Consider the following 230,686-nt stretch of genomic DNA (forward strand, 5'->3'; position numbering starts at 1 on the left):
GTGGCCACCTATACGACCATATGCAAAAAAGAACCAGCTGATTTTTCAGCTGGTTCCATTTGTTAGTCGAAGCTCAAGAGGATGGTCTTTCTTGCGGTGCCGATTGTACAGCCAGTAATCCATGACGGCAGCGATACAGATGCAGACCGGTGCATCCCGATCATCAACGACATCCAGTACATAATAATCCCCCGTCAATAAGGTCGCCTTATCCATTTCCATGATCTTTTTATTGAAATGATGGATCCCATAGCGATGATTGTAGATATCGCCGTGGACCGCCCAGTGAAGCTGCTGGATATAGTAGAAATCACCCGGCCAGTTAAAGATTTTCTGCAGTGTACCGACTTTCTCAAAGTCTTTGTAGATCTCAAAGCGCGTACCAAAAGTAAAACTGATTTGTTTGATACTAGCAACCATTTGCCCATTCAAGCGGTAAAGGGAAAGAGCATCGCCCTTAGTTCCCCAACGGCCCACCATTAAAAACAGTGATTTGCCTGTTTTATCTTTGACAATGGTGCGTGTGACTCTGCTAAGTTGTCTGTCTTGGATGAAAAATTCTGACATACTTACGCCTCCTCATGTATCCCCAAAAAGCTGCGTGATTTAAAGATTTTCATCAATTGCCCGAACGATCGCTTTGCCGACACCAGACTCAATATTGGTGTCCGTCAAATACTTCGCGGCTTCTTTTACCTCTAACTCGCCATTTCCCATTGCAAAACTAACGCCTGCCAGTTGCAGCATACTTACGTCATTTAAGTTGTCACCGATCGTCATCACTTCCTCCAGTGAGATCATCCGATCCTTAGCGACATGCGCCACTGCGATTCCTTTTTGCGCGTTTCGGTGGTTGATCTCAATATTGTTTTGTCCAGAAGAAGTCACCACTAGATCGCCGTACCCATCGATGATTTTCGTGATAGGACCCAATACCCGCGCACCATCTTGATGGAAGCAGATCACTTTCAAAAATTCTAATTCTTCGATCGAAAACAACTCACTGAAATCATCGACATAATTGATCGGTAAAAATTCCAAACGGGCTGCTGTCATAGCAATCGCCATCTTATGGGTTAAATGGGGCATTGCTTCTGCCGTGTGGATCGCAAAATTTTCGATCCGACGTGTTTGGCTTTCCGAATAGATCCCGTTGCTCGTGGAGATCTCAAAATAGATGTCGTTTTCTTTTAGTAGGTCGATCAACGAACGAGTTTGTTCATGGCTGATCGGCACAGTGAATAATGAATTGCCCGCTTCGTCGTAGACTTGGGCACCATTCAAGGTGATCATTGCACAGTCGATCCCGGCTTCTTGCAGCGGCGGCAAAGCCTCTTTGCGGTTACGGCCAGTTGCGACCATAAATTCGATTCCTTTGGATTGGGCATATTTGATTGCTTGGATATTTTCTTCTGAAATCTGCATACTAGCATTTAAAAGCGTACCATCCATATCAGAAGCAATTAATTTGATCATTGTCAGCGTCCTTTCTTAATCGTTTCTACAAATAGTGTACCATAAATCGCGCATTTTTTTTCTTTCGAAGAGTAATTCTTGTTTCTAAGGGGAGGGATTTGTTATCCTAGAAGAAAACAAAGGAGATTCGCCATGAAACGAATATTGGACAATGATTGGCAAGAACAATTGCAGGAATCATTTGAGCAGCCGTACTACCAACAACTGCGGACTTTCTTGAAACAAGAATATGCCCAGCAAACGATCCATCCAGCAATGGATCATATTTATGAAGCCTTAAAACTGACACCATACCATGACGTAAAAGTTGTCATCTTAGGTCAAGATCCTTATCATGGCCCTCACCAAGCCCACGGACTGTCGTTTTCCGTACAGCCGGGGGTCAAAATACCGCCTTCGTTGCGGAATATTTACAAAGAATTAGCTGATGACTTAGGGATTCCACCTGTGTCCCACGGTTATCTCGTACCTTGGGCGCAACAAGGGGTCTTATTGTTGAATACCGTGTTGACAGTACGCGAAGGGCAAGCCTATTCACATCACGGGCATGGCTGGGAGCAGCTGACTGATACGATCATCGAAAAATTGAATCAACGAGAAGAACCGGTCATTTTTGTGCTTTGGGGCAAACCCGCCCAAAAGAAAGCCGCTTTGCTAGATACTAGCAAACATATTATTATAACAGCGCCTCATCCAAGTCCGTTATCAGCGCATCGAGGATTCTTTGGTTCGAAGCCTTTTTCTAAGATCAATCAAGCATTGCTGGCGTTAGGGGAAGAACCGATTTCCTGGGCGTTGCCAGAAAAAATAACACAGTTGTAAAACTGTGTTATTTAGAATGAGCGGATGTGTGAAAAAGGTAACGATATTTAAAATAATCGACTAATACAGGATTTTTATCTGTTCTTTTTTTCGCAATTATTGTACAATGGAAGGGTATAAAAAAACTGGAGGTCTTTACCCGTGGAATTATTCGAAAGTTTAAAATTTAAAATCGTGCGTCGTCATATCAAAATCGTTTTTCCTGAAGCAACAGATCCTCGTATCCTAGGTGCTGCTAGCCGTTTACGTTCAGAAGAATTAATTGAACCTGTTTTGATCGGTAACCCGGTTGAAATCGAAAAAGCAGCGGAAGCTCGCGGAATCAACGTATCAAACTTTGAAATTTTAGATCCTGAAAATTATGATCGTTGGGATGAAATGGTTGAAGCTTTTGTGGAACGCCGCAACGGCAAAGCAACGAAAGAACAAGCAGAAGAAATCTTAAAAGATGTCAACTATTTCGGAACAATGTTGACTTACATGGGCATTACTGAAGGAATGGTTTCAGGAGCGATCCATTCTACGGGTGATACAGTAAGACCCGCTTTACAAATCATCAAAACAAAACCAGGTGTGAGCCGTACAAGTGGTGCTTTCTTAATGGTTCGTGGTCGTGACCAAGAAAAATACTTGTTCTCAGACTGTGCCATCAATGTAAACCCAACTGCACAAGAATTGGCAGAAATCGCTGTTGACTCAGCGAAAACCGCTGAATTATTTGAAATCGATCCAAAAGTTGCTATGTTAAGCTTCTCAACGAAAGGGTCTGCGAAAGCACCAGAAGTAGATAAAGTCGTTGAAGCAACAAAAATCGCCAAAGAATTGGCACCAGAATACCAAATCGATGGAGAATTGCAATTCGATGCTGCGTATATCTCAGCAGTTGCGCAATTGAAAGCTCCTGAATCTGAAGTAGCAGGTAAAGCAACCGTCTTTGTTTTCCCAGATTTACAATCAGGAAACATTGGTTACAAGATCGCCCAACGTTTCGGTAACTTTGAAGCGATTGGACCAATCTTACAAGGATTGAACAAACCAATCTCTGATTTGTCTCGTGGTTCAAATGAAGAAGATGTCTACAAATTATCAATCATTACTGCGGCACAAACACTAATGGAAAAATAAGCAGCCAATCGCTGCACTTATGAAAAACTGATCCCTTGAGGGTCAGTTTTTTGTTTTGCTCTTGGAAAGTTGAGGGCAGCAAAGGAGGAAGTGTGCGCAATAGCAACGATCCAGTGATCGTCGGGAAATTTTCCCTAAGCTCCTTCTTTACAATTCCTTGAAAAACAAGCTATACTAGCAACTAGTAAATTAGATTGATCAAAGGATGGGGACTATGTTTACCATTAACGACTTAGAAGCAACCGCAGCATTTGCAAAAATCATTGGAGAGGCAGCCGAGCCAGGGGATAATCTGGTATTGACGGGCGATTTAGGTGCTGGCAAAACAACCTTGACGAAAGGCATCGCCTTGGGGCTAGGGATCGAGCAACTGATCAAAAGTCCGACCTATACGATCATTCGTGAATATACCAATGGACGGCTACCGCTGTACCATATGGATGTCTATCGGGTGGAATACGGTGCAGATGATTTAGGACTGGATGATTATTTCGAAGGGGATGGCTTGTGTGTGATCGAGTGGGGCAATCTCTTAGAAGCCTCCCTGCCAGAGGATTATTTAGAACTGATTTTGGAAAAAGATGATACAGATGAACAAAAACGTCTTGTGAAATGTCATGCATATGGCACCAAAGCAACCGCCTTTTTGCAACGGATCACAACAAAATGGCAGGCAGCCCATGAGTGAGATCCAATTACAGATCAAAGAAGCCACGGGTGCTGATGCCAAAGCTGTGTTAGCAGTCAGTCAACAGCTAGGAGAAGAAACGGATTTTCTCTTGATGGACGAAAGCGGCTTGGCGTTGCCAGAAGCCCTATTGGCAGAACAACTGGACGCTATCTATGAACGGGACGACTATTTGCTGTTGTTGGCATTTGATCAAGAACAATTGATCGCCATGGCATCAGTCAAAGGCCATGAAGAGTGGCAATTAGCCCATGTCGGGGAGATCGGTATCTCGATTTTAAAAGACTATTGGGGCTTAGGCTTAGGTTCGCTCCTGATTGAAGAATTACTGGACTGGGTAGTAGAAGTTGGCGAATTGACCCGCATCGAGTTGACCGTCCAAGCGAGAAATCTACGGGCGATCCATCTGTATCAAAAATTTGGTTTTTTAACAGAAGGCTGTATGAAAGAAGCGGTGCAAACCCGCGAGGGGCAAAAAGTTGACGTCTTGATGATGGCACGTCTTTTTGAATCATAAAAAGGAGTGAAGGAAATGGAGTTTCGGGAACCGACGATCGCAGACTGCGATCAAATCGAAGCGTATCGGCAAGCCTTCGAGAAGAATCAAGAAGTCATCCATGGTGGGGCAGGACTTGTAGAAAGTCCGACAGCCAAAGACTGGCTAGAGGGATTGGTGGATTTTAAAACAGCAGAAACGGTACCAGAAGGATTCGTTCCCGCCCGTACCTATCTGGCTATCCAAGATCAAAAAGTGGTCGGTCTCTTGAATCTGCGTCTGACACTTAATGCGTATTTGCGCCAAATTGGCGGACACATCGGGTATTCAGTGCACCCAGACCATCGAAAGCAAGGCATCGGCTCGGCAATGTTGGCACAGTCATTGGTAAAGGCCAAACAATTTGGCTTGAACAACGTGTTAGTAACCTGTGAAGAAGCCAATCGCGCCTCCGCCAAAGTCATTGAAAACAACGGTGGTAAATTGACAGAAAAAGTCATTGATCCTGAAGATGGCGCTATAATCTGTCATTATTGGATCGATCTGACTTAAAATGAATCCTTCCTTAAATGAAAACGTGCGTCCTAAAGGCTAGCGCAATGCTGACTTTAGGACGCACGTTCTTATTTATTTGACTAAAACCAATTTTTTTAATGGATCGATACCAAATTCTTCTTCTTGACGCAATAAGATTTGGGCACATGCCCGACTATCTTCTAGTGCATCATGGTGGTTTAGTAAAGGAATCTGTAATTGCTCACAAACCGTGTTTAATTTGTGGTTCGTAAATTCTGGATACAGCTTGCGGCTCGTTCGCACCGTGCATAAGGAAAGATAATTTGGTTGTGACAACCCATAATAATCAAGACATCCCGCCAAAACTCCAGTATCAAAACCAGCGTTATGCGCAACGATCAAACTGTTCAGTTGATAATATTGTTGGATTTGTTTCCATACGTCAGGAAACTTAGGCGCTTCTTTTACATCTTCTGGCCGGATGCCATGAATTTGAATGTTTTTCCAAAAAAATTCCGTTTCCGGTTGGATCAATGTGTAATATTCGCCCACGATTTTGCTATCTTGTACCATGACTAGTGCAAGGGAACAGGCACTATGCTTTTGATAATTTGCTGTTTCAAAGTCCATTGCGATAAAATTCATCAGACTCACCTCATTGCCATTCTAGCACAAAATCAAAGAATGAAAAGCGAACAAACGTTAAGAAAAACTGAAGTTTTCTTACGGTTAGTTGAGATCCAGTTCCACCGGACAATGGTCACTGCCAATGATATCTGTATGGATCTTGGCGTCTAGCAAGCGCTCATTTAAGTCATCCGAAACGACAAAGTAATCGATGCGCCAGCCAGCATTGTTTTTGCGAGCGTTGAAACGGTAGCTCCACCAAGAATAAATACCTTCTGCATCTGGATAGAAATAGCGGAACGTATCGGTAAAGCCAGCAGCCAAAAGAGTCGAAAACTTTTCCCGTTCTTCAGGTGTAAACCCAGCACTTTTTTGATTGGTTTTCCAATTTTTGATGTCGATATTTTTATGGGCAACATTCAAATCACCGCAGAGAATCACTGGCTTTTGTTGTTTCAATTCAGTCAAGTAAGCCAAAAAGGCATCTTCCCAAGTCATGCGATAATCCAAGCGGCGCAATTCATTTTGGGAATTCGGTGTGTAGCAAGTAATCAAGAAAAATTCAGGATACTCCAGCGTGATGACGCGACCTTCCGTATCATGTTCTTCGATTCCTAATCCATAACAGACCGATAGTGCAGGTTCTTTTGCGAAAATTGCTGTGCCAGAATAGCCTTTCTTCTCCGCATAATTCCAGTATTGATGATAGCCTGGTAAATCCAATTCGATCTGACCTTCTTGCAGCTTTGTTTCTTGTAAACAAAAGAAATCAGCATCGAGGGCTTCAAACACTTCAGAAAAATTTTTTTTAACGATGGCCCGTAAACCATTCACATTCCAAGAAATAAATTTCATTGAGACTCCTCCTTGTTTTCCACTACGCCTCCCATTTTACCTAAAAAAGCCAGAAGCGCAAAGCAAGTGAGCGGAATGAGGAAAACAAGGAGGAAGAATGAGGATTAAATTTGGATGCTAGAGAAAATTCGTTTGTAGTACGGAAAAGGAACGATGGCTCCTTACGTTTACTTCCATTTTATGATACAGTCATTTTGAAAAGGGGGCAGTTTCATGACGATCAAAGCGCAAGTTTCAGCGAAAATGACTTCGAAAAATCAAATAACTATTCCAAAAAGTGTGCGGCAAATACTAGGCTTAAAAGAGAATCACTGGGTAATTTTTGAATTTACCCCAGAAGGTGAGATCAAGGTAAGAGGCGAAAAAGCAGCACCTTCTTTTGAAGATTTTTGGAAACAAGAATTAGCGATCATAGAAGAAATGGGAAAATTTGACACAGGTGAGATGTTTTTTGAAAAAGATTTAGGTGAGGAGAACATTGAATGGTAAGGCAAGGAGATATTCTTTTATTGACTTAAATCCCACCAAAGGAAATGAAATGGCAAAAAAAGACCGTGTGTAGTGGTTAGTAATGATTATTATAACAAGAGTTTCAATACCATCTTAGTGATGCCACTCAGTAGCTCAAATAAATATGTAGAAGAAAAATTTGCTCGATCGAATGCGTTTCAAACAGTTACCGAAACACAATAAAGTAAAGTTCAAGGGACGATTCTTTGTCAGCATATTTGCAGTGTGGACTTCTTGCATCGCAGCAACTTAGAAGTAGTCGATAAAGTCACTACCGTGATGAAAGAACGATTATCTGAAATAACAAAACACTTTTTTTGAAGCTTACTCTTTATTAATCAGGTCATTCGACCATTAAGCTTTTCTTTGATTCACCAGAGGTAGCAACTTTTCCTTGAACATGCTAAAATAAGTGAGATGTTTATTGTGAAAGGAAACCTTCTCGTGAATAAAGACTTGATGATTGCGCAATTCCCTGAAATTGCCTTATTAAAAGATGAACCCTTATTGAACTATACGTATACAAAAACTGGTGGACCGGCAGACATTTTGGCTTTTCCCAAAACAGCAGATGAAGCCAAACAGCTGCTTGATTATTGCCGAGAACAAGCGATTCCTTGGATCGTCTTAGGAAATGCCAGCAACTTGATCGTCCGTGATGGTGGTATTCGCGGCGTGGTGATCATGCTATCAGAAATGAACCAAATCGTGGTGGACGGCACTTCTTTGATCGTCGATGCTGGAGCAAAGTTGATCGATACCACCTATGTCGCTTTGCATGAATCGTTGACTGGTTTTGAATTTGCCTGCGGGATTCCTGGCAGTGTCGGCGGTGCCGTCTTTATGAATGCTGGCGCCTATGATGGCGAAATCCAAGATGTCTTTGCGTCCTGCGACGTTTTGCTGGCTAATGGTCAAATCGTGACTTATACCAAGGAAGAAATGGAATTTGCTTATCGTCATAGCAAATTACAAGAGCAAAAGATGATCATTTTAAGCAGTCGCTTTGATTTAGCAAAAGGCGATCAAGAGCAAATTAAAAAGCGGATGGATGAACTGACAGAATTGCGGCAATTGAAGCAACCGCTAGAATACCCCTCTTGTGGGAGTGTCTTTAAACGTCCAGTCGGTCATTTTACCGGCAAGCTGATCCAAGATGCAGGCTTACAAGGATTGAAATGGGGCGGAGCCCAAATTTCGGAAAAACATGCGGGCTTTATCGTGAATGTCGATCAAGCCACTGCAACGGATTACGTTGAACTGATCGCTCATATCCAACAAGTCATCAAAGAAACCTTTGATGTCACCTTAGAAACAGAAGTCCGAATCATCGGCGAAGAATAGAATAGCAAAAAGATTGTCCTGAGGGGCAGTCTTTTTTTTATGAGAGCTGATAAAAAAGAGCTTAGGTTTGTAAGCTTTCTCAGTCTTCGGTACAATAAACGAAAAGGAGTGAGCAGGATGAAAAAGTGGGGACGCGTCATTTTGTTTGTTGGGTTCGCCTTTCTTTTCGGCGGTTGTACGAAATTACCGCAAGAACAGTTTGCCGAACAGTTGACGAATCAGCAAGCAGCGAATGCTGGTGAATTCCAAGCGACGATCGATACCTTTGAGATGGGCAGCAGCAGCGAATACGGTCGAGAAGCCGATAGGTATGCCTCCATGTTGATGTCACAGTTAGTCGGTTCGTCATTTAAAGGGGACTTCGTCCAGGACAAAGAAACCAAAGCGATTTTACTCAATCTGGCAGTCGCTTTTGGGGGGCAGGAGCTGCCGATCAAGCTGATCGTCGATCCAGAAAAACAAGAAGCGTATGTGTCAGCTGAAATCTATGAAACACTGCAAGGGTATATCAGCGCATTTGGTAGTGACAGTTATGGGACAAAACCAGACGCTGCGGAATATGAAGGCAAATACCTGCGCATCGATCAAGAAACCTTAGATTCTTACTTTGGCGAAGGAACTTTTGCAGAGGACGGCGAGGGGACAACCGAAGCAGAAAAAGAACCTGAAAACCTCTTTACCATGAACAGTCTTTTTCATAATGAGACATTTGCAGACTATCTGAAAACCTTTGAACCGGATGCTTTCAAAAGAGATGGAGATACGATCAGCCACACGTTTACCAAAGAAGAATTGGCAGATTATGCAGATTATTCCCAAGAACACGGCGCCGATCAAAAGCAAGTCGCCGAATTAGAAACGATGTTGGAAGAAGTCGAGCAGTTTGACTTAACCATGACCGTCAATACGAAAACAAATCAGCAGAAAATGGCTTTTCACTTCGTGCAAGCGGATGAGCTGCAAACCACTATCGGAGCCACGGTGACTTTTACAGGGAAGAAAAGTGATACTGCTGTTGCAATCCCTACAGCGGAAGAATTGATTGACCCAGAAGAATTGTTTTCTCCCTATGATTATGGTTGGGATGACAGCTATGACGATGGGTATGAAAATGATTATGATGATGAGTACTGGGATAGCTATGATGAAACCGATGATTGGTCTTCTTATATGCTGACGGATGAGGAGTTTGAAGAACTGCTGCTGCAAATCAAGCAAGAGCTGCCTTATTTGACCCAAGCAGATATCGATGATTATCTGACATTTTATGAAGAGTATTTGACCCAAGAGCAGTATCAAGAGCTTGTCGAAGCACTCCAAGTGACACAAAGTTTATAAGACACTCAAAAGGGAAGCGACCGCCTAAGTTAGCCAAAAAGCTAACTTTGGGCGGTCGCTATTTTTTTAGATACGATTTTTTTTGCGGTTCATGACTAAGCGCAAAAGGACGGTTCCAACTGCCATCGTGGCGATTCCCGCTACAATGGCTTCAGGTACACCTTGGGCGAAGATTACACCCAAAATCGCTGCATAGACAGCATTGCCAGCTTTCCCCACAACCTCCGCATATTCTTGCTGGAACAAGAAGTAGATCAAGTTCATTACCAGGATCGTATTCGTCAAGCCTCCAGCAACACCAGCAATCAGTAGCGAAAGACTTTGCTGTTTGTTTTTCCAGATTTTTTGACAGCCTTTGTACACAAAGTAAGGAACGACACCAATCAAAATACGAGGAATCAACGCTACGAGGATCGCTTTCCAGCTTCCTTGATCACTCCCATAAATCGGTACGAAAGGGGAGAAGACAAAAGAAAGCGGGGTGATGATCCAGGTCGAACGCACCATACTGATGATCCCAAAGGCGCCGCCTAAAAAGCCGCCGATCCGAGGGCCCAATACAATAGAAGCGATGATCACAGGAATATGCATCGTTGTCGCATTGATTGGTCCTAAGGGAATAAACCCAAGAAAGGGAACCGATGCTAAAAGAATCAAGATTCCCAAAAAGAAAGCTGTTAAGACAAGTTCAAAAGTTGATATTTTTTTCATTGTTAGACACTCCGTACTTCCAAAGCAGTCAATGCTTTTTCGAGAATCGTTTCTGTTGCTGCTAATGCGCCTCTGCCGAAATCACCGCAAGCCAGTAACGCTTCACGGGGTTCAATCTCTTGGAAGCCGACTTCTTTCAAAATCCCCAAATTTCTTTGAACAATCGGGTTTTCGTACATGACGGTATTCATGGCTGGCGCAATCAAGCGGGGAACGGATAACGGCAACGCTAAGGCAACTGTTGAGATCAAATCATCGGCTATCCCATGCGCCAGCTTGCCAATACTGTTGGCACTGGCTGGGGCGAGCAAGAAAAGATCGGCTTGTTTGGCTAGTTCAATATGATTGATCCGATCTGGTTGACGTTCTTGCATAACATCGACATGGATCGGGCGTTTGGATAATGACTGTAACGTCAAAGGCGTAATAAATTGTGTGCTGTTTTGAGTCATTAAGACATCCACTGCATAGCCCTTTTTGGTTAATTCATTGGTTAGGTCGGCTGCTTTGTATGCAGAGATACTGCCGCTGACGCCAAGCAGAACGTGTTTTTGTTTCATGTTTTTTTCTCCTTTTCTAAAAAACATCTAGCTAAGCACGCAGGTCATTGCGTAATGTGTCAACGATCAAGGTTGCGATCTCAGCTTTTGTGCGGCCAGTCCCGATTTGTCCTTCTTGTGTCAAAAGGTGTCCGACATGCTGGTTTCCAGAAATTTGCGTCAAGTCGTTGGCCAACACATAATCCGCTTGGCTAGCTAGCAGACTTTTTCGTGCGACCGCAAACAACTCGACTTCCGCTACGTCTACTAATAATTTGAATCCGACTAATAAGGTTGTCGGCTGTAATGCTTTGATGGTTTGGATCACTTTTGGGGTTTTCTTCAACACTAAAAACAAATGATCAGTATTGGAAGAAACTTTGCCTGCCGTTGATTCAGATTGTGAGAGCACGTGTGCCATCAATGCCGGAGTGACCTGGTTGTCATAAGCTGGTAGGGCATCGTTGATTGCTTCATAAAACGCTGCTTCTGAAAAATGAGCAGCAGGGGTGAAATCACTGACTGCCATACTGTGGATCACAGCAGCATACGAATGGGTCGTCAATAAATCGGTCAACTGCGTCAACAAGTCCGTGGTCCCTTCAATGAAATGACAGGTAACGCGTGGATCGGTCGGCGGTTGTTTGGCAGTTTTCGTCGTAACGTAATCGATGGCCACCTCAGGGTATTGCAGCCATTCCTTGGCAATGGCTTGACCAAGTGAGCCCGTGGAATGATTCGTGATTGCACGGACATCATCGATTTTTTCAGAAGTACCGCCAGCCGTAATCAAAATTCTCATTGCGCTTGTGACACCTCAACGATCGTCCGTCCTTGGTGCGTACCAGCTAATAAAGCTGCCAATGTTTCTGGCAAGTCTTCCAAAGTGATGGCTTTCGTGTAAAGCTGATCGATCACATTCCACTCACCCGCTAATTTCTCCCATAATGCCGAGCGGATCTCATGGGAAACATTGACCGAATCGATCCCAATTACGCGAATCCCACGCAAAATAAATGGTAAGACAGTCGTTTCGATTTTGATTCCACCAGCATTGCCGCATAAGAAGGCACCGCCCCCATACGCGATTTGCGGAAGCACTGCCGCAAGCAATGGACCGCCAACTGTATCGATGACCGCTGCAAACGTTTGTTTTGCTAATGGTTTGACCTTTTCTGGTACCACGTCATCAGGACTGACGATTTTCGCTGCGCCTAGGTCCAACAACCATTGCGCATCGTTTTTCCGAGATAGCGCCACTATATTTGTATAGCCCAGTTTTTTCAATAAAGCAATGCTGACACTGCCGACGCCACCGCTAGCGCCTGTCACCAAAATAGCAGCGTCTTTTGCTAAGTGCAGCTGTTCTAATTCTTGCACCGCTAAAGCTGCTGTGAACCCAGCAGTGCCATAGGTCATACTGTCTTTTGCTGAAAAACCAGCAGAACGTTTCACGAGCCACTCGGCTGGGACCCGTTGAAATTGACTGTAACCGCCTGGGTGAGAAACCCCTAAGCCATAACCTGTCACTAAGACTTGGTCGCCTGGGGCAAAATCAGCAGACTGACTGTCCACGACTTCCCCTGCTAAATCGATTCCCGGGGTCATCGGATACGTGCGGATCACGCCGCCATTTTCTTTTGCTGCCAAGGCATCTTTGTAATTGACATCTGAGTAATCAACACGGACAAGCACATCGCCTGCTGGCAGCTCGTCAAGGGTTGCAGTTGTGAGTGAAGCAGTAAAATTTGGTTCATTCATGACACGAAAGGTAGAGAAATTCGTCATTTCAGACACTCCTTTGATGGTTTGTACTCATAATACCATAAGTTTTATTTTTTTAACCAGTGAAGCAAGAAAAGGCAGGTCTTCTTATCAAAAAATCAGCAAAAACAGATCATTATTAAATCTACCTTTTCTTCGTTAAAATAGAAGTTGTTCTTTTAAACCTTTAAAAAGCGAAAATGCCGGGACCACCAATCGTTTCCTTTATAACACAAGCGTTTAGCGTCACTCCTTTTTTTGATCAGGGAGAAAAGAATTCAAAAAAATGAAGAAAAAAGGCTTGTGTTTTTTGCAATTATTTGTATACTAGAAAAAGTGAAATTAAACATGAAGTTTACTTATAGCAAACTTTTTTATTTGAAGTTGTGTCAATCAAAGGGGGAATGAACATGGAGATTGGCGAGAAGCTGCGCAATTTGCGCGTTCAAAAGAATTTGACCCAAGAAGAATTAGGCGAGCGGACCGATTTGACGAAAGGCTATATCTCACAGTTGGAACGTGATTTGAGTTCGCCTTCTATGGAAACTTTTTTTACGATCTTAGAAGTTTTAGGCGTGACACCAGAGGAATTTTTCCGAGAAGAAAATGCGCAGCATCAAGTGGTTTATCGCGAAGAAGACAGCACGCTTTATTATGATGAAGAAAATGGCTATGAATTGAAGTGGCTGATTCCCGATTCCAATGAAAAAGAAATGGAGCCAGTCTTGCTGACCTTTGATAAAGCGGGCGAATACAAGACCTTTGAACCATCGTTAGCAGAAACATTTATCTATGTCTTAGAGGGCAGTGTGGCCTTGACACTAGGAGAAACGCAGTACAAGGCTCGTAAAGGCCAATCGATTTATTATCAGGCGACTGAGCCGCATCAATTAAAAAATATTGCGGGCAAAAAAAGCCGTGTGCTTGTAGTCGTGACAGATTCTTATTTATAGTACAGGAGGAAAGAGTGTGGGAAAAACAATAATTTCATTCAACAATGTGGTGAAGCGATTTGATGATGATGAAACAGTTTTGAAAAAAGTGAGTTTTGATATTGAAGAAGGTCGCTTTTATACATTGTTAGGTCCTTCAGGTTGTGGAAAAACAACCATCTTACGCATCATTGCGGGTTTTTCGGACGCAACAGAAGGCGACGTTTATTTTGATGGACAAAGAATCAATGACGTTCCTGCCAATCAACGGCAAGTGAATACTGTCTTTCAAGATTACGCCTTATTCCCACATATGAACGTTTTTGAAAATGTGGCATTTGGTCTGCGAATCAAAAAATTACCAAAAGATGAAGTGAATAAAAAAGTCTTAGAAGCGTTGCGGCTAGTACAACTTCCTGGTTATGAGAATCGTGAAATCAGCGAAATGTCTGGAGGTCAACGCCAACGGGTCGCAATCGCACGAGCGATCGTCAATGAACCCAAAGTATTGCTCCTGGATGAACCATTGTCCGCATTGGATTTGAAATTGCGAACCGACATGCAATACGAGCTGCGGGAATTGCAGCAGCGACTAGGCATCACCTTTATTTTTGTCACCCATGACCAAGAAGAAGCGTTGGCGATGAGTGATGAGATTTTCGTTATGAATAAAGGGAAGATCGTCCAAAGCGGCACACCGGTGGATATTTACGATGAACCAATCAACCATTTTGTGGCGGATTTTGTCGGTGAAAGCAACATCGTCACAGGTACGATGATCGAAGACAACTTAGTGGAATTTGTCGGCAAGCAATTTGAATGTGTCGATGGCGGGATGCGGCCGAATGAAGCCGTTGAGATCGTGATCCGTCCAGAAGATTTGAATTTGACGACGGCGGAAAAAGGCAAGCTGGTCGTTGAAGTAGACACGCAATTGTTCCGAGGCGTGCATTACGAAATCATTTGTTACGATGAACAAGGCAACGAATGGATGGTTCACTCTACAAGAAAAGCCACTGAAGGAAGCAAGATCGGTCTTTCCTTTGAACCAGAAGATATCCACGTCATGCGTTTCAATGAGTCCGAAGAAGATTTTGATGCTCGTTTAGAGAGCTACGAAGATTAGGAGGGAAAGCTAATGACGAAAATGCGTCGTTTTTATGCGATACCTTATGTCTTTTGGTTATTGCTATTTGTTATTGCACCAGTCTTATTGATCATCTACCAATCCTTTTTTGATATGAACGGCAACTTTTCGCTGGTCAATTATCAAAGCTACTTAGGTTCTGGCAAATATTTGATCATGACTTTAAACTCGGTTTGGTATGCCTTTTTGATCACCGTGATTACCTTAGTGATCAGCTACCCGACAGCGTATTTCTTAACTAAGCTGCGTCACAAAGATTTGTGGCTGCTGTTGATCATCTTACCAACGTGGGTCAACTTATTGTTAAAAGCCTATGCGTTTATTGGGATTTTCGGCATTCATGGCAGTGTCAACAACTTCCTAGAAATCATGGGTGTTGGACCAAAGCAGATTTTGTTTACCGACTTTAGCTTTTTGACGGTTGCCGTCTATATCGAACTGCCCTTTATGATTATGCCGATTTTTAATGCCTTAGAAGAAATGAATCCCTCTTTGATCAGTGCCAGTCGCGATTTAGGGGCAAACAGCTATGATACGTTTCGACGAGTGATTTTCCCTCTGTCGTTAAACGGTGTGAAAAGCGGCGTCCAAGCCGTCTTCATTCCGTCGCTCTCCCTCTTCATGTTGACCCGTTTGATTGGGGGCAATCGCGTAATCACGCTTGGTACGGCGATCGAGCAGCACTTTCTCGTTACCCAAAACTGGGGCATGGGTTCGACCATCGGCGTCATTTTGATCATCGCTATGTTCCTCGTGATGCTGTTTACGGGAGAAAAGAAAAAAGGAGGGCAACGTAAATGAAAAAATTTCGCTGGTCGAATCTTTATCTGATCGTCGTCTTTATTCTTTTGTACGTGCCGATCTTTTATTTGATTTTCTATTCCTTCAATGAAGGAGGCACCATGAATGCTTTTACGGGTTTCACTTTTGAACATTACCAATCCGTCTTTCAAGATACCCGCTTGATGATCATCGTGTTGAACACCTTTATGCTGGCATTTTTATCAGCATTACTGGCAACGATCATCGGCACATTTGGTGCGATGGGCATCTACTATACCCGTAAACGCCGAACGAGAACGGCATTGTTGAGTTTGAATAATATTTTGTTGGTTTCACCAGATGTCATCATTGGTGCCAGCTTCTTGATTTTCTTTACGATGATCGGCAACTTGTTCCGTGGGTTTAGCTTAGGCTTTTTCAGCGTATTGCTTTCGCATATCGCCTTTAGTATCCCGATCGTGGTGTTGATGGTCTTGCCGAAACTGCAAGAGATGAACGATTCAATGATCGATGCTGCCCGTGATTTAGGCGCGAATAATTTTCAAGTCATTAAAAATATCATTTTGCCTTTCTTGACACCGGGCATCATCGCCGGCTATTTCATGGCCTTTACTTATTCACTCGATGATTTTGCCGTGACATTCTTTGTGACAGGCAATGGCTTTAGTACCTTATCGGTAGAGATCTATTCTAGAGCACGTCAAGGAATCAGTTTAGAAATCAATGCATTAAGTACACTTGTCTTCTTATTCTCCATGATCCTGGTGGTAGGCTATTACTTTATCAGTAAAGAAAACGGCGCGAAGAAATTGCGTAAAAACCGCCGTGTGGAGGTGGCAAATCTGCGATGAAACGACTACAATCTCTGATTATCGGTATTGTTGCGATCGTCCTGATCTTGCTCTTTGGTGTCCGTGAATTGGAACGCTCCTCTGGTATGGCAGGCGCTGAGGTCGTCAACATCTACAACTGGGGCGACTACATCGACCCTGATTTGATCAGTAAGTTTGAAGAAGAGACAGGCTACAAAGTCAATTATGAAACCTTTGACTCAAATGAAGCGATGTTCACGAAGATCCAACAAGGCGGTACGTCCTATGACATCGCCATACCGAGTGAATACATGATTGAGAAAATGATGGAACAAAATCTTTTAAAACCATTGGATCACAGTAAAATCAAAGGGTTAGACAATATCGACCCTCGCTTTTTGGACCTGAGTTTTGATCCTGGCAATCAATATTCCATCCCTTATTTCTGGGGAACACTGGGGATCGTCTATAACGATAAATTCTTTGATGAAGGTGAGATCACCCAATGGGACGATCTTTGGAAACCCGAATTAGCAAATAGCATCATGCTGATCGATGGCGCGCGTGAAGTGATGGGATTAGGTTTGGACAGCTTAGGCTATTCTCTTAACAGCAAAGACGATGATCAGCTGCAAGAGGCATTCAATAAGCTACGGATCATGACCCCAAACATCAAAGCCATCGTCGCAGATGAAATCAAGATGTACATGGCAAATGAAGAAGCATCGGTTGCGGTCACATTTTCTGGGGAAGCAGCCGACATGATGTACGAAAACGAGCACATTCATTACGTGATCCCTTCGGAAGGCTCCAACCTGTGGTTCGATAATATGGTCATTCCTAAGACCTCACAAAACGAAGCCGGTGCTTACGCCTTCTTGAACTTTATGCTAGAACCCGAGAACGCTGCACAAAACGCAGAATACATCGGCTATTCCACACCTAACCAAGAAGCCATGGCATTACTGCCTGACGAGATCACCGAAGACGAACAATTCTATCCATCCGATGAATTAATGGAACACCTCGAAGTCTATGAAAACTTAGGTGCTGAGTATCTGGGCATCTATAATGATTTGTTCTTGGAATTGAAGATGTATAGGAGATAATGGCAAAACTCAGTAAGAATGGGGACTTATCAACGTTCTAAAGAGCTAAAAATCGTCCTTTTTCTATCTGAGTTTTCCAATCTTCTACCAAAAGCGGATGAAACGCCGCTTTTTTTGTGTTATTTTATTTTTTCTACCACGTTTTTCTACCAGAGAAAAGTGGACAAAACCATTGTAAAATAGGGCCCGAGACGGGCTAGTAAATCTAAGATTGAAAAAGTTACAGAAGGATAAAGTAATTGGAAACTATGCAAATATACTTAACCCTTCTGTAATCTATTAATAAAACTAATATATGAATCCAGTTCAATATTTGTAGCTATGAAAAAACATAAAAATCATATTAGATAAAAACTAAATTGGTAGATAAATTATTTTGTCAGATATCTGAGGCAAATATTCGACTATTTGTGTTTCAAAGTAAAAATTGGAATACAAATATAGAATAGACATATTGCAGCCGATAGTTTATTATGCTTTTAGACACATTAAACTGGAGGAAAAAATGAAAAAGAGCGCTAAAGATCGAGTTTTTGATGAGCTGATACGACTAACAGGGAATATGTCTTCTGTCACTGCCGAGAAAATTTCGAAGAATCTAGGTATCTCTCGTCAGAATGCCAGCCATTATTTGACGAGATTAGTGGAAGATAAAAAGGTCGAGAAATTACCGGGAAAGCCTGTTTTGTGGAAGCCTTTAGATGAATATGCGGTTGTAGATAATACGGAGCAAATAAACGAAGCCTTTCATTCTGTAGTTGGTCATGACGGAAGTCTGAGAGAGGTCATTCAAAAATGTATAGCCGCTGTCAAATATCCGCCTAACGGACTCAGTGTATTAATAAATGGAGCCACGGGTGTTGGAAAAAGTTTTTTAGCCACAAAAATTTTTGAATACGCTATCCATGAGCAAATTATTGAAAAAGATGCACCATTTGCTATCTTAAACTGTGCCGATTATGCGGACAATCCCGAACTGCTTTCGGCAACACTGTTTGGATACAAGAAGGGGGCCTTTACGGGGGCTGAAAAGGATACCGATGGTTTATTGGCAACGGCCAACAACGGCTATCTTTTTCTCGATGAGGTCCATCGCCTATCGAAAGAAAATCAAGAAAAGCTCTTTCTATTTATTGATACTGGAAACTATCGTCCAGTCGGTGAAAATGTAAATTGGCATTCTGCTAAGGTTCGTTTTATTTTCGCCACGACGGAAAAAGGTGAAAATTATTTATTAGACACCTTTGATCGGCGTATTCAAATTAGTGTTATGTTGCCAACTTTTGAAGATCGCCCCATTCGAGAACGATTAGAGCTGATTCAATTATTTTTTCAAAATGAAGCGGATGTTTTACAAAAAGATATTATTGTTTCAAGAGAAGCCTTGTCTTTAATGTTATCTCATCCCTTTAGTGGGAATATTGGTAAGCTGAAGAATATCATTAAAATCAGTTGTGCGGATGTGTATAGTCGAACACAAGAAGAACCATTAACGATTGGGAAAAATGAGATCTTGATTCAGTTAAATATGCTGGAATCCGAAGTAGAAAGCTTGCCGATTGCTAGTTTATTGATAAAGAAAAATCAAAAGATAAAAACGGATCGAATCAAACCGTTTGATTATGATTCGATTTTGGAAAAAATTACTCAGCTGATAAATGAAGGTAATTTCAATGAAAATTTTTCTTCGATAAAGAATGAAGTACAGCATTTGGTGCATCACATTGATAAGGATTCTTTTTTATCAATGAGTAGAAAATTGATGATTCAGATGTTTAGAAAGGTCTGGGTATCCGTTTTAGGAAAAACGTACGGATTGACGACGAGTGGACCTGTTGCAGAAATTATTAGCAGATCCTATGTCATTTCCCCAAGCTATAAGACAGACTTAACCGGGATAAATCGTACATTAGCTGCAAATCTACCTCGGACGACTTACTTATGTAATCAGTTCTTGGAGCATTTACCACCGCTCTCAGAAAAGGACGAGAACTTTCTAAGACTGCTTATTGTCGTGACTTTATCTGATTATGTAGATGAATCCATCGAGCTGAAGGGCCTGTTGCTTGCTCACGGAGATAGTACGGCTAGCAGCATTCAAGCAGTAGTGAATCAATTATGCGGCAATTATGTTTTTGAAGCGTTGGATATGCCAGTAGAGAGTAATGTGTCAGAGATTGTCGAATCGACAAGGAATTTCGTGAAACGGCAAGTGAATACAGATAGTCTAGTGCTGATCGTAGATATGGGCTCTTTAAATCAAATTTACACACAGATCAAGAACGATTTAAAAGGGGAGTTACTTCTTCTGAATAATTTGACGACTTCCATTGCACTTGATATTGGCTTGAAGATGACGATGAATGCGCCATTTAAACAGATTGCGGAGGATGCAGCAGACAAGTATTCAATCAATGTTCAATACTTTGAAGGCTTTTCTCAAAGTAGCAACATTATCATTTCCTGTATGTCGGGTTTGGGGATTTCGGACAAATTGAAAGATGTTTTTCGTCATCATTTATCGGATGAATCCATCGAAGTTTTCACGAAGGACTACAGAGAACTACGTGAATTAATCGACCAAAATGATGAAACTTATTTTGACAAGACAAAATTGGTCATCACGACTTCGGATCTTCCACGTTCCTTTTCAATTCCTAATATTAATGTTTATGACATCTTAGACGGTGATGGAGCAGCCAATTTGGAGCATATTTTGAGTCCTGAAATGAAGCCGGCAGAATTTAACCGCTTGATTCAGGAGCTAGTAAAATTCTTTTCGTTGGAAGGAATTGCGGACCGTTTGAACTTTCTGAACCCAACGATCGTGATGAGTGAAGTGGAAACAGTCATTTCTAAATATGAAAATTACTATCATTTCACTTTAAATGGCCGTGTAAAACTAAATCTCTATATGCATACGGCATTGATGATGGAACGTTTATTCTTGGCTCGGACAGAAAAATCTGAAGAACCGAATTATGATTTGAAACCAGATGAAGATGAATTTTATTATGTTTCTAGAAGTATTTTTCAATCAATGGAGATGAAATATAATTTTAAAGTCAATGCTTATGAGCTTTCGCTGCTCTATGAATTATTAGGACCGTATATTCAAAAATAAAGTGTCTAAAAAAGTGTCTAATCTGTTTTTTTTAGGTTAGACACTTTTTTTAATGTGAATTAACGTGATTAAACCAATGTTTTTAAAAGTTGGCACAGGAATTGCTTATATAAAAGTGAACAGAAAGAAAGGAATTAACCATATGAAGAAAATTCTAATAGCGACTCACGGTCACTTAGCTTCAGGCTTTCTTAGCAGTATTCAATTACTGACGGGGAAGGTTCAAGAGATTACGGTGATTAATGCTTATGTGGATGAGTGTGATTTTGAACAGGAGTTGAATGTATTTGTAAACCAGGTGAACGAGCAGGATCAGATTTTTGTTTTTACCGATTTATTTGGCGGAAGTGTCAATCAGAAGATTACCAAAACATTTTTGGAGAAAGAGATTGCTGTAACTATTTTGTCTGGCTTTAATCTGCCAATTCTGCTCGAAATAGTATTGGCAACCAAGGAATTAACAAAGGAGGATATTCAGGAACTGGTAAATAAATGCCAACAGGAATTAAAGATGACCATTCTTGATGAGGTACATGTAGTAAATGAAGAGGAAGATTTTTTTTAGGAGGAAGAAAAATGATTAAAGCAGTGCGAATTGATGAACGATTAATTCATGGACAAGTAGCGATGACTTGGACAAAGAGTCTAAATTTAACCGGGTTAGTAGTAGCAAGCGATGAGGCGGCTACCAACGATATTCAAAAGATGACATTGAAGATGGCTGCACCATCGAATGTCAAAGTCATTATTAAAACAGTTGATGACGCGATTCATTTGTTAAAAGATCCGCGGGCGAAGGACATGCGCTTGATGGTTTTAGTCCCTAATGTCAAAGATGCGGTAAAAGTTGCGAAAGCTTTCCCAACGGAAATCGAATTAATGAACGTGGGGAATGCTGGGAAAATGACACCGCCATCGGAAGATAAGAAAACCTTATCAAAGGAAGTGATGTTAACGACGTCAGAAATTCAAGACTTAAAAGAATTAGTTGAACTTTATCCAGATACCGTTTTTCAGCCTACACCGGCGATGGAAAAACGTTCAGCTATCTCTATTTTGAGTGATTTTTAGAAAAAGGAAGGAGAAAAATTATGTATGATGCATTTGTAGTCGCTTTGGCCGTTTTTATTGGAGTTGCTGGACATGAAATGTTCGGGATGTCCATGCTGAGTCGTCCGATTGTTGTTGCTCCGTTAGCAGGAGCGTTGATGGGGGATTTGCAGACGGGGTTGATTGTCGGGGCGTCACTAGAAGCCATCTTTATGGGTGTCGTCAATATCGGAATCTCTAGTACGGCGGAGCCTTCTTTGGCTGCTGGGCTGGCTACAGCGTTCGCAATCAAAATGGGAGGAAACGTGGATGCGATTATTCCCATTGTCTTTCCACTAGCAGTATTAGGATTACAGTTGATGAATATGATTTTTTCTTTTGTATGTGGACCGATGGCTGCTAAATTTTTCAAATTTGCAAAATCTGGTGATCAAAAAGGAATCATCAATCTGCACTTCTTTATGTGGTTTGTCCACTATGCGCTTTATGCTCTTATTCCATTCTTTGCCGTTTTATTTGGAGCAGATGTTGTCAAAAGCGTCTTGGATAATATTCCAGAGGTCATCATGAACGGATTAACAGTCGCTGGAAATCTGCTGCCGGCAGTTGGGATGGCGATGCTGTTACGGATGCTTTGGAGTAAAAATATTGCTGTGTGGTTTTTCTTTGGGGCCGTTGTTATGGCGTATCTCGAGTTACCATTGATTGCAATTGCCGCAGTTGGAACGATTATTGCAATTGTTATAGCCCAAAGAGATCTACAACTAAAAAATATATCTGTTCATGCAGTTCAAAGCGATGCTGCTGTAAATGCAACGCTTGACCAAGAAGAGGAGGATTTCTTTCAATGAAATTTGCTGATGGAATTTCTAAAGATGAGAAAAAATTGGTTCGGAAGATGTTTTGGCGCTCGATGACCATGTATGCTTCGGTGAATCCGGTGACGATGGGCGGCGGTGGTTTCGCCTATTCTATGATGCCCTTCATTAATCATTTCTACAAAAGTGAAGAAGAGCGAGCTGCGGCGCTGGAACGTCATACACAGTATTTTTCGACGACCATTCCTTGCGCGTCCTTTGTCATGGGGATTGCGGCATCGATGGAGAAGGAAAATTCTGAAAAAGCTGGTTTTGACGTGGAAAGTATCAACGCGATCAAAACGAGTTTGATGGGACCATTGGCTGGAATTGGCGATTCATTGTTCTGGGGAGTTTGGCGTGTCGTTACCGCGGGACTAGCGATCAACTTAGCCAATGCCGGAAATATTTTGGCACCAATTATCTTTTTAGTTATGTTCAATATACCTAATTACTTGATGCGATACTATGGCGGCGTTTTAGGCTATTCATTAGGCTCTAAATATATTGAAAAGCTGTATGCGAACGGGTTAATTGAAATTCTGACAAAAGCTGCTAGTATCTTGGGTCTGATCATGGTAGGTGCAATGACGATCAGTGTGGTCAAATTCAATACCGTTTTGAGCTTTTCAATGAAGGGCGAAGAACTAATGAATGTCCAAGAAATCCTCGATAGTATTTTTAAAGGAATTGTACCGTTATTGGTAACATTGGGCTGTTTCAAATTACTAGATAAAAAAGTCGGCGTCATCAAAATTATTTTTGGAATGGTCGTCTTGGGAATTTTATTGTCATTACTTGGAATCGCATAGTAGGAAGCTGCAGCTACTAGGCTGCAGTTTTTTTAGCAAGGAGGGAAAAGATGACTATTAATGAAGTAATTTATTCACCCAAACATCTATTTTTTAATGCTGAGTTAAACGACGGAAATGTGACTACTTCAAACGAATACAGCTACTATCGGAATATTCCTGATGTAAAGGGATTGACCTTCGATGTAAGTAATCAAAAGACATTAGCAAACCTTGATGTTTGCGGGACGATTCAAACGTTGACCTTTTATCGAGAAAATTTACTAACTGAGGAAAAACCAGGTGTTTGGGTCAATAAACAGCTCTCTCAAACCAATTCGTTATCCTTAAAGGTTGAAGTAAACGGGATTGTCTACCATTTGTCAGAATCGGATCATCGTATTGAAGTCGATGTGATTCAAGACTGTTTGCCTAGATATATTCATCATTATTCGACGTTTAAGGTCATTGTAGTATCCTTTGCTCCCATACTGGCTAATAAGCGTTTAAGTATGCTTGTTCAACAGGTTTACATTGTGAATGAAACACACGAAAGCCTTCAAGTTTCAGTGAAAGATGTGCCTTCGTATCAAGAGAAGTATTCGGATCAGCAAAATGTGTTGATTTCTCAAAAAGGAAATAAGGACACGATCGCACAACAGGAAGTGGCAAGCTTCGCCATTGCTTTTGTGGACCCAAATGCTTTTGAAGAAGTAATGACTTTTCAGGAATCTGATATCGAAAAATGGCTGAAGGAAACATTGAACTATTTTGCTCAGCTATTTGGGCAGCTGTCAATGCCAAACGATAGAGTTGTCCATCTCTATCGTCGTGCACTTTATCAAAGCTTTTCTAGTTTCGGTATGAATCGACAGGGACAGGTCGTCGGCAGCAATTGGGGCAGCTATCCTGCTACTAATCGAATTTGGAATAAGGATATGTATTACGCATCATTGCCATTCACCATGTTTGAACCGGAGTTATGTCAAAAAACGGTTCTGTGGTTTGATCAATATGGCGTTAAGTTTCCTGGTTCAAAATTTACAGGAGGTATCAATCATTCTCTGAGTAATTCGTTATCCAGTGCGTTACTGGCTAGTCTTTATTTTGAACATACTGGGGATACAAAATTCTTTGAGCGGTGTCCGCAGGTTCTACTGAATGCTTCAAGAATTATTGAGGACATATTAGCTCAACGTCGGTCAGGGGAACCAATGCTTTTTCCATCTGTTTGGTTATCAGACGCCTTTGCACTTGGAAAGTATCATACCGGCAGCAATCTTTGTCTTTGGAAGGCCTGTATTGGACTTGCAGAAATTTTTGAAGCCCTAGAACAACTGAGTCTTAGCAAGCGATACAAAAACATTGCCTGTAAACTAAAGGAATCAATTTGTAAACAAATGACTATCGATGGTCCTTTTGGTGAGCAATTTTTGGAGGGAATCGGTGATGAGGAGAAAACAACCTATTCAGTGAAGCACTATCAAAAACCGATTCTTGAGCAAGGGTTAATCTTTTTAAGTGATGTGATTGTGGATGGAAAAATTAATTTATTGATGCATGATGGAGAAGAATCAGACACTACGTTGATGCCTTTTTATCAATTTTTAGATAATAAAGATCATTTATATCAGAACACCATGGCCTTTTCTGCTAGTTCTTTCAATCCAACCTATAGCGAGGAAATCAAAGGCATCACTTGGGGATTAGAATCCGGCGCCACTTTTCCTGGCTTTATCACTGTTTTAATGAGCGAGCTGCACAACCCTCAAGCTTTCGTAACCCGATTAGAAGAACTAATTTGTTTGGCAGATTTAGACGGTTCGTGGTGGTGGTGGCCGTATCGCTTAGAGGCTCAACAAGGAGAAGTCGTGCGAGACTTTGGCTGCGGCAAATGCGGCTGGGCATCGGGTCTTTTTGTCAGCCTAATGATCAGTCAATATTTCGGATTGAAATTCAAAAAAGGAGTATTGCAAATTGATCCTGTTGATAATTTAACGTTTTCTTGGAAGAATTTGAAGTTCGGTCAAGCCTTCATTTCGATTGAATGTATGCAATCCGAGTTGAGTATTTCAAATTTGTCAGAAAAGCCATTGAAAATAAGTGATACGAAAAAAATTCTTCACGTAGAAAAGGGAAAAACGATTCACATTCAAAGGAGAAAAAGATGAGTATACTAAAAAATATTACCCAATTTAAAAAAATCCAGAGTCGAGCAATCACTCCCGAAAATCCAACAGGCGAGAAAGGTAAAGCTGCGATGTTGCCAAGCGAGCTAGGACCAAGCCGCAAAGGTCGTGGCGCAATTCCGCTGACTTCTGGTGAAGAAACTGTGATTGCGGATATTACTGGAACGGGAATAATTCGTCATATGTGGATGACGATTCGTGATCGAACAGAATTTGGCAGTTTTGTTTTACGTGATTTAATCTTAAGAATTTATTGGGATGGGTCGGATAGCCCTGCTGTTGAAAGTCCTTTAGGGGATTTCTTTTGTAATGGGTTTGGAGAGCGTTGCGAGGTGAACTCGTTGCCGATAGTGGTTAATCCTACAGGGGGCTTTAATTCCTATTTCGAAATGCCTTTCCAAACATCCGCTAAAATTACGATCGAGAATTTACATCCGAAGGATATGTCCTCATTTTTTTATACGATAAATTACGCTTTGGTGGACGAATTGGAAGAAAATAGCCTATATTTTCACGCAAATTGGCATCGGGAACGCATTACCAAATTACAGGAGGATTATAAGTTAATTGATCGATTAAAGGGTCAAGGCTATTACGTGGGTACTTACCTTGCGCTTACCTGCCTAGAACGTTATTGGTGGGGCGAAGGCGAGTTTAAATTCTACATTGATGGGGATAGTGAGTATCCGACCGTAACCTCAACAGGTTCAGAAGATTATTTTGGCGGGGCGTGGGCCTTTCATGAGTACGATGAGTTCGGACGTCCACATGCGAAAAACTATTCAACAGCCTTTTTAGGGTATCCTTACCAATCAAATAGAGATGCCACAAGAGATCGTTTTGAAACGGGAAAATTGAATGCCGTTCATGCCTTTGGTGACGACGCAATGCCACGACATGGTCTTTATCGTTGGCATCTTCAAGACCCCATCTGTTTTACCGAAGATTTATCGGTCACTTTACAACAAATCGGCAACGATGATGTTCGCTTATTTGAGCGGCAAGACGATGTTGCTAGTGTCGCTTACTGGTATTCAACAGAAGCTTCAGGAAATACTAAACGTCATTTCACTGATCGAGAACGCTTGCCGCGTTAATGAAGTGTTTTTCACATATTCGAAGGGAGGAACCTATGATGATATATGGGGCAATTGAAGCTGGAGGGACTAAATTTGTCTGTGCAGTCGGTACTGAGGAATTAACGATTTTGGAAAGAGTCAGTTTTCCCACAACAACTCCAGTTGAAACAATGAAGCAGGTCATTGATTTTTTTAAACCTTTTAAGGAACAATTGGCAGGCATCGGGGTCGGCTGCTTTGGTCCAATTGATATTCAATGCAAATCAACGAGTTTCGGTCATATCACATCAACACCAAAACTTGCTTGGCAAAATTTCAATTTTGTAGGAACGCTAAAGCAATATTTCAATATTCCGATTGAATGGACAACAGATGTCAATGCGGCTTGCTATGGTGAATATGTTGCTGGTTCTGGCAAAGGGTTAGCAGGTGTTGCATACTTCACTGTGGGAACAGGTATCGGAGGTGGTGCCTTGTTCAATGGGACTTTCGTGGAAGGGTTCAGTCATCCGGAAATGGGGCATATGTTGATCAAGCGACATCCAAAGGACAATTTTTCAGGAAACTGTCCCTTCCACCAAGATTGTTTAGAGGGGATGGCAGCAGGACCAGCGATTGAAAAACGGTTGGGTGTAAAAGGCCAGAATTTATTGGCTGACGATTCGTTTTGGCAGATTGAAGCCTTTTACCTTGCCCAATGTGCATACAATACAACACTGATGTTTTCGCCAGATAGAATTATTTTTGGCGGTGGTGTAATGAAACAAGAACACATGAAGAAAAAAGTTCAGGATAAATTTGTTGAGCTTATAAATGGATATGTTGAAATACCACCAATTGATAGCTACATTATTACGCCCGAATTAGGTGATAATGCCGGAATAATCGGCGGATTAGCATTGGCCAGAAAAGCGGTAAGAAATAAGCAACCATAATTAATGAATGTTTCATTGATACTCATGTCAAAAGTATTTAACCGAGTAATCAAATGATCAAATGAAGTTGGATAAAGCGAAAATGAATTCAAATAAAAAGGCTCTAAGTCAAATCGTGTTGTTTTCATTAAATCACTGAAAGGAAATGCTTCTGCGTTTCCTTTTTTCTTTTTGTTGTGCGCTGTATACCTTGAGGATATTCACTGGTGGCGTACACTTAAATAGTAATATATTGTGTTACTTTATGTCTGTGGTAATAGTTATAGTTGCTTACCAATGTATGTTCATTTTTCGAAATGTTGACTTCATAATCCTTGGCTTAATGTTTGAATTTTTTTGGTGATAGATTTTTTCAGCCGTATAAAATAAATCGTAATTCTATTATCGAGAGTTGTGATTATAAAAAGATAGCAAGAAAAAAAAGAAAGTTTCTATACATTTTAAATATTTTATTCCTATTTCTATTGCTAAAAAAGTAGAAATTCTATATTTACCTTTAACTCTCGCTTCTCTTGCAAATGTAGTTAGCATTTTAATCGATAATAAACTCAGGTAGTTATATTACCTTGAAATGATTGATAATTTTGTCACTTCTATTTTTTTGCAATAAATTTTTTATTTTAGTGAAAAATAAGAAACTATTTCTTTGAAGGCGATAAGTTAGAAAAATATTATTGTAGTCTTTTCTTTATTAGGAATCATCACTGTTGTATCTTATTACCTTTTCTGTTTTTCTTATTAGAGAAAAATAATTTGAGAGGTAGATAGTTTTTATTGGAGGAAGTAATTATGTATATTTTTGAAACAAAAATTTTTCATTGCAATAATTGCAACAAAGAAATTTCATCGGGGGAAGAGGTTTGGACAAAAATGGAAATTTCCGCCAAAAGTAACTGCTCCTCAACTGAAATCAATTAAAGAACTAGAATTTGAGAATGCACTGGTAATTTGTATGACATGTACTGATGAAGTATTTCGAAAACATTTTTAAAGGTTGAGATGTATATAGATTTAACCAATCATTTATCCCTCTCGGAAAAGGAATATTAACTAACCAGCGGGTTATCAAAAATAGGTAGGAAAACTGTACTTAATGGCTTATTTCGCGCTGATTATGAGAATATCAGTCTGTTTGATTAATTTTTAGGGTTCAAAATACAGAGACAAACTCCAGGTCGGGTTTCGCCACAAGCGAATTACCCGATCTGGAGTTTTGTCTATTGCAGGAAGGCGTAGCCGGACTGCAGGAATAAAGCCCCCGGTTCTAACAGGGGGCTAACAAAGAACAGGAAACTGTGACAACTACCCATTGGGGAGTGTCCTAGCAGTATTTTCTTTGTCACGTGCTTATCAATCTTGTCACCTCATTTTGATGATGGATACGCTGCATTTAACAGGCGTTCTTTCTCGACTTCCATCACGAATGGTAGATAAAGATATTGCTGTTCTAGTAGATATTGATTGTCCTCTGTGTACTGATAAGAAGCGGTTTCTTCTGAATAGACCAACGGGGCAATTCGCACATCGCTGGTCAATTGATTAATTGAGTATAGAAGGATGGCTTTCTCACCTAGTTCCTTGGGTAAATGTTTCCCAAAATAGGAATAGGATTCTTGATTTGCTAAATAGACGAGTATGCGATCCACACTAAAGTTGGAGAAGGTAAAGGGCATCATGTGCAGAATATGATTTTGATTATCATGTTGCAAATAGAGCTGGGCTTCCTTACCAAAATTAGTTGAACCAAGATAAAGCTGCTTTTTTTCATCGATACATTGGAAAGTAAACTGGTCTTGTTCAGTTGGTGGAATGAGATTTGTAATAAAAAATTCAATCATTCGATCCATTTCTTTTTCACTAACAAGGTCAGCGTGTTTGATTTCGTCTACTATGAGACCTTCAATCTTAGGATCAAGCTTACCTGCCTTTTTTTGGAGCATTTCTAAAATGTATTGATTCTCTTGATCACCATACAAAAGATATTCATTGGTGACATGACCTATCTCTGCGATTTGGTGAAGGGTTTCGGTTTTTGGAAGGTTGATCCCACGTTCCCAGTTATTGACTGTACTTCGCGGTAAATCACCAATTAGTTTGCCAAATTTCTCCATACTCAACTTTAATTCTTGGCGAATCTGCCGAATTCGATTGCCGACTGCTTGCTTGTCTATCTCCATGAAAACTCCTCCTCAGGATAAGTTCTTAAATTTAGTATACGTGTGTACTTAAAAAAAGTCAAAACATATTGACTTAAAATAAATACAGGCGTACAATAAAAATGTACTTAAAATAAGTTCAATAGGTTCTTTGACAAGTAAATAGCAGAAGGAGGTTTGTCTATGAACCAAGTTAATCAACATGATCTCGGTGAAGCCATTCGAGTTTCTCGAGAAGAAAGGGGGTGGACACAACGATATTTAGCAGAAAAAGTGGGGATTTCGAGATCGTTATTATCGAAAGTAGAAAAAGGAACGAGACAATTAAGTGAAGAAAAATTGAATCTTGTGTTGGATAGTTTGCAAGAAGAGGTCGTTCCAGTTAACCGTGTTTTGATTGATTATCTAACCATTCACTTTTTCTCGAATCAACATTTAAAGCTAATTGAAGAGATTATTGAAATGCCCATTGAACGTTTTGAGGAACTGGATTATGCGCCAAAGGGCTATATTGGCCAATACGTGTGGAATCAAGTAATCACGATTCGGTATTCCATTGACGATGCGGTTAAAGGAACTGTGATGGAGTTTTCAGGTCAAGGCTGTAAACACTTAGCAAGATGGCTAAAAACACGAAAAACAAATTGGCAATAGTTTTTTCGTAAGGTATTAGATTATCAGGGGAACTTTACACGGATTGATTTTACTTTAGATGATTTTGTGGGGAGTCTCAGCATTCCAGAACTTAAGCATAAGGTAATACTAGGCCATGTGTGGACCACTTTTCAAGTGAATGAATCTCATGGCGGTACGGATATCATAAACAATGAATCAAATGGTGAGACCTTGTATTTAGGCTCAAAGAAGAGTCAGTGTCGTTTTTGCTTTTATCAGAAGGACCATGAACAACGGAAGCGACGAGGAATTCCTTTAGAAGAGGCAAAAGTAAAGAATCGCTTTGAACTACGGTATCGAAAAGAGAAAGCGCAAAGCTTGGCAAAGATTATTTCAAAAACCCATGATTTAACCAAACTGTTCTTTGAGTTACTTAATGGAGCAATTTGTTTTTATGACCGTGATCCAAATGATCTAGGTGCAAAAGTTGATGCCAAATGGGCAGCCTTTATTAGCAATTATGGCGCAATCACCATTTCTTTAGATACAATTCCTCAAAGTTTTGAGAAAACTATGAGTTGGTTAATTCATGGTGTTTCACCATCATTAGTTTTTATTGCACAGGTCGATCAAACGTTTCATTCTTCCTTGTTGCCTTTGATTATTGAACAAGGAGAAATGAATCCAAGACAGATCAAACTTCTCCAAAATATGAAGGCAGACCCGGAGTATTATCAGGAGGAGGTTGAGTATTATGAACGAAAATTACAAAGTATATCAAATGAGAAAACAAGCTACTAAAAAAGCAAAGTACTGCTTACACAACAAGTTGTGCAACGTACTCCGCCTCGACAAGACGAGTATAACACAACCATCGAATGAGAAACAATAGATTATAAAGAGGATTATTTTAAAAGGAGTAAAGAATCAGGAGGTGAGAGAATGGAAACAAAATGTGATTTCATGGTAAATCGTGCAATTTTGATAGAGATGGGCTTTAAACCTAGTCAAGCTGCACGAATGATTAAAGAGAGCAAGGCATATCTTGCAAGGATTGAAGGTATTGATTTTTATAATAATCGCCAAGTTGGTGTGGTGCCATCCCGAGTAATTGAACATCTTTTTCACATTCAAGTTGCGGAATAAACAGTACAAGCGCGGTACTATTAAAGTAGCTTTTCTCAAGTACAGGGAGGAATGGAACGATGCCAAAAATTAAAAATATTTACCAAGATAAAAAGACAAAAAAATGGTTCTTCCGAGCATATCTAGGTATAGATGAAAATGGAAGAAAGGTTCAGAAGACTAAACGAGGTTATGCTTCACAAAAAGATGCCAAAATTGCTTATGACAAGTACATGGAAACACATGATTTTAACAAGACAATTCCTAATCAACTGTGTTCTACCAATCAAATGACTTTCGAAGAGTTTTACAAGGATAGGTTTGTAAAATGGTACGAGAGACAGGTCAAAAGTCAAACATATGAGAATGCGCAATTCATTTTCGAAAAGCGTATGCAGTTTTTCTATCATTTTCGTGTTCGAGATATTACAAGTCACGATATTGAGGATTGGTTATTTGAACTAAGCCAGACAGAGTCACGTAATTCACGGAAAAAAGTTAATGGCGAAACGTTATCAAAATCTTATATCAATCGGATTCGAGGGCACCTAAAAATTGTATTGGATCGGGCTGTTAAAGAGGGGGTGATTGCTAAAAATCCCGTTGAAGATGTTTCTTCGCTTCCTTCTGAGAATAAGAAAGTTGAGTTTTGGGAACACAGTGAGTTTCAAAAAGTGATGAATGAATTGAAGGATGATAAGATTCAAACCCACCATCGGAAGATTGTGTATGAAATGCTCTTTTATACTGTCATTCGGATTGGAGAACTTGAAGCTTTGTCTTGGTCGAATGTAGATTTTGAGAAAAACACGATAACGATTGAGAAGACATTGATTTATAATACAAAAGATGATTGGTACTTTTCGACTCCCAAAACTAAATGTGCTTATCGAACGATTGGGTTGGGGAAGAAGCTTTCCTTAAAACTCAGACAGTGGTATGACTTGCAAAAACGTATTGGAAATTTTGAATATGTTGCTCAGTTGGACGGAACATTTACGCCACCTTATTCTTTTGCGAACTGGTTAAAAGAAGCTGCTAAAAAAGCGGGTGTCAAACCGATTAAGCTTCACGCGCTACGACATTCTCATGTTGCATTTCTAATTGAGCAGAATATTCAACCGCTATCTATTCAAGAACGATTGGGCCATGCGAATATTCAAATCACTTTAGGAACTTACGGTCACTTATATGCAAAGTCAGATCAACAAGTGGTAAGTGCGATTGATAATGTTCAAGAGGGCGCTATTCTTTCAAAAAATGACAATTTATTACCAGTCTGAGTTTTCCACGGTTCTACCATAAGACAAATAAATGCTTTTGCACCAGTGTTTTCAGTCGAATTGCTCCTGTTGAAGATGTATCGGAAATAAACAAACTGCCATTAAGCAGGGAATGTATCCTGTTTAATGGCAGTTTTTGTAATGAACAGTCTATTTCAGCACTATACGAATGTAATTATCAAAGAATCAATGGGAGATTGATCCAAATTATTGGTAAAATATCTTCATTAAAATTCTATTCACCAACCACTACTTCCTCATCCCAAGTTGCCGGATTCAATGGATCGTTAGAAGCTATTTTCTGGTTGATAAGCTCTTGATAGGTATTACTTTTCTTTTCTAAATAAGCGACTCGTTTTTGCGCTTCTGCAAGTTTAACGAGCGCTTTTTCTTTTTGCGCTTGAATGATGTCGGCTCTTTCTTTGATCGTCGAATCGCCGAGGAGACAAAGCGAAATATAATGCTTAATGGCTTCTAAAGACATGCCTGTTTCACGCAAATTCTTGATACCAGTTAACCAATTGATGAAAGTCTGGTTAAAAACCCGTCTATTGTTTTTGTCCCTGATCAAACTAGGAACCAAACCCATATCGGTATAATAGCGAATCGTGTGTTCAGACAATTCAGTGATCGTGGCTGTTTCTTTGATAGAGTAAATGATGGTCACGCCTTTCATAATTTTCTGTAGTCAAGCAAGTCGTTTGAACGTATTAGTAAAAACTGTTGTAGATCATTTTCTTTTTATATCGCGTATTATAGCACACATAATTTTGTGGAGAAAAGCAGCTTCCTATTTGAGAGTCTCAAAAAGACAAAAAGGTGGAAGAAAATGATTGTTAGAAACTCCTTGACTTCGAGTGACTCGAAGATGCTAAAGTTTAGCTAGCTTAGCGAGCACACAAAGTATCGATGAAGGAGGGAATTGTAATATGAAGAATAGAAAAATCAGAAGTTTAGAAGTCTCACCAATTGGAATTGGGTGCATGGGTTTTTCTCACGGGTATGGAAAGGTGCCAGAAGAAAAAGAGAGTATTGCATCCATTCGTAAGGCTTACGAATTTGGCTGTACATTTTTTGATACAGCAGAAGCTTATGGAAAAGAAATGTTTTATCCCGGACATAATGAGGAGTTGGTGGGCAAAGCATTGTCGCCTTTTCGAAATAATGTTGTTCTTGCCACCAAGTATCATCTCGATGAAAAAGAAGTGAATGAAAATAGAACTCTCTATACAGCGATCCGTAACCATTTGATTGCTTCAATGGAAAAATTGCGCACCGATTATGTTGACCTCTATTACCTTCATCGAATCAATGAACAGATTTCTATAGAAGAAATAGCTGAAGTGATGGGACGATTGATCAAAGAAGGTATGATCAGAGAATGGGGACTCTCACAAGTTTCCGTGGAGACACTTGCTGAAGCACAGCGGATTACCCCCGTTGGTGCTGTGCAAAACCTCTATTCGATGGTTGAACGTGATTGTGAGCAAGAGATTTTCCCTTATTGTCTTGAAAACGAGATTGCAGTCGTTCCTTTTTCACCAATTGCTAGTGGGTTTTTATCAGGAAAAGTCACACCAGATACACCTTTTGAAGGAGATGATGTTCGCAAATTCGTCCCTCAGCTGGCTAAAGAAAACCTCATAGCCAATCAACCGATTTTGAATATGCTAGCAGAAGTCGCGAAAGAAAAGCAGGCAACAAACGCCCAAATCTCTTTGGCATGGATGCTTCACAAGTACCCAAATGCGGTGCCGATTCCTGGATCCAAAAATCTAGGTAGGATTTTAGAAAATCTAGCTGCTTGGGATGTACGTCTTACAGATACCGAGTTCCAAGCAATTGAAAACCAATTGAATCAAATACCTGTATATGGCCATCGAGGACATGTCGAATCACAACAACAATCTTTCGGAAAACACTGGGAAAAACACTAAAAAAAGAAAAAGCTGGAAAAGCAGACTGCATGACAAATGTAGTCTGTTTTTGCTTCTAGTTCACTAACAGAAAGCTTTTTTCCCTCTTACTTTTCACAATAAATGATTTTTGCTTTACCCCCTAAAAAAGCTGATCAAAATATTGCGGGATGCTTAAAAAAGAATTATGATGTGCTTATCTATTATATCTATCAAGATCCTTTTATTGCTTGGAATTATACGAAGCAACGTGAAAAAATAGAAGGACGCTTTGTTCCTAAAGAACATTTTATAACTGCTTTTTTTCAATCAAGATATAACTTGATTAAAATGAAGGAATTGTATAAAGAAAATGTGACCGTTAATATTTTTATAAAAGATTTTCAAAATCGCCATTCTCATACGTTGATGGCAGTTGACAATGTATCGTTCGCTTTGCCATTAACATACACAAAGGAAGAATTGGAGGAGAAGCTCAATGACTGAGAAAGAAAAAGTAGAAACAATTATGATAAAATATCATCGAAACTTCTCGATCTTACAGAAAAAGGCAACGCCTAGCGAATTGAAAACAGTTTTAAACTTTGTTGCAGAAGAATCGAACCGTAAACAGCGAGTGCTTGTTGGTTTAGAGAAAGAAGAATAAGCGGATAATGAAAAAATTTAGGTATCTTAAGAATGATCATTGAACAAGTAAACCCGAGATAAGAAGCAAGCGCTTCTTATCTTTTTTTGTATCATTATGGTGGGCGTGCTGTAACGTTAGGATCAAAATAGAAAAAAATCACAAAAAGTGCTTGACCTAAAGTCAACTCTAGGTGGTATCTTTTTAGATAGAAGAAATGAGCAGCGATGGTTAGAACTAAGAAAAATCACAATTTCCCTTTAGGATAACTTGCTATTTCACGGTTTGACAGGAATTTAAAAAAGAGCGTCCAGCTCCGATTGCCGCTTTTTTCATTCCAGAGAACTATCTACTTGTTTCGACTTCGTGTCTTTTTTCTTGTGAGTAAACACACGAATCATTCAAACATTTTTACAGGAGGTACATACATGTTATTAGAAAAAATCAAAAGCCCCAAAGAGTTAAAAGAATTGACCAGTGGGCAACTTCAAGAACTGGTAGTAGAAGCACGAACTGCTTTATTGGAAAAAATCAGTCACCATGGGGGGCACAATGGCCCCAATCTGGGGATGGTTGAAATGACGATCGCGTTGCATAAGGTCTTTGATTCCCCCACCGATAAGCTGATTTTTGATGTGTCTCATCAGACCTATATCCATAAAATGTTGACGGGACGCGCCCATGCCTTTCTTGATGCTACGCAGTATGATGCGGTTTCTGGTTACACGAATCCGAAAGAAAGCGAGCACGATCTCTTTACGGTCGGTCATACCTCCACCTCAGTTTCGTTGGCAAATGGTGTGGCGAAAGCCCGTGACCTAAAAAATGAAACGTATAACGTCGTTGCCGTCATTGGCGATGGTTCTCTATCAGGTGGCTTAGCGTTTGAAGGCTTGAACAATATTGTGGAATTAGGCACCAATACTATCGTGATCCTCAACGACAATGACCAATCGATCGCGGAAAACCATGGAGGGATGTATCAGAATTTGCGGGCATTACGGGAAACCAAGGGGCAAGCAGCAGACAATCTGTTCAAAGCGATTGGTTTTGAGTACCACTATTTAGATGAAGGAAATGACCTCGCTGCCTTGATCGCTTTATTTGAAAAAGTGAAAGACATTGATCATCCTGTTTTATTACACATTCATACGATCAAAGGCAAAGGCTTCAAGTTTGCGGAAGAAAATCGTGAAAAGTTTCATGCAGGTGGTCCCTTTCATTTAGAAACAGGCGAATATATTTCTGCTGGCGGCAATCAAGTAACCTACAACAGCTTAACGACGGATTATTTATTAGAAAAAATGGCGACAGATCCTACAGTCGTGGCTGTAAATGCTGGTACACCGATGCTGCTTTTTTCTCCAGAACAACGAGAAAAAGCAGGTAAACAATTTGTAGATGTGGGTATTGCAGAAGAACATGCGGTATCGATGGTTGCTGGGTTAGCAAAAAATGGAGCGAAACCTGTCTGGGCCGTTTTTTCTACCTTTATGCAACGTAGTTTTGATCAAATTTCCCATGATTTGGCCTTAAATCATCTGCCTGGAACGATTCTGGTATACGGTGCATCGATTCATGGAATGAATGACGAGAGCCATTTGGGAATTTTTGATATCCCCTTTTTGGCACATATTCCCAACCTTGTTTATCTTGCGCCAACCTCTAAAGAAGAATATCTAGCAATGTTGGATTGGTCGCTGGAACAAACCAACGCTCCAGTTGCGATCCGAGTACCGGTTGGACCTGTCAACGAAACGGCAGTGGCAGCCTCTACTGACTACAGCGATCAAAAAAATGAGGTGACTCAAGCTGGCACGCAGGTAGCCATCGTCGGTGTCGGAAACTTTTATGCGCTAGCGGAAGAGATCGCAGAACAATTGAAAATGCAACATGGAATTACCCCAACGGTGATCAATCCTAAGTTTATTTCAGGGGTCGACAAAGAGTTGCTGGATGCTGTGGCACGAGCGCATAAACTCGTTGTCACGTTGGAAGACGGCATACGAGAGGGCGGCTATGGACAAATGATTGCCAGCTATCTTGGTGATCGTGAGATTGCCGTCAAAAACTATGGCTTAGAAAAGAAATTTTATGATAATTACCGAGCAGCGGACGTTTTATCTGAACTTGGTATCACTGCTGAGGCAATTACGAAAGATGTCATAGAACAGCTGCAGAAATAAGTTCTCTTAGGGTGTCTTGTGTAGCTGATAGGATTGATAAAAAATGAATGATCGAAGGAAACCTTGCAGAAAAACAGACTGCAAGGTTTTTTCGCAGACTATCGGTGACGATCTGCAGCAAATGCAGAAGACCAATGCTTTTCAAGCATAAATTCTCAGCGTAGGAAGCATTGGTCAAATGCTGGCGATCCAGCAAATAATAAAGAGGTAGGAAAAGATTGCTTTGGTGTCTTATCTGGTTGAACTCAGAGAAACAAAAAAAGTATTTTGTAAAAAGAAAAGGGGTAACTATGAAATTTTTTTCAATGAAGTTGCTGGCACTGTTGTCGGTGGCAATGGTCGTCTATTCGGCACCGGCGATTTCTGCCAATGTTCCAGCGATTGCGGCAAGCTTTCCAGAAGTAGATGCGGTCTACGTCGGGTTACTGACCACGATTCCGTCATTGTTTCTTTTGCTGGGGATTTTTACTACTAGCATGATCGAAAAAAGGATCGGCAAAAAATACACGATGGTCACCGGCTTGGTCATTGTGGCGATTTTTGGTACGCTGCCGGCATGGTATCAGGGGAGCTTTCCCGTCTTGTTTCTTTCGCGCGCGATTCTTGGCTTCGGGATCGGCTTATTCAATCGTTTGGCGATTCAAATGATTAGTTTGTTGTTTCAAAATGAGCCGCAAAAGAAAGCTAAGGCTCTTGGGTTAGAAAGTGCCGTCGGTGGTTTAGGCGGTATCTTTATGACTTTGCTGGTAGGGCAGCTAGTGAAGATCAGTTGGGAGATCTCTTTCTTCGTTTATGGCTTTGCCTTGATCAGTCTCTTTTTTGTTCAGGTATTTATTCCCAACGAAACAAAAGCGACCACCGATGCGGCTCTGATAGCGAACGTCACGGTTTCAACAGAACGGAAACAAAAGTCATTTGTTTTGGGTGTACTCTTGTTTCTAATCGTTGTCTTGTTTATCAACTACAATCTGCAGATCACCCCGTTGTTGTTGGAAAAAGGAATCGGTGATGCGACCGATGGCAGTAACATGATCGCCGCCATTGCGACGGGGGCATTTATCGCAGGCAATGCCTTTGGCTTGATATATAGACGCCTACATCGCTGGTTGCTGCCCGTTGCGGCATTGCTTGCAGGAAGCAGCATCTATTTGACCTATCCCTTGCAGACGCTGGGGCTGCTCTTGGGTTGTTCTTTACTACTAGGCTTTGCCTTTCGCAGCATCATGCCTTTTTTCACCCACTTGCTGACGACTGGTGGTGAAGCGGAAGCTAAGTTTGGCACGATCGTCTCGATCGTTGCTTACAATTTAGGAGTCACGTTAGCACCTTATGCATCACGCTTGCTGATACTAGTCAGCGGCAATGAAACAGCAGGGATGCAGATGATCCTATCAGGGGGCTTGTTGGTTATGATTGGGATTGTGTCAGTGATCAGCAATCGCTATTTTCTTTATTTCGAGCGGGGAACTGCTGAAGAACTTGGGTAGCTGTTTTTAAAAGATTGAATGAAAAACTCTCTTACGATCGTCAATGTAAGAGAGTCTTTTTTTTTAGCAAATCTTTTCATCGGCTTGCTATTTTTTTCCTGCAAAATGCGCAAAACGGACAAATTGATTTTGGGCTTCTTCTCGTAAAAATTCTTTTGGTGTCAGCTGAAATTCTTGTTTAAAGCAGCGTAAAAAATGGGTATAGGAGTTGAAGCCGCAAGCTTCGAAGGTGGCGGTGGCGCTTCTGGTTTTACGTAAAATTTCTTTGCTCTTTAAGAGTCGTTTTTTGACGACATAGGCATGAAAGGCGACCCCAGTTTCTTTTTTGAAGGTCCGAGAAAGCGAGTATGGACTCATGAAAAGGGCCTTGGCGACGGTCTCTAAGGAGAGATCAGCGGTCAAATGCTGATTGACATAGGTAATGGCAGCCAAAATGTCTTTATTTTTGTAAAGTGAATCGGATAAAAACAGCGGTTCTTTTTCCTGATAGGCAATCGTATTGATGGAAATCAAAAACGCGATCAAATGATTTTGATAAAGTAAGTCGGTGCCATAATTGCTATCCGTTTTTTTGCGCAAAGGTCGCAATAGCTGGTCTAGTTGGTCGGCATCGATCGATAAAATACGACTGTTGATGCCGCCGTTGCTACGAAAACAGGCAGTGAGATCTGTTTGGGTAGTGGAGAGGGCAGCGAGATAACTAGGATTGATATACAGGTAGGTTCGCTCGAAAAAATCAGAAGTTTGATGGACGATTCGATGCAAGACATTCGGAGGAATCAAGATGATCGTACCAGGTTCTAGAGGAAATTCTCCGCCATCGATAAAGAAGACCGCTGATCCTTTTAAGGTACAGTGAATCTCATAAAAACTATGGTAATGATAAAGGGTATTGTTTTCTTCTACGATGTCTTTGATATGAAAGGCCTCAAAGCGATCGTTGATCATCGTGTCCGCACTTTGCTTCTCCATGATTGGCTCCTTTCGTGCTCGTTTGATTTTATCATACAAGAATAGATAGTAAAGTGTCAATAACTGCTATTTTTGTGTAAATGTAAGCGTGTTACGATCAATCTATCAAAGAGAAATGAGAGGATGAACCCAATGGTGATTTTAGAACAGTTATTTGTGGAAAAACGTGTCGTGGAAGAAAAAATTGATCGCATGATCGAAAATTTAACGACGATCAAGGATGATAATGGTGAATTTCTATTAGACTTTGACGGCTTGATCGTTGATGATAAAAGCTGGGGGATTTGGAACTGGCCGCAAGGGGTGGGACTATATGGCATTTATAAAAACTACCAAATCACCAAAAATCCTAAAGCGCTCCAAGTTGTGGAAGAATGGTTTGAGCAGCGGATGTTAGAAGGCGCGCCGCCTAAAAATGTCAACACGATGGCGCCGCTTTTGGCAATGGCGTATCTTTATGAAGACACCAAAGATTCTCGTTACTTGCCTTACCTTGAACAATGGGCGGAATGGGTCATGCATGATATGCCGCGAACCGACGAAAATGGTCTGCAGCATGCGACCTATGGACCAGAAAATCGCAACCAGCTTTGGGACGATACCTTGATGATGACTGCTTTGCCTTTGGCGAAAATTGGCATGTTGCTGAATCGTCCGGCTTATATCGAAGAAGCAAAACAACAATTTATGATCCATATCAAATACTTAGTGGATAAAAAAACTGGGCTTTGGTTCCACGGCTGGACCTTTGAAGAACGCCACAATTATGCACAAGCGCTTTGGGCAAGAGGCAACTGCTGGATCACCATTGCGATTCCTGAGATCATTGAAATTCTCGACTTGCAAGAAGGAGATGTGTTACGTAGCTTCTTGATCAATACCCTCTTAGACCAACTAACTGCCTTGCAAGAAATGCAAGATGAAAGTGGCCTGTGGCACACCTTGTTAGACGATCCTAGCTCGTATGTGGAGGCTTCCGCGACTGCTGGTTTTGCCTATGGGATTTTAAAAGCCGTTCATAAGCGTTACATTGACAAAGCTTGGGAAGATGTTGCCTATAAAGCGTTAGCCGGTTTGATCGAACAAGTCGCAGAAGATGGAGAAGTCCAAAATGTTTCCATCGGTACTGGAATGGGAGAAGACTTGGAGTACTACAAAAACATTGCGATTACGGCGATGCCTTACGGGCAATCACTGACAGTCTTAGCATTTACTGAACTATTGGTTTCATTTTGTTAAGTTAAACACCTTACGCAATAAAGAGAGGAGCAGACAAAGATGATCAAAAAAGCGATTCGGATGAAGCTACATCCTGGATATGAAGCAGAATATGAAAAACGGCATCGCGAACTATGGCCAGAACTAAAAGAGCAGCTCATAGCACACGGGGCGAAAAGCTACCAGATTTTCTTAGATCCAGAAACCCTTGCGTTGTTTGGCTACCTTGAGATTGAAGATGAAACCCGCTGGCAGCAGTTAGCGGCAACCGAGATCAACCAAAAATGGTGGCATTACATGGCAGAACTCATGGAAACAAATCCTGATGATTCGCCAGTGACACAGGAGTTAAAGGAAGCCTTTACGCTGTAAGCTAGACAAAACGCTCATTCCTTAAAACGAACACGGTCGCATCAGTTGTTTGACATCAATCACTGGTTAGTCAAAGAGGTAGTTCGCTCACATTCGTGAGCGGACTACCTCTTTTGTTGAAATAGCAAAACAATGCTTTCGTTATAGAAGAAACGTTAAGAGAGAAGGGCCTTTTCTTGCTGCTTCAAAAATTTCTTTGGTGTCATACCAGTAATCTTTTTGAACGTTTGAACAAAATATTCAGGCGCATTGCTAAAGCCCGTCATCGCTGCCACTTCGTAGACTTTGTAGTTTTTCTTCAGCAGTTCTTGTGCTTTTTGGATGCGGTATTCGGCTAATTTTTGATTGAAGCGAATCCCGGTTTCTTTGTAATAGGTTTTTCCTAAGTATTCAGGATTTAAGTACAAAAGATGGGCTGCGATCCATTTCAATGACAATGCTTCATGGTCATAATATTCTTCGATGATCAGGTTGACTTTTTGGGACAGCTGCATGTTCTCGCTATCATCTAAGCTGCCCCGCATCAAATCGATACAGTGAAGCAGCATAAACTGGAGTTCGTGCCAATTATTCAAGAGCATGATCTTTGGGGAATAGTCATCAAAGTAAATGTCTTTTTTGATGCGATGGTTTTCAAAAATTGCCGATAACAAATCGTTGACCTGCAGCCGCAATAGTTGGACAGGGTAAAGCTCCATGCGACAGGTAGAAAAAAAGTTTTCCGTAAGAACTTGGGCTAAAGTCAGTTCGCCTTTGTCGATCAATGCCAAAAGTTTTTCACGGTATTCCATATAGAGACTATTTTCATAGACATTTTCTTGTGAGATTTGGGCTTCTTGGATGACTTCAAAGGTATCAAAATAAAACTCCTTATCCAAGTTCCGCTTGCCTAAATGATAACTGAGTAAAAATTTTTCGGGAGTTTCGACCCAGCAATTGATGGCGATCCCTTTTCCTAGATGCGCAGCCTGTACCATCGTTTTAAAAAAGAGATTAAAGGTATTTTCCGTACTGAAGTTCAGGATATAGCCAACTTTGTTTTGATGACCGATCACCAACTCGTGATGGTTCTCATAGCTTTCGATCCGCTTAGCGATGGCGTGATAGAATTTCGAATCAAATAAGTACATACAAAATGGAAAAACGAACGATTCAGGCAGCGGTTCTTCTCCGCAGCTATTGATGTATTGTTCAATTTGTTGTTTTAAATAGAGGGTAGATTCCATTTGGCGACGTTCAGAGCGTTCGATCGTCTCAGCCAACGCTTCTGAAAGCTTGCTCGGAAAAACAGGTTTTTCAAGGAAAAATTTGACCCCTAAAGCCATCGCTTCTTTGGCAAAGGAGAAGCTACCAAAGCCTGTCAAAATAATGATTTGAATCGCAGGATTGATGGCTTTTAATTTTTTGATCAAGGCAAGTCCATTGACTTTAGGCATATTGATGTCGGTAATCACGATGTCGATGGTGTTTTGCTGACAAAATGCCAAGGCTTCTTCACTGTCTGTGTAAATTCCTTTGACCACTAATGGGAAATCAAAAGAAGCAACGAGGTTAGCCACACCATTTGCTATCAAGGGTTCATCGTCAACAACGAGGATATTTCTCATGTTTCACTCACTCCTTTTAAGGGGATCACAAAGCGCACCGTCGTCTTTTTGAAGGGAATCGAGGAGACGATGGCTAACGACGCTTGATCACCATAATGCAGTTGCAATCGTTTTTGAATATTGGTCAATCCGATGCCGCCTTCTTTTTCAATCGAGAAGTTGGCTTTAAAACCAGGGCCATTGTCAGAGACACTGACTTGGAGAAAGGTTGCTTGTTGTTCAATCGTAAGGACGAGGCGACACGTCTCCTTCATATCATTGACGGCGTATTTAAAGACATTTTCAATCAATGGTTGAATCAGTAACTTAGGAACCTTAAAGGACAGGTCATTCACCAAAATTACTTCGATATACTCGATCCGTTTCCCGAAGCGAACGTTTTGAATATTGATATAGGCATGCACGATATCTAACTCATCTTGCAGCGTCGTGAAGTCAGACTTGGTATCGATTTTTTTACGAAACAAATAGGCAAGGGAGGTGACCATCTCTGAGATCTGCCACTGCTGATTTTCAATGGCGATCCAGTTGATCGAGTCTAACGTATTGTAGAGAAAATGTGGATCTAATTGCGCTTGCAATCCCTTAAATTCGATTTCTTGGGACAAAATACGCATTTCATAATTGTCCTTGATCAAGGCATTTAATTCATCGATCATCGTATTGTAGCTTTCGTAAAGGACCATGATCTCTTCTTGACTATTTTCTGGGACAGCGAGGGTCTTTAAAGAGGCCAGTTTTTTCGTTTTCCGCAGAACGGCCATTTGCGAAGCCAAGTCAGCTAAAGGACGGGTCAGCTGATTGCTTATTTTCCGAATCACAACAATAATCAAACATAAAAAAGGCAAACTCACAGCGATGGAAAGGCCTTGTAGTTTATAAAGATCCGCTAAGACTTGGTTTTCAGGCAGTAAATAAATGAAGGTCATATTCGGCATCGTCTTCCGATCCATTGCATAGTAGTACTGGCGATTATCAAACGTTATGGAGCCGATCGATCGCTGGAAGGTTCCCATTTTCTGCTGCAAGGTATTTTGATCCGCAGCGAGGGTTTGCTCGTCATTTGCGGTACTATAAAATTGGTTCTGATACGCCATGAAAAATTGGTTTTGTTCAGAGACAATAGGAAGACTTTCGATCTCGTTACGAAAGAAGGACGTATTGACTAGAAATATCACCGTACCAATATAGGTTAAAGAAAGATCGGCTGTTGAATAGATTTTTCGCAGGTAGACACCTTGAGAAAGGTCTTTTGCAAAAAACCAACTCCCTTTGGCAGGCTTATCGGGCAAAGTCTCGATCATATCTTTGATGGTTTGGCCATTAAAGATATGGTCGGTCTCGGCTAGAAAGTTGATCATGTTTTCGTTCGTTGGGGTAAAGAGATAGACGTTTTGAATCGTTGATTCATTGCGTACGAGGGCGTTGATTTCTGCACTTAAGGCATTCTTTTGGTCGATCGCCTCTAAGGATTGCAAGGAATCTTGTGCCAAGATCCTTTGTAGGCCATTTTGGATCGGTGCACTATCGATAATGCGAAAAGAGAGGGTTTCGACGGCAGTTAAACGTTTGGCGATATTTGTTGAAATGATCGAGACATCTTTATACGCGGCTTCTTTCAGCTGCGCCATGTAGACTTGTCGCCAAACTAAGGTCAGGAGAACAGCCAATGAGACGATAATTGCCACCGTCGCAAAAAAGACAAAATGTAACTGTCGCTCAAAAGGCTGCTTTTTAAAGTGATTGATCAGCTTCTGGGACTTCATGGACACTGCCTCGCTTTGCTTGCAATTGTTTGGTTTTTTCAATCATCTGACCATGAAAAAATTCAGCGAAAAACAAGAAAATCACCAGTCCAAAGACGAGTAACAAGGAGGTTTTGGCAGTCAATAAGAGAAACAATAAATACCAGGTAAACAACAAGGCAAGGCCTTGCAGTGGGTAGCGAAAGACTAGAAAGATACTGACGTACAAGGTCTGTTTCCAAGCGTGTTGTTCGGCTTTGGCATAAGTCATAAAGCTGATGAATGCAGTGTAAAGGAGGAGAATCGTTAAAAGTAAATAGACAGGACGCAGCCAAGCCATTTCAGTCGGGAAAAAATGAGTAATCCGTAAGTTAAACAACAACAGGAGTACTGTACTCAATAATCCGATGCCAAAAAGGGAAAAGGTGCGAAAGGCTTGCTTATAGGCTTGCCAGAAGGCAACAGCTGAATAGTCATGACCAGTTTTACGAAAATCATGTAAACATTTGATCGTGACAGCGGTGGCAGGACCGAAGCCAAAAATCCCCAGCCCTAAAAGGGTAAAGAAAAGCCATAAAAGGTTTAATTTAGCAAAATAAGCTGTTACCGTAAAAAGACGAAACAGTCCGGTTTGTATTTTTTTCATTGTTTCCACCTACCTTGTTTTTTGAAAAGTAAGCCTTTTCAACGCTAGTATAGCATAGTATATTGGAAAAAATAGAGCATGTCTGTTTTTTTACATTTTTCATCTGTTTTTCTATTTTTTTCTAGCTATTGCCCGTGAAGGCTTAGCCTTCAGCAAAAACGACAGTCTAGTTTTTCACATATTTGTTCTTGTTTTTTCATTTTTATTAACGAGGATTTCCATTACAATCACCTTGTAAGCGCAAACAAAAAGGAGTGTAGAAGAATGAAGAAAACTTTTTTAAAAGCAGCGAGCTTGTTGTTTCTTGGTGCGACCTTAGCAGCTTGTGGCAACAACGGCAATAGTAGCGGAAGCTCAGAAGCTGATGCAGATGGGAAAACGACGATTTCCTTTACCTGGTGGGGCTCAGAAGTCAGACACGAGAAGTATATCGAATCGATCAAAGAATTTGAGAAACAAAATCCTGACATCAAAGTTGAATATGAATATGGTTCTTGGGATGACCATTGGAAAAAACTAGCAACAAAAGCGGCTTCTGGAGAATTACCTGATGTGATCCAGATGGATGTGCAGTACATTGCGCAATATGGAACGAAAAATCAATTAGCAGATATGTCGGAATTTATCGGCAATGAGATTCAAACCGATGATATCAAAGAATCGATTTTAGCAACTGGCGAGTTAGATGGAAAAGTTTTTGGCATACCAACTTCTGTCAATACGATGGCGATGCTCTACAATCCATCATTGGTAGAACAAGGGGGCACTGGGATCGACTTTAGCAATTATACCTTCGATGACCTTGTAGAAAGTACGGCAGCGATCGCTGAAGCAACCGGTGATTATGGTTGGAATGATAACAATGACAACAGTACGATTTTGCAATACTTTTTACGTACTAAAGGCGAAGATCTATACCAATACGATGCAGACGGCAAACCAGAGATCGGTTTTACCAAAGAAAACTGGATTGAATTTATGGGGGCTATCGCGGACCTTACGGAAGCCAAAGCAATGCCAACCGCAGAAGTGACTAGCAATGCCAACAGTATGGATCAATATCCGTTTTCACAAGGAAAAGCAGCCTATATGATGACTTGGTCCAATCAATACTTGACCTATAAGGCCTCCGCCGCAGAAGATGTCGAAATCAACTTGGCTCGTCCATTCGACTCAGAAAACGGGGCGATGGCGTATCGACCAGGGTTCTTTTATTCGATCGCGAATGCTTCTGAATCAAAAGAAGCAGCTGCGAAGTTTGTTGACTTTTTAGTAAATAGTGAAGAAGCCAATAAGATCATCGGTACTGAGCGGGGGATTCCTTCCAATGATGCCATCAAAGAATTGCTTTATGCCGACATGACACCAGAAGAACAAGAGTCCTCTGATTTCTTAGATGATATTGCAGACATCGTCGGTGATCCATCCCCAATCCCACCAATTGGGTTTGCTGAAATCAACACGTACTTTAAAGAGCTGTACGCAGAGATCACTTATGGCACCATGACACCAGAAGAAACTTATGATGCCTTTACGCAACGCTGCGAAGAAATTTTTGCAGAAAACTATCAATAAGCATAGCTGCGGCGCCTTTACTGACTTTTTCAGTAAAGGCGTTTTTTTAGGAGAAACAATGGAGGAAAAAATATAGGTCCTCTAGTTTTTCACATTTCTGTACTTTTTTTTCTATTCATTCTTAAGAAGCACTTCGTTAAAATCAACTTGTAAGCGTAATCAACTATAGAGGTAGGAAGTGAAAATTATGGAACTACAATCAAAATCACCCACGGCAAAAGAGCCTGGGAAACTCAAAAGCTGGTTTAATCGATTACCAGAATCAAAACAGAATATGGTTACAGGCTACTTATTTATCTCACCCTTCATCATTGGCTTTTTTGCTTTTATTATCGTCCCGATGGGGATTTCTCTTTTTATGTCTTTTCATGACTATGATTTATTGACAGAGGCGCAATTTGTTGGCTGGAATAACTTTAAGACGATTTTTACGAATGATCCCAAGTTTGTTCAGTCACTGACTGTTACGCTGAAATATGTTGTGTTGGCAGTCCCTTTACGGCTGATCGTCGCATTAGCAGTGGCGATGCTGATCAACCGCCCATCGAAATTAAGCGGCGCTTATCGGGTATTATTTTATATCCCTTCGATTTTAGGTGGGAGCGTGGCGGTCTCGATCATGTGGCGGAATCTTTTTGGCGATTCAGGGTTGATCAATGGCGTGCTAGCGGCGATCGGCTTAGACCCGATCTACTTCTTTAAAAGTCCTGGCTTAGCGTTGATGACCTTGATTTTATTAGCAGCGTGGCAATTTGGCTCGTCGATGTTGATTTTCTTATCCGGTTTGAAAAATATTCCGAAAGATTATTACGAAGCGGCGGAAATTGATGGGGCAGGAAAAATCAGACAGTTTTTCAATATCACGGTTCCAGTCCTGACGCCAATCATCTTTTTCAATCTGATCTATCAAACGATCATGGCCTTTTTGACGTTTACACCTGCGTTTATCATTTCGAATGGGACGGGTTCACCCCGTAACGGCACGTTAGTCTATTCCTTGTACATGTATCAACGAGCCTTTACCGATTTCAAAATGGGCTATGCTTCAGCCTTAGCGTGGATTTTACTGGTCATCGTTGGGTTGATTACGATTCTGTTGTTCGCAACATCGAAATTTTGGGTGTTTAAAGAAAACGAGGAGGTTTGATTGATGCGTGAACAAAAACAAAATTATTTCTTTGATGCCGTGATCTTAGTTGCTGCATTACTGATGCTTTATCCGATTTTCTGGCTGCTGTTTAGTGCCTTTAAACCTAGTAGTGACATTTTTCGAACGGCAACGGAGTTGATCCCCCGAAGCTGGACGTTAGAAAACTTTACCAAGGGGTTTGAAGGGATCGCAGGGATTCCCTTCATTCGCTATATTTTCAACTCGTTGCAAATCGCGTTGATTTCAATGGTAGGGGCGGTCTGTTCTTCGGCTGTCATTTCTTATGGATTTGGTCGAATTCCTTTCAAAGGAAAAGGCTTTTGGTTTGCTTGTATCTTGGTCACGATGATGCTGCCGCAAGAGATCATCATGGTACCTCAGTATCTTTGGTTCAATCAATTAGGCTGGCTTAACTCGATTCGTCCGGTAACCGTTCCTTCATACTTCGGACAAGCTTTCTTTATTTTCATGATGGTTCAATTCGTCTCTGCGATCCCGACAGATTTAGATGAAGCAGCAAAAATGGACGGCTGTGGACGGGTCGGTATTTTCTTCCGCGTGATTCTACCGTTGATGAAGCCTTCCTTGGCAAACGCTGCGATCTTCTCTTTCTATTGGAAATGGGAAGAACTGATCGGACCGATGCTGTACCTTACACGTCCGCAAAACTACACAGTATCGATTGCCTTAAAGCAGTTCCTAGATGCTAGCAGCACCTCCAATTGGGGAGCGATGTTCGCGATGTCTGTCATCTCCTTGCTGCCTGTGTTGATCATCTTCTTTATTTTCCAAAAATACATTGTTGAAGGCATCAGCACGACGGGTCTTAAATAAGTGTGGAAAAAGATATTCGCTGTTTTGGAATATCTTTTTTCTATTGAATGAATTCGTTGAAGAAAGGACAAACCGATGCAACCATTTCAAGTAATTGATTTTCATGTCGTACCAAGCACGATCGGCGCTCATCAAGCGACCCTTATTTGGGAGAAGCCGCTGCACGCCCAAGCTATTTTTGGTTATCAATTGTTTTTAGACAACGATTTGATCCAAACCAGACCAACAAACAAGACGCATTGGACGTTGACAAACTTATCTGCCGATCAAACGTATCAAGTAACGATTATCTGCCTCGATCATCAGGGGTGCCTGCTTACAAATACCGCAGTCACGACGACCTTTCGTACAAAGAAAAAAAGTGTTTTGTTAGATGTTACGCAAGCACCCTACCATGCTGATAGCGCAGGCAAAGAAGATAGTACCGCCATTCTCCAGCAAGCGATCAACGATTGCCCTAGCAATGGCACTGTCTGGATCCCAACAGGGGCGGTGATCCTTTCTGGTGCGTTGGAGCTAAAAAGCAATATGATTTTTCAGGTAGATGGCACATTGTAAGCAAGCCTCGACATAGAAACGTATCGGGTTGCCCCTCACGAGTATTTAGGAAGCGTGAATCAAGAGGGCTTACCATTAAGCCGTTATGAAGGCTGGGAATTGTTTTGCTTCCGTTCATTGATCAACATTGGGTATATCGATCGGGGCGATCGAGGGCGTATCGTTTGTGAAAATGTCCGTCTTTGTGGCAAAGGAACGATCATTGGTGGCGGGAATCCATTAGGACTGGCGATGCGAAACCCTTATGCAGACCGTGAACAGTATCCAGAATATGTTTCTGATGGAAAACCTGGAAGACGAGTAAGGGGACGTTTGATCTGTATGATGCAGGCCAAAAACATCCATTTGACAGAGTTGACGTTGAGTGATCCACCATGCTGGACTATCCATATGATTTACTGTGACACCGTTGTGACCCATGGGGTGAATATTCAGTCCAAAGGCATCGACAATGGCGATGGATGGGATCCAGATTCTTCGCAAAACTTGCTGATTTTTGACACCGTTTTTGATACGGGTGATGATTGTATCGCAATCAAATCTGGCAAAAATCCAGAAGGAAATCAGATCAATAGACCAGCGAAAAATATTCGGCTGTTTGATTTGGCTATTCGTGGGGGACATGGCATCGCGATTGGTAGTGAGCAATCTGGTGGTGTCGAAAATATCTCCTTTCGAGATTGTCAACTGACCAATACGCTTTATGGGCTAGAATTGAAAGCGCAGAATGATCGTGGTGGCTATATTCGTCAAGTGACGATCACCGATTGCCTGTTGGATCGTTTCATGGCTCATCCTGTTGCTTACAATGCCGATGGTCAGGCAGCCCAACAGTTACCAATCATTTCGGATATTTTGGTCAAGAATACCCGTATCGTAGGGCAGAACCCTTTGGTCGAGCTAAAAGGGTTTGTCGATGAACAAGCACAGCAGGTTTCACCGATCCAACGCGTTGCTTTTGAGTCAGTTGCCTTTGAATCAGCTAAAGGGCAAAAGAAAATGATTTTTGAACAGTGTCAGGAGGTCAGCTTTAAAGAGGCAGCGATCATTGATCGAGCGGCCATAAGTGACGCAATAAGTTGCCAAGAAACAGTCGAACTATCCATGGTGGGACAAAAGAAACTCACGTAGAACAAGCTTTTGAAAATGATCTGCGTTGGTTCTCCCAATGAGAAACAGTTAGTTAAGCACCTTATTTCCTCCCTTGACAGGTTGCGCCTTTTTGCTTTTGTAGACAAAAAGGCGCATTTTTCTAACAAGAAAGGACGATGCAAAAAAAGACGATCCCCAGAAATCAAAAAGGACTTTCTTTTCCCGCTAAGGGGACTATAGTAAAGAATGTAGGAAAAAAGGACGCCAGAAAGCACATGGGAAAAGACAACGAGATGTGCCAAGAGGAACGCTTTACTTGATGGACAGCGCCAGTAAGAAGCACTCAGTTCTATCCAACGAAATGATAGATGAAAAAAGGTTGGCGATGCGCAATTTTTACAATCATGGGTATCGAAAAACCTATCAACAGCTTAAAACAAAAACATAGGAGGCAAGCAAGAATGGAAGACATCACGCAATTATTGCAACGAGAAATTGACCAAGCATCAACTGTGCAGGGAACAGTGATTACACCACCCGGCGCCTATCAAATCGGCGCATTGTTTTTAAAAAGCAATGTGCACTTGATTGTCTCAGAGGATACGATTCTGTATGGTAGTCAAGAACTGGCCGATTATCCCGAAGTAGATAATCGGGTCGCAGGGATCAATATGAAGTGGCCTGCAGCGATGATCAATGTTTTTCACGCAGAAAATGTCATGATCTCTGGAAAAGGAAAACTTGATGGTCGTGGAGAAACATGGTGGCAAACGTTTTGGGGAACAGATGAAGCCAGCGGGATGATGGCGGATTACGCAAAAAAAGGCTTACGCTGGGCAGCAGATTATGATTGCAAGCGCCCACGAAATATCCTTGTTTATGAAAGTCAGCAAGTAACCATCAAAGATATTTCGTCGGTACAGTCGGGTTTTTGGAATACCCAAATCACGTATTCTCACCACATATTGATCGACGGCATCACGATAGACAATGGAAAAGGGCCTAGTACTGATGGCATCGATATTGATTCCTGTAAAGAAGTCACGATTCAAAATGCCTACATTTCCTGCAACGATGACAATATCTCGATCAAGGCGGGACGTGGGGCAGAAGCCTTAGCCCAGCAAAGAAGCTGTCGGAAAATCACGATCAAAGACTGTCAGTTAGGGTATGGTTCAGGAATTGCCATTGGTAGTGAAACTTCGGGTGGGATCGAAGAGATCAAAATCCAAAAAGTCGTCTTTGAGCAAACTGGCGCAGGGTTTCGGATCAAATCCGCCAACAATCGAGGTGGATTTATACGCAAGGTCACTGCTTCGGATTTAACGATGAAGGATGTTGGCTTTCCTTTTCTCTTACAAACAAATTGGTACCCAGATTATAGTTATCCAGAACTGCCAGCTGATTATGAGGAAGAGATTCCCGACTATTGGCACAAATTGATGGTACAACCAGCTATTCCAGTAGGTCCAGCAAAGGTCTGCGACATTACTATTGAAAACGTGCAAGCTACCAAAACAGGACAACAAAGCGTGCGTGCTTTTTTCATCGAGGCCAGCCCAGCAGAACCGATCCGCAATCTAACATTAAAAAATCTTTCCATCCATGCCGACGAGTTCGGCAAGATTGCAGGGGTTGAGAACTTAAAGATGGTGGAAACGATCGTCACTGCGTTAGCGCCGACCTTGGATCAAAATGATGTGTATGAGCGGTAGTAGAGAGACAACGAGAACGTACATCGCTAAGTAGGAAAAGAGAGGGACACAATGAGGGAAAATTTTATAAAGAAATATATTGATACATTTAATCACAATGATGAAGAACTTTATTCTCAATGTATATCAAATGCTGACGCAGAAACCTGGATGATGCAAAACGTCCCAGTATTTACATGTAATCAACCATTATTTGAAGAAGCATATTATTTTCGATGGTGGGTATTTCGGAAGCATCTGAAAGCCACACCAGAGGGAACGATCATAACTGAGTTTTTACCACCCGTTCGTTGGTCAGGACCATACAACTCCATCAATTGTGCTGTTGGACATCATCTTTCCGAAGCTCGTTGGTTAAAATGTGGTCGCGAACTCATTCACGAATATGTTGATTTTTGGTTTAAAGGCAGTGGAAATCAGTATGCCTATTCGTCTTGGATCATTGATGCGATCAAAAATTATGCGATTCTTTGGTCAGATGCTGAGTATGGTGTTCAGTTATTACCTCATTTGGTAACCTTTTATCAAGAGATCGAAACGCATCATCTGACTCGTTATGGTTTGTTTTGGTCAAATGATGACCGGGATGCCATGGAGTGTTCTATTAGTGGTAGCGGATTGAGGCCAACATTAAATAGTTACATGTATGCCAATGCCTTAGGAATTGCCTATTTTGCCGAGCAAGCAGGTGATTCTTCACTTGCTAAAGACTATCGAAATAAAGCGTCACTTTTAAAACAAAATATAATAAAGTATTTATGGGATTCTGAAGAAGAATTTTTTAAAGTGATTCCCTTAGAGGATAAAGATGCGCAAATTGCAACATTTGACTTTAAACAAATACCAAAGCAACACAATGTAAAAGAATTGATTGGCTATCTCCCTTGGCTCTTTGGTATTGCCGAAGATACTCATGCGAGGGCTTGGCGCTATTTGAGTGATCCCATGTGTTTTCACGGTGAGTATGGTCTGACTACAGCAGCCAGAGATCATCTGTGTTATAACTTACCCAGTGAGAAAAATCATGAGTGCCTTTGGAATGGACCATCTTGGCCGTTTGCCACAACCCAAACGATCAATTCAATGATAGCCTCACGTCAAAACAAAAATAGTTCACTTAAAGCAACAGACATTTCACGAGAATTGCTGACCTATGCGAATAGTTTTTATCGAAACAAAGCAGATGGGCCAAAAGTCAATTGGCTTGATGAAAATATTGATCCAGATACAGGAGAATGGCTTTCCAGAAAAATTTTGAAAGACCAGAACTGGCCCATAGGAAAAGGTGGCTATGAACGTGGAAAAGATTACAATCATTCTGCTTTCAGTGATTTATTCATTCGTGGATATTGTGGTATTCATCTTTCTGATGAGGGACTGCTGACGATCGATCCAATTAAAGATACGACGCTTGAGTATTTTTCTTTTGAGGATTTGCCGATGAAAGGTGATTTTATTTCTGTCTGGTATGATCGATCAGGAGAACATTTTGGAAAGGGCGTAGGCATTACGGTATTGCTCGATGGCAAACACTATCAGAGTAAAAATAAGATTGAAATCAGTTTGTAAAGGACCAAGAAATTGGTCTTTTTTAATTTGAAAAATTTACAGCCTAATTGGTTTGGTCACAAGTAACTTCTTAAGAGAATGTGCTACTTGAGTAAGAAAGATCTGTCCATCTATTTAGAAGCATAGCATGAAATTAGAGACGGATAGAGAAAAGAGAGCGAAGATTTTAAGCCAAGAGCCAGTGCTTCAGATGTTCTTACTTTTTTTGGAAAGGGAAGACTCAGCAGATCGTTGTCAACAAACCCCTACCTAGCCATATATCAACGATTAACAAAAAATGTCAATTGCTGGAAATCCTGCTTTTCGTTATGCTTTTGGTATTGAAAGCGGTTTATTTAATCGGGCTCAACAACAAAATCTAAGGAGGAAAAGTAGTGAAAAAATTAAGTACGATTCTTGGTTTGGGGTTACTATCAGTCGTCTTTTTGTCGGCATGTGGGAAGGAGGAAGCAGGTTCCACAACAGATTATGATACGATTTCGATTTTATCGCCGTACATTGAAACTGAACCACCTGCAAGTGACAACGAGATTTTGAAGCAATTAGAAGCGTACACTGGCAAAAACATTGATATTACCTGGGCACCCAATACATCCTACGAGGATAAAATGAATATTACGTTAGCTTCAGATGATATTCCAGAAGTGATGGTCATTCAAGGAAAATCAGGAGGATTTATCAAGTCAGCAGAAAATGGCGCTTTTTGGGATTTGACCGACTATTTAGCTGATTATCCTAATCTCTCTCAATCTAACGAGGATGTTTTGCGTAATTCTTCTGTGAATGGCAAAGTGTACGGAATTTATCGGAAACGTGATGCGATGCGGACGGCGGTGATCATCCGAAAAGATTGGTTAGAAAACTTAAACTTAGATGTACCAGAAACGATCGATGATCTCTATGAGGTTGCCAAAGCATTTACTGAGAACGATCCCGATGGGAATGGTGAAAATGATACGTTTGGTTTGATTATTCCCCAATGGCCTGGCTCGATCAATTCAAATAGCCCTTACGATGTGTTAGCTACTTGGTTTGGGGCAGGAAATGCTTGGAAAGAAATAGACGGCACTTTAGAGCCATCCTTTATGCAACCAGAATACCTAGAATCAATGCAATTTGTTAAAGATATGGTGGAACAAGGCTATGTCAATCGTGATTTTGCAACCATGGCAGCAGATAAATGGGATGAGCCGTTTATCAATGGACGTGGTGGGATCATTATTGATACGTATTCACGAGCAGCACAAATCAGTAATAAATTATTGCAAGCTGGAGAAGAAGACCTCGTCGTCTTTACAGGGAATTTAAAAGATAATAGCGGTACGATGAATGCGTTACCGACAGATGGCTATTCTGGTTTCTTGGCGATTCCTAAGTCGAGTGTCCAGACAGAGGAACATCTAAAAGAGGTGTTGACGTTCCTTGATAAATTAAATGATAAAGAAGCACAGGTGTTGCTGAACAACGGAATTGAAGGAATCAATTTTGAAGTAGTGGATGGAATGTCCGTCGCACTAGAAGGATCAGAAGCTGAAGCGTTAGCCAATGCGGTCAAAGGGTACTCGCAAATTGGGATGAATGTAACGGAAGATACCCTGTACTATATTGCTAAGCCTGATACAGAAGCGGCTACTGAAAGCTATGAAAAACGATTGTCATTGATGGAAGCTGATTTAGAGCACGCTGTCTTTAACCCAGCAGCCTCCTATAATACAGATACGTATGTAACAAAAGGGGCACAGCTTGATCAGATCATTAGTGATGCGCGGGTTCAATTTATTGCAGGACAAATCGATGAAGCGGGGTGGGAAGCTGCGATCGAACTTTGGAAGAATCAAGGAGGCACGCAGCTGATGGAAGAAACGAATGCCCTTCATCAAGCACAATAACGACAGTCGAAGAAGGTTGAGTGGATCTTGCTCTCAACCTTTTTCTTTTTCAATAATTTTTTTCAGCTAATTATTCAGCTAATAAAATGGAGTACTATTTAGGTGAGACGAGACAGGTAGTGAGAAATCAGAAAAGAAAAAATGGAAAAAAACAAGTGGAAACCCTAATCTAACGCTTGATATCAAGGAATTCAAAAAAAGTCAATTGTTAGAAATGTAGGTCAAGTTTACTATGAAAAGAGAAAAGTAGCTCATATACGCATAAAAGGAGAAGAAGAAATGTTAGCGAAATTGATCTATGAAAATCCGCTGAATCAAGCAGCAGATATTCAACACTTTATTACTGAAGGAGAGCCCAAGATTACTTTCCAAGACGGGATGATTCTGGCGAATACGTATTCTGAAGAATCAAACAAACAACCACATTTTGTTTTATGGCTGCCTCAACAATTTCCAGCGGACCTACGAATCACCTGGCAGTTTCAACCACTGGCTGAACCAGGCTTATGTATGCTCTTTTTTGCAGCAACCAATCGCAAGGGTGGCTCGATCTTCGATTCTGGAGTACCCAAACGAACCGGGGCATATCCCGAGTATCATTCTGGAGGGATCAATGCTTACCACCTTTCTTATTTTCGAAGAAAGTATGAGGAGGAACGGGCGTTTGAAACGTGTAATTTGCGCAAAAGCCATGGGTTTCATCTGGTCGCCCAAGGCGCAGACCCACTTCCGAGTGTAGCAGATGCCCGAGGGTTTTATCACCTAAAAATCGATAAGGTAGGTGCAACGATTTCCTTTTGGATCAACGACTTATTGGTGTTAAGGTACCTTGATGAAGAACAGTTTGGTCCCGTATTAACCAAAGGAGCGATCGGATTTCGGCAAATGGCGCCAATGAAGGCCCGCTATAAAGACTTAAAGGTATATTCCTTAGAGGAGGAACGGTGATGAATTGGCAGAAAGCATATCAAGCAGCAGATTTTGTCTTTTATTGTTTGCTGATAAATGTAACCGTTATTATAGGTGCACTAGTAGGTGGGATCATCTTTGGACTGGCGCCTAGCGTACAAGCAGGATTCCACGTAGCAAAGAAAACCCTTAAACAGGAATCGCCGCCTTTTTTTCAAACGTTCTTTGGGTATTACCGCAGGAACTTTTGGCGATCGAATCGCTTGGGCTTACCGATCATTCTCTTTTATTTGTGCCCCATGGTGGTGATCCAGCAAGGATTTTTAGCGGCATTGACTCAAACAGGCTTGATCCTATTAATCGTTAGCCAATGCGTCGCGATCGCTGTGATCAATACATTGCTTAGCATGTACGAATATTATGTGCTCCCAACGAAGAAGTACCTAGGCGCTTCGCTACGCTTTCTTTTTTTTCAACCTATTGGCACCTTTTTAGGCGTCCTTTGGTTTGGGATTTGTAGTACGATCAGCTTTTTTCTCCCCGGTCTCCTTCCATTTTTAAGTATTGGGATGTGGATCATTGGCACAATGGGGATTTACTTGAAATTATTTGATGAAAATGAACAAAAGCTAAAGCAACAAAACGATGCAGTTCAACCTGCAGAGAGGGAAGAGGAGGAAATCGAACATGGCATTGAAATGGCTCAAAAATAAACCTAAGGGAAAACGTGGGCTGAGTTTTGGGTATCCATGGGAAAAAGGGGCTTTACAACCTGAGGTTCTAAGGGAGGAACTGTTTTTGCTGGGGGAGGAGCCGCTGCAAACGAAAGTACTGGCTTACTGGCCAGATGGCAGTGTGAAATGGACAGGACACAGTGGTCTGGTGGCAGAAACGACGCAGTTACTTTTTCAAAGAAAACAGCGTGTCCAGAAGAAACAGGCGATTGCTAGGGAAGCTTACAACGGTATTTATTTTGACAACGGTACGATCAAAGGCTTCTTCCCGAAACATGGGGAAGGGAAAAATGTTTTGGACTGGGTAGCGGTCAATGGGCAGAAAAAATTGCATGATCTTCACGCAATCCTGCAATACCAAAACAAAAAGGTGCAGTCCAAAGTAACGGACTTGATGTTGGAAGAAAATGGTTCAGAAAAAGCCGTTATCAAAGTAACGGGCGTCATTGAGATCAATCAAGAAGTGGTGCAAGAGTTTATTTTACGGTTCCGTATCTTTCGCGAAATCAGCAAATTGGAAATCATTCATACGGTCATTATCATCAAACCACTTGCTTATGAAGGCATGGGGATAGCATTTGATTATGCGTTGACAGGTGAAAATTGGAATCGACAAGTCAAATTTATTGCAGATGCTGTGTATCATGAAGCGGCACAATTGTTACTTTCACGGCGACACTATCAGCAAAACATTCCCTATCAAGAACAAGCCAGTGGACAGCTCGTTTCATTGACCTCAGCGGACGAGCCGATGCTGTCTCATGCGGTGGAAAATGCTATTTGGGACAATTTTCGGGTCAATCAAATCAATCATCGGTCATTTGAATTAGAAAAACAGACAGAAGCTGGGTACTGTTGGTTGCCCATTGGGGATGGCGAGCATTATTCAGGTACCTTTTACGCTGGGGGAGAAACCGGCGGCGTTGCTTGCAGCATGGAGAAATTTTGGGAAAAAGCACCATCTGCGATCGAGGTGACAGGCATCACCCAAAAAGAAACCCAAATCACGATGTGGCAGTGGTCACCGAATGCCAAGCCAATGGATTTTCAGCACTATTCCAAACGTGATCATATGCTTAGCGGATACGAAGGAATGGAAGAGATTCGTTCGACGGCAGTTGGCGTAGCAAATACGACGCGTTGTTGGTTGGATCTATATGAAGAAGCCCCGTCAGAAGAAGTGTTGCTGGGCTTAGCTCAAGAAAACCAAGAACCTGCCCAGATCGTTTCATTGCCAGAGCGTTATCAAGAGACGAAGGTTTTTGGCAGGATCAGTTTACCAGACGAATCAACGAAAACGAAACAGTTGCTGGAGCAACAATTGGCTAAGATGCGTCAATTCTATTTAGCAGAAGTCCAACAAAGAAGTTGGTATGGCTATTGGAACTATGGTGATGTCATGCATACCTATGATCAGTTTCGACACCAATGGCGCTACGATCTTGGTGGGTACGCTTGGCAAAACACTGAATTGGTCCCTAACATGTGGCTTTGGCTAGATTTCTTACGGACTGGTGATCCAAGCGTCTACTATCTGGCTGAAAGTATGACGAGACATACTTCAGAAGTCGATCAGTATCATGCTGGTGAATACAAAGGATTAGGGTCACGGCATAATGTCGTTCATTGGGGCTGCCAAGCAAAAGAAGTTCGAATTTCAATGGCGGGTCTCCATCGCTACTACTACTATTTGACAGCGGATGAACGCATTGGGGAGATTATGGAACAAGTCAAAGACAATGAAACCTATGCTTTTGATGCGTTACCACCGATGCGCGAGTTTTATGAACGAGAAACGAAGCGGATACCGATTCGCATCGGACCAGATTGGGCTGCGCTAGTCTCGAACTGGTTTACCCAGTGGGAACGGACGAATGATCCTGTTTACCTTGAAAAAATTCGCACGGGCATCACCTGCATCAAAGCCATGCCCCAGCGCCTATTGTCTGGTCCCACAGTGTTATTTGATCCACAAGACAAAACCTTATCTTATATGGGAACTGGGAATTTTGGCGGCTATCACATGGTCATCTCCTTTGGGGCGCCGCAAGTTTGGTTAGAACTTGCTCAAGTGCTGGAAGACCCCGAGTGGACAGAGATGTTAGGGGAGTTTGGCTGGTTTTATAGCTTGAGTCCTGAGAGAAAAGCAGAAGAATCAAACGGGGTACTGACGGAACCTCATTTTGCCTGGCCAATGTTTGCGTCGACGATGATGGCCTTTGCTGGGCGAGTGCGTAACGATCAAGCAATCAGCCAAAGGGCTTGGCAGTTATTGCTTGATAATGACAAATCGGGTGTTCCATTGCCGATCGAAGCGACCATTGAAGCAGCGACAACGTGGAAAAAAATAAAAGAAATGCCGTGGGTATCGACCAATGTGTTGGCACAGTGGGGTCTAAATACGATTTGTTGTTTAGCACTGATCGGAGCGGAGTTAGAGGAGGAGAATGAATGGAAACAACAATAAAAAAAGTGCCGAAAACGAAAGAGCAATGGGGGAGTTTTCTCAACCATTTTAAACAAAATAAATGGCTCTATATTTTGACGATTCCCGGGATCATCTATTTTGCAGTATTTCGTTATGCACCGATGTATGGGTTGATCATTGCTTTCAAAGATTATGTGCCCTTTTTAGGAATCGCAGATAGTCCATGGGTCGGAACACAAAATTTTATGGATTTCTTCAATAATCCTGATTTCTTTCGGATCTTGTGGAACACGTTGATGATTGCCTTTTTAAACATCTTCTTTTCGTTTCCAGCACCCATCTTTTTGGCACTGTTACTGAATGAATTGCGCAACAAGCTGTTTCAGCGGACCATTCAAACCTTCGTCTATGTACCACATTTTCTTTCATGGACGATCGTCGTTAGTCTTTGGCATATCTTATTCAACATCGATCATGGAGCGATCACTCAATTTATCGCTTCGTTGACAGGCGTTGAAATCGACTTTCTCTCAGACCCGCAATGGTTCCGCCCCATGATCGTAATGCAATCGATTTGGAAAGAGATCGGTTGGGGGACTATTATTTATTTAGCTGCCTTATCAGGTGTAGATCAGGAACAATACGAAGCCGCGATCATGGATGGTGCAGGACGTTTCCGTCGTGTGTGGCACATCACTTTGCCTGCGATTCGTTCGACGATCATCATTATGCTGATCATGCGGATCGGGTCGATTTTGTCTACTGGGTTTGATCAGATTTTCTTGATGACCAATCAGTTGAACCGAACAGTAGCAGATGTTTTTGATACGTATGTGTATATGATGGGGATCACCAATGGCGCTTACAGTTACTCAACAGCCGTCGGATTATTTAAATCGATCGTTGGGATCATCCTCGTACTTTGTACCAATAAATTAGCGAAACGCTTTGGCGAAAGCGGCTTATACTAAGGAGGAAAAAGATGGATACTTTACACAATACGAAGGCAGGGAAAATATTTGACATTTTTAATGCGCTATTTTTGGCATTGATTGGGTTATTCATGGTGATTCCTTTTATTTATGTGATCGCAGGTTCATTTGCTACGGAGTTAGAATTGACCACACGTTCGTTTTTCTTATGGCCAAATGAGATCAGTCTCGACTCCTATCGCTTTATTTTTTCAACCAACACCTTTATCCGTAGTTTGCTTGTAACGGTCGGCGTTACCATCGTTGGCACGCTGGTGCAGCTTTTCTGTACCTTCACCTTTGCCTATCCTTTATCACGCAAGCACCTAAAAGGACGGAACACCTTGTTGAATCTCGTGATTTTTGCAATGCTCTTTTCAGGTGGGATGATCCCAACGTTTATCGTGGTGAAAAATTTAGGACTGATCAATTCTTATTGGGCATTGATTTTGCCAATCGCGATCAATCCGTTCAACTTAATGATCATCAAAAACTTTTTCCAAGAAATGCCGATCGAATTGGAAGAATCCGCCAAGATGGATGGCTGTACGGAACTAGGGATCTTATGGAAAATCATTTTGCCTTTATCAAAACCAGTGATCGCGACCTTCACCCTTTTTTACGCCGTTGGTATCTGGAACGACTTCATGAGTGGATTGCTCTATATCAATGATTCAGCAAAATGGCCGATTCAGTTATTGTTAAGACAGATCACGATGGCCTCCAGTGGTGCCAATGCGTTAGCAAGTATGGACCCCAACTATGTGCCGCCTGAACAAGGAATCAAATTTGCAGTCATCATTGTGGCGACTTTGCCAATTTTGATCTTCTATCCGTTTTTGCAAAAACATTTTGCCAAAGGAATGCTGATTGGATCCGTCAAAGGATGATACACTTCAATAGTTGTGGATAGGTTGTCATGCGTTTTTTCGTATGACAATTTGTTACATAAAATCTATTACAAGGGTGTTTGGGAATGAAGTACTTTAAAACAGGCGGTTTTCATCGAAAACTGCAGCTAGCCAGTCTATGGATCGTCGTGCCGCTATTAGCCGTTGCAATCTTTTTGCATGCCTATTTGATCGGACCATTACAACGATCGTATCAAGAACTAAACAATCGCCAAGTCGAAGGAATCGTTAGTAACATCAACCAACAGTTCTCGCAGCTGGAAGTGACTTTAAGCGTTTGGGGGCAATCGTTTCAAAGGCGCTACCAAGAAGATTTATTGGAAACGACGAATTATCAGACGTTGATCCAGCTGTCGGAAGAATTGTTTTACTTAACCAATAGCTCCAATTATGTCAATCGAATCGGTATTTATTCGCTCGGCGAGGCGCCCTTTGGGATTGAAAGTGGCGGCACGTATGAATTAACGCTCGAGCAAACCAAAACAGCATTTGAACGCTATCGGATCGATAATGGGAGGCAGTACCAGTGGAAGATCATTGAAGAAGAGGATGAATTGATTTTTGTACAAAACATTGATAGCCAAGGTGAAGATCAGCCTAAAATTTTTTTAGTTGCAACGATCGACGAGCAATCATTGTTAAAGTATTTTTATGATACTCAAATTGAAAATGGACTCGCAGCGATTTCCTTTAATCATGAGAGTTTTCGTTTTATTGGCGATCAGAACTTAGCGAATGTTATCCAACCGCTGAGTGAGGAGCATCAAGGAACCTGGGTCGAATCGATCAATGGCAATGATTATAGCATGATCGCCGTAAACAGTACGCGACTCAACCAAATATGGACATTTTATACCGTCGTTCCCTTAGCATTGATTACCGAGCCAGTCACTCATTTGGCTAGAGTGCTGATCGTCGTAAGTATTCTTTTTATTGCTTGTGTGGCAGTCATGAGTCTCTTTTTGGCAAAAAAACAATACCAACCTTTTGAAAAAACGATGGATCAGCTCTTTGGCAATACCCAGTGGAAAAAAGAAAACGATCTGGAGTTTTTGGTGGACCGTTGGCAACAATTAAGTCGGGAAAAAGGATTGCTACAAAATCAGGCGGAACGCTTTCAAGATTCGCAGAAGCGGCAAGTGATCCAACATTTGATGGAAGGGTATTATGGCTATTTGTCAGAGGAAGAATCGCAACAATTACTGCAGCAAAAAAACTGGCGTTTAAGTGACCAAGGGTATCGCCTGTTTTATTTCCAACTCAATGATCTATTAAGCAATCAAGCAAATTCACAAGATGAAACCCACATTTTGTTTGCGCTAGAAAACATTATAACGGATGTCACAGCCATGTTTTCCCCAGAATCAACCATCGTTTCGTCAAATGAAGGACGGATTTTGGTTTTTGTGGTCAATCAAGAGCAGCAACTGACAGATTACTTCACGATGGTTACCAAGCAAATCAATTTGATCGTCTGCCGTTATGTCACCATCGTTAGTTCGCAACAAGAAACTGAGATTCGCAAGTTGCCTGAAGTTGCCCAACGTCTCAAAAAGCAAATCCATCTGCAACGGTTGATTCCCGAAAATCAAGTGCTTCAAGGAGAGAAAATGCGCCCGTTGCCGAAGTATTCTCTTTCGCAAGAAAACTTGATTTTAACAGCGCTGAAAAGTGGCTATCATGAAGAATTGCAACGAAGTGTCCAGCGGTTTTTGGAACAGGTCGTGGCAGAAAACAATCAACAGGCTGCGGTGATCTATGTGGTCAATCGACTGTACGATCAAGTCGATTACCTTTTAAATGAAAATGGTGTCTCACGAACGGATTATGTATCGAAAACGGTTGTGTTAGAACGAATCGAACGACTTTTAGACATCAATCAGATCCAAGCCTTTTTGTACCATCATTTCTTAAAGCCCGTCTCCATCCTCTGGCAAGAAAATGTCGCTAATTCTTATAGTGAAATGATCCAAAAAGTAGCGGAGTACATCCAATCTGATTTTCGCAATGAACAAATTTCGTTAGAATATGTTGCGGATCGTTTCGAAGTAGACCCAATCTTTTTGAGTAAGGAGTTCAAGCGTGCCAAGCAGGTCAACTTTATTGATTATTTAACCAATGTTCGCATCGTAGAAGCGAAACGGCAGTTGCTAGAAACCGATCATCAAATCAATGAAATTGCAGAAAACCTTGGGTATAATCCCAGTTACTTCAATCGTTTATTTAAAAAGTGCACGGGAATGACCCCAGGACAATATCGAAAAGGTCAGAGCTGATCACTGTTGGTTGCTGCGTAAAAGCTCGTATTTTCGCAGCTTTTGCTCTGATTTTTCTATGTTTTCGTCAGCCAATGTTTTGTATAATAGAAAAGAAAGCGATTTCTAATACAGCTTAAGTTCAGCAAGAAAACCAGCAGACTTGTCAACGCTGTTGGAAATCTGATAGTAAATAGATGGAGGAAGAAAAGAAATGAAAATCGTTCTAGGCGGAGATTCAACCGTGGCGGATTATCCCCTTGATCAACAGCCAATGATGGGCTGGGGACAAGCCTTACCAAGCTATCTACCCCCAGAAGTAAACGTACGCAATTTTGCAAAAAACGGCAGTACGACTCGTTCGTTTATCGAAGAAGGGTTGTTTGAGCAACTCCTGCAAGAAGTCGAACCGAATACAGTCGTCCTACTGCAATTTGGACATAATGACCAAAAAGAGAAAAATCATGTCACGATGGAGGCGTACATTGCTCATTTGACAGACATGATCCGTCAAATCAAAGAAAAAGCAGGAATCCCGATCCTGTGTACACCTGTTGAACGGCGGGTAGGAGAAGAGGGACGATTGGCGCATACGTTGTCAGCATTTTTACCTGTCTTAAGAGAACTTAGTCGAACGGAAGAAGTAGTTTTGTTTGATTTAAATCGCTATACCTATCATTATTATGACACATTAGGACTAGAAGCTTCCAAAGCACTCTTTGTTTGGTTAGCACCGAATGAGCACCCCAATTATCCTGCAGGTCTTGCAGATGATACCCACTTTTCAAAGCTCGGGGCGCATATGATCGCTCGCTATGTAGCGATTCGTCTACAGGCGTTTTTCCATGAGCAACCACTGTTTCCTGATATTTATTACGGCGCCTGCATGTATCCAGAAGTCTGGTCGGAAGAAATCATGCAAAGTGATAGTCACACGATGAAAACGTTGGGCATGAATTTTGCTAGAATTGGGGAATTCATGTGGCGCGACTTGGAGCCTCAACCTGGAGAATATGATTTTTCGTTGTTGGAACGTGCGCTAGAACAGTACCAAGCAAATGGCATCGATGTTTGCTTATGTATTTCAACGCCGACCCCACCCCGCTGGTTTACAAAACAGTACCCAGAAGCATTGGTCACTAACCAAGATGGAACGAAGATGCATCACGGCTCAAGACAGCATGTCTGTACCAACAACGAGGACTTTCGCCGTTATGCCTATCGTTTGACGAGAAAAATCGCTGAGATTGCCGAAAAACATGAAAATGTTGTTATGTTGCAATTGGACAATGAGTTTAAATGTCATGTCGATCTATGTTATTGTACGACGTGCCAAACGCGTTGGCATACGTATTTAAAAGACAGCTATCAATCCGTGACTAACCTCAATGAGTGTTGGGGAACGAAGGTGTGGAGTGAGTGGTATGACGCATTTGAGGATGTCGTCTTGCCGCTAACGACCCCATTTTTGCATAATTCTTCCTTGATGAATGCCTTTCGCCGTTTTACCACTGATACGTTGAATGAGTTTGCGCATGATCTTTGTCATTTTATCCGAATGGAGACCGCGTTACCCATTACCCATAACTCCGCTTTTGGGTTTAACTTGCAAAATGATGAGCTATTTGCTGATTTAGATATTGCTGGTTTTGATACGTATGCACCGGCAGACAACTATCCAGCGTATACCATGAACTTGGATCGTTGGCGGAATGTCAAACCGCGCAACAAGGAAATGTTATTGTTAGAAACTTGTACTGCCAATGCAGGTCATATTGAAAATTATGCGGCACCTCGTCCTCATGGGTTTGTCACAAGTGAAGCGTTCATTGGCTATGCTGGTAATTTGAAATCCTTCTGCTTTTGGCATTTTCGTGGACATCGCTATGGTGTGGAGCAACCCCATAGTGCCGTGTTAACTGCTTGGGGAGAGCCAGATCGTGGGTATGAAGAGGTAGTTCGGATTGGCGAACTAAGACAACAGATCGCACCACTTTTAGCGGAAACGAAGTATGTATCGGCAAAAATAGCCATTATCTACTCGGATTACTCGAAACGTTTTTACACGATCGATCATGGGGGTGTTTATGATTATCGCAGCCTGTTTACCGAATTTTACGGCAGTCTGATTCGGCAAGGAATTCGTGTAGAAATCATTCAAGAAAATAGTCCGTTAGAAGAGTATGATGTTGTTCTTGCCCCATTTGTTCGTTGGATCAGTCCTACCTTGTTGAAAAAATTTGCCGCCTTTACTGAAGTAGGAGGCAAGCTGATTTTAGGCCCGATGACGGGGGATCGAACCAAAGAGCTGGCGTGGCCAGCGACGAATGGCTTAGATCGTTTAGGAGAATGGCTCGGGTTTGACAAAATCCAGCAGTTTACGGTGAAAGGACTGACTTATCAGCTAACCTATGACGGCCTAAAAGAACCTTTGGATCATTTGGTCACCGTTTTTCACTGCCCAGAAGATTGGGAAACGATCGGACGAGGGAATGACCAAACGCTACTAGCTAAGAAACAACTGGCTCAAGGAGAGATCATCTATTTAGGTGCGCTACCTAGCAATTTAACAGACAGTTTGATATGGCAGTCGTTTTGTCGCAAAGAACTTTTCCCTTATGAATCAGAGCGCCAGTTGATCAAATGTTCGGAAGGTGTGATGAAGTATCGCCGAGAGTCAGCGACCCATGTCCAACTCTGGATCAGTAACTTAGGGCTGACGACAGCTGACTTTACCTTACATCTCCCCGGTTTCGAACGCTTATCAGGGGAAGCGCTGGCGCTTGGTAACCATAGGCTAGAACCTTATGAAAATTTGATTATTGAATGGGAAAAAATAGTAGAAAGCGAGGAGTCAGATGATTCATTTAGCCATCCGAGGGCATGACCTTTCAGGAGAATATACACCAAAGCAGTTAGCACAAGCGGTAGGTGCAAAGAAAATAAAAAACGTTCAGTTTGCCTTGAATGCGTCTTTTCCAGATCTAAGTGCTCCTGAAAAGATGAATCCAGGTATGGGGACCTTCTTCAAGAATGAATTCCAAGAACAAGGCGTTCAAATCGCTTTGTTAAGTTGTTATAGTAACTTGATTCATCCCGAACCAGAGGAACGAGAAAAAATCTTACAGAAATTTGAGCGCTATTTATTCCATGCCCGTTATTTTGGTGCCAGCATGGTGGCTTCAGAAACAGGCTCAGTCATTGCCGCGCTGGGATATAGCGAAGAGAATTTTTCAGATGAGGTTTTCGAAGACTTGATCCATGTGATCCAGCGACTCGTTCGAGTGGGAGAAAAACATCAAATCATGGTAGGGATCGAAGCTGGACTGAATCATCCGCTGTATTCGAATCAGCGCATCGCCGAGCTGATTGAACGTGTTCCTTCTGATTATTTAGGGATCATTTACGATCCAACGAATTTGATCACCGCAAAAACGGCTGCTGATCAAGTCGCATTGGTAGAAGAAGCATTTACTCTTTTCGGAGAGAAAATCGTCTGCTTGCACCTAAAGGATTTTCAACTCTCGGGAGAAGAAGTGATCCCTGTCCCATTAGGCGAAGGACAAATACGGTATCCAGAAATTTTACAGCTTCTGATCAAACACAAGCCATACTGTTACGTGGTGCTAGAAGAAACAAAAGACGCTGGGATCGATCGTGCGGTGGCGTTGATTGAAGAGAGAGTTGGACAGGGGGGCTCTTACAACTAACACAATATTTTCAAATAGCTGCTTGATAACGAAAGCACGTACTGCTAGAAAAAGTACGTGCTTTTTTCGTATGGTTTTCATTTCATTGACAATCAATCGTACCGAATAATTCGTAGCCTTTTTGGCTAGGACTTTTGGAGATCATTTTTATTGCCAGCCAAAATCTTTCAGACATTCGATCACATCATTTTGAGAAGAAGATAGTGACAGACCATGGCTTTTTATTTTTTCAGTGGCTAAACGAAGATCACGAGGCGCCTGGGCGTAACGTTCCTCATCTGGCAAAACATACTTTCTACATAATTTTTCATCAAAGCCAAGCTCTTTGGCAATAAATGTCGCGAGCGCATAGGTAGACAGTGAGTTCGTACTAGAAAAATGATAAATGCCAGTTGGTAGTTGAAGGATTTTTTCAAGTTGATCAGCAAATTTTTTGGCGTAAGTGAGTCCTCTTACCTCATGTACTGGAAAGACTAACTATATAGAGTCAAGTGAAAATTAGCTAAATCAAAAAAATATTTTATAACAGTTAAGTCCAAAAAATGAGTACAACAAATAGACCTTTCACTATTAGATTTTTTTGATTGTTCAATAGCTAATCGGAAACAATCTTATAAGGTTCATTTTTAGTTAAAATAGCATGAATCACATAACAAAGCTTACGAGAAACAGCACCTAAGGCCGTCAGATGATGCTTTCCCTCAGAAATTTTTTTCTGATAAAACGCGCGAAAAACAGGATCACATTGAGAAGCAACTAGAGCAGCTGAAAACAAGGCTTTTCGTAAGTATGGAGATCCACGCTTGCTCATAACATTATGTGTTGCTTCGTATTGCCCAGATTGGGACACAGACGCGTCTATGCCAGCATAAGCAACCAGTTTTTTCGGATTAGAAAATTTGCGAATGTCTCCAATTTCACCAAGAATTGTCGCGCCATTTATAGGGCCGATTCCAGGGATTGTGAGAATAACAGAGTCTAAATTACTCATTATGCGCTTAATTTCTTTTTCAGTTTCTTTTACTTGGCTTTCGATGAATTTCAATTGTTCAATCATGGAGCGTAATTGAAATGTAAAAGCTTCTTGAGCAAATTTCACTCCAAAGGAGTTAGAAGCTGCTTGCTTCAATTGATCTGCTTTCTCTGGCTTTATTCGGTTCCTGCTTAACTCAGCTAAGTATTGAGCCAACGTTTCTGCCGAAATTTCTTCTAGCTCTATAGGAGAACTAAACTCAAGCAATAACTCTTTAGACGCTTTTCCGAAAATACCTTGTTTAGAAAAAATTGATGCATATTCAGGAAACACTTGATCTAGTACAGCTATGATTTTTCGTTTGAAGTCGCTTGCGGTACCTACTAAATAGGTTCGGTAACGTGAAAGTTGTTTTAACGAAAAAACATTTTCATCAGACAATACTGTTTCTACAAAGGAACCATAACGCATCAAGTCAGCAATCAAAACAGAATCAATAATATCATTTTTTCGTTTTCTGATTTCTGTTCCTTTGCGCCAGCCATCGGTTTGAAGAGGATTCACAACGTGAATCAAAAAGTCTGATTCGTGGAGGTATGAAAAGATGGAGAGCCAATAATGACCCGTAGCTTCCATTCCGACAATAAAGTCAGCGGGAGTCTCTGAATATTTTGAAAGCCGCTCAATCAGGGAATCAGCTCCTTCAGTAGTGTTAGGGAAAGAAAAACCTTTTAGGATCACTTTACCTTCTTCACTCATTAAAGAAGCCACGTGAGTTCGCTTGCCGATATCAATTCCTAAGAAGTACATACATTTGACCTTTCTAAAAAAATATTTTGGATTGAAACCCGCTCAACTGAAAAGCGTCACTACCTTGTACGAGATACGGAGTAAAGCAAAAACTTTCAACATCTAACTCATACGTAATCCACTTATCAGAGAGAGGTGCCAGTCTTTCGATTACGAGCTTCAAAACTCAAGGAGGCAACGGCATAGCCTCTCAATCCAATAAATATATTATCTCAAAATGAATGAGTTAATACCAAATTAAAATAACGATGGTTCATAGGGTTATCCAATCAAAACCGGAAGGTTAAAACCCTAACTCTAATATACAAGGAGGTTGGCTGCTGATACAAGAAGGCGTTTATTACCTGCTTGAGAATATTCGGGCTGGCAGAGACTTCGGGATAAGAAAGACCCATCATCCATGAAAGGCGTAAAATCAAATAATCGCAATCAAAGGTTCTTAGGAAGGTTTCGACAGCTAGTTTTTGTTGCCCATAGATCGATGCGCTTTTGGGCGAATCCGATTCTGAATAGGGACCGACTGCGTTATCGTTGAAGACTTGTTCAGTACTTAAAAAAATGAAGCGAGCATTCTTTTTTTTACAAATCTTTGCTAATTCAATTGCACTGTCCGTGTTCACTTTTTTTGTTTCAAAGGGATGTGCTTCACAGTCGGCCGTTTGGGTACGTGCAGCGGTATGGATGAGTATGTCAAACGTTTGCTTTTCAAAAAACTTATTGACGGCAGCTAAATCTTCATAATCGACATCCTTACGAGTGATAGGAAGAAATGAGAAGGTTTCGTGATTTTGTTTCTGAATCAAAGAGGCTAAATAGCCGTTGGCTCCGGTAATCGCGATCGTAGTCATATACTCCTCCTTAAATAGTTATATACCCATCCAATGCGTCCGCTTTTAGTGTTTCGATGATTGAGATACCAGAACTTGTCCCAATGCGACTTGCTCCGAGTTGGATCATTTTTAAGAATGTTTCTGCATCACGGATACCACCTGCAGCTTTGATCGCTACATCCTCTCCTACATATTGTTTCATGAGTGTTATATCCTCGAAAGTCGCCCCAGATGGTGCAAATCCAGTGGAGGTTTTAATAAAATCTGGTCTGATTTCTTTGGCGATCTGACAAAGTGCAATCTTTTCTTCCTGAGTTAAATACGCATTCTCAAAAATAACTTTGGAAATAACTTGTTTTTCTCGGCACAAAGAAACGATGGTTTGCATTTCTTCTTTAAGATAATCCCAATTTTGGGCTTTTACTTCAGTGATATTGATAACATAGTCGATTTCTGTCGCACCATTTTCTATTGCATCTTTTGTTTCAAAGGCTTTTGCTGCAATTGATGTTTGTCCTAACGGAAATCCTATTGCTGCACCAATCCCAATATCCGTTTCTTTTAAGTGGGTATAGCATCGGTTAGATTGAACTTGGTTGATGGCAACCATTTTAAAGTGATACTCTTTTGCTTCCTCGCACAAAATCTTTAAGTCTTCTTCGGTTGCAAATGGTTTTAAGTTTGTATGATCAATGAAACGAGCCAATTGATCAATCGAAAATTTTTTCATGGTTTCCCCTCCTGATATGTAATTACAAATCAGATGATACTTCACAATAACTTTTTTGTCAAATAGCTAAATATATTAATTTTACCATATTGACAACGCTTACCTGGTAGGTTTAGTATAAGGGTAACAATTTTATTTGTAATTACATATTGGAGGGGAAACAATGAAAGTGATCGTAGCATCTCATGGAAACTTTGGAACAGGGTTATTACAGAGCTATCAAATGATTGCTGGGGAGAATGATCAGTTGATAGCGATTCAGTTGACAGATGCAGGTGTAGAGGCGTTCAAAAAACAGTTCTATCAAGTAATGGAACAATTGAAGAAAGAGGAGGTTTTGATTCTTACAGATATCAAAGGAGGAACGCCTTTCAATGTTTCTTATAATTACTTATTAGAGCATAAGAAACCAATCAAATTAGTTGCTGGTATGAATCTACCCATGCTCTTGGAAGTTGGTTTAGCAGTGGGAAGTCGATCGTTCGATGCTTTGTTTGATTTAGCGATTGCTGCAGGTAAAGATGGGGTGACTTTTATCGAGGACGATAATGAATTTGAGGATGAGAATATATTTTAAAGATAGGGGAGATTGAAGATGACAATAACTTTAGCACGTGTGGATGATCGAGTGATTCATGGGCAGACAACAACGAGATGGACAAAGTCACGACCGGTACAAGGAATTCTTGTTGTTGGCGATGATATCGCTCAAGATGAATTACGTAAAAAAGTCTTGAAGGCAGCTGCAGGTAATTTAAAACTAGGTATTTATACGACTGAGCAAGCAATAGAAAGTATCCCAAAAGGGAAACAATCGGAGAAAAATTTTTTCTTGATCAGTAATTCTCCACAAACATTTGCTGAACTTGTAAAACTGGGGGTTGATTTTGGAAAACAACTAAATGTTGGGCCTATGAATACAAGAGAAGGTCAAAAGTATTAGGTAGAACCGTAGCTATTGATCAAAAGGATTATGAGGCATTCGAGTATATCACATCAAAAGGAATCGAAGTTTTGTTTCAACTATTGCCAGATGATGATAGTAAAAGCTGGGAAGCAATGAAGAAAAAATACGATTCTCTAGGATAAGGAGGAGACAAAATGAATGGGAGTTTATTATTGCCAGCATTGTTAACGGGGATATTCTGCTATTTAGGTGCGATTGAAAGTCCGTGGCTTTTTGGGATGAGTGGAGGGTTCTATGTTGTTGGCCGTCCGCTTATCGCAGGGTTTCTAACAGGGATCGCATTTGGGGATATTCAGGCGGGTGTTCTATGTGGATTAGCGGTTCAGGCAGTTTTCATTGCCAATCTTTCGACAGGGGGCGCGACAAATAGTGAAATTACCTATGCTGCTTATGGTGGCATCGGACTTGCATTAGCGACGACTAAAGATCCAGCAGTTGCAGTTACCTTAGCAATTTTAATTGGCCAAACATTTGGATTGATTTTTTATAATACACGAATGGCTTTGTATTCATTCTGGAATACGCGTGCTCAGACTGCGGCTGAAACGATCGATGAGCGAGGGATCGTCATGAACCATATCGTTTATCCACAGATCACAACCTTTTTGTTGAGAGCTGTTCCCATTTTTGCGGCGATTTTCTTTGGTCGAGGATTGGTTGATTGGTTGTTAAACAATGTCCCAGATGTCGTTACGGATATTATTTCTGTTTTAGGCGGCGTGCTACCTGCCTTGGGGATCGCAATGTTGATGGGGATCGTCATTAAAGAAAAAGCACATTTAGTGTTCTTTTTTGCAGGGTTTGTTTTGATGGCATTTGCCAATCTGAATATGATCGCACTTGTTTTCTTAGCGGCGATGGTTGCTTATATCGTTTATTTGAGTACAGGGAAGACCACGATGACTCAAACGGCTCCAGAGGTTCAAGGAACAAATGTAGCTTATGAAGATGATGATTTGTTTTAGGAGGGGTTAATTATGGAGAATACATTAAGTAAAAAAGAATTGCGTAGCATATGGCGTCGTTGGGGATTCACTCATTTGTCGTCCATGAGTTATGAGAAATTGCAAGCACACGCATGGGCATATTCTTATATTCCATTTGCTGAAAAATATTACAAAAATGATCCTGAGGCAAAACGACGCTTGTTTTTGCGGCATTCAATGTTTTACAATACAGAACCCCAAACGGGACAACTGATCAATGGAATCGTGGCTTCATTGGAAGAAAAAATTGCTTTAGGTGCAGATGTACCAGAAGAAATGCCAATCAATATCAAAACTACATTGATGGGGCCACTCGCAGGAATCGGCGATTCAATCATTCAGGGAATTATTGTTCCAATCCTCTTGTCCATTGCAATGGGATTAGCTGCAGGTGGGAATCCATTAGGCCCACTCTTTTATTTAGTGAGCTATGGCATTATTGGACCATTGATTTCGTATATTTGTTTCATGAATGGTTATCGATTAGGTGTAAATGCGATCGATGTCATTGTTGGGGAAAATGCGAAACGAATCACTGATGCATTCAATATACTTGGGGTGATGGTAGTTGGCGGCTTAGCTGCATCCAATATTGCATTGACGACTGCCCTTGAAATCCCAATGGGTGAGGAGGTTCAGGCACTACAAACCGTATTAGATGGGATTTTCCCTAAGATTCTCCCCTTAGCAATGGTTTTACTTGCTTGGTATCTCTTGACCTCAAAACAAATGACTGCAACAAAAGTGATTTTAGTGTTGACGGTTATTTCTGCAGTAGGCGTTATCATCGGTGTGTTTTAGCAGGCGTTTGCCCAAGCAGATTAAGGAGGAATCGTTGTGTATATTTTAGTCCCTGAATTACGAGAGCGAATATGGGGAACACCTCGTTTGAAGCACTATATTTCCAGCGCAAGTGCCAAAGTTGGCTCGATCTATTCTCTGAGCGGAATTCCAGAGATTGATTGCAAAGTGAGAGATCAGGAGGTGACTTTGAACCAACTGATCCAAGAAAACCCAGCGAAGTTTGGCTTGCCGCTAGGAGCAGTTTATCCTCTGATCATTTCTTTTACGGCTTGTGATGAAGACCTGAGTATTCAAGTACATCCGACAGACCAAGTAGCAAGAGAAAAGGAAGGGATGCCTTATGGGAAAAGTGAAGCATGGTATTTTCTAGAAGCTCCGGAGAAAAAGTGGATCTATGCTGAACAACGGATTGCCGATAAAAAAAGTTTAGTACAAGCGATCGCTCAGGGAAGCTATTCTCGTCTATTAAAGGAATATCCCGTGTCCCGAGAAGATTTGATCTATATTCCCTCAGGCACGATCCACGCTCTGACCAAAGGAGCATTGGTCTATGAAATCCAGCAAGCAACCGACATTACGTATCGGTTTTATGATTACGACCGAACCGATGAATTTGGCAAAAAAAGACAATTACATGTAAAACGTGCAGTAGAAACGCTACAACCGATGCAAAAAGTCACCAAGACAACTTTTAAACTTGGAGAAGAAGTTCAACTAAGAGAATTCACGATCAAGCACTTAGTTGTCGAACAGACACTCAAGAATTCAGCTGATGTAGCGAGTGTCGTAACGATAGTAAATGGTGAGTTAAAAATAGCGGGAACAGTGTGTCAGTCGGGACAAAGTATTTTACTGTTGCCTCATGAGTGCATCTCAATAATTGGAAAAGCTGAAGCCATTATAGCGACTCCTCATATTTATTGGTCATCCTAACCTATGTTATAATGAAAGCAAGAATTAGAGGAGTAGGTGCCAATGAACATTCCGCTGCATAAGAAAATACGACAAGATATTTTGAATAAGATCGAGACAAATGAATATAGCGAAAATCAACTCATTCCTACTGAATTAGAACTAGCTGAAATCTATGGTGTCAGTCGTCCTACGATTCGTCAAGCCATTCAAGCGCTAGTCAATGAGGGCTATTTAGAGAAAAGAAAAAGACGAGGAACCATCGTACGTAAGCCCAAAATACAACAAGAATTTACCCATGTCATTGAAAGCTATGACTCTGAAATGTCACGCAAAGGATTAATGCCTGAAACACACGTCTTAAAATTTGGTGTGGTTCGTGCGACTGAGGAAGTTTCCGAAAATCTTGCCTTACCACCAGGCGCTAAAGTATATAAGCTGACCCGTCTACGCTTTGCTGAAAAAAAACCGATAGTTTTGGTTACAAGTTATATCCCGTTTCATCTATTTCCAGAGTTGATTCATGCCGATTTTTCACAGGAGAAACTTTATCGTAAATTTGAGGAGATGGGGTATCCGATAAAAACAGTATCGCGAAAGCTAGAAGTGATCAAAGCTGACGAGACAGCGAGCGATTTACTGGATATCGATTTAGATGAACCGTTGTTTTATTTCCATACCCAAGGGTTTTCTTATGATCGTTTACCAATCGAATACTCCATTTCGAAATATCGTGGAGATCTTAACTCCTTTATTTTTGAACTGTCTGAGTAATCGTGAGGAGTGAGGACTATTTATTAAATAGCAAAAAGCAGTTGAAGTATCCGTAATCAGGAAACTTCAACTGTTTTTTTTGTTTTATTGACCAAATAACTGCGAAAATAGAGGGATAGTTTGTTATTATAGAAGAAAGCGCTTCAATCGAAGGGAGGTAATGGGAAATATGCAAGATGTGGCAAAGCTTGCCAATGGGGGTCTGTGAACACCGTTTTACGAGTAATTAATAAAAAATACATGAGTGAAGAAACACAAAGGAGTGAATAACCATGTGGAAAGCAAACTATCATACCCACACAACTCGATGCAAACATGCACGGGATTCTGATGAAGACTATGTGATCAAAGCCATCCAAGCTGGCTTTAAGGAAATCGGCTTCGCTGATCATTGTCCCTGGCCCTTTGAGGATGGGTATGTCTCCCCCATGCGGATGGATGTTGCGCAATTGGAAGATTACGTTTCATCGGTGAAAAGCTTACAGGAAAAGTACCAAGGACAAATCGATGTGAAATTAGGATTAGAGTGTGAATATTTTAAAACAATGATCCCTTGGCTAGTTGCAGAGAAAGAAAGGCTGTCGATCGACTATTTGATTTTTGGCAATCACTTTCCTGAAATCGAAAGCAATCACTATTACGACCACACACCTGGGGATTCGGTAAAAGCGATCAAAGATTATCTCCGTGTTACTTTACAGGGAATTGAATCAGAAATTTTTGCTTATATGGCACACCCAGATGTGTTCATGCGGGGCTATAAAACCTTCGATTCTCATTGTGAAGAAGTTGCCTACCGCCTATGTGAAAAAGCCAAAGAGTATCAACTGCCGTTGGAGTATAATTTGGCAGGCTATACGAACGGTGGTTATCCGCATCCTGAATTTTGGAAGATAGCCAAGGAAGTCGGCTGCTCTTGTATTATTGGGATCGATGCCCACGAGAGTGCGGCTTTAACGAATACAGAAATTTACGAAAGAGCTCTTTTAGAAATCGATGCTTTGGGGTTAACACGGATCGATCGGCTCTTCTTTGCGTGAAGGAAAGAAAGTTGAACGTTTTGGAAATAAAACATGGACGCCAGTGGGGATCACTAGCGTCCATGTTTATTAGAATTGCCATTCTTGAATTTTTTTCAAGAGTACCGCTTTGTCGGCAGCTTCCGCAAAGGAATGCTGAGCGGCAGTTTCGTTTAAGAAGCGCATCTCTGATTCGGACATGTCGCAATGATGAGCCATTTGCAGGTATTCATTGGTCAATGTCGTGTTTGAGACCGTTCGGTTATCGGTATTCAAACAAAAAGGGACCTTGGCTTTCAGCCATTCTCTTAATGGGTATGCCGAGTATGTGGGAATTGCACGCGTATGAACATTGCTGGTAGGGCAGCCTTCGATACAGCGATTTTGTTCTCGAACAAACGCTTGAGCAATAGGATCTCCTTTTAAGGCGATGCCGTGGCCAATCCGTTGCGCACCGCTTTCGATGGCTTGATAAATGTTTTGCACACAGCCGCATTCGCCTGCATGTAAGGTCAGCTGGACACTTTGGTTCTTGAGGAACACTTGATAGCTGGCAGCTAAATCAGGGACGTACCCGTCTTCTTCTGGACCTGCCAGATCAATGCCGACGACTTTTTCATCGGTAAGAGCGATCGCTTCATCAAAAATCGCCGTAATAGCTGGTAGGTCTTCTTGACGCATCCCAATGATCAAAACATTGCCTTTGATTGGGTAGCGTTCTTCTGCTCGTGCGATGCCTTCGATCACGGCTTGGATGGTCTGGCTGCAAGTGAGTCCTTTGTCCATCGATAAGCTGGGAGCAAAGCGGATCTCAATATAAGCGACCCCATCTTGAGCGGCTTGTTCCATCACATCATAGGCGGCAGCTGCTAACGCTTCTTGTGTTTGCAAATACGGCCGAACGAAATCAAAGCAGCGAAGATAATCCCTCAGGTCATGACAATCTTTGGGGGCTTGCATCTGTGCTTTCACAGCTTCTATGTCTTGCTCGATCGGTATTTCTTGCTGATTGGCGATGGCGATCAATGTTTCTGGACGAATGGAACCGTCGAGGTGGCAGTGAAGTTCTACTTTGGGAAATGCTTGGATTTGTTGTTGAGTAAGCACAGTGTTCCTCCTGTCTAGGTCGAATTTTTTTAAGTATGAATATAGCATACTTCCAAAGCCCATGCTACCCAAAAAAGGAAATTCTCATAGAAAGCAAAACAGCAGCCGCGAATTACTTGTGCGGCTGCTGTTTTTATTGTGGGAGAGTGGCTCAAATCAATTCCGATAGATCGGTAAAAGGCAATGACAGATCGTGAGCGGCTTCTTTTGAAGTAAATGCGCCCTCATAGGCGATGACCCCTTTGGCAAGTGCCTGATTTTCTCGCAACGCTGCTAAAGGATCGCTCGCTAGCTGCTGGGCATACGGTAAGGTGGCAATGCTCAATGCGATGGTTGCCGTTTGCGGCACAGCACCTGGCATATTCGCCACTGCATAGTGAATAACTTCTTCCCGGATATAGGTTGGCTCGTCGTGGGTGGTGACTTTGTCTTCGGTCTCAAAAATTCCGCCTTGGTCAATGGCAATATCGACGATCACGGATTTTTCAGGCATCTGTTTCACCATGTCGCGGGTCACTAAGCACGGAGCTTTTTGTCCTGGCAATAAGACGGCTCCTACCACCAAGTCTGCGGATTGGATCGTTCGTTCGATATTCAAGCGATTGGAATACAAGGTTTGGACTTGACCAGAAAATTGTCGATCCAGCTCTTGTAAGCGTGGGATCGAAACGTCTAAAATCGTCACTTGTGCGCCTAAACCTACAGCGACTCTCGCGGCATTCTCACCGGCAACGCCACCACCAATGATCGTTACCCGACCTTGACGGACGCCGGGAACACCTGAAAGCAGGATCCCTTTTCCGCCATATATTTTTTCGAGAAATTGTGCGCCGATTTGAACAGACATTCTTCCAGCGATCTCACTCATAGGCGATAGCAGAGGCAGGGTGCCGTTCGCCAGCTGGACGTTTTCATAAGCAACAGCGATCACTTTGCTGTCGATCAATGCTTGAGCAAGCTGCTGATTGGCGGCTACGTGGAAATAGGTGAATAAAACCAGTCCCTCATGTAAAAAGGGGTATTCTTCTGGTAAAGGTTCTTTGACTTTCATAACCAATTCAGAGGCCCAAACCTCTTCAACGGTAGTAATCGTAGCGCCGACTTCCTGATACGCTTGATCAGAAAAGGTTGATCCTGCACCAGCGCCTTGTTCAACGAAGACTTCGTGTCCGTCTTGGACTAACTCATAGACTCCCGAGGGCGGCAATGCCACACGATTTTCATTGTTCTTGATTTCTTTGGGGATACCGATTTTCATAGACTTCACACCTTTCTTTCTTCCATTATAATAGAAAGCGGATTCCTAAAGGGAGAAAAAATGGTTTTTTTATTAAAAAAGTAAGATCCAGTTGCTGCCTACGCCACGACAAAGAAAAAAGCCCCGAAAGGGGACTTTTTTCGATCAATCAGCTGAAGGTCCAAAAGCGTAAGCTTTGATTAGCGATTTCATCTAGTGTGTAATAGATAGCGTAATGGGATTTTTCTGGATCATCATTGGGATCTAAGACAAACACTTGATCGTCCATCATTCCACCTAAGACCATAATATGGCCGCCATCTGTAAATTCCCCTGGAGTCACAGAAACGATGACCGGATGATTTTGTTGCAAGTAAGCTTCAACACTGGCTAGATCTGTGCCAAGATCATAGTAGTTGTAGCCGTTTGCATCGGCAAAGTCAGAAAAAATCCGCCAGTCCGTTCCTTGGCCGTCAACGTAATAATGATCTCCTGCCCATTCAAGGACTTCTAGTGGCGAAATGGGATAGCCTTCAAGATAGGATTGAACCATCGCAAGAGAAGCAATCGCACAGCCGTTTTCTGCTAAGGTTTGGCTGCCGTCATTGCCATAGGATCTATCGGCCCAATCTTCGTTCGTCTGCAAGAAAATCGGTGTCGTGATGTCCATTTCCCATAAATAAGCAGTGATGTCATCACTAAAGATAGCCTGAGAATAAACATATTCGTCGTCATAACTCTCATCATAGGCAACGACGGTCTGCACGTGTTCGGACAACTCTCCGTACAACACGTGATGAGAGATTCGATTGAACCCTATCCAAATCAACACCAATCCTGCCAAAACAACCATTGGCCGACGCTTTCGATAAACATCTGTCTGTTTTTGCATTTTTCCCTCCTTGTTTTACGAATCGTACGTATTCATCCTGTTCTTTTAAGTAAAACAAAGGAGGGGGCGCTTGTCATCGGCCTACAGACTGATTCCTCGATCAACTGTCAAATGCCTCTAGTTCTAAACTAGTATTTTCCCATGCTTCTAGTAGAGCTTCTTGTTCAGTGCGGGCTTGTTCTAATGCTTGATTCAACGCGGTCAATTTGATATGATCATTCAACGCATCTGGTGCGGTCATGTCTTGTTCCAGTTGTTGAATTGTTTCTTCTATTGCGGCAAGCTCTTCTTCGATTTGGGCGACTTTCCGCTGTAAGCTTCTAACGGCTTTTTGCTGTTCTTTGCTTTGGACAAAGTTTTGCTTGCCCGCTGAGAGGGTGGTTTCGGTTGTTTTTGCTTCCAACATCGCTGCGATCTCAGCTTCTTCTTGTTTCTTTTCTAAATAATAATCGTAATCGCCGAGATAGAGCTTGCTGCCGTTTTCAGACAGTTCCACGACCTTGGTGGCGATTCGATTGATAAAGTAGCGGTCATGAGATACGAAGAACAAAGTGCCTTCATAATCGATCAGGGCATTTTCTAAGACTTCTTTGCTGTCGATGTCTAAATGGTTGGTTGGCTCATCCAAAATCAAGAAATTGTCATGGTCCATGGCTAATTTTGCCAAAGCGACACGGGCTTTTTCGCCACCACTTAACAGCGTGATCGGCTTTTCAACATCTTCTCCCGAAAATAAGAAGCTGCCTAATATATTGCGAATCTCGACTTCAGGTGTGGTACTGTGGTCATCCCAAAGCTCGTGGAGGATCGTTTTGGTTGAGTGTAAATCAGATTGGGTTTGGTCATAGTACCCGATTGAGACATTGGCGCCAAAATGGACCTTTCCTTGAATAAAGGGGATTTTATGAATCAGCGATTTCAGTAAGGTTGATTTGCCGATCCCATTCGGTCCTACTAAAGCGATCGCATCTTTGCGCCGAACATCTAAGTCGATGGGCGCCGATAAAACTTCTTCTTCAGAATAACCGATAGCGGCATTTTCTACTTGCATCACAACATTTCCTGAAGGCTTTTCAATAGAAAAAAGGAAGTGGGCGGATTTTTCATCTCCTTGCGGGCGATCCAGCCGGTCCATTTTCTCTAATTGCTTACGGCGGCTTTGCGCGCGTTTGGTGGTAGACGCACGGACAAGGTTGCGGGCAACAAAGTCTTCCAGTTTATTGATTTCTTCTTGCTGTTTTTCAAAGGCTTTCCATTCACTTTGCAACTGCTCCGCTTTCAGGGTCAAATAGCGGCTGTAATTGCCTTTGTAGTGGCGCATTTTTTGACGACTCAGTTCGTAGACTTCGTTGACGACTTTGTCTAGGAAGTAACGGTCATGGGAAACGATCAGCAACGCACCGGCATATCCTTGCAGATAGTTTTCCAACCAAGATAACGTTTCGATGTCTAAATGGTTGGTCGGTTCATCGAGGATCAAGATATCAGGTTTTTGCAGTAGCATTTTTGCTAATGCCAAGCGGGTTTTTTGACCACCAGAAAGGGTATTGATTGCTTGCGTGTAAAAAGAAGGATCAAACTGAAAACCGTGCAAGACGGAGCGAATCTCATTTTCATAGCCATAGCCGTTTTTTTCTGCAAATTCATGCTGCAATTGGTCGTATTCTTTCAGGAGATTGCCAGAGTCAGCAGCAGGATCTGCTTCGGAGATGGCGATCTCTAAGGTACGCATGCGCTGCTCCATCTGCCGAACCGTTGCAAAAGCTCCTAGCATTTCTTCCCAAACGGTGGCCTGACTAGCAAGTCCGGTATCTTGAGCTAAGTAGCCCATCGTAGCGGTCTTGTTTTTAGCGATCGTTCCTTTATCAGGACTTTCGAGTCCAGCAATAATTTTCAGTAGCGTTGATTTACCAGCACCGTTGCGCCCAACAAGCGCGATTCGGGAATTGCTGGCAATCTCCAATTGGATATTTTCAAATAAAACCTCGGCTCCGAAAAGACGGGCGATTTGGTTGGCTTGTAATAAAATCATGTGTATGTCATTCCTATCTTTAAGAAACTTGTCTGTATCAAGGTTGCAATACTACAAGTCTATCATATTTTAAGGGAAACGGCGATTGGGAAAAAGTTTGATTTTACCATTATAAAATTTATATTTCAAATTATGAGCATTCAAATTGATTTTTGAACAATGTATTTGTTATGATAGCTTCATCACAAGTGAATTTTTCACAATGGGGGAGTATTCTTTGAAAGATCATCAAATTCCAAAGGCAACAGCGAAGCGATTGCCTTTATATTATCGTTACTTGCGTATTTTGCACCAAGCTGGCAAATTAAAAGTTTCTTCGACCGAACTAAGTGAAGCTGTTCAAGTTGATAGTGCGACGATCCGCCGCGACTTTTCCTACTTTGGTGAATTAGGAAAACGCGGCTATGGCTATGACGTTGAAAGCTTGATGCAGTTCTTTGCGAAGACATTGAACGAAGACCACATGACGAATGTAGCTTTAGTCGGTGTCGGAAACTTGGGGAGCGCCTTGTTGAAATACAAATTTCACCAAAGCAACAGCATTCGGATCAGTGCCGCATTTGATGTCAACGAAGATCTAGTTGGTCGAATCGTAGATGGTGTGCCGGTTTATCCAATGGATGACATGAAGGAACAAGTGAAGATCCAGCAGATCGATGTGGCTATTTTGACGGTTCCCGCACAACATTCACAAGATTTAGTGAACGAGCTTGTGAAAGCTGGCATTAAAGGAATCTTGAACTTTACACCTGCACGGATCACTGCACCAAAAGGCGTGCTGATTCAAAACGTTGACTTAACCAATGAATTGCAAACATTGATTTATTTCTTGTATTCAGGCAACGTCTTGTCCCATGAAGAACCAGTAGAAGAACCATCACTAAGCGAATAATCGCATCACATAAATAGGAACCAGCAAAACAGCTGTCAGATCGTTGTATATACTACGATCTGGCAGCTGTTTTGTTGCTTTCATTCACTGAACTTACTCGTCTAACTGGTCAAAAAGTGATTCGTAGGAATCTTGCTCTTCAACGCTTGTGAGCGCTTCTTGATACCGCAAGATTTGTTGAGTCAAACGTGTGAAATCGATGATGCGGGCTTCACGATGCACTTCTTTCCCATTCGCGAACAAGAGGACGACGGGAACCGTCAAGACCGAAAATAGACTGGCTGCTTCTGGCTCTGCCAGCGTGTTGATGGTAAATAGGGGGAGTTGCTGGGTTTGTGCCAGTTTTTGGATGCGTGGTTTGTCTGCAACACAAATACTGCAATTCGGTTGAGAGAGATAGAGTAGTGCCAACGGTTGTTGGGCGAGCTGCTCTTGGATCGGTTGATTTTTTTGCATAAGTCATTCCTCCATGGAAAATGTACGCTGTTCTTGAGGAAAAGTCAAAATATCTGCTAGCAGCTGATCGCTTAGGTGAGTAAGAAGGATTCAAAGATAAGGGAAATCTAAAGCAACGATTAAAAAAATAGGCTGCTTTAAAAAAAACGTTGTATAAAAAAAGGAAAAAACGTATAGTAATTCCAGCGTTTCGAATTTATTGATAAAGAAGGTTAAAGTTATGTTTCAGGCATTACCGAATTCTGTCCTGCAAATGAGTGTTATTTTTTTATCTATCGTCATTGAAGCCTTGCCGTTTGTCCTATTGGGCTGCTTGATCTCAGGTGCCTTACAAGTCTTCTTGACGCCAGAAAGAGTCACGAGACTCTTACCAAAAAACAAATTGGCATCGATCACAGTTGGTTGTGGTCTGGGGGTCTTTTTTCCTTCCTGCGAATGTGGGATCGTACCGATCGTTAATCAGTTCGTAAAAAAAGAGGTGCCAGTGTATACGGCGTTTGCCTTTATGCTGACTGCACCGATCATCAATCCTATCGTGATTTTTTCTACATTCATTGCCTTTGGAAATTCCGCGAAGTTCGCCTTTTTGCGTGTACTGGGCAGCTTATTGGTCGCAATGGTCGTGGGGATCTGGCTGGCGTATTTTAACAAACAAGAGGTCTTAAAAACACAGCTTGTCAATCAATTAAGTGGCGGGAATGAGCAGGCAGCCCACCCACACCATCATGGGCATGATCACGCCCACCATCAAACAGAAAAGACCAGTCATCCGTTCCTTCGGCAGATTCGTCATTTGCTGCAGCATAGTTTGGATGAGTTTTTCGATATTGGGCGTTATTTGATCATTGGTGCGTTGATCGCCTCAGCGATGCAGACCTATCTGCCAACTGGTTTGATGCTGACATTAGGCTCCACGAAGCTGTTAGCGGTCTTCGTCATGCTGTTGTTGGCACTAACGTTATCCCTATGTTCCGAAGCAGATGCCTTTATCGGCTCTTCGTTGTTGAGTTTATTCGGCACTGGACCAGTCGTCGGTTTCCTGGTTTTTGGTCCAATGGTAGATATTAAAAACCTGTTGATGATGAAGCGGTACTTTTCGGGGCGTTTTATCGCTTCTTTAGTTGGATTAGTCGCAATCGTCGTTTCAATTTATGCATGGGTGGTGTAAAGAATGGTTCGTTTTTTGATCTTATCAGGCTATTTTGAATTGATGATGTATTTGCAAGTGACGGGCAAACTCAATCAGTTTATCAACATTCATTATCGCTATCTCGCTATTTTATCCATGATCATTTCTTTATTATTGGCTTTGGTCCAGCTGTATTTTTGGGTCAAACAAGAGCCCGAGCATCATCATGACGATGAGCACCAGCATGGATTGGAGAAAAAACACCAACGAGTGATTGCGTATTTTCTATTAGCCTTACCGATCATCGTGGGTCTCTTTTTCCCCACCGTTAGCTTGGATACGACGATCGTTGAAGCAAAAGGGTTTAATTTCCCCCTAAGTGAAGAATCTGTGGGGGATCCAGAAATGACGACCCAATATCTGAAACCCGATACAAGTCTTTATTTTAACAAAGAAGATTATGACACTCAGATGGATGCAGCATTGGCACGTTACGCCAAAGATGAGACGATTGCGGTAACGGAAGAGAATTACTTGGAAGTCATGGAGTTGATCTATACGTACCCGAGCGAATTTATTGGCAAGAAAATCACCTATGATGGATTTGTGTACCATGCAGATCAAGATGATGCCAATGAAATCTTTTTGTTTCGTTTTGGCATTATCCATTGTGTGGCTGATTCAGGCGTTTTTGGCTTGCGAGTGGAATTACCGCAACAAACAACGGCAGAAAATAACCAGTGGCTCCACGTGGAAGGGACGATCCAATCGAAGTACTATCAACCCTTCAAACGGGACTTGCCGATGGTGGTAGCAGACCAAGAGAAGACGATTGAAGCACCAGAAAACCAGTATGTCTATCGCGCTTTCTAGCTTTTTTTAAGAAAGTTCATAAAAACATCATAAACCTTTGTTATAATGGAGAAAATCTAAGCATATGTTTGTAGTTTTATCAAACGTTTAGTACAATATAGTAGGAACATATGCTAAAATCTATACAAAAGAGAGGTGTCGTGAAATGGGTTTTACAGATGAAACAGTTCGCTTTGATTTTGATGATAGCCGTAAAAAAGAAGTCAGCGAAACATTAGCTATCGTCTACCGAGCATTAGAGGAAAAAGGATACAATCCGATCAATCAAATCGTCGGTTATCTCCTTTCTGGCGACCCGGCTTACATTCCTCGTTATCGGGATGCCCGGAATTTGATTCGTCGTCACGAACGGGATGAGATCATGGAAGTTCTGATCCGTTATTATTTAGGCAATCACGGGATCAACCTATAATGAGAATCATGGGATTGGATGTTGGTTCGCGGACAGTCGGCGTGGCGGTCAGTGACCCAATGGGCTGGACAGCACAAGGGATCGAGATCATTCGCATCAATGAAGATGAAGGCAATTTCGGTTATGATCGACTTGCTGAATTGGTGAAAGAATATGAAGTCTCACGTTTTGTGGTAGGACTACCTAAAAATATGAATAATACGATCGGACCTAGAGCGGAAGCTTCTATGGCTTACGGCGCAGCGATCGAAAAGCAATTCGGTTTGCCGGTCGTTTACCAAGACGAACGTCTGACGACCGTTCAAGCAGAACGAATGCTGGTAGAACAGGCGAATACATCGCGTGCCAAACGAAAAAAAGTGATTGATAAATTAGCAGCAGTCATGATTTTGCAGAATTATTTAGACGGTGCTGGGAAACAGCTGTTTTAATTTACAGAAAAGAGGAAAATAAATGTCAGAACATACACACGATCATGAAGGACATGAACACATTACTTTAATCGATGATCAAGGAAATGAAACCTTATACGAAATTCTATTAACGGTTGACGGTACGGAAGAATTCGGCCGCAACTACGTCTTGCTTTATCCAGCAGGCGTACCAGAAGAAGAAGACGTTGAATTACAAGCGTACGCTTATATTGAAAACGAAGACGGTTCTGAAGGTGAATTAGAACAGATCGAAACAGAAGCAGAATGGGATATGATTGAAGAAGTCTTCAACACATTCATGGCGGAAGAAGAAGAATAAAAATAAGTAGGAGAAACCTTGATACAAAAGGGTTTCTCCTTTTTTATTTGTTTTCTGACCCACATATTGACCCACATTTACTATAAATCTAAGTGTTTTACAAGTTTCTCAACCGTTTTTTCTTTGGTTTCTTTAGCTAAGTGACCGTAAACATCTAGCGTTTGAGAAATTTTTGTATGCCGTGAACGTTCTTGAACTTCTTTCATTGTTGCGCCGCTATCCAGTAAAAGAGAAGCGTGTGTGTGTCTTGTGGAATGCACTCCCAAGAATGGTACATTAGCTTCTTTGGCAATCGTGATTAAACGTGCATAGATTGCATGGTGGGTTATAGTCTGTTTATAGATACCACAAAAAATTGAAGTTGGTTCAGTAATGCCCAAAGTCAGCATATATTTTCTTTGGTCTATTTGCCATTTCTTTAGTTTATTGATCGTTGTAGCGTCTAGAATCAAAGTAGCATTACTTGCAGCCGTTTTAGTTGTAGATACCTTATAACCGTTTTTCGTTTGGCTTAGTGTCTTATTGATTGTGACCGTTTGATTATTGAAATCAATATCCGACCAATTAAGCGCTAGAGCTTCACTGATACGGCAGCCACTATAAATCAAGAAGCGGAGCAGTACATTGTTAAAATCGTTGTTATAGCTTGGTTTGGTATTGTCTAAGTAGTGGAACAACTCTTTTAATTCTTGCTTAGTATATACCTTGATTTTTTCAGTTCGTGGCGCTTCTTTGATACGTTTAGGCATTAGAACATACTCTAGTGGGTTACGGTCTATCATGCCTAGATTAATAGCATATTTTAACACACGACTAGCGCTAGAGTGTAGCACTCTATACTGATCGGTAGTCTTTGCCCAGTGATTGACAATTTTTTGAGCGGTAGCCACATCAATATCTTTTATTTTCATCTTGCCATACTTTGGTAATATCCACTTATCAAACTTGATTTTAGTTTTAATGAATGTTACTTCTTTCACAGTCGTTTGATAGATTTCAAGCCACAAATCATATACCTCTTTAAACGTTTGTTTAGTATCTTGTTGCAAACCGTTCTTCTCAAACTCAACTTGTAGCCGGCTTAATTCTAATTGAGCGGCTTTTTTTGTCGGAAAGTTTCGTCTAGTCGTTTCGATACGTTTACCAGTTGCAGCGTCTATACCTAGATAGACCTTGAATAACCATTTTTTACCTTGCTTAGTGTCGTATTGCTTAAAAGTAGCCATAATATTGTTTTCCCTCCAGTTACTACGCTTGGGGAGCATATTAGGAGGAGTTAGATCAAAATATCCTTTAGAGTTTCTAATTCATTAATTAAGATTTTTTTATCTAATGGAGAAACTTTTTTTCCGTAATCAGTAAATTCTATAATTATCTTCAAAAATCTATTCATAGAATATATAAATTCTTTATCAATATCGCTTTCTATTAATTCCAGAGTCCTTTTTAATAACTGAATTTTACTAGAGCTAAGATTATTTAAATCCATATTTGCTATTTTTTCTAATATAAACTCAGTATTTGAATTTTCAATAGAACTAGCAAGAAAATTAAGTAAATCTACGGAAGCTTCTGGATTATTTACATCAATTTCTTTCACTTTATTCTGTAAATCAGAAGAATCTTGAGATAGATCCTCAAAAGTTTTTTTACCATATAATATATAGTAGGTTGATATACCGTATATTTCAGAAATTTTTTTAATTCGTTCGCTACTAGGCAATGTTTTCCCACGTTCCCACCTAGAAACAATACTTTTGCTTGCCGGAGGCTGGAATAATTCTCCAAATTTTTCCATAGTTAATCCTTTTTTTGCTCTCAAAGACTTAATACGCTGCCCGACAGCTTCTTTATCGACGTTATTTATAATAAACACCTACTTTCGATATCAATTCATTTCAAAAAGTTGTACAAAGTGACTTGATTTATTTTATCATACATGATACCTTATGTATACGGAGTTACGCAAAGTGACTCTTAATTAAATGATTTGAAGTTGCATAAAGTGACTAAAAGGAGGAATGCAAATGGAATTGAAAATTAATTCATTAGAATTAGCAGACCCAGCATTTCAACCAATCGTTGAAAGAATCGCTGCAGCAATTCAAGAAGCTAATCAAGTTAGCACAAAGCGTCAAGAGTTACCACGTTACATGACTAAAGCGCAAGCGTCAGAGTATATCGGTTGTAGCTTTAACACGTTTCAGAAGTTCGTAAGAGCCGGCTTACCGTTGATTACAGTTGACGGAATTGTCCGAGTAGATCAAAAAGATGTAGATGATTTTTTAGCACAAAACAAAAAATAACTCACTACGCTTGGGGAGCATACAGAATGAGTTAGTCGTCCGTTGCAAAATGGTTTGAAATTAGGAGGAATAAAAAATGAGTGAAATCACACAAAATCAAGCAATCGAAAAAGTTTTACGAGAAGTCATTTCAAAGGAAGCGGCAAAAGAGTTGGCAAATATCGATGGCCAAACTTTGACAGAAGTCTATAACGCTATGAATGAGCAGATGGAATATCAAAAGTTAATGCCTGAAGCACCGACCGCTACAAGCCTTCTAAGAGAATTGTACGAATTGACGGAAGCGAAGTTCGACGATGATTTTGAGATTGGGGATCTTCAGTATCAAGTATATGCAATTGTAGAAACGCTAGCAGACTTGTTAGGAATTGATTTGGAATGAAGTTGATATCTATTTAGTGGTTTACAAGCTAAATTCGTGCATCAAATGCACAAATAGATTCGTTCAATTAATGAACGAATTGGCATTTGTCCATTAAATGGAAGAATGAATTCAAATCATTTCGAATATTTGGAGGTGGATCAATGAACGAGTTAGTATTTTTGGAATCGGACAACATGAACGAAGAACCTTTTACAACAAGTAGAATTATTGCGGATCATGCAGAAGTCGCTCATCATTCTGTAACTCGGTTAATCAGAGACTATGCAAAAGATTTAGAAGAATTCGGAATTATTGGATTTGAAATCCATAAATTAGACGATAGAGGTAGACCGAGAAAAATCTATCGCTTAAATGAGGAACAAGCAACACTGCTCATAACGTACTTGGATAATACCGAACCAGTAAGAGCATTCAAAAAAGAGTTAGTGAAACAATTCTTCGCTATGAAGCACGAACAATTATCTCGGCAGGCCTTACGAAGTGCTGGTAAGCAAGTTCGCGTATCTATGACTGATGCCATAAAAAAAGCGGATTTATCGCCTCATTTCTACAAACATTATACAAATCTATGCTACAAGTCAGCTATAGGGTTTAATGCAACACAAATCAAGAAAGCGCGGAATGTGGCTAGAAACTCGTCGCTAATGGACTACCTTTCAAAAGAAGAACTGGAAGCAATTAATGAGAGAGAAAACCAAATTGCAACTATGGTTACACTAGGCATGTCATACGATCAGATTAAAGCTGTTCTTGAAAACAATGGTGTGATTTATCAAACAACGCTCAAAATGCTTGTAAGTGAAAAAGAAGCGGTTTAAATAAAGGATGGTGATTGAGATGGAGCGATTCCACGAGTTGAAAAGAGAAATCATCGCAAAATTACAATCTATTCAAGATGGTGATGCGTTGGAAAGTTGTTCAGATAATATGATCGAAGATATCACTAACAAAGAAACCTTCGACCAGGCTTTTGAATTAATGCTACAAGCTAAGGAAATTGCCGAAAGAGAGGTTTAAATAATGATTGGAGAAAAGAAAAAAGCCCATGCTGTACAATTCTTTGACGAGAATCAGCAAAAGGCAAACAAGTAGGTATTATACCTATATTCTTTTCTCCATTATAACAGATTCGAAAAAAAATCAAAGAAAAATGGAGCGAAGACGATGAAAAACAGAAGAATTACATTTTTGGTTACTATTTTTATGATTGGCGCAGCTGTTTCTCCGCTAGTAAAACTGCTGATCATTGCACCTTGTTTAGTCAATCTATTCATGCAGTATGACGAGTACGACTACAAGATGAACTTCGGAGGTGTTGAGTGATGGCATTTGGAAATTTCAATTCAGAAGTCTTGAACGCTATAGATGGATTCCAATTAGGAGAAATTGAATCGGGAATCAATGAGCTAGAAAGTTGCTTAGGCAAAACCTTGCTAGGTGAACACTTCAATGAAAAATTAGAAATATTATACGTGCTGAAAAGGCATGCTGAGCATAGATTGATTACTAGAGAAATTCATGAATTAAAAGAAGCTATCCTCAAAGAATGGCTGCTTAGAACGAGTTTAAGCGAAGCACGAGCGAGAACTTTTAATACATGGGCGAAGTATCAAAACCAATTAAAAGGAGCTAAATTCGTCTGTGAGGGGCTAAAGTATGAACTCGAGCAGTTACAACTAATGGAGGTAGCCAAATGAAGGATAAAAATTTGTTAGTCTGTTCGCAAAATCTTGCATCAAGAGTAAATGATTTGAAAATTATTGAGCGTCTTATCGAGAATATCGAATATTCACGAGTAACTGAAGATACATTTTCTTTAAACAAACAATTGGGAACTGGAGTGCTTGACGAAATAGGTGAGGCCTTAGAAAGTGTCCGAGGGCAAATACAAGCTGTCTCTGATGCGCTCTATCCACACAAGGAGGGCGCAAATGAAGTATGAAAATGTCTATACAGTAGCGGAAGAAAACTCACACCGATTCTATCAATTGCCCAAAGAGCTTTTTATTAATGAATCCTATAAAGGCTTATCCATAAGTGCAAAAATGATTTACTCGTTCTTGCTAGATAGAAAGGAATTATCAAGAACGAATAATTGGATTGACGAATATGGGCAAGTTTTCTTGCTATTTACTAGGAAGCATGTAGGAGAGATGCTTAATTTGTCAGACAAGCCAGTGACGAACGCATTTAAAGAGTTGATCAAGGCTGATTTGATCAAGGAAGAACGACAAGGGTTGAATAAACCTAACAAGATATATGTATGTAAGATAAATTACGGAATCGGAGATTCTCCGATTCAAGAGTCGGAATATATCCGACCTAATGATACTGAGATTAATAATACTGAAAAAAACAATAACCTTGACGACGACAAGGATAACTCTTTTTCCGAGAAAAAAGAGAACGCGACTACTTATTTCATTCATGATTATAAATCTATAATTAAAGGATTGAACTTTAACGATGAACAAACTGAACAAGTCATTAATGTAAATGTTGGATATTCTGAAAAATATCGTGATACTCTACAAAAGTTTCATCCCAGAATAAGCCATAAACAACTTACGAAGATAGAAGTAATGATCAGATATATGGATTATTTAGAAACATGGGATTGGAGAGAATTAATCGAACGATATTTTGAAGAGGAAAACTATGGTGATGGCAATATAAATAGGTTTTTTGCAGGTACTGAAGAAGCTGGTGTGATAGCTGGAATGATACTTTAGAAAGAGGTGTATAGTACATTGTCCAGACAATATTAAGACAATGTCCAGACAAGTAACTCAGAAAAAACATTAGTCAATAATAAAAGAAACGAATGGAGTGAACTTTATGAGAACTAACAAGAGGGAAAGAACGTATCCAATTTTACTAGCTTATGAAAAAGGATCACAATATGCAGTTTGGTGTCCATATTGTTTTAAATGGCATTTTCATGGAAAAAAAGATGGGCATAGGGTGGCCCATTGCACTAACCCACATTCACCGTTTAAAAAAACTGGTTATATTATCAAGCTGGCCACAAGAAACGATCTAGATTTCAAAAGTCATAATCTCTATCCAAATGACTATCCAATGTTTGAGGAAAATTAAAAAATGAGCGGAGGCATGTAATGGAAGAACTTACGATTATTGAACAATCGGTACTTGAATTAATTCCGAGAGGTTTTGAAAGGAAAATCAAAGTACCAGATATATGCTCTATTATTGATCTGGACGAACGAGACGTAAAAGCAGTTATTCAAATGCTGCGAGCAAAAGGAGTGCCTATTGTTTCTGTCAGAGGATATGAAGGCGGCATGTTCATTGCTACTAATGAAGACGAACGGACTATTGGTCTTAAAGCGTTTAGAAACCAATTTAAGAGTATGGAACAAACAATCACGAATATTGAACAAGCAGATCTAAAAAACTGGCAAGAGTCATTAAAAATTGCAAAATAAGGAGAATGAACAATGAGTATGGATAAAGTATATATTGATAAACAAACAAAAACAGTGGGTATCGAGTTACCTAAATATGGGGAAATTATCCTGATCGTAAAAGATGGTCAAGTAGTCAGATATGAGACGAAAACAACAAATAAATTAGAGTGAAAAAAGTGTTTTAAAAGCTGATATATCAACGTTTTATAAAGATTTTATCGCTCAAATATGGTATAATAAAGACAACTTGATAATAATATCTGATTAGGAAGAACCAACGGATATGAGACGAAAAAAGCCAGTAATATGGCAGACGTCTCGTGTCCGTTTTTTATTATTAGTTGTCCTTTGAAAACTGTATACTGCGGTTGCTGAAAAAGCCGTCCTAGATGATGACAATCCCAAGCTAGACCAACGATCAAAGCCGCAACATAATAGAATACTGTTTTTTAGGAGGGAAGCATGGATAGTGAATACAATTTAAACCGCTATTTGAACATAGAGGCTTATATCAGAAAGCTGGAACAAGAAAAACGATTAATCAGGCAAGAACTTTATTGCCAAAGCCTATGCACAGGAATTGCCTATGATGAAATTGCTATCCATGCAAAAGCTCCCAAGATTGATTATTTAGTAGCAGATAACGTAGAAGCGTGTATGCTCATTGTCAAGCGGATAGAGCGGTGGAAATTTAGGCACAAGCATTTTATGCACTTCTTAGATGAATTGCCTGTATCTGAACGTGAGAGCCTTTTAAAAGGGGTCGAAAGCCCATCGTTGAAACAGAAAGCACTCGATGAAATATACGAGATAGAAACAGCTATGGCGTTCAGATATGAATGGGAAGTGCCGCAAGAAAGGGTTGAACTAACGGACGATTTATTTTCGAATATTGCACTAATGGCGGAGGTGTTTGGATAAGATGGGCTGGTATACAATACGTCCAAAATGGTACTTAACTCAATGGAAAGCAATCGTGAAGCATCGTGACGAATTGTCCGGCAATATGCAAGAAACTGCAAGAATACTGTTTGCGTCATTGAAGCAGCTATCAAAAGAAGATGTACAGGTACTATATGAAAAATACTATGAAACAGATAAAGGAACAAATTTCTATTACCTGATCGATGACTTTTCTAAGTATACACCCGATTCTGACAAGGTCATTGCAGAAAGAAAAGGCATGAGGGTAGCAGATTACACTAGGGAACGAGTGAGTGCTGAAAAACGACTACAAGCCGTTATAAGCCGCGTTGGTAAACAACTAACTACAAGTGATCTAGAACAATTAGAACGCTACGTATTGCGTTTAGGTAGCTTGTACTTGAAAGATTACCACAAGACAGCCGATAACTGTTTGAATGCAGACAACATAGTTTTCACAGCAAACAAGACACAGGCGAAACGGTTCTCACGAGGATCAACAGATGGAGAAGCCTTGGTGCGAGGACTGCGACTGGAAAAAGGACCTTCTGAAGGTGAGGGCGGCTATCGATATGTGTCATTTAATGCTAGGTAACAATGAACATAAATGGGTTAGATCCTGATACTCGTAAGAACCTAAGAAAACAGTAGTAAGTAAACTCAAAGAAAAAATCAAAGGAGCGAATCAAGCATGACAGTAGAGGACACGACAAAAGGAACAATGACCTTACCGCCAGAATTAGAGAAAATGGTACAGGACAGCGAACAATTAATGTTTGTGCGAATTAGAGGAGGGAATGAATGAGTAAACTAATCTTTGTAGATGATAATGGTAAAAGATCGCTTGTAAATGTATCTGATTATTGCAAAATTGAACTAGCTATACAGGACGGTAAACTGGTTAATTCAAGAATGGATATGAAACTAGATTTTGTTGAGTTAAAAACGTCAGAAAACGTTGATAAAACAACGAAAAAGAGCATGATTAGATAGCAGTTTTGCTTAAAATATGGTATAATGAGTATAGTTAAATAAGCAGATATCTGACTATGAATAATAGAGGGTATAGATACATTATCAGTTTTGGTAGTGGTCTATACCTTTTTTTACGTTTACATGGAAATCTTAACAGTTTGGGAGGGAGCGCATGAATGAGTTTGATTTGGAGCGATATTTGAACATTACGGCAATCATTGACGAACTGGAGCAGCGCAAACGAGAAACACGCCTATCTATATACAATCAAACCCTAGCTACTCATGTTGTTTATGATGAACTAGGTATGCACACCAAAGCGCCTAAGATTGAGTATATTGTGTCTGATAATGTGGTGGCGTGTGAACTGATTGACGAACGTATCAAGCGCTTAAAGGATAAACAAAAGTATTTATCCGGTTCATTGATACATTGCCTAGAAACGAACGTGAGAGCCTTTTAAATGGTAATGCAAGCGAAAGCATACAAGAAAAAGCGCTAGATGAAATATACGAGATAGAAACGGCAATATGTTTCAAGTATGGCTTTAAGCCACCAATGGAGCGTATTGTGTCTATCAATGGAAATAGAAAGACTAACTATATAGAGTCAAGTGAAAATTAGCTAAATCAAAAAAATATTTTATAACAGTTAAGTCCAAAAAATGAGTACAACAAATAGACCTTTCACTATTAGATTTTTTTGATTGTTCAATAGCTAATCGGAAACAATCTTATAAGGTTCATTTTTAGTTAAAATAGCATGAATCACATAACAAAGCTTACGAGAAACAGCACCTAAGGCCGTCAGATGATGCTTTCCCTCAGAAATTTTTTTCTGATAAAACGCGCGAAAAACAGGATCACATCGAGAAGCAACTAGAGCAGCTGAAAACAAGGCTTTTCGTAAGTATGGAGATCCACGCTTGCTCATAACATTATGTGTTGCTTCGTATTGCCCAGATTGGGACACAGACGCGTCTATGCCAGCATAAGCAACCAGTTTTTTCGGATTAGAAAATTTGCGAATGTCTCCAATTTCACCAAGAATTGTCGCGCCATTTATAGGGCCGATTCCAGGGATTGTGAGAATAACAGAGTCTAAATTACTCATTATGCGCTTAATTTCTTTTTCAGTTTCTTTTACTTGGCTTTCGATGAATTTCAATTGTTCAATCATGGAGCGTAATTGAAATGTAAAAGCTTCTTGAGCAAATTTCACTCCAAAGGAGTTAGAAGCTGCTTGCTTCAATTGATCTGCTTTCTCTGGCTTTATTCGGTTCCTGCTTAACTCAGCTAAGTATTGAGCCAACGTTTCTGCCGAAATTTCTTCTAGCTCTATAGGAGAACTAAACTCAAGCAATAACTCTTTAGACGCTTTTCCGAAAATACCTTGTTTAGAAAAAATTGATGCATATTCAGGAAACACTTGATCTAGTACAGCTATGATTTTTCGTTTGAAGTCGCTTGCGGTACCTACTAAATAGGTTCGGTAACGTGAAAGTTGTTTTAACGAAAAAACATTTTCATCAGACAATACTGTTTCTACAAAGGAACCATAACGCATCAAGTCAGCAATCAAAACAGAATCAATAATATCATTTTTTCGTTTTCTGATTTCTGTTCCTTTGCGCCAGCCATCGGTTTGAAGAGGATTCACAACGTGAATCAAAAAGTCTGATTCGTGGAGGTATGAAAAGATGGAGAGCCAATAATGACCCGTAGCTTCCATTCCGACAATAAAGTCAGCGGGAGTCTCTGAATATTTTGAAAGCCGCTCAATCAGGGAATCAGCTCCTTCAGTAGTGTTAGGGAAAGAAAAACCTTTTAGGATCACTTTACCTTCTTCACTCATTAAAGAAGCCACGTGAGTTCGCTTGCCGATATCAATTCCTAAGAAGTACATACATTTGACCTTTCTAAAAAAATATTTTGGATTGAAACCCGCTCAACTGAAAAGCGTCACTACCTTGTACGAGATACGGAGTAAAGCAAAAACTTTCAACATCTAACTCATACGTAATCCACTTATCAGAGAGAGGTGCCAGTCTTTCGATTACGAGCTTCAAAACTCAAGGAGGCAACGGCATAGCCTCTCAATCCAATAAATATATTATCTCAAAATGAATGAGTTAATACCAAATTAAAATAACGATGGTTCATAGGGTTATCCAATCAAAACCGGAAGGTTAAAACCCTAACTCTAATATACAAGGAGGTTACTCAATGACAGAGTTAAATATCAGACAAGAGCGTTTCTTAAATGCCTTGCTAGGTTCGTTGACGGTTGATGAAGCGTGTAAGAAATCAAATATCACACGCCCCACAGGTTACAAGTATTTGAAAGACCCAGTATTTCTAGAAAAGTATCGTGGTTTAAGGCGTGACGCTATGCAGCAAGTCACAACACAATTACAACAAGCAGCAGTTGAAGCCGTTGACGTATTAAAAGAAGTCATGAACAATACGGAAGCGCCGGCAGCGTCAAGAGTATCTAGTGCTAAGAATGTGTTAGATGTGGCATATAGAGCGTTTGAACTGGACGATTTAGCCGAGGAAGTGGAGAAAATCAAAGAGCAGTTAGAAGAATGACGAAAAATGACATATACGACCTATCATGAGATTTATGAGTCCTTAAAAAAGGCGGTACAGTCGCTTGTATTGGTTTTTAATAAGAAAAGAAGTGTAATCGGAGTCCCTAAAAAGGAAGTGAATGGATTGAATGTAAGAAGTGAAGTCGAAAAGCTAAAGCAAAAGATGAAACTGAAATATTCTAGCGAGTTTGAAGCATTGCTTGCCGTTGAGTTGTATTTATTTGCCGTTAAAACGACCATAGAGAGCGGTAGTAATGAGTTTAATGTGATTACACCGGAACAAGTCAAAGAGCCTTTAAAACACCTAGTATTGAGAGAATACAGCAAGAATAGTTATGTATCTGATATGACTATCGAAAAGATGTATGAGGAGTACAGATCATGAACATTTATACAATACGAACACAAAGAAAGAAGTTAGATCAGTTAAAAAGAAAACGTGAACGCCAGAAACAGAAACCGGTATTTATTACTGATCGAGAAGCGAAAGAATTTGATTTTAATAGCTTGCCTAGCGATACGGTTATTATTATTGACGATATAGCAGAAAAGGAGAATGGATATGACAACAATTAAATTAATGTTACCAGAATTTTATGAGGAAAAAGCGCAGCTTAATGCACGTAAAAATGAACTAGAAACTACGATTGATAAAAAAAGTAAGGAACTATCTGATTTAAAAACCGAGTATCAAAAAATCTTAGCTAAAAACTTTGATGATCCACAGCTTGAAAAAAATTATGACCTACAGGAGAAAGCTAAGAAATCAATCAACATGAGTAAGCAGAAGCTACAAGGCTTACAATCTCTTTTTACTCAAGGACTGCAGCAAAAGGCATTGGAAGTACTAAAACATGATATGCAAACTATTTTTGATGATCGTGTAGCAGAAGTTAAAGAATTGATTTTAAATACTGAAACTTTAAGAGCGAAAGTACGAGAAGCAGAACGTCAAGAAAGTTTAAAAAGCGTTGATATTACAAGCGAAAGTTCAGAATATAGCCGCTTAGTTGATTTGTACGAACTAAACAAAAATTTCAGAAATGAATTATATCAAAAGCCTTACTCACTTTTTAGAAATTTAAGTAGTGCAACGTTTGATGAAGCCAGAAAACAATTAAAAAGTGAGGGAGCGATTTAACTATGTATGAAGAAATGTATAACGGATTGAGAAAAGCAATTTTAGAAAGTGGAGATGATTTTTCTAAAAAAATTGTAAATAGTTTTGACAAGATCGCCGAGAAATACAAAGAAGAACCGCAACAAAAAAACGAGAAAAAAGTATCTGTTTCTGAATTAGCTAGAGCCAACAGAATCATAAAATAAGGAGTGAGTAAATGACCTACCAATACAATTTGAAAGATGCTAAACAATCGGCTACGTTCAACATTCGCTTAGGCAATCAACAATTTTCAGCGTTTGTTGACGATATATCGCAAGCTAGGGGGCAAGATTCAGAAATCAATCTAGCATTTTAAATACAAATAAAGTCGCTTTCTTTTAATAGAGAGTGGCTTTTTTTGTGTTATTGTTTTCATTATTTCTTGATAAGCGATATACTTAATTCAAACATAGAAAGGGTGATTTAAAATGGAAAAAAGAAGTAACTTTAGTTGGCCTTATTTTTTAATGGGCGTATTGTTTGTATTGGTTTCTTTATTTGCCTTTCAAGATGTAACAGGTAGTTTAGCAGCAATTGTTTATTTATTCGCAATACTGGCTATTATTAAAGGGGTTTTTGAACTATTTTTCAGACGTAAATTACATGAATTTACAAATCAAAAATCAACTTTATTAATCGTGTTGGGTATTTTTGATTTAATCATTGGTATTTTCTTGTTCTTTAACGTAGAAATTGGACTGCTAGCGTTACCATTTATTTTTGCAATCTGGTTTATTGTAGATTCTATTATCAATTTGGCAGAGGCAGATATTTTTAAAAGTGCTAGCAAAGGTTATTACTGGTTTGTAGTCATTTTAAATATTATCGGAATTATTTTGGGGGTTATGCTATTCTTTAATCCTATCGTTTCAGCATTTACTTTGGCCTTTTTAGTAGGTTTTTATTTAATGATGATCGGTATTTCTTTAATCGTATTTGCATTTTAAAAAAAATACTCCCCAAGCGCAATGAGTTTTATTGACCCACACAGTGACCCACAAATCATTGATTAAATATGAGTTTGTATGATGTAAAGTTACTGATAATCATAAAATTGTTACTATAATAATAGGCTTTGTAATTCGTTGAAATTCAAACGTCATTCATGGCGGAAGAAGAAGAGTAATAAGTTGCAAGTGCTGACCCTTTCCATAAGGGATCAGCACTTTTTTTGATTTAACGACTGTTTATTTTAGAAGCATGTCTGCTTTTTTGAAAGGAATGAGGAAAATGAGTAACGTAACGATATTCGAGCTTGAAAAGATTGCAGAAGAGCAGCTAGTTTTTGCCGTGATCATCAGCAAGTACCAAGAAAAGTTCGTCTATGTCAAACACAAAGAACGAGACACATTGGAGATCCCTGGAGGCAAGCGAGAACTAGGAGAAAGCATCACAGAGTGTGCTACCCGTGAATTAAAAGAAGAAACAGGCGCCAAGCACTTTACCCTAGAACCGTTATTTATCTATGGTGTAGAAAAAAACGGGGAGATCGATTACGGCTTGGTGTTTGAAGCCCAGATCACGGATTTGCAGGATGAATTGACCTCAGAGATCGAAGCAATCTATGTAATGGCAGAGTCGCCTGCCAACTGGACATATCCAACGATTCAGCCGTTGTTATTGGCAGAATATTTCGTACGAACAAAAAAATAATTCCGCCAAATCAAATGGATGGCTGTCTTGAGTGGAAAAGTAAAAGCAGCGTGTTGAGTAGGAGTGAGCGAATGAGTTGCGTGATCCTGCAATCAGGGGTAGGATGAAAATGTAAACGTTATCTTATTGGAGAGTAGGGAAAGGCATGGAAAAAATCTATCAAGCAAGTACCGCAGAAGGAGCAATCGATTTTATCAATATGCGCGATTTGGAGATCGCGGCAGAGGAAGTGATTCCTAAAGGTGGGTATGGCTATATCAGCAGTGGTGCGGGGGATATTTTTACATATCAAGAAAATGAACGCGCCTTCAATCACAAATTGATCATTCCTCATGTCTTAAAGGACATTGAATTACCGGACACAACGTTGTCCTTTGGCGGTGATACGTTGTCAGCGCCAATCATTATGGCGCCTGTTGCCGCCCACGGCTTAGCAAATGTTGCGGCAGAACAAGCGTCAGCCAAAGGTGTTTCACGTTTTGGCACGATCTATACAGCGAGTTCATATGCCTCTTGCACGTTGGAAGAAATCCGAGCAGCTGGTGGCCAAGAAGCGCCGCAGTGGTTCCAATTTTATATGAGTAAAGACGATGGCATCAATAAAGACATCTTGGCGATGGCAAAACGCAATGGCGCCAAAGCGATCGTTTTGACCGCGGATGCAACTGTTGGGGGCAATCGAGAAACGGATCGCCGCAATGGCTTCACCTTTCCGTTGGCAATGCCGATCGTTCAGGCCTATCAATCAGGGATCGGACAAACGATGGATGCCGTTTACGGCTCCTCAAAACAAAAATTAAGTCCCCAGGATGTCGCTTTTATCGCCAAAGAATCTGACTTGCCAGTTTATGTCAAAGGGGTGCAATCAGAAGAAGATGTGGAACGAGCTTTAGGGGCAGGTGCACAAGGGATTTGGGTCTCAAATCACGGGGGACGCCAATTGGATGGTGGTCCAGCTTCCTTTGATTCCTTGCAGATCGTGGCTGAAGCAGTGGCAGGTCGGGCGCCGATCGTCTTTGATAGCGGGGTACGGCGAGGACAGCATGTCTTTAAAGCGATTGCTTGCGGAGCAGATCTAGTGGCGATCGGCCGCCCAGTGATCTATGGGTTGGCCCTAGGTGGTGCCACTGGTGTTCAACAAGTCTTTGATTTCTTCAAAAAAGAATTGGAGATGGTCATGCAGCTTGCGGGGACGCAAACGGTGGCAGATATTAAAAAAGCCGTTTTACGGGACAATCGCTATTTATAAGTAATCCCTCAAAAAGGCGCTAGAATCGCTGATTCTGGTGCTTTTTTTAATGGATTTTTCTGATCATGCCCAGGAGCAACTGCTTTCGCTGAAAAAAGTGTATATGATTTTGAAACAATTGCAAAATCAGCTACACTTAAAAGAGACCAATAAACTAAAGGAGAGAGATTGATGATTCCAAAAATTATTCATTATTGCTGGTTTGGCGGCAATCCATTAGGTGAACAAGAAAAGAAATACATGGATACCTGGAAAAAATATTGTCCGGATTATGAGATCAAACGTTGGGATGAATCAACGATCGACCTTTCAAAATTCGGTCCTTATCTAAAAGAGGCCTATGACCAAGAAGAATGGGCCTTTGTGTCAGATGTGGTTCGTTTGTATGCGTTAGTGACAGAAGGCGGTATTTATATGGATACCGATATCGAGGTGGTCAAACCTTTAGATGAGCTCTTGACACTGGAGGCATTTATGGGCTTTGAGATCGAAACCAAGATTTCTACGGGGATCATTGGAGCGATGCCGCATCATCCCTTTATGGAAGAATGGTACCACGATTACGATGACCGAAAATTTGTCCGGGCAGAAAAAACGGAAGATGTTGTCACCAATGTGATCCGAGTGACGGAACTGTTGCAAAACCACGGATTAGAATTGAATAATCAACGACAAACCGTTAAGGGTGTAGAAATCTTCCCGCAAATGACGTTTTCACCAAAAAGCTATATCACTGGTGAGGTCGAGGAAGATCCGAGTACGATGGTGATCCATCAGTTTTCTGGCTCTTGGTTATAAAAGAGTAAGTCTATGAAAGGACGGACAGTGGGGAAAGCTGTCCGTCCTTTTTGCTTTTGCAAGGGATGATGGAGATGTGATAGAATAGCTTGAAAAAATGAGGAGGCGTTTTGATGGCTATCAAACGATGTACTTTGGCAGATTTAGAAGAATTGGGAGAAATCAGCGTATCCACCTATTACGATACATTTGCTCCTTTCAATACGGAGGAAAATACTCGTATCTATCTAGAAGAAGCCTACAATCTGCCGAAACTGACCCGAGAGTTAGAAAATCCGCAGTCGGCGTTTTATTTTTTACAAGAAAATGATCAAACCGTAGGATATATCAAACTTAACTGGGGTGAGGCGCAAACGGAAGCGATTGCCCCAGAGGGGTTAGAAATTGAACGAATCTATATCAAAAAAGAACATAAGCGCAGAGGCTATGGCAAAACACTGCTGCTGTTTGCTCAAGAGACCGCCAAAGAGCTGCAGAAAAAGTCGATCTGGTTAGGCGTTTGGGAATTTAACGACAATGCGTTGGCTTTTTATCATACGATGGGCTTTGAAAGAGTTGGCAGTCACTCCTTTTTTATGGGGGATGATGAGCAGACGGATTTCTTGATGCTGAAAGAACTTTGAAATCTGCCTTTGTATGAGGAATTAGAAATTACTTTCCATTTTTTTGGCAATCAAGTATAGTTAAAGGGATTGATGAAAAAAGAACGATTGGTGAAAACCATCGCTAAGGAGAGCAATTGTAAATGGAAAAACAGAGAAACGAAAGTATTTTGTCACGTTTTCTTAAAGGCGTGGTGATTGCCTTGGGCTTTATCTTGCCTGGTGTTTCAGGTGGCGTATTGGCAGCCATCTTAGGCATTTATGAGCGGATGCTGCGCTTTATGGCACATCTGACGAAGAATTTTAAAGAGAATCTCCTCTTTTTCCTGCCAGTAGGGATCGGGGGAATCGTAGGGATCGGGCTTTTATCAAAGCCATTAGAGTGGCTGCTGCAAAACTATCAAATCATCGTTTTGTGGGGCTTTGCGGGGGCAATTATTGGGACGTTACCAGCACTTGCTAAAGAATCGACTTTAAAAAGCAAACGGACAACCGGCGACCTGCTTTGGTTCTTCGGCAGTATGGTCATCGGCTTCTTGTTCCTCTATTTTATGGGCGATATCTTAGGAACGATCCCTGCCAATTTCATTGGTTTTGTGATCGCCGGCGGTCTGATCGCGTTAGGTGTTTTGGTTCCCGGCTTGAGTCCTTCAAACCTTTTGCTCGTTCTGGGCCTTTATGATCCGATGTTGAAAGGCTTTAAGAGCTTTGACATCATGGGGGTCTTTCTACCGATCGCCATTGGCGGCTTGGCAGTGATGCTGCTGTTTTCGAAATTGATGGAGTGGCTATTGACCCATTATCATTCAAAAGTCTATCACTTCATTTTAGGGATCGTTATTGCCTCAACGATATTGATCGTGATTCCTCCGGTGGCAAACTATAGCGGCTTTACTTGGGTAACGGCCGTCATCGGAATTATCTTGTTTGTCTTGGGGGCTTGGTTAGGTCTTTGGATGAGCAAGCTGGAAGAAAAATACAAGTAAATCAAAACGGCACATCGTTTGGCGATGTGCCGTTTTTGTTAGGTAATGATTCGGGCAGCTAAGAAGAAGCGTTGGTCGACAGCTGGTAGTAAAAAATATGGGAATGTTTGATAACGATATAATACAGGTTTAAAAACTGTTCTATTTTTGTTGAAAGATTTCCTAGTGTTTGGTATATTGTAGTCTATATAAAGAAGAATTTACCATGTGTTACAGTTTAGATAATTGTTTGGGGTTTTGAGAAAAAGGAGGGGCAAGCATGCAAGATGCGACCTATTGGGCGGAACAATTACGGCAAAGACAAATCAGTTTTGCAGAGCGGGTGGCGATGATCGAAGAAAAAGTCAATCAACAAAATCCGCTTTTGAATGCGCTTGTAACATTTGATCCGCAAGCAGCGATCCAGCATTACGAGCAGCATCTTCAAAAAACGGTTTTTGGGGGACAACCCATGTCGTTAAAAATACTCGGCCAAACCAAAGCAGGGTGGCCAGCAACGTCAGGAGCCAAACTGTTTGCAAATGCACGAGCCAGCCGCACGGCTCATTTTGTCTCTCGTTTAGAAGAGGCAGGCTTTGTGCCGTTAGGGCAAACCAATGCACCAGAATTTGGATTCAAAAATATTACTGATCCAACATTATATGGGCCTACACGTAATCCGTGGAATCCTGCCTATTCAGCTGGTGGTTCCAGTGGTGGTGCGGCAGCGGCAGTGGCTTCGGGGATGTTTCCGATTGCGGGTGCCAGTGATGGCGGCGGATCGATCCGCATTCCAGCATCCTTTAGCGGATTGATTGGTTTGAAGCCAACCCGTGGTACGATGCCAGTGGGTCCTAGTGAATGGCGCAGCTGGCAAGGCGCTTCCATCAACTTTGCGTTGACGCTTTCCATGCGTGATACGGAACAGTTGTTTTATGCGTTGCGGACGTCACAGCCGACAGCCCCTTATCAGGCACCGCAAGTAGAATGGCATCATCGGCAAGCGAGTCAAAAACCGCGGTTGAAGGTTGCTTTTACTACCGCATCGCCGACCGGTGGCCAAGTGTCTGAAACTGCCATCCAAGCAGTCCGAAGTGCAGCCGCATTTTTAGAAAAGCAGGGGCATGAAGTCGTTGAAGTGGGCTATCCAGTGGATGGTCAGCAAATGATGACCACCTATTACGCCATGAATGGCGGCGAAACAGCTGCGATGTTTGCTGAGATCAATGCTGCTCGTCAAGTACCGGTCAGACGGGAAGAGATGGAATTGATGACCTGGGCACTTTACCAATATGGCAAAAAACTGCCTGCCGCCGATTACGTCCTTGCCTTGCAGTGGTGGGATCAATTGGCAGAAAAAATGGAAGAAGTCTTTTCGACCTATGATCTCTTTTTAACACCGACGACGGCTTTTCCAGCCCCTTTGATCGAGGAAGACTTACAAAGCGATAGCATTCGCCAAAGACTGCATGAGATCGAATCGCTTGGAAAAAGTGCTGCGGGTGAGTTGATCGAAGAAATGTTTGCCAAGAGCTATGCTCTGACACCTTACACTCAATTAGCCAACTTAACGGGGCAGCCAGCCATCAGCTTGCCAACTGCTCTTAGTGAGGAAGGGTTGCCGCTAGGGATCCAATTTATGGCGTCTAAAGGCAGAGAAGATCTACTTTTCCAAGTCGGCTATTTATTTGAAACACAGCAACGATTTCTGTTGCCAAAACAAGGAGACTAAGAGGAGGATATTATGAAACAAGTTAGAAAAGGGAAAATCGTTGCAATGGTTGGCTTTTTAGGTTTATTTGCGGGAGTCTTGTTAAGTGCCTGCAGCAAACCAACGGAAGAAGACACGAGTCTAAGTAAGGTGGAAGAAGCCAAAACATTGGTTGTTGCTACTTCGGGAACCTTGTATCCATCATCTTACTATAACGATGAAAATGAATTAGTGGGCTATGATGTCGATGTGGCAAAAGAAGTCGCCAAGCGATTAGGCGTAGAGATCACATTTAAAGAGTACAATGTCGATGGACAAATTTCTTCTTTAACACGTGGAGAAGCCGATTTTGCTGCCAACGATTTTGGTTTGACGGATGAACGGGCGGAAAAATTCAGTCTCTCAACGCCTATCAAATACTCGTTCGATAGTATGATCGTGCGAAAAAGTGATGACTCTGGGATTGCTTCTTTAGAAGATTTGGATGGCAAAAAAGCTGCTGGTGAACCGAATACCAGCTACATGCGCTTAGCGGAATCCTATGGGGCAGAATTAGTGACTTACGACAACGCAACGAATGATCAGTATTTGACAGATGTTGCGAATGGTCGAACGGATGTGATCTTGAATGATTATTATTTGCAAAAAATGGCAGTCGCTGCTTTGCCAGATATCCCTGTTAAAATTTTAGAAGATGTCTACTTTAACCCGAATGAAACGGGCTTCTTATTTGTGAAAGATCATCAAGCATTGCAGGAAAAAGTGGATGCTGTTTTAGCAGAAATGAAAGAAGACGGCCGTTTAAAAGAACTTGCGGAAACGTATTTTCAAACCGATATTTCAGTAAAATCTGATCAAGCGATCCAAACGGTTGAAACAGACTAATGTATATTCCAACCCTTGATTTGCCGTTGATGTGGGAGTCATTGCCCTATTTGCTGTCGGGCTTGTCCTATACGGTCGGCATTGCTGTCGTTTCGTTTCTAGGTGGCAACGTATTAGGGATCATGCTCACCTTCTTAGGGATGTTGGAAAATCCATTCATTAGAGGGTTCGTGCGGGGCTACCTCTCCTTTCTAAGAGGCGTCCCAGCGTTGGTCTTGTTGTTCCTACTGTATTTTGGCTTGCCTTATCAATTGTCGGCGCTTAGTGCTGCGATCATCTGTTTTACATTGACCAGCAGCGCATTTATCGGGGAAATCTACCGAGGATCAATTGCTGGTGTGGATCGTGGACAATTTGATGCTGCCTATGCGTTAGGGTTATCCTTTACGAAAACGATGCGTCTGATTATTTTGCCACAAGCCTTTCGTATTTCTGTACCGGCATTGAGTAATGTGGCAATGGATTTGCTGAAAGGAACCTCCTTGGCAGCAATGATCACGATTCCTGATATTTTTCAAAAAGCTAAGATCGTTGGCGGACGAACCTTTGATTACATGTCCATGTATGTGCTAGTTGCCATCATCTATTGGCTGTTGTGTATTTTGATTGAAGCCGGGCAAAAGCGATTAGAACAACATTTTTCAAAACGCTTTGTCGCTAATGAGGCTGTAAGACAATAAAAAAAGAGCCGAGGCTCTTCAGCTGCTGTCAATGTTTCCTTGTGAGACATTGACAGCAGTTTTTTCTTTAGGTAATGAAGCAGCACCACAAGTTAGCCAGAGAAAAAAGGCAGAATAGTACCGTTTACTCTGGGCGGTTTTTTATAAATTCGATAAAGGTAATGATTTCAGATAGTTGATATTCAGTAAAGTCCTCATTGATTCTTGAAGCCACACGAATCTGTTTCATAGAGAGGGCTTCCAAATCATTCGGACGTCCATGCAAATAATCGAGACTGACATTGAAGTAATCAGCAAGTTCTTTTTGGATCTCAATATCGGGCATCCGATTGCCTTGCTCATACGAAGCATAGGTTGTTTTGGCGATTCCTAAATATTTTGCCATTTTTGCTTGTGTTAAACCAGATCGCGTTTTCCGCAACTGTCTTAAACGATCTTTAAACATGAAATCCCCTCCACAAAATTATTCTACTATGACACGATAGAAGCAGAAAGAAATTAATGTTTTATATCACTAATAGAGTTTTATTGCATTTACAAAGTACTCGATATGTAACACTATTTATGTGAAGAAGGATTACTACCTGTAAGAATCAGCAGTTAGTGAATCGTTCTCAAGGATTTTTTATAGCATGAAGGAGGGTAGAAGAAAGGAATAGATACACCAAAATGGAAGCGTTTCATAGAAGGAGGAAGTGAAATGAAAAAAGTATTGATAATTTGTGCAGCAGGCATGTCTTCATCGTTGATCGCTAAAAAAGGAACAAGCTTTTTAACCACAGAAGGCTGGTCAGCGAGGATCGATGCCATCTCTGCTTCAGAGGGGATCGCTACGATCGCTAAGGATGAGTATGATTTATATTTAGTTAGCCCGCAAACGAAAATGCATTTTGCCAATTTAAAGAAAAGCGCCGATAAATACGGCAAACCAATCGTGAATATTCCCCCGCAAGCATATATTCCGATACCGATCGGGATCGAGAAATTAGCACAGCTAGTCAAAGAAAGCATTGCATTAGAAAAAAGTGCGAAATAAATGGAGGTAGGCTATGGATAGTGAAAAAATTCAAGAAATATCCTTTGAACTTATTTTAGCAAGCGGTGATGCCCGCACGATGATTCATCAAGCCTTTGAACAGATGCGAAACAGCAGTTGTCAAGAAGCGCAAGAGTTGTTGGACATAGCCAATGATTCATTAGTCAAAGCCCACCGCATCCAGTCAAAAATGCTGCAAGAATATGCTTCAGGGACTTCATTTACCTGCGATATCTTGTTGATCCATGCACAAGATCATTTGATGACAACCATGACCCTCAGAGAAGTAGCACTAGAAATGCTAGGGATTTATCAAAAAATGAGTAGCCTTGAAGAAGCGATCCAATGCAGGAGTGCAGATGGCGAGTAAGCAAGCAAAAGTTGCTCAAAGAGATGCGTCACAAAAACTGACGAAGAAAAATCTCTATTTTCAACGGCTGTTGCTATTGCGGTATTTAGTCGCATTCTTTTTCTTTTTTAACCTATATTGGCTGTTGGCTGCTTCTTTGGCAGGGCAATGGCTGCGTGTGGTTCCACTGAGCCTGTTGCTGTTTTCAATGGGAGCGATCAGTGAGTTTATCCGCTTATATGGACACCACGCAATTATCGTTCCCAAGCAACTCTTTTTTACTACATGGTATTTACGCCTTCAAATGGGGACAATGGCCATTCTTTTTTTATTGACTTTTTTTGGCGTGACAGAAGTTATTTTCCCCTATTTCACCTCGCAAAGTATCGAGTATGTTCGCATAGTTCTCTGGATAAGTGGTGTCTTTGCATGGAGTGGTATCAGAAAACTGAAGAAAATTTTTTGCAATAAAGACCGACATTGGCAATGGATTCGCGAATTTGAAGAGATAGAAAGAAAGGGTGATTGATTTGACAGAATCGAACAATAAACTATTTCAACTTTTAGAAAAAGCAGTAATGGGTCCGATGGGAAAGATTTCCCAATACAAAATCGTTCGTAGTATCATGGCGGCAGGGATGGCGTCGATTCCTTTTACGATCGTAGGCTCAATGTTTTTAGTATTCAACATTTTACCGATCACGTTTCCGTTTTTAGCTGACTTTTTTGAAGCGACTTTTTTGAATTTCAGTGATTTGTATATGTTAGCAAATAGTACGACCATGGGGTTATTGGCATTATATTTTTGTATCGTTCTGGGCTATGAGTATTCCAAGATCATTCAAGTCGAGGAGAATCTCGACCTGACGCCGATCAATGGGGCGTTGTTAGGTGTTTTTGCTACATTGATGTCGATTCCTCAGCTTGTTTTTGACGGCGGAAAAATGACACGGATGAATGATGTGGAAGAAGGGCTGATCAATGGTTGGTTGATTGGTGCCGATGGGGTCGCACGTTTAGGAACTGTTGGTATTTTTACTGGGATCGTGATGGTGGTCGTTGCCGTTCAGCTGTATCGTCTCTGTGTAAAAAACAACTGGGTCATCAAAATGCCTGAAGAAGTGCCTGAAGGTGTGGCTCGTAGTTTTACGGCACTGATACCAGCCTTTGTGGTGGCAGTCGTGGTTCTGACCATCAATGGTGTTTTAGTTGTTTTAGGGACGGATATTTTTCAACTAGTAGCAATTCCGTTCGGGTTTGTTACCCACCTTACGGATAGCTGGTTGGGAATCATGGTGATTTATTTCCTCGCGCATGCCTTGTGGTTGGTAGGGATTCATGGATTCAATATCATTAGTCCACTGATCACCCCGATCATGTTAGCTAATTTAGCTGCCAATGTTGAAGGGGCGAGTTTCCCATTAGCAGGCCAATTTACCAACGGGTACGTGACATTAGGTGGTTCGGGAGCAACCCTTGGTTTTACCTTATTTATGATCTACATTGCTAAATCGAAACAGATGAAAGTATTAGGGAGAGCTGCCATCGTCCCGTCGATTTTCAATATCAATGAACCGATCATTTTCGGCGTGCCGATCATCTATAATCCTTATTTAGCAATTCCTTTCTTGTTAGCACCGATGGCATCCGCCACGATCGCGTATTTTGCCACAAGGATGGAATTGATTCGTCCCATGATCGCCAATATTCCTTTCCCAACACCCGTTGGACTTGGTGGCTTTATTGGCACCGGTGGAGACTGGCGTGCAGGCGTCGTTGCCATTGTTTGTGCAGTAGTTTCTTTCTTGATCTATTTTCCATTTGCGAAGTTTTATGACACAAAATTGCTGAAAGAAGAACAAAAAGCCGCATAAGACGAGCAGTTGGGAAAACAGCAAGTAGCTACATTATCCCTATAAGAAAAAAACAGTTGTCCCTTTGCAGTTGAAGGGATAACTGTTTTTACAATGGTCCTTCTTTTTCATGGTAAAATAAAGAAAAGCAAATCGAGGAGGGTCCTTATGAAGTATGAATGGCGCAAACTAGAAAAAGAGCTCTATCTTCCCAAAAAACCAACAGTGATCGAGGTGCCAACGTATCAATTTATCAGTTTGAGCGGCAGCGGCAATCCGAATCGACCTGAATTCAGCGAAGAGATCGCCGCTTTATATACGATTTCTTATTCACTCAGGATGGGATTAAAAAAAGGGGCTTTTGGCAATGAACCCTTTGAATACACGGTCTTTCCTTTAGAAGGTGTGTGGACCTCTCTGACAAAGCCAGACGGTGCCGTCAACAAAGAAGAATTGATCTACAAAATCATGATTCGCCAACCAGAGCCAGTCACGGAAACACTATTTCAAGAACAGCTCTTAGCAGTCAAAGAGAAGAAAGACAATCCAAATCTAGAAAAGCTCATCTTTGAGCGCTATGAAGAAGGATTGTGTCTGCAAGCGATGCATACAGGTTCTTTTGACACTGAAGCGGAAACATTTGCGAAAATGAAGGAGCTGTTAAAACAAGAGCAGTTAGTGATCCGTCCAACGATGGACACGTTCCAGCATCGAGAAATCTATTTGTCTGATCCGCGAAAAGTTTCACCAGATAAAGCCAAAACCGTCCTGCGATGGGCAGTAGAAGCAGAGGGTGGGATTCAGTGAATAAAAACTATTTAAGCATCGACATCGGCGGCACGAAAATCAAATCGGCTGTCATTGATCGCTCGGGGAATATTCTGACACGAGGACGGATGGATACGCCGAAAAATCTTACGGAATTTCTGACAGGGATTGAAACGATCGTTGAAGACGTTCATGGGAGCATTCGGGGCATTGCTGTTAGTACTCCAGGAAAAGTCAACCCAGAGACAGGGACGATCTCGTTTGGCGGGGCATTGCCTTTTTTAGATGGAGTCTCCTTAAAACAGCTGCTGGCAAAGTACCAAGTGCCGCTGGCTGTGACCAACGATGGCAAGGCAGCCGCATTAGCTGAATGGTGGCTAGGAAACCTTAAAGGGATTCAAAATGGGGCTGCCATAACCTTAGGTACTGGTTTGGGTGGTGGTGTAATCGTTGAAGGAAAACTGATCCAAGGTGCACATTTTCAAGCAGGGGAATTAAGTTTTCTACTAAATGCCACTAAGAGAAGCGATGCTCCAGAAAACGCTGAGCAACCAAATAATCAGGGATTGACCCTGCAGCAATTGGCAGGTTTTAGCGGTTCAGCGGTCGCCATGATCCGTCGCAGCGCCCAACTGCTAGGCTTAGCTGATCTTGCGGATGGTGAAGCAGTTTTTGACGCTATCAATCAAAAAGAGCCACAGGTCTGGGCACTGTTTACAGCGTATTGCCGAGAAATCGCGTGTGTCATACTCAATGTTCAAGCCGTGATTGACTTAGACCGCTTCGTGATTGGTGGTGGCATCAGTGCCCAAGCGATCGTGGTGGAAGAAATCGACCGTCAGTATCAGCAACTGCTGGCTAGTTTACCGATTTTGCAGCAGACCTTGACGAAGCCGGAAATCCAAGCCTGCAAATTTCAAAATGACGCCAATTTATTAGGGGCGCTCTATCATTTCTTTTTGGAACATGAGATGAAATAAAATAGAAAAAAACTGCCGCGAACCAACGATTCGCGGCAGTTTTTTAGGCTTTTTTCTTGGTGTCTTTGTCTTCGTCACCTAGGTAATCTTTGCTAGTGAAGGCACTGTGGAAGTATTTGCCGTCTTGACCGTAATAGCGGTTGTAGCGCTGCTTGAATTTGCGGAACACGTAAACGACAAGAACTTTTAGCAGACAATAAATCGGGATTCCGAAAATCACCCCAACGATCCCCATCAAATCACCCATCACTAATAAAACAACCAGAATCGTAATAGGATGGATTTTCAATCGGTCACCCATCACACGGGGCACGACTAAATCGCCATGAAGCAGCTGTACAGCAAACCAAGCAATCAAAAACTTAACCAACATCCCGGTAGAGTCTTGTGCGGCAATGAAAAGCCCCGGGAAAAAGACGATAAAAGGTCCGATATAGGGGATGATGCAAAGCAGACCAGCAGCGATCGCCAGAATACTGGCATACTCTAGGCCGATCAAGAGGAAAACAACCCAATAGATCGCCCCTAAAATCAGGGATGAAATGATTTGTCCTTTCAAAAAGGCACCGACTTGTAAGTCAGAGATCTTGACGATTTCATTAAAGTCTTTGCGAAAACGCGGTGGTACTAATGAGAGGACCGAAAAATAAAACTTGTTGGGGTTGCGCAATAAAAAAAAGGCAATGATCGGTCCAGTAAACAAAGCAATGAATAAGGTCGAAATGGTTGAAAACAAACTGCTGAGCCCAGCGGCACCAGTTTGCCAATAGTCTCCAATAAAACTCATGATATTACTGGTGATATTTTGTAGTGTGTCTGTAATTTGTGCCATCTCATCTTGAAATGGGGTATTTTCTAAAAAGGCGGTCGCGTTTTTCTCAAAGTCACTGACCAAACTTGGTAAGCTATTGATCAGATCGGTGGTTTGCTGCTCCAAAATCGGATAAAGCTGGAAACCAGCAAAGACGATCAACAAAAGAATCAACAGATAGATCCCAGCAATCGAAGCACTGCGGGGAATTTTTTTCGTTTCCAATTTATCGACCACCGGATTAAACAGATAGTAAAGGATCAGCCCAAATAAAAAGGGTGGGATAATAGCTGTAAGAATGGCTGAAAAGGGTGTAAATAAAAAAGAAATCTGATTTAGCAAAAAGACAGCAACTGCCGACAAGATAATCAGTCCTAAGACATAATAGCTTGTTTTGCCGCCTAAAAAGTGGATCAATCGGTTATTTTTCATAATAAGCCTCGCTTTCTTAGCTACATTATAACGAAAGACCCCTATTCTGTAAAAAAACAACGTACCTTTCGAAAAAACCGCGCTCACATTCTCAATATCTTTATAATGAAAGATTATCTTTAATAAGGCGTTGACTGGTGACCTCTTTCTTCAAAACAGACCAAAAAACGCTCCCGTGAGCACAATGCAGGAGCGTAAAGGATTATTTGCGCACAGTCGTTAAGGTGCAGCGCCCAACGGCAGTTTTTAACCCGCTAGCTAACCAAATAGTGGCTTGCCAAGTTTGGATACGAGCGCCGATACGATCAGGACTAGCTTCTACAATCAGGGTTCCTTCTTGGGCGGCGGCTAGATGATTGACTTGCAGGTCAACGCCGGCGGCAAAGGCTTCTTCTTGAGCCAAAGCTTGATTGGCACCGATGCTGCAGGCGGTCTCGATCAAAACACCGTTAATGCCACCGTGAACGAGACCAAAAGGCTGTTTGTGCTGCGCTTTGATCGGCATCCGTAAACGAACAAAATCGGCTGTTGCTGCTTCTACTTCGATTTCTAAGGCTTCCAGTAAATTCATTTTTTGCTCCTTTTTCTAAGAAAGTTACCATGATTATAGCACGAGTTTTGGTAGAAATAGCCGAAGATCTCAGAAAGTCGGCAACAGGGGGAGAAGTCTTAAGAAATTCCCTTAACCAAAGCAATTTCTAACGAAAAGCGACTAGATATGTGTATAATAGAGCTATGTGAATTGAGGAGGAACAAGTAATGAGAGAATGGAAAACCTTAAAAGAGTACGATGAAATTTTGTTTGAACAACATGGAAAAGTGGCGAAAATCACGATTAACCGCCCAGAAGTCCACAATGCGTTTACACCAAAAACGGTGTTTGAAATGATTGATGCATTTTCGATCAGTCGCGATGAACCAGGCATCGGCGTGATTATTTTGACAGGCGCCGGCGATAAAGCCTTTTGTTCAGGCGGAGACCAAAAAGTCCGTGGTCACGGTGGCTATGTTGGGGAAGATCAGGTTCCTCGCTTAAACGTATTGGATCTGCAACGCTTGATTCGCACGTTACCAAAACCGGTGATCGCCATGGTCAAAGGCTGGTCGATCGGTGGCGGAAATGTTTTACAATTGGTTTGTGATTTAACGATCGCCGCTGATAACGCTAAATTTGGTCAAACAGGACCAAATGTCGGTAGTTTTGATGGTGGCTATGGTTCGGGCTATCTTGCACGGACAATCGGTCATAAAAAAGCCAAGGAAGTTTGGTTCATGACAAAACAATATACCGCCGAAGAAGCATTGGCGATGAACTGGATCAATACAGTCGTTCCTCTTGATCGAGTAGAAGATGAAACGATGGAATGGGCAGAAACGATGCTGCAAAAGAGCCCGTTGGCGTTACGCATGATCAAAGCATCAATGAACGCCGATACGGACGGATTAGCTGGTATTCAGCAATTAGCTGGCGATGCGACCTTATTGTATTACACGATGGATGAAGCCAAAGAAGGTCGTGACGCGTTTAAAGAAAAACGTCAACCAGACTTCGACCAATTCCCTAAATTCCCATAATGACTGGGAGTTGGCTGCAAAGGCAAGCACAACTTCATCCAGAACGACCAGCTTTTTATTGGCATGAAAAAAGCTGGTCGTTTGCTGCCTTGCAAAAAGAGGTTTATGCTTACGCTGCTTATTATCTAGCCCAATTCGTTGATCAGCCAAACCGGGTAGCTCTTTTTAGCAATAACTCCCCTGAAATGGTCTTTACGATCCTTGCGTTATGGGAGTTGGGGATCGAAGTCCAGCTGCTGAATACGCGATTGACAGCCGCTGAAATCTCCTTCCAATTGCAAGATGCCCACTGCGACTGGGTGATCACGGCGGATCAGGCTGCGGTTTCGGATGTTCGCAGCTTGACCTTTGGACAAGCGATCAAACAGGCGGAGGCTTTTATCGGTTCTGTTGTTCCTTCGTTTGTTCCTAATGAAGCAATCTATCAAGCAGAGCAAGTGGCTTCAATTATGTATACCTCTGGTACGACTGGCAATCCCAAGGGTGTGCCTCAAACCTTTGGGAATCATCTAGCAAGTGCCGAAGCGACTCAAAAAAACTTAGCCATCACTAGCGAGGATTGTTGGCTTTGTGCAGTTCCGCTGTATCATATCAGTGGGTTATCAATTCTCTTGCGGTCTTTGCGACTTGGGATGAGTGTTCGTTTGTATGAGCGCTTTGATGCTGGAGAAATGGCAAAAGACCTTGAAGCAGGGAAAGGGACGATCGTTTCTTTGGTGGCAAAAATGTTGACAGATTTGCTGCCCTTGGTGCCCCAACAAGGCTTTGATTCGTTGCGTTATATCCTGCTAGGCGGCGGTCCGATTGCCAAAAGTGTATTGGAAAAATGCCAGCAAAATCAGCTTTCTGTGATTCAATCCTATGGGATGACAGAAACCTGTTCACAAGTGGTGGCATTGCCGCCAGAAAAAGCTTCTGAAAAAATCGGCGCCTCTGGGGTTCCCCTGCAAGGTGTCCATTTACGAATTGCGACTGATGGGAAAATGGCAGACCACCAGACTGCTGAAAATACCCAGCCGATCGGAGAAATCCAACTGCAAGGACCTGCGATCACGACTCGTTACTTGAACGATCGCAGTCCACAGCAGTGGGACCAAGAGGGCTGGTTTGCCACAGGAGATCTAGGTTATCTTGATCAAGAGGGCTTTTTGTATGTAGTCAGTCGTGCAAGCGAACTGATCATATCTGGTGGAGAAAACATCTATCCCGCAGAAGTGGAGCAAGCCTTGTTGCAGCATCCAGCGGTCAAAGAGGCAGCTGTGGTGGGGGAACCAGACGAGGAGTGGGGACAATCTGTCGCGGCTTATTTAACGTTAAATCAACCGATCCACTTCCAAGCTTTATTGGATACGTTAGAAGGGCAGATCGCCCATTATAAATTTCCGCGCCGCTTTTATCACGTGCGAGAAATGCCGCGCACAGCAAGCGGTAAAGTTTTAAAAAGGCTATTGCTGAGTGAAGAAAGAGTGAACTACATTGAACAGCAAATCAACAAGTAATTATGAGGCAGCGATCGCTGCCGGGAAAACCTATTTGAGTGAGTATCAACCTATAGAAAGGTGTGACTTACTGGCTCTTTATGCAGCGGCACAAGAATATCGAGGGGAACGCTACTTCTGGCGTACCCCTGATGAAACGACCAGTATAGTAGGGTTGGGTTGGTTAGCCACTTTTTCGCAACCCAAACTTGCAGACTTTTCAGAAGTCCGCTCTCTCTTAAAGCAAGCCCACTATCAACCAGAGGCACCTTTTCAGGCGCAGTTAGTTGGCGGCTTTGCTTTTGATGAACAGGCAGAAGTCAGTCAGGATTGGGCTGAGCTAGGTGCTGGTCTCTTTGCGTTGCCAGAAATACTGGTCAGCAAAACTGGAGATCAGTGTGGCGTCGTTTATACAGTAGCCGCTTCTTCCGAGGAACAACGACAACAAAAAGTCGCTGCCTTACAGGAAAAAGTCGCAAGCTGGTTGCAGGCCAATTCGGACAAGAGTCTTGTAGCAGAAACGCCTGCTTTTCAGGCACAAGAGGAACTAGATGTGCCCCAATGGCTGCAAGCGGTCGAAGAGACAGTGGCAGCCATTCGCTCAACTGAAACACCGTTGAAAAAAGTGGTTCTGGCAAGACGAATGAAGGTAGAAACGAAGCAGTCGATCATTAGTGCTGCGGTGTTGCAACGGTTGGCGCAACAGCAGCCGAATACCTATCTTTTTGCCATCGAACATGGGGGCCATGTTTTTGCTGGTGCGACGCCAGAACGCTTGCTAAAAGCGACTGTCGATCAGTTTGAAACGGTGAGTATCGCAGGTTCCGCACCAAGAGGCAAAACCAAAGAAGAAGATGAGGCACTGGCACAAGCCCTCTTAGCGGACGCAAAAAATACCCATGAACATCAAGTAGTTGTCGATCGCTTAGAAACGGCATTGGCCACTTTGTTAGCTGACGGCTTTCAATCAGAAGCCCGTTCCGTGATCAAAAATCGTGACATTCAGCATTTGTTTGTTCCTTTAGCAGGGCAAAGAAAGGCAGGAGTCAACTTTCTGACCGCCGTGCAAAAACTACACCCGACCCCAGCATTGGGGGGAGAACCGAAAGAAGCAGCCGTCTCATGGATTCGTACCCATGAACCAGCCAGCAGAGGGATGTACGGTGGACCGATCGGTTGGTTGGGTATTCAAGAAGATATTGGCGAGTTTGCTGTGGCGATCCGCTCAGGATTCTTTAGCGGCAATCAAGCAACGCTGTATGCGGGCTGTGGGATCGTTGCCGATTCAGATGCGGAATCCGAACGTCAAGAAACACGGTTAAAATTTCAACCGATGAGGAGAGGGATCTTAGGAGATGAATAACCAGACAGTCATGACAGACTATTTACTAGCGGCGATCCAAGGACTAAAAGCAGCGGGTGCGAAGCGAGCAGTCATTAGTCCCGGTTCACGCTCCACGCCATTGGCGCTACTATTGCATCGTGATCCTGAGATCACCTGTACGGTGGCTGTCGATGAACGTTCGGCTGCTTTTTTTGCTTTAGGGATGTCCAAAGTTGATCTCCAGCCAACGATCTTACTGTGTACTTCTGGAACTGCAGCAGCCAATTATTATCCAGCTGTTTGTGAAGCTGAAGCTACCAACTTGCCACTGATCGTCTTAACGGCTGATCGCCCACCAGAACTGCGGGGCGTTGGGGCGCCACAGGCAATGGATCAACAGAATTTGTATGCCTCTCATGTCAAAAAGATGGTAGAGATGACGGTGCCAGAAAACGATCCTGCTTTGTTGCGTTATAGTTTTTGGCAAGCTGCAACTTGCACGATCGAAGCGCAAAAACAGTCGAAAGGCCCTGTCCAAATCAACTTTCCATTACGGGAGCCGCTGTTGCCTGACTTTAGTCGCCAATGCAGTATGCAGCAAGACGTGAGCTATCTGGCACCACAACAAGAGCTGTCAGCAGAGATGATCACCCAGCTAGCCCCTTACTTTGATAAAAAAGGTATCCTGATTGCTGGAGAAAGCCTTACGATCGAAGAAGCGCAGCAGTTGCTGGCTTTTTCGGAGAAATTAGGCTGGCCGATCGTCGGTGATCCATTGACCAATCTGGCGACAGCCGGTACCAAAGTAGGAACATTTATCAGTCAAGCCGATCTTGTTTTCCCGCAATTGACTTCTGCCTTCCAACCAGAAGTGGTCGTGCGTTTTGGTCGCTTACCAGTCACTAAAAATGTCCTATTATGGTTGAACAAAGCAGCGGATACGACGACGTGGCTCTTTGTTGATCCATCAGGGCAGTGGCAAGATCAGCTGCATCGGGCAAACTATTTGATCGAAGCAGCGATCAGCGCCTTCGTGGCGGCCATCACCCAGTTGCCGATCGTCAAACATACGGCGTGGCAACAACAATGGCAAGCACTTCAAGCGCGGGCAGATCAGGTGATTGCTGCAAGTCCCCAGTTGCAACAATGGGATGAGAGCAGCGCTGTGCGCATGCTCCAACAATGTTTGCCTGAAGAAGCGCAAATTCTTTTGGCAAACAGCAATGCGATCCGTTTTTTTGATCGCTACGGCAGCAAAACTACCTCCACTTATCGAGTGTATGGAAACCGAGGCGTCAATGGGATCGACGGCCTTGTCTCGACCGTGGCTGGGATTGCTTCCGCCAGTCAAAAGCCTACCTACTTGTTGATTGGTGATTTAGCGTTGTACCATGATATGAACGGCCTACAACTACTGCGCCAGTATCAATTGCCAGTAACGATCATTTTACTGAATAATAACGGTGGTGGGATCTTTTCCTTTCTGTCACAAAACACCTTAGAACCAAACGACTTTGTCCCGCTCTTTGGTACTCCGTTAGATCTTGAGTTTCAAAAAGTGGCGGCTTTATATGAGGCGAATTGGCACACACCGACCTCTTTGCTAGAGTTTCAAACGATTTTAGCGGAAACAAGTCAACAGCCGTGCTTTCAAATAATCGAAGTGAAGGGTGAGCAAAAAGATCCGGTCAACACTTGGCAAGCACTCCAACAGCAGTTTAGCGAGGCAGGAGCGCAGCAATGAAGGACACGATAAATGGCGTCAGTTATTTTTATCAGTGGCTGCAGCCGTATCGATCATCCTTACCAACCCTTGTGGCATTGCATGGCTTCACGGGTTCTTCGGAAAGCTTTCGACCGGTTTTTGCAGAGGAAGGTTCTTACAATGTATTGGCAATCGATTTGATTGGACATGGACGCTCATCGATTTATGTCCATCCCATGCGTTATGAACTTCCTTTACTGGTGGAGGATCTCGCACACCTTTTAGCGAAGTTAGGGATTGAACGTTATGGCCTGTATGGCTACTCGATGGGGGCGCGAATCGCACTTGTCTGGGCGGTCATGGAACCAACGGCAGTGACCCATCTTTTGCTTGAGAGTGGTTCACCCGGGTTAGCTGATCCAGCAGAACGACTCGCTCGTCAGCGGCACGATCGTCGCTTAGCGTTGCGCTTACTAAGGGAGCCTTTGGTCGATTTTGTCGATTACTGGCAAGAACTGCCGTTGTTTGCTAGTCAAAAGGAGCTACCTTTAGCGCAGCAGGCTGCTGTACGGCAAGGACGCTTGCAGCAAAACAAATTTGGCTTGGCAGTAAGCTTGGTTTACGGTGGTACTGGCAAACAGCCAAGCTGTTGGTCGGCACTTCCGCAGCTAGCTTGTGAAATTCTTTATTTAGCGGGGGAAAAAGATTTAAAGTTTCGTAAAATCGCCCACCAAATGAAGCAGCTGCAACCAGAGATGACCATCAAAGTCGTTGCTAATGCTGGACATTGTATCCATTTAGAACAGCCGACACAGGTTCGTCATGAAATCGATCAATGGTTTGTAAAAGGATCGGGGCCACAGTCAGCTGATTGACAAGGAGAGAACGCAATGAAGATTGAAAAAATTGAACGCATCGCCTGTCGCTTGCCCCTCAAACAACCCTTTGTGACAAGTTATGGACAATTAACAGAAAAAGCTTTTGATCTTTATTTGGTGACGACAGAGGATAAAACGATGGGCATCGGTGAATTGGTCGCTTTTGAGCAGCCAGATTACATTGAAGAAACCCTCTTTTCTGCTCGACAAGTGATTGAAACAGCACTGATCCCATTATTGATTGACCAAGAGATCGAGCATCCGCAAGAAGTTTGGCAGCTGTTTCAAACGGTCCAAGGAAACTACATGGCAAAATCGGCTTTGGAAACAGCGATTTGGGATCTATATGGCAAGCAAACGCATCAAAGTGTGAAAGAGCTTTATACCGCAACCCGACCGAGTGTCGCTGTTGGCGTTAGTCTTGGCATACAAGACTCTGTCGAAAAACTAGTGGCTCTTGTTGCCGATTATGTCGCCCAAGGGTATCAACGAATCAAATTAAAAATCAAGCCTGGGCAAGATCTGGTACCCTTGCGAGCGATTCGACAAGCCTTTCCAGAATTGCTTTTGATGGCAGATGCAAACGGAGCCTATCAGAGTGAGCCAGAACGCATTTTGGCACTTGATGACTTAGGCTTGGTGATGATCGAGCAACCACTTAAGGTACGAGATCTGGTGGGGCACAGTCAGCTACAGCGGCAGATGAAGACGCCTCTATGTTTGGATGAAGATATTCGAACGGCAGAAGACGTCGATACCGTCGCAGCCCTGGACAGCTGCCGTGCGATCAACCTGAAAATCCCCCGTGTCGGTGGGATCACCGAAGCCTTGCGAATCCTTGATCGATGTCAAACCCATGGACTACTCGTTTGGTTAGGCGGCATGTTTGAGTCTGGTGTGGGACGAGCCATGAATTTGCAATTTGCGAGTCAAGATATTTTCCATTTTCCTGGGGATCTTTCCGCTTCTGATCGTTACTTTTATGATGATGTCATTACACAGCCTGCAACTTTGCATGAAGGCAAGCTGCTGGTACCTGATGGAAAGGGCTTTGGCATCACGTTAGCAGAAACAAAGCTAAGTCAGTATGGGCAACCTAAAGAATGCATCTACTCAAGAAAACGATCAGCGAAAGAATAACATCATCAAAGAAAAAACAGCGAAAATAAAAGAAATGGCCAGCAGGGAAATCTGCTGGCCGTTTCTTTTGCGTTATTCTACATTTTTGAATTCTTTTTCAATTTGTAGTCGTTGGACTTTCATGGTTGCTGTTCGTGGGATATCTTCGTAGTCGCGTAAAATTGGCTGATTGAGGTGAGGGAGATCTTCCACCATTTTCCACCAAGCATCCCAATCCATTTGACGATTTGGTGCTAAAGCAATGATTGGTTGCGGTGAGTTTTCTTTGTCGCGAACGATCACGACTTCGGCAAGGAAGTCTAAATGATCCAGCAAAAGGTCTTCCAAGGCAAGATTGCTTTCAATATTTTTGATCAAGTCCACTTGACGGTCTTTTAAGTAAAGATGTCCCTGATCATCCATCATGCCGTAATCACCACTGTCCCACCAAGCGCCATAGACATTGTCAGCAAAACGCTGATCTTCTTTATAATAGGTCAACGCGCGTCCTTTTGAAAGGAAATGGATGTGCCCATCGGTATTGGCTGGCAGCTCGTTGCCCTCGGCATCGGCGATCCGTGCTCTCGTTAAGTCCTCCAGACCGACACCCATATCACGGGCATCGTTGGTAGCGATGCTTTCTAAGGTATGTGCTTTTAGAATCATTGGCCCGCACTCACTTTGGCCATAGACTTGTAAAAAGAGTGCTTCTTTTGTTGCTGAAGTATTTAAAAAAGTCGCCATTGTTTGATTGTTGATAGCATCAAAGGTTGAGTGATAGTAACGAATATTAGCAAAAGCATCTGGTTGTTCTTTTGCCACAAAGCTCCATTGGACAAAATTGTTTGGATGAGTTTCCAAAGCGATCGGTGGGTATTCTTTTAACATGCCTACGACATGAGCACCGTTGGCATTGGCTAATGGCATCATCGGAAAGCCCATCGCCATCAAGGAGGAGATACCGATGTTGAAGCGGGAGTGCACCGGTGAAATATGGAACGCAATTAAATCAGAGTCAGCTTTGGTGCGATCGATCTTGGTGAAGATCGTTTTTTGCCATTTTGTCCGCCAGCCCATGGAGTTTGCTGAATGACAAATCAATTTTGGAATACCCGTCGTTCCAGAAGTATGGGTCATATAGGAAATTTGATCCACCGGTAATTCAGTTTGTTCCACTGGTTCCTCTGGTTGTTGTAGCAAATGGCGAACAGCGATCTGTTTGTCAGTACTGCTATTTTTCACTTGTGCGACGCGGCCTTCGGTTTCTTCATCAAATAAGATGTAAGGATCTTCTAAGCGATCCACAAACACTTCGATGGTTTCAGCAGGAAAATGATAGGAGATCATAGCAGGAACGGCACCAAGGTAAGAAGCAGCCGTTGCTAACAAATACGTATCGAATTTTGAAGATTTATACAGAATGATTTTATCTCCTGCTTGCACGCCAAGTGAGGCAAGTTGATAAGCACGCTTTAAAATCATTTCATGGCTCGAACGGTAGGTACTACGATAGCCAAGCTCAGGAAATGCTGGCAACACTTCATCATGGATGATGGGGGTGTCAGGAAACGTCTCAGCAGCTTCGCGATAATTGGTGTATAGATTCAATGGACGATAGTCTAAAATGGACAAATAGAACACTCCTTTAAAAGTTCGTGAAAAACTTCATTTGATTTCTCCATTTTAGCACAGGAATTCCTCGATACAATAGATATTTTGTGTTTTTTATTTATTTCTAAAAAATCATTCGGGCAAAGACTTTCGAAGAATGAATGACTGTGATGTGTTATCATTCATTCCTCGTACTAAGCGAAAAAGTGCATAATCAACGGGTGTATTTTGCTACAAAATCTTCGATTGGGAGGCGAAAGTCTAAATAGCGTGCTTTTAATTCTGCACGATTCCAATTCCACCAAGCGATTTCTTGCAAAGCAGTGATCGTTTCTGGATCAAAGCGGTATTTGATCACTTTTGCTGGAACCCCGCCGACGATCGCATAAGGCGGCACATCTTTGGTTACGACTGCGTTTGAGGCGATCACGGCACCATCACCGACGGTCAAACCAGATTGGATCACGGCACCGTGGCCGATCCAGACATCATTGCCAATGACGGTCGTTTTTGCTTTGCGTTTTTCTAAGAAGGACTCGTCCTTTGGCGCAAATCCATAGCCTTCGCCATTATAGGCAAAAAGATGCTGACTAGGGCGTTCATAGGGATGATTGGTAGGGCCGATGCGGACCATCGCTGCGATACTGATAAAACGTCCTAATTGGCTGTTCTGAATAAAGCAATATTGCCCCGTATAGGTATAATTGCCGATGGAAGAATGATCAATGTGATTGGCTTCGCCAATTTCGACATAGTCTCCTAAAGTTGTGTCTTGAAGCTGCGAGTCTTTGCCAACGATCGGCTGTTCATCTGGAAAATTTGTGATCGATAGGTGCATATAAATCATCCTCTCTTGCGTATTACTATCATTTTACCGCACTTTTTTGTACTATTTGACTAATACGCACTAAAGACAAAAGGAGGTCTGCTTTATGGAGACGATTTATCAGTTAGATAAGATGACCGAAACGATAGCTAAGCGAGCAATCAAAAAAGGATACTCGTTAAAAAATCAAGCGGCCCCAGAGGCGCTGTTTGTGCGCAGTTCAACGGTTCCTAACGAATTGATCACTCCAGAATTAGCTGTGATCGCTCGCTCAGGAACAGGCACCAATACGATCGATTTGGCACGGTGTACTCAAAATGGCACAGTAGTTTTCAATAGTCCTGGTGTCAATGCCAATGCAGTCAAAGAGTTGGTGCTATCCAATTTATTTCTCAGCGTCCGCCCCTTATTCAAAGCGATCCAGACGGTAGCCGATTTGCAAGAAGAACTAACGTCCGGTCAAATTGAAGCAGAAGAGGTGTTGAAGGTAGCTGAAGAACGGCGAAAAGAAGTGATTGGCGAAGAATTAGCTGGAAAAACCATCGGTATTTTAGGGTTAGGAGAGATCGGTGAACGGGTGGCAAAAGCCTGTCATCAGCTAGGGATGGAGGTTTTGGGCTATGCCCGAACGAAGAAAGCAGCACACGATTACGAGCAAGTCAGTGACCTGCAAATGCTGTTGACCGAATCAGATTTTGTGGTGGTCTTGCTCCCTTTAAGTCAAGAGACCAAAGGCATGCTGAATCGACAAACGATTCAGCAGATGAAAAAAAATGCAGTGTTGATGAATTTTGGTCGCGGGGAAATCGTGGAAGAAGCAGCCGTCTTAGAAGCATTAGCCAAAAATCAGCTCAAACAATACATCACTGATTTTCCTAGTGCGGGCTTGATCGGACAACCGAAAGTGTTGTGTTATCCGCATATCGGCGGCAGTACTACCAATGCCTTGGAAAAGGGGGATCACGTAGTTTTTGATCGCATGCATGCCTATTTACGCGCTGGGACGATTCAAGAATCGGTCAATTTCCCCCATGCAGAGTTGCCTTTTTTAGCACCGTATCGCTTAGCGCTGTTTTATCACGACAAGCCTGGTGCTTTTGCCCCATTATTGCGGATCATTTCTGAAGCAGGCGTGGATATCGATAATTTGGCGAGTGAGAGAAAAGCCGGAGTTGCCTATACTTTGATTGATCTTGATGAGACAAATGAAACACTGCTGCAAGATCTACAGCAGCAGATACAGCAAGAAACAGCGATCATTCGTGCCCGCTTGATCAAAAATTCGCGAACCAGTGAATAGTTGCCACCAACAATGTTTCTTGTTATGATGAAAAAAAAGTAAAGGAAGTTCATCATGACGAATAAGTTTCAAGATAAAAAGAAGGTCGCTTTGCCTCGTTATCAGCAGATTGCCGTAGCGATCGCGGAACGAATCGTTGAAAATCGCTACCAAGTTGGGCAAAAGATCCATGCACGCTCAACATTAGCCAGCAATTTCAATGTCTCTCCTGAAACAGCCCGCAAAGCGATCAATGTATTAGTTGATTTAGAAATCATGGACGTCCGTCATGGCAGCGGCGCCTATATTGCTTCAAAGGAAAAAGCACAGGCCTTTGTGGAACAATACCAAGATGTGCAGTCGATCCAAGAAATTAGACAAGATATTTTAGACAGTGTGGAGCGGCAGCAGCAAGAGCTGGATAATTTTTCTGACTTGTTGAACACGCTAGTGCAGCAAACCAAAAAGGTACACCACATGAGTCCGTTTGTGCCCTTTGAGCTTCAGCTGACGGAACAGGCGCAGCATTTGGAAAAAAGTATCAACGAATTGAATGTTTGGCAGGCAACAGGGGCGACGATCATCGCGATCCAAACAACCGAAGAATTGTTGTTGTCACCGGGACCTTATGCGAAATTCAGTGCAGGCAATACGATTTATTTTGTCGGGAATGAATTGGCGTTGCAGCGCATGACCAATTTCTTCTATCCAACGGACCATTCAGCGTAATTCTTTTTCCTGATTCCCATGCTTTTTTTGCAAAAGAAAAAGCATTGGGAAATTTTTTTTGACAAAGTGACCACATCTTGTTAAGATAGTATGGTCACTTTCGTGAAATTTTTCAGAAAAAGGAGTATTAATCATTTGAGTAAAGTTAAAGTGGAACACTTAACCAAAATCTTCGGTAAGAAAAAGCAGCAAGCTCTTGCCATGGTCAAAGAACAACGCAGCAAAAACGAGATTTTAGAAAAAACGGGTGCCACCGTTGGGGTCTATGATGTGAACTTTGAAGTCAACGAAGGCGAGATTTTCGTCATCATGGGCCTTTCTGGAAGCGGGAAGTCAACATTGATTCGACTATTGAATCGATTGATCGAGCCGTCTGGCGGAGATATTTACATAGATGGCGTGGATGTTGCCAAAATGAGTAAAGAGGAACTACGAGAAGTTCGCCGTCACAAAATCAACATGGTTTTCCAAAGCTTTGGCCTTTTCCCTCATCGGACAATTTTAGAGAACACAGAATACGGACTAGAAGTCCGTGGGGTCTCGAAAGAAGAACGAACAGCGAAAGCGGAAAAAGCGTTAGAAAACTCAGGATTGCTTTCTTTTAAAGACCAATACCCTGACCAGCTGTCTGGAGGGATGCAACAGCGTGTGGGACTTGCCCGTGCGTTAGCCAATGATCCAGAGATCCTCTTGATGGATGAGGCCTTTTCAGCATTAGATCCGCTGATTCGCCGTGAAATGCAAGATGAACTTTTAGAATTGCAAGCCAATGTTCAAAAAACGATTATCTTTATCACCCATGATTTGAACGAGGCCTTGCGGATCGGTGACCGGATCGCTTTAATGAAAGATGGTCAGATCATGCAGATCGGTACAGGAGAAGATATTTTGACGAATCCTGCCAACCAATACGTGCGTGATTTCGTGGAAGATGTCGATCGTTCCAAAGTCTTGACTGCGCAAAACATCATGGTCCCAGCATTGACGACGAACATCGAGATCGATGGACCAAGCGTAGCATTGAACCGGATGCGGAAAGAAGAAGTCAGCATGCTGTTAGCCGTCGACAAACGTCGTCACCTAAAAGGAAGCCTGACAGCCGAGTCTGCTCGTGAGGCACGGAAAAACAATCTGACCTTGAAGGAAGTTATTGATAAAAATGTTAAAAAGATCGATAAAGATATGCTGGTAACGGATATCTTCAATTTGATCTATGATTCGCCTACACCTTTAGCCGTGGTAGAAAACGATCGTTTGATCGGAGTCGTGATCCGCGGAAGTGTGATTGAAGCATTGGCTGAGACTGATTCAGCCGCTCAAGCAGAGGAAGGGGTAGTGACAAATGGATAATTTCTTACAACATACGATTCCGGTGGCTGATTGGGTCGAAAACTTTACTGATTGGCTAACAGGAACTTTCAGTGGATTGTTTTCAGCCTTACAGTCTTTCGGACAATTTATCATGGACGCTATTACAAATGTATTACTGTTTGTACCACCGTTATTAATGATCGTCTTATTGACGGCTGCTGCCTTTTTCGTTTCACGCAAAAAATTCGGCTTGCCAGCTTTTACTTTTGTCGGGTTGCTGTTCATCTATAACCAAGGATTATGGACAGACTTGATGAACACCGTCACGTTGGTCTTATTGTCGAGTTTGGTTTCGATCATCATTGGGATTCCACTAGGAATCTTAATGGCGAAAAGCGAAAAAGCGCAAAGTATCGTGACGCCGATCTTAGACTTTATGCAAACGATGCCTGGTTTCGTTTATTTGATTCCTGCGGTTGCTTTCTTTGGGATCGGGATGGTTCCTGGGGTCTTCGCCTCAGTGATCTTTGCTCTACCACCAACCGTTCGGATGACGAACTTAGGGATTCGCCAAATTTCTCGTGAATTGGTGGAAGCCTCTGATTCCTTCGGTGGGACTGGCTGGCAAAAACTGATCAAATTAGAATTGCCACTAGCCAAAAGCACTATTTTGGCTGGGGTCAACCAAACCACGATGCTGGCATTATCAATGGTCGTGATCGCGTCAATGATCGGTGCTCCTGGGTTAGGGCGCGGCGTCTTGTCCGCCTTGCAACGAGCACAAGTCGGTAACGGATTTGTCAGTGGGGTATCCTTAGTTATTTTGGCGATCATCATGGATCGCTTTACCCAGAATTTGAATCGTTCGGCACATCAAAAAGCAGCCAGCAAGACAAGTCGCAAACAAAAACGTCTTTTTGGCGGGATTGCTGCAGCGGCAGTCGTTGCTTTGATTGGAGCATCGTTTGCCTTTGGAAATGTTTCTGACAGCAAAGGCACGGTGAACTTGGCGTATGTCGAATGGGATACGGAAGTTGCATCTACCCATGTGGTGGCAGAAGTTTTGTCGCAAATGGGCTACGAAGTCAATACGACGCCTTTGGATAATGCCATCATGTGGGAATCGGTGGCAAAAGGGGAAGTTGACGGGATGGTCGCTGCTTGGCTGCCATCTACGCATCAATCCCAGTATGAACAGTACCAAGACCAAGTTGAAAACTTAGGTCCTAACTTAGAGGGGGCAAAACTGGGGATCGTTGTACCAAGTTATATGGATGTAGATTCCATCGCAGACCTTTCTGACGAAGCTGGAAAAACCATCACTGGTATCGAACCAGGCGCTGGTGTTGTAAATGCAGCGGAAAATACAGTTGCAACGTATGACAACCTTTCCGATTGGAATGTCGCTACCTCTTCTTCAGGAGCGATGACAGTGGCATTAGGCCAAGCCATCAAGAACCAAGATGAGATCGTTATTACTGGCTGGTCTCCACATTGGATGTTTGCGAAATATGATCTGAAATATCTGGATGATCCAGAAGGAACAATGGGTGAAGCAGAAAGCATCAACACTGTTGTACGCCAAGGATTAGCAGATGACATGCCAGAAGTCTACGAAGTACTTGATCGTTTCAACTGGACACAAGAAGACATGGAAGAAGTCATGTTAGCAATCAATGACGGAACGTCAGCCGAAGATGCAGCCAAAGATTGGGTAGCCAATCACCCAGAAGAAGTTGCTGCTTGGACGAACTAATGTCTAAAAAAAGAACGACCGCAGATTGAAGCGGTCGTTCTTTTTGTTGTTTAAAATACTTAGATTCATGACGAAAGACGAGGGGATGATTTTTGCAAAAGACGGAGCTTTTGTGCAGGTTAAGCAAAACGATGAAAAATCGGCTGCATCTGTTCAAACGTACAGAGCTTAGTAAATCCTAATGACCGTAAAAGATCTTGTCCCTCTTTGATTTGAAACCCGAGCTGCTCTGGTTTATGACTGTCGCTGCCGATGGTTATCACGCTTCCCCCCAAGTCACGATAAAGCTTGAGGATCTCGATCGATGGCGTATACCCGTTGATTCCGTAACGGTGGGAAGAGGTATTCAGTTCAATGCCTTTGCCATTTTTGATCACGACTTTCAAGATCTCTGCTATTTGTTCTTTCGTTTGTTCAAAAGCGTCCTTCTCTTTATCTAAATAACGACGAATCAAATCCATATGGGCTAAGACGGAATACTCTTTATATGTCGTGACTAGCTGATACATTTCATCATAATAGCGCTCGTAGCATTCCTGTTGGCTGCGTCCTTTTTGAAATTCTCCAGTCCAAAATTCTTGATCGTCTACCTGATGAACGGAAAGTAAAATGAAGTCAAAGGGATGCGAATGATAAAGACGGGTAAATTGTGGGATCGTGTGCATTTGTATCCCAAATTCCAGCCCAGTTTTTAGCTTGATTTGGTCACTGTATGTTTCCTTTAAGCGTGCCAGTTCGTTAAAATACAAGTCGTAGTAGACATTTTTTACAACTTTATTGGCCCCGACGAGGTACGTATCCGTCGCTTGCCAGTCTTCTTTGACTCCATAATCCACATGATCGGTAAAGCAGATTTCTGCTAAGCCTAGTTTAATGGCGTCTTTGACTACATCTTCCATCAAATACCAAGAATCATCGCTGTAATCACTATGGACGTGATAGTCTGTAAAAATCATGGCGTCTCCTTTTGTTTCGTTATTTTTGCTGCTTCTGCCAGTCTGCTCGTTTTTGATGATAGAGCTGGGCGGCAGTTTCCCAATGTTCTTTGTCAGCCGGCTGAATCTCACGGATCACACGGGCTGGATTGCCGCCGACGATCGTATTCGGCGGCACATCTTTTGTGACGACGGAACCAGCAGCGACGATGGCATGTTTGCCGATCGTGACACCTGGTAAAATCGTACTATTGCCCCCGATCCAAACGTAATCTTCGACGGTGATCGGTAGGCCAAATTCCAAATCTTGACTGCGGACCACAGAATCGATTGGATGACCGGCGGTATAGAAGCTGACCCGTGGTCCCACCATCACATGATCACCAATCAGAATCTTATTGACATCTAAAAAAATGCAATCCATATTGGCATAAAAGTGATCACCAATCTCAACATGGCGACCATAATCAACATAAAGGGGTGGTTGGACAAAGCAATGCTGCCCAAATTTGCCAAAGAGTGCTTTTTCTTTGGCGATGATTCGTTCTCGGTCATCGACTGGTAAGTGGTTGATTTCCTGGGCACGTTTTTTTCCCTCCGCTGAACCATTCTCAGGGAGAATGCCAGCAGCTTGATACAATTGACCAGCCAACATCGCTTGATAATCAAAGTCTTCTTTCATTGCAAAATCCTTTCTAAGATGGTAAATCGTCGGTGGTTAATTCAATCAAATTGCCTTCGGGGTCTTGGACAACTGCTTCATAATAGCCATCGCCTGTTGTACGAGGACCATTTAAAAGAGGGTAGCCATCTTCAACAAACCGTTGAGCGTATCGATCGACGTCAGCTTGATCACCAACTGCAATCGCAAGGTGAGTGTAGCCTAAGCTTTCGCTGATACGAGGGCTTAAAAATTTCTTGGTCGTTAATTCTAACCGACTTCCAGAATCAAAGGTCAAAAAATAGGACTGAAAGCCTGTTTTCGGATTATGGTATTTTGGGTTGCTGACCGCCTGAAAGTAGGTTTCATAAAATGTCCTCATTTTTTCCAAATCATTGACATATAGTGCGATGTGTTCAATTTTCATTATCGACAACTCCTTTAATAAGCAACATAGATCGTTTTTTTTTGAACTTAGTAAACTTTGTTTAATAAGTTGCTTCTATTATACCTTTGTTAACAAAATTAATAAAGGTATATTCCCAGCTTTTTATCTGTTAAAATAGGAGCGTTGAGGGGGAGAAAAATGAAAGCTTATCAGCCAACGACCATTAAATTACATAATCAGGCAGTATTGCTGGATTTGCTAAAACAGCAGCAAGCGCCTATGACCAAGCGCCAACTGGCAGATGCCTCTCAATTAAGCGTGGTAACGATCAACAAGCTGCTTCCTGAATTGATTGAAAAGCAGTTGCTTTTGACGACGGATCAACCGCAACGAACGGGAGGACGTCAAGCTGCGGCTTACCAGTACAATGCGCAACGGACACTGTTGTTGATCATTCAGTTTATCGAAGAAGACCAGCAGATCGTGATTCGTTTTTCAGTCGTCGATCTCGTCGGGAACATTTTGCATCATGAGCAGTCAGCAGAGGGCCGATTGCCGCAGTTCTTGCAAGTAATTCGTCAGATAAAACAGGAATACCCGAAAATCAGCTTGGCAGTCGTGGGAATTCCTGGTGTGGAAATTGCTGGAAGACTGAAGATCATGGATGCTCCAGCATTTAAGGACATGGCGCTAGGGGAATTGATTGAAAAGGAGATCGCTGTAAAAACGCTTATTGAGAATGACGTGAATGCTGCGGTATTTCATTTCAAAGAAGAGAAAAAAATCGTGGCTGGCATTTATTTTCCGAAAAATTATCCGCCAGGTGCGGGACTGGTCATCGACCAACAGCTCTTTAAAGGAGCCAACCATTTAAGTGGCGAAATCAAGCATTTGCCGCATCTCTACACGGCTTCTTACCCTTTGGCAACAGAGGCGATCCCAGAACAAGTGACTGCCACTCTTCAAGCGATCGTGGCAGTGACGGACCCGCATCAAGTCATTTTGTTTTTGCCCTCTGAATGGCAGGCGCTCGTGTCGCGCTCCTTTTTGGAAAAGCAGCTGGCAGCAGTGTTTCAATATGGCGTCTTGCCAAAATTACACTTTTCCGATCGGTTTTCAGAAAATTATTTGGCTGGGTTGATCACGATGGGAATCGAAGCAGCTGGCTTAGGGCTTTGATTCCCAGCATTCAACTGGTACTGAGGACAAAAACTGCCGCTGCTTCCTTTATTCAGAAGTAGCGGCAGTTTTTTTGAAAATACGAGAACTCACAGCTTGGCGAGTTTCTGTGCTTTTTCGGTATTCGCAAAATGCAGTTTGGCATATTGGCCTAATAGTGCTATGCCACCTTGCTGCAGTAATTTTGCTGCAACTTGATCAGCAGCTGCGTGGGCGCCAGAAGGCAAGCGCAAACCGACTTCTTTAGAGGCTGCATCTAATTCATCCAAAAAGACTGTACGACATAAAATAGAGGCTGCCGCTACTGCTAAATGATATTGTTCACCTTTCGTCGCAAAATAGAGCTTTTCAGTGACCGCTACTTGTTCCGACTTTAAATAGGTGCGATAATTTTTTTCGCTCGTGAACTGATCGATCAAAATGGCATCTGGTGTCTCAGGAGCAATCTTTTGCAAAAGCAAACGAATGGCTTGATTATGCAAAGCAACTTTCATTCGGACTGTGTTGTATTTTGGTTGGATCTCGTTGTATTTGCTGGGCGTGACGGTGAGCAATTGGTAAGGAACCAATTCTTTGATTTTCGGCGCCATCTTACGGATCTCTGGATCTGTCAGCATTTTTGAGTCCTTGACTCCTAAAGCTTTCAGCTGTGGTAATTGCTCTTTTTTTGCATAGACGGCACAGACCACCAAAGGACCGAAATAACTGCCATTACCGACCTCGTCACTGCCGACGACGCTTTTTTCGCTAAATCCTGCTGGCAACGCAGTGGAGGAAACAGTCGCTTTTTTCTTATCTGGTACAGCACTTGCCGTATCGCCCCATAAGGAAGCTTCTTTTTCAGCAGTCGCTCCTTGGAACATGACTTTTCCTGACGTATAAGCAGTGATCGTCGTTGGCCCTTTTTTGGCGACAAACACTGTATAAGGAACTTTCTTAGCTAGCAAATCTCGTTGGTAAAATTGCTGCATCTTTTGGATAGTTGAAGTTGGTACTTTGATAACGATCGTACTCATTTGATTCCTCCTGATTTTTTGTCTTTTTTAGGTAGACAAAAGGATACTTTAAGATTTTACCATACTTCTTATTCTTTTTTACTAAGACGATCAGCAAACAAACGATTGGCATGGAAATTCATAAGAAAATCACGTATAATAGTTAAGAGTTTGCGACACATGTTCAATAAGTGATAGAATAGAGCAGAATGTAAGCAATGGGAGGAAATATTCCTATGACGGAGCAAAAGAAACGTTATAAAGCAGTTATCGCGAATCAAAGTTACACGATTATTGGACGCGAAAGCAAAGAACACATGGATATGGTGACAAGATTGGTCAATGACCAACTGCTTGAGATCATGCAATTATCGCCACAAACCGATCAAGAACAAGCGTCGATCTTATTAGCGATCAACGCTGTTTCCGACCAGCTGAAAAAACAAGAACAGCTTTTGGTCCTACAAAAAAAGGTGGACGAGCTGCGAGGACAAGCCATTAAAGCAACGGAGCTTGAGAATCGCATTAAGCGGATCGAAGCGATTGAATCCGAAGCACGGAAAGTTCTCGATGAGACAGGTCGCAGTGATGTGGAGATCCATAATCATGTGGAAGCACAACAGATCTTAAATGAACAAAGGAAACGAAAAATTCAAGAAAAGACAGCCCATGGGTAGTGCGGCGTAGAAAGGATACCTAAATGATTGGATTATTTGTCTTGGTTTTGTTGTTGGCAGCCTTTTACGGCGGCGCACGGCGCGGAACCAGTTTACAATTGGTCTCAGTTTTGGGCTATTTGATCTCTTTTTTCTTTGCAGTAGCAAATTACCAAGAAATTGCGAAGAAAATTGAGCTCTATGTTCCTTATATGTCAGTAACGGCGGACTCAAAGTTAAAATACTACGATATGGAACTGGCTTTAGATTTAGACAAAGCCTATTATGCAGCCATCGCTTTTGTGATGGTGCTCTTTGCTGGATGGCTGATCACAAAACTAGTGGTGATTTTTGCAGACAGTTTGCGTTACAAACGCCTACGTTTTTTAGGTGGTTATGATTGGGCAGTTGCGGGTGTTTTGAATGTTATCTTGATGTATATCAATTTGTACATGTTTTTCATGATTCTCTCAATGATCCCGTTTGCCACGATTCAAAATCTGTTTGAAACGAGCGGAACTGCGAATTTCATCGTTGATCGGTCGCCGATTCTCTCAGATTACTTCTATCGATTGTGGATCACAGATGTGATTGGGTAAAAAGCAGGCAGATGGTTGCAGAGCCATTCTGCCTTTTTCTTAGGAACAAAAAGTTAAAACAAAGCAGGTGAGAAAAGAATGAATACTAAGATCCTTGATGTTTTAGGATTTGAACAAGTAAAGAGTCAAATCGGTCAGTATATTGTAACAGCCCAAGGAAAAGAAGCCTTAGCAAAGCTTGCGCCATCAAGTGATGCGCAAGTCATTTCCTCTTGGCTAGCAGAAACAGAAGACGCGATCAAGATCCAACGTTTAAGAGGCGGAATCCCTGTACCAAAGATTGAGAATATTCGTCCCCAAATGAAACGGATCGAAATTGGCGCCGATTTAAACGGCATTGAGTTGGCACAAGTTGCCCGTGTCTTATCAACTACGCAGGAATTGAAACGCTTTTTTGCTGATTTGTCTGAAAGCGAGATTGAATTTTCCCGCTTGTATCACTGGGAAGAACAGTTGGTGTCTTTGCCAACCTTGAATCGACGCTTGAAAGAAGCTATCGATGAGGATGGCCGAGTCACAGATGATGCCTCTCCAGCACTACGTGGAATTCGCCAATCGATCCGACGAGCAGAACGGACGATTCGCGAGACATTGGATGGCATCGTCCGAGGTGGCAATGCAAAGTATCTAAGTGATACGATCGTAACCATGCGAAATGAGCGTTATGTGATTCCAGTCAAACAAGAGTACCGAGGTGTTTTCGGCGGGGTAGTCCACGACCAAAGTTCCTCTGGTCAAACCTTGTTTATCGAACCGAAACAAGTAGTGGAACAAAATAACCGTTTGCGCCAGCATCAAATTGCGGAACGGGATGAAATTACACGTATTCTAGCAGAATTGTCAGCAGAGTTAGCCCCATATCAAAGAGAGATTCTCCATAATGCGTATGTGATCGGGATCATGGATTTCATGAATGCCAAGGCTCGTTTTGGAAAAGAGATGAAGGCAATCGTACCAGCGATCAATCAAGACAACCATGTCTTTTTTAAGCAAGCACGTCATCCATTGATCGATCAAGAAAAAGTCGTTCCTAACGATATTACGATTGGAAAAGACTATCAAGCCGTTGTCATTACTGGGCCGAATACCGGTGGGAAAACCATCACCTTAAAAACATTAGGGCTATTGCAGATCATGGGCCAAGCTGGTTTACCAATTCTGGCAGAAGAAGAAAGCCAAATGGGTGTCTTCAATGAGATTTTTGCGGACATTGGGGATGAACAATCCATTGAGCAAAGTCTATCGACCTTTTCTTCTCATATGACAACGATCGTTGAAGTGTTGAAAAAAGTCGACGAGACAAGCTTAGTTCTCTTTGATGAATTAGGCGCAGGAACCGATCCTCAAGAAGGGGCGGCACTAGCGATTGCGATTTTGGACGAACTTGGGGCTAAGTCGGCTTATGTCATGGCGACGACCCATTATCCTGAATTGAAGGTTTATGGCTATAACCGATCCAATACGATCAATGCCTCTATGGAATTTGATGTTGATACCTTAAGTCCGACCTATCGCTTGTTGATCGGGGTTCCAGGACGAAGCAATGCGTTTGAGATTTCGAAAAGACTTGGCTTGCCAGATACGATCATTGATCAAGCCAAAGAGATCATGGATGGAGAAAGCCAAGACCTGAATGAAATGATCGCTGATTTAGAAAATCGAAGAAAAATGACGGAAACCGAGTATCTTGAAGTCCGTCATCATGTAAAAGAAGCGGCCCGCTTGCACCAAGAGCTAGAAGCAGCCTATAGTTATTTCTTTGAAGAACGTGAAAAAGAATTGGCGAAAGCTCGGCAAAAAGCCAATCAAATCGTTGAAGGAGCCAAAGAAGAATCTGAAAAAATCATTGCCGATATTCGTAAAATGCAGTTAGCCGGCGGTCAAACGAAGGTCAAAGAACACGAGCTGATCGACGCGCGCACCAAGTTATCAGGACTGCAACAAGAAGAACATCTGCAAAAAAACAAGGTTCTGCAAAAAGCCAAAGCAGCCAAGACGCTTAAAGAAGGAGACGAAGTGCTTGTAACATCTTATGGGCAGCGCGGGGTCTTATTGAAAAAAGCAGGCAAAAATCAATGGCAAGTCCAAATCGGTATTTTGAAAATGAATTTGCCAGAAACAGATCTCCAACCAGCAGCGCCAGTGAAGGAGCCTACACAGCGTATCGTCAATACGATTCGTTCTGCTGACAGCAGTCCAGTGGTCAATCAGTTGGATTTACGCGGCAAGCGGTACGAAGAAGCCCTCAATGAAGTGGATCAGTATTTAGATGCAGCGATTTTGGCAGGCTATCCGCAAGTGACGATCGTCCACGGAAAAGGAACCGGTGCGCTGCGTCAAGGGATTACCGATTATTTGAAAAATCATCGCTCGGTGAAAAGTTTTGAATTTGCGCCAGCAAATCAAGGGGGCAATGGGGCGACCATTGTGAAGTTTAACTAACCTTTAAGAACCCTTACCTTTTGTAAGCAGACGATTTTAAAAAACTTCCGATACGTGGTATACTTTTTTTAGTTTTAAAAATGGAGGGGAAGTACGATGGCAAAAGAAATTACTGATAAAACTTTTTCAGAAGAAACCGATAAAGGCTTAGTCCTTATTGATTTTTGGGCAACTTGGTGTGGTCCATGTCGGATGCAAGCGCCGATCTTGGAACAATTAGCGAATGAATATGAGGAAGACGAATTGAAGATCGTGAAAATGGATGTGGATGAAAATCCTGAAACACCAGCTTCATTCGGGATCATGTCTATTCCAACTTTGTTGTTGAAAAAAGACGGCCAAGTCGTTGATAAAGCAATTGGGGTGCATACAAAAGATCAATTGAAAGCTTTAGTTGCGGAACATATGTAATAGAAGAAACGTTTTTGAAGCAATAGCCGAAAGTGGCTATTGCTTTTTTTATTTTGGGGACGTTTTTTTCAAATTTTCTATTAGGCAGTGGTATACTTAAAGTGAGGAGTGGCACTAAAAAATATCTTGTTAATATAGTAAGAAAGTGATACCAAAATAGGATTAAAGGGGGAATAAAAATGAAAAAGTTGAAACGTGGGTTGCTTCAAGGCGTTGCGATTGTTGGGGTATTGGTCGCACCCATCGCAGGAACGATCACACAAGTTTATGCAGCAAATGAAGGGGATCCGACAGCAGCGTCTGTTACTGCACAAGAGACGACGTCAGAAAGTTTTTCAGAAGCGAGCGCAGCATCATCTCAAGAGGCAAGCACAGAGAGTACAGAGTCAAGCACGGCAACTGAGTCTTCATCAACGTCTACCTCTTCATCAGAAACAACGTCAAGTAATAGCACGGCTGCAACTGAGACCAGTCAGACCGAGACCACACAAGATTCATCTACTCAATCGACAGAAGAATCTTCTGAAGAACCAGACCTAGGGATCATTGATGTTGAATCAATTGCAGATAAAAACCAATATGTAAAAATCAATCCGGTTGCAGCAGCCAATCCTGAAACGCAAAACATCCTTTACCGTTTTGAGAAGGATCAATTGATCGAGCAAGGAACGATTAATGAATTAGCTGGCAAGGTATACCTTAGTGTCAAACGGTATCAAGGTGCCGATAAGCGGACCTATCTTGAAATTCGTGACGATCAAAAGGTTGTCGGTGTCGTAGCAGAAGCAGCAGTGAAAGTTGCCAGCGGAACCTTCAAAACCGAGAAAAAATATACAACCGTTACAAGTGCGAAAGAACCGCTTTGGCAAGATGTGTTTTTAGATAAAAAAACGAGTACTTCTTCAAGCATTGCTGGTCAAACCTTTGAAATCAAAGAAGTATTCACGACGAATGATAACGTGATCTATTACGCATTGTATTCAAATAAAAATGTTCTCATCGGTTGGATAAAAGCCACCGGCGTTAAGTTAGCGACATCACCTGGGGGTGTATGGCAGTCTGAATCAAAGTATGCCACGATCATCAGCGGAAATTATACGCTATGGCAAAATTTTCATTGGACAGCGAAAAAAGGAATGACAGCCTCTCTAAATGGAAAAACAGTCAAAGTTACTGGGAAATATCGCCACTTGAATGGGTCGACATACTATTCTCTTTATACAAATAACAACAAATGGCTAGGCTATATCAATGCCTCGGGTGTCAAATTAACGACTGATGCGCAAGGCGCCTATCAGTCCTACGGGAAATATGTGACATTGACCAAGAAAAATTACACGATTTGGGGCAATTTTCGCTGGTCGAGTAAGAAAAACACTACCACGAAATTAGCGGGAAAAACCTATCTTGCCAAAGGAAGATACAACCATGTCAATGGCGGTGTCTACTTGTCCCTTTATGATGCGAATGGCAAGTGGATCGGCTACTTAAATGCCAATGCAGCAACAGTTGCCAACAATCAGGGGGGCACTTGGCAAAGTGAAAAACGCACAGTCCGCCTAAAAAGTAAGAATTATACCTTATGGCAAGATTTAGCTTTTGCGAAGAAAAAAGGCAGTAGTGCGAATTACATGAACAAGAATATCCAAGTTACTGGGAAGTATCAACATTTCAATGGCTCCACCTACTACTCCCTCTATCTCAACAACAAATGGTTAGGCTACATCAATGCAAGTGGGGTGACCAATGCCCATACGATCACTTCTCAAAGCAACATTAGCCGCTACGTGGTCGTCAAGAATGGGGATGGCAATTTCTTTGAAAAAGCCGATCCCAATAGTGCCAAACTTGGGAAAAAGAGTGCCTACAAAGGCTATATGGCACAAGCGACCAAACTAGCAAAAACGAGTGATGGCAATTACTTGTATCTCGTTTCGCCAGCTGGTCGAATCGGTTGGGTCAAGGAAAATCAAACCACAAATGTAAATAGCAACTTTTGGATGTATACTACAGGTGGGAAATATCCTTCATTAAACGTTAAAAACTTAAACATTGAAGTATCTATCAGCAAACAGCGGGTCTACATCAAATCAGGAAATAAAGTGATTTATACGATGCTTTGCTCGACCGGTGCCTTCAATACGCCAACACCTTTAGGGAATTTCCGTATCCAAGCAGAAAAAGGCTTAGCTTTTTCAGGAGCCGCTTACTACCGTTCCTTTAAAGATCACGGCGTCTATTTATTCCACACGATCCCAACGAGCATTGCTTGGTCCACTAATGCTTTTAGTTCTGTTGAAGGACGAAAATTAGGCACTCGGGCTTCTCATGGCTGCATTCGTTTAGCAGTCCCAGATGCCAAATGGTTTTACTATAACATCCCTTATAATACGCCTGTCAAAATTGCTAACTAATGTTCAAAAAGTCGTTTCCCCTAGTGGAGACGGCTTTTAATTTTCAAAAAAAGATTGACGCTGGTTATATCATTCGATAATATATCATTGAGTGATATAGCTAGTGGGACGGAGGAATCAAATGGATGAGGCATTGACAGATTCAACCTATTTGATTTTATTAGCGCTTTTAAAGCCGAAACATGGGTATCTCATCATGAAACAGATCCATGAGCTGAGCCAAGGGACGTTTGAGATTGGTCCCGCAACGATGTATACGATTTTAAAGAAGCTGACGAAAAAGGGGTGGATCGATTTAGAGGAGAGCGTTGACCGAAAAAAAATCTATCAGATTACACCAGAAGGAAGACAAGTTCTGGAGAAAGATATTCAACGGCGCAAATTATTTTATCAAATCGGAGAACAGGTTTTCGAAGCGTTAGGGGGAGAGCAAGATGGGCATCAATAAGAAATACCTTCTTTCACTTGGTGTAGCCTATTACCCAGAAAAGGAAATGGTTCGTCTGCAAAAACAAGCGTCGTTAGGGTGGCACTTTGTGAAGATGAATCGGTTAGGGTTTTTGAAGTTTATCAAAGGAGACCCAGAAATGACCAAATATGCAGTAGACTTTTTCGAAGGAGAGCCCTCTGAGATCGTTGATTACTTAGCGATGTATCAAGCAGGAGGCTGGACTTATATCAGCAATTATAAAGATCGCTATTTTTATTTTAAAGCGTCTCCTGACACACCAGCGATTTTCAGTGACCAAGAAAGCTATCAAGAACGGATCGATAATGAAACACGGTATTTAATGAAAAAATCGATTCTACTTTCGGTGATCAGTTTAGTGATATTAGCAGCAATTTATTTTCTAATCCGTTATTTCAATATTCGCACAAATCCATTTTGGTCCTTTGGACTAGGATTGATTACGGGGCTGGTGTTTATCCCGATTGGGGTAGGATTGACCACGATCCTGATGAAATTCTTATATAAAAATCGAGCAAGTTATTACAATGAACCAGAGAAACTGGCGAAGCGTCAACGAGTGATCCGCGATACCGTCATCTTGATGTTTGTCGGAGCGATCATTGGCGCCGTTATCGGCTTTTTCTTTAGTGATATATTTTATTAGATAGGGAAGGTGAGCATGTGTTAGAAGCAAAACAATTAGTAAAAACATTTGGCGATTATACAGCAGTCGATCAATTGTCCTTTACCATCAATGATGGACAGATCATGGGCTTGATTGGTCAAAATGGTGCTGGTAAAACGACGACATTCCGATTGATCTTGGATTTCTTGAAAGCCGATCAAGGGGAAGTATTGTGGGATGGCCATAAAATTAGTGAAAAAGAATACAATATTATCGGCTATCTGCCAGAAGAACGCGGCTTGTTTCCAAAAGTAACGATTGAAGATCAATTGATCTATTTCGCGCGGTTACGAGGCAAGAAGAAAGAAGACATCGTACCAAAAATCGACTATTGGATGGACAAATTTAAAGTCAAAGGCAAGAAAACCGATAAAGTCAAATCGCTATCAAAAGGAAATCAGCAAAAAGTTCAGCTGATCTCAACGTTGATCCATGAACCAAAATTGGTGATTTTAGATGAGCCATTTAGTGGGTTAGACCCCGTCAATGCAGAACTGTTGAAAAATGGGATCATTGAACTGAAAAAAAATGGCTCATGTGTCATTTTCTCCAGTCATAATATGGATAATGTGGAAAAAATCTGCGATCACTTGATTATGCTGCGGGATGGTCAAACCGTCTTAAACGGAAAAGTTCATGAAATTCGTGAATCCTTTGGGCGGACGAAAGTCTATTTAGAATCCAACTTGACGAAAGAACAGCTCTTGGCAGTGGCAGGTGTCGAGGAAGTTCTTGCCAGAGAAGATGGCAGCTATGATATTACGATCGCTGATCCTGCAGTAGGAAAAACCTTATTTGATTTAGCAACGGCGGATGGTTATATCCCTATGTTCAATCAACAACCGCCAACGTTAGAAGAAATCTTTAAGCGGAAGGCGGGAAAAATAAATGAGTAAGTTTTGGGTAATCGCATTAGATGTTTATAAAAAAAATATCAAATCAATTTCGTTTTTGATTATGATTCTCGTGCCATTTATTGCAACGGGGGCATTTTATCTCATTGGTTATTTTGCTGATGGTATGAACAGTGTCGACAAAATTGCCGTTTATGCGAATGAACCAGCCATTGCACAGACCTTTGTGGACCAAAGCGGCGATGATTTTGAATTTGAAATTGTTGACAGCGAAGAACAAGGGCAGCAACAGATGGCAGACAAAGATGCTGATGCTTTGTTACTTATTACTGCTTCTGGGGATACGCTGCAAGGGGAATTATTAAGCGAGTCCTCGATGGGGCAAGCTTTAGAGCTGACGATCCAACAGTTATTGACGGGGTTGCAGTCTTCCTATAGAGCTAGTGAGCTTGGCTTGACTGCTGAGCAAGTGGCAGTCCTTAGTGAAGTCGCACCGCTCGATCGTCAAAAAGTTTCCTTCGGTGAAGATGGCGAAATGACTTATGGGGAAGACAATACCGCGATGCAATCACTAGTAAGTATGATCGCAACAATCATCCTCTTTTTCTTTATCATTACTTACGCACAGATCATTGCACAAGAGATCGCTTCTGAAAAAGGCACACGCATCATGGAAGTCATTTTGTCTAGTACACGGGCGCAAATCCATTACTATGCCAAATTGACGGGTGTAATCATGGTTGCAGCGACCCAGCTAGTTGCTTATGTTGCGATTTTTGGCGGGAGCTATTTCTGGATCAAGGATAACCCAATGGTAAAAGACTTGTTGGCAAACTTTTCGACAGATGGCATTTTTGGTCCCTTCCTGGTGTTTGCGATCGTTTTCGTCTTCTTAGGAATTTTGATCTACTCGGTCTTGTCAGCCCTTTGCGGGTCGTTAGTGAACAAAGCAGAAGATACGGCGAAAGCCATCATTCCAGTAACGTATCTTTCATTAGGCGGGTATATGCTTGGAATCGTGCTAGGCGGTATGGATCCTCATAACGTGGTCTTGCGAGTAACTTCCTATGTACCATTTTTATCTTCCTTCATTATGCCAGTACGGCTTGCTAATGATACAGTGGGTATCGGCGGTGCATTGATTTCAGTAGGGATCCTTGCTGTTACCACAATTGTCCTGATGCTGGTTTCTGCAAAAATGTACAAATCAAATGTCTTGATCTATAACGACAATGGCATTTTAGCAACGTTGAAACAATCACTAGTGTTAATGAAAAACGAAAAATAAGCAAAACGCCCGATCCTTTTCGTGATCGGGCGTTTTTTATTATTGACTTTAGTCAGTTTCGTTCGCGTAGCGTACGAAACAAAAAAACCGCGCGTTTCTACGCGTGGACGAAATAGCTTTAGCGATAAAAAACTCCTTTCGATATACTAATAGTGGCTACCAGCCGCATATCAGATCGAAAGGAGTTTTTTTATGTCTAACGACGATAAAAGTTTAGCACATACCAGATGGAATTGTAAGTATCACATAGTCTTCACCCCGAAGTATCGACGAAAAGTGATTTATGGAAAGTTAAGAGTAAGTATTAATCAGATATTAAGAAAATTGTATGAGATGAAAGATGTTGAAATCATTGAAGCTCATGCCATGCCTGACCATATTCATATGTTAGTAAGAATACCACCAAAGATTAGTATTTCTAGTTTTATGGGCTACTTAAAAGGACGAAGTGCAACCTTAATCCATGAAAAACATGCGAATTTGAAATATAAGTATGGGAATAAAAGCTTTTGGTCCAAAGGATACTACGTGAGTACGGTTGGGTTAAATCAAAAAACAATTGAAAAATATATTCGAGAACAAGAAGCAGATGATCGAATAAGAGATAGTATAAGTAAACAAGAGTATGTAGATCCATTTAAATAGTTAAAGAGAGATAGGGCTGTGAGCGGTTGGTGGTCATTTAAAAAGCCCCTTTTAAGGGGCTAGCGAGTGGTGAGCCCTTCTAGGGCTGTTAAAAAGCCACCCGTTTCACGGGTGGATATTTACTCGCTAAAATCTAGAAAACAAGGGGCAAGACTTTAGAATTCCTGCACAAAAAAGTTGAAGATCGATTGCTCAGAAGGCAGCTTGTGAGCGGCTAGCTCAGGATGCCACTGAATGCCTAAGATCGGTGCGCCATAGGCGGTGGATTCAATGGCTTCAACGACACCATCAGGAGCGGTGGCAATCACGTTGAAATCATCCGCAACGGTTTTGACTGCTTGGTGATGAAAAGAATTGACGTGATAGGTTGTGCCTAAAAGAGCAGCCAAACGACTGTCTGCCTTGATTTTTACCCGATGTGTAGGGAATTGAAAGAACGTCGGCAATTGCACGTGTTTGATCGTTGGGTGATCGATCAAAGAGAGATCTTGGTACAAACTCCCGCCAAATGCGACATTGAGTAACTGCATGCCGCGGCAGATTCCAAAGATCGGTTTGTTTTGAGCCACTGCTTCTTTGATCAATGCCAATTCAAAGACATCACGATCAGGATGAATACCTTGAATCAAGGGATGAGGGTCTTCGCCATAGTGAACAGGGGAGACATCATGACCACCGGCTAACAAGAGTTTATCGATTTTGCTGATGTAAGTCGCAGCATCTTCCACGACACCCATTGGTAATAATAGGGGGATGCCTTGGGCTTGTTGGATATGGGTCACAAAATTTTTGGGTGTATAGGACAACCAATGTTCTGCTTCTTCAATCATTGGTCGTTCATTAGCAGCGATGCCGATAATAGGCTTCATTTGATCAAACCTTTCTACTAGTAAATGGATCGAAAAAGAAAAAAGGACACGAGGTCCTTTTTTCGATCACCTTCGCTTTATTTTTCGCGAATAACTTCGATTTTGTAGCCATCAGGATCTTTCACAAAATAGTAAGAAGGAGAAGTTCCTGGGAGTCCTTTCAGATCAGTGACATCAAATCCAGCCGCTTGGTGCTTCTCATGAAGCGCTTCTAGATCATCGGTACTGATGGCGATATGGCCATAGCCGTCGCCTAACTCATAGCCAGGATGGTCATAATTATAGGTCAACTCTAGCTCGTAATCATCACCAGGCAAAGTTAAGTAAACCAAAGTAAATTTATGTTCAGGAAAATCACGACGGCGAGATTCTTCAAAACCAAAGGCAGTTTGATAAAAATCTAGAGAAGCCGTTAAGTCTTTGACGCGGACACATGTGTGAGCCATTTTCATGGGTAAATCATCCTTTCGATCTTGATAGTTGTATGATAACATATTTTCTCTTTTTGTAACGAATAAAAGACAACCGAGCGTTATTTCCAGCTTGTCCAGACTATTGGCATAGGGTAAAATGGAAAGAAAGTGTTGGTGGAGGGAATCATGCCAGAAAAGGAAATTGTGTTCGGGGAAAAAGAAGCGGGGAAACCATACAAATCAAGATATGGGGCGTATGTCGTTCTTCCAAACGAAAAAAATGAAGTGATCTTGGTGCAAGCACCCAACGGCGCATACTTTTTGCCCGGTGGTGAAATTGAGCCAAATGAGAGCAAAGAAGAAGCGATCCAACGAGAATTGATTGAAGAACTTGGATTTGAAGGGGAGATCGCTGAGTATCTAGGGGAGGCAGTTGAATACTTCTATTCGCGCCATCGCGATACATTTTACCATCACCCGGGCTATTTCTATTTAATGACACAGTGGAAAAAAGTTTGCGAACCGACAGAAGAAACCAATCAATTGTCTTGGCACACGCCAGAAGAAGCGATCCAACGATTGAAACGCGGCAGCCATAAATGGGCAGTTGAACAGTGGTTGGCAAAATAAAAAAGTCAGGCTTCCGATAAAAAGGAAACCTGACTTTTTTTGCACTTAGTTATTTGTTAAAACATACTTTTTGATTACTTCTGCTACACCGTCTTCTTCATTTGAAGCGGTGAGGACATCTGCGGCATTTTTCACGTTTTCAGTAGCATTGGCCATCGCCACACCGATACCAGCATATTCCACCATGGTTAAATCATTTTCATTATCGCCGATCGCCATGACTTCTTCTTGTTTGATGCCTAAGTGCTCCGCCAATTTTTTGACAGCAGCTCCTTTATGTGCTTGTTTATTTAGGACTTCCAAGAAGTATGGAGCACTTTTAACCACATTGTAGTTGTCGGTCAAACTACTCGGCAATTGTGGGATGATCTGATCCAGTATTTCGGGATCATCGATCATCATCATTTTGATGATATTCAAGTCAGCAGTCATTTCTTCTGGTGTCCGATATTTCAATGGCATGTTGACTAAGAAGGCTTCATAAATCGTGTAAGGACTGATATCGCGGTTAGCGGTATACATGGTATCCTCAGTTTCTACATGAAGGTGAACCCCTAATTTTCTCGCAGTCATCTCAACAAAGAGATAGTCATCTTGGGACAAGCCGAATTCAGAGATGATCTCTTGATTTTTGGTTTTTTGAACCAAAGAGCCATTGTAGGTAATCACGAAATCATTGTCCGTAAATAAGTCTAGTTCCTTCAATAAATCTTGGACACCAGTTAAGGGGCGTCCCGTACACAAAACGATGCGCACGCCTTGTGCTTCTGCGTCTTTTAATGCTTTGTAAACTGCTGGAGTGATCTTGCGGTCGTTGTTCAGCAGGGTGCCATCGATATCGATGGCGATCAGTTTGATACTCATAAGTTCCTCCTAGTGGCTTGGTTTGATCAAAGCACCATTGCGAATGTGCTTGGCAAACTCTTGATACGTCTCTCCAAATAAATCATAGTGATTTTGGATGTTGGGGTCAATCATTTCTTTTGGAAAATAAAAGCGTTGGTCACCTTGGGTTTGTCCTGCTAAGGCTGCAACAAGTTGACTGGCTTGGGATAATTCTACAAGGGAACCATCTTTTTCCTGTAATTCGATCTGTGTCCGATGCTTACCAGAAGTTGGTCGATAAAAATCATAAGGCAGATCGAAGCTTGAATTGATGGCAGTATAGTAGCGGGGATTGAAGCCGACTTTTTCCACCAGTCCCTGCATTTCTCCAATCATCGGCAACTGTGTCTCATCGTCAAAGCGAGCGGATTTTAGCGGTTTACGATTTAAGAACCGCTTGGCTAAATCGCTGAGGATCGGATCATTCTCTTCCGTCCATTGGGTAAAGTAGGTATTCAACACGCCATCGTCGAGTTTCAAGTATTCATCTAAAGTGAATTCTTGTTTTAAAAATGGGAGAAGCAGTTGCGAATGGCTTTGAAACATTTCCTGATCCACTTGATAAAGTTCTGCAGCACGATCCAGCAAATGGGCTAAGATCACTTCCATCCCTCGAGAACTCGCATGGAAATAAACTTGCACATACATTTGGTAACGACTGACGATGTAGTCCTCCACAGCGTGCATGCCATTCATAGAAAAAGCAATACCGCCTTCGTACGGACGAATCACTCGTAAAATTCTGGTCAGATCAAACGTGCCATATTCAGTGCCGGTAAAATAAGCATCGCGCAGCAAGTAGTCCATCCGATCAGCATCGATTTGACTGGAAATCATTTGAACGACTTGGGGATTGGGATAGGTTTTAGTGATAACACTTGCCACTTTCTCAGGAAATCCAGCCTCCACTCGGTTCAATATCTGATGAACTTCCGTTTCAGGAGAAGTGATGATCGCCACTGTGATGGCTTCATGGTCTGTATGGAAAATATGCTCAAAGGTGTGGGAGTATGGACCATGGCCCACATCATGAAGCAATGCTGCACACAAGGTCACTAAACGCTCCTTATCATCCCAGCCGTTCGGTCCAACTTTTTCAATCGAATAATTGCGTTGGAAAATATCGCAAATGCGGCGGCTGATTTCATAAACCCCCAAGGAGTGAGAAAAGCGGCTGTGTTCTGCTCCGTGAAAGGTGAAAGAAGCAGTCCCTAGTTGTTTGATTCGTCGCAAACGCTGCACTTCTTTGGAATTGATCAAGTCTAAAATCACTTGGTGCTGCACATGGACATAGTTATGAACAGGGTCACGAAACACTTTTTCTATCGCTAAGGTTTGATATTTATATGGTAGGCTCATCGCTAAACTCCTTTATTGGGTGATTTCGCTTTTCCATGCCAGCTAAGCGTTGCTGCATTTGTTCGCTAAGGTCATTTTCTGAAAGCCATTGATCCAGTGACTCAAGCGGATATAGGGATTGGTCTGTGATCAAGAAAAGCAGGGCTTTTTGCAAGCGGTCAATCACCTCTTGTGTGGTAAACTTACGGCCGAGAGCCGCTTCTAAAGTGGTCATGCTCGCAGGATTGACGGCTGGATAGCCATCCGTACCAAAGCGCTCTTTTAAACCTGCTTGGTAAAAACGACGAACGAGAGAGCTGCGGGCTGGTTGGTCGCCATTGATGCTCAGATACATCATGACAGCCACGCCGTCTTTGATCCGTCGTTGTGCTGTGCCAGCAATTTTTTTTCCGTCAATACTCAGGTCATAGGTGCCTGGGCAGTACGAGTCAGCAATTTCATAAGCCAAAATTGTCCGCTCAGGAAAGGCTGTTTGCAACAATGTCGCCATCATTTCATAGGCTGCATCCGTAGTGGCAGCCAAATGTTTAGGGAAAATGAGGGAGACATTCAAAATACCGGCATCATTGATGACCCCAAGCCCGCCTGAGTTGCGGATGATCGAGTCATAGCCAGCTTCTTTCAGAACCTGCAGACCATCTATCAAAAAAGGCAGCCGGGTATCTTTCATTCCTAAAATCATCGTATCGGACAACTGCCAAAAATGACAATAAACTTGTTCAAGTTTGCCAGCAGCTTCGGTGGCAACATCGGTGAAAGCAAACGGCTCATAAGGATTGTGGATACGTGGTAAGGTTTGATCCATTATATAGATAGTCAAATCGGTTAAACTCCTTTAAAAATACCTGTTATCCTTATTATATACGATTCTTGGAAAATTACTTGGAGAAAAGAATGAAAACTTGCTTTTGTTTTCGCTTTTTTATTTTCAATGAAGAAATAGACCAAGGAGAATCAACTGAAATGATTGACAAACGAATGAAAAAAAGCAAGAATGAAACTGAAATCTTCAAAGGAGGCACACGTACATGCAAGAATTATCAAAAGGAATCCCAATCTCGATTCATTTAACAACCAATGTACGTCAAGCAGGGGAAACAGAGAACTTTCTGTTTGATCTGCAAGGACAAGCAGTCAAGATCGGTGATACCTTATATATCCGTTACAAAGAGATCCAGCCAGACGGTACCGACGTTCCCGTCACGATGAAAATCATGCCAGACGGATTGATTCAATTGATTCGCTCAGGGGAAATGCGCATGCGTTTGAAATTTTCTTATAAGGAACGGTTAGAGACGAGCTACCAAACCCCGTATGGTTTGATGATGTTCCACACCTTCACCAATCACCTGCACGTTAGCTTGAAAGACCGTCCATACTCGGGAAAGATCGATATCGATTATGACTTGTTCATGGCTGCTGACAAAGTCGGCGAATACAAACTATCTTTAGAATTTACCGCTTGATCAAAGGGAAATTGAAAGAAAAAATTGCAATTTGAGGCGTAATTTTGTATGATTAGGAGTAGACTGTGAAAGGACGTGTCCCGTTTGGAAATTAATGTATTTGAAGGTGTAAATAAAAACGAATTGTCGATGATTGAAGTTGCCCATGCGATTTTAGAGCAGCGCGGTGACGTGATGGATTTTTCTGATTTGGTCAACCAAATTCAAAACTATCTTGAAACTTCAGACAGCGAGATTCGTGATTCATTGGCGCAGTTTTATACAGACTTGAATATCGACGGTAGTTTTATTTCTTTAGGCGACAATCGTTGGGGCTTACGTTCATGGTACGCCATTGATTCGATCGATGAAGAAGTCAACCATGGCATCGAAGACGAGGATGAAGATACACCACGTCGTCGCAAACGTAAAAAAGTCAATGCCTTTATCAACGATGATGAAGACGCAATCGATTATAACGATGATGATCCTGAGGATACTGATTTGTCAGATGACGAAGAAGATGATCTCTTTGATGATGATGATGACGAGGATGAAGAAATCTCGGCATACAATTCAGACTTGCAAGAAATCGGCGCCGACAATAGCACCGATGATGAAGAAGAATTACCTGACAGCATTGAGGAAGATCTAACCATTATCGATGACGATGATGAAGATGATTTTGCGGATGAAGAGGAAGAAGAGGAGTAATCCTCTTCTTTTTTTCGCCTTATGGCCGCAAGCAGCTTTTAATCGTTGAAGGACGAGTTCGCCTTCTTACATAGATACAAATAAAAAAGGAACCGCATCAGCGGTCCCTAAGTGCTTTTGAATTATTGATTTGAATCGAGTATACTTGTAACGAAAAGAAAAAACGCGCCTTGAGGGAATCGAACCCCCGTCTCAAGAACCGGAATCTTACGTGATATCCACTACACTAAAGGCGCGAAGCACAAATATTAGTTTAACCAATTTCAGTGAAAAAAACAAGAGGTAGAATGATGAAATTTCAACAGCAATTTTCACAACAACAAAAACAGACGCAAAAGCTTGCTATGACGCAGAAATTACAGCAATCGATCCAAGTGTTGCAATTTTCTGCAGACGAATTATTGTCCTTCATAGATAACCAAGCATTAGAAAATCCATTGATTGATCTGGGGGAATATGATTCGCCCATCACACCAAGCAAAAGCAATGGCTCATCAGAACAATTGATGGATTATTTAAGCCAGATCCCTGACCAGCATACGTCTTTATTCGAATACCTCATTGATCAAGTGCATTTAAACTACCGAGATACCTTCTTGCGGACGATCGTTTTATTTTTAGTCGAGTACATTGATTTAAACGGCTTTTTGACGATTGATCTGGAAGAAGCTGGAAAACTTGTTGGTGGGACCCCAATCCAAATGCTCGATGCCTTGACCTTGATCCAGCAGCTAGATCCAGCAGGCGTTGGTGCTCGTGATCTAAGAGAGTGTTTGATGCTGCAAACGGAAAGAGATGACTATGCGCCGCCAACGGCCTATCTCATTTTAGAAGAATTTTTTACGGAAATGGCAGAGCGCAAGTGGGACAAAATCAGCAAAGCGCTGCAGATTCCATTAACTGAGATCCAAAAGGTCTTTGATTATGTTCAAACATTGACCCCAACACCAGGGGCTGCGTTTGGGTCAACCGATGGGCTTTACATCGTTCCTGACCTGCGGGTGACGGTTGAAAAAGGACAGCCGATCGTGAAATCAAACAAACGCGCCTTACCAGAGGTTCGCTTTCAGCAGCAATATTTTGATCAATTGAAGCAAAGCGGTGATCCAGAGGTCTTAAGTTATTTAGACAATAAAGCCCAAGAGTTCGAGTGGCTGAAAAAGACCTTGCTGCAACGAGGGGATACCATCTATCGTGTCGGGGTGCAGATCGTTGCACGGCAAAAGGAGTTTTTCACTCAACCAGATCGCCCATTAAAGCCATTGGTTTTAAGAGAAGTTGCCGAAGAATTAGGGATTCATGAATCAACGGTCAGCCGAGCGGTCAACGGGAAATACTTGGAAACCTCCTTTGGGGTGTTTGAATTAAAACTATTTTTTGGACAGAAAGTTTCGACACAAGAAAGCGGTGATGACCTGACGACGGCATCGATCAAACAGCAGCTAAAGGCACTGATCGATGAAGAAAACAAAAATAAACCATTGTCAGATCAGAAGTTGACAGATGCCCTCAAAGCCCAGGGCATCGATATTTCCAGACGAACGGTGGCAAAGTATCGTGAAGCTATGAATATCCCAGGTTCTTCCAAGCGGAAACGATTCGAGTAAAGCAAAACGTACTATTAACGAGTAGGAAAGGCAGCAAAGCCTTTCCTTTTTTTATCGATCCTTTCCTCTTTTTCAAATTATGACGATTTTATGAAAAGCAAGATTTTGTGACTGAAATAGTTGCGTATCAAGGCGATAAGTGCTACTATTATTGGTGTAGGAAACAGATTTAAATTTTTTTTGCAATCGATGGGTCATTTTAAGTCATTGTAGGACGAAAATTGTCCAACGGGAGGATATAAAATGCTCGATGAATTAAAATTGATTGAGGCAATCACCCCGGATATTCTCGCTGTACTCCAGGAACGTTACCGTATCTTAAGAAATATTTATTGGATGCAGCCCGTTGGCCGCCGGACACTTTCGGAAAGTTTATCAATGACGGAACGCGTGTTGAGGACGGAAACAGATATCCTTAAAAAGCTAAAACTGATCGACTCTTCAAAAAGCGGCATGCAATTGACCGCCTATGGAGAAGAAGTGTACACGAAGATCGGTGCACTGATGGATCAGCTGTTCGGAATGCACCAAATCGAAAAACGATTATCAGAGACCTTTGGCATCGAACGTTGTTTGATTGCGAGCGGCGATGGTGATCGACAACCGAAAGTGATTGCTGAATTTGGCCAGTTGCTGAATGAATCGTTGGATCTCTTATTGCCAGAAGGCAAAAACACCATCGCAGTGATGGGAGGGACGACAATGGCGAAAGTTGCCGAGGAATTGGGCAATTTGGAAACCGCCAAACGTCATAACTTGTTTGTTCCAGCCCGTGGCGGTATCGGAGAATCAGTCAACGTGCAAGCAAACTCAGTCAGCTCAGTAATGGCGATGCAGACAAACGGCGATTATCGCTCCTTGTTTGTACCAGAACAATTAAGCATGAGCACCTACGAGTTTCTCTTGAAAGAACCCGCCATCGTTGATGTCTTAAACTTGATAAGTCAAGCGAATTGTGTTATTCATAGTATTGGACGGGCGTTGCATATGGCGGCTCGACGAAAAATGTCAGAACAAGAAATTCTGATGTTAAAACAAAAAAATGCAGTTGCAGAATCCTTTGGGTATTTCTTTAACGAAGCTGGCGAGGTCGTCTACAAAGTTCCTCGCATCGGACTTCAATTAAAAGATTTGCAAAAAGTCCCAATCATTTTTGCGGTCGCTGGCGGACAATCAAAAGCCAAAGCGGTCAATGCATACATGAAAAATGCACCAAAACAAACCTGGCTCATCACCGATGAAGCTTGCGCAAATGAGATTTTAAAAGGGGCAACCCTTTAAAATAAATATTTTTATGATTTTCATAAGGAGGAAATCTTAAATGACAGTTAAAGTAGGTATTAATGGATTTGGACGTATCGGACGCTTAGCATTTCGTCGTATCCAAGAAGTAGAAGGAATCGAAGTTGTGGCTATCAATGACTTAACAGATGCTAAAATGTTAGCTCACTTGTTAAAATATGATACAACACAAGGACGTTTCAACGGTACAGTTGAAGTTCACGAAGGTTCATTCAATGTGAACGGAAACGAAATCAAAGTTTTAGCTAACCGCAACCCTGAAGAATTGCCTTGGGGCGAACTAGGTGTTGAAATCGTGTTAGAATGTACTGGATTCTTCACTTCTAAAGCAGCTGCTGAAAAACATTTAACAGCTGGTGCAAAACGTGTAGTTATCTCAGCTCCTGGTGGAAACGATGTTCCAACAATCGTTTACAACACAAACCATGAAACTTTAACAGGTGAAGAAACAGTTATCTCTGGTGCTTCATGTACAACAAACTGTTTAGCTCCTATGGCGAAAACATTGAACGACAAATTTGGTGTAGTTGAAGGATTAATGACTACAATCCACGCTTACACAGGTGACCAAATGACTCTAGACGGACCACACCCTAAAGGTGACTTCCGCCGTGCCCGTGCTGCTGCTGCAAACATCGTGCCTAACTCAACTGGTGCTGCTAAAGCGATCGGCTTAGTAATCCCAGAATTGAACGGCAAATTAGATGGTGCTGCTCAACGTGTTCCTGTTGCAACTGGTTCATTAACTGAATTAGTTACTGTTCTTGACAAAGAAGTAACTGTTGATGAAATCAATGCAGCAATGAAAGAAGCTTCAAACGAATCTTACGGTTACAACACAGACGAAATCGTTTCTTCTGATATCGTTGGTATGACTTACGGTTCATTATTTGATGCAACTCAAACAAAAGTTATGACTGTTGGCGACAAACAATTAGTTAAAACTGTTGCTTGGTACGACAATGAAATGTCATACACTGCACAATTAGTACGTACTTTAGAATACTTCGCTAACCTATAAGAGTTGCGAACGACTTTAATTTAAACCATCGCAAGAGAAAGCGGGGAAGCATCGCGCTTCTCCGCTTTTTTTAACAATTATGCTAGGAGGAATCTGTTCATGGCGAAAATGACAGTTCAAGATATCGATTTAAAAGATAAAAAAGTTCTTGTACGTGTGGACTTCAACGTTCCATTGAAAGATGGAGTGATCGGAGACGATACACGGATCAAAGCAGCATTACCAACAATCAATTACGTGATCGAAAACGGCGGAAAAGCAATTCTTTTCTCACACTTAGGTCGTGTGAAAGAAGAAGCAGATAAAGCTGGAAAATCTTTAGCGCCAGTTGCGAAACGTCTAGGCGAATTGTTAGGCAAAGAAGTAACTTTCGTGGATGAAACCCGCGGCGAAAAATTAGAAGCAGCGATCAACAACATGCAAGATGGCGATGTCGTTGTTTTTGAAAACACTCGTTTCGAAGACATCGATGGCAAAAAAGAAAGCAAAAACGATCCTGAACTAGGTAAATACTGGGCTTCTTTAGGCGATGTTTTTGTAAATGATGCCTTCGGTACCGCACACCGCGCACACGCTTCAAACGTAGGGATCGCTTCAACAGGTATCCCAACAGTTGCTGGTTTCTTAATGGAAAAAGAAATCAAATTCATCGGTGAAGCAGTCGAAGAACCAAAACGTCCAATGATCGCGATTCTTGGTGGAGCAAAAGTATCTGACAAAATCGGCGTAATCGAAAACTTGATTCCTAAAGCAGACAAAATCTTGATCGGCGGCGGAATGACGTATACGTTCTACAAAGCAAAAGGCATGGAAATCGGTAATTCTCTTGTGGAAGCAGACAAAGTAGAATTAGCAAAAGAATTGATCGAAAAAGCTGGCGATAAATTAGTATTACCAGTTGATTCAATCACTGCTGCTGAATTTTCAAATGATGTCCCAACAGAAGAACATACTGGTGATGTTCCTGAAGGACAAATGGGCTTAGATATCGGACCTGAAACTATCGCTTTGTTTGCTGAAACATTAAAAGGCGCAAAAACAGTCGTTTGGAACGGACCTATGGGTGTGTTTGAAATGTCTAACTTCGCAAATGGTACGATCGGTGTTTGTGAAGCAATTGCCAACCTTGAAGATGCAACAACGATCATCGGTGGCGGTGACTCTGCAGCTGCAGCAGAACAATTAGGTTTTGCTGACAAATTTACCCACATCTCAACAGGTGGCGGTGCCAGCCTTGAATTGCTAGAAGGAAAAACACTTCCTGGCCTAGCTGCGATCAACGATAAATAATCAATGACAAGCCGTGCAAAGGATCTCCTTTGCACGCTTGATAACGAAAAGGAGTGCCAGAACATGCGCAAACCAATTATTGCCGGAAACTGGAAAATGAACAAAACTGCGAAAGAAGCAAAAGAATTTGCTGAAGCAGTCAAAACAAAAATTCCTAGCAACGATACAGTTGACTCTGTGATCGGTTCGCCAGCTCTATTCTTAGAAACATTAGTGAATGCTGCTGAAGGAACAGAATTAAAAATTGCTGCTCAAAACAGCTACTGGGAAAATGAAGGTGCCTTTACTGGTGAAACTTCACCAGCAGCTTTAGCAGATCTAGGTGTTGACTATGTCATCATTGGTCATTCAGAACGTCGTGAATACTTCCATGAGACAGATGAAGACATCAACAAAAAAGCCAAAGCAATCTTTTCAAACGGCATGATCCCAATCCTATGCTGTGGTGAATCTTTAGAAACCTATGAAGCTGGCAAAACAGCGGAGTGGATCGAAGGACAAATCACTGCTGGCTTAGACGGTTTAACAGACGGTCAAGTAAGTAATCTTGTGATTGCGTACGAACCAATCTGGGCGATTGGTACTGGTAAATCAGCGGATGCAAACATCGCAGACGAAATTTGTGGCGTTGTCCGCAAAACCGTTGAAAAATTATACGGCAAAGAAGTTTCAGATAGCGTGCGTATCCAATACGGCGGTTCTGTAAAACCTGAAAACATTGCTGAATACATGGCAAAAGAAAACGTTGACGGAGCATTAGTTGGCGGCGCAAGCTTGCAAGCTGATTCATTCCTAGCATTATTAGATGCTGTAAAATAATTTCATTTTCATGAAAATAACATTTGCAGAATCGTGATTTTTTCACTACAATTAAGTTGTTCGCAAGGGGCTTTCCCCTTAAGATAAAACAAACTCAAAGGAGAGACAAAACATGTCAATTATTACTGATGTTTACGCACGCGAAGTCTTAGACTCACGTGGTAACCCAACTATCGAAGTAGAAGTCTACACAGAATCAGGTGCTTTCGGCCGCGGAATGGTTCCTTCAGGAGCTTCAACAGGTGAACACGAAGCAGTTGAATTACGTGATGGCGACAAAGCTCGTTATGGCGGTAAAGGTGTAACGAAAGCAGTTGACAATGTAAATAACATCATTGCAGAAGCTATCATCGGCTACGATGTACGTGACCAAATGGCTATCGATAAAGCAATGATCGCTTTAGACGGAACTCCTAACAAAGGCAAATTAGGCGCAAACGCGATTCTTGGTGTTTCTATCGCTGTTGCTCGTGCAGCTGCTGATTACCTAGAAGTACCTTTATACCACTACTTAGGCGGATTCAATACAAAAGTATTGCCAACTCCTATGATGAACATCGTCAACGGTGGTTCTCACTCTGACGCACCAATCGCTTTCCAAGAATTCATGATCTTGCCTGTAGGCGCACCTACATTCAAAGAAGGCTTACGTTGGGGTACTGAAGTATTCCACGCTTTGAAATCAATCTTGTCTAAACGTGGTTTAGAAACTTCAGTAGGTGACGAAGGTGGTTTCGCTCCTCGTTTTGAAGGAACTGAAGACGGTGTTGAAACAATCTTAGAAGCAATCAAAGCTGCTGGTTTAGAACCAGGTAAAGACGTATACCTAGGATTTGACTGTGCATCATCAGAATTCTACGAAAACGGTGTTTACGACTACTCTAAATTTGAAGGCGAAAACGGCGTAAAACGTACTGCTGCTGAACAAGTTGACTACTTAGAAGAATTAGTTAACAAATACCCAATCATCACTATCGAAGACGGTATGGATGAAAACGACTGGGATGGTTGGAAACTATTAACTGAACGCTTAGGCGACAAAGTTCAATTAGTAGGGGATGACTTGTTCGTTACAAATACTGAAATCCTTGAAAAAGGAATCAAAAACGGTATCGGTAACTCAATCCTGATCAAAGTTAACCAAATCGGTACATTGACTGAAACATTCAATGCTATCGAAATGGCGAAAGAAGCTGGTTACACTGCAGTCGTTTCTCACCGTTCAGGTGAAACAGAAGATTCAACAATCTCTGATATCGCAGTTGCAACAAACGCTGGCCAAATCAAAACTGGTTCTCTTTCACGTACTGACCGTATTGCAAAATACAACCAATTGCTACGTATCGAAGACCAACTTGGTGAAGTTGCTGAATACAAAGGCTTGCAAGCATTCTACAACTTGAAAAATAAATAATCAATTTCATTGATTTGCTCTGATGTTCTGTGGGCGGCTGATTCTTATCAGCTGCCACGACATCAGAGTTTTTTGTTTAATAAAAGTTAAGAGATTTTATAAATAGACAGAAAATAACCATAAGGTTTTAAAGAATCTGCTAAAATTTTTTTAATATAAAATGAAAATAAATGGATATTTTATGAAAGTTTTCATCGGTATTTTCAAAATGATATTTTCTAACAAGTGAAATTTTGTTGAAGGCGTGGCAAAGGCTTTGGGTAGTTGAGTTGAAACAAAAAGACTTTGGTCACGATCAAAACAATCTTTATCGATTTTGACTATTTTTTATGAAAGTATTATTCTTTTATATTTTGATTTTAAAGAAATCCTATTTCATTTTCACGAATTCGCTTGAAATCAAAAGACAGGTAACAATGGTTTCTCTCACTTTTTTCACAGAATTGAAATTTTACTAGCTTTGCTTTTTTTCTTCTTTCCGATTAGGATAATCACCTGAGTAAAATTTGTTGTTTGGAGGAAGAGAAATGCGTACTTATGTGAAAAAAATATCTTACCCGTTTGTTATGTTGTCTTTGCTTGTAATGTCCTATGTGACACCATTGTTACCAGTCGTTACAGCTCATGCGGACACCGAGGGAAACACCAAAATAATTCTATTTCAAAATGAAAAAGGAACAGCGCAAGTGATCTCATTACCAGATCCTACGACAGGAAAAATCACTTGGACGATCGAGGTAGAAAAGAATCAGCAGTCTGCTGCTAATCAACTGGCATTCAGCTTGAGTGAAGGAGAACAAACGGTTCTGCCAGAATCAATCCAAAGCAACGGCACGCCATTTACATATGATCCGCAAAGACAGCAGCTGATGGAAGAAACTACTAGCAGCTCCTTTAGCCAAATGACGCTAACGTTTCAAACAAAAGCTCTTAAAACATTGACAATCAAATCCGCATTTCTTCAAACAGAGGAAGAAAATGGACAAGTGAAAGAAGACATTATCAACACAACAGATGTAGCAGTTGTTCTACCTGACAATCAATCCACAGAAGCAACGAGTGCCGAAGCAGTGCTTGCTGACAGTCAGGAACAAACAGAGGCTTCTGAAAACCAGCCTGCAACAAAAAGCAGCGAGTCACAACCACAAGCAGAATCAACTACCGCATCAACAGCAATCGAATCACCACTTGATACACAAGCAAGTGCGCCAGCAGCTTCAAAACTATCAAGTGGCGGCAGCTTTAAAAATGATGTGCCAGAAGTTGATAACGTACTTCTAGGAGAAGCCCAGTATTTTCATATTTTTGCTAACCATGCGACGCTAAATACCCATACGAACGGAAACTTAGCAGTGGGGGAACTAAATGGCAATGTCAATTTTGGAACCAGTATTCAGGATGGTTCGTTGGCAACAGAAATCAATTATATTCAAAAGGTCAATGCGATCGCAAATTCTTCTTTTGTGTCAGGAACTGATAGCAGAAAAAACAAAGTTGTCTTTGGCCCATCAGTCACAGTAGATTTAGCAGATCAAAATCAACAAACTGCCGTTTTTGTAAATGGACAGAGAATGGATCATTTGAAAACTTCCGAAGTTTTCCAAGATCAATCTGCAAGTGAACCGTATATAGATTTTAAAAAGGTATTTTCAACGTTACAGGCGACGTCAGAAAGGCTAGGAGCCTATCCGCAAACACCCAGTGTAACCAAAGATTTTACTGATAATAATCAGCGGGTCATCAATACCGCCCGTGCTGAAAATGATACGCAAGAGGTTGTTTTGACCTTAACGGATGAACAAGGCAACCCGCTTGATGACGGTGTTTACGAACTTCAAAATAAAAAGACACATAAAGAGGTTGATGAAGAGGTCACAAATGATGAAGGACAAGTAATCGAAACGGATCTTCCAGAAGGGGATTATTCCTTTGTTGAAACAGAAGCGCCAGACGGTTATCTAATCGACAAGAAACCAATTTCCTTTTCGGCAGATACTATTGATGAAGAAGATCAAAAGGTAGTCGTTACTCTTTCAAAAACAGAATTAGAAAAAGATACACCTATTACCATCAAAGGGCTAACAAAAGGCACGTCTCCTGTGCTCATCAATGTGGATACCGAAGGAGCAAGTACCGTTAATATCAAGTCACAAATCAAACTAGAATATACAGATGGCACGACGCGCAATAGTCATGAAACAGAAGATTTTGATGATGCCGTTATCCTGTGGAATTTTATTAATCAGCCAGAAAATCAAATGATTTCGATTAATAGTCCCTTCCAAGGAACGATTTTGGCTGTTGGTGATACAGTTGATGTCCACCAAAATGTTGACGGCAGTATCATTGCTGATACGGTATTGGTCAATGCGGAAACCCATCGCTGGGATCTTCAAGCCAATGAAACGGTTGTACCGATAATCAAATTAGCTGCAATGAATCACCTGCTGTCTCTTGATACAACGACAGTCAGCGGAACCAAAACGTGGGACGATTATGACAACAAATTTAATACCCGTCCGACAAGCATTACGGTTCAATTACTGCAAAATGGTGAAGTGTTCCAAACAAAAACGGTTACCCCGAATAAAGAGGGGGAATGGCATTATGAATTTACCGATCTACCAACAACCGACGAATCTGGTCAGACCTATGACTACGCAATACAAGAAACACCCGTTGATGGGTATACCACCAAAGTAAACGGTTATGACCTAGTCAACACCTACCGTAACACTGAAACGACAGAAGTATCGGGAACGAAGACATGGAATGACTACGACAACAAGTTCAATACCCGTCCTGAAAGCATCACTGTCAATCTGATACAAAATGATAAAGAAATCGCCAAGCAAGTCGTAAAAGCAGATAAAGAAGGCGACTGGACCTATCGCTTTGACAATTTGCCTAAGTATGATACCGAAGGAAAAGTGTACACTTACACGATCCAAGAAGAAAATGTTTCAGGATACACCAGTGAAATCAACGGTTATGATCTAGTCAATAGGTACCGCAATACGGAAACAACAACAGTTTCAGGTACGAAAACATGGAATGATAACAACAATCAGCTCAACATCCGACCAGAAAGTATTACTGTTAAATTGATGCAAAATGGTAAAAAGATCGACAATCAAATCGTAAAAGCCGATAAAGAAGGCAACTGGACTTATCACTTCGAGAATCTGCCTAAGTATGATTCCAAGGGAAAAGCCTATGTCTACACGATTCAAGAAGCAACTGTTTCTGGATATATCAGTGAAGTAAACGGCTATGACCTAGTCAATACGGAAACAACCACAGTTTCAGGCAGAAAAACTTGGAATGACAACGACAACCAATTCAATACCCGCCCTGAAAGCATCACTGTCAATCTGATGCAAAACGGCGAAAAATACGCAGAAAAAATTGTAAAAGCAGATAAAAAAGGCAACTGGTCCTATCGCTTTGATAAGCTGCCAAAATACGATGCCGAAGGAAAAGCCTATACCTACACGATCCAAGAAGGAAAAGTTCCAGATTACACCACCAAAATAAATGGCTATAACTTAGTCAACACTTATACAGGGCCAGAGACACCAAAAACACCGAGTGATCCTAAAAAGCCGCAGGTCCCGTTGTCACCTAAAAAGCCAGATACTTCTAAACAATCGGAAGATGACAACAAGAATGACGCAAACCATGCGACTACTGAAAAACGATTGCCTAAGACAAACGAGCGCTCTTCTTATGAGTGGAGTATCCTTGGAAGTATTTTACTCGTTACAAGCGTTGGCATACTTTATCGACGAAAACATAGTTAACCAATTAAAACTTTGTCCTGCTTCTCTGCTAGAAGTCAGGGCAAAGTTTTTTTAAAAGTATAGGACTTGATTAAGACGTGCGACAAAACTTTGGCTGAAATCCATTGTAAATGGTAAACTAAAATTAAGGGGGGATCCTATGGTTTGGCTATTGCTACTACTGCTTATTTTTGGTTTTTTGGTGTACTATGTATATCGCACGTCTATTTTGAAAAAGGGCGTACGCTATTTTGTTTCGGCGATCATTATGCGAAACAATGAATGGTATGAAAAAGAAGGCAGAAAGAAACTGGGGATTCCATACAAAGAGCGGATCGCAACAAAGAGTTCGGCTTTTTGGGCACAAGGTTCGGAATGTACGGTAACGACCGCCGATGATCTGATCCTAACAGCGGAAGTCTTTGATCAGTGTGTAAAAACGTGGGTGATCTGCTTGCATGGGTATCGCAGTGATGGGCAAGCAGACTGTCAAGAGGCAGCCGAGAAATTCTGGTCTGCTGGTTACAATGTTTTAGTTCCTGATTTACGTGGACATGGCCGCAGTGAAGGCAAAGAGATCGGTTTAGGGTGGCTAGATCGGATGGATCTACTTTTGTGGATCGATAAGATTTTGGAAAAAGACCCACAAACACAAATCTTCCTCTATGGTTTAGGAATGGGGGCTGCGACCTTGCTGCTGGCTAGTGGAGAAGTCATGCCGGTGCAAGTGGCTGGGTTGATCTCAGACAGCAGCTATACGTCCGTTTACAGTGCGATCCGATCAAGCTTGCCGCAATTTTCTCGGTTACCGATCAAACGCTTTTTGCGCTTAGCGAATCGCTATAGCAAACAATTAGTCGGTTATCCCTTCTTGCAGATCTCGGTGACCCGACAAGTCGGCAGCAACCATTTACCTGTGCTGTTTTTACAAGGAGAAAAAGATTCGTTTCTTTCGGAAAAAGAGATCAATACCTTAATGGAAGCAACGGCTGGACCGAAACAAAAAGTCCTCTTTGCGAATATGGGACATTTACAGGCAGTGAAAGATGCACCAGAATATTGGCCAACCGTTTTGCAATTCATTGAGAATATCAAACAAAATACAGACATCGTCTGATAGAAAGGAAGAAAGCAATGGAAATCAAAGAAGAAAATAAACGTTTTGCTTTGTATGATGGAGAAAAAGAGGTGGGAGAAATCACATGGCAAGAAACGCCAGATGATGTTCTAGAAGTAGACCACACCTTCGTCAACCCTGATTATCGCGGCCAGCAATTGGCGCAAAAATTACTCAAAGCGGTTGTTGAAAAAGCAAGACGGGAAGAGAAAAAAATTATGCCTGTCTGCTCCTTTGCGGTCAAAGAGTTCAAAGAAAAACCAGAATACGATGACGTACTCGTTCGCTGATTTGAACGAAAGTGATCTATGAGAAAAAGGCTGTCAGAAAGGACAGTCTTTTTTTTAAACCGTCATGCAACGATCAATGACAAAAAGAGAGTAGTAATTTCCAGCGGAAAATGCTAAAATGGAAAGGACGACTTTAGCAAGCAAGGAGGAGCTAACGTGTATAACATCTTATTAACTGCTGTGATCGTTATTTCGATTTTAATGGTCATTACGATCATGATGCAGCCTAGCAAGCAAAATAGTGCAGCTAGTGCCTTTACTGGCGGTGCAGATCAATTGTTTGGTAAGCAAAAAGCCCGTGGATTTGAAGCGGTGATGCAGCGTTCAACGGCCATTTTAGGTTTTGTTTGGATGGTCTTGCTCTTTATTTTGGCTTTTCTTTCATCAAACTAATCACTTTGTTAGCGAACCTCTCGTAAAGAGAGGTTTTTTTCTTTTTAACGGGAAGATTTTGATCGCATTTGTCGAAGTATTCTTGCTAACTATGGTAGAATTGGACGTGAGGTGAAAGGAAACATGAAAACATTTAATCAACCAAAACCGGTTTTTGCTGAACACAGCAAACGAGCGGTCATTTTGTTCCATGCCTATTCAGGCAGTCCTAACGATGTGCGCATGCTTTGTCGTTCGTTAGAACAAAAAGACTACACGGTTTATACACCGATGTTTACTGGACATGGTACACCGAATCCAGATGATATCTTAAATCAAGGAATGACTGTTTGGCAGCAGGATGCTGCGGATGCAGTTGCTTATGTGAAAGAAAAAGGCTATGAGGAAGTTGCCGTTCTTGGACTTTCGATGGGTGGGATTTTAGCGATGGATCGTTTGACGCAAGACCCAACATTGATGGGCGGCGGTCTTTTTTGCTCACCGTTATTTGAAACCAAGAACGAAGTACCAGTCAATTTTGAAAAGTATGCTGAAATGGTCATACCCTACGCTGATTTAGATGAGGCGACCCAAAAAGAAATATTGGCAGAAGTCCCTCGTAAGGTCAGAGAACAACTGCAAGGAATCGAAACAGTCGGACAAACCACAGCCGAGCATTTAGGAAAAATCGAGCGCCCAATCTTCCTGGCGCAAGCAGGAAGGGACCAAATGATCGATCCACAGACGGTTTTCAAAACCGCAGCGGCATTGTCCCATGTTCCCTACACGCTTCAATGGTATCCTCAAAGTGGTCATGTGGTGACAGTTGGACCAGAACGGAAAAAATTAGAGCAGGATGTGTTTGCTTTCTTAGAAACACTTGCTTGGAAAGAGTGAGTTATGACAGAAACGATTAAAACAAAAATTGTTCAGTTTCTCGAAGAAAGCCGTAAAAAAAGTTTTTCAATGGAAGAAATTGCTGAAGGTCTAGGACTTCAAAAAAGTACAGACTTTAAGAATCTTGTCCAGACAGTAGCGGCGATGGAACGAGAAGGCAGTGTGATTTTTAACAAAAAAGGCAAAGTGAAATTACCAATGAAACGAGTGTTTGTGGAAGGAACCTTCCGTGCCAACGAGCGGGGCTTCGGCTTTGTCACGTTGGATGAAGAAGAAGACGATATTTATATCCCTAAAGAAGCAACAGGCTATGCCATGGACGGCGATACCGTTGCTGTAGACATCGTTCATGTTGCCGATCCTTTTTCAGATCGCGGCGCAGAGGGAAAGGTCGTAGAAATCAAGCAACGCGCCATCAGTCAGTTGGTCGGCGAGTTTACATTATTTGACGAAAAAGAGATCGAAGAATCGGATCTATATGGCGTTGTTCAACCTAAAGATAAAAAACTAAGCGATTTAAAGGTGTTTATCGGCGCCCAAGGAATTCGTCCAGTAGACGGCAGCATCGTGATCGTTGAGATCAGCCATTATCCAGAAAAAGGCTATTCGAAAAGCTTAGAGGGGTTAATCACAAAAGTTGTGGGGCATAAAAACGATCCTGGAATGGATATTTTATCGATCGTCGTGGCGAATGGGATTCCCACAAAATTTGAGGAAGAAACCTTGGCAGCGGCAGATGCAGTACCCGATACGATCGATCCTGCTGACTTTCCAGAACGACGGGATTTGCGAGATCAACAGATCGTAACGATCGATGGAGCGGATGCCAAAGATTTGGATGATGCGGTGACGGTAAAAGCATTGCCTGACGGCAGCTTCTATTTGGGCGTGCATATCGCAGATGTTTCTTATTATGTGACAGAAAACAGTGCGTTGGACAAAGAAGCTTTTGAGCGGGGAACGAGTGTCTATCTAACGGATCGAGTGATCCCGATGATCCCACAACGTTTATCAAACGGGATCTGTTCGTTGAATCCGAATGTCCCAAGGTTGGCCATGAGCTGTGAAATGTGGATCAACCAAGAGGGGATCGTCACGGATTACAATATTTTCCAAAGTATTATTCAAACAAGTGCCCGCATGACTTATCAGGCAGTCAATCAAATTATTGAAGACAATGATCCAGAAACCAGCAAAGAATATGCGAAACTAGTACCGATGTTCCATGATATGGCCGCCTTGCACCACGTGTTAGAAACGATGCGGATCAGACGTGGGGCGGTTTCTTTTGAAGACCGCGAAGCGAAAGTCTTGGTCGATGGAGAAGGACACCCGCAAGAAATCGTTCTGCGAGAACGTGGCGTCGGCGAACGATTGATCGAGTCCTTCATGTTGGCAGCCAATGAAACCGTGGCGCGCCATTTCAATCGGAAGCATTTACCATTTATTTATCGGATCCATGAGGAACCAAAAGAAGAGAAAATGCGTCGCTTCTTTGATTTTGCTTCTGCTTTAGGGATTGTAGTCAAACAAACCAACGGCTCGATCTCACCAAAACAACTGCAAAAAGTGGTTGAAGATGTCGCAGATAAGCCAGAGGCAATGGTTGTCAATACGATGCTGCTCAGAAGTATGCAGCAAGCGAAGTATTCAGAAGAAAACGTCGGCCACTATGGTTTGGCAGCGGAAGATTATACCCACTTCACGTCACCGATCCGTCGGTACCCCGACTTGATCGTGCATCGCTTGATTCGTTCTTACAGTGAAGATGTCTCTGAAGCCAACCAAAACAAATGGGCTGAAATCTTGCCTGACATCGCAATGCACAGCTCCCAAATGGAACGACGAGCAGTCGATGCAGAAAGAGAAGTCGATGCGCTTAAAAAAGCTGAGTATATGGCCGATAAAGTAGGAGAAGAGTTTGACGGTATCATCAGTTCCGTCGTTAAGTTTGGCTTGTTTATTGAATTGCCTAACACGATTGAAGGGCTGATCCATATCAATAATCTGAAGCAAGATTACTTCCATTATTTGGAAAACCATCTGGCACTTGTAGGTGAACGGACAGGCTTGACCTTTAAAATTGGTCAAAAAGTTCGTATCAAAGTCGTGAAAGCTGATCCTGAAACAAGAGAGATCGATTTCGAATTGGTAGCAGCAGAAGAAGTCGAAAAACTGCAAGCACCAAAAGCCAACAAACGAAACAACCATCAAAAAAATGAAGCGAACCGTCGCGGGAAAAAACAACACAACCCTGAGAAAAAACAAGGGAAACGCTTTGAACAAACCGGTAAAGGCAAGTCAAAGAAAGCTGGCAAAGTGAAAAAGAAAAAACCTTTTTACAAAGGAATCAAGAAAAAATAATTGGAGGGATGGCCCGTGCCTAAAGGAGAAGGGAAATTAATCGCCCAAAACAAAAAGGCCCGCCATGATTACACGATCCTCGATACGATCGAAGCGGGGATCGTCTTACAGGGAACAGAGATCAAAGCGATCCGTAACAGTCGGATCAATTTGAAAGACGGCTTTGTACGCATTCGCAATGGTGAGGCATTCTTAGTCAATGTGCATATCAGCCCATACGAGCAAGGAAACATTTTTAATCATGATCCACTACGGACAAGAAAACTGTTACTGCATAAAAAGCAGATTGCTCGTCTGATTGGCGAAACAAAAAATACAGGCATGACGATCGTTCCGTTAAAGGTGTATATCAAGGATGGTTATGCCAAAGTTTTGATTGGTTTAGCGAAAGGAAAACGCGAATATGACAAGCGGGAATCCTTGAAACGCAAAGATCAAGAAAGACAAATTGACCGAGTTCTTAGAAATTTCTAATTTTCTAAGAACTTCTTTTAGAATCCGATAGAGGTTATTGCTTTGAAAATCGCGCTAAATTTGGTAGCATTTAAGGGAAAGCTGTTGATATAACAGGCTTTTTCTTCCACATAGCGACACGGGAATTTTTCATTTAATTTAGGATTTTTGGCATTGTGAGTTTTTTGTCTAATTTTCTTGAAAATGCTTTGAAATTTTCCATTCGTGGTGGTATGATACCGATTGTTATGAGAGGAAACGCATTGTAACACCAGATTTTTTTCTGGAGATGACAGGAAAAGAGGTGAGAAAGATTGGAAGATAAATCGCTTATGTTTCATATCGGTCCTATATGGTTTGATGGAACTGTAGCTATGATGACAATCATTTCTTGTATTATTGTTTTTTTGGTGGTCTTTATTTGTACACGTAATCTGCAAATGAAACCGAAAGGGAAGCAGAACTTCATTGAATGGGTCATTGACTTTGTTCGCGGTATCGTAGCGGACAATCTACCAGGATCTCAAGTGAACAACTTTCATTTGCTCGGTGTAACAATGTTTCTTTTTGTGTTTGTGGCAAATGAGATCGGGTTAGTCACAAAAATCGTGACGACAGATGACATTACCTTATGGAAAAGTCCGACAGCAGACCCGTTTGTTACACTGACACTCGCACTTATGGTTATTTCCTTGACACATTTCTTTGGGATCAAGTCGTTGGGCTTCAAAAATTACTTGATCAATTCGTACTTGAAACCGGTGGGGTTCTTATTACCGCTAAAAATCATCGAAGAATTTACGAATGTCATCACGTTAGGCTTGCGTTTATATGGAAATATATTCGCGGGGGAAGTGTTATTAGGATTGATTGCCAACATGTTTATTAGTCTTGGTTGGTGGTCATTACCGATCGTGATGCCGCTAGAAATGATCTGGATTGGCTTCTCACTCTTTATTGGAGCGATCCAAGCTTATGTATTTGTTACATTGACCATGGTATTTATGAGCCACAAAATCGTGGCAGAACATTAATCGAATCGACATACAATTAGGAGGAAAAAAGAATGAACTTTATTGGAGCAGGATTAGCAATTATCGGAGCAGCAATTGGTGCAGGGTATGGTAACGGACAAGTAATCGCAAAAACGATCGAATCAATGGCACGCCAACCTGAAATGTCAGGTCAACTACGTTCAACAATGTTTATCGGGGTCGCGTTAGTCGAAGCTGTACCGATTCTAGGGGTAGTTATCGCGCTGTTATTAGTCTTCCGATAAGACAAGCACGAAAAGGCAGAAACGAACAATTGCACTCGTTTTTGCTTTTTTCTAATGAAACAATGACTTTCAGAAAGGAAGAATCGTTATGCTAAATCAGTTGGTTATAGCGGAAGTTCAAAATCCAATGCTTGGCAATATTATCGTTGTCAGCGGATCAATTCTTCTTTTGCTATTCTTATTGAAACATTTTGCATGGGATGCCATCAGCAGCATGATGCAAAAACGGGAAGATAAAATCGCCAATGATTTGGATTCAGCGGAACAATCACGCTTGAATGCAGCAAAATTAGAAAAAGAACGCCAAGAAAAATTGGCACGTTCTCATTCTGAAGCTGCGGAGATCATCAAGAGCGCCAAAGATAGCGGGGAATTGAGTCGACAAAATATTTTGAGCGAGACCAAAGAAGAAGTGGCTCGTTTGAAAGAAAAAGCAAACTCAGATATCACCCTTGAAAAAGAAACTGCGTTAAAAGAAGTGAAAGATGATGTTGCAGAACTTTCGCTTCAAATCGCAGAAAAAATCTTAGGACGCGAATTGACTCCCGAAAATCATGAATCCCTAATCAATCAATATATCGAAGGATTGGGTTCAGTTAATGAAACTCGATAAATTCACAGTGGGAAAACGCTATGGAAAAGCCTTGTTCGAATTGGCGATGGAAGAACAGCGCTTGACAGAAGTTTACCAAGAATTAATGACCTTGCGTCAGATTTATCAGGAGATTCCAACCTTCGGTCAGATCGTGACGGATAACCGCTTGGATCTCCATGAAAAAAGACAATTAGTCGATCAATTGCTGAAGGGCTTTGAAGGCTTGGTCAGAAATTTCTTAGAGATCGTTTATGAATATGATCGCATGGATGATCTATTGCTGATCATTGATGAATACGAACGTCGTTACGATGAATATCAAGGTCTTGTTCTCGGAACGATCACAACGGCTGTTGCTTTGTCAGCAGAACAAAAAAGCAAAATCGAAAAGCAAATCGCCGATAAGCTTGGGTACAAGCAGGCACAATTGAAAGAAACGGTCGATCCAACGATTTTAGGCGGAGTCATCGTTGAAGCAAATCATCAAGTGATCGACGGTAGTATTAAGAGCCAACTGGATTATCTGCGACAAAAAATCGGCAGATAAACAAGAGATAAGAGGTGAATCGGATGGCCATCAAAGCAGAAGAAATTAGTGCCTTGATCAAAGAGCAAATTAAAAATTATCAGAACGAACTTTCTGTAGAAGAAATCGGTACTGTCACATATGTTGGGGACGGGATCGCCCGCGCCCACGGTTTAGAAAATGCCATGAGTGGAGAATTGCTTGAGTTTTCAAACGGTTCCTATGGGATGGCACAAAACTTAGAATCAAACGACGTCGGGATCATCATCCTAGGTGATTTTGAAACCATTCGTGAAGGAGACAAAGTAAAACGAACCGGTAAAATCATGGAAGTTCCTGTCGGCGATGCATTAATTGGCCGGGTAGTGAATCCATTAGGGCAACCGATCGATGGCTTAGGTCCGATCGAAACAGACAAATCACGCCCAGTTGAAGCAGCCGCACCAGGTGTAATGCAACGGAAATCCGTATCGGAACCAATGCAAACAGGGTTGAAAGCTATTGATGCTTTAGTGCCAATCGGACGTGGCCAACGGGAATTAGTCATCGGTGACCGGAAAACAGGGAAAACAACGATTGCGATCGATGCGATCATCAACCAAAAAGGACAAGACATGATCTGTATCTATGTCGCTATTGGCCAAAAAGACTCAACGGTTCGTGCACAAGTAGAAACATTACGCCGTTACGGTGCACTTGATTACACGATCGTTGTTTCAGCAGGTGCTTCACAACCAGCACCATTGCTTTACATCGCGCCTTATGCCGGGGCAGCAATGGGGGAAGAATTCATGTATAACGGCAAACATGTTTTGATCGTCTTTGATGACTTATCAAAACAAGCAGTCGCTTACCGTGAACTTTCTCTACTTCTACGCCGTCCGCCAGGTCGTGAAGCATACCCAGGGGATGTCTTCTACTTGCACTCTCGTTTATTGGAACGTGCAGCGAAATTAAGTGATGAACTAGGTGGCGGATCAATGACGGCACTGCCATTCGTTGAAACGCAAGCGGGGGATATCTCAGCCTATATCCCAACCAACGTGATTTCTATCACAGATGGACAAATTTTCTTAGAAAATGACCTGTTCTATTCAGGTGTGCGTCCTGCCGTAGCGGCTGGATTGTCCGTTTCACGGGTTGGTGGTTCTGCACAGATCAAAGCGATGAAGAAAGTTGCTGGAACCTTGCGTTTGGACTTGGCAAGTTACCGCGAACTAGAAGCCTTCACACAATTTGGGTCTGATCTAGATGCTGCGACACAAGCCAAATTAAACCGCGGTCGTCGCACCGTTGAAATCTTAAAGCAAAAACTACATGAACCATTGGCAGTCGAAAAACAAGTCGTGATTCTTTATGCGTTGACGCATGGATTCATTGATAGTGTACCTGTCAATAAACTATTGGACTTTGAAGCAGAATTATTTGAGTATATCGAAGCAAACGCAGCAACGATTTTTGAAACCATTCGGACAACGAAAGACTTGCCAGAAGAAAGCTTGTTAGATGACACCATTAAAGCATTCAAAGATATTTTCATGGCATCCAACAGTTCTCGGGTGACACCGCAAGATAAAATATCGACAATGCAAAACGCATAAAAGAGGTGAGAGAAAATGGCTGCTTCATTAAATGAAATCAAGCAACGAATTGCCTCAACAAAGAAAACCAGCCAAATCACAAAGGCCATGCAAATGGTTTCAGCTGCAAAATTAACAAAATCTGAAGCTCATTCGAAACAGTTTCAAGTGTATGCCAACAAAGTACGTGAAATCGTTACGCATTTGACTGCGCAGCAGCTTTCCGATCTTGCAGGTTCTGGTCCTAAAGATGGTGTGAACTATAACAGTATGTTGGTTAGTCGTCCGGTCAAACGCACAGGCTATATCGTCATCACTTCTGATGGCGGTCTAGTGGGCGGCTATAATAGTTCCATCTTAAAACAAATGATGACCATGCTGGATGAAGACCATGCAAAAGAAGAAGAGTATGTCATGATTGCCATTGGTGCAACTGGCGCTGACTTTTTCAAAGCACGGGGCATCAATTTGGCGTACGAGTTAAGAAACCTTTCGGATCAACCAAGCTTTGATGAGGTACGTAAAATCGTAACATTGGCAACCACGATGTACCAAAACGAGGTCTTCGATGAATTATATGTGTGTTATAACCATCACATCAATTCATTGACTAGCCAATTTCGTGTGGAGAAAATGTTGCCGATATCCGATTTAGATCCTGAAGAAGCCGAAAGTTATGAACAAGAATACTTGTTTGAACCTTCCAGAGAAGCGATTTTGAATCAATTACTGCCTCAATACGCTGAAAGCTTGATTTATGGTGCGATTGTTGACGCAAAAACAGCCGAGCATGCTGCCGGAATGACAGCGATGAAAACAGCAACAGATAATGCCAAAAATATTATTGGGGACTTGACGATCTCATACAACCGAGCGCGCCAAGGAGCGATCACCCAAGAAATTACTGAAATTGTGGCGGGGGCATCCGCGTTAGAATAGTTTCAAGAACGAATGGAGGAATACGAATGAGTTCAGGCAAGATTGTTCAAGTCATTGGTCCCGTTGTTGACGTGGAATTCTCTCTAGACCAATCATTACCAGATATCAACAATGCGTTGATTGTTTACAAAAAAGATGAGCAGAAAACAAAAGTTGTGTTAGAAGCTGCCCTAGAACTTGGCGACGGCGTTATCCGTACGATTGCCATGGAATCAACAGATGGCTTACAACGAGGAATGGAAGTAATCGATACAGGCGCCTCCATCTCTGTTCCAGTTGGGACAGAAACATTAGGACGGGTATTTAATGTCTTAGGGGATACCATCGATTTAGAAGCACCATTTCCTGAAGAGGCACCCCGCAGTGGGATTCACAAAAAAGCACCTGACTTTGATGAATTGTCAACAAGTACGGAGATCCTTGAAACTGGGATCAAAGTCATTGATTTGTTAGCTCCTTATTTAAAAGGGGGGAAAGTTGGACTTTTCGGTGGTGCCGGTGTTGGTAAAACCGTCTTGATCCAAGAATTGATCCACAACATCGCCCAAGAGCATGGTGGGATCTCTGTCTTCACAGGTGTTGGTGAACGGACACGTGAAGGAAATGACCTTTATAATGAAATGAAAGAATCTGGCGTTATCGAAAAAACAGCCATGGTGTTTGGACAAATGAATGAACCACCAGGTGCCCGGATGCGGGTAGCCTTGACTGGTTTGACATTAGCCGAGTACTTCCGTGATGTGGAAGGACAAGACGTGCTTTTGTTTATCGATAATATCTTCCGCTTCACTCAAGCAGGTTCTGAAGTATCTGCCTTACTAGGTCGGATGCCGTCGGCCGTTGGGTATCAGCCAACATTAGCAACTGAGATGGGGCAATTACAAGAACGGATCACATCGACGAAAAAAGGTTCCGTTACGTCTATTCAAGCCATCTATGTGCCTGCCGATGACTATACAGACCCAGCACCTGCGACTGCTTTTGCCCATTTGGATGCAACAACCAACTTGGAACGTAAATTGACCGAACAAGGGATCTATCCTGCCGTTGATCCACTGGCGTCTTCTTCTAGTGCGTTAGCACCTGAAATCGTTGGTGAAACACATTATGAAGTAGCGACTGAAGTACAGCATGCGTTGCAACGTTATCGGGAATTACAAGACATCATCGCCATCTTAGGGATGGATGAACTGTCTGATGATGAAAAAACCTTAGTTGCCCGCGCACGCCGCATTCAATTCTTCTTGTCACAAAACTTCCACGTAGCGGAACAGTTTACGGGACAACCTGGTTCTTATGTGCCAGTTGAAGAAACCATCAAAGGATTTGCAGAGATTCTTGAAGGAAAATATGATGATCTTCCAGAAGAAGCCTTCCGCAGTGTTGGACGAATTGAAGATGTCATTGAAAAAGCGAAAAAAATTGGCTATTAATTAACCAGCCTTGAAGAAAGAGGGGAACCTCATGGATCAATTTTTAACAGTCAATGTGGTGACACCTGCTGGTTTGGTTTACGATCATCACGCGAAAATCGTGGTTGCACGTACGACAGATGGTGAGATCGGTATTTTGCCGCACCATGCCCCAATCATCGTTCCATTGACGATTGATGAAGTCCGGGTCAAACGGATCGATTCAGATACCCATGTCGACTGGGTCGCTGTCAACGGCGGTATATTAGAAGTGCGAGACAATGTTGTCTCGATCGTAGCCGATAGTGCGGAACGTGATCGTGACATCGACGTTTCACGTGCAGAAAGAGCAAAACAGCGTGCAGAACGCCAAATCGAAGAAGCCAAACAAGTCGAAGATATCGACCAGCTTCGGCGCGCAACGGTTGCTTTGCACCGCGCCATCAATCGAATCAACGTGTCAAAACATTCCTAAAAAACAAGGGCATCTTGCCTTTGTTTTTTTGTTTCTTCAAGAAAACGTTTTAAAAACTTTTTAAAGTCTTTTCATGAAGGTTTCAAGAAAGATTATTTTTTATCTTGACATCTTTGTGGTATGATAGGAATGTTCAATTATGAAAAAAGGAGCAGGAAGTATGCAAGTGTATGGAATTGATGCAATCATTCGAATCGTGAGTCATTTAGCGTTCATCTATTTAGCATTTTGGGCATTGCAATCTGTGCGGATCGATGCTTTTTTTAAAGCTTTACGAACGACTCAGATACGAATGGTCATGGTGTTTCTTGCGATTGCATTAGGCTACACCGCCAGTACTTTTTTCCTTGAGTTGATTGCGCTATGTCGTAATTTATTTTTAACAGGTTTTTAAGAATTTCATTAATATATGCAAAAACACCGAATATTATGCTATAATTGGCAAGATTTGTGTGAGTCACTGCATTATTTGGAGGGAACATAAATGGAAGAGATGATCGTTCAAGGTGGTAATCGATTAACTGGAACAGTGAAGATCGAAGGGGCAAAAAATGCTGTTCTACCTATCTTAGCGGCAAGCTTATTAGCGGAAGAAGGAACAACGACATTAAGAAATGTACCGATCCTTTCCGATGTATTAACAATGAAAGAAGTGATTCGGCATTTAAATGTCGCAATCGATTTTGAAGAAGAAAACAACACAATGACGATCGATGCGTCACAAGAATTAGCAATCGAAGCACCGTATGAGTATGTGAGCCAAATGCGCGCTTCAATCGTAGTCATGGGGCCTTTGTTAGCCCGTAATGGACATGCCAAAGTGGCAATGCCTGGCGGCTGTGCAATCGGCAAACGACCAATTGATTTACATTTGAAGGGATTTCAAGCACTAGGCGCGCAAATCATCCAAAAAGATGGATACATAGAAGCGATCGCCGATGAGTTAAAAGGCAATAGCATTTACTTGGATTTCCCAAGTGTCGGCGCCACGCAAAATATCATGATGGCTGCCGTAAAAGCTAAAGGCATCACCATCATCGAAAACGTCGCTCGTGAGCCAGAAATCGTTGATTTAGCAAACATTTTGAATAAAATGGGTGCCAAGGTCTTTGGTGCAGGAACCGAAACGATGCGTATTGAAGGTGTCGAACACCTGCATGCAGTAGACCATTCGATCGTACAAGACCGTATCGAAGCAGGAACCTTTATGGTTGCAGCAGCGATGACTCAAGGAGACGTTATTATTAAAGATGCGATCTCAGAGCACAATCGTCCATTGATTTCAAAATTGATCGAAATGGGCGCAGAAGTGACTGAAGTCGCTGAAGGGATTCGTGTGGTCGGACCAGAACGCTTGAAAGCGACTGATGTAAAAACGATGCCACATCCAGGTTTTCCTACGGACATGCAAGCGCAAATGTCTGCTATTCAATTATTAGCGCAAGGAACGAGTGTTGTGAATGAAACGGTATTTGAGAATCGTTTCCAACATTTAGAAGAAATGCGTCGCATGAATGCTCATGTAAAAATTGACGGCAACGTTGCAGTGATCGAAGGCGGTCATGAATTACAAGGTGCGCTGGTCTATGCGACAGATTTACGTGCCGCAGCAGCGTTGATTTTATTAGGTTTGCGTTCAACGGGACGGACGCGTGTTCGCAATCTAAAATATTTGGATCGCGGCTACTACAAATTCCACGAAAAATTGCAACAATTAGGGGCATCTGTTGAACGAGTTTCTGACGCAGTAGAAGAAGTCGTACCAGTTAACGCCTAATAGGAGTAGGAGAGAAAAAAAGTGAAGTTGAACCGTTATATTTTAACTAGCTTGATAAAAATTCTAATCGTCATTTTATTAGCTATTTTATTGTTCCTAGCAGGAACGATGATTGGTTATGGAGTGATCGGTGACGGCAGTCCTTTTAAAGTATTCTCTCCAAGTCTTTGGAATCATATCTTTGAGTTTATGAAATAAACCATAACTAGGACTTACGCCACGTGCTGAGTCCTAGTTTTTTCTATCTATCTTTACTGAATCGTACGCTAAAAAGAAAGGCTGGCAAGAAATGAGTAAACTTTTGATCGGCTTTGTTCGTTTCTATCAACGTTTTATTTCCCCATTATTTCCTCCTAGCTGTCGTTATTATCCGACTTGCTCAGGATACATGATCCAAGCCATCCAAGTCCATGGAGCAGCCAAAGGAGGCTTGATGGGGGTAGCTCGTATCTTACGCTGCCATCCCTTTGTAAAAGGCGGAATAGATTACGTACCCCAGACGTTTACTTTAAAACGAAATACGCAAGACAAAGTCAAACCAACGTACCGTTATCGGAAAAGTTAAAAGGAATCAACAGAAATATAAAAAAGGAGCCAAAAAGCCATGATTCGTCCAATCGCCCCTAATGAAGCGTATCCTTGGGCGTTGCTGCTGGATGCAGATCCTGATAAAGCAGTCGTAGAAAGCTATCTATATAATAGCCAAACACTTGTTTATGAAGAAGCTGGAGAAATGATTGGTGTGCTAGTTTATCAAAATCAAGGCAAGAACTGGGAGATCATGAATGTGGCCGTTTCTCCAGAAAAGCAAGGAATGGGCATCGGTCGTCAATTGCTGCAAGCTGCCGAAGAAGCGATCCTTAGTCAGCACCTCGGGGCAAAACGGCCGATCGTAGTGATCAAAACTGGTAGTCTGCCCTCTGCAGCCTTGACTTTGTACCAAAAGCAAGGCTATGTTGAAAAAGAGCGGGTGAAGAATTATTTCACCACCCACTATGTCGAACCGATTTTTGAGAATGGGCAGCAGCTGTTCGATCAAGTGATTTTGGAAAAACAACTCTAATGGATGAAGAGACAGTCTAAGTGAATGAGACTGTTTTTTTCTTGTCCTCGGAAATCGCTTTCTTCAAGCGCCGACTTGCGGTAAAATAGACAGTATCAGAATAATAAAGGATTGAGGGAAAAAAATGGCGATTTTAGTCTTTGATATGGGTGGTTCAGCAGTAAAATATGGCGTCTGGGCACAAGATTCTTTGGTGAGTAAAGGGAAGTTCACTACTCCAAATACTTGGGAGGAAATGAAAGCACAGCTGCAGCAAGTGAGGGCAAGCGTAGATGAAGAGATTGAAGGCGTTGGAATCAGTGCGCCAGGTGCGGTCAATGCCCAAGAACGGCGGATCGACGGCATTAGTGCGATCCCTTATATCCATGGGTTTGATATTTACTCAGAACTCGAAGCAGCGTTTGGGGTACCCGTAACCATCGAAAATGATGCCAATTGCGCTGGGATGGCTGAATTTTATCAAGGAGCGGGCAAAGAGTATCAGCAAGCAGCCTTCGTTGTGATCGGAACAGGCGTTGGCGGTACCCTGTTTCAAAATGGTGAGCTAGTCCGTGGGGCACATTTATACGGTGGCGAATTTGGGTTGATGATCCTAGATCAAGGCAAAACATTTTCGCAACTAGGGACAGCGGTTCAGATGGCCTGGCGGTATTGTGATCGGATCGGAGTGGATCGAACGACGATTACCGGTGAAGAGGTCTTTCAACGTGCAGAAGATGGCGATGCCATTGCGATCGAGGAAGTCAATAAATTTTACAACTATTTAGCACAAGGACTGTTCAGTATTCAGTTTGCTTTTGATCCTGAAGTGATCATTATCGGCGGTGGTGTCAGTGCCAAAAAAGGCTTGTTAGAAGAAGTTGACCAGCGCTTGAAAAAAATGTTGGCGGATCAAGCATTAAATGATTTCGTCCCACTGATCAAGTTATGTGACTATCGCAATGATGCCAATTTAGTTGGGGCGGCGGCAAATTTTCAAGCATTGTATCCACGAAATAGCCGCTAACATGAGGATGTAATATTTTCAAACGTCCGTTTGAAGAAAAAAGTATCAAATCAAAGCGTATCGGCAGCAAGCAAAGGGGAAAAACCTTTGCTTGCTTTTCTTTTTATCCAAAAATTAGAAAAGCGATTCCATTGTTGCTGGATCAATGTTTTAAAAGCACCATTTTTTATCGGCGAAAAAAATAAATTCTGAATAGGTGAAATATTCTGATAATTCGTTGACATTTCCTAGATTTTTCAGTATATTGGATAACATATTCAGGGGAAGTAAAGGAGAGGAAAATTATGAAAAAGAAATTTGCATTTTTGTTTGCGAGTTTGTTTTTATTGACAGCTTGTAGTGCAGGACCAACAGGTGGACCAACGGATAGCAGTGGTGCTGCTGAAGGTGGCAATAAACAAGAGGGAGATACCATTAAGATTGGTGCCAACTTAGAGTTGTCTGGAGCAGTTGCTGCTTATGGGACGGCTGAAAAAGAGGGGATCGACTTGGCAGTCGAAGAAATCAATGCTGCCGGCGGCGTTCTTGGAAAACAAATTGAAATCATTTCGAAAGATAACAAATCAGATAACAATGAAGCGGCGACAGTAGCAGCCAACTTAGCAACCAACGATAAAGTCGTTGCCATTATTGGACCAGCAACTTCAGGTGCCACAAAGGCGGCTTTACCGAATGTGACGAGAGCCCAAGTACCGATGGTCACTCCTTCAGGTACCGATGATGCGATTACTTACACCAGTGGAAAAGTCCAAGAATTTGCATTCCGTTCTTGTTTCCAAGATAGCTTCCAAGGAACAATCTTGGCAAAATATGCAGCAGAAAATTTGGATGCTTCAAAAGCCGTAATCTTGGGTGATAACTCAAGTGACTACGCAATTGGTTTGACGGAAGCATTTAAAGAAAGCTACCCAGGCGAAATCGTCTTAGAGGATAACTTTACCGAAGGCGACAAAGATTTCCAAGCAGTTCTTACAAGAATCAAAGATGTCGACTTCGATGTCTTGTTCATTCCAGGCTACTACACAGAAGCTGGTTTGATCATCAAGCAAGCGCGAGAATTAGGAATTGATCAAGCAATCATTGGTGCGGATGGATTCGGTGATGAAAAAATGGTTCAAACAGCTGGTGCAGAAAATGTCAGCAATGTTTACTATACAGGTCACTTCTCTACCAAAGCACCAGCAAACGACAAAGTTGAGCCGTTTGTGGCAGCTTTCAATGAAAAATATGGCAAAGAGCCTTCTGCTTTTAATGCATTAGCCTATGATGCCGTTTATATGATCAAACAAGCGATCGAAGATCAAAACTCAGCAGATTCATTGGCGATCGCAGCTGGTTTGTCTGAACTGAAAGACTTTGTCGGTGTGACCGGTGAAATCACGATGGATGAAAATCATAACCCTGAAAAATCAGCAGTTGTTTTAGGATTGACTGACGGGAAAGAAACCTCAGCAGACACTGTGGAACCTTAAAAAACCCGCAGTTGTTTGGCAGTGAAAACTGGGACAGACCTGATGTGTTTGTCTCAGTTTCTTTTCTCTAAAAGAATGACCATAATAAATGATATTGGAAGTGAGTATATGGAAATGATGATCCAACAATTGATCAACGGCTTGTTTCTAGGCAGTATCTATGCCTTGTTAGCGTTGGGTTATACGATGGTGTATGGCATCATCAAGTTGATCAACTTCGCCCACGGAGAAGTTTACATGATCGGTAGTTTTATCGGTTACTTTTTGATCAATCAATGGCAATTAGGGTTTTTCCCCGCGTTGTTCATTTCAATGATCGCCAGTGCAGCTCTTGGGGTAACGATCGAATTTTTAGCGTATCGTCCCTTACGTAATTCCACGCGAATTTCGGCACTGATCACGGCAATCGGGGTTTCTTATTTTTTGCAAAATGTCATGATCTTTTTCTTTTCAGCCAATGTGCGCCCCTTTCCGCAAGCGATTGAACGACAAACTTATTCCATCGGGTTTGTTCAAGTAAGTAATGTCCAGTTATTGATCTTGGCTGTTTCGGTTACCTTAATGATTCTCTTGCAATTGATCGTGAAAAAGACCCGTATGGGAAAAGCGATGCGGGCAGTAAGTGTTGATGCAGATGCAGCGCGTTTGATGGGGATCAATGTCAATCGAACGATTTCCTTTACCTTTGCCTTAGGCTCGGCTTTGGCTGCAGCTGGCGGGATGCTGATCGGTTTGTATTATAATTCCATTGATCCATCAATGGGCGTCGTTCCTGGTCTGAAATCTTTTGTTGCAGCGGTTCTTGGCGGGATCGGGATCATTCCTGGAGCAGCCTTAGGTGGCTTTGTGATCGGTTTGGTGGAAACAGCAGCGACAGCGCTTGGTTTTTCTGATTATAAGGATGCTTTAGTGTATGTCATTTTAATAATTATATTGTTGGTTCGTCCAGCTGGGATCCTCGGCAAAAATATCAAAGAGAAAGTGTAGGTGGCAGAAATGAAAAAGAATTTACGTTACAACTTAATCTGGCTCGCTCTGGCAGCTATTCTTTATTTTGGATTATTTGCAGCCTACAATGGCGGAATGATCAATTTGTTCTCTGATGCCATCATCGTCAATATCGGAATCAATATCATCTTGGCAGTCAGTTTGAATCTGATCATCGGCTTTTCAGGGCAATTCTCCTTAGGACATGCTGGATTTATGGCAATCGGTGCTTATGCTGGCGCGATCCTGTCGGCAAGCAATCCAACCTTTGGCGGCTTTTTAACTGGTTTACTGGTGGGGATGCTGGTTTCTGGTGCAGTCGCATTAGTGGTTGGGATTCCGACCCTCCGTTTAAAAGGCGACTATCTAGCGATCGCTACCTTAGGTGTGGCAGAGATCATTCGGATCTTGTTAGTGAACCTACGAGGCTTGACCAATGGTCCTGCTGGAATTTTCGGATTGCCCCAATTCAGTAATTGGCAGATCGTCTTTCTCTTTGCCGTTTTATCGATTCTTGTCGTGTCAAACTTTATCCATAGCGGACCAGGTCGGGCGACTTTAGCGATTCGGGAAGATGAGATCGCTGCAGAATCAATGGGGGTCAACACAACGAAATACAAGGTAATTGCGTTTGTAATGGGGGCGGTGATGGCAAGCATTGCTGGTACCCTTTATGCCAGCTATCAGCAGTCGGTTTTCCCACGAGATTACGGTTTTATGAAATCGATCGATGTATTGATCATCGTCGTTTTTGGAGGGCTTGGGAGTACCACAGGAGCAGTTGTCTCGGCAGTAGTGCTAGGAATCTTAAATATGTACTTGCAAGGCTTCTCTGATTTGCGCATGATCATTTATGCATTGGCTTTGATCATCATCATGATCTTTAAACCAAGCGGACTTTTAGGGACATGGGAATTCTCCGTAAAAGGACTGCTGGATAAATTTAGAAAAAAGGGGGGTGACAACGATGCCTCTATTAGAAGTTAAAAGCTTAACGAAAAACTTTGGCGGTTTAGCTGCTGTTTCTCATGTAGACCTCCATTTAGATACCAATGAGCTGGTCGGATTGATTGGACCAAACGGTGCTGGCAAGACAACGCTCTTTAATCTCCTGACAGGTGTGTATGAACCTAGTGAAGGGGAAGTGCTTTTTGAGACCCAAGGTAAGCCAAAACGTTTAAATGGCGTGAAGCCCTATAAAATTGCGGGTTTAGGTCTTTCAAGAACCTTCCAAAACATTCGCTTGTTTAAAAATTTGACTGTGATGGACAACGTCTTGATCGCTATGAACAGTAAGCATAAAGAAGGACTGCTGACTAGCATCCTGCGTTTGCCAAAGTACTACAAAAACGAAGCGTCCATGAAGAAAAAAGCCTTAGAGCTGTTACGGATCTTTGATATGGATGGCAAAAGTCAAACGTTAGCGAAAAATTTGCCTTATGGCGAGCAGCGTCGGTTAGAGATCGTACGCGCATTGGCTACAGAACCAAAAATTCTGTTTCTTGACGAGCCGGCTGCGGGGATGAATCCTCAAGAAACAACAGAACTGACAAAGCTGATCTATAAGATCCAAAAAGATTTTCAATTGACGATCCTCTTGATTGAGCATGATATGAGTTTGGTCATGGAAGTGTGCGAACGGATTTATGTGCTGGAATACGGCCAAGTCATCGCCCACGGTGAACCAGAAGAGATCAAAAACAATCCGCGGGTGATCGAAGCTTATCTAGGAGGGGAAATCTGATGCTGGAAATTCAAAATTTAAGTGTACACTACGGCATGATCCAAGCGGTCCATGATGTTTCCTTCCACGTCAATCAAGGGGAGATCGTTTCACTGATTGGTGCCAATGGTGCAGGGAAAACCACGATTTTACGGACGATTTCTGGATTGATCCGCCCCTCAAATGGCTCAGTCACTTTTGAAGGAAAACGAATTGAGAAAGAAGCACCGCAAAAAATCGTCGCAAACGGCTTGTCGCAAGTACCAGAAGGGCGGCACGTCTTTTCAGGGTTGACGGTTCAAGAAAACTTAGAGATGGGCGCCTTCTTGCGTAAAGACAGTGGTGTCAAAGAAGACTATGAACAAGTTTACCGCAAGTTTCCTGTATTGAAAGAACGCCTCTCGCAAGATGCGTCGACATTATCTGGCGGTGAGCAGCAGATGTTGGCAATGGGGCGGGCATTGATGTCAAAACCGCGCTTGCTTTTGCTGGATGAGCCCTCGATGGGCTTGGCACCGATTTTTATCAAAGAAATTTTTTCAATCATTCAAGAAATCAAGCAGCAAGGAACGACTGTGCTGCTGATTGAACAAAATGCAAAAATGGCTTTATCGATTGCCGATCGCGGCTATGTATTAGAAACGGGGAAAATCGTTTTAGAAGGTACTGGAGAAGAATTACTAGCAAGTGATGAAGTAAGAAAAGCGTATCTAGGAGGCTAAACAATGAGTGTAAGTGATTTTATGACGAAGACGGTCGTCACCGTCGATTCGCAGACACCGATCTTTGATGCAGTAGATTTAATGAAGCAGCACGATATCCACCGTCTGCCCGTCGTTGACGAGGGTAAATTAGTAGGGTTGATCACAGAAGGAACGATCGCTGAAGCAACTCCCTCAAAAGCGACAAGCTTAAGCGTTTATGAAATGAACTATCTCTTAAATAAAACGACTGTCGCTGATATCATGTTGAAAAAAGTGACCACGATTGAACCAGATGCACTATTAGAGGACGCCATTTCCGTCATGCGTAGTGAAAACGTGGGGGTTTTACCAGTCATGGATGATGATGCCTTAGTGGGAATCATTACCAACAATGATATTTTCGATGCCTTTTTGAAAATCACTGGCTACCACGATGGCGGAACCCGAGTGTCCATCGAGATCACGGATGACCATGTAGGCGTGTTAGCAGACGTGACCAAACTGCTTGCCGATCATCAGATGAGTATTTTGACCATCGTAGTCAATCGGATGGCGCTAAAAACGATTGTTGAGATCCAAGTAGAGTCGCGCCAAGTCGCAGCGATTGAGAAAATCTTAAGCGATGCGGGGTATACCGTAACCAGTGCTGTCTTGACGAACCAGAAATGAGACAAAGCAGCAAAAGTAGTCGATCGTAACGATTGACTACTTTTTTCGTTCCAGATGAGATTTTCTTTTTCTTTTGCTGGTTTTCTGTTAAAATAGGAAGGTGCTGTAAAGAAAGAGGTGCAATCATGTCTAAGAAAAATAAAGATATCGAAGTCCGTATTGAAGAAACAACGAAAGCCATTCATGGCAAAGACTATACCGTCAATGAATTATTTATTGGTAAAAAACGTATCGGTGAGATTTTAACGACTGGACCGAAAGAATTTCAAAGCTTTTTAGGGGATGAAGATCTAGGTTCAAGCAGAAGTTTAGAAGCTGCGATCGAGATGATTATTCGCCAATGGAATTTACATGAATAATTTCTAGAAAAATTTACTTTTTGCTCTTGCAATTTGTTATCTTTTTCGGTATTATAACTATTGTCAGGTTTGAGAAAAACCTTTTGGAGGAGTAGCGAAGTGGCTAAACGCGACGGACTGTAAATCCGTTCCTTAGGGTTCAGTGGTTCGAATCCACTCTCCTCCACCATTATTGGGGTATAGCCAAGCGGTAAGGCAACGGACTTTGACTCCGTCATGCGTTGGTTCGAATCCAGCTACCCCAGTCAGATGAATACGCAGAAAAAAACAGCAAGTAGTTTTGCTGTTTTTTTTCGTTATTTAACCATTATTTTTTTTGGTTTGAGGAAGGGCTATAAGTTGAAGATTTTTTTTATTTGCGATACGCTAATAGTAAAGCATTCGGGAGATGAAAACACATGAAATTTAAACTGAATCTAAAAGAAAAAGTAACGGAAGTTGCAGAGCATGTCTATGACGTTGTCAAAAAGGAAGACTATGCGATTCGTGTGGCTCCAAAAGGAATCAAAGTAACTAAACAGCGTAAGACAAAAGACACGATCAAATGGCGCGCAAAAAATCATTGATTAAAGGGCAATCAGCATGAGAGAAACTGCATATAGGCAGTTTCTTTTTTTATTCCTCAATTTCAATCCCCAAGACAGTTAGGTGACCGTTTGCCACTAGTTTGATGACGAGTTTTGCTAAATGGTCGGCGTGCATCGTTGTTTCTGCCGTTAGCCACCAATGCAGCGTGCCAACAAATATTGAGGTCATATAATCAATGATGAAGTCTAAGGGCACTTCAAGATCGCCTTCTGTAATCTTCAAGGTTGAAAAGATCTCTTGATACCGTTCCGTTAAAATCAGCCCCAGTTTTTTACGAATGATCTCAATGGCAGAGGCATCCATGATCGTCAAATAAAAAGAGCGATTCTTTTGAATGTGTAAAAAAAGTTCGGTCATGGCAGCTTCGATTTTACGGATCTTGATTCGATTGCCTTGGACGAAATCTTCAAAGTCAAGGATCGAGGTAAAAGATTCGACGGCCAAGTCAAATATTTTTTCATACAAGTCTTGCTTGTCTTTGTAATGGGCATAGAAGGTCGCGCGGTTGATCATGGCTTCGTCTGCGATATTTTGGACAGTCACTTGTTCGAAGCCTTTTTCTTCAACTAAGCGAATAAAGGCTTCAATAATGTACTTATTGGTTCGTTTAACACGTAAATCCAATTTTTTCATATTGTGAATTTCCTTTCAAAATAAACGACAAAAAACGTCTAATTGTTGTTTATCCCACACCTTCGTTGGAATTGTTTGTTGAATTATCAATCAAAAGAATTACAATGAACATAAGTATTATAACAAACGGATTGTTAGATAATCAACAAAGTGTTGTTTAGATGGAGGCAACAAATGAAAAAATATAAGGCGGGCATCGATGTCGGTTCAACAACGGTCAAGATGGTTCTGTTAGATGAACGCAATCAAACGTGTTTTTCAAGGTATGAACGACACTATGCAGACATCCAAAAGGCAGCGGAAAAAATTATTAAAGAAGCGCAAGCAGTAATCCAAGATCAGCCAGTTGCGCTGGCGATTACCGGATCAGGCGGAATGGGGCTGGCAGAAGTTTTGCGGATTCCTTTTGTCCAAGAGGTCATCGCTTGTACCAAAACAGTCGAGACAGTGATCCCAGAAACGGATGTGGCGATCGAATTAGGCGGTGAAGATGCGAAGATCACCTTTTTTGAAGGTGCGTTGGAGCAGCGGATGAATGGTAGTTGTGCCGGTGGGACCGGTGCGTTTATTGATCAGATGGCGGTTTTATTGAAAACGGATGCCAATGGGGTCAATGAGCTAGCCAAGGGATACCAAACCCTTTATCCGATTGCCTCACGCTGCGGGGTCTTTGCCAAAACTGATGTGCAGCCGCTGATCAATGAAGGAGCGGCAAAAGCGGACATTGCTGCGAGTATTTTTCAAGCGGTGGTCAATCAAGCGATTGCTGGCTTAGCTGCTGGTCGTAAAATCAAAGGCAAGGTAGCCTTCTTAGGCGGTCCACTGACGTTTATGTCGGAATTGCGTCAACGATTTATCGATACGTTGAACCTGCAAGAAGCAGATATCATTTTTCCCGAGAACCCAGAACTGTTTGTGGCGATGGGGGCTGCACTGTATGCAGAAGAAGCGCAGCAGCTTTCTGTACTATGCGACCGCTTAGCCAATGAAGAAGATGGCACACTTGCGCCAACAGATACGCTAGATCCTTTATTCAAAGACGAAGCAGAACTGGCTGCTTTTCGTGCCCGCCATGCCCAAGCGGTTGCTGCAGAAAAACCTTTGTCGGAGCATAAAGGTGCTGCTTATTTGGGTATCGATGCTGGATCAACGACAACGAAAGTCGTCTTGATCAATGATGCAGGGGATCTGTTGTTTTCTTTTTATGGCAACAATGAAGGCGAGCCGTTAGCGACAACGATGGCGGTTTTACAAGAGCTTTATCGTCAGATGCCTTCTGACGTTTACATCGCAAAGTCAACGATCACAGGGTACGGTGAGCATCTGATCAAACATGCACTGAAGGTCGATATCGGTGAAGTCGAAACGATGGCCCATTACAAAGCTGCTGAACATTTCCAGCCAGGGGTTGATTTTATCTTGGACATTGGTGGGCAAGACATGAAGGCGATGACAGTCAAAGACGGTGCACTTTCTTCGATTCAGCTAAATGAAGCCTGTTCGTCAGGATGCGGCTCGTTCATTGAGACCTTTGCCAAATCTATGAATCAGGATGTCAAAGAATTTGCGCTGGCAGCGACAAAAGCCCAAGCGCCGGTTGACCTGGGTTCGCGTTGTACCGTCTTTATGAACTCAAAAGTCAAACAGGTCCAAAAAGAAGGAGCGTCTGTTGGCGACATTTCGGCTGGCTTGTCTTACTCGGTCATAAAGAATGCTATCTATAAAGTGATCAAGGTTCGGCGCCCCGAAGATCTTGGCGAGAAAATCGTCTGCCAAGGAGGGACTTTCTATAATGAAGCGGTTCTACGCGCCTTTGAATTGATCAGCGGCCGTGAAGTCGTACGACCATCGATCGCTGGCTTGATGGGCGCTTATGGGGCGGCGTTGATCGCGTTAGAAGAAGCGGCGATCGACGATGTCAGTACGTTGTTGTCTCCTGCAGAAATGGCCGATTTTCAAGCAGAAAAAGAATTTACAAATTGCGGGCTTTGCGAAAACAATTGTTTATTAACAGTGACCCTCTTTTCGGATGGTCGAAAATTCATTACGGGGAATCGCTGCGAACGTGGTGCGCGGATCAAAATCAAAAAAGAAGACCGCAAAGTCAATCTCGTGGATGAAAAATACCGCCGCTTGTTCAAGTACCGTTCTTTGCGTAAAAAAGATGCCCTCCATGGGGAAATCGGCTTACCAAGAGTGTTGAATCTTTATGAAAATTATCCGCTATGGCATACCTTTTTCACCCAGTTAGGGTTTCGGGTAACCTTGTCGCCGCGTTCTAATAAAGAACTATATGAGCAAGGGATCGAAACGATTCCTAGCGATACCGTTTGTTACCCAGCCAAACTAGCCCATGGACACATCCAAGCACTGATCGATCAAAACATACCGTTGATCTTTTATCCAGGAGTCATTTTTGAGCGAGTAGAGAATACTGCCGCTGAAAATCATTTTAACTGTCCAATCGTACAAAGCTATCCAGAAGTGATTCGTAACAACGTCGATGCGATTCGTGAAGGGGCGGTTGACTACCGCTGTCCATTTTTAAATCTGGCAGATGAAGCCTCAATGGTCAAAACCTTAATGGGGACGTTTCAAGATTTTGGTTTTTCTGAAGACGAAATTGCCCAAGCGCTGCGCAGCGGCTTCGAGGAACTAGATCAGTTCAAAGCAGATATTGCGCAACGGGGAGAAGAAACGCTGCGAATGCTGATGACGACCAACCAAAAAGGGATCGTTTTATCTGGAAGACCGTATCATTTGGACCCTGAAATCAACCATGGGATAGCGGAAGTCATTACCCAAGAAGGCTTTCATGTACTGACCGAGGACAGTATTGCTCATTTAGCAAATGTCGGCGATCTGCGGGTCGTGGATCAATGGGTCTATCATTCACGGTTGTATGCGGCTGCACGAGTGGTGGCGAAAAACAAGCAGTTGGAATTGGTTCAATTAAACTCCTTCGGCTGCGGGATCGATGCAGTGACCACCGATCAAGTCGAAGAGATCATGGCGCAATATGGCAAGCTGTATACGGTGTTGAAAATCGATGAGGGTGCAAACCTTGGGGCGATTCGGATTCGGTTGCGTTCCTTGAAAGCAGCAGTCAACGAACGGGATAAACAGCACTTTGTTCCTAAAAAGCAATACGAGGAACCAGCAAAGATTATTTTTACCAAAGAAATGCGCAAGCAGCACACGCTCTTATTGCCGATGTTGAGTCCCATCCACCAAAGCGGATTAGTAGATGTCGCTTTGCAGGCTTCCGGGTATCAAGTGGTCTGTCTGCCCAGTGAAGATCGACAAGCAGTCAATGTCGGTTTGCGCTTTGTCAATAACGATGCCTGCTACCCGGCCATCATTTCCATTGGACAGCTGTTAGAAGCGTTACAAAGCGGGGAATATGACGTCGAAAACACCAGCGTATTGATGACCCAGACGGGCGGTGGGTGTCGCGCAACGAACTATATTCCCTTGTTACGTAAAGCATTGAACGATGCAGGATTTCCGCAAGTACCGGTGGTATCTATTTCGATGGGGAATACTGGTGTTGAATCAAATCCGGGCTTTCGCTTTACCTTGCCGATGATGAAACGCTTGGCGGTGGCATTTTTATACGGGGATCTCTTTGAACGAGTCGTTTATCGCACCCGTCCATATGAGCAAGAAGCAGGGGCTGTCGATCGGCTCCACCAAGAATGGCTGGAAAAAATTGCCAAAAATGTCCGCAATGGCTCCTTCAGCCTCTTTAATCGCAATATGAAGAAAATCATTCAAGACTTTGATCAAGTGCCGATAAGAGATATCAAGAAGCCGCGTGTCGGAGTCGTGGGAGAGATTTTAGTGAAATATTCACCGACAGCTAATAACGATGTCGTTCGCCTGTTAGAAGCAGAAGGAGCGGAAGCGGTCGTACCGGATATTGTCGGCTTCATGAATTATTCCCTCTACAATCAGATTTGGCGCTACGAGCATTTGGGGATGGCGAAGAAAAGTAAAATGATCGCTGATTTTGCGATCATGGCGATTGAACGGCTCCAAAAACCAATGGATAAAGCGTTGCGGGCGTCAACGCGCTTTGAGGGCATTCATTCGATCCATCAGCTTGCCGAGCAAGCGAGCGAGATTGTTTCCATCGGCAATCATACGGGAGAAGGCTGGTTCTTGACCGGTGAGATGATTGATCTGTTGGAAAATGATGTCAACAATATCATTTGTCTGCAACCATTTGGCTGCCTGCCTAACCATGTAGTAGGAAAAGGGGTTATGAAAGAATTACGTCGTCAATACCCACAGGCGAACATTGCAGCGATTGATTACGATCCAGGTGTCTCGATCGTCAATCAATTGAATCGTATCCGCTTGCTGATGGCCACTGCTAATAAAGCGCTGGCTGAATAAATTCCCAAGTCAGCGACCGAACCAATTTAAAAGCAAAGAAACTGCTCTTGTTTGGACAATTTGTGATAACTTCTTTTTCTGCCTATAAAATGGGGAAAGAATTCGCACAAATGGAGAAAAACAGAGCAGTTTTTGCTTTTTTTATTAGCTATTTAGGTATATACCAGTTATAATAGGAGGGGAACGGAGGAATGTGTAGTGGTGGAAAAATTACCTGTTTATATCCAGATTCATGATCAAATCAAAGCCAATATCGAAAACAATACATACAAAATCGGGGATCGTCTGCCTTCAGAACGGGAGTTGTCAAAACAATTCGGCGTGAGTCGCATGACGTTGCGGCAAGCGATCCAAACCTTAGCGGATGAGGGGATTCTTGAGCGCAAAATCGGTTCTGGCACTTATGTGGCTCGCCAAAAAGTACAGGAGAAAATGACGGGCACGACGAGTTTTACCGAAATTATGAATTCTCTTGGTCGTAAGCCTTCCAGCAAAGCGGTCGCTTATTTCTTGACTGCACCTAGCTCCAGTGAGATGGAAAAGCTGCAATTAGAAGGACACGAAACGATTTTACGGATGGAGCGGATTCGGTATGCGGATGATGTGCCGATCTGTTTTGAAGTAGCGAGTATCCCTGAAAAGTTTATTCATGACTTTAGCAAGGAGGAGATCATCTCTTCCCTCTATAAAGTGTTGGAAGAAAAAGGACAGCGGAAAATTGGCGGCGCTTCGCAAACGATCTCAGCTATGGTCGCTTCCGAGCAAATTGCTGATTACTTACAAATCAAACGCGGCGATGCGATTTTACGTATGCGGCAAATCACTTCATTTGAAGATGGACAGCCATTTGAATATGTGCGCACCCAATATGTCGGCAATCGTTTCGAATTTTATATGGAAAAATAAGCTGCCTGAGACGGCTGGAAACAAAAAAGACGCGAAAAAGCCGAAAGGACACTGCGAGCATACGTGCTGTTGCTCCGCATCGGTCAATTCGGTTTTTCAACGATTGGGCGTTTCTGCATTCGCTGCAGCAAGCGGCATTAGAGTCCGTGCTTTGAGGAAAAGAGCAAACCTGACAGGTGCTTGTCCTGCATAGTTACTCGGTTGGCTCCTCGATGAGGCGCTCTACATATTCGGTCTTGCCTTTGTTTAGCTGCACTTGTCCTTGCAGCAAATCAATCAGAGCGGCTTCTTGGTCGGCAAGCGTTGCTTCAGGAATCATTAAGGTAACAACGATTTTCTCGGTATAAGCAATGTCTTTTACGTAGATGTTCTGCAGTTCTAAATAGTTTTGCAGCTTACCTAAAAGGGGATAATCAATGGTCAATGCAAGCTCTTGATGCAAAACGCCTTCGACGATTCCCACCGCCTTGATGCCAGCGGAAGCTGAACTGGAATAAGCGCGGATCAATCCGCCAGCGCCAAGTTTCGTTCCACCGAAGTAGCGGGTAACGACAGCGACCATATTGATCAAGTCATTTTTCTTCAATACTTCTAAAATCGGTACTCCAGCGGTGCCGCTAGGTTCACCATCATCACTGCTGCGTTGGATCTCATGGTTTTCACCCAATACATAGGCGCTGCAATGATGATTCGCCTTCCAATGTTCTTTTTTGAGGGCTTGTATAAACGCTTTGGCTTCATCTTCTGATTGGATTCGTTTTAACGAACAGATGAAACGCGATTTTTTGATTTCTATTTCCGTTTCTCCATCTTGTCGGATCGTTCGATAAGTCACGCGTACGATCGCCTCCTTTATGTTTCTAGTATAGGCAATCGGAAGGAAAGTTACAAATAGAAGAAAGAAAAAGGCACCAACACAGACCTGAAAAAGAGGAGGCAGTTGCTTTGGGTAGACGCAAAAAGTACGATACGATCACGCACTATTTAAAAAACAACGGCGGTTCACAAATTACGTTAACCTTTACCCAGTTTGATGAATTTCTTTTCCCAGCATCTGGCTTGCCCAAAAGTGCCCGCACGAGTGCGGATTGGTGGGCAAATGATTACCGACATCCTGAAAACGGGGCCTATGCGTGGCTGAATGCCGGCTATGAGGTAGTCCACGTCAATTTAAAAAAAGAGTATGTCGTTTTTAACCGTTTAGTAAAATCAAACTGGCTGCTGGATAGAAAGCGTTGACAAATTTCAAACTTGTTCTATACTAGAGATAGGAAATGTTATCTTATTCTTAAAATTCAAGGAGTGTTCGATATGGCGAAAAAAACAATTATGTTAGTTTGTTCTGCAGGAATGAGTACAAGCTTATTAGTAACAAAAATGCAAAAAGCAGCTGAAGCAAAAGGATTAGAAGCAGATATTTTTGCAGTTTCCGCTTCAGAAGCAGATCAACATTTAGAAAGCAAAGACGTAAATGTTTTATTATTAGGACCACAAGTTCGTTTCATGAAAGGCGATTTTGAGAAACGTCTAGCGCCAAAAGGAATTCCTTTAGAAGTAATCAACATGGCAGATTACGGCATGATGAACGGCGAAAAAGTCTTAGATCAAGCTTTGACATTGATCGGCGAATAAGCAAGACCTGCTGTTGAAGCAAACAAGAAATCTGTAATCGGTTCAAGTACTTTTCAAAAAGTACTTGAACCGATTTTTTTGCGTACTTAAAACTGAGGTGTATGTTATGACCAATCAAAATGGAAGACAATTTTTTGTTTTAGATGAAACAATGAATGTAGGAAAACCCTTTGATTCTCGACCGGCAATGCTCGAGCAGGGGCAGAGAATCGTTTGTCAGCGATGCGGTTCTTCCCACCGCAAGCCGTCGGTGCAATTACCGATAGGCAGCTATTACTGTCCAACCTGCATTCGCTATGGTCGGATCACATCAAATGGGCGACTGGTGATTCAACCTACGGAAAGTCCAGCCATTGATCACCACATCGTCTGGCCAGGAGCATTGACGCAGTTTCAGCAAAAAATTTCCCAGCAATTGGTGTCTAATTGTCGACAAAAGCGATCCTCGCTTGTTTGGTCGGTCACGGGTTCAGGGAAGACCGAAATGATCTTTGAAACGATCCGCTACGTTCGGCAAGAAGGTGGTCGAGTGGCGATCGTCTCACCTCGGATCGATGTTTGTCGTGAATTGTTTCCGCGGATTCAGCAAGCATTTCCACAAGAGGAAAGCTTGCTCCTTTATGGAAAATCAGAAGAGCCTTATCGCTACACAAACATCCTTATTGCCACCATCCATCAGCTACTGCATTTTTATCGGAGCTTTCAACTGATCGTGGTGGATGAGGTAGATGCATTTCCCTACGAGGGCGATGCGCAGCTGCGTTACGGATTATACAATGCCTTAGCCAAAAACGGGTGTCTGATCTATTTAAGTGCGACGCCTTCAGAACGACTGCTGCAAGAAATTCGTGGAAAATTCGCTGTCTTGAGAATGCCGCTGCGGTTTCATCAGCGTCCATTGATCGTTCCAAAACCTGTTCATTATAGTCACTGGGCGCAGGCTTATCGCAGAAAACGTTGGCTGCGACCATTGCTGCAGCAGTTGCAGCGGCTGCTTCAAAAAAACTTTGTCTTGGTGTTTTGTCCAAGCATTGCGCTGATGAAGGAAGTAGAAGCGGCTGTCCGCCGACAAGGCACGTCATGGTCTTTGACTAGCGTTTCGTCGCAAGATCAAAAACGGAGCGAAAAAGTAGCGTCTGCTCGTCGACAGATTTACAAGGTGTTGTTTACAACGATGATTTTAGAGCGTGGGGTGACGTTTGAAAACGTCTCAGTCATCGTATTGGGTGCTAATCATCCAGTCTTTACAAAATCGGCGCTCGTGCAAATTGCTGGTCGTGTCGATCGTAAAGGGGCCTATACGGAAGGGGAGGTCATTTTTTTCTACGACCAAATGACGGAAGCGATCCGAAAAGCACTCAACGAAATCAAGGAAATGAACCAATTGGCAAAAAGCTGGCTGACCGATGGTGTGTAGTTGGTGTAAAAGGACTTTTCCTAGAGAACGAACGATCATTGAGGTGTTGGCTCCTTGGCGTATCCCAGAAAATGAATTGTGCCCGCAATGTGCCCAACAGTTTTCAGTGATCGATTGGCGAACCTGCTGCCCTTCGTGTGGAAAAAAAACATCTGAGTTTTGCAGCGATTGTCTCTATTGGGAAGAAACGTGTCCCATGATACAATTGCAGCACCGAGCGCTATTTGCTTACGATCAAGGGATGAAGGATTGGCTTCACGAATACAAACTGATGGGAAACTATCAGTTGCGGGGGACGTTTGCGCCTGTGATCAAACAGAAACTCAACAGGTTTGACTATGAGTGTTTGATTCCCATCCCATTATCGGCAGAGCGTTACCAACAGCGAGGGTTTAATCAAGTCACCGCTGTGCTGGAAGCCGCCGGAGTCAGATTTCAAGAGTTACTGGAGAAAGTTGTTGATACCGCACCACAGGCACAACGTTCTCGCAGGCAACGATTAGTAGAGGCGCAACCCTTTGCAGTGAAGCCAGATGTAGCGTGTGAAATCAAAGGGAAAAAATTATTGTTGATCGATGATGTGTATACTACCGGTAGAACGTTATATCATGCAGCTGAAGCACTGCAGTCCTTTGGCCCCCAGTCGATTCGTTCTTTTTCTATTGCTCGTTGAAACGTTATTTTGAAAACGCTTAAAGAAAATTGTTCGATTTACTAGGCAAATGACCAAGAGTTCGATATAATAGAGTTAAGAAGAAGAAAAGAGTGGTCCTTTTCCTTCTTTACTGGTAGACGAAAGGGGTAATTTTTATGTTTAGATATAATGTGCGTGGCGAAAATATCGAGGTAACAGAAGCGATCCGTGATTACGTCGAGAAAAAAGTAGGTAAATTAGAACGTTATTTTAATGATGTGCCAGAAGCAACAGCACACGTTAATTTGAAAGTTTATACAGAAAAAACTGCAAAAGTAGAAGTAACGATTCCTTTACCATTCCTAGTTCTACGTGCGGAAGAAACTTCACCTGATCTATATGCTAGTATCGATTTGGTTGTTGACAAATTGGAACGCCAAATCCGCAAATTCAAAACAAAAATCAATCGCAAATCTCGTGAGACAGCGTTGGTTCCGCCAACAGATGGTGATTTGTTCACAACTGAAGCAAACGATGAAGAAACCAATGGTTCTGATTTAGACATCGTACGTACAAAACGTTTGTCTTTAAAACCAATGGATAGTGAAGAAGCTGTTTTACAAATGAACATGCTTGGACACAACTTCTTTATCTTTGAAGATGCGGAAACGAATGGAACGAGCATTGTGTATCGTCGGAAAGATGGTAAATACGGGTTGATCGAAACGGATTAACACGTGTGGGATCCTTTTGGCGACACCCCAAAAAAAAGTCTTTTTTGACAGAGTAGCTGAGAAGCTGCTCTGTTTTTTTATCTTTTGGAATGAAGCAAGAAATCTTTCTATATAAAAGTTGGCTTTGTTTCTCTTTTGTTTTATTGTGTTATACTATAGATGAAATAATACAGGGAGAGTGAATCATGACTACGTTAGCAGATGTCGCCAAAAAAGCAAATGTTTCCGCAATGACCGTTTCTCGAGTGATCAACCATCCAGATAAAGTGACCGAAGAGCTAAAGCAGCTCGTTCATCAAGCAATGCTAGAACTGGATTATCAACCGAATATTGCTGCCAAATCATTAGTTTCCAAGCGTTCCCATATCATCAAAGTGTATATCTTAGAGGAGATGGACACGACGGAGCCATACTATATGAATTTATTAGTGGGGATCGCTCGTTCCATCGGCAAAGCGCATTATTCGTTGCAGCTGGTTACGACGGATGGGGTGGATCGTGGCCCAGCAGATGGTTGTATCATTACGGGATTTCGCCAAAAGGATATGGACTGGATAAAAAATTTAAAGAAACCCGTCGTTCTATTTGGTGAAAATGAAGCTGGATTCAGCTTTGTTGATAGTGACAACTACCAAGGGATCGTTTCTGCTTGTAAACACGCCCTCGATACTGGCTATCAACACTTGGTCTATATTGGTTTAGAGTTGGAAGAAGCATTTACGAAAAGCCGAGAAAAAGGGTACATAGATACAGTCACAAAAACAGGACAAGCACCAAAAATCCATCGTTTTGAGAACCGTTCTTCCGCAGCCCGCACCTTTATCACAGCACAGAAGGAGCAATTTGCGGAAAATACTTGTTTTATTTGTGCGACGGATCGTTTGGCACTAGGCATCAATCAAGGCTTGCAGTCGATTGGCGCGCAGATACCAAAGGATTTTGGGATTGTCGGCTACGATGGGGTATTCCTGGATCAGGTCAGCTCGCCCAAGTTGACGACTATGAAGCAAGCCATCGTTGAGATGGGCGAAGCTTGTGGTGAATTACTGATTCAAAAAATTGAACAGAACGATACGAGCCTGCGACAACAGCGCTTTTTACCGCAACTCGTGGTTCGTGAATCCACAAGGTGAAAAATTAAGCAAATGGTTGCGCAATTTCTTTTCAATTCCTCAATATCTTAATTTAAAGGCTTTTTCAATTTTTGTTATCGCTAACATTTAGAAAATGTTTGCCATTTTAAGAAACCGGTTGCATAATAGAGTTACAAATTGCAGGAGGTAAACAGGATGAAAGTGAATTGGAAAAAGGCAGCTCTAGGATTAGTTTCAGGAAGTGCGTTGTTAGCGCTTGCAGCATGTGGCGGCAACGGAGGTAGTACCGATGGTAGTAATGCAGATGCAGGTTCAGGTAGCGATGAAAAAACGATCACGGTCTCTGTAGGCGCAGACTATATTGATTATATCAATGAAGTGAAATCTGACTTTGAATCTGAAAATGATGTCACCATCAACGTTGTGGAAATGGACATGTTCGATCAAATGGATGCGCTTCAACTAGACGGTCCTGCTGGGAAAGGCCCAGATGTTACGATGTCTCCTTATGACCGTGTGGGTCAAGTAGGCTCCCAAGGGCATTTGGCAGAAATGACTTTGCCAGATGATGGACGGTACAGCGATACAGACAAGCAACAAGTGACCATCGATGATAAGATCTATGGCGCACCAGCAATGATCGAAGCGGTTGTCATGTTCTACAACAAAGACTTGATCGATGAAGCACCAGCAACTTTTTCTGATTTAGAAGAACTAGCAAAAGATGATCGTTTTGCAGAAGGCGATGACAATGTTGGTTTCTTAGCTCGTTGGACGGACTTTTATTATACGTATGGTCTATTAGCGGGGCATGGCGGGTATGTCTTTGGTGATGAAGGAACAGATCCATCTGATCTAGGGCTGAACAATGAAGGTTCTGTTGAAGCAATCACGTATGCAACTGATTGGTTCCAAAATGTCTGGCCGCAAGGAATGCTTGATGTATCAGCCAACGAAAACTTGATGTTGGATTACTTCAATCAAGGCAAAACAGCAGCTATCATTTATGGACCATGGGGCGTGAACGGCTTTGAAGAAGCAGGCATCAACTATGGAGTAGCGAAAATCCCAACGCTAAACAACGGCAACGACTATGAAACATTTGGCGGCGGAAAAGCGTGGGTGGTATCTAACTACTCACAAAACAAAGACGTTTCTCAACAATTTGTCGAGTATTTGACCAACGAAGCCAATCAAGAGAAATTGTATGAAATGCGTCATGATATTCCAGCGAACATTATGGCTCAAGAAACAGTCGCTGCTTCTGATGATCCAGTAGCAAAAGCAGTGATTGAGCAATACAGTGTTTCACAACCAATGCCAAATATCCCTGAAATGTCTGAGGTTTGGGTAGGGGCTGAAAACATGCTGTTTGATGCAGGTTCAGGCAATATGACTCCTCAAGAAGCAGCGGATAATGCTGCCAAAACAATCGAAGAAGCGATTGAGCAGAAATACTAATAATTAGCCGATTACGGTCTGTCATTCATGTCAACGATTCTATAGAGGATGTTTGTCAAAAGGATTCCTTGCAACGTAGCACGCAAGAAATTGCTTGACGAGATTGTTTTCTATCGATCGTCGGCCGCTTGGCAGACTTTCGATTTTAAGGAGGATACATATGAGGACGAATTCACAAGCCATGCAGACAGCGCTTCTTTCAATCATCCCTGGTGGGGGACAATTCAAAAATGGTCAGAAATTCAAAGCGGGTCTCTTTTTTGCAGCCTTTCTGATTTTTCTGGTCGAAATGCTTTTGTTTGGTGGACAAGCACTTTATAACTTTGTCACACTCGGATCAGTACCGATGGAAGACAACTCTTTGTTCTTGTTGATTGAAGGAACACTGCAGGTCATCGTTACCGTTATTTTCATTATCTTTTGGGTTTTAAATATCAAAGATGCTTATCAGGTTCGGCAAAGCATTGAAAAAGGCTTCCCGGTAGCTGTTACGAGAAAAGAATTTTTCAAAAAATTATACGAAGATGGGTTCGCGTACTTACTGACGATCCCTGCCTACTTGGTAATGATCGTAGCAATTATTTTTCCAGTAATGGTGACGCTCTTTATGGCATTTACCAACTATGATTTTCGACACATTCCGCCAGCAAACTTAATCGACTGGATCGGTTTTTCGAATTTCACGAATATCTTCACCTTAAGTTCTTACCGCGACACCTTTGTAAAAGTATTCAGTTGGACGGTGATTTGGACCGTTTTAGCAACCACCTTGCAAATTACACTCGGCATACTGACAGCAGTTGTTGCCAACCAAAAATTTGTGAAGTTTCGTCGCGTCTTTGGGGTGATTTTCTTGCTTCCTTGGGCGGTGCCAGCGTTTATCACAATCATGAGTTTTTCAAATATGTTTAATGATACCGCAGGAGCGATCAACACGCAGGTGATCCCGCTATTGAACAATCTGCCTTTTGTGGATATTGGGAACATTGCTTGGAAGACTGATCCGTTTTGGACGAAAACGGCGATTATTTTGATTCAGGGTTGGTTAGGGTTTCCTTACATCTATGTAATGGTTTCGGGGATTTTACAATCCATTTCCGAAGATTTGTATGAAGCAGCAAAAATGGATGGAGCCAATGCGTTGCAGCGTTTTCGGAACATTACGCTGCCGGCAATCTTTTTGGTAGCAGCCCCAACCTTCGTTACGCAATATACAGGGAACTTTAATAACTTCTCGATGATCTATCTATTTAACGAAGGTGGACCAGGGAGTTTAGGCGGAAATGCTGGATCGACAGATATTTTGATTTCATGGATCTACAAACTGACGACCGGCGGCTCACCACAATATTCGATTGCTTCTGCATTGACCTTGATCATTTCCTTTGTGGTGATCTCCATTTCATTACTGGTGTTTAAAAAGACGAATGCATTTAATATGGAGGATTGAGGATGAAAAAGAAGAAGTTTTCTTTCAGCAAATTATTTACCTACTTGTTTATGATCGCGTTATCGATCATTATCATCTATCCCTTGTTGATTACCGCAACCTCAGCCTTCAAGGCAGGGAACATGATCGCTTTTCGCTTAGATTTTGATGCGGATTGGACATTGAACAACTTTCGACGTTTATTCAATGAAACCCCGTATTTGACATGGTATAAAAACACCTTGATCGTGGCCGTTTCGACGATGATCATTCAAGTAATGATCGTAACGTTAGCAGGGTATACTTACAGTCGTTACCGTTTTGCTGGTCGTAAAAGTAGTCTGATGGTGTTCTTGATCGTTCAAATGGTACCGACAATGTCGGCGTTGACCGCTTTTTATGTTATGGGCTTATTAGCAAACGGTCTAGATAGCTTCTGGTTCTTGACACTGATTTATATCGGTGGTGGGATTCCGATGAATACTTGGCTGATGAAGGGGTACTTTGATACGGTACCCATCGACTTGGATGAATCAGCAAAACTTGATGGTGCAGGGCATTTTCGTATCTTTTGGCAAATCGTTTTGCCCCTCGTAAAACCAATGGTTGCCGTCCAAGCATTGTGGGCCTTTATGGGACCATTCGGCGAATTCTTGCTGGCGCGATTCTTGCTTCGCTCACAAGAGCGTTTGACCGTCGCAGTCGGGCTGCAAACCTTTATCAATGATGCCCGTAACCAACGGGTCGCACTCTTTGCGGCAGGGGCGATTTTGATCGCCGTACCGATCGCTGCACTGTTTTTCTTCTTACAAAAATACTTTGTTTCAGGTTTGACCTCTGGCGGAACAAAAGGATAGGAATGATAGGATGTCTGAACAACGATTTCCCTTAACGTACTTTGGGGCCATTTTTTCTCCAACAAAAGTCTATGCATGGCGTAAAAAATTAAATCGCTGGCAGCAAGTGTTCGTCTATGTTTTCTTGATGTCCTTGCTGATGATCCCGTTGACCTTAATGATCAGCAAGCAAACGGATCAAGCCTTTGCGGCATTTTTTCCCCATGCAAAAACACTCGTGACGGCAGAAACGGCAGCAAAATACAATGAGTTGCAGCTGGAAGATGGCAAACTTTTAGCGGATGAGTCACAAGTCTTTTCCCAAACAGAAGCGGGGATCATAGGCGTTGCGCTTTCAGAAGCGGCTCTTGAAAAAGCAAAATACGCCATCAATTTTCGGGAAACAGACTGGACCATCAAAGAAGAAATCGATGGACAAACTTATCACTATGAAATGCGTTACACGGCGGAAATGGCACCTGATCAAGTAGATGATGCGGCTTCGTTTCAAAAAGCAATCGAAGACGGCTTCTATCGCAACAACGAGACAGCGATTTTCTTCAGTCAGACGATCGCAGTGGCATTTTTATTGGTGGCAATGAATAGTATTCTAGTCATAGGCGCAGCGTTTTTCCTCTGGTTGACGAAAAAATCACGACTATCGACAATCGGCAGCTTCAAAGAAAGTACGAACGTGATTTTAAATGCACTGGGGGCAGGCTCTCTCGTTGCGATGTTGGCAGGATTTATTGGCGCTGATATCGTCTTGATGATCGGGATTCAGTCTTTAGGCATGCTACTGATGCTCTTCTTAGCTTTCTTAAAAACCCGTTTTAAAACGGCATAATTTGCAAACCTTCGCAACAAGACGTTTGGGCGTGTGCTGGACTTTCAGCGCCGATCAATAGCTTGTTGCGTGTTTTTTTCCCGCGTTTCTTTAAAATCTGTGAAAAAAGGTTAAGAATCCGTTTATCACGCAAGATTGATGCGATAGTTCTATCGAAAAATATTTCATTTATGGTGAACTAGTGCTAAAATAGTTAGGAGAGTTTCCAGCTAGGATAATGCAGAAGTAAAAGGAGAATTATTAAGGTATGGCCAATTTTTTTAGAAAATTAATCGAAAACGACAAAAAAGAATTAAAACGTCTTGACCATATTGCGAATCAAGTTGAATCACATGCGGATGAAATGGCCGCTTTATCTGATGAACAATTACGCGGGAAAACCGATGAATTTCGTCGTCGTTTCCAAGAGGGAGAGACTTTGGATAAATTATTACCTGAAGCCTTTGCAGTAGTACGTGAAGCTGCAAAACGCGTTTTGGGCCTTTATCCTTACCACGTCCAATTAATGGGTGGGATCGTCTTGCATGATGGGAATATCCCAGAGATGCGTACGGGTGAAGGGAAAACCTTGACGGCGACATTACCTGTTTATTTGAATGCTTTGAGCGGTCAAGGTGTCCACGTCGTAACTGTCAATGAATACTTGGCAACTCGTGACTCGACTGAGATGGGGGAGCTGTACAACTTTTTAGGGTTGACGGTCGGCTTGAACATCAACTCAAAATCAGCAGAAGAAAAACGTGCGGCATATGCTTGTGACATCACTTATAGTACAAACAATGAATTAGGGTTTGACTATTTGCGGGACAACATGGTGGTTTACCGTCATCAAATGGTACAGCGTCCATTAAACTATGCCATCGTCGATGAGGTCGATTCGATCTTGATCGATGAAGCGAGAACACCGTTGATCATTTCAGGACAAGCAGAAAAATCAACTGCGCTATACAATCGGGTCGACAATTTTGTCAAACGCTTGACGGAAGAAGACTACAAAATCGATATCCAATCAAAAACGATCGGTTTGACAGAACGTGGGATCGAAAAAGCGGAAGAGACCTTCGGCTTAGAAAACTTGTATGATATTGAAAACACGGCATTGACCCATCACTTGGATCAAGCACTACGAGCGAATTACATTATGATTCGCGATATCGATTATGTCGTGCAAGATGGGAAAGTAATGATCGTTGACCAATTTACAGGTCGGATCATGGATGGTCGCCGATATTCTGATGGGCTCCATCAAGCGATCGAAGCGAAAGAAAGTGTCGAAATCGAAGATGAAACCAAAACGATGGCGACGATCACATTCCAGAACTACTTCCGGATGTACAAAAAACTGTCTGGGATGACTGGTACAGCAAAAACGGAAGAAGAAGAGTTTCGAGAAATCTATAACATGCAAGTCATTCAGATTCCTACGAACAAACCAATCTTACGGGATGATCGTGCGGACTTGCTTTATCCAACGCTTACGAGCAAATTCCAAGCAGTCGTTCAAGACATCAAAGAGCGTCACCGCAAAGGACAACCCGTGCTTGTAGGGACGGTCGCTGTTGAGACTTCTGAATTATTGTCATCAATGCTTGATCGTGAGAAAGTTCCTCATGAAGTATTGAATGCCAAGAATCACTTTAAAGAAGCAGAAATCATTTTGAATGCGGGACAAAAAGGTGCTGTAACGATCGCGACCAATATGGCTGGTCGGGGAACGGATATCAAGTTAGGTCTTGGTGTTGCAGAACTAGGCGGCTTGGCAGTTATCGGTACTGAGCGTCATGAATCCCGACGGATCGATAATCAGTTGCGGGGACGTGCGGGACGTCAAGGAGATCCAGGGATGTCGCAATTTTACTTGTCGTTAGAAGATGATTTAATGAAGCGTTTTGGTTCTGAACGAATCAAAGTGTTCTTGGATCGGATGAAGATCGATGAAGGCGACGCCGTGATCCAAAGCAAGATGCTTTCAAAACAAGTAGAATCTGCCCAACGACGAGTGGAAGGCAATAACTACGATACTCGGAAAAACGTCTTGCAATACGATGACGTGATGCGAGAACAGCGGGAAGTTATTTACGGACAACGTCAAGAAGTGATCATGGAAGAAACGGATCTTTCACCACAATTAATGAATATGGTGAAACGTTCCATCAGCCGAGTCGTCGACAGTCATACGCAATTAGAAGAAAGCAATTGGAACTACGAAGGAATCGTTGATTTTGCGGCGAATGCACTTGTTCATGAAGATACTATCAGTATCGAGGACATCAAGGGCAAATCAGCTCAAGAGATCAAAGACTACCTAAACCAACGGGCAGAAGAAGTCTTTGAACAAAAGAAAGCACAACTTAATAGTCCAGAACAATTACTGGAATTTGAAAAAGTCGTCATCTTACGAGTTGTCGATACGAAGTGGACCGACCACATCGATGCTATGGATCAGCTGCGTCAATCGGTTGGGTTACGGGCTTATGGACAAAACAATCCATTAGTTGAGTACCAAACAGAAGGATTCAATATGTTTGAGAACATGGTTGGAGCGATCGAATATGAAGTAACTCGTCTCTTTATGAAGGCAGAGATTCGTCAAAACGTTCAACGGGAACAAGTTGCTCAAGGGGAAGCACAAGGGGTAGAAGAAGCACCTGCTGCCCAAGCACCAAGTTTCAAAAACGTTGGTCGTAACGATCCTTGTCCATGCGGCAGCGGGAAAAAATTCAAGAATTGCCACGGGAAAAATATGTAACACGTTTTGAAAAAGTTGAGAGTAGGCTGGCAGACGTTTTTGTCCAGTCTACTTTCGTTTGTAAGAAAAAAAGAAAGAAGGAATTTTAATGGAAATCGCAGATATTCGGAATCAATTGACCCAGATGAATGAAAAAATAATCAGTTTTAGGGGGTCTCTTTGACTTAGATCAGTTAGAAGAGGACATTGCGGAAGCGGAACACCAAATGGCAGATCCCACCTTTTGGGATGACTCAGAAAAAGCTCAACAAGTCATTAACGCAAACAATGCCAACAAAGAGACCTACGATCAGTTCAATCAGTTAGCAGAAGAATTGGAAGAGCTGGAAGTGATGTTGGAAATGATTCAAGAAGAAGCAGACCCAGAAATGGAAGCAGAACTTGAAGCACGGATCACGAAGCTAAACGAGAAAATGGCGTCTTATGAATTGTCGATGCTGTTAGATGAACCCTATGATCGAAATAACGCCATCATCGAGCTTCATCCTGGTGCAGGCGGTACCGAATCACAAGACTGGGGCAGCATGCTGTTACGGATGTATACTCGTTTTTGCGAACAACACGGGTATCAAGTAGAGACCCTCGACTATCAAGCTGGTGATGAAGCGGGGATCAAAAGTGTCACTTTACTTGTAAAAGGCCACAACGCCTATGGGTATTTGAAATCGGAAAAAGGCGTTCATCGTTTAGTTCGGATCTCACCTTTTGATTCAGCCAAGAGACGGCACACGTCATTTTGCTCGGTGGATGTGATGCCAGAATTAGATGGGGCGATCGATGTGGAAATCAACTCAGATGATTTGAAAATCGATACGTACCGCGCAAGTGGTGCGGGTGGACAGCACATCAACAAAACCGAATCTGCTGTGCGGATCACCCATATTCCGACAGGAACGGTCGTTGCTAGCCAAGCCCAGCGCTCACAATTGAAAAACCGTGAGCAAGCGATGGGGATGTTGAAAGCCAAGCTGTATCAATTAGAAGTGGAAAAGAAAGAGCAAGAGACAGCAGCTTTGCGAGGCGAGCAGTTAGAAATTGGTTGGGGCTCGCAAATCCGTTCTTATGTCTTCCATCCCTATTCGATGGTCAAAGATCACCGAACGAATTTCGAAACTGGGAATGTACAGGCAGTCATGGATGGCGATTTGGATGGCTTTATCGACGCGTATTTGAAGCTGAAACTGAATCAAAAATAACCTTGTGTGACTTAAACAGATTGAAACATAATTGTAATCTGTTGCAAGCAAGGTGAAATATATTCATGCTATAATAAGCCAGAATGAAAATTTGAGATGGAGAGATAGCTGTATGATAGAAATGAAAGATATAATGAAAAAGTACTCTAATGGTACGACTGCTATCCGTAACCTTTCGATTTCAATTGATCAAGGAGAGTTTGTTTATGTCGTGGGCCCATCGGGTGCCGGTAAATCAACCTTTATCAAATTGATGTATCGGGAAGAAAAAGCAACTAAAGGCGTTTTGAATGTCGCAGGATATGATTTGGTCGGCATGAAAAACCGCGAGATCCCATTGATGCGTCGGGAAATCGGCGTGGTCTTTCAGGATTATAAACTTTTACCACGGAAAACGGTCTTTGAAAATGTTGCTTATGCAATGCAAGTTATCGGCCGCAAACCTCGTGATATCAAAAAACGGGTGATGGAAGTGTTAGACTTGGTCGGCCTGAAACATAAGGTGCGGGTATTTCCAAGTGAGCTTTCCGGTGGGGAACAACAGCGGGTGTCGATCGCTCGTGCCATCGTAAATACGCCGAAAGTATTGATTGCGGATGAACCAACGGGGAATCTAGATCCTGAAAACTCATGGGAAATCATGAAGCTGCTTGATCGGATCAATGCCCAAGGAACAACGGTCGTTATGGCGACCCATAATAGTACGATCGTAAATACGATTCGTCATCGCGTGATCGCAATTGAAAATGGCCGCATTATTCGCGACCAAGCGGAAGGAGAATATGGTTACGATGATTAGAACATTTTTCCGTCATCTCCTGGAGAGTATCAAAAGTTTAAAGCGTAACGGCTGGATGACTATTGCGTCATTGAGTGCGGTAACGATCACACTGACATTAGTCGGTATTTTTCTAGGTGTAATCTTAAATGCAACAAAACTAGCCGAAGACATTCGCGAGAATGTGGACGTTTCGGTTTTCGTTGATATTGGTACGGAACAAGAAGACATGGATGCTTTGGAACAGTCCTTAAATGATCTGCCGAACGTTTCAGAAGTGAAATTTTCTAGCCGAGATGAAGAATTGCAGAAGATCCAAGATGCAATGGGGGATTCATGGAACTTGTTCGAAGGCGACAGCAATCCGCTGTATAACGTGTTTGTCGTCAGTGCAACAGATCCAGAGTATACGACAGAGATCGCTGAGCAAGCTGGCGAATTGCCAAATGTTTTCAAAGCCGATTACGGCGGAGATTCTTCTGACCGAATCTTTGAATTGTCTGCTGCTGTGCGGACTTGGGGCTTAGCTGCTGCTGTCTTATTGATTTTTGTGGCAATGTTCCTGATCTCTAATACGATTCGGATCACGATTTTGTCTCGTCAAAGAGAAATTCAGATCATGCGTCTGGTAGGGGCGAAAAACGGCTACATTCGTTGGCCATTCTTCCTTGAAGGCGGCTGGATCGGACTCTTAGGTTCGATCGTTCCGATTGCATTAATGTACTTCGGCTACCACCAAGTTTATGCAATGGTCAATCCATCCTTACTGCGTTCAAATTACAGTTTAATTGCACCAAATATGTTTCTATTACAAGTTTGCGGTGTGATGGCACTGATTGGGATCGTGATCGGTTCACTTGGTTCTGTCTTATCAATGCGCCGTTTCTTAAAATTCTAAACCGATGTTTTCTTAAAGTCGATCGTCAAGATCGGCTTTTTTTGTTTCATCACAGTGTTTCTTTACTTTAGGTACTATTTTTTGATATGCTTTAGTAGCGGGAAATCGGGGAAGAGGTGGAGAAATGGTTGTAATGGATAATTTGGTAACTATTTTATTTATAGTCAATATTTTGTTATCAATCATTATCATTTTCAGAGAAAGGCGGCAGACTGCTCAAACGTGGGCCTGGCTTTTGGTCTTGATGTTCATTCCAATCGTTGGCTTTGTGCTTTACTTTTTCTTTGGTAGAGGGATCTCTAAGGAAAAGATCTTTGATATGCGCTCACAGGCAAAGGTGGGGCTGAATGTTGAATTAGAAGAACAAAAACAAGCGCTCGCTCGACAGCTGTTTCCGCATCCGCCGACCGCGCAGGTAGAAGTGCAGCAGCTGGTCTACCTGTTGACAGTCTTTGGGCAATCCCTGTATACGACAGCGAATAGTATGACGCTTTATACCGACGGACGGCAGAAATTTGATGCCTTGATCGCGGATATCGAACAGGCAAAAAATCACATTCATATGGAATATTACATTTATCGCAGTGATACATTGGGAAATGAAGTCAAAGAGGCACTGGTGCGCGCGGCGAAGCGAGGCGTAAAAGTAAGAGTCTTATTAGATGCTTGGGGCAGCACCCAAGTATCATTGAAGTTTTTTGATGAGTTGCGTCTACATGGCGGTCAAATTGCCTTCTTCTTTCCCTTATTCGTTCCTTATGTCAATCCGCGAATCAATTATCGAAATCATCGGAAAATCGTGGTGATCGATGGAGAAATTGGCTATACAGGCGGTTTTAATGTGGGAGATGAATATCTAGGGCAAGTGGAAAAATTCGGTTATTGGCGAGACAATCACTTGCGAATTGCCGGTTCAGCTGTCTATTCGCTGCAAAATCGGTTTTTGATGGATTGGAATTCACAACATGCGTTGGAGATCAAATATGATCCTTCCTTGTTTCCTGAAATTAAACAAGTCGGGACAGTTGCAGCCCAAGTCATCACGAGTGGTCCTGATACGGAACATGAAGAAATCAAAATGACCTATCTGAAAATGATCAACTTAGCCAAAAAGGAAATCTTGATCCAAACACCTTATTATATTCCGGATGAAGCCATTCACAATGCCTTGAAGTTGGCACTGCTTTCTGGGGTGAAAGTTCATATACAAATCCCTAACAAACCGGATCATCCCTTGGTATATTGGGCGACCTATTCCTTTGCGGCTGAGCTGCTGCATTTTGGGGCAGTCATCGAAACCTATGAGAAAGGGTTTATGCATGCAAAAACGATGATCATTGACAGTGGGCTCGTTTCGATTGGTTCAGCAAATATCGATGTCCGATCGTTTCGTTTAGACTTTGAGGTCAATACGATCATCTACGATGCACAACTCGCGACGCAAACGAAAGAAGCGTTTCTGGCGGATTCGATCGATTCTAAGCACTTAACGATCGAAGCGTATCAGCAAAGAAAGCTGACGATCAAAATCAAAGAAGGCTTGGCACGCCTTGTGTCACCCTTGCTGTAAAAAAAAGTGCCCTTTTCCAAAAGATGGAAGCCATCATTTTGGAAAAGGGCACTTTTTTAATAGGATTAACCCATAATACTTGTGTATGCTGCTAAGAAAATCGAGCCAACAGTGAGAATAAGCATGGTCCAGATCACGACTTGCGTGATTTTTGCAAAGGTACTTTTTGGTTTTTTCTCGTTCATTCTAATCCACCTTTTAGAGTTATTCTAGTGACAGTTTACCCTCAAATACACAAGAACTCAAGTTGAACCAAGGAGAAATTAAGAAATTTTCAATTTCAGGACAAAAAAAATCATTAGAATGGCAAGATAGACTTGTTGAAGATACGCCCTTCTGTTTTAATAGGTAAAGAAATGCATTCTTCAAGACTTTCAAAAGTCAGCTGGTGAACAAAGAGGCTCCTTAAAAAATTTCATGACTGTCTTATTCCAGCTCAGATTTTTAAAAGAACTGAAACACGGATGTAAAGAAAATAAAGTATAGTGACACTAGTTGTTAGAAAGGATTTTGCTGTATGTCTGGATTTAATCCAATCGTTTTGTTTTGGTATATCTTCCCTGTGCTCGTCTATTTCGCCTGTCGGTTCATTGTTTCCGCGTTGTCCTTGAATGATCGTTACCACGTGAAGGCACCGGATTTAGCAGTACCGTTTTTGATGGTCGGGATTCATCAATTATCAAAGTATACTTTTGATCAAGCGATCACATTGTACTATTTGATCTCCATTTTTTTATTAGGGATTCTGCTGGCAGTTTTTCAGGCATATTACTATGAGGAGATCCAATATGGTCGCTATTTAAAGATGTATTGGCGTAGTATTTTTCTATTTACGATCATTTTTCATGTCGTTTTGATCATTCTAAATATTGTTAGTTACTTATAGTGTTTTGACTCTTGATAAACGCCCATTTTTTCACTTAAAGTTTTTTTAAAAACTTTAAGTAGTCGGTTTTCCTCTTTTTCCTCATTTGGTAAAGAAAAGTCAAACAACTTCCCTTTCAAATTTCATATAATTTGTGGTAGAAAGTGGGGGATTGTGGTAGACTGTGAATATCAGGTGGAGATCGGGGGTTATTTATCGATGTTTATGGGTGAATTTCAACATTCGATAGATGCAAAAGGCCGACTAATCGTCCCTTCAAAACTACGAGAAAAACTCGGAGAAAAATTTGTTGTGACACGTGGATTAGATGGCTGTTTATTTGGCTACCCCTTATCTGAATGGGAAAAACTTGAAGAAAAACTAAACGAAATGCCTTTAGCGAAAAAGGACGCTCGGACATTTGTCCGCTTCTTTTATTCTGCTGCAACAGAGTGCGAAATCGATAAACAAGGACGAATCAATATCCCTGTTACATTAAGAAATCATGCAGACCTTACCAAAAGCTGTGTGATCATCGGCGTTTCAAACCGAATCGAGATTTGGGATGAAACGCGTTGGCAAGCATTCTCTGAAGAAGCAGAAGAAAACTTTGATGAAATTGCTGAAACAATGATTGATTTTGGCTTATAGGCTTGATAGGAAGAGGAAAAAACACATGGCAGATTTTCAACACTACACCGTTATGCTACAGGAGACCGTTGATGGGTTAAAGATTCGTCCAGAAGGCGTCTATGTCGATTGTACATTAGGTGGAGCCGGTCATAGTGAATATTTATTGTCGCAACTGTCTGAAGAGGGACATCTCTTTGCTTTTGATCAAGACCAAACTGCTATCGATCATGCGAAAGAACGTTTAGCACCATATGTTGCTAAAGGAATGGTTACGTTCATTAAAAGTAATTTCCGCTATTTAAAGGAAGCATTGCATCAACACGGTGTGAGCCGAGTCGATGGGATTTTGTACGATTTAGGTGTTTCCTCACCCCAATTAGATGAAGCCGAACGCGGCTTTAGCTACCACCAAGATGCACCGCTGGATATGCGGATGGATCAAACTGCAGCATTGACTGCCTATGAAGTAGTCAATCAATTCGACTACCACCAATTAGTCAAAATCTTCTTCCGTTATGGAGAAGAAAAATTCTCGAAACAAATCGCTCGTGAAATCGAGCGGGTGCGACAAGATCATCCAATCGAAACAACGGGTGAGTTGGTCGATATCATCAAAACAGCCATTCCGGCGCCAGCAAGAAGAAAAGGCGGACACCCTGCAAAACGGGTTTTCCAAGCCATTCGCATTGCAGTCAATGATGAGCTAGGTGTGATTGAAGAATCACTTGAACAAGCGATTCATCTTTTAGCAGTCAACGGACGTGTGAGTGTCATCACGTTTCACTCTTTAGAAGATCGCATCGTGAAATCGATGTTCAAGGAATACAGCACACCGAAGGATATGCCGCCAGGTTTGCCGATGATACCAGAAGAATTCCAACCAACACTTAAACTTATAACAAGAAAACCACTACTTCCAACTGAGGAAGAAGTAGCTGAAAATAATCGTTCTCGCAGTGCGAAACTGCGAATCGCGGAAAAAATCAAGGAAAGCGAAGGGTAACAACTATGGCAGAACTAAAAGTTCATGACTATGAATTCAGAGAACCACTTGAATCACAACCTATGGAACACTCTGAACCGACAACTGAAAAACTGCCTACTGATCCCCAGCGTCCTGAGGTCATCCGCGTACCAGCATCTCCGGCTCGTCGGTTAAAAAGCATTTCTACTCTGGAAAAACTGATCGCTGCCTTTGTGATCATCTCTGTATTGACGTTGGCGATCTTGACCATCAATATTCGAACCAATATCAGTCAAGTCGAACACGATATTTCTTTGATCCAATCGGATATCAATGAAAAAACAACACAAGCAGAACAGTTGGAACAAGAGAAAAATGAATTTTCTAAAACCGAGCGCATCCAAAAGATTGCTGAGGATAATGGATTGTCGATCGATGACGGCAATTTAAGGAAAGTGGACTAAATGAAGTTAACAGATAAATTCAAGCAATACTTAAAAAAGAACAATCAAACTACAACGAACAATCGCAAAAAAGTAGGTATTATTCTCTTTGCTACGAGTATTGGATTGTTCTTTTTGTTTGTCACGCGTTTGAGCTACATCGTCATTGTCGGAGATGTCGCTGGGACTTCCTTAGCTGAAAAAACGAAAAATCTTTATGAAGGCAGTGAAGTCATCAAAGCGAAACGTGGAACGATCTATGACCGCAATGGGATTCCAATTGCTGAAGATGTGACTTCCTATTCAATTTACGCTGTTTTGAACCAAAATTACAAAGATGGCAAAAAGAATCTTTTTGCAGAAAAAGCAAACTTCAATAAATTGGGCAAAATCTTGTCGGATGTATTGTCCATCGACCAAGAAACAGCAGTCAATACATTAGAAGAAGGGCTTGAGCAACAATTATGGCGTGTTTCTTTTGGAAGCAAAGGGAACAATATTACATTAGAACAAAAGAATGCGATTGAAGATGCAATGGAAAAAGAAGGGATTGCTGGCTTTCATTTTGACAGTCATCCAGCTCGTCTTTATCCGAATGGTGTCTTTTCTTCTCACTTTATCGGGTATGCTGTTGCCAATGATGACGATACTGGTCTAGTTGGGAAAACGGGACTAGAAGCTGCGTACAATGACGTGCTTTCTGGGACCGATGGCGAGATCGTTTATCAAAAAGATAACAATCAAAATCCGTTGCCAGGAACCGTAGCCGAAACTGTTGCAGCGGTGGATGGAAAAGACGTCTATACGACCATCGATAGTCGAATCCAAAGCTACTTGGAAACGCTGATGGACAGTGTCTTTAAAGAAAACAAACCAGAAAACTTAACAGCGAACTTGATGGATGCAAAAACGGGTGAGATCGTGGCGATGGCGCAGCGGCCAACCTATAATCCAGAAAATTTGGATTCCATCAATGATTGGCAAAACCTATTAGTTGAGGACAACTACGAGCCAGGATCAACCATGAAGATCTTGACGACGGCAGCAGCGATCGATCAAGGGATCTTTAATGAAAACGAAACTTTTACCCCAAGCCCTGATGGAATGAAACTTTATGATGCAACCATCAACGACTGGGACTTCGGTCAAAAAGGAACACTGACGATGCGCCAAGCACTTTCATGGTCGAGTAATATTGGAATGGTGACCTTGGAACAGCGAATGGCAGATCGTTGGCAACAATACTTAAAAGAATTTGGTTTTGGTCGCAGTACCTATTCAGGATTGCCTAACGAAAATACTGGGATCACACCAGAGGATAACCCTGTCAGCCAAGCGATGACGTCATTTGGTCAAGCGATTGGTGTGACGAATTTCCAAATGATGCAGGCCTTTACGTCGGTGGCAAATAACGGAACGATGTTAAAACCACAATTTATTAGTAAAATCGTTGATGGCAATACAGGAGAAGAAACGGTCACACAACCAGAAGAAGTTGGCCATCCCATCACAGCAGAAGCGGCAACAAAAGTACGGGAATATATGCGTGATGTTGTCGAAAGTGAAAATTACGGAAGTGCTTATGGTGTCTATGAACTACCGGGCTACAATATTTCCGCGAAAACGGGGACAGCCCAAGTAGCCGATCCAACGACCGGTAAGTATTTGTCTGGTGGTACCAATTATCTGTATTCTGTTGTTTTGATGTTTCCTTCAGAAGAACCTGAATATATTTTGTATTTGACGATTAAATTGCCAGAGAAGCACGAAAGCACCGTGTTGGGTGAAATTGCCAATCCATTGATGAAACGAGTCATGGATCTGAAAAATTCTGCATTAGAAGATAGTACAACCTCTGGTAGTGAAACGACTGTAGGGGATTATCGTAATCTTGATACAGAATCAGCGGCAACTGACGTTCAAAAAGCTGGGTTGACCCCTGTTGTCATCGGTGATGGCGAGAAGGTCATCGCACAGTCCGTTGACAGCGGCACTTCGATCATGCCTGGCGGACGGGTACTGCTGATTACGGATAGCGACAAGTATTACATGCCTGATACGACCTCCTGGTCCAAAGCAGATTTGATCAAATTTGGCAGTCTGTTGAATGTGGACGTCAGTTTTGAAGGGGACGGCTATTGTACCAAACAGAGCGTGGAGCCTTATACTGAGTTATCGGGACAATCGATCAAGTTTACACTAAGCGAAAACGAATAGAATAATAGGAGAGAACGATATGGAATGGACAGAGATGATATTACCTTTGGCAAGCGGCTTTGCGATCGTAACAGCCGCAATGCCTTTGTTTATCGGCTATTTTCAAATGAAGAAATACGGACAGGAAATACGTGGTGACGGCCCTAAATGGCATAACGTAAAGGCTGGTACACCAACGATGGGTGGGTTTGTATTTTTGATTTCTGCAATGATCACTGCAATTTGGGTAGGGGCATGGCAAAATCAACTGACTGCTTCATTGTTCATTCTTTTGTTCATTACCTTGGTTTATGGTGCATTAGGATTTCTTGACGATTTCATCAAGATTTTCCGCAAAAGAAATATGGGCTTAAACTCGCTGCAAAAATTGATTGGACAAATTTTAGGCGGACTCGTCTTTTACTTTGTTTTTCGAGCGGAAGGCAATGCAGACGTGTTAAATTTCTTTGGGATCGATGTGCCACTGTCGATCTTTTACGGAGTGTTCGTCATCTTTTGGCTGGTCGGTTTTTCAAATGCAGTCAACTTGACCGACGGTATCGATGGTCTGGTCGCAGGACTGGGCACGATTTCTTTTTCAACTTACGCACTGATTGCTTGGCGGCAAGATCAAATTGATGTATTGATCGTTTGTCTAGCAATCATTGGCGGATTGATCGGCTTCTTTCCGTACAATCGCAAACCGGCTAAAATTTTTATGGGGGATGTCGGCTCGCTGGCTTTAGGCGGTCTGCTGGCAGCAATTTCGATTCTTTTACACCAAGAATGGACCCTCTTGCTTGTCGGACTGGTCTATGTTTGTGAAACAGCAAGCGTGATGCTGCAAGTTGCATCATTCAAATTAACGGGCAAACGAATCTTCAAGATGTCACCCATCCACCATCATTTTGAAATGAGCGGATGGTCTGAGTGGAAGATCGACACTGTTTTTTGGTGTATTGCGTTAGGTTGCTCGTTGCTCACAATAGCCCTTGTATGGTAGGAGATGAAGAAAATGAAAAAAATTAAAACATATCAAAATAAAAAAGTTCTTGTGCTAGGATTAGCGCGTAGTGGATTCAGTGCGGCCAAATTGTTACATGATTTGGGCGCACTTGTGACCGTTAATGACGGCAAGCCATTTGCTGAAAATCCCGAAGCACAAGATCTTTTGGCGTTAGGGGTCAAAGTGATCACTGGCAGCCACCCAATCGAATTATTGGATGAAGGCTTTTCGTTAGTTGTGAAAAATCCAGGAATCCCTTATTCACAGCCCCTTGTTCAAAAAGCTTTAGAGAAAAAAATTCCTGTAATCACGGAAGTGGAGCTAGCGTATCAAATCTCTGAGGCTCCGATTATCGGCATTACTGGTACGAACGGAAAAACCACCACAACGACCATGATCGCCAATGTCTTAAACGCAGGGATGCAAAAAGGGCAGGCACTGCTTTCTGGGAACATTGGGTTTCCTGCAAGTTCCGTTGCTCAAACGGCCAAAGCGGAAGACCGATTAGTCATGGAATTGTCTAGCTTCCAATTGATGGGGATCGATACTTTGCGACCAAAAATCGCCGTGATCACCAATATTTATGAAGCCCATATCGATTACCATGGCAGTCGTCCAGAGTATGTCCTAGCAAAGTGGCGGTTGCAACAGCGAATGACTGCAGATGATTATTTGGTGATCAACTGGAACCAGCCAGAACTAGAAGCACTGTCGGCAAAATCAAAAGCGCAAATCATTCCTTTTTCCACCAAGGAAAAAGTAGCAGGCGCGTACATGCTTGACGGTATCCTCTATTATAAAGAAGAAGTGATTATGGCAGCTGATGAACTTGGCGTGCCAGGAGATCATAATATTGAAAATGCATTAGCAGCGATTGCTGTCGGTAAACTTTGCGATATGCCAAACGAAGCCATTAAGCAAGCGTTACAAACCTTTACAGGCGTGCCCCATCGGACTCAGTATGTCACCACCATCAATCAGGTGAAATTTTTCAATGACTCCAAAGCAACAAACATTCTAGCCACAGAAATGGCATTAGGCGGCTTTGACAATGAGAAACTGATTTTATTGGCAGGTGGTCTGGATCGGGGGAACAGCTTTGATGAATTAGTTCCCGCACTAAAAGGGCTAAAAGCCATCGTGTTGTTTGGTGAAACAAAGGAAAAATTAGCCGCTGCTGCTCAAGCAGCAGGGGTAAAAACAATTGAAATGACAGACAATGTTGAAACAGCCGTCCCATTAGCCTTTTCTTTAAGTGCTGCTGGAGATACGATTTTATTGTCACCTGCGAATGCAAGTTGGGATCAATACCCTAATTTTGAAGTTCGCGGCGACAAATTTATGGCGGCAGTAGCAGAACTTAAATAGAAATGAGTGACGGATATGAAAATACTTGTGACTGGCGGCGGTACTGGCGGACATATTTATCCAGCGTTGTCTTTTGTCGATTATGTAAAAGAGATTGACCCGACAGCCGAATTTTTATACATTGGTGCAACAAGGGGCTTGGAAAATAAAATCGTCCCTCCAACAGGTATTCCTTTTAAAACATTAGAAATCCAAGGCTTTAAGCGTAAGTTGTCCTTCGATAATGTAAAAACGATCCAACTTTTCATGAAAAGTTATTACGCAGCCAAAAAAATCATCAAGGAGTTTCAACCGGATGTGGTGATCGGCACCGGCGGCTACGTTTCTGGCGCGGTGGTCTTTGCTGCAGCGAAGTTGAAAATTCCTACAATTATTCATGAACAAAATAGTGTTCCCGGGATTACGAATAAATTTCTAACCAAATATGTGGACAAAATCGCCATTGCCTTTCACGATGCGTCCCAGTACTTTCCAGCGAAGAAAACGGTGCTGGTGGGGAATCCCAGAGGTCAAGAAGTACGCAACAGTCAAAAGTCCGCGATCTTGTCTTCCTACGATTTAAATCCGGCGAAAAAGACGGTCTTGGTTTTTGGTGGGAGTCAAGGAGCACTGAAAATCAATCAAGCGATCATTGATGCGCTGCCGCTGTTTGCTCAAAAAGAGTATCAGCTTCTCTATGCGTCAGGTGAACGGTATTACAAAGAGATCGAAGAAAAAATCGGCATGTCAAAAGATGCCTTTCCTAATATCAGTATTCGCCCTTACATTGATCAGATGGCAGAAGTGATGGCAAATAGTGATTTGTTGATTGGACGAGCAGGAGCCACATCGATCGCAGAATTCACTGCATTAGGGATTCCAGCGATTTTGATTCCTAGTCCTTATGTGACCAATGACCACCAAACGAAGAACGCCCAAAGTTTAGCCAATGCAGGAGCAGTCAAAATGATTGCCGATCATGAACTAAACAGTCAAAACCTCGTGGAAGCAGTAGACAGTATCATGCAAGATGAAGCCCTTCGTAGTAAGATGGCAAAAGCCTCAAAAGAACAAGGGATCAGCGATGCCTCAGAACGATTATTTCGACTTGTGCAAGAGGTAATCAAATAGTACAATGTGTGGGATAGAAAGGAGCGATTATCATTAGTAAAGACAAAACACCTCATGATGATCAAACCCCCTCGTCAACGGAAGAGTTGACCCCTTGGCAAAAAGAAAATCTAAAGTATTTGCAAGAAAAAGGCAATCAGCCAGCTTGGTCTTCTCCTGCTCCTGAAGAAACAGAAGATACGTCCAAAGACCATGAAGACGAGCAAGAAGAAACATTTTTTGAAGCAGATGAAGCAATGGAAGAGTCTGTTGATGAGAAGGAAGCATTGCCAGAGCCAGAAAATAAGGCCCGCTCCTTTGCTGATCGGCTGCCTAACCTAAAGGCGTACCGCAACCAAGTGTTGATTCGCCGTTTAGCCTTGATTATTGGATTGTTGATGATTCCTTTATTGATTGTTTTGTATTTCGTTTCGCCCCTTAGTCGTTTGGCGAATGTGGTCGTCAAAGGCAATCATGAAGTATCCGCAGAAGCAATTCTCGAAAATTCGGACCTAACCGTCAATGAAGAGATGTGGCCGCAATTTTTCGAACGTAATCAAAGCGTGTCTGCCATCAAAAAAGAATTGCCACGTATAAAAAATGCCTCAATTTCTCTATCTGGTATCAATCGCTTCGATATCACTGTCACTGAATTTCAAGAAGTTGCTTTACTAGCCCAAGATGGTGGCTATGCGCCGGTTTTAGAAAATGGCGTTGTGTTAGATGAAATCAGTGAGCAGCCAGTGGAAGGATTGCCGGTTTTAGAAAATTTTTCGGCTGAAGATAAAATCAAAGCAACACTTAGTGCCTATCAAGAATTAAGTTCAGAAATTCGCGATGGCGTTTCTCAAATCAAATATACCCCCCGTGACAGCAATGATGAGCTGCTGACTCTCTTTATGAATGATGGCAATCAAGTGATCGTCAACATTTCGAATATGGTGAGTCAAATGCAGTATTATCCGCAAATTGCCAAAGATTTGACCGAGGACAGTATTGTGGATATGGAAGTTGGAATCTTTACTTACCCAATTTCAAATACACAAGAAGACGATGCAGACGAAAATCAAACAGCTGATAGTGATTCTTAGGAAAAATTCAAGAGTTTTTTTCATTAACTTGTTTCTAAAAAGCGCCATTATATGGTAGAATTGGTAACAGTGAACAAATTATTCGAATGAACTCTAAAAACGGACTGTGATGGTTCGCTATATATCCAATTTAAGTAGGAGGGAACCCCATCCATGGCAAAAACGGGAATGTATGTTGGCCTTGATATCGGTACGACATCTGTAAAAGTTGTAGTAGCCGAATACGTTGACAGCCAAATGAATATCATTGGTGTAGGTAATGCAAAATCAGAAGGAATCAACCGTGGGATCATTGTAGATATCGATAAAACGGTACAAGCCATTCAAAGAGCAGTAAGACAAGCAGAAGAAAAAGCAGGAATTCAAATTCGCAGTGTAAGTGTTGGTGTACCAGCCAATCTTCTTGAAGTGGAAAATTGTCAAGGAATGATCGCTGTCAATAGTGAATCAAAAGAGATCACCGACGAAGACGTGCGTAATGTTGCCTCCGCAGCACTCGTTCGTTCTACCCCTCCTGAAAGACAGATCATTGCTATTTTACCGCAGGAATTTACCGTTGATGGTTTTGAAGGAATCAAAGATCCTCGTGGCATGATCGGGGTTCGCCTAGAAATGTTTGGTGTTGTGTATACAGGACCAAAAACCATCATTCACAACATTCGCAAATGTGTTGAAAAATCTGGTCTGATTGTTAATGAAGTAGTCATTACGCCATTAGCACTAACGGAATCGATTTTATCAGACGGTGAAAAAGATTTTGGTACGATCGTCATCGACATTGGTGGCGGCCAAACAACCACAGCAGCGATGCACGACAAGCAATTGAAATTCACCCATGTGAACCAAGAGGGCGGCGAATTTGTCACAAAAGACATTTCGACGGTTTTAAATACCTCTTTCAACAATGCAGAAGCATTGAAGATCAATTATGGGGATGCGTATCCTGAACGCACTTCAGCCAGCGAAGAATTTCCGGTTGATGTGATCGGAAAATCAGAACCAGTGAAAATCGATGAACGCTATTTATCAGAAATCATTGAAGCCCGTATGGAACAAATATTCACCAAATCAAAAGAAGTCCTAGACGAAATCGATGGACTTGATTTACCGGGTGGCGTGATCTTGACTGGTGGCGCTGCAAGTCTTCCTGGTGTCGTAGATCTTGCTCAAGAAGTATTCGAAACAAACGTCAAGCTTTACGTTCCTAATCATATGGGACTTAGAAATCCTGTTTTCACGAATGTGATCAGTATCGTTGACTATTCGGCAAACTTAAGCGAAGTGTACCAGCTTGCCAAAAGTGCGATCACTGGTGAAAAAACAGTGGCGCAACAGCCCGTTGCTATTCAACAACAAGAAGTGCATTACGAACAATATGAAGCGCCAGAAGAAACTTATGAAGAAGCAGAAGAAGAGAAAAAAGGTGAGTCGATCACAAACCGAGTAAAAGATTTCTTCTCAAATATCTTTGAATAATCTAAAACGATTCTCAGGAGGAAGATAAATTATGGAATTTTCAATTGATAATAACATCAATGACGGCGCTGTGATCAAAGTCATCGGAGTCGGTGGCGGTGGCGGCAACGCAGTTAATCGTATGATCGAAGAAAATGTCAAGGGCGTAGAATTTATTGCAGCCAACACTGACGTTCAAGCGTTAAAAAACTCAAAAGCAGAAACAGTCATTCAATTAGGCCCTAAATATACCCGCGGACTTGGTGCTGGCTCTCAACCAGAAGTTGGTCAAAAAGCAGCGGAAGAAAGTGAAGATTCTATTCGCGAATCATTAGAAGGCGCAGACATGATTTTCATTACCGCTGGTATGGGTGGCGGAACCGGAACAGGTGCTGCACCGATCGTAGCGAAAATCGCTAAAGAAATCGGCGCGTTGACAGTCGGTGTCGTTACTCGTCCGTTTACATTTGAAGGACCAAAACGTGGCCGTTTTGCGGCTGAAGGCATCGCTAAATTAAAAGAGAATGTCGATACCTTATTGATCATCTCAAACAACCGTTTATTAGAAGTTGTTGACAAGAAAACGCCAATGCTTGAAGCATTCCGTGAAGCAGACAATGTCTTGCGTCAAGGGGTTCAAGGGATCTCAGACTTGATCACTGCACCTGGCTATGTCAACTTAGACTTCGCTGATGTGAAAACAGTAATGGAAAATCAAGGCACAGCCTTGATGGGAATCGGTGTTGCTAGCGGGGAAGAACGTGTAATCGAAGCAACGAAAAAAGCGATCTCTTCACCATTACTAGAAACGTCAATCGATGGCGCAGAACAAGTGCTATTGAACATCACTGGCGGATTGGATATGACTTTATTTGAAGCACAAGATGCTTCTGATATCGTCGCTCATGCGGCAACAGGCGACGTAAACATTATCTTAGGTACATCAATCAATGAAGACTTAGGCGATGAGATCCGTGTGACTGTCATTGCAACCGGCATTGACCCTTCAAAAAAAGAACGGGGTTCTCGCTCTAGCAGACAAAGCCAAGGTCAAATTCATTCTATCCCTCAAAAACCAACGTTAGATATGGATCAAGCACGCCCAGCGCAAGCAGAAGAAAGCAATGGCTTTGGTGATTGGGATATCCGCAAAGAACAAAATGTACGACCTAAAGTAGAAGAAAACACATTTGAAAATGTAGAAAAGAAAGAATTCGATACCTTCAGCCGTGATGAAGTACGTTCGAATGATGACGACGAATTAAGCACACCACCATTTTTCCGTCGTAAACGCTAGGGGGCAGAGCACATGATTTCTGAGAACTTGCACAAGATTCAGCAAGAGATACAGGATTCCTGTGCTCTTGTTTCTAGAAATGCCAGTGATGTCTGTTTGACAGCTGTGACAAAATCCGTCGATACAGAAACAACAAGAGTCCTTTTAGAAAATGGTGTGCGGGATTGTGCAGAAAATCGAGTAGAAAAACTACTTGAAAAGAAGGCAGCACTAAAGGATTATCCAGATGTCCGTTGGCATTTTATTGGCAATTTGCAACGCAGAAAGGTAAAATCAATTATAAATGAGATTGATTTTTTCCATGCGTTAGATTCAATCAAACTGGCACAAGAAATTCAAAAACGAGCAGAGCATCCGATCAACTGCTTTGTGGAAGTGAATGTTTCGCAGGAAGCAACGAAACAAGGGATTTTTGTTGAAGAGGTAATGGCTTTTATTGAAGCACTTGCTTCGTTCGACAAAATTCGTGTTGTTGGATTGATGACGATGGCCCCGCTCACTGCTTCCAAAGACGAGCAGCATCAGATTTTTAAAGAATTAAAAAGGATTCAACAACAGATCGCTGACCTGCATCTTACACATGCCCCTTGCTTAGAAACGAGTATGGGAATGAGTAATGATTTTCCCATTGCGATTCAAGAAGGTGCAACATTTATTCGTGTAGGAACAGCATTATTTCAATAAAAAAGGAGGTTGACCGATGTCGCTCAAAGAGAAACTGACCAATTTTTTTGGATTGACTGACGAAGAAGATTACTACGAAGAAACATTTGCCACGGAAGAACCGGCACGCACAGCGTCTAAACAAGCTGTGAACCAAGGAGGAGCTTTTACAGCCCCCAGAGCAACCACGAATACGTATGCATCTGGCCAAGCGGCAACACGTACAACAAGTCAACCACAAAATCAAGCCTATCAATACAGACAGCAACCACAAGCAGCTGTCTATCAACAAGCCTCAGCTGCGGCTGAACGGGTAAGACCGGTGACGAAGACGGAAGAAAAAGTCGTTCCGATGGCACAACAAAGAAGCAATACGAGAGTCAAAGAAACAAAAGCAAAAGAAACACCCGCACAAGCAGCTGGTAAAATAACGATCGTAGAGCCACGCGTCTATTCCGAAGCGATGGGGATTGCCAAGCAGGTCATCAATGGGGATGCTGTACTTGTTAATTTTCATTTAATTGAAGAGTACCAAGCTCGTCGAATAGTTGATTTTTTAACAGGAACAGTGTACGCTGAAGATGGTGATATCAAGCGTGTTGGCGATGAAATTTTTCTTTGCACGCCTAAGGGTATGGAAATTGAAGGCACTGCCCAAACATTAGCAGATACCAATTTTTTTGATATCTAAAGTGAGGAGGAACGCCAATTTTATTTTTGAGATTCGTTAAATTACTAAGTGATGCTGTTTATCTGTATACCATTTTATTAGTGATCTATGCACTTTTGTCTTGGTTTCCAGGAGGGTATCAATCCGCTTTTGGCCGTTTCTTAGCAAAAGTGTGTGAACCGTATTTGAGTTTATTTGATCGATTGAAATTAAGTTTTGCTGGTATTGATTTTACGATTGCGTTTGCAATTATCGTCTTACAGCTAGCATCACAAGCATTGATATTGATCTTACAATCAATTTTATTTTAACGTAAGGGGTGGTTATCGGTGAACGCAAATGTCTATCAACATTTTCGAAACGATGAACGCCCTTTTATTGATTCCGCTCAAGGATGGATCGAACAAGTGCAAATGCAGTATGCGCCTTACTTAACTGATTTTTTAGATCCGAGACAAGCGTATATTTTAGAAAGCTTGATTCGTCAATCAACGGATTTAAGCTTCCGCTTTTTTGGTGGTTACGAAGCTGCTGAAAGACGACGTTGTTTGATTTATCCCGATTATTATGAGCCCACCACCGATGAGTTTGACATGACTTTGTTTACGATTCAATACCCGAAAAAATTTACGGTGTTGAGTCATGGAAAAGTTTTAGGCACGTTAATGGGGACTGGAGTCAAGAGGGAATACTTTGGAGACATTCTTTCCGATGGTGAAATATGGCAAGTATTCGTTGCCGCTGAAGTCAGTCATTTTATCCAACTCCAAGTGGATAAAATCGGAAACGTCTCGGTGCGCTTGGAAGAAACAAAATACACCGAGTTGATCGTTCCTAAAGATGGCTGGACCGAGGAAAGAGAAACGGTTAGTTCATTGCGTCTTGATACAGTGATCTCTGCCGTATACAACATCTCACGTCAGCGTTCGAAACAGTTGATCGAATCAGGAAAAGTAAAAGTAAACTGGACAGAAGCACTACGACCAGATTTTGTTCTGGATTTACTGGATATCGTTTCAGTAAGAGGATTTGGTCGGATTCAAATACAGGGGTTAGAAGGAACCACGAAAAAAGAAAAAGTTAGATTGTTATTAGGTGTATTACGTAAATAAATCAAAGAGGTGTATAGAATATGGCATTAACTCCATTAGACATTCAAAATAAAAACTTTTCAGTAAAAATGAGAGGATACAACCAAGACGAAGTCGATGACTTTTTGGATATGATCGTCCGCGATTATGAAGAAGCGGTTCAACGCAATCGCGAGTTAGAGAAATCATTGAAACACGCCGAAGAAAAACTAGAGTATTTCAATGAACTGAAAGACGCTTTGAACCAATCCATCATCGTGGCTCAAGATACCGCGGATAAAGTAAAAACAAGCGCAAGCAAAGAATCAGAAGTGATCGTTACGTCTGCCCAAAACCGTGCGGATGAAATGGTTGCTACTGCAGAAAAACATGCCCATGCCTTGATGACCTCAGCGGAAGAAAAAGCCAAAGAGATTTTAACGGATGCAACAGACAATGCCCGTCAATTGGCAACAGAAACAAATGACTTGAAGAAGAAAACCAGAGTCTTCCACAACAACTTATTGGTTATGTTACAAACCCAATTAGAACAAGTGAAGAGCCCCGAGTGGGAAGAGATTTTGGCGCCATTTTCAAGCTACGTGCAAGATTCCCATCAAGTAATCAGAGAAGTTTTATCAAAAGAACTTGACAGTGAAAATGGTTCTGGAGTAAACTCAGAAGCAGTGGACACATTTGATGTGGACGTTGTTGAATCAGATGAAAAAATCGTTGATGTAAGCGAAAGCCCTGAAGTGAAAACATTAGATGATGCGAGAAACTTATTAGATGAATTGAACAAAACAGATAACAACTAAGACACAGAACAGAAAAATTTCTTATATTTTTCAAGCGAGTTTGGGAGAGTGGAAGCCAAATAAAACCCTGTAAGAAATCAGATCATCTGTGAGTTGCGTTCTTTAAAGAGCCGATTATCCAAAGACTCAAGTAGAGAACGACGCCTGATCCCGTTACCGATCATCAAAGAATTGTCTAACGACAAGAAAAATTTGGGTGGTACCACGAACACGTTCGTCCCTTGCCAGGGACGGACGTGTTTTTTGCTGTGAATCACTATGATTGGCTTGCGAAGCAAGACAGAATAGATGATGAACAGTACTAGGCGACCATTGGGAGCGTAGTAACCCTACTAGGAATCACTATGATTGATTTTTAAAATCAGTGAGACCTAAACACAAGGAAGTCATGGCAACCAATCCATTTTGATACGTTCAATAGAAGCAATTGATTGGTCGAGTCAATGGATTTAGAAATTATACGGAAACGTAGTGAGACGAAAAGGAGCGAAACAAGAATGAAAATGAAAGAAACACTGCATCTTGGAAAAACCGCTTTTCCAATGCGAGGCAACTTGCCGAACCGCGAAGTGGATTGGCAAAAAGAATGGGAAGAAAATCGATTGTATCAACGCCGTCAAGAATTAAATGAAGGCAAGCCAACCTTTGTCTTACACGATGGTCCTCCTTATGCAAATGGGAACATCCATATCGGACACTCATTGAACAAAATCAGTAAAGACATTATCGTACGTTCCAAATCAATGTCAGGTTTCCGTTCCCCTTATGTACCTGGTTGGGATACCCATGGTTTGCCGATCGAGCAAGTGTTGACAAATAAAGGAATCAAGCGCAAAGAAATGAGCTTGGCAGAATACCGCAAAAAATGTGAAGAATATGCTTTGACACAAGTGGATACACAAAGAGCTGACTTCAAACGTTTAGGGGTTTCTGGTGACTGGGAGCACCCATACATCACACTGACGCCCGATTATGAAGCTGCAGAAATTCGCGTTTTCGGAAAAATGGCAGAAAAAGGCTATATCTACAAAGGATTAAAACCAATCTACTGGTCACCATCTAGTGAATCATCACTAGCAGAAGCCGAGATCGAATACAAAGATGTGAAATCACCATCGATCTATGTTGCTTTCCCAGTCGCAGATGGCAAAGATTTGCTTGATTCAGATACATCTTTTGTTATCTGGACGACGACGCCATGGACCTTGCCAGCGAATCTAGGAATCTCTGTGAATCCAACCTTTGCCTATGTTCAAATCTTGGCTGATGGTCGTAAATTTGTCGTGGCAAAAGATTTATTAGAAACCGTGACGAATGAGATTGCTTGGGAATCTGTCGAAGTATTGCAAGAATTTGCAGGCGATCAATTAGAAAAAATGACGGCGCAACATCCTTTCTATGACCGTACGTCTCTGTTGATGTTAGGGGATCATGTGACATTGGATGCCGGTACTGGTTTGGTCCACACTGCACCAGGACACGGGGAAGATGACTACATCGTCAGCAAAAAATATGGACTGGATGTCTTATCACCAGTCGATAGCCGTGGGGTCTTCACAGAAGAAGCACCAGGATTTGAAGGGGTCTTTTATGACAAAGCCAATCCAATGATCACTGAGCTTTTAGAAGAAAAAGGGGCGCTATTAAAACTAAACTTCTTTACTCACAGCTATCCACATGATTGGCGGACGAAAAAACCAGTCATCTATCGGGCAACGCCACAATGGTTTGCTTCAATTGATAAGTTCCGTCAAAACATTTTGGATGAGATCGAAAAAGTAGATTGGATCATTCCATGGGGCAAAACCCGTTTATACAATATGATTCGCGATCGCGGCGACTGGGTGATCTCTCGTCAACGTGCGTGGGGTGTACCATTGCCAATCTTTTATGCAGAAAACGGCGAAGCCATCATCACGCCTGAAACGATCGAGCATGTGGCAAACTTGTTTGCTGAACATGGTTCAACGATTTGGTTTGAAAAAGAAGCCGAAGAATTGCTGCCGGCTGGCTTTACGCATCCAGGCTCACCAAACGGTAAATTCTCGAAAGAAACTGACATCATGGATGTTTGGTTTGATTCAGGTTCTTCTCACGAAGCCGTGTTACGTCAACGTCCAGAATTGACGTTCCCAGCTGACATGTATTTGGAAGGTTCTGATCAATATCGCGGGTGGTTCAACTCAAGTATCACAACTAGTGTGGCGATCAATGAAGTCGCACCATACAAAGCCGTCTTGTCTCAAGGCTTCACCTTAGATGGCGAAGGCCGTAAGATGAGTAAATCTCTTGGAAATACCATTGCACCAGAAAAAGTGATCAACCAAATGGGTGCGGATATTTTGCGCCTTTGGGTCAGCAGTGTTGACTACGAAGCGGATGTTCGAGTGTCTATGGATATCTTGAATCAAGTATCAGAAGTCTATCGGAAAATTCGCAATACCATGCGTTTCTTATTGGCTAACACGAATGATTTTGATCCAGCAAAAGACAGCGTACCATTTGAAAACTTGCGTTCTGTTGATAAATACATGATGGTTCGTTTGAATCAAACGATCAAAACGATCCGAGAAGATGGTTATGAAAAATACAACTTCTTGCATATTTACCGAACAGTCATCAACTTCTTGACAGTCGATATGTCATCCTTCTATTTGGATTTTGCGAAAGATGTCGTTTATATCGAAGCTGAAAATGATTTCCAACGTCGCGCCATGCAAACCGTCTTTTATCAAACAGCGGTTGCGTTGACGAAATTACTGACGCCGATCATTCCGCATACGGCAGAAGAAATCTGGTCACATTTGAAAGAAGAAGAGGAATATGTCCAATTAGCGGAGTTCCCTGGCTATGATACATTTGCTAACCAAGAAGAGCTGCTTGATTTATGGCGTGCTTTCCTTGATTTCCGTGACAATGTCTTAAAAGCATTGGAAGAAGCGCGTAATGCAAAACTGATCGGGAAATCGTTTGAAGCAAAAGTGACTGTCTATCCAACCGAACCGGTTGCGGCATTACTAAAAGCCATTGATTCAGATATCGCTCAGTTGCTGATCATTTCACCGGACTTCTTAACGATCAAAGAAGCAGGTGAAGCAGCACCAGAAGCGGCCTATCAATTCGAAGATGTGGCGATCTTAGTGGAAAAAGCCGTAGGTGAAGTCTGCGAACGTTGTCGTCAAGTCCGTGTGGATGTCGGTGTAGAAGAGCAGCTACCAACACTTTGCGGCCATTGCGCAGCCATTGTCAAAGAAAACTATCCTGAAGCGGTTGCAGAAGGCTTTGAAAAATAAAAAAACGGAAAAAGATGATCCCATTGTGGGTCATCTTTTTTTTGAAATCAATCAAGCTTGTTCCTTGAAAATGGGACATAAGCAGCTGTTTGTGACATCCAAATGAGAAAATCCGCGTTAATTGATAACGATTCTCATTTGTTTGCAATAATTTTACAATAGTTTATTGTATAATAAAAAAACCTTATTAGACGAAGACTCCTGCCTGTGATTTACAAGTAACTACTTGTTCAATGGATGTAAGTAACCCTTGAAGGAAGAAAGCAACGAGATCGGATCAAGTAAAAAAAACTTGCCAGATAGAAAAACAGGTTGTAAACTGTTAAAAATCGGAATATTCAGAAAATTGAAAGAAAGTGTGATTCCATGAGTGATTTAGAGATGATGAAAACAACGAACCAAACGATGTACGATGCCGCTTTTGAAAAAGATGCTTGTGGGATGGGGTTCATTGCTCAGAAAAATGGTCATTATTCCCGTGAGCTCGTCCAAAATGCCTTAACGATGTTAGAACGGATGAATCATCGAGGGGGAACTGGCGCTGAACCTGACACGGGGGACGGAGCAGGAATCTTGATGGCGATGCCAGATCCTTTTTTTCAGCAGCGGGCAAAAGAGGCAGGAATCCCATTGCCTGAAAAAGGCGCCTATGCTGTTGGGATGTTTTTTTTACCGAAAGAAAAGCTCCGAGCAGCACAGGTCCAAGAAGAAGTAACTAAAGACATTCAACAAATGGGTTTTACGGTTTTATGGCAGCGCGACGTTCCATATGATTATTATCAGTGTGGGCCAGGGGCGCAAAAAGTCATGCCATCTTTTGTGCAAGTCTTTATTGAAAAGCCTGTCGATGTAGCAGCTGGCCGTCCCTTTGAAGATCAGCTTTATCGGCTACGGCGTAAACTGGAAAAAACATATCATACCGATGAGCTGTCTATCTGCAGCTTGTCCAGTAAGACAGTTGTTTATAAAGGGATGCTGCATGCCTATCAAGTTGGCTTGTTTTTCAAAGATCTTCAAAGCCCAGAAATGACTTCGAGTATTGCTTTGACCCATTCTCGCTTTTCAACGAATACCTTTCCAAGCTGGAGTCGGGCGCAACCTTTTCGTTTCTTAGCCCATAATGGCGAAATCAACACGTTACGCGGGGCGGAAAATTGGATGCATGGACATCAGATCGAAGTCTACGATGACGAAAACTCCGATTCTGCGAAGCTGGAAAATTGTATGGAATACTTGTATCGTCAAGGTCGAGACATTCCCCAAGCACTGTTGATGATGGTGCCAGAAGCGTGGTCTAAAGAAGCTGGCTTGACGCCAGAACTGACGGCTTTTAATGAATACAATGCAAGCTTTATGGCTCCTTGGGATGGACCAGCAGCTTTATGCTTTACCGATGGGGAGATGGTGGGAGCTGCCCTTGATCGTAATGGATTGCGACCATCTCGCTACTCGATCACAAAAGCTGGTTTTGTTGTCGTGGCCTCTGAGTCAGGCGTGGTGGATTTACCAGCGTCGGAAGTGATTGAAAAAGGGGTGCTTGGACCAGCAAATATGTTTTTGGTGGATACCCAAAAAGGGATGATCTTACGAAATCAAGAAATCAAAGCGCATTATGCGAATGCCCATCCTTACCAGGAGTGGCTAGCGGAACACCTATTGACACCAGAGCTGCTTCCTGGGACTGAGAAGCAGGAAGAAACAGCAGATGATGCGATCCAGACCCTTTGGAAACGAAATGGCTACACGGATGAGATCATACGCACGTTGATTTTACCAATGGCTCAAACGGGAGAAGAACCAGTGATCTCCATGGGGTTTGATTCACCCTTAGCTATTTTGAGCGAACGTCCCCAATCTTTGTTTACGTACTTCAAGCAACAATTCGCCCAAGTGACCAATCCACCCATTGATGCGATTCGCGAAAAATTAGTAATCGGTACCGAGCTGTTTTTAGGTCGAGATGGGGATGTTTCAAAGGACATCCGAATCAATTGTAATAAGCTGAAGATTGCTAGTCCTGTGTTAAAAACGAGTGAATATGAAAAGATCAAACAGTTAAATCAAAATGGTCAAAAAGCGGTTTTACAGTCGATTCTTTATGATTATGTACCAGAAAACGGGGTAGCTTTGCAACAAGCGTTAGAAGCGCTTTTTAAAGAAACGGAGCAAAAAATCGATGCTGGGGCAACGACCGTCATTTTAAGTGATCGGGAAGTCATCCAAGCGCAAGAAGGAAAAGTGGCGATTCCGATTCTCTTGGCGGTATCAGGCCTGCACAATTATTTGGTGCGAAAAGGCAAACGTTCCTTGGCATCGATCGTTGCGGATACAGCGGAAGTCTGTGAGGTCCATCATTATGCCATGTTAGTCGGCTACGGAGCAAGTGGGGTCCATCCTTATGGGGCTTACCAGACATTGGCGCATTTTGAGCTTTCAGAGAAGATCGAAAGTTACCGCAAGGCATGTGAAAAGGGCATTGTCAAAATCATGTCACGAATGGGAATCTCAACGATCGCCGGTTACCACGGGGCACAATTGTTTGAAGCGGTTGGCATCTCTGAGAAAGTCATCGCTGAATATTTTACCGGCACGGTTACCCGTATCGGTGGACTCTCATTAGCGCAAATCGAGCAAGAATATCTGACGCGTTATGAGGCAGCATATGGTGAAAAACGAATGGATTATCTTGATTCTGGCGGTAGTTTCCAGTACAAAGCCGATGGGGAGCATCATTTGTTCAATCCAAAAACGATCTATGGGTTCCAAAAAGCCGTTCGCACAGGCAGTTATGAGCTTTATAAAGAATATGCGGCGGAAATGAATCAAGAGGCATTGGACAATCCAACGACGTTACGGTCTATGTGGACCTTTGCGAACACAGGACGCAGTATTCCGTTAGCTGAGGTGGAGCCTGTCGAAACGATCGTCAAACGATTTAAAGTCGGGGCGATGTCCTATGGCTCACTAAGTGAAGAAGCGCATCGCTGTATTGCTGAAGGAATGAATGCGATCGGGGCAAAATCCAACAGTGGAGAAGGTGGAGAAAACCGAAATCGTTTCAAACCAGTGGAAGGCATTAATTATAATAGTCGTATCAAACAAGTAGCTTCTGGCCGTTTTGGTGTCAATGCCGAATATTTAATGAGTGCAGATGAACTCCAGATCAAAATGGCGCAAGGGGCGAAACCTGGAGAAGGCGGCCAATTACCAGGCAATAAAGTCTTCCCGTGGGTCGCCGAGATTCGAGGGTCTACGCCTGGTGTTCGATTGATTTCACCGCCACCACATCACGACATTTATTCGATTGAAGATCTAGCCCAGCTGATCTATGACTTAAAAGCCATCAATCCGTATGCACGGATCAATGTCAAATTGGTTTCTAGTACGGGCGTGGGTACGATCGCTACCGGTGTCGTCAAAGCTGGCGCAGACGTAGTCGTGATCTCAGGCTATGACGGTGGGACTGGTGCTTCTCCGAGAAATTCGATCCGTGATGCCGGCTTGCCTTGGGAGATGGGGCTTGCAGAAGCCCATCAAACGTTAGCTATGAATCATTTGCGGCAGCGAATGACCTTAGAGACAGATGGAAAATTGATGACGGGTCGGGACATCGCCATTGCTGCTCTTTTAGGAGCAGAAGAATATAGCTTTGCCTCTTTAGCGCTAGTTGCGATTGGTTGTGTCATGATGCGGGTATGCAGTATCAATACATGTCCTGTCGGCATTGCTACACAGAACCCAGCGCTGCGAAAATTTTTTGCTGGAAAACCTGAGCACATCATCAACACGATGTACTTTTTAGCAGAAGATCTACGGGAAACGATGGCTGAGTTAGGATTTCGTACCATCGATGAGATGGTAGGACATGCGGAATTGTTGACACCACGCTTCGTTGCTAAAGGCAAAGCAAAGTCATTAGACTTTTCGAAAATGATTGGGACGACGATCCCAATCGAACGCAAAGTGACCGATCCATTCCTTGAGAAACGTCAATGGCCAGAATTAGATGCTTTTGCACAAGCTGCTATCGACAACAATCAAGAAATCGTGACGAATCATACGATCAATAATGTTCAACGCTCAGTCGGCGCGCGTTTAGGAGGCTGGATCGCGGAACGTTTTGGCAATTATGAAGTTATCCCAGGTCTGTTGCAGTTTACGTATCGAGGTATTGCTGGACAAAGCTTTGGGGCTTTTGCCACCCAGGGCATCCAGTTGAAACTGATCGGTGAGGCCAACGATTATGTAGCCAAAGGGTTAAGCGGTGCCCGCTTGATCATTGTGCCACCTGAAGATGCCGCTTATGACGCAGAGCATTCACCAATTGTTGGTAATGTAGCGTGCTTCGGGGCAAATCGAGGCGAAGGCTATTTCCGAGGCATTGCTGGCGAACGCTTTTGTGTTCGTAACAGTGGAGCCAATGTCGTTGTTGAAGGTGTTGGCGATCATGGCTGTGAGTACATGACTGGCGGTGTTGTGGTGATATTAGGAAAAACCGGACGCAACTTCGGTGCTGGAATGTCCGGTGGCGTGGCGTATGTTTACGACCCCGATCAAACCTTTGCCGATAAATGCAATCGGGAAATGGTCGATTTATATCGGATTGGCGAAAGCGGCGATGACCACCAACTAAAAGAGATGATCCAGCAGCATTTCGCCTATACAGATTCATTGAAGGCGGCTGAGATCCTAGAAGATTGGGAAAATCAGCAGCACCATTTCATCAAAGTCTATCCGACAGAATACCATCAGATGATCCAAGCGACGGAGACCTTGGCGGACCAAGGGTTTGTCGGAGATGAACTTGTGACGAAAGCCTTCGAAGCTGTCGTCGGTCCACAATTGACCATCCCAGGAAAGGAGCGTGACTAATATGGCAGATCCATTTGGTTTTTTAAAGTACCCAAGAGTAGAAAATCCTACCCGACCAGTGGCAGAACGAATCGAAGACTGGCAAGAATTACAGACGCCATTGCCTGAAAATGAGCGTCAAGAGCAAGCAGCACGCTGTATGAACTGCGGGATTCCTTTTTGTCATACCGGTTCTTTTTACGGGGGGCAACGAGCGGTTTCAGGTTGTCCCAATGACAACCTGATTCCTGAATGGAATGACTTGGTTTATCAAGGGCGTTTCCAAGCCGCTTTTGAGCG

The 230,686-nt window shown here is 42.2% G+C and carries 235 protein-coding genes, 3 tRNA genes and 6 pseudogenes (2 of these 244 cut by a window edge); 200 read left to right on the forward strand and 44 right to left on the reverse strand.

Annotation, left to right across the window (positions count from 1 at the left end):
- Positions 1-41, forward strand: partial view of a GNAT family N-acetyltransferase gene (locus IGJ05_RS12360; RefSeq protein WP_005228513.1) — the end only. It extends 526 nt beyond the left edge of the window; 41 of the gene's 567 nt are visible here — the last part of the coding sequence; its start codon lies off the left edge, out of view; it ends in the stop codon at positions 39-41.
- Between the two features lie 4 nt (positions 42-45).
- On the opposite strand, the gene IGJ05_RS12365 is transcribed toward IGJ05_RS12360, so the two are convergent.
- Positions 46-567, reverse strand: coding sequence for an LURP-one-related/scramblase family protein (locus IGJ05_RS12365; protein ID WP_266167206.1), 522 nt, complete (start codon positions 565-567; stop codon positions 46-48).
- 39 nt (positions 568-606) lie between these two features.
- Positions 607-1,476, reverse strand: a complete 870-nt coding sequence (locus IGJ05_RS12370; protein WP_010749892.1) for a Cof-type HAD-IIB family hydrolase — start codon at positions 1,474-1,476, stop codon at positions 607-609.
- Between the two features lie 132 nt (positions 1,477-1,608).
- Here IGJ05_RS12370 and IGJ05_RS12375 point away from each other — a divergent pair, with 132 nt between their 5' ends.
- From IGJ05_RS12375 to IGJ05_RS12395, 5 genes are all read left to right on the forward strand, one after another.
- Positions 1,609-2,298 carry a uracil-DNA glycosylase gene (locus tag IGJ05_RS12375; RefSeq protein WP_005228516.1) on the forward strand — a complete coding sequence of 230 codons (690 nt, stop codon included), beginning with the start codon at positions 1,609-1,611 and terminating at the stop codon, positions 2,296-2,298.
- A 141-nt stretch (positions 2,299-2,439) separates the two neighbouring features.
- On the forward strand, positions 2,440-3,423 hold the full coding sequence (gene pta / locus IGJ05_RS12380; protein ID WP_005228517.1) for a phosphate acetyltransferase: 984 nt from the start codon (positions 2,440-2,442) through the stop codon (positions 3,421-3,423).
- Positions 3,424-3,637: 214 nt separating this feature from the next.
- Positions 3,638-4,111 carry a tRNA (adenosine(37)-N6)-threonylcarbamoyltransferase complex ATPase subunit type 1 TsaE gene (gene tsaE / locus IGJ05_RS12385; RefSeq protein ID WP_034858989.1) on the forward strand — a complete coding sequence of 158 codons (474 nt, stop codon included), beginning with the start codon at positions 3,638-3,640 and terminating at the stop codon, positions 4,109-4,111.
- A complete protein-coding gene (locus IGJ05_RS12390) occupies positions 4,104-4,628 on the forward strand; it encodes a GNAT family N-acetyltransferase (RefSeq protein WP_010749888.1) in 525 nt (174 codons plus the stop codon). Before tsaE ends, IGJ05_RS12390 begins: the two co-directional genes overlap by 8 nt.
- A gap of 15 nt (positions 4,629-4,643) precedes the next feature.
- Positions 4,644-5,159: a GNAT family N-acetyltransferase gene (locus IGJ05_RS12395; protein WP_010749887.1), complete on the forward strand. Its 516-nt coding sequence runs from the start codon at positions 4,644-4,646 to the stop codon at positions 5,157-5,159.
- Between the two features lie 75 nt (positions 5,160-5,234).
- Here the strand turns inward: IGJ05_RS12395 and IGJ05_RS12400 are convergent, their stop codons facing one another.
- Positions 5,235-5,768, reverse strand: a complete 534-nt coding sequence (locus IGJ05_RS12400) for a 3'-5' exonuclease (protein ID WP_086291842.1) — start codon at positions 5,766-5,768, stop codon at positions 5,235-5,237.
- A gap of 84 nt (positions 5,769-5,852) precedes the next feature.
- Positions 5,853-6,605, reverse strand: coding sequence for an exodeoxyribonuclease III (locus IGJ05_RS12405; protein WP_010749885.1), 753 nt, complete (start codon positions 6,603-6,605; stop codon positions 5,853-5,855).
- 213 nt (positions 6,606-6,818) lie between these two features.
- Between IGJ05_RS12405 and IGJ05_RS12410 the strand changes: the two genes are divergently transcribed.
- From IGJ05_RS12410 to IGJ05_RS12425, 4 genes are all read left to right on the forward strand, one after another.
- The gene (locus tag IGJ05_RS12410) at positions 6,819-7,094 is read left to right on the forward strand and encodes an AbrB/MazE/SpoVT family DNA-binding domain-containing protein (protein WP_010749884.1); all 276 of its coding nucleotides are present in this window, start codon (positions 6,819-6,821) and stop codon (positions 7,092-7,094) included.
- Between the two features lie 72 nt (positions 7,095-7,166).
- Positions 7,167-7,298, forward strand: coding sequence for a hypothetical protein (locus IGJ05_RS12415; protein ID WP_266167207.1), 132 nt, complete (start codon positions 7,167-7,169; stop codon positions 7,296-7,298).
- Positions 7,299-7,574: 276 nt separating this feature from the next.
- Positions 7,575-8,459, forward strand: coding sequence for a UDP-N-acetylmuramate dehydrogenase (murB, locus tag IGJ05_RS12420; RefSeq protein WP_371875350.1), 885 nt, complete (start codon positions 7,575-7,577; stop codon positions 8,457-8,459).
- 117 nt (positions 8,460-8,576) lie between these two features.
- The gene (locus IGJ05_RS12425; RefSeq protein ID WP_266167208.1) at positions 8,577-9,797 is read left to right on the forward strand and encodes a hypothetical protein; all 1,221 of its coding nucleotides are present in this window, start codon (positions 8,577-8,579) and stop codon (positions 9,795-9,797) included.
- Positions 9,798-9,863: 66 nt separating this feature from the next.
- Here the strand turns inward: IGJ05_RS12425 and IGJ05_RS12430 are convergent, their stop codons facing one another.
- The 4 genes from IGJ05_RS12430 to IGJ05_RS12445 are packed head-to-tail and all read right to left on the reverse strand — an operon-like array spanning position 9,864 to position 12,835.
- Positions 9,864-10,508, reverse strand: a complete 645-nt coding sequence (locus IGJ05_RS12430) for an ECF transporter S component (RefSeq protein ID WP_005228527.1) — start codon at positions 10,506-10,508, stop codon at positions 9,864-9,866.
- 2 nt (positions 10,509-10,510) lie between these two features.
- Complete coding sequence (gene coaC, locus IGJ05_RS12435) at positions 10,511-11,068, reverse strand: phosphopantothenoylcysteine decarboxylase (protein WP_005228528.1); 558 nt, start codon at positions 11,066-11,068, stop codon at positions 10,511-10,513.
- Positions 11,069-11,099: 31 nt separating this feature from the next.
- The gene (gene coaB / locus IGJ05_RS12440) at positions 11,100-11,849 is read right to left on the reverse strand and encodes a phosphopantothenate--cysteine ligase (protein ID WP_266167209.1); all 750 of its coding nucleotides are present in this window, start codon (positions 11,847-11,849) and stop codon (positions 11,100-11,102) included.
- A complete protein-coding gene (locus tag IGJ05_RS12445) occupies positions 11,846-12,835 on the reverse strand; it encodes an acrylyl-CoA reductase family protein (protein ID WP_142973339.1) in 990 nt (329 codons plus the stop codon). The genes coaB and IGJ05_RS12445 overlap by 4 nt, the downstream gene beginning before the upstream one ends.
- A gap of 386 nt (positions 12,836-13,221) precedes the next feature.
- Between IGJ05_RS12445 and IGJ05_RS12450 the strand changes: the two genes are divergently transcribed.
- The 16 genes and pseudogenes from IGJ05_RS12450 to IGJ05_RS12525 all read left to right on the forward strand — a co-directional run bounded on the left by IGJ05_RS12450 (position 13,222) and on the right by IGJ05_RS12525 (position 28,610).
- Positions 13,222-13,764 (forward strand): helix-turn-helix domain-containing protein, encoded by a 543-nt coding sequence (locus tag IGJ05_RS12450; protein ID WP_015510239.1) that lies wholly within the window; start codon positions 13,222-13,224, stop codon positions 13,762-13,764.
- Between the two features lie 16 nt (positions 13,765-13,780).
- Positions 13,781-14,869 (forward strand): ABC transporter ATP-binding protein, encoded by a 1,089-nt coding sequence (locus IGJ05_RS12455; RefSeq protein WP_005228533.1) that lies wholly within the window; start codon positions 13,781-13,783, stop codon positions 14,867-14,869.
- Between the two features lie 12 nt (positions 14,870-14,881).
- Complete coding sequence (locus tag IGJ05_RS12460) at positions 14,882-15,691, forward strand: ABC transporter permease (protein ID WP_010749878.1); 810 nt, start codon at positions 14,882-14,884, stop codon at positions 15,689-15,691.
- Positions 15,688-16,524 (forward strand): ABC transporter permease, encoded by an 837-nt coding sequence (locus IGJ05_RS12465; RefSeq protein WP_005228535.1) that lies wholly within the window; start codon positions 15,688-15,690, stop codon positions 16,522-16,524. The genes IGJ05_RS12460 and IGJ05_RS12465 overlap by 4 nt, the downstream gene beginning before the upstream one ends.
- Positions 16,521-17,594, forward strand: coding sequence for an ABC transporter substrate-binding protein (locus tag IGJ05_RS12470; RefSeq protein WP_266167210.1), 1,074 nt, complete (start codon positions 16,521-16,523; stop codon positions 17,592-17,594). Before IGJ05_RS12465 ends, IGJ05_RS12470 begins: the two co-directional genes overlap by 4 nt.
- A 427-nt stretch (positions 17,595-18,021) precedes the next feature.
- On the forward strand, positions 18,022-20,718 hold the full coding sequence (locus tag IGJ05_RS12475) for a sigma 54-interacting transcriptional regulator (RefSeq protein WP_002304269.1): 2,697 nt from the start codon (positions 18,022-18,024) through the stop codon (positions 20,716-20,718).
- Positions 20,719-20,782: 64 nt separating this feature from the next.
- A complete protein-coding gene (locus IGJ05_RS12480; RefSeq protein ID WP_256664972.1) occupies positions 20,783-21,283 on the forward strand; it encodes a PTS sugar transporter subunit IIA in 501 nt (166 codons plus the stop codon).
- An 11-nt stretch (positions 21,284-21,294) separates the two neighbouring features.
- Positions 21,295-21,789, forward strand: coding sequence for a PTS sugar transporter subunit IIB (locus tag IGJ05_RS12485; protein WP_002287026.1), 495 nt, complete (start codon positions 21,295-21,297; stop codon positions 21,787-21,789).
- 20 nt (positions 21,790-21,809) lie between these two features.
- Positions 21,810-22,619, forward strand: coding sequence for a PTS sugar transporter subunit IIC (locus tag IGJ05_RS12490; RefSeq protein ID WP_002287024.1), 810 nt, complete (start codon positions 21,810-21,812; stop codon positions 22,617-22,619).
- The gene (locus IGJ05_RS12495) at positions 22,616-23,437 is read left to right on the forward strand and encodes a PTS system mannose/fructose/sorbose family transporter subunit IID (protein WP_438725262.1); all 822 of its coding nucleotides are present in this window, start codon (positions 22,616-22,618) and stop codon (positions 23,435-23,437) included. Before IGJ05_RS12490 ends, IGJ05_RS12495 begins: the two co-directional genes overlap by 4 nt.
- Positions 23,438-23,487: 50 nt before the next feature.
- The gene (locus IGJ05_RS12500; protein ID WP_266167212.1) at positions 23,488-25,587 is read left to right on the forward strand and encodes a glycoside hydrolase; all 2,100 of its coding nucleotides are present in this window, start codon (positions 23,488-23,490) and stop codon (positions 25,585-25,587) included.
- The gene (locus tag IGJ05_RS12505; protein ID WP_002287020.1) at positions 25,584-26,702 is read left to right on the forward strand and encodes a glycoside hydrolase family 172 protein; all 1,119 of its coding nucleotides are present in this window, start codon (positions 25,584-25,586) and stop codon (positions 26,700-26,702) included. Before IGJ05_RS12500 ends, IGJ05_RS12505 begins: the two co-directional genes overlap by 4 nt.
- Positions 26,703-26,740: 38 nt before the next feature.
- The gene (locus IGJ05_RS12510) at positions 26,741-27,619 is read left to right on the forward strand and encodes an ROK family protein (protein WP_002304270.1); all 879 of its coding nucleotides are present in this window, start codon (positions 26,741-26,743) and stop codon (positions 27,617-27,619) included.
- 145 nt (positions 27,620-27,764) lie between these two features.
- Positions 27,765-27,962 (forward strand): accessory gene regulator B family protein, encoded by a 198-nt coding sequence (locus IGJ05_RS12515; protein ID WP_071868827.1) that lies wholly within the window; start codon positions 27,765-27,767, stop codon positions 27,960-27,962.
- A pseudogene (locus tag IGJ05_RS12520) lies at positions 27,946-28,175 on the forward strand (hypothetical protein). Before IGJ05_RS12515 ends, IGJ05_RS12520 begins: the two are co-directional and overlap by 17 nt.
- Before the next feature lie 243 nt (positions 28,176-28,418).
- Positions 28,419-28,610 carry a hypothetical protein gene (locus IGJ05_RS12525; RefSeq protein ID WP_002304272.1) on the forward strand — a complete coding sequence of 64 codons (192 nt, stop codon included), beginning with the start codon at positions 28,419-28,421 and terminating at the stop codon, positions 28,608-28,610.
- Between the two features lie 373 nt (positions 28,611-28,983).
- Here the strand turns inward: IGJ05_RS12525 and IGJ05_RS12530 are convergent, their stop codons facing one another.
- Positions 28,984-29,796, reverse strand: a complete 813-nt coding sequence (locus IGJ05_RS12530) for a helix-turn-helix domain-containing protein (RefSeq protein WP_002300745.1) — start codon at positions 29,794-29,796, stop codon at positions 28,984-28,986.
- A gap of 162 nt (positions 29,797-29,958) precedes the next feature.
- Here IGJ05_RS12530 and IGJ05_RS12535 point away from each other — a divergent pair, with 162 nt between their 5' ends.
- The 4 genes and pseudogenes from IGJ05_RS12535 (at position 29,959) to IGJ05_RS12550 (ending at position 32,798) form a co-directional block, all read left to right on the forward strand.
- Positions 29,959-30,429, forward strand: coding sequence for a helix-turn-helix domain-containing protein (locus IGJ05_RS12535; RefSeq protein ID WP_438725263.1), 471 nt, complete (start codon positions 29,959-29,961; stop codon positions 30,427-30,429).
- Between the two features lie 39 nt (positions 30,430-30,468).
- A pseudogene (locus tag IGJ05_RS12540) lies at positions 30,469-31,191 on the forward strand (replication initiation factor domain-containing protein); the annotation flags it as partial.
- 141 nt (positions 31,192-31,332) lie between these two features.
- Positions 31,333-31,536, forward strand: a complete 204-nt coding sequence (locus IGJ05_RS12545; RefSeq protein ID WP_002296936.1) for a DUF3173 domain-containing protein — start codon at positions 31,333-31,335, stop codon at positions 31,534-31,536.
- A 59-nt stretch (positions 31,537-31,595) separates the two neighbouring features.
- Positions 31,596-32,798 (forward strand): site-specific integrase, encoded by a 1,203-nt coding sequence (locus tag IGJ05_RS12550; protein WP_266167214.1) that lies wholly within the window; start codon positions 31,596-31,598, stop codon positions 32,796-32,798.
- Positions 32,799-33,033: 235 nt separating this feature from the next.
- On the opposite strand, the gene IGJ05_RS12555 is transcribed toward IGJ05_RS12550, so the two are convergent.
- A complete protein-coding gene (locus tag IGJ05_RS12555; RefSeq protein WP_266167215.1) occupies positions 33,034-33,474 on the reverse strand; it encodes a MerR family transcriptional regulator in 441 nt (146 codons plus the stop codon).
- Positions 33,475-33,727: 253 nt separating this feature from the next.
- On the opposite strand from IGJ05_RS12555, the gene IGJ05_RS12560 reads away from it, so the two are divergent.
- The 5 genes from IGJ05_RS12560 (at position 33,728) to IGJ05_RS12580 (ending at position 39,012) form a co-directional block, all read left to right on the forward strand.
- Positions 33,728-34,735 carry an aldo/keto reductase gene (locus IGJ05_RS12560; protein ID WP_266167216.1) on the forward strand — a complete coding sequence of 336 codons (1,008 nt, stop codon included), beginning with the start codon at positions 33,728-33,730 and terminating at the stop codon, positions 34,733-34,735.
- 102 nt (positions 34,736-34,837) lie between these two features.
- Complete coding sequence (locus tag IGJ05_RS12565; RefSeq protein ID WP_266167217.1) at positions 34,838-35,200, forward strand: zeta toxin family protein; 363 nt, start codon at positions 34,838-34,840, stop codon at positions 35,198-35,200.
- Positions 35,193-35,360, forward strand: coding sequence for a hypothetical protein (locus tag IGJ05_RS12570; RefSeq protein ID WP_005234163.1), 168 nt, complete (start codon positions 35,193-35,195; stop codon positions 35,358-35,360). Before IGJ05_RS12565 ends, IGJ05_RS12570 begins: the two co-directional genes overlap by 8 nt.
- 407 nt (positions 35,361-35,767) lie before the next feature.
- Positions 35,768-37,525: a 1-deoxy-D-xylulose-5-phosphate synthase gene (locus IGJ05_RS12575; protein ID WP_266167218.1), complete on the forward strand. Its 1,758-nt coding sequence runs from the start codon at positions 35,768-35,770 to the stop codon at positions 37,523-37,525.
- A 290-nt stretch (positions 37,526-37,815) separates the two neighbouring features.
- Positions 37,816-39,012, forward strand: a complete 1,197-nt coding sequence (locus IGJ05_RS12580; protein WP_266167219.1) for an MFS transporter — start codon at positions 37,816-37,818, stop codon at positions 39,010-39,012.
- 87 nt (positions 39,013-39,099) lie between these two features.
- Here IGJ05_RS12580 and IGJ05_RS12585 read toward each other — a convergent pair whose 3' ends face one another.
- The gene (locus tag IGJ05_RS12585) at positions 39,100-39,984 is read right to left on the reverse strand and encodes an AraC family transcriptional regulator (protein ID WP_266167220.1); all 885 of its coding nucleotides are present in this window, start codon (positions 39,982-39,984) and stop codon (positions 39,100-39,102) included.
- Between the two features lie 132 nt (positions 39,985-40,116).
- Here IGJ05_RS12585 and bglB point away from each other — a divergent pair, with 132 nt between their 5' ends.
- Together bglB and rhaM are read left to right on the forward strand one after the other, a co-directional pair.
- Entirely contained in the window at positions 40,117-41,223 is a 1,107-nt protein-coding gene (gene bglB, locus IGJ05_RS12590; RefSeq protein WP_266167221.1) for a beta-galactosidase BglB, read from the forward strand.
- A 39-nt stretch (positions 41,224-41,262) separates the two neighbouring features.
- Positions 41,263-41,574, forward strand: coding sequence for an L-rhamnose mutarotase (gene rhaM, locus IGJ05_RS12595; protein ID WP_266167222.1), 312 nt, complete (start codon positions 41,263-41,265; stop codon positions 41,572-41,574).
- A gap of 155 nt (positions 41,575-41,729) precedes the next feature.
- Here the strand turns inward: rhaM and IGJ05_RS12600 are convergent, their stop codons facing one another.
- The 3 genes from IGJ05_RS12600 to IGJ05_RS12610 are packed head-to-tail and all read right to left on the reverse strand — an operon-like array spanning position 41,730 to position 45,572.
- Complete coding sequence (locus IGJ05_RS12600; RefSeq protein ID WP_266167223.1) at positions 41,730-43,181, reverse strand: response regulator; 1,452 nt, start codon at positions 43,179-43,181, stop codon at positions 41,730-41,732.
- Positions 43,178-44,947, reverse strand: coding sequence for a sensor histidine kinase (locus tag IGJ05_RS12605; RefSeq protein WP_266167224.1), 1,770 nt, complete (start codon positions 44,945-44,947; stop codon positions 43,178-43,180). Before IGJ05_RS12605 ends, IGJ05_RS12600 begins: the two co-directional genes overlap by 4 nt.
- Positions 44,916-45,572 carry a DUF624 domain-containing protein gene (locus IGJ05_RS12610; RefSeq protein WP_010749870.1) on the reverse strand — a complete coding sequence of 219 codons (657 nt, stop codon included), beginning with the start codon at positions 45,570-45,572 and terminating at the stop codon, positions 44,916-44,918. The genes IGJ05_RS12605 and IGJ05_RS12610 overlap by 32 nt, the downstream gene beginning before the upstream one ends.
- A 264-nt stretch (positions 45,573-45,836) precedes the next feature.
- On the opposite strand from IGJ05_RS12610, the gene IGJ05_RS12615 reads away from it, so the two are divergent.
- The 16 genes from IGJ05_RS12615 to IGJ05_RS12690 all read left to right on the forward strand — a co-directional run bounded on the left by IGJ05_RS12615 (position 45,837) and on the right by IGJ05_RS12690 (position 67,872).
- A complete protein-coding gene (locus tag IGJ05_RS12615; protein WP_128488426.1) occupies positions 45,837-47,147 on the forward strand; it encodes an ABC transporter substrate-binding protein in 1,311 nt (436 codons plus the stop codon).
- 187 nt (positions 47,148-47,334) lie between these two features.
- The gene (locus tag IGJ05_RS12620) at positions 47,335-48,294 is read left to right on the forward strand and encodes a carbohydrate ABC transporter permease (RefSeq protein WP_016608843.1); all 960 of its coding nucleotides are present in this window, start codon (positions 47,335-47,337) and stop codon (positions 48,292-48,294) included.
- 3 nt (positions 48,295-48,297) lie between these two features.
- The gene (locus tag IGJ05_RS12625; protein WP_266167225.1) at positions 48,298-49,131 is read left to right on the forward strand and encodes a carbohydrate ABC transporter permease; all 834 of its coding nucleotides are present in this window, start codon (positions 48,298-48,300) and stop codon (positions 49,129-49,131) included.
- 75 nt (positions 49,132-49,206) lie between these two features.
- On the forward strand, positions 49,207-49,689 hold the full coding sequence (locus IGJ05_RS12630) for a fibronectin type III domain-containing protein (protein ID WP_266167226.1): 483 nt from the start codon (positions 49,207-49,209) through the stop codon (positions 49,687-49,689).
- Between the two features lie 54 nt (positions 49,690-49,743).
- Positions 49,744-50,820 carry a glycoside hydrolase family 28 protein gene (locus IGJ05_RS12635; RefSeq protein ID WP_266167227.1) on the forward strand — a complete coding sequence of 359 codons (1,077 nt, stop codon included), beginning with the start codon at positions 49,744-49,746 and terminating at the stop codon, positions 50,818-50,820.
- 422 nt (positions 50,821-51,242) lie between these two features.
- Complete coding sequence (locus IGJ05_RS12640; RefSeq protein ID WP_266167228.1) at positions 51,243-52,496, forward strand: glycoside hydrolase family 28 protein; 1,254 nt, start codon at positions 51,243-51,245, stop codon at positions 52,494-52,496.
- Between the two features lie 51 nt (positions 52,497-52,547).
- Positions 52,548-54,065, forward strand: coding sequence for an MGH1-like glycoside hydrolase domain-containing protein (locus IGJ05_RS12645; RefSeq protein WP_266167229.1), 1,518 nt, complete (start codon positions 52,548-52,550; stop codon positions 54,063-54,065).
- A 374-nt stretch (positions 54,066-54,439) separates the two neighbouring features.
- Positions 54,440-55,954: an extracellular solute-binding protein gene (locus IGJ05_RS12650; RefSeq protein WP_438725268.1), complete on the forward strand. Its 1,515-nt coding sequence runs from the start codon at positions 54,440-54,442 to the stop codon at positions 55,952-55,954.
- Between the two features lie 279 nt (positions 55,955-56,233).
- The gene (locus IGJ05_RS12655; protein WP_266167232.1) at positions 56,234-56,902 is read left to right on the forward strand and encodes a DUF1961 family protein; all 669 of its coding nucleotides are present in this window, start codon (positions 56,234-56,236) and stop codon (positions 56,900-56,902) included.
- Positions 56,902-57,576: a YesL family protein gene (locus IGJ05_RS12660; RefSeq protein ID WP_016608833.1), complete on the forward strand. Its 675-nt coding sequence runs from the start codon at positions 56,902-56,904 to the stop codon at positions 57,574-57,576. The genes IGJ05_RS12655 and IGJ05_RS12660 overlap by 1 nt, the downstream gene beginning before the upstream one ends.
- Positions 57,551-60,064, forward strand: a complete 2,514-nt coding sequence (locus IGJ05_RS12665; RefSeq protein WP_317755786.1) for a hypothetical protein — start codon at positions 57,551-57,553, stop codon at positions 60,062-60,064. The genes IGJ05_RS12660 and IGJ05_RS12665 overlap by 26 nt, the downstream gene beginning before the upstream one ends.
- Positions 60,049-60,996 carry an ABC transporter permease gene (locus tag IGJ05_RS12670; protein ID WP_005234199.1) on the forward strand — a complete coding sequence of 316 codons (948 nt, stop codon included), beginning with the start codon at positions 60,049-60,051 and terminating at the stop codon, positions 60,994-60,996. The genes IGJ05_RS12665 and IGJ05_RS12670 overlap by 16 nt, the downstream gene beginning before the upstream one ends.
- Before the next feature lie 11 nt (positions 60,997-61,007).
- Positions 61,008-61,886 (forward strand): carbohydrate ABC transporter permease, encoded by an 879-nt coding sequence (locus IGJ05_RS12675; RefSeq protein WP_005234200.1) that lies wholly within the window; start codon positions 61,008-61,010, stop codon positions 61,884-61,886.
- A gap of 86 nt (positions 61,887-61,972) precedes the next feature.
- Complete coding sequence (locus IGJ05_RS12680) at positions 61,973-64,183, forward strand: helix-turn-helix transcriptional regulator (protein ID WP_266167234.1); 2,211 nt, start codon at positions 61,973-61,975, stop codon at positions 64,181-64,183.
- A 193-nt stretch (positions 64,184-64,376) separates the two neighbouring features.
- Entirely contained in the window at positions 64,377-67,049 is a 2,673-nt protein-coding gene (locus tag IGJ05_RS12685) for a beta-galactosidase (RefSeq protein ID WP_266167235.1), read from the forward strand.
- Complete coding sequence (locus tag IGJ05_RS12690) at positions 67,021-67,872, forward strand: sugar phosphate isomerase/epimerase family protein (RefSeq protein ID WP_266167236.1); 852 nt, start codon at positions 67,021-67,023, stop codon at positions 67,870-67,872. Before IGJ05_RS12685 ends, IGJ05_RS12690 begins: the two co-directional genes overlap by 29 nt.
- A 147-nt stretch (positions 67,873-68,019) precedes the next feature.
- Here IGJ05_RS12690 and IGJ05_RS12695 read toward each other — a convergent pair.
- From IGJ05_RS12695 to deoC, 4 genes and pseudogenes are all read right to left on the reverse strand, one after another.
- Positions 68,020-68,304: pseudogene (locus IGJ05_RS12695) on the reverse strand (sugar nucleotide-binding protein); the annotation flags it as partial.
- Between the two features lie 163 nt (positions 68,305-68,467).
- Entirely contained in the window at positions 68,468-69,655 is a 1,188-nt protein-coding gene (locus IGJ05_RS12700) for an IS110 family transposase (protein WP_010748508.1), read from the reverse strand.
- A gap of 269 nt (positions 69,656-69,924) precedes the next feature.
- Positions 69,925-70,503 carry an SDR family oxidoreductase gene (locus IGJ05_RS12705; protein WP_266166622.1) on the reverse strand — a complete coding sequence of 193 codons (579 nt, stop codon included), beginning with the start codon at positions 70,501-70,503 and terminating at the stop codon, positions 69,925-69,927.
- 10 nt (positions 70,504-70,513) lie between these two features.
- Positions 70,514-71,215 (reverse strand): deoxyribose-phosphate aldolase, encoded by a 702-nt coding sequence (deoC, locus tag IGJ05_RS12710; RefSeq protein ID WP_005234205.1) that lies wholly within the window; start codon positions 71,213-71,215, stop codon positions 70,514-70,516.
- A 163-nt stretch (positions 71,216-71,378) separates the two neighbouring features.
- On the opposite strand from deoC, the gene IGJ05_RS12715 reads away from it, so the two are divergent.
- The 7 genes and pseudogenes from IGJ05_RS12715 (at position 71,379) to IGJ05_RS12745 (ending at position 76,698) form a co-directional block, all read left to right on the forward strand.
- Positions 71,379-71,792: a PTS sugar transporter subunit IIA gene (locus tag IGJ05_RS12715; RefSeq protein ID WP_266166621.1), complete on the forward strand. Its 414-nt coding sequence runs from the start codon at positions 71,379-71,381 to the stop codon at positions 71,790-71,792.
- A gap of 18 nt (positions 71,793-71,810) precedes the next feature.
- A pseudogene (locus IGJ05_RS12720) lies at positions 71,811-72,304 on the forward strand (PTS system mannose/fructose/N-acetylgalactosamine-transporter subunit IIB).
- Between the two features lie 12 nt (positions 72,305-72,316).
- Positions 72,317-73,147 carry a PTS mannose/fructose/sorbose/N-acetylgalactosamine transporter subunit IIC gene (locus IGJ05_RS12725; protein WP_123833592.1) on the forward strand — a complete coding sequence of 277 codons (831 nt, stop codon included), beginning with the start codon at positions 72,317-72,319 and terminating at the stop codon, positions 73,145-73,147.
- Positions 73,148-73,159: 12 nt separating this feature from the next.
- Positions 73,160-73,969: a PTS system mannose/fructose/sorbose family transporter subunit IID gene (locus tag IGJ05_RS12730; RefSeq protein WP_005234209.1), complete on the forward strand. Its 810-nt coding sequence runs from the start codon at positions 73,160-73,162 to the stop codon at positions 73,967-73,969.
- A 36-nt stretch (positions 73,970-74,005) separates the two neighbouring features.
- Positions 74,006-74,905, forward strand: coding sequence for a class I mannose-6-phosphate isomerase (locus tag IGJ05_RS12735; protein ID WP_151195180.1), 900 nt, complete (start codon positions 74,006-74,008; stop codon positions 74,903-74,905).
- A gap of 42 nt (positions 74,906-74,947) precedes the next feature.
- Complete coding sequence (locus IGJ05_RS12740) at positions 74,948-75,658, forward strand: GntR family transcriptional regulator (protein WP_213356852.1); 711 nt, start codon at positions 74,948-74,950, stop codon at positions 75,656-75,658.
- A gap of 272 nt (positions 75,659-75,930) precedes the next feature.
- On the forward strand, positions 75,931-76,698 hold the full coding sequence (locus IGJ05_RS12745; protein WP_266166619.1) for a histidinol-phosphatase: 768 nt from the start codon (positions 75,931-75,933) through the stop codon (positions 76,696-76,698).
- A gap of 69 nt (positions 76,699-76,767) precedes the next feature.
- On the opposite strand, the gene add is transcribed toward IGJ05_RS12745, so the two are convergent.
- The 4 genes from add to IGJ05_RS12765 form a co-directional block, all read right to left on the reverse strand.
- Positions 76,768-77,784 carry an adenosine deaminase gene (add, locus tag IGJ05_RS12750; RefSeq protein ID WP_266166618.1) on the reverse strand — a complete coding sequence of 339 codons (1,017 nt, stop codon included), beginning with the start codon at positions 77,782-77,784 and terminating at the stop codon, positions 76,768-76,770.
- Between the two features lie 151 nt (positions 77,785-77,935).
- Complete coding sequence (ald, locus tag IGJ05_RS12755) at positions 77,936-79,042, reverse strand: alanine dehydrogenase (RefSeq protein ID WP_159160794.1); 1,107 nt, start codon at positions 79,040-79,042, stop codon at positions 77,936-77,938.
- Between the two features lie 148 nt (positions 79,043-79,190).
- Positions 79,191-79,913 (reverse strand): C39 family peptidase, encoded by a 723-nt coding sequence (locus IGJ05_RS12760; protein WP_081116087.1) that lies wholly within the window; start codon positions 79,911-79,913, stop codon positions 79,191-79,193.
- A gap of 100 nt (positions 79,914-80,013) precedes the next feature.
- Positions 80,014-81,945, reverse strand: coding sequence for an ABC-F family ATP-binding cassette domain-containing protein (locus tag IGJ05_RS12765; RefSeq protein WP_081116088.1), 1,932 nt, complete (start codon positions 81,943-81,945; stop codon positions 80,014-80,016).
- Positions 81,946-82,162: 217 nt separating this feature from the next.
- Between IGJ05_RS12765 and IGJ05_RS12770 the strand changes: the two genes are divergently transcribed.
- Positions 82,163-82,837, forward strand: a complete 675-nt coding sequence (locus IGJ05_RS12770; RefSeq protein ID WP_266166616.1) for a redox-sensing transcriptional repressor Rex — start codon at positions 82,163-82,165, stop codon at positions 82,835-82,837.
- Between the two features lie 93 nt (positions 82,838-82,930).
- Here the strand turns inward: IGJ05_RS12770 and IGJ05_RS12775 are convergent, their stop codons facing one another.
- Complete coding sequence (locus IGJ05_RS12775; protein WP_015510225.1) at positions 82,931-83,293, reverse strand: thioredoxin family protein; 363 nt, start codon at positions 83,291-83,293, stop codon at positions 82,931-82,933.
- 220 nt (positions 83,294-83,513) lie between these two features.
- Here IGJ05_RS12775 and IGJ05_RS12780 point away from each other — a divergent pair, with 220 nt between their 5' ends.
- The 5 genes from IGJ05_RS12780 (at position 83,514) to IGJ05_RS12800 (ending at position 86,460) form a co-directional block, all read left to right on the forward strand.
- Complete coding sequence (locus IGJ05_RS12780) at positions 83,514-84,461, forward strand: permease (protein ID WP_266166615.1); 948 nt, start codon at positions 83,514-83,516, stop codon at positions 84,459-84,461.
- 3 nt (positions 84,462-84,464) lie between these two features.
- Positions 84,465-85,295, forward strand: a complete 831-nt coding sequence (locus IGJ05_RS12785) for a TIGR03943 family putative permease subunit (protein ID WP_005228555.1) — start codon at positions 84,465-84,467, stop codon at positions 85,293-85,295.
- Between the two features lie 145 nt (positions 85,296-85,440).
- Positions 85,441-85,707: an IreB family regulatory phosphoprotein gene (locus IGJ05_RS12790; RefSeq protein WP_005228556.1), complete on the forward strand. Its 267-nt coding sequence runs from the start codon at positions 85,441-85,443 to the stop codon at positions 85,705-85,707.
- Positions 85,707-86,138: a Holliday junction resolvase RuvX gene (gene ruvX / locus IGJ05_RS12795; RefSeq protein WP_081116090.1), complete on the forward strand. Its 432-nt coding sequence runs from the start codon at positions 85,707-85,709 to the stop codon at positions 86,136-86,138. The genes IGJ05_RS12790 and ruvX overlap by 1 nt, the downstream gene beginning before the upstream one ends.
- 22 nt (positions 86,139-86,160) lie before the next feature.
- Entirely contained in the window at positions 86,161-86,460 is a 300-nt protein-coding gene (locus IGJ05_RS12800; RefSeq protein ID WP_081116091.1) for a DUF1292 domain-containing protein, read from the forward strand.
- 80 nt (positions 86,461-86,540) lie between these two features.
- Here the strand turns inward: IGJ05_RS12800 and IGJ05_RS12805 are convergent, their stop codons facing one another.
- Positions 86,541-87,686: a tyrosine-type recombinase/integrase gene (locus IGJ05_RS12805; protein WP_438725271.1), complete on the reverse strand. Its 1,146-nt coding sequence runs from the start codon at positions 87,684-87,686 to the stop codon at positions 86,541-86,543.
- Positions 87,687-87,736: 50 nt separating this feature from the next.
- A complete protein-coding gene (locus tag IGJ05_RS12810) occupies positions 87,737-88,336 on the reverse strand; it encodes a helix-turn-helix domain-containing protein (RefSeq protein WP_266166613.1) in 600 nt (199 codons plus the stop codon).
- Positions 88,337-88,487: 151 nt separating this feature from the next.
- Between IGJ05_RS12810 and IGJ05_RS12815 the strand changes: the two genes are divergently transcribed.
- The 15 genes from IGJ05_RS12815 (at position 88,488) to IGJ05_RS12885 (ending at position 94,944) form a co-directional block, all read left to right on the forward strand.
- Positions 88,488-88,766, forward strand: coding sequence for a helix-turn-helix domain-containing protein (locus tag IGJ05_RS12815; RefSeq protein ID WP_266166612.1), 279 nt, complete (start codon positions 88,488-88,490; stop codon positions 88,764-88,766).
- A 76-nt stretch (positions 88,767-88,842) separates the two neighbouring features.
- Entirely contained in the window at positions 88,843-89,148 is a 306-nt protein-coding gene (locus IGJ05_RS12820) for a hypothetical protein (RefSeq protein WP_266166611.1), read from the forward strand.
- Between the two features lie 143 nt (positions 89,149-89,291).
- Entirely contained in the window at positions 89,292-89,969 is a 678-nt protein-coding gene (locus tag IGJ05_RS12825) for a Rha family transcriptional regulator (RefSeq protein WP_266166610.1), read from the forward strand.
- A gap of 19 nt (positions 89,970-89,988) precedes the next feature.
- Positions 89,989-90,168, forward strand: coding sequence for a hypothetical protein (locus tag IGJ05_RS12830; protein ID WP_311954554.1), 180 nt, complete (start codon positions 89,989-89,991; stop codon positions 90,166-90,168).
- 147 nt (positions 90,169-90,315) lie between these two features.
- Positions 90,316-90,474 carry a hypothetical protein gene (locus IGJ05_RS12835; protein ID WP_197080481.1) on the forward strand — a complete coding sequence of 53 codons (159 nt, stop codon included), beginning with the start codon at positions 90,316-90,318 and terminating at the stop codon, positions 90,472-90,474.
- A complete protein-coding gene (locus IGJ05_RS12840) occupies positions 90,474-90,848 on the forward strand; it encodes a hypothetical protein (RefSeq protein WP_266166609.1) in 375 nt (124 codons plus the stop codon). Before IGJ05_RS12835 ends, IGJ05_RS12840 begins: the two co-directional genes overlap by 1 nt.
- Entirely contained in the window at positions 90,845-91,093 is a 249-nt protein-coding gene (locus IGJ05_RS12845) for a hypothetical protein (protein ID WP_266166608.1), read from the forward strand. The genes IGJ05_RS12840 and IGJ05_RS12845 overlap by 4 nt, the downstream gene beginning before the upstream one ends.
- A complete protein-coding gene (locus tag IGJ05_RS12850) occupies positions 91,083-91,883 on the forward strand; it encodes a replication initiator protein A (protein WP_266166607.1) in 801 nt (266 codons plus the stop codon). The genes IGJ05_RS12845 and IGJ05_RS12850 overlap by 11 nt, the downstream gene beginning before the upstream one ends.
- Before the next feature lie 106 nt (positions 91,884-91,989).
- On the forward strand, positions 91,990-92,250 hold the full coding sequence (locus IGJ05_RS12855; protein WP_266166606.1) for a hypothetical protein: 261 nt from the start codon (positions 91,990-91,992) through the stop codon (positions 92,248-92,250).
- 20 nt (positions 92,251-92,270) lie between these two features.
- Positions 92,271-92,600, forward strand: a complete 330-nt coding sequence (locus tag IGJ05_RS12860; RefSeq protein WP_266166605.1) for a hypothetical protein — start codon at positions 92,271-92,273, stop codon at positions 92,598-92,600.
- Positions 92,601-92,612: 12 nt separating this feature from the next.
- Complete coding sequence (locus tag IGJ05_RS12865) at positions 92,613-92,753, forward strand: hypothetical protein (protein ID WP_010749676.1); 141 nt, start codon at positions 92,613-92,615, stop codon at positions 92,751-92,753.
- A 291-nt stretch (positions 92,754-93,044) separates the two neighbouring features.
- Positions 93,045-93,503: a hypothetical protein gene (locus IGJ05_RS12870; RefSeq protein WP_266166604.1), complete on the forward strand. Its 459-nt coding sequence runs from the start codon at positions 93,045-93,047 to the stop codon at positions 93,501-93,503.
- Position 93,504: 1 nt separating this feature from the next.
- On the forward strand, positions 93,505-94,101 hold the full coding sequence (locus IGJ05_RS12875) for a hypothetical protein (RefSeq protein ID WP_266166603.1): 597 nt from the start codon (positions 93,505-93,507) through the stop codon (positions 94,099-94,101).
- A 206-nt stretch (positions 94,102-94,307) separates the two neighbouring features.
- Positions 94,308-94,499: a hypothetical protein gene (locus IGJ05_RS12880; RefSeq protein WP_266166602.1), complete on the forward strand. Its 192-nt coding sequence runs from the start codon at positions 94,308-94,310 to the stop codon at positions 94,497-94,499.
- A gap of 154 nt (positions 94,500-94,653) precedes the next feature.
- Entirely contained in the window at positions 94,654-94,944 is a 291-nt protein-coding gene (locus IGJ05_RS12885; protein WP_266166601.1) for a hypothetical protein, read from the forward strand.
- 254 nt (positions 94,945-95,198) lie between these two features.
- Here the strand turns inward: IGJ05_RS12885 and IGJ05_RS12890 are convergent, their stop codons facing one another.
- Positions 95,199-96,386 (reverse strand): IS110 family transposase, encoded by a 1,188-nt coding sequence (locus IGJ05_RS12890; RefSeq protein ID WP_069001973.1) that lies wholly within the window; start codon positions 96,384-96,386, stop codon positions 95,199-95,201.
- 320 nt (positions 96,387-96,706) lie between these two features.
- Between IGJ05_RS12890 and IGJ05_RS12895 the strand changes: the two genes are divergently transcribed.
- From IGJ05_RS12895 to IGJ05_RS12965, 15 genes are all read left to right on the forward strand, one after another.
- A complete protein-coding gene (locus IGJ05_RS12895) occupies positions 96,707-97,072 on the forward strand; it encodes a phage replication protein (protein ID WP_266166973.1) in 366 nt (121 codons plus the stop codon).
- Between the two features lie 6 nt (positions 97,073-97,078).
- Positions 97,079-97,459 (forward strand): hypothetical protein, encoded by a 381-nt coding sequence (locus IGJ05_RS12900; protein ID WP_266166974.1) that lies wholly within the window; start codon positions 97,079-97,081, stop codon positions 97,457-97,459.
- A complete protein-coding gene (locus IGJ05_RS12905; RefSeq protein WP_266166975.1) occupies positions 97,456-97,650 on the forward strand; it encodes a hypothetical protein in 195 nt (64 codons plus the stop codon). The genes IGJ05_RS12900 and IGJ05_RS12905 overlap by 4 nt, the downstream gene beginning before the upstream one ends.
- A complete protein-coding gene (locus IGJ05_RS12910; RefSeq protein ID WP_266166976.1) occupies positions 97,637-98,215 on the forward strand; it encodes a hypothetical protein in 579 nt (192 codons plus the stop codon). The genes IGJ05_RS12905 and IGJ05_RS12910 overlap by 14 nt, the downstream gene beginning before the upstream one ends.
- A 2-nt stretch (positions 98,216-98,217) precedes the next feature.
- Positions 98,218-98,400 carry a hypothetical protein gene (locus tag IGJ05_RS12915; protein WP_148394749.1) on the forward strand — a complete coding sequence of 61 codons (183 nt, stop codon included), beginning with the start codon at positions 98,218-98,220 and terminating at the stop codon, positions 98,398-98,400.
- A gap of 11 nt (positions 98,401-98,411) precedes the next feature.
- A complete protein-coding gene (locus tag IGJ05_RS12920) occupies positions 98,412-98,552 on the forward strand; it encodes a hypothetical protein (protein WP_266166977.1) in 141 nt (46 codons plus the stop codon).
- A gap of 112 nt (positions 98,553-98,664) precedes the next feature.
- Complete coding sequence (locus IGJ05_RS12925; RefSeq protein WP_266166978.1) at positions 98,665-99,183, forward strand: HdeD family acid-resistance protein; 519 nt, start codon at positions 98,665-98,667, stop codon at positions 99,181-99,183.
- A gap of 283 nt (positions 99,184-99,466) precedes the next feature.
- Positions 99,467-99,889 (forward strand): NUDIX hydrolase, encoded by a 423-nt coding sequence (locus tag IGJ05_RS12930; RefSeq protein WP_179135445.1) that lies wholly within the window; start codon positions 99,467-99,469, stop codon positions 99,887-99,889.
- A gap of 145 nt (positions 99,890-100,034) precedes the next feature.
- Positions 100,035-101,138 (forward strand): alpha-hydroxy-acid oxidizing protein, encoded by a 1,104-nt coding sequence (locus IGJ05_RS12935; protein WP_010749842.1) that lies wholly within the window; start codon positions 100,035-100,037, stop codon positions 101,136-101,138.
- A 171-nt stretch (positions 101,139-101,309) separates the two neighbouring features.
- Positions 101,310-101,936: a glycosyltransferase family 32 protein gene (locus IGJ05_RS12940; protein ID WP_081116341.1), complete on the forward strand. Its 627-nt coding sequence runs from the start codon at positions 101,310-101,312 to the stop codon at positions 101,934-101,936.
- A gap of 113 nt (positions 101,937-102,049) precedes the next feature.
- Positions 102,050-102,559, forward strand: coding sequence for a GNAT family N-acetyltransferase (locus IGJ05_RS12945; RefSeq protein ID WP_015510214.1), 510 nt, complete (start codon positions 102,050-102,052; stop codon positions 102,557-102,559).
- A 122-nt stretch (positions 102,560-102,681) separates the two neighbouring features.
- On the forward strand, positions 102,682-103,524 hold the full coding sequence (locus IGJ05_RS12950; RefSeq protein WP_015510213.1) for a DUF368 domain-containing protein: 843 nt from the start codon (positions 102,682-102,684) through the stop codon (positions 103,522-103,524).
- Positions 103,525-103,783: 259 nt separating this feature from the next.
- The gene (locus IGJ05_RS12955; protein WP_266166980.1) at positions 103,784-105,235 is read left to right on the forward strand and encodes an amidase; all 1,452 of its coding nucleotides are present in this window, start codon (positions 103,784-103,786) and stop codon (positions 105,233-105,235) included.
- Positions 105,236-105,247: 12 nt separating this feature from the next.
- The gene (locus IGJ05_RS12960) at positions 105,248-106,099 is read left to right on the forward strand and encodes a transporter substrate-binding domain-containing protein (RefSeq protein ID WP_266166981.1); all 852 of its coding nucleotides are present in this window, start codon (positions 105,248-105,250) and stop codon (positions 106,097-106,099) included.
- Positions 106,099-106,779, forward strand: coding sequence for an amino acid ABC transporter permease (locus IGJ05_RS12965; RefSeq protein WP_266166982.1), 681 nt, complete (start codon positions 106,099-106,101; stop codon positions 106,777-106,779). The genes IGJ05_RS12960 and IGJ05_RS12965 overlap by 1 nt, the downstream gene beginning before the upstream one ends.
- 124 nt (positions 106,780-106,903) lie before the next feature.
- Here the strand turns inward: IGJ05_RS12965 and IGJ05_RS12970 are convergent, their stop codons facing one another.
- A complete protein-coding gene (locus IGJ05_RS12970; RefSeq protein ID WP_005228576.1) occupies positions 106,904-107,224 on the reverse strand; it encodes a helix-turn-helix domain-containing protein in 321 nt (106 codons plus the stop codon).
- Positions 107,225-107,479: 255 nt separating this feature from the next.
- Here IGJ05_RS12970 and IGJ05_RS12975 point away from each other — a divergent pair, with 255 nt between their 5' ends.
- From IGJ05_RS12975 to IGJ05_RS13000, 6 genes are all read left to right on the forward strand, one after another.
- A complete protein-coding gene (locus IGJ05_RS12975; protein WP_266166983.1) occupies positions 107,480-107,815 on the forward strand; it encodes a PTS cellobiose transporter subunit IIB in 336 nt (111 codons plus the stop codon).
- A 13-nt stretch (positions 107,816-107,828) separates the two neighbouring features.
- Positions 107,829-108,185 carry a PTS lactose/cellobiose transporter subunit IIA gene (locus IGJ05_RS12980; protein WP_266166984.1) on the forward strand — a complete coding sequence of 119 codons (357 nt, stop codon included), beginning with the start codon at positions 107,829-107,831 and terminating at the stop codon, positions 108,183-108,185.
- Entirely contained in the window at positions 108,175-108,693 is a 519-nt protein-coding gene (locus IGJ05_RS12985; protein ID WP_266166985.1) for a hypothetical protein, read from the forward strand. The genes IGJ05_RS12980 and IGJ05_RS12985 overlap by 11 nt, the downstream gene beginning before the upstream one ends.
- Complete coding sequence (gene celB / locus IGJ05_RS12990) at positions 108,686-110,038, forward strand: PTS cellobiose transporter subunit IIC (RefSeq protein ID WP_266166986.1); 1,353 nt, start codon at positions 108,686-108,688, stop codon at positions 110,036-110,038. Before IGJ05_RS12985 ends, celB begins: the two co-directional genes overlap by 8 nt.
- A gap of 147 nt (positions 110,039-110,185) precedes the next feature.
- A complete protein-coding gene (locus IGJ05_RS12995; protein ID WP_005228587.1) occupies positions 110,186-110,824 on the forward strand; it encodes a GyrI-like domain-containing protein in 639 nt (212 codons plus the stop codon).
- Positions 110,821-111,765: an ROK family protein gene (locus IGJ05_RS13000; protein WP_015510208.1), complete on the forward strand. Its 945-nt coding sequence runs from the start codon at positions 110,821-110,823 to the stop codon at positions 111,763-111,765. The genes IGJ05_RS12995 and IGJ05_RS13000 overlap by 4 nt, the downstream gene beginning before the upstream one ends.
- 43 nt (positions 111,766-111,808) lie before the next feature.
- Here IGJ05_RS13000 and IGJ05_RS13005 read toward each other — a convergent pair whose 3' ends face one another.
- Together IGJ05_RS13005 and IGJ05_RS13010 are read right to left on the reverse strand one after the other, a co-directional pair.
- On the reverse strand, positions 111,809-113,008 hold the full coding sequence (locus IGJ05_RS13005; protein ID WP_005231861.1) for an AI-2E family transporter: 1,200 nt from the start codon (positions 113,006-113,008) through the stop codon (positions 111,809-111,811).
- A 202-nt stretch (positions 113,009-113,210) separates the two neighbouring features.
- Entirely contained in the window at positions 113,211-113,579 is a 369-nt protein-coding gene (locus IGJ05_RS13010; protein ID WP_005228593.1) for a PaaI family thioesterase, read from the reverse strand.
- 188 nt (positions 113,580-113,767) lie between these two features.
- Here IGJ05_RS13010 and menB point away from each other — a divergent pair, with 188 nt between their 5' ends.
- Genes menB through menC form a run of 6 tightly spaced genes read left to right on the forward strand, consistent with a single transcriptional unit; the run spans position 113,768 to position 121,108 of the window.
- Positions 113,768-114,583: a 1,4-dihydroxy-2-naphthoyl-CoA synthase gene (gene menB, locus IGJ05_RS13015; protein ID WP_005228595.1), complete on the forward strand. Its 816-nt coding sequence runs from the start codon at positions 113,768-113,770 to the stop codon at positions 114,581-114,583.
- Complete coding sequence (gene menE, locus IGJ05_RS13020; RefSeq protein WP_266166987.1) at positions 114,583-116,082, forward strand: o-succinylbenzoate--CoA ligase; 1,500 nt, start codon at positions 114,583-114,585, stop codon at positions 116,080-116,082. The genes menB and menE overlap by 1 nt, the downstream gene beginning before the upstream one ends.
- Positions 116,060-117,424, forward strand: a complete 1,365-nt coding sequence (locus IGJ05_RS13025) for an isochorismate synthase (RefSeq protein ID WP_213356837.1) — start codon at positions 116,060-116,062, stop codon at positions 117,422-117,424. Before menE ends, IGJ05_RS13025 begins: the two co-directional genes overlap by 23 nt.
- Positions 117,417-119,129: a 2-succinyl-5-enolpyruvyl-6-hydroxy-3-cyclohexene-1-carboxylic-acid synthase gene (gene menD, locus IGJ05_RS13030; RefSeq protein ID WP_266166988.1), complete on the forward strand. Its 1,713-nt coding sequence runs from the start codon at positions 117,417-117,419 to the stop codon at positions 119,127-119,129. Before IGJ05_RS13025 ends, menD begins: the two co-directional genes overlap by 8 nt.
- Positions 119,126-119,965 (forward strand): 2-succinyl-6-hydroxy-2,4-cyclohexadiene-1-carboxylate synthase, encoded by an 840-nt coding sequence (gene menH / locus IGJ05_RS13035; RefSeq protein WP_060792819.1) that lies wholly within the window; start codon positions 119,126-119,128, stop codon positions 119,963-119,965. The genes menD and menH overlap by 4 nt, the downstream gene beginning before the upstream one ends.
- 15 nt (positions 119,966-119,980) lie before the next feature.
- Positions 119,981-121,108, forward strand: coding sequence for an o-succinylbenzoate synthase (gene menC / locus IGJ05_RS13040; protein WP_060792820.1), 1,128 nt, complete (start codon positions 119,981-119,983; stop codon positions 121,106-121,108).
- Between the two features lie 72 nt (positions 121,109-121,180).
- Here the strand turns inward: menC and IGJ05_RS13045 are convergent, their stop codons facing one another.
- Both IGJ05_RS13045 and IGJ05_RS13050 read right to left on the reverse strand, forming a co-directional pair.
- Positions 121,181-122,719, reverse strand: a complete 1,539-nt coding sequence (locus IGJ05_RS13045; RefSeq protein ID WP_266166989.1) for an AMP-binding protein — start codon at positions 122,717-122,719, stop codon at positions 121,181-121,183.
- 193 nt (positions 122,720-122,912) lie between these two features.
- Positions 122,913-123,536 (reverse strand): DapH/DapD/GlmU-related protein, encoded by a 624-nt coding sequence (locus IGJ05_RS13050; RefSeq protein ID WP_015510201.1) that lies wholly within the window; start codon positions 123,534-123,536, stop codon positions 122,913-122,915.
- A gap of 94 nt (positions 123,537-123,630) precedes the next feature.
- Between IGJ05_RS13050 and IGJ05_RS13055 the strand changes: the two genes are divergently transcribed.
- The 4 genes from IGJ05_RS13055 (at position 123,631) to IGJ05_RS13070 (ending at position 128,599) form a co-directional block, all read left to right on the forward strand.
- Positions 123,631-124,824: an NAD(P)-dependent oxidoreductase gene (locus tag IGJ05_RS13055; RefSeq protein ID WP_034869144.1), complete on the forward strand. Its 1,194-nt coding sequence runs from the start codon at positions 123,631-123,633 to the stop codon at positions 124,822-124,824.
- 54 nt (positions 124,825-124,878) lie between these two features.
- Positions 124,879-125,532, forward strand: coding sequence for a GntR family transcriptional regulator (locus tag IGJ05_RS13060; RefSeq protein ID WP_005228608.1), 654 nt, complete (start codon positions 124,879-124,881; stop codon positions 125,530-125,532).
- Between the two features lie 135 nt (positions 125,533-125,667).
- Positions 125,668-126,882: a quaternary amine ABC transporter ATP-binding protein gene (locus tag IGJ05_RS13065; protein WP_005228609.1), complete on the forward strand. Its 1,215-nt coding sequence runs from the start codon at positions 125,668-125,670 to the stop codon at positions 126,880-126,882.
- Positions 126,875-128,599: an ABC transporter permease/substrate binding protein gene (locus tag IGJ05_RS13070; RefSeq protein WP_005228611.1), complete on the forward strand. Its 1,725-nt coding sequence runs from the start codon at positions 126,875-126,877 to the stop codon at positions 128,597-128,599. Before IGJ05_RS13065 ends, IGJ05_RS13070 begins: the two co-directional genes overlap by 8 nt.
- Before the next feature lie 119 nt (positions 128,600-128,718).
- On the opposite strand, the gene IGJ05_RS13075 is transcribed toward IGJ05_RS13070, so the two are convergent.
- From IGJ05_RS13075 to IGJ05_RS13085, 3 genes are read right to left on the reverse strand one after another with little or no spacing between them, the layout of a single operon-like run.
- Complete coding sequence (locus IGJ05_RS13075; protein WP_156235407.1) at positions 128,719-129,555, reverse strand: histidinol-phosphatase HisJ family protein; 837 nt, start codon at positions 129,553-129,555, stop codon at positions 128,719-128,721.
- A gap of 19 nt (positions 129,556-129,574) precedes the next feature.
- Positions 129,575-130,216, reverse strand: a complete 642-nt coding sequence (locus IGJ05_RS13080; RefSeq protein WP_016608797.1) for a sugar O-acetyltransferase — start codon at positions 130,214-130,216, stop codon at positions 129,575-129,577.
- 13 nt (positions 130,217-130,229) lie between these two features.
- A complete protein-coding gene (locus IGJ05_RS13085; RefSeq protein WP_015510196.1) occupies positions 130,230-130,622 on the reverse strand; it encodes a VOC family protein in 393 nt (130 codons plus the stop codon).
- Between the two features lie 159 nt (positions 130,623-130,781).
- Here IGJ05_RS13085 and IGJ05_RS13090 point away from each other — a divergent pair, with 159 nt between their 5' ends.
- Positions 130,782-131,762, forward strand: coding sequence for an ROK family protein (locus IGJ05_RS13090; RefSeq protein ID WP_016608796.1), 981 nt, complete (start codon positions 130,782-130,784; stop codon positions 131,760-131,762).
- A gap of 89 nt (positions 131,763-131,851) precedes the next feature.
- On the opposite strand, the gene rnhC is transcribed toward IGJ05_RS13090, so the two are convergent.
- Positions 131,852-132,778 carry a ribonuclease HIII gene (rnhC, locus tag IGJ05_RS13095; protein ID WP_005228632.1) on the reverse strand — a complete coding sequence of 309 codons (927 nt, stop codon included), beginning with the start codon at positions 132,776-132,778 and terminating at the stop codon, positions 131,852-131,854.
- Positions 132,779-132,993: 215 nt separating this feature from the next.
- On the opposite strand from rnhC, the gene zapA reads away from it, so the two are divergent.
- The 10 genes from zapA to tnpA all read left to right on the forward strand — a co-directional run bounded on the left by zapA (position 132,994) and on the right by tnpA (position 143,202).
- Positions 132,994-133,434 (forward strand): cell division protein ZapA, encoded by a 441-nt coding sequence (gene zapA, locus IGJ05_RS13100; protein ID WP_005228634.1) that lies wholly within the window; start codon positions 132,994-132,996, stop codon positions 133,432-133,434.
- A gap of 23 nt (positions 133,435-133,457) precedes the next feature.
- Positions 133,458-134,012 (forward strand): CvpA family protein, encoded by a 555-nt coding sequence (locus tag IGJ05_RS13105; protein WP_005228642.1) that lies wholly within the window; start codon positions 133,458-133,460, stop codon positions 134,010-134,012.
- Between the two features lie 78 nt (positions 134,013-134,090).
- Positions 134,091-136,454 (forward strand): endonuclease MutS2, encoded by a 2,364-nt coding sequence (locus IGJ05_RS13110; protein ID WP_266166990.1) that lies wholly within the window; start codon positions 134,091-134,093, stop codon positions 136,452-136,454.
- Positions 136,455-136,550: 96 nt separating this feature from the next.
- Positions 136,551-136,865 carry a thioredoxin gene (trxA, locus tag IGJ05_RS13115; protein ID WP_005228645.1) on the forward strand — a complete coding sequence of 105 codons (315 nt, stop codon included), beginning with the start codon at positions 136,551-136,553 and terminating at the stop codon, positions 136,863-136,865.
- Between the two features lie 179 nt (positions 136,866-137,044).
- A complete protein-coding gene (locus tag IGJ05_RS13120) occupies positions 137,045-139,279 on the forward strand; it encodes a L,D-transpeptidase (protein ID WP_438725277.1) in 2,235 nt (744 codons plus the stop codon).
- A gap of 121 nt (positions 139,280-139,400) precedes the next feature.
- Positions 139,401-139,727 (forward strand): PadR family transcriptional regulator, encoded by a 327-nt coding sequence (locus tag IGJ05_RS13125; protein ID WP_015510192.1) that lies wholly within the window; start codon positions 139,401-139,403, stop codon positions 139,725-139,727.
- Positions 139,714-140,394 (forward strand): DUF2812 domain-containing protein, encoded by a 681-nt coding sequence (locus tag IGJ05_RS13130; RefSeq protein WP_266166992.1) that lies wholly within the window; start codon positions 139,714-139,716, stop codon positions 140,392-140,394. Before IGJ05_RS13125 ends, IGJ05_RS13130 begins: the two co-directional genes overlap by 14 nt.
- A 17-nt stretch (positions 140,395-140,411) precedes the next feature.
- Positions 140,412-141,311: an ABC transporter ATP-binding protein gene (locus tag IGJ05_RS13135; protein ID WP_005228654.1), complete on the forward strand. Its 900-nt coding sequence runs from the start codon at positions 140,412-140,414 to the stop codon at positions 141,309-141,311.
- Entirely contained in the window at positions 141,304-142,557 is a 1,254-nt protein-coding gene (locus IGJ05_RS13140; RefSeq protein ID WP_005228656.1) for an ABC transporter permease, read from the forward strand. Before IGJ05_RS13135 ends, IGJ05_RS13140 begins: the two co-directional genes overlap by 8 nt.
- Before the next feature lie 192 nt (positions 142,558-142,749).
- A complete protein-coding gene (tnpA, locus tag IGJ05_RS13145; protein ID WP_010750015.1) occupies positions 142,750-143,202 on the forward strand; it encodes an IS200/IS605 family transposase in 453 nt (150 codons plus the stop codon).
- A gap of 155 nt (positions 143,203-143,357) precedes the next feature.
- Here tnpA and IGJ05_RS13150 read toward each other — a convergent pair whose 3' ends face one another.
- Both IGJ05_RS13150 and gloA read right to left on the reverse strand, forming a co-directional pair.
- Positions 143,358-144,071 (reverse strand): gamma-glutamyl-gamma-aminobutyrate hydrolase family protein, encoded by a 714-nt coding sequence (locus IGJ05_RS13150; protein WP_015510190.1) that lies wholly within the window; start codon positions 144,069-144,071, stop codon positions 143,358-143,360.
- Between the two features lie 77 nt (positions 144,072-144,148).
- Positions 144,149-144,523, reverse strand: a complete 375-nt coding sequence (gene gloA, locus IGJ05_RS13155) for a lactoylglutathione lyase (protein WP_005228659.1) — start codon at positions 144,521-144,523, stop codon at positions 144,149-144,151.
- A 147-nt stretch (positions 144,524-144,670) separates the two neighbouring features.
- Here gloA and IGJ05_RS13160 point away from each other — a divergent pair, with 147 nt between their 5' ends.
- Positions 144,671-145,114, forward strand: coding sequence for an NUDIX hydrolase (locus tag IGJ05_RS13160; RefSeq protein ID WP_005228661.1), 444 nt, complete (start codon positions 144,671-144,673; stop codon positions 145,112-145,114).
- A 45-nt stretch (positions 145,115-145,159) separates the two neighbouring features.
- Here IGJ05_RS13160 and yidA read toward each other — a convergent pair whose 3' ends face one another.
- From yidA to IGJ05_RS13175, 3 genes are read right to left on the reverse strand one after another with little or no spacing between them, the layout of a single operon-like run.
- A complete protein-coding gene (yidA, locus tag IGJ05_RS13165) occupies positions 145,160-145,978 on the reverse strand; it encodes a sugar-phosphatase (RefSeq protein WP_266166494.1) in 819 nt (272 codons plus the stop codon).
- A gap of 9 nt (positions 145,979-145,987) precedes the next feature.
- On the reverse strand, positions 145,988-147,358 hold the full coding sequence (locus IGJ05_RS13170) for an HD domain-containing protein (protein WP_266166493.1): 1,371 nt from the start codon (positions 147,356-147,358) through the stop codon (positions 145,988-145,990).
- Positions 147,342-148,163, reverse strand: coding sequence for a lipoate--protein ligase family protein (locus tag IGJ05_RS13175; protein ID WP_438725320.1), 822 nt, complete (start codon positions 148,161-148,163; stop codon positions 147,342-147,344). Before IGJ05_RS13175 ends, IGJ05_RS13170 begins: the two co-directional genes overlap by 17 nt.
- Positions 148,164-148,386: 223 nt before the next feature.
- Between IGJ05_RS13175 and IGJ05_RS13180 the strand changes: the two genes are divergently transcribed.
- Together IGJ05_RS13180 and rpoE are read left to right on the forward strand one after the other, a co-directional pair.
- Positions 148,387-148,824 (forward strand): DUF1934 domain-containing protein, encoded by a 438-nt coding sequence (locus IGJ05_RS13180; protein WP_005228669.1) that lies wholly within the window; start codon positions 148,387-148,389, stop codon positions 148,822-148,824.
- Positions 148,825-148,908: 84 nt separating this feature from the next.
- Positions 148,909-149,517, forward strand: coding sequence for a DNA-directed RNA polymerase subunit delta (gene rpoE / locus IGJ05_RS13185; protein ID WP_005234347.1), 609 nt, complete (start codon positions 148,909-148,911; stop codon positions 149,515-149,517).
- Positions 149,518-149,681: 164 nt separating this feature from the next.
- Here rpoE and IGJ05_RS13190 read toward each other — a convergent pair.
- Positions 149,682-149,753: transfer RNA gene (locus IGJ05_RS13190), tRNA-Arg, on the reverse strand.
- A 51-nt stretch (positions 149,754-149,804) separates the two neighbouring features.
- Here IGJ05_RS13190 and rpoN point away from each other — a divergent pair.
- The 37 genes from rpoN (at position 149,805) to IGJ05_RS13375 (ending at position 183,377) form a co-directional block, all read left to right on the forward strand.
- Entirely contained in the window at positions 149,805-151,124 is a 1,320-nt protein-coding gene (rpoN, locus tag IGJ05_RS13195; protein WP_266166492.1) for an RNA polymerase factor sigma-54, read from the forward strand.
- Between the two features lie 243 nt (positions 151,125-151,367).
- Positions 151,368-152,405: a sugar-binding transcriptional regulator gene (locus IGJ05_RS13200; protein WP_438725278.1), complete on the forward strand. Its 1,038-nt coding sequence runs from the start codon at positions 151,368-151,370 to the stop codon at positions 152,403-152,405.
- Between the two features lie 40 nt (positions 152,406-152,445).
- On the forward strand, positions 152,446-153,447 hold the full coding sequence (gene gap / locus IGJ05_RS13205) for a type I glyceraldehyde-3-phosphate dehydrogenase (RefSeq protein WP_005228677.1): 1,002 nt from the start codon (positions 152,446-152,448) through the stop codon (positions 153,445-153,447).
- 99 nt (positions 153,448-153,546) lie between these two features.
- Positions 153,547-154,737 (forward strand): phosphoglycerate kinase, encoded by a 1,191-nt coding sequence (locus tag IGJ05_RS13210; protein ID WP_005234355.1) that lies wholly within the window; start codon positions 153,547-153,549, stop codon positions 154,735-154,737.
- Positions 154,738-154,800: 63 nt separating this feature from the next.
- The gene (gene tpiA, locus IGJ05_RS13215; protein ID WP_010749804.1) at positions 154,801-155,556 is read left to right on the forward strand and encodes a triose-phosphate isomerase; all 756 of its coding nucleotides are present in this window, start codon (positions 154,801-154,803) and stop codon (positions 155,554-155,556) included.
- 112 nt (positions 155,557-155,668) lie between these two features.
- Positions 155,669-156,970 carry a surface-displayed alpha-enolase gene (gene eno / locus IGJ05_RS13220; protein ID WP_005228686.1) on the forward strand — a complete coding sequence of 434 codons (1,302 nt, stop codon included), beginning with the start codon at positions 155,669-155,671 and terminating at the stop codon, positions 156,968-156,970.
- Positions 156,971-157,497: 527 nt separating this feature from the next.
- The gene (locus IGJ05_RS13225) at positions 157,498-160,773 is read left to right on the forward strand and encodes a Cna B-type domain-containing protein (protein WP_438725279.1); all 3,276 of its coding nucleotides are present in this window, start codon (positions 157,498-157,500) and stop codon (positions 160,771-160,773) included.
- Between the two features lie 139 nt (positions 160,774-160,912).
- Complete coding sequence (locus IGJ05_RS13230) at positions 160,913-161,869, forward strand: alpha/beta hydrolase (RefSeq protein WP_266166490.1); 957 nt, start codon at positions 160,913-160,915, stop codon at positions 161,867-161,869.
- A 17-nt stretch (positions 161,870-161,886) separates the two neighbouring features.
- A complete protein-coding gene (locus IGJ05_RS13235; RefSeq protein WP_015510184.1) occupies positions 161,887-162,159 on the forward strand; it encodes a GNAT family N-acetyltransferase in 273 nt (90 codons plus the stop codon).
- Positions 162,160-162,315: 156 nt separating this feature from the next.
- A complete protein-coding gene (gene secG / locus IGJ05_RS13240; protein ID WP_005228700.1) occupies positions 162,316-162,552 on the forward strand; it encodes a preprotein translocase subunit SecG in 237 nt (78 codons plus the stop codon).
- Between the two features lie 123 nt (positions 162,553-162,675).
- Positions 162,676-163,428: an alpha/beta hydrolase gene (locus IGJ05_RS13245; protein WP_115232652.1), complete on the forward strand. Its 753-nt coding sequence runs from the start codon at positions 162,676-162,678 to the stop codon at positions 163,426-163,428.
- 3 nt (positions 163,429-163,431) lie between these two features.
- The gene (gene rnr, locus IGJ05_RS13250; RefSeq protein WP_115232651.1) at positions 163,432-165,792 is read left to right on the forward strand and encodes a ribonuclease R; all 2,361 of its coding nucleotides are present in this window, start codon (positions 163,432-163,434) and stop codon (positions 165,790-165,792) included.
- A 15-nt stretch (positions 165,793-165,807) separates the two neighbouring features.
- Complete coding sequence (gene smpB, locus IGJ05_RS13255) at positions 165,808-166,266, forward strand: SsrA-binding protein SmpB (RefSeq protein ID WP_008380870.1); 459 nt, start codon at positions 165,808-165,810, stop codon at positions 166,264-166,266.
- 293 nt (positions 166,267-166,559) lie between these two features.
- Positions 166,560-167,279: a F0F1 ATP synthase subunit A gene (gene atpB / locus IGJ05_RS13260; RefSeq protein ID WP_008380872.1), complete on the forward strand. Its 720-nt coding sequence runs from the start codon at positions 166,560-166,562 to the stop codon at positions 167,277-167,279.
- 32 nt (positions 167,280-167,311) lie between these two features.
- Positions 167,312-167,524 carry an ATP synthase F0 subunit C gene (gene atpE / locus IGJ05_RS13265; protein WP_005228705.1) on the forward strand — a complete coding sequence of 71 codons (213 nt, stop codon included), beginning with the start codon at positions 167,312-167,314 and terminating at the stop codon, positions 167,522-167,524.
- Between the two features lie 88 nt (positions 167,525-167,612).
- A complete protein-coding gene (gene atpF, locus IGJ05_RS13270; protein ID WP_005228706.1) occupies positions 167,613-168,137 on the forward strand; it encodes a F0F1 ATP synthase subunit B in 525 nt (174 codons plus the stop codon).
- Positions 168,124-168,666, forward strand: coding sequence for a F0F1 ATP synthase subunit delta (locus IGJ05_RS13275; RefSeq protein ID WP_010749797.1), 543 nt, complete (start codon positions 168,124-168,126; stop codon positions 168,664-168,666). The genes atpF and IGJ05_RS13275 overlap by 14 nt, the downstream gene beginning before the upstream one ends.
- 23 nt (positions 168,667-168,689) lie before the next feature.
- The gene (gene atpA / locus IGJ05_RS13280) at positions 168,690-170,246 is read left to right on the forward strand and encodes a F0F1 ATP synthase subunit alpha (protein WP_005228708.1); all 1,557 of its coding nucleotides are present in this window, start codon (positions 168,690-168,692) and stop codon (positions 170,244-170,246) included.
- A 15-nt stretch (positions 170,247-170,261) separates the two neighbouring features.
- Positions 170,262-171,164 carry a F0F1 ATP synthase subunit gamma gene (locus IGJ05_RS13285; RefSeq protein WP_005228710.1) on the forward strand — a complete coding sequence of 301 codons (903 nt, stop codon included), beginning with the start codon at positions 170,262-170,264 and terminating at the stop codon, positions 171,162-171,164.
- A gap of 26 nt (positions 171,165-171,190) precedes the next feature.
- Positions 171,191-172,597: a F0F1 ATP synthase subunit beta gene (atpD, locus tag IGJ05_RS13290; protein WP_266166489.1), complete on the forward strand. Its 1,407-nt coding sequence runs from the start codon at positions 171,191-171,193 to the stop codon at positions 172,595-172,597.
- 31 nt (positions 172,598-172,628) lie between these two features.
- Positions 172,629-173,051 (forward strand): F0F1 ATP synthase subunit epsilon, encoded by a 423-nt coding sequence (locus IGJ05_RS13295; RefSeq protein WP_005228716.1) that lies wholly within the window; start codon positions 172,629-172,631, stop codon positions 173,049-173,051.
- A 160-nt stretch (positions 173,052-173,211) separates the two neighbouring features.
- Positions 173,212-173,445, forward strand: a complete 234-nt coding sequence (locus IGJ05_RS13300; RefSeq protein ID WP_008380880.1) for a DUF1146 family protein — start codon at positions 173,212-173,214, stop codon at positions 173,443-173,445.
- A gap of 90 nt (positions 173,446-173,535) precedes the next feature.
- Positions 173,536-174,828, forward strand: coding sequence for a UDP-N-acetylglucosamine 1-carboxyvinyltransferase (gene murA / locus IGJ05_RS13305; protein WP_266166488.1), 1,293 nt, complete (start codon positions 173,536-173,538; stop codon positions 174,826-174,828).
- A 21-nt stretch (positions 174,829-174,849) separates the two neighbouring features.
- Positions 174,850-175,026 (forward strand): DNA-directed RNA polymerase subunit beta, encoded by a 177-nt coding sequence (locus tag IGJ05_RS13310; RefSeq protein WP_005228723.1) that lies wholly within the window; start codon positions 174,850-174,852, stop codon positions 175,024-175,026.
- A gap of 91 nt (positions 175,027-175,117) precedes the next feature.
- Positions 175,118-175,393, forward strand: a complete 276-nt coding sequence (gene yidD / locus IGJ05_RS13315) for a membrane protein insertion efficiency factor YidD (RefSeq protein WP_008380886.1) — start codon at positions 175,118-175,120, stop codon at positions 175,391-175,393.
- A 39-nt stretch (positions 175,394-175,432) separates the two neighbouring features.
- Entirely contained in the window at positions 175,433-175,891 is a 459-nt protein-coding gene (locus tag IGJ05_RS13320; RefSeq protein ID WP_005228727.1) for a GNAT family N-acetyltransferase, read from the forward strand.
- Positions 175,892-176,015: 124 nt separating this feature from the next.
- Positions 176,016-176,897: an ROK family protein gene (locus tag IGJ05_RS13325; protein WP_005228730.1), complete on the forward strand. Its 882-nt coding sequence runs from the start codon at positions 176,016-176,018 to the stop codon at positions 176,895-176,897.
- Between the two features lie 284 nt (positions 176,898-177,181).
- On the forward strand, positions 177,182-178,369 hold the full coding sequence (locus IGJ05_RS13330; RefSeq protein ID WP_010749790.1) for an ABC transporter substrate-binding protein: 1,188 nt from the start codon (positions 177,182-177,184) through the stop codon (positions 178,367-178,369).
- A gap of 108 nt (positions 178,370-178,477) precedes the next feature.
- Positions 178,478-179,356, forward strand: a complete 879-nt coding sequence (locus IGJ05_RS13335; RefSeq protein WP_005228742.1) for a branched-chain amino acid ABC transporter permease — start codon at positions 178,478-178,480, stop codon at positions 179,354-179,356.
- Positions 179,357-179,365: 9 nt separating this feature from the next.
- Positions 179,366-180,343, forward strand: a complete 978-nt coding sequence (locus IGJ05_RS13340) for a branched-chain amino acid ABC transporter permease (RefSeq protein ID WP_266166557.1) — start codon at positions 179,366-179,368, stop codon at positions 180,341-180,343.
- Positions 180,324-181,100, forward strand: a complete 777-nt coding sequence (locus IGJ05_RS13345; RefSeq protein ID WP_266166556.1) for an ABC transporter ATP-binding protein — start codon at positions 180,324-180,326, stop codon at positions 181,098-181,100. Before IGJ05_RS13340 ends, IGJ05_RS13345 begins: the two co-directional genes overlap by 20 nt.
- A complete protein-coding gene (locus tag IGJ05_RS13350) occupies positions 181,100-181,801 on the forward strand; it encodes an ABC transporter ATP-binding protein (protein ID WP_015510178.1) in 702 nt (233 codons plus the stop codon). Before IGJ05_RS13345 ends, IGJ05_RS13350 begins: the two co-directional genes overlap by 1 nt.
- Positions 181,802-181,804: 3 nt before the next feature.
- Positions 181,805-182,452 carry a CBS and ACT domain-containing protein gene (locus IGJ05_RS13355; RefSeq protein WP_438725282.1) on the forward strand — a complete coding sequence of 216 codons (648 nt, stop codon included), beginning with the start codon at positions 181,805-181,807 and terminating at the stop codon, positions 182,450-182,452.
- A gap of 125 nt (positions 182,453-182,577) precedes the next feature.
- Positions 182,578-182,811, forward strand: coding sequence for a DUF2969 domain-containing protein (locus IGJ05_RS13360; protein WP_005228752.1), 234 nt, complete (start codon positions 182,578-182,580; stop codon positions 182,809-182,811).
- Positions 182,812-182,896: 85 nt separating this feature from the next.
- Positions 182,897-182,980, forward strand: a tRNA-Tyr gene (locus tag IGJ05_RS13365).
- Between the two features lie 4 nt (positions 182,981-182,984).
- A tRNA-Gln gene (locus IGJ05_RS13370) sits at positions 182,985-183,056 on the forward strand.
- A gap of 153 nt (positions 183,057-183,209) precedes the next feature.
- On the forward strand, positions 183,210-183,377 hold the full coding sequence (locus tag IGJ05_RS13375) for a hypothetical protein (RefSeq protein WP_005228760.1): 168 nt from the start codon (positions 183,210-183,212) through the stop codon (positions 183,375-183,377).
- Between the two features lie 49 nt (positions 183,378-183,426).
- Here the strand turns inward: IGJ05_RS13375 and IGJ05_RS13380 are convergent, their stop codons facing one another.
- Positions 183,427-184,032, reverse strand: coding sequence for a TetR/AcrR family transcriptional regulator (locus tag IGJ05_RS13380; protein WP_005228762.1), 606 nt, complete (start codon positions 184,030-184,032; stop codon positions 183,427-183,429).
- Between the two features lie 174 nt (positions 184,033-184,206).
- Here IGJ05_RS13380 and IGJ05_RS13385 point away from each other — a divergent pair, with 174 nt between their 5' ends.
- Positions 184,207-188,433, forward strand: a complete 4,227-nt coding sequence (locus IGJ05_RS13385) for a 2-hydroxyacyl-CoA dehydratase (RefSeq protein WP_266166555.1) — start codon at positions 184,207-184,209, stop codon at positions 188,431-188,433.
- Positions 188,434-188,631: 198 nt separating this feature from the next.
- On the forward strand, positions 188,632-189,339 hold the full coding sequence (locus IGJ05_RS13390; protein ID WP_005228765.1) for a GntR family transcriptional regulator: 708 nt from the start codon (positions 188,632-188,634) through the stop codon (positions 189,337-189,339).
- A gap of 193 nt (positions 189,340-189,532) precedes the next feature.
- Here the strand turns inward: IGJ05_RS13390 and IGJ05_RS13395 are convergent, their stop codons facing one another.
- Positions 189,533-190,174: a YigZ family protein gene (locus tag IGJ05_RS13395; protein ID WP_086337984.1), complete on the reverse strand. Its 642-nt coding sequence runs from the start codon at positions 190,172-190,174 to the stop codon at positions 189,533-189,535.
- Positions 190,175-190,284: 110 nt separating this feature from the next.
- Between IGJ05_RS13395 and IGJ05_RS13400 the strand changes: the two genes are divergently transcribed.
- From IGJ05_RS13400 to cls, 16 genes and pseudogenes are all read left to right on the forward strand, one after another.
- Positions 190,285-190,578, forward strand: a complete 294-nt coding sequence (locus tag IGJ05_RS13400) for a DUF7662 domain-containing protein (protein ID WP_266166553.1) — start codon at positions 190,285-190,287, stop codon at positions 190,576-190,578.
- Between the two features lie 72 nt (positions 190,579-190,650).
- Complete coding sequence (locus tag IGJ05_RS13405) at positions 190,651-190,971, forward strand: PTS sugar transporter subunit IIB (protein WP_005228768.1); 321 nt, start codon at positions 190,651-190,653, stop codon at positions 190,969-190,971.
- A 106-nt stretch (positions 190,972-191,077) separates the two neighbouring features.
- Complete coding sequence (locus IGJ05_RS13410; protein ID WP_266166552.1) at positions 191,078-192,388, forward strand: DEAD/DEAH box helicase; 1,311 nt, start codon at positions 191,078-191,080, stop codon at positions 192,386-192,388.
- Between the two features lie 196 nt (positions 192,389-192,584).
- On the forward strand, positions 192,585-193,061 hold the full coding sequence (locus tag IGJ05_RS13415; RefSeq protein ID WP_016608760.1) for a ComF family protein: 477 nt from the start codon (positions 192,585-192,587) through the stop codon (positions 193,059-193,061).
- 137 nt (positions 193,062-193,198) lie between these two features.
- Positions 193,199-193,756 (forward strand): ribosome hibernation-promoting factor, HPF/YfiA family, encoded by a 558-nt coding sequence (hpf, locus tag IGJ05_RS13420; protein WP_005231866.1) that lies wholly within the window; start codon positions 193,199-193,201, stop codon positions 193,754-193,756.
- 185 nt (positions 193,757-193,941) lie between these two features.
- Positions 193,942-194,889: a LacI family DNA-binding transcriptional regulator gene (locus IGJ05_RS13425; protein WP_005228774.1), complete on the forward strand. Its 948-nt coding sequence runs from the start codon at positions 193,942-193,944 to the stop codon at positions 194,887-194,889.
- 156 nt (positions 194,890-195,045) lie between these two features.
- Positions 195,046-196,311 (forward strand): extracellular solute-binding protein, encoded by a 1,266-nt coding sequence (locus IGJ05_RS13430; RefSeq protein WP_016608758.1) that lies wholly within the window; start codon positions 195,046-195,048, stop codon positions 196,309-196,311.
- 160 nt (positions 196,312-196,471) lie between these two features.
- Positions 196,472-197,761 carry a carbohydrate ABC transporter permease gene (locus IGJ05_RS13435; protein ID WP_010749778.1) on the forward strand — a complete coding sequence of 430 codons (1,290 nt, stop codon included), beginning with the start codon at positions 196,472-196,474 and terminating at the stop codon, positions 197,759-197,761.
- 2 nt (positions 197,762-197,763) lie between these two features.
- The gene (locus IGJ05_RS13440) at positions 197,764-198,597 is read left to right on the forward strand and encodes a sugar ABC transporter permease (protein ID WP_016608756.1); all 834 of its coding nucleotides are present in this window, start codon (positions 197,764-197,766) and stop codon (positions 198,595-198,597) included.
- Between the two features lie 10 nt (positions 198,598-198,607).
- Positions 198,608-199,423, forward strand: coding sequence for a DUF1189 family protein (locus IGJ05_RS13445; RefSeq protein ID WP_266166550.1), 816 nt, complete (start codon positions 198,608-198,610; stop codon positions 199,421-199,423).
- Between the two features lie 247 nt (positions 199,424-199,670).
- Positions 199,671-202,052, forward strand: a pseudogene (secA, locus tag IGJ05_RS13450) (preprotein translocase subunit SecA); the annotation flags it as partial.
- 45 nt (positions 202,053-202,097) lie between these two features.
- Positions 202,098-202,172: pseudogene (locus IGJ05_RS13455) on the forward strand (SEC-C metal-binding domain-containing protein); the annotation flags it as partial.
- A gap of 88 nt (positions 202,173-202,260) precedes the next feature.
- A protein-coding gene (prfB, locus tag IGJ05_RS13460; RefSeq protein ID WP_266166548.1) for a peptide chain release factor 2 occupies positions 202,261-203,368 on the forward strand; the annotation gives its coding sequence in 2 pieces (ribosomal slippage) (positions 202,261-202,332 and positions 202,334-203,368; 1,107 coding nt in all).
- A 112-nt stretch (positions 203,369-203,480) separates the two neighbouring features.
- Positions 203,481-204,167 (forward strand): cell division ATP-binding protein FtsE, encoded by a 687-nt coding sequence (gene ftsE, locus IGJ05_RS13465; RefSeq protein WP_005228783.1) that lies wholly within the window; start codon positions 203,481-203,483, stop codon positions 204,165-204,167.
- Entirely contained in the window at positions 204,160-205,044 is an 885-nt protein-coding gene (gene ftsX / locus IGJ05_RS13470) for a permease-like cell division protein FtsX (protein ID WP_010749773.1), read from the forward strand. Before ftsE ends, ftsX begins: the two co-directional genes overlap by 8 nt.
- Before the next feature lie 124 nt (positions 205,045-205,168).
- Positions 205,169-206,614 (forward strand): cardiolipin synthase, encoded by a 1,446-nt coding sequence (gene cls, locus IGJ05_RS13475; RefSeq protein ID WP_005228785.1) that lies wholly within the window; start codon positions 205,169-205,171, stop codon positions 206,612-206,614.
- A gap of 65 nt (positions 206,615-206,679) precedes the next feature.
- On the opposite strand, the gene IGJ05_RS13480 is transcribed toward cls, so the two are convergent.
- The gene (locus IGJ05_RS13480) at positions 206,680-206,799 is read right to left on the reverse strand and encodes a DUF4044 domain-containing protein (RefSeq protein ID WP_005237290.1); all 120 of its coding nucleotides are present in this window, start codon (positions 206,797-206,799) and stop codon (positions 206,680-206,682) included.
- A 332-nt stretch (positions 206,800-207,131) separates the two neighbouring features.
- Between IGJ05_RS13480 and IGJ05_RS13485 the strand changes: the two genes are divergently transcribed.
- From IGJ05_RS13485 to IGJ05_RS13575, 19 genes are all read left to right on the forward strand, one after another.
- Entirely contained in the window at positions 207,132-207,500 is a 369-nt protein-coding gene (locus tag IGJ05_RS13485) for a DUF3397 domain-containing protein (protein ID WP_005228786.1), read from the forward strand.
- A 198-nt stretch (positions 207,501-207,698) separates the two neighbouring features.
- Positions 207,699-208,130, forward strand: coding sequence for a division/cell wall cluster transcriptional repressor MraZ (gene mraZ, locus IGJ05_RS13490; protein WP_005228792.1), 432 nt, complete (start codon positions 207,699-207,701; stop codon positions 208,128-208,130).
- 25 nt (positions 208,131-208,155) lie between these two features.
- Positions 208,156-209,115 (forward strand): 16S rRNA (cytosine(1402)-N(4))-methyltransferase RsmH, encoded by a 960-nt coding sequence (gene rsmH / locus IGJ05_RS13495; RefSeq protein ID WP_005228794.1) that lies wholly within the window; start codon positions 208,156-208,158, stop codon positions 209,113-209,115.
- A 5-nt stretch (positions 209,116-209,120) separates the two neighbouring features.
- Positions 209,121-209,540, forward strand: a complete 420-nt coding sequence (gene ftsL, locus IGJ05_RS13500) for a cell division protein FtsL (RefSeq protein WP_266166546.1) — start codon at positions 209,121-209,123, stop codon at positions 209,538-209,540.
- Complete coding sequence (locus tag IGJ05_RS13505) at positions 209,541-211,736, forward strand: penicillin-binding transpeptidase domain-containing protein (RefSeq protein ID WP_087627818.1); 2,196 nt, start codon at positions 209,541-209,543, stop codon at positions 211,734-211,736. It begins immediately after the preceding gene.
- A gap of 19 nt (positions 211,737-211,755) precedes the next feature.
- Complete coding sequence (gene mraY / locus IGJ05_RS13510) at positions 211,756-212,718, forward strand: phospho-N-acetylmuramoyl-pentapeptide-transferase (RefSeq protein ID WP_010749769.1); 963 nt, start codon at positions 211,756-211,758, stop codon at positions 212,716-212,718.
- A 12-nt stretch (positions 212,719-212,730) separates the two neighbouring features.
- Positions 212,731-214,089 carry a UDP-N-acetylmuramoyl-L-alanine--D-glutamate ligase gene (gene murD / locus IGJ05_RS13515; RefSeq protein WP_266166545.1) on the forward strand — a complete coding sequence of 453 codons (1,359 nt, stop codon included), beginning with the start codon at positions 212,731-212,733 and terminating at the stop codon, positions 214,087-214,089.
- A 15-nt stretch (positions 214,090-214,104) separates the two neighbouring features.
- Positions 214,105-215,199, forward strand: coding sequence for an undecaprenyldiphospho-muramoylpentapeptide beta-N-acetylglucosaminyltransferase (gene murG / locus IGJ05_RS13520; RefSeq protein WP_010749767.1), 1,095 nt, complete (start codon positions 214,105-214,107; stop codon positions 215,197-215,199).
- Positions 215,200-215,285: 86 nt separating this feature from the next.
- Positions 215,286-216,269 (forward strand): cell division protein FtsQ/DivIB, encoded by a 984-nt coding sequence (locus IGJ05_RS13525; RefSeq protein WP_081116377.1) that lies wholly within the window; start codon positions 215,286-215,288, stop codon positions 216,267-216,269.
- 153 nt (positions 216,270-216,422) lie between these two features.
- Positions 216,423-217,745 carry a cell division protein FtsA gene (gene ftsA / locus IGJ05_RS13530; RefSeq protein ID WP_005228814.1) on the forward strand — a complete coding sequence of 441 codons (1,323 nt, stop codon included), beginning with the start codon at positions 216,423-216,425 and terminating at the stop codon, positions 217,743-217,745.
- Between the two features lie 31 nt (positions 217,746-217,776).
- Complete coding sequence (gene ftsZ / locus IGJ05_RS13535; RefSeq protein WP_005228816.1) at positions 217,777-219,021, forward strand: cell division protein FtsZ; 1,245 nt, start codon at positions 217,777-217,779, stop codon at positions 219,019-219,021.
- 12 nt (positions 219,022-219,033) lie between these two features.
- Positions 219,034-219,705 carry a YggS family pyridoxal phosphate-dependent enzyme gene (locus IGJ05_RS13540; protein ID WP_005228817.1) on the forward strand — a complete coding sequence of 224 codons (672 nt, stop codon included), beginning with the start codon at positions 219,034-219,036 and terminating at the stop codon, positions 219,703-219,705.
- A 16-nt stretch (positions 219,706-219,721) separates the two neighbouring features.
- The gene (locus IGJ05_RS13545; protein WP_010749764.1) at positions 219,722-220,375 is read left to right on the forward strand and encodes a cell division protein SepF; all 654 of its coding nucleotides are present in this window, start codon (positions 219,722-219,724) and stop codon (positions 220,373-220,375) included.
- A 26-nt stretch (positions 220,376-220,401) separates the two neighbouring features.
- On the forward strand, positions 220,402-220,665 hold the full coding sequence (locus IGJ05_RS13550; protein ID WP_005228822.1) for a YggT family protein: 264 nt from the start codon (positions 220,402-220,404) through the stop codon (positions 220,663-220,665).
- Positions 220,666-220,683: 18 nt separating this feature from the next.
- Positions 220,684-221,466: an RNA-binding protein gene (locus IGJ05_RS13555; RefSeq protein WP_010749763.1), complete on the forward strand. Its 783-nt coding sequence runs from the start codon at positions 220,684-220,686 to the stop codon at positions 221,464-221,466.
- 20 nt (positions 221,467-221,486) lie between these two features.
- Positions 221,487-222,242 carry a DivIVA domain-containing protein gene (locus IGJ05_RS13560; RefSeq protein WP_005228824.1) on the forward strand — a complete coding sequence of 252 codons (756 nt, stop codon included), beginning with the start codon at positions 221,487-221,489 and terminating at the stop codon, positions 222,240-222,242.
- Positions 222,243-222,739: 497 nt separating this feature from the next.
- Entirely contained in the window at positions 222,740-225,535 is a 2,796-nt protein-coding gene (gene ileS / locus IGJ05_RS13565) for an isoleucine--tRNA ligase (RefSeq protein ID WP_081116379.1), read from the forward strand.
- 366 nt (positions 225,536-225,901) lie between these two features.
- Positions 225,902-230,407 (forward strand): glutamate synthase large subunit, encoded by a 4,506-nt coding sequence (gene gltB, locus IGJ05_RS13570; protein ID WP_179135448.1) that lies wholly within the window; start codon positions 225,902-225,904, stop codon positions 230,405-230,407.
- Position 230,408: 1 nt separating this feature from the next.
- Positions 230,409-230,686 carry the beginning of a glutamate synthase subunit beta gene (locus tag IGJ05_RS13575; RefSeq protein WP_081116380.1) on the forward strand. The gene runs 1,162 nt beyond the window's last position, so 278 of the gene's 1,440 nt are visible here — the first part of the coding sequence; its start codon is at positions 230,409-230,411; its stop codon lies off the right edge, out of view.

Source organism: Enterococcus sp. AZ167 (assembly GCF_051714025.1).
Classification (GTDB): domain Bacteria; phylum Bacillota; class Bacilli; order Lactobacillales; family Enterococcaceae; genus Enterococcus_D; species Enterococcus_D casseliflavus.

Coding starts and splice junctions, on each gene's coding strand:
- IGJ05_RS12365 (WP_266167206.1), bottom strand. CDS start 567: ATGTCAGAATTTTTCATCCAAGACAGACAACTTAGCAGAGTCACACGC.
- IGJ05_RS12370 (WP_010749892.1), bottom strand. CDS start 1,476: ATGATCAAATTAATTGCTTCTGATATGGATGGTACGCTTTTAAATGCT.
- IGJ05_RS12375 (WP_005228516.1), top strand. CDS start 1,609: ATGAAACGAATATTGGACAATGATTGGCAAGAACAATTGCAGGAATCA.
- tsaE (WP_034858989.1), top strand. CDS start 3,638: ATGTTTACCATTAACGACTTAGAAGCAACCGCAGCATTTGCAAAAATC.
- IGJ05_RS12390 (WP_010749888.1), top strand. CDS start 4,104: ATGAGTGAGATCCAATTACAGATCAAAGAAGCCACGGGTGCTGATGCC.
- IGJ05_RS12395 (WP_010749887.1), top strand. CDS start 4,644: ATGGAGTTTCGGGAACCGACGATCGCAGACTGCGATCAAATCGAAGCG.
- IGJ05_RS12400 (WP_086291842.1), bottom strand. CDS start 5,768: ATGAATTTTATCGCAATGGACTTTGAAACAGCAAATTATCAAAAGCAT.
- IGJ05_RS12405 (WP_010749885.1), bottom strand. CDS start 6,605: ATGAAATTTATTTCTTGGAATGTGAATGGTTTACGGGCCATCGTTAAA.
- IGJ05_RS12410 (WP_010749884.1), top strand. CDS start 6,819: ATGACGATCAAAGCGCAAGTTTCAGCGAAAATGACTTCGAAAAATCAA.
- murB (WP_371875350.1), top strand. CDS start 7,575: ATGATTGCGCAATTCCCTGAAATTGCCTTATTAAAAGATGAACCCTTA.
- IGJ05_RS12425 (WP_266167208.1), top strand. CDS start 8,577: ATGAAAAAGTGGGGACGCGTCATTTTGTTTGTTGGGTTCGCCTTTCTT.
- IGJ05_RS12430 (WP_005228527.1), bottom strand. CDS start 10,508: ATGAAAAAAATATCAACTTTTGAACTTGTCTTAACAGCTTTCTTTTTG.
- coaC (WP_005228528.1), bottom strand. CDS start 11,068: ATGAAACAAAAACACGTTCTGCTTGGCGTCAGCGGCAGTATCTCTGCA.
- coaB (WP_266167209.1), bottom strand. CDS start 11,849: ATGAGAATTTTGATTACGGCTGGCGGTACTTCTGAAAAAATCGATGAT.
- IGJ05_RS12445 (WP_142973339.1), bottom strand. CDS start 12,835: ATGACGAATTTCTCTACCTTTCGTGTCATGAATGAACCAAATTTTACT.
- IGJ05_RS12450 (WP_015510239.1), top strand. CDS start 13,222: ATGGAGATTGGCGAGAAGCTGCGCAATTTGCGCGTTCAAAAGAATTTG.
- IGJ05_RS12460 (WP_010749878.1), top strand. CDS start 14,882: ATGACGAAAATGCGTCGTTTTTATGCGATACCTTATGTCTTTTGGTTA.
- IGJ05_RS12465 (WP_005228535.1), top strand. CDS start 15,688: ATGAAAAAATTTCGCTGGTCGAATCTTTATCTGATCGTCGTCTTTATT.
- IGJ05_RS12470 (WP_266167210.1), top strand. CDS start 16,521: ATGAAACGACTACAATCTCTGATTATCGGTATTGTTGCGATCGTCCTG.
- IGJ05_RS12485 (WP_002287026.1), top strand. CDS start 21,295: ATGATTAAAGCAGTGCGAATTGATGAACGATTAATTCATGGACAAGTA.
- IGJ05_RS12490 (WP_002287024.1), top strand. CDS start 21,810: ATGTATGATGCATTTGTAGTCGCTTTGGCCGTTTTTATTGGAGTTGCT.
- IGJ05_RS12495 (WP_438725262.1), top strand. CDS start 22,616: ATGAAATTTGCTGATGGAATTTCTAAAGATGAGAAAAAATTGGTTCGG.
- IGJ05_RS12500 (WP_266167212.1), top strand. CDS start 23,488: ATGACTATTAATGAAGTAATTTATTCACCCAAACATCTATTTTTTAAT.
- IGJ05_RS12505 (WP_002287020.1), top strand. CDS start 25,584: ATGAGTATACTAAAAAATATTACCCAATTTAAAAAAATCCAGAGTCGA.
- IGJ05_RS12510 (WP_002304270.1), top strand. CDS start 26,741: ATGATATATGGGGCAATTGAAGCTGGAGGGACTAAATTTGTCTGTGCA.
- IGJ05_RS12515 (WP_071868827.1), top strand. CDS start 27,765: ATGCTTCTGCGTTTCCTTTTTTCTTTTTGTTGTGCGCTGTATACCTTG.
- IGJ05_RS12530 (WP_002300745.1), bottom strand. CDS start 29,796: ATGGAGATAGACAAGCAAGCAGTCGGCAATCGAATTCGGCAGATTCGC.
- IGJ05_RS12535 (WP_438725263.1), top strand. CDS start 29,959: ATGAACCAAGTTAATCAACATGATCTCGGTGAAGCCATTCGAGTTTCT.
- IGJ05_RS12545 (WP_002296936.1), top strand. CDS start 31,333: ATGGAAACAAAATGTGATTTCATGGTAAATCGTGCAATTTTGATAGAG.
- IGJ05_RS12550 (WP_266167214.1), top strand. CDS start 31,596: ATGCCAAAAATTAAAAATATTTACCAAGATAAAAAGACAAAAAAATGG.
- IGJ05_RS12555 (WP_266167215.1), bottom strand. CDS start 33,474: ATGAAAGGCGTGACCATCATTTACTCTATCAAAGAAACAGCCACGATC.
- IGJ05_RS12560 (WP_266167216.1), top strand. CDS start 33,728: ATGAAGAATAGAAAAATCAGAAGTTTAGAAGTCTCACCAATTGGAATT.
- IGJ05_RS12565 (WP_266167217.1), top strand. CDS start 34,838: ATGATTTTTGCTTTACCCCCTAAAAAAGCTGATCAAAATATTGCGGGA.
- IGJ05_RS12570 (WP_005234163.1), top strand. CDS start 35,193: ATGACTGAGAAAGAAAAAGTAGAAACAATTATGATAAAATATCATCGA.
- IGJ05_RS12575 (WP_266167218.1), top strand. CDS start 35,768: ATGTTATTAGAAAAAATCAAAAGCCCCAAAGAGTTAAAAGAATTGACC.
- IGJ05_RS12580 (WP_266167219.1), top strand. CDS start 37,816: ATGAAATTTTTTTCAATGAAGTTGCTGGCACTGTTGTCGGTGGCAATG.
- IGJ05_RS12585 (WP_266167220.1), bottom strand. CDS start 39,984: ATGGAGAAGCAAAGTGCGGACACGATGATCAACGATCGCTTTGAGGCC.
- bglB (WP_266167221.1), top strand. CDS start 40,117: ATGGTGATTTTAGAACAGTTATTTGTGGAAAAACGTGTCGTGGAAGAA.
- rhaM (WP_266167222.1), top strand. CDS start 41,263: ATGATCAAAAAAGCGATTCGGATGAAGCTACATCCTGGATATGAAGCA.
- IGJ05_RS12600 (WP_266167223.1), bottom strand. CDS start 43,181: ATGAGAAATATCCTCGTTGTTGACGATGAACCCTTGATAGCAAATGGT.
- IGJ05_RS12605 (WP_266167224.1), bottom strand. CDS start 44,947: ATGAAGTCCCAGAAGCTGATCAATCACTTTAAAAAGCAGCCTTTTGAG.
- IGJ05_RS12610 (WP_010749870.1), bottom strand. CDS start 45,572: ATGAAAAAAATACAAACCGGACTGTTTCGTCTTTTTACGGTAACAGCT.
- IGJ05_RS12615 (WP_128488426.1), top strand. CDS start 45,837: ATGAAGAAAACTTTTTTAAAAGCAGCGAGCTTGTTGTTTCTTGGTGCG.
- IGJ05_RS12620 (WP_016608843.1), top strand. CDS start 47,335: ATGGAACTACAATCAAAATCACCCACGGCAAAAGAGCCTGGGAAACTC.
- IGJ05_RS12625 (WP_266167225.1), top strand. CDS start 48,298: ATGCGTGAACAAAAACAAAATTATTTCTTTGATGCCGTGATCTTAGTT.
- IGJ05_RS12630 (WP_266167226.1), top strand. CDS start 49,207: ATGCAACCATTTCAAGTAATTGATTTTCATGTCGTACCAAGCACGATC.
- IGJ05_RS12640 (WP_266167228.1), top strand. CDS start 51,243: ATGGAAGACATCACGCAATTATTGCAACGAGAAATTGACCAAGCATCA.
- IGJ05_RS12645 (WP_266167229.1), top strand. CDS start 52,548: ATGAGGGAAAATTTTATAAAGAAATATATTGATACATTTAATCACAAT.
- IGJ05_RS12655 (WP_266167232.1), top strand. CDS start 56,234: ATGTTAGCGAAATTGATCTATGAAAATCCGCTGAATCAAGCAGCAGAT.
- IGJ05_RS12660 (WP_016608833.1), top strand. CDS start 56,902: ATGAATTGGCAGAAAGCATATCAAGCAGCAGATTTTGTCTTTTATTGT.
- IGJ05_RS12665 (WP_317755786.1), top strand. CDS start 57,551: ATGGCATTGAAATGGCTCAAAAATAAACCTAAGGGAAAACGTGGGCTG.
- IGJ05_RS12670 (WP_005234199.1), top strand. CDS start 60,049: ATGGAAACAACAATAAAAAAAGTGCCGAAAACGAAAGAGCAATGGGGG.
- IGJ05_RS12675 (WP_005234200.1), top strand. CDS start 61,008: ATGGATACTTTACACAATACGAAGGCAGGGAAAATATTTGACATTTTT.
- IGJ05_RS12680 (WP_266167234.1), top strand. CDS start 61,973: ATGAAGTACTTTAAAACAGGCGGTTTTCATCGAAAACTGCAGCTAGCC.
- IGJ05_RS12685 (WP_266167235.1), top strand. CDS start 64,377: ATGAAAATCGTTCTAGGCGGAGATTCAACCGTGGCGGATTATCCCCTT.
- IGJ05_RS12690 (WP_266167236.1), top strand. CDS start 67,021: ATGATTCATTTAGCCATCCGAGGGCATGACCTTTCAGGAGAATATACA.
- IGJ05_RS12700 (WP_010748508.1), bottom strand. CDS start 69,655: ATGTACTTCTTAGGAATTGATATCGGCAAGCGAACTCACGTGGCTTCT.
- IGJ05_RS12705 (WP_266166622.1), bottom strand. CDS start 70,503: ATGACTACGATCGCGATTACCGGAGCCAACGGCTATTTAGCCTCTTTG.
- deoC (WP_005234205.1), bottom strand. CDS start 71,215: ATGAAAAAATTTTCGATTGATCAATTGGCTCGTTTCATTGATCATACA.
- IGJ05_RS12715 (WP_266166621.1), top strand. CDS start 71,379: ATGAAAGTGATCGTAGCATCTCATGGAAACTTTGGAACAGGGTTATTA.
- IGJ05_RS12725 (WP_123833592.1), top strand. CDS start 72,317: ATGAATGGGAGTTTATTATTGCCAGCATTGTTAACGGGGATATTCTGC.
- IGJ05_RS12730 (WP_005234209.1), top strand. CDS start 73,160: ATGGAGAATACATTAAGTAAAAAAGAATTGCGTAGCATATGGCGTCGT.
- IGJ05_RS12740 (WP_213356852.1), top strand. CDS start 74,948: ATGAACATTCCGCTGCATAAGAAAATACGACAAGATATTTTGAATAAG.
- IGJ05_RS12745 (WP_266166619.1), top strand. CDS start 75,931: ATGTGGAAAGCAAACTATCATACCCACACAACTCGATGCAAACATGCA.
- ald (WP_159160794.1), bottom strand. CDS start 79,042: ATGAAAATCGGTATCCCCAAAGAAATCAAGAACAATGAAAATCGTGTG.
- IGJ05_RS12760 (WP_081116087.1), bottom strand. CDS start 79,913: ATGCAAAAACAGACAGATGTTTATCGAAAGCGTCGGCCAATGGTTGTT.
- IGJ05_RS12765 (WP_081116088.1), bottom strand. CDS start 81,945: ATGATTTTATTACAAGCCAACCAAATCGCCCGTCTTTTCGGAGCCGAG.
- IGJ05_RS12775 (WP_015510225.1), bottom strand. CDS start 83,293: ATGCAAAAAAATCAACCGATCCAAGAGCAGCTCGCCCAACAACCGTTG.
- IGJ05_RS12780 (WP_266166615.1), top strand. CDS start 83,514: ATGTTTCAGGCATTACCGAATTCTGTCCTGCAAATGAGTGTTATTTTT.
- IGJ05_RS12785 (WP_005228555.1), top strand. CDS start 84,465: ATGGTTCGTTTTTTGATCTTATCAGGCTATTTTGAATTGATGATGTAT.
- IGJ05_RS12790 (WP_005228556.1), top strand. CDS start 85,441: ATGGGTTTTACAGATGAAACAGTTCGCTTTGATTTTGATGATAGCCGT.
- ruvX (WP_081116090.1), top strand. CDS start 85,707: ATGAGAATCATGGGATTGGATGTTGGTTCGCGGACAGTCGGCGTGGCG.
- IGJ05_RS12800 (WP_081116091.1), top strand. CDS start 86,161: ATGTCAGAACATACACACGATCATGAAGGACATGAACACATTACTTTA.
- IGJ05_RS12805 (WP_438725271.1), bottom strand. CDS start 87,686: ATGGCTACTTTTAAGCAATACGACACTAAGCAAGGTAAAAAATGGTTA.
- IGJ05_RS12815 (WP_266166612.1), top strand. CDS start 88,488: ATGGAATTGAAAATTAATTCATTAGAATTAGCAGACCCAGCATTTCAA.
- IGJ05_RS12820 (WP_266166611.1), top strand. CDS start 88,843: ATGAGTGAAATCACACAAAATCAAGCAATCGAAAAAGTTTTACGAGAA.
- IGJ05_RS12825 (WP_266166610.1), top strand. CDS start 89,292: ATGAACGAGTTAGTATTTTTGGAATCGGACAACATGAACGAAGAACCT.
- IGJ05_RS12830 (WP_311954554.1), top strand. CDS start 89,989: ATGGAGCGATTCCACGAGTTGAAAAGAGAAATCATCGCAAAATTACAA.
- IGJ05_RS12835 (WP_197080481.1), top strand. CDS start 90,316: ATGAAAAACAGAAGAATTACATTTTTGGTTACTATTTTTATGATTGGC.
- IGJ05_RS12840 (WP_266166609.1), top strand. CDS start 90,474: ATGGCATTTGGAAATTTCAATTCAGAAGTCTTGAACGCTATAGATGGA.
- IGJ05_RS12845 (WP_266166608.1), top strand. CDS start 90,845: ATGAAGGATAAAAATTTGTTAGTCTGTTCGCAAAATCTTGCATCAAGA.
- IGJ05_RS12850 (WP_266166607.1), top strand. CDS start 91,083: ATGAAGTATGAAAATGTCTATACAGTAGCGGAAGAAAACTCACACCGA.
- IGJ05_RS12855 (WP_266166606.1), top strand. CDS start 91,990: ATGAGAACTAACAAGAGGGAAAGAACGTATCCAATTTTACTAGCTTAT.
- IGJ05_RS12860 (WP_266166605.1), top strand. CDS start 92,271: ATGGAAGAACTTACGATTATTGAACAATCGGTACTTGAATTAATTCCG.
- IGJ05_RS12865 (WP_010749676.1), top strand. CDS start 92,613: ATGAGTATGGATAAAGTATATATTGATAAACAAACAAAAACAGTGGGT.
- IGJ05_RS12870 (WP_266166604.1), top strand. CDS start 93,045: ATGGATAGTGAATACAATTTAAACCGCTATTTGAACATAGAGGCTTAT.
- IGJ05_RS12875 (WP_266166603.1), top strand. CDS start 93,505: ATGGGCTGGTATACAATACGTCCAAAATGGTACTTAACTCAATGGAAA.
- IGJ05_RS12880 (WP_266166602.1), top strand. CDS start 94,308: ATGAGTAAACTAATCTTTGTAGATGATAATGGTAAAAGATCGCTTGTA.
- IGJ05_RS12885 (WP_266166601.1), top strand. CDS start 94,654: ATGAATGAGTTTGATTTGGAGCGATATTTGAACATTACGGCAATCATT.
- IGJ05_RS12890 (WP_069001973.1), bottom strand. CDS start 96,386: ATGTACTTCTTAGGAATTGATATCGGCAAGCGAACTCACGTGGCTTCT.
- IGJ05_RS12895 (WP_266166973.1), top strand. CDS start 96,707: ATGACAGAGTTAAATATCAGACAAGAGCGTTTCTTAAATGCCTTGCTA.
- IGJ05_RS12900 (WP_266166974.1), top strand. CDS start 97,079: ATGACATATACGACCTATCATGAGATTTATGAGTCCTTAAAAAAGGCG.
- IGJ05_RS12905 (WP_266166975.1), top strand. CDS start 97,456: ATGAACATTTATACAATACGAACACAAAGAAAGAAGTTAGATCAGTTA.
- IGJ05_RS12910 (WP_266166976.1), top strand. CDS start 97,637: ATGACAACAATTAAATTAATGTTACCAGAATTTTATGAGGAAAAAGCG.
- IGJ05_RS12915 (WP_148394749.1), top strand. CDS start 98,218: ATGTATGAAGAAATGTATAACGGATTGAGAAAAGCAATTTTAGAAAGT.
- IGJ05_RS12920 (WP_266166977.1), top strand. CDS start 98,412: ATGACCTACCAATACAATTTGAAAGATGCTAAACAATCGGCTACGTTC.
- IGJ05_RS12925 (WP_266166978.1), top strand. CDS start 98,665: ATGGAAAAAAGAAGTAACTTTAGTTGGCCTTATTTTTTAATGGGCGTA.
- IGJ05_RS12930 (WP_179135445.1), top strand. CDS start 99,467: ATGAGTAACGTAACGATATTCGAGCTTGAAAAGATTGCAGAAGAGCAG.
- IGJ05_RS12935 (WP_010749842.1), top strand. CDS start 100,035: ATGGAAAAAATCTATCAAGCAAGTACCGCAGAAGGAGCAATCGATTTT.
- IGJ05_RS12940 (WP_081116341.1), top strand. CDS start 101,310: ATGATTCCAAAAATTATTCATTATTGCTGGTTTGGCGGCAATCCATTA.
- IGJ05_RS12945 (WP_015510214.1), top strand. CDS start 102,050: ATGGCTATCAAACGATGTACTTTGGCAGATTTAGAAGAATTGGGAGAA.
- IGJ05_RS12950 (WP_015510213.1), top strand. CDS start 102,682: ATGGAAAAACAGAGAAACGAAAGTATTTTGTCACGTTTTCTTAAAGGC.
- IGJ05_RS12955 (WP_266166980.1), top strand. CDS start 103,784: ATGCAAGATGCGACCTATTGGGCGGAACAATTACGGCAAAGACAAATC.
- IGJ05_RS12960 (WP_266166981.1), top strand. CDS start 105,248: ATGAAACAAGTTAGAAAAGGGAAAATCGTTGCAATGGTTGGCTTTTTA.
- IGJ05_RS12965 (WP_266166982.1), top strand. CDS start 106,099: ATGTATATTCCAACCCTTGATTTGCCGTTGATGTGGGAGTCATTGCCC.
- IGJ05_RS12970 (WP_005228576.1), bottom strand. CDS start 107,224: ATGTTTAAAGATCGTTTAAGACAGTTGCGGAAAACGCGATCTGGTTTA.
- IGJ05_RS12975 (WP_266166983.1), top strand. CDS start 107,480: ATGAAAAAAGTATTGATAATTTGTGCAGCAGGCATGTCTTCATCGTTG.
- IGJ05_RS12980 (WP_266166984.1), top strand. CDS start 107,829: ATGGATAGTGAAAAAATTCAAGAAATATCCTTTGAACTTATTTTAGCA.
- IGJ05_RS12985 (WP_266166985.1), top strand. CDS start 108,175: ATGGCGAGTAAGCAAGCAAAAGTTGCTCAAAGAGATGCGTCACAAAAA.
- IGJ05_RS12995 (WP_005228587.1), top strand. CDS start 110,186: ATGAAGTATGAATGGCGCAAACTAGAAAAAGAGCTCTATCTTCCCAAA.
- IGJ05_RS13005 (WP_005231861.1), bottom strand. CDS start 113,008: ATGAAAAATAACCGATTGATCCACTTTTTAGGCGGCAAAACAAGCTAT.
- IGJ05_RS13010 (WP_005228593.1), bottom strand. CDS start 113,579: ATGAATTTACTGGAAGCCTTAGAAATCGAAGTAGAAGCAGCAACAGCC.
- menB (WP_005228595.1), top strand. CDS start 113,768: ATGAGAGAATGGAAAACCTTAAAAGAGTACGATGAAATTTTGTTTGAA.
- menE (WP_266166987.1), top strand. CDS start 114,583: ATGACTGGGAGTTGGCTGCAAAGGCAAGCACAACTTCATCCAGAACGA.
- menD (WP_266166988.1), top strand. CDS start 117,417: ATGAATAACCAGACAGTCATGACAGACTATTTACTAGCGGCGATCCAA.
- menH (WP_060792819.1), top strand. CDS start 119,126: ATGAAGGACACGATAAATGGCGTCAGTTATTTTTATCAGTGGCTGCAG.
- menC (WP_060792820.1), top strand. CDS start 119,981: ATGAAGATTGAAAAAATTGAACGCATCGCCTGTCGCTTGCCCCTCAAA.
- IGJ05_RS13050 (WP_015510201.1), bottom strand. CDS start 123,536: ATGCACCTATCGATCACAAATTTTCCAGATGAACAGCCGATCGTTGGC.
- IGJ05_RS13055 (WP_034869144.1), top strand. CDS start 123,631: ATGGAGACGATTTATCAGTTAGATAAGATGACCGAAACGATAGCTAAG.
- IGJ05_RS13060 (WP_005228608.1), top strand. CDS start 124,879: ATGACGAATAAGTTTCAAGATAAAAAGAAGGTCGCTTTGCCTCGTTAT.
- IGJ05_RS13070 (WP_005228611.1), top strand. CDS start 126,875: ATGGATAATTTCTTACAACATACGATTCCGGTGGCTGATTGGGTCGAA.
- IGJ05_RS13075 (WP_156235407.1), bottom strand. CDS start 129,555: ATGATTTTTACAGACTATCACGTCCATAGTGATTACAGCGATGATTCT.
- IGJ05_RS13080 (WP_016608797.1), bottom strand. CDS start 130,216: ATGAAAGAAGACTTTGATTATCAAGCGATGTTGGCTGGTCAATTGTAT.
- IGJ05_RS13085 (WP_015510196.1), bottom strand. CDS start 130,622: ATGAAAATTGAACACATCGCACTATATGTCAATGATTTGGAAAAAATG.
- IGJ05_RS13090 (WP_016608796.1), top strand. CDS start 130,782: ATGAAAGCTTATCAGCCAACGACCATTAAATTACATAATCAGGCAGTA.
- rnhC (WP_005228632.1), bottom strand. CDS start 132,778: ATGAGTACGATCGTTATCAAAGTACCAACTTCAACTATCCAAAAGATG.
- zapA (WP_005228634.1), top strand. CDS start 132,994: ATGACGGAGCAAAAGAAACGTTATAAAGCAGTTATCGCGAATCAAAGT.
- IGJ05_RS13105 (WP_005228642.1), top strand. CDS start 133,458: ATGATTGGATTATTTGTCTTGGTTTTGTTGTTGGCAGCCTTTTACGGC.
- IGJ05_RS13110 (WP_266166990.1), top strand. CDS start 134,091: ATGAATACTAAGATCCTTGATGTTTTAGGATTTGAACAAGTAAAGAGT.
- trxA (WP_005228645.1), top strand. CDS start 136,551: ATGGCAAAAGAAATTACTGATAAAACTTTTTCAGAAGAAACCGATAAA.
- IGJ05_RS13120 (WP_438725277.1), top strand. CDS start 137,045: ATGAAAAAGTTGAAACGTGGGTTGCTTCAAGGCGTTGCGATTGTTGGG.
- IGJ05_RS13125 (WP_015510192.1), top strand. CDS start 139,401: ATGGATGAGGCATTGACAGATTCAACCTATTTGATTTTATTAGCGCTT.
- IGJ05_RS13130 (WP_266166992.1), top strand. CDS start 139,714: ATGGGCATCAATAAGAAATACCTTCTTTCACTTGGTGTAGCCTATTAC.
- IGJ05_RS13140 (WP_005228656.1), top strand. CDS start 141,304: ATGAGTAAGTTTTGGGTAATCGCATTAGATGTTTATAAAAAAAATATC.
- tnpA (WP_010750015.1), top strand. CDS start 142,750: ATGTCTAACGACGATAAAAGTTTAGCACATACCAGATGGAATTGTAAG.
- IGJ05_RS13150 (WP_015510190.1), bottom strand. CDS start 144,071: ATGAAGCCTATTATCGGCATCGCTGCTAATGAACGACCAATGATTGAA.
- gloA (WP_005228659.1), bottom strand. CDS start 144,523: ATGAAAATGGCTCACACATGTGTCCGCGTCAAAGACTTAACGGCTTCT.
- IGJ05_RS13160 (WP_005228661.1), top strand. CDS start 144,671: ATGCCAGAAAAGGAAATTGTGTTCGGGGAAAAAGAAGCGGGGAAACCA.
- yidA (WP_266166494.1), bottom strand. CDS start 145,978: ATGAGTATCAAACTGATCGCCATCGATATCGATGGCACCCTGCTGAAC.
- IGJ05_RS13170 (WP_266166493.1), bottom strand. CDS start 147,358: ATGAGCCTACCATATAAATATCAAACCTTAGCGATAGAAAAAGTGTTT.
- IGJ05_RS13175 (WP_438725320.1), bottom strand. CDS start 148,163: ATGGATCAAACCTTACCACGTATCCACAATCCTTATGAGCCGTTTGCT.
- IGJ05_RS13180 (WP_005228669.1), top strand. CDS start 148,387: ATGCAAGAATTATCAAAAGGAATCCCAATCTCGATTCATTTAACAACC.
- rpoN (WP_266166492.1), top strand. CDS start 149,805: ATGATGAAATTTCAACAGCAATTTTCACAACAACAAAAACAGACGCAA.
- IGJ05_RS13200 (WP_438725278.1), top strand. CDS start 151,368: ATGCTCGATGAATTAAAATTGATTGAGGCAATCACCCCGGATATTCTC.
- gap (WP_005228677.1), top strand. CDS start 152,446: ATGACAGTTAAAGTAGGTATTAATGGATTTGGACGTATCGGACGCTTA.
- IGJ05_RS13210 (WP_005234355.1), top strand. CDS start 153,547: ATGGCGAAAATGACAGTTCAAGATATCGATTTAAAAGATAAAAAAGTT.
- tpiA (WP_010749804.1), top strand. CDS start 154,801: ATGCGCAAACCAATTATTGCCGGAAACTGGAAAATGAACAAAACTGCG.
- eno (WP_005228686.1), top strand. CDS start 155,669: ATGTCAATTATTACTGATGTTTACGCACGCGAAGTCTTAGACTCACGT.
- IGJ05_RS13225 (WP_438725279.1), top strand. CDS start 157,498: ATGCGTACTTATGTGAAAAAAATATCTTACCCGTTTGTTATGTTGTCT.
- IGJ05_RS13230 (WP_266166490.1), top strand. CDS start 160,913: ATGGTTTGGCTATTGCTACTACTGCTTATTTTTGGTTTTTTGGTGTAC.
- IGJ05_RS13235 (WP_015510184.1), top strand. CDS start 161,887: ATGGAAATCAAAGAAGAAAATAAACGTTTTGCTTTGTATGATGGAGAA.
- IGJ05_RS13245 (WP_115232652.1), top strand. CDS start 162,676: ATGAAAACATTTAATCAACCAAAACCGGTTTTTGCTGAACACAGCAAA.
- rnr (WP_115232651.1), top strand. CDS start 163,432: ATGACAGAAACGATTAAAACAAAAATTGTTCAGTTTCTCGAAGAAAGC.
- atpE (WP_005228705.1), top strand. CDS start 167,312: ATGAACTTTATTGGAGCAGGATTAGCAATTATCGGAGCAGCAATTGGT.
- atpF (WP_005228706.1), top strand. CDS start 167,613: ATGCTAAATCAGTTGGTTATAGCGGAAGTTCAAAATCCAATGCTTGGC.
- IGJ05_RS13275 (WP_010749797.1), top strand. CDS start 168,124: ATGAAACTCGATAAATTCACAGTGGGAAAACGCTATGGAAAAGCCTTG.
- atpA (WP_005228708.1), top strand. CDS start 168,690: ATGGCCATCAAAGCAGAAGAAATTAGTGCCTTGATCAAAGAGCAAATT.
- IGJ05_RS13285 (WP_005228710.1), top strand. CDS start 170,262: ATGGCTGCTTCATTAAATGAAATCAAGCAACGAATTGCCTCAACAAAG.
- atpD (WP_266166489.1), top strand. CDS start 171,191: ATGAGTTCAGGCAAGATTGTTCAAGTCATTGGTCCCGTTGTTGACGTG.
- IGJ05_RS13295 (WP_005228716.1), top strand. CDS start 172,629: ATGGATCAATTTTTAACAGTCAATGTGGTGACACCTGCTGGTTTGGTT.
- IGJ05_RS13300 (WP_008380880.1), top strand. CDS start 173,212: ATGCAAGTGTATGGAATTGATGCAATCATTCGAATCGTGAGTCATTTA.
- murA (WP_266166488.1), top strand. CDS start 173,536: ATGGAAGAGATGATCGTTCAAGGTGGTAATCGATTAACTGGAACAGTG.
- yidD (WP_008380886.1), top strand. CDS start 175,118: ATGAGTAAACTTTTGATCGGCTTTGTTCGTTTCTATCAACGTTTTATT.
- IGJ05_RS13320 (WP_005228727.1), top strand. CDS start 175,433: ATGATTCGTCCAATCGCCCCTAATGAAGCGTATCCTTGGGCGTTGCTG.
- IGJ05_RS13325 (WP_005228730.1), top strand. CDS start 176,016: ATGGCGATTTTAGTCTTTGATATGGGTGGTTCAGCAGTAAAATATGGC.
- IGJ05_RS13330 (WP_010749790.1), top strand. CDS start 177,182: ATGAAAAAGAAATTTGCATTTTTGTTTGCGAGTTTGTTTTTATTGACA.
- IGJ05_RS13335 (WP_005228742.1), top strand. CDS start 178,478: ATGGAAATGATGATCCAACAATTGATCAACGGCTTGTTTCTAGGCAGT.
- IGJ05_RS13340 (WP_266166557.1), top strand. CDS start 179,366: ATGAAAAAGAATTTACGTTACAACTTAATCTGGCTCGCTCTGGCAGCT.
- IGJ05_RS13345 (WP_266166556.1), top strand. CDS start 180,324: ATGCCTCTATTAGAAGTTAAAAGCTTAACGAAAAACTTTGGCGGTTTA.
- IGJ05_RS13350 (WP_015510178.1), top strand. CDS start 181,100: ATGCTGGAAATTCAAAATTTAAGTGTACACTACGGCATGATCCAAGCG.
- IGJ05_RS13355 (WP_438725282.1), top strand. CDS start 181,805: ATGAGTGTAAGTGATTTTATGACGAAGACGGTCGTCACCGTCGATTCG.
- IGJ05_RS13360 (WP_005228752.1), top strand. CDS start 182,578: ATGTCTAAGAAAAATAAAGATATCGAAGTCCGTATTGAAGAAACAACG.
- IGJ05_RS13375 (WP_005228760.1), top strand. CDS start 183,210: ATGAAATTTAAACTGAATCTAAAAGAAAAAGTAACGGAAGTTGCAGAG.
- IGJ05_RS13380 (WP_005228762.1), bottom strand. CDS start 184,032: ATGAAAAAATTGGATTTACGTGTTAAACGAACCAATAAGTACATTATT.
- IGJ05_RS13385 (WP_266166555.1), top strand. CDS start 184,207: ATGAAAAAATATAAGGCGGGCATCGATGTCGGTTCAACAACGGTCAAG.
- IGJ05_RS13405 (WP_005228768.1), top strand. CDS start 190,651: ATGGCGAAAAAAACAATTATGTTAGTTTGTTCTGCAGGAATGAGTACA.
- IGJ05_RS13410 (WP_266166552.1), top strand. CDS start 191,078: ATGACCAATCAAAATGGAAGACAATTTTTTGTTTTAGATGAAACAATG.
- IGJ05_RS13415 (WP_016608760.1), top strand. CDS start 192,585: ATGATACAATTGCAGCACCGAGCGCTATTTGCTTACGATCAAGGGATG.
- hpf (WP_005231866.1), top strand. CDS start 193,199: ATGTTTAGATATAATGTGCGTGGCGAAAATATCGAGGTAACAGAAGCG.
- IGJ05_RS13425 (WP_005228774.1), top strand. CDS start 193,942: ATGACTACGTTAGCAGATGTCGCCAAAAAAGCAAATGTTTCCGCAATG.
- IGJ05_RS13430 (WP_016608758.1), top strand. CDS start 195,046: ATGAAAGTGAATTGGAAAAAGGCAGCTCTAGGATTAGTTTCAGGAAGT.
- IGJ05_RS13435 (WP_010749778.1), top strand. CDS start 196,472: ATGAGGACGAATTCACAAGCCATGCAGACAGCGCTTCTTTCAATCATC.
- IGJ05_RS13440 (WP_016608756.1), top strand. CDS start 197,764: ATGAAAAAGAAGAAGTTTTCTTTCAGCAAATTATTTACCTACTTGTTT.
- IGJ05_RS13445 (WP_266166550.1), top strand. CDS start 198,608: ATGTCTGAACAACGATTTCCCTTAACGTACTTTGGGGCCATTTTTTCT.
- ftsE (WP_005228783.1), top strand. CDS start 203,481: ATGATAGAAATGAAAGATATAATGAAAAAGTACTCTAATGGTACGACT.
- ftsX (WP_010749773.1), top strand. CDS start 204,160: ATGATTAGAACATTTTTCCGTCATCTCCTGGAGAGTATCAAAAGTTTA.
- cls (WP_005228785.1), top strand. CDS start 205,169: ATGGTTGTAATGGATAATTTGGTAACTATTTTATTTATAGTCAATATT.
- IGJ05_RS13480 (WP_005237290.1), bottom strand. CDS start 206,799: ATGAACGAGAAAAAACCAAAAAGTACCTTTGCAAAAATCACGCAAGTC.
- IGJ05_RS13485 (WP_005228786.1), top strand. CDS start 207,132: ATGTCTGGATTTAATCCAATCGTTTTGTTTTGGTATATCTTCCCTGTG.
- mraZ (WP_005228792.1), top strand. CDS start 207,699: ATGTTTATGGGTGAATTTCAACATTCGATAGATGCAAAAGGCCGACTA.
- rsmH (WP_005228794.1), top strand. CDS start 208,156: ATGGCAGATTTTCAACACTACACCGTTATGCTACAGGAGACCGTTGAT.
- ftsL (WP_266166546.1), top strand. CDS start 209,121: ATGGCAGAACTAAAAGTTCATGACTATGAATTCAGAGAACCACTTGAA.
- IGJ05_RS13505 (WP_087627818.1), top strand. CDS start 209,541: ATGAAGTTAACAGATAAATTCAAGCAATACTTAAAAAAGAACAATCAA.
- mraY (WP_010749769.1), top strand. CDS start 211,756: ATGGAATGGACAGAGATGATATTACCTTTGGCAAGCGGCTTTGCGATC.
- murD (WP_266166545.1), top strand. CDS start 212,731: ATGAAAAAAATTAAAACATATCAAAATAAAAAAGTTCTTGTGCTAGGA.
- murG (WP_010749767.1), top strand. CDS start 214,105: ATGAAAATACTTGTGACTGGCGGCGGTACTGGCGGACATATTTATCCA.
- ftsA (WP_005228814.1), top strand. CDS start 216,423: ATGGCAAAAACGGGAATGTATGTTGGCCTTGATATCGGTACGACATCT.
- ftsZ (WP_005228816.1), top strand. CDS start 217,777: ATGGAATTTTCAATTGATAATAACATCAATGACGGCGCTGTGATCAAA.
- IGJ05_RS13540 (WP_005228817.1), top strand. CDS start 219,034: ATGATTTCTGAGAACTTGCACAAGATTCAGCAAGAGATACAGGATTCC.
- IGJ05_RS13545 (WP_010749764.1), top strand. CDS start 219,722: ATGTCGCTCAAAGAGAAACTGACCAATTTTTTTGGATTGACTGACGAA.
- IGJ05_RS13560 (WP_005228824.1), top strand. CDS start 221,487: ATGGCATTAACTCCATTAGACATTCAAAATAAAAACTTTTCAGTAAAA.
- ileS (WP_081116379.1), top strand. CDS start 222,740: ATGAAAATGAAAGAAACACTGCATCTTGGAAAAACCGCTTTTCCAATG.
- gltB (WP_179135448.1), top strand. CDS start 225,902: ATGAGTGATTTAGAGATGATGAAAACAACGAACCAAACGATGTACGAT.